At 58.7% G+C, this 230,686-nt stretch carries 188 protein-coding genes, 1 tRNA gene, 2 pseudogenes and 1 riboswitch (1 of these 192 only partly in view); of the genes and pseudogenes, 111 read left to right on the plus strand and 80 right to left on the minus strand.

Annotation, left to right across the window (positions count from 1 at the left end; translation table 11 throughout):
- The 3 genes from RTE01_RS05230 to RTE01_RS05240 form a co-directional block, all read left to right on the plus strand.
- On the plus strand, positions 1–246 hold the 3' end of the coding sequence (locus tag RTE01_RS05230; RefSeq protein ID WP_041146568.1) for a YfbU family protein. Its footprint begins 249 nt before the window's first position; 246 of the gene's 495 nt are visible here — the last part of the coding sequence; its start codon lies beyond the left edge, outside the window; the stop codon is at positions 244–246.
- Positions 247–257: 11 nt separating this feature from the next.
- Complete coding sequence (locus RTE01_RS05235; protein ID WP_115193908.1) at positions 258–917, plus strand: sugar phosphatase; 660 nt, start codon at positions 258–260, stop codon at positions 915–917.
- 76 nt (positions 918–993) lie between these two features.
- The gene (locus RTE01_RS05240; protein WP_041146567.1) at positions 994–2,826 is read left to right on the plus strand and encodes an SLC13 family permease; all 1,833 of its coding nucleotides are present in this window, start codon (positions 994–996) and stop codon (positions 2,824–2,826) included.
- A gap of 45 nt (positions 2,827–2,871) precedes the next feature.
- Here the strand turns inward: RTE01_RS05240 and yfbR are convergent, their stop codons facing one another.
- Entirely contained in the window at positions 2,872–3,471 is a 600-nt protein-coding gene (gene yfbR / locus RTE01_RS05245; RefSeq protein ID WP_041146566.1) for a 5'-deoxynucleotidase, read from the minus strand.
- Positions 3,472–3,557: 86 nt separating this feature from the next.
- A complete protein-coding gene (gene alaA, locus RTE01_RS05250; protein WP_041146565.1) occupies positions 3,558–4,775 on the minus strand; it encodes an alanine transaminase AlaA in 1,218 nt (405 codons plus the stop codon).
- Between the two features lie 882 nt (positions 4,776–5,657).
- On the opposite strand from alaA, the gene RTE01_RS05255 reads away from it, so the two are divergent.
- From RTE01_RS05255 to nuoN, 14 genes are all read left to right on the plus strand, one after another.
- Positions 5,658–6,584, plus strand: a complete 927-nt coding sequence (locus tag RTE01_RS05255; RefSeq protein ID WP_076945794.1) for a LysR family transcriptional regulator — start codon at positions 5,658–5,660, stop codon at positions 6,582–6,584.
- 652 nt (positions 6,585–7,236) lie between these two features.
- Positions 7,237–7,683, plus strand: a complete 447-nt coding sequence (nuoA, locus tag RTE01_RS05265; protein WP_004865103.1) for an NADH-quinone oxidoreductase subunit NuoA — start codon at positions 7,237–7,239, stop codon at positions 7,681–7,683.
- Positions 7,684–7,698: 15 nt separating this feature from the next.
- The gene (gene nuoB / locus RTE01_RS05270; RefSeq protein WP_002913178.1) at positions 7,699–8,373 is read left to right on the plus strand and encodes an NADH-quinone oxidoreductase subunit NuoB; all 675 of its coding nucleotides are present in this window, start codon (positions 7,699–7,701) and stop codon (positions 8,371–8,373) included.
- A gap of 89 nt (positions 8,374–8,462) precedes the next feature.
- Positions 8,463–10,271 carry an NADH-quinone oxidoreductase subunit C/D gene (nuoC, locus tag RTE01_RS05275; protein ID WP_041146563.1) on the plus strand — a complete coding sequence of 603 codons (1,809 nt, stop codon included), beginning with the start codon at positions 8,463–8,465 and terminating at the stop codon, positions 10,269–10,271.
- 2 nt (positions 10,272–10,273) lie between these two features.
- Positions 10,274–10,774: an NADH-quinone oxidoreductase subunit NuoE gene (nuoE, locus tag RTE01_RS05280; RefSeq protein WP_134527169.1), complete on the plus strand. Its 501-nt coding sequence runs from the start codon at positions 10,274–10,276 to the stop codon at positions 10,772–10,774.
- Positions 10,771–12,108 (plus strand): NADH-quinone oxidoreductase subunit NuoF, encoded by a 1,338-nt coding sequence (gene nuoF, locus RTE01_RS05285; protein WP_041146561.1) that lies wholly within the window; start codon positions 10,771–10,773, stop codon positions 12,106–12,108. The genes nuoE and nuoF overlap by 4 nt, the downstream gene beginning before the upstream one ends.
- Positions 12,109–12,191: 83 nt before the next feature.
- Positions 12,192–14,918 carry an NADH-quinone oxidoreductase subunit NuoG gene (gene nuoG / locus RTE01_RS05290; protein WP_141334765.1) on the plus strand — a complete coding sequence of 909 codons (2,727 nt, stop codon included), beginning with the start codon at positions 12,192–12,194 and terminating at the stop codon, positions 14,916–14,918.
- Positions 14,915–15,892, plus strand: coding sequence for an NADH-quinone oxidoreductase subunit NuoH (gene nuoH, locus RTE01_RS05295; protein ID WP_041146559.1), 978 nt, complete (start codon positions 14,915–14,917; stop codon positions 15,890–15,892). The genes nuoG and nuoH overlap by 4 nt, the downstream gene beginning before the upstream one ends.
- Positions 15,893–15,906: 14 nt before the next feature.
- On the plus strand, positions 15,907–16,449 hold the full coding sequence (nuoI, locus tag RTE01_RS05300) for an NADH-quinone oxidoreductase subunit NuoI (RefSeq protein WP_015365590.1): 543 nt from the start codon (positions 15,907–15,909) through the stop codon (positions 16,447–16,449).
- Between the two features lie 10 nt (positions 16,450–16,459).
- Positions 16,460–17,014, plus strand: a complete 555-nt coding sequence (gene nuoJ, locus RTE01_RS05305) for an NADH-quinone oxidoreductase subunit J (protein WP_041146558.1) — start codon at positions 16,460–16,462, stop codon at positions 17,012–17,014.
- Positions 17,011–17,313 carry an NADH-quinone oxidoreductase subunit NuoK gene (nuoK, locus tag RTE01_RS05310; protein WP_002913148.1) on the plus strand — a complete coding sequence of 101 codons (303 nt, stop codon included), beginning with the start codon at positions 17,011–17,013 and terminating at the stop codon, positions 17,311–17,313. The genes nuoJ and nuoK overlap by 4 nt, the downstream gene beginning before the upstream one ends.
- Positions 17,310–19,151, plus strand: a complete 1,842-nt coding sequence (nuoL, locus tag RTE01_RS05315; RefSeq protein WP_134527166.1) for an NADH-quinone oxidoreductase subunit L — start codon at positions 17,310–17,312, stop codon at positions 19,149–19,151. Before nuoK ends, nuoL begins: the two co-directional genes overlap by 4 nt.
- 250 nt (positions 19,152–19,401) lie before the next feature.
- On the plus strand, positions 19,402–20,931 hold the full coding sequence (nuoM, locus tag RTE01_RS05320; protein ID WP_041146556.1) for an NADH-quinone oxidoreductase subunit M: 1,530 nt from the start codon (positions 19,402–19,404) through the stop codon (positions 20,929–20,931).
- Between the two features lie 6 nt (positions 20,932–20,937).
- The gene (gene nuoN / locus RTE01_RS05325; RefSeq protein ID WP_041146555.1) at positions 20,938–22,395 is read left to right on the plus strand and encodes an NADH-quinone oxidoreductase subunit NuoN; all 1,458 of its coding nucleotides are present in this window, start codon (positions 20,938–20,940) and stop codon (positions 22,393–22,395) included.
- 79 nt (positions 22,396–22,474) lie between these two features.
- On the opposite strand, the gene rnz is transcribed toward nuoN, so the two are convergent.
- A complete protein-coding gene (gene rnz, locus RTE01_RS05330) occupies positions 22,475–23,395 on the minus strand; it encodes a ribonuclease Z (RefSeq protein WP_141334767.1) in 921 nt (306 codons plus the stop codon).
- Between the two features lie 142 nt (positions 23,396–23,537).
- Here rnz and RTE01_RS05335 point away from each other — a divergent pair, with 142 nt between their 5' ends.
- The 7 genes from RTE01_RS05335 (at position 23,538) to menE (ending at position 31,151) form a co-directional block, all read left to right on the plus strand.
- Positions 23,538–24,014, plus strand: coding sequence for a GNAT family N-acetyltransferase (locus RTE01_RS05335; protein WP_076945788.1), 477 nt, complete (start codon positions 23,538–23,540; stop codon positions 24,012–24,014).
- A 129-nt stretch (positions 24,015–24,143) separates the two neighbouring features.
- On the plus strand, positions 24,144–25,439 hold the full coding sequence (menF, locus tag RTE01_RS05340) for an isochorismate synthase MenF (protein ID WP_134527163.1): 1,296 nt from the start codon (positions 24,144–24,146) through the stop codon (positions 25,437–25,439).
- Positions 25,440–25,515: 76 nt separating this feature from the next.
- Entirely contained in the window at positions 25,516–27,186 is a 1,671-nt protein-coding gene (menD, locus tag RTE01_RS05345) for a 2-succinyl-5-enolpyruvyl-6-hydroxy-3-cyclohexene-1-carboxylic-acid synthase (protein ID WP_134527159.1), read from the plus strand.
- Positions 27,183–27,941: a 2-succinyl-6-hydroxy-2,4-cyclohexadiene-1-carboxylate synthase gene (menH, locus tag RTE01_RS05350; protein WP_141334769.1), complete on the plus strand. Its 759-nt coding sequence runs from the start codon at positions 27,183–27,185 to the stop codon at positions 27,939–27,941. The genes menD and menH overlap by 4 nt, the downstream gene beginning before the upstream one ends.
- A gap of 14 nt (positions 27,942–27,955) precedes the next feature.
- Positions 27,956–28,813: a 1,4-dihydroxy-2-naphthoyl-CoA synthase gene (gene menB, locus RTE01_RS05355; RefSeq protein WP_041146549.1), complete on the plus strand. Its 858-nt coding sequence runs from the start codon at positions 27,956–27,958 to the stop codon at positions 28,811–28,813.
- On the plus strand, positions 28,813–29,778 hold the full coding sequence (menC, locus tag RTE01_RS05360; protein ID WP_134527156.1) for an o-succinylbenzoate synthase: 966 nt from the start codon (positions 28,813–28,815) through the stop codon (positions 29,776–29,778). Before menB ends, menC begins: the two co-directional genes overlap by 1 nt.
- A complete protein-coding gene (gene menE, locus RTE01_RS05365) occupies positions 29,775–31,151 on the plus strand; it encodes an o-succinylbenzoate--CoA ligase (protein WP_134527153.1) in 1,377 nt (458 codons plus the stop codon). The genes menC and menE overlap by 4 nt, the downstream gene beginning before the upstream one ends.
- A 199-nt stretch (positions 31,152–31,350) precedes the next feature.
- Here the strand turns inward: menE and nudI are convergent, their stop codons facing one another.
- Complete coding sequence (gene nudI, locus RTE01_RS05370; protein WP_134527150.1) at positions 31,351–31,776, minus strand: nucleoside triphosphatase NudI; 426 nt, start codon at positions 31,774–31,776, stop codon at positions 31,351–31,353.
- Between the two features lie 136 nt (positions 31,777–31,912).
- Here nudI and RTE01_RS05375 point away from each other — a divergent pair, with 136 nt between their 5' ends.
- From RTE01_RS05375 to yfaU, 7 genes are all read left to right on the plus strand, one after another.
- On the plus strand, positions 31,913–32,881 hold the full coding sequence (locus RTE01_RS05375; protein WP_134527147.1) for an Rpn family recombination-promoting nuclease/putative transposase: 969 nt from the start codon (positions 31,913–31,915) through the stop codon (positions 32,879–32,881).
- Positions 32,882–33,191: 310 nt separating this feature from the next.
- Positions 33,192–33,734: a YfaZ family outer membrane protein gene (locus RTE01_RS05380; RefSeq protein WP_041146544.1), complete on the plus strand. Its 543-nt coding sequence runs from the start codon at positions 33,192–33,194 to the stop codon at positions 33,732–33,734.
- A gap of 94 nt (positions 33,735–33,828) precedes the next feature.
- Positions 33,829–35,025 (plus strand): nicotinamide mononucleotide deamidase-related protein YfaY, encoded by a 1,197-nt coding sequence (locus RTE01_RS05385; protein ID WP_041146543.1) that lies wholly within the window; start codon positions 33,829–33,831, stop codon positions 35,023–35,025.
- Positions 35,026–35,229: 204 nt separating this feature from the next.
- On the plus strand, positions 35,230–36,012 hold the full coding sequence (locus tag RTE01_RS05390) for an IclR family transcriptional regulator (protein ID WP_134527144.1): 783 nt from the start codon (positions 35,230–35,232) through the stop codon (positions 36,010–36,012).
- A gap of 13 nt (positions 36,013–36,025) precedes the next feature.
- Entirely contained in the window at positions 36,026–37,231 is a 1,206-nt protein-coding gene (gene rhmD / locus RTE01_RS05395) for an L-rhamnonate dehydratase (protein WP_041146541.1), read from the plus strand.
- Positions 37,232–37,283: 52 nt separating this feature from the next.
- Positions 37,284–38,573 carry an MFS transporter gene (locus RTE01_RS05400; protein ID WP_041146540.1) on the plus strand — a complete coding sequence of 430 codons (1,290 nt, stop codon included), beginning with the start codon at positions 37,284–37,286 and terminating at the stop codon, positions 38,571–38,573.
- Between the two features lie 14 nt (positions 38,574–38,587).
- A complete protein-coding gene (gene yfaU, locus RTE01_RS05405) occupies positions 38,588–39,391 on the plus strand; it encodes a 2-keto-3-deoxy-L-rhamnonate aldolase (protein WP_134527141.1) in 804 nt (267 codons plus the stop codon).
- A 25-nt stretch (positions 39,392–39,416) separates the two neighbouring features.
- Here yfaU and glpC read toward each other — a convergent pair whose 3' ends face one another.
- The 3 genes from glpC to glpA are packed head-to-tail and all read right to left on the minus strand — an operon-like array spanning position 39,417 to position 43,463.
- Positions 39,417–40,595: an anaerobic glycerol-3-phosphate dehydrogenase subunit GlpC gene (glpC, locus tag RTE01_RS05410; protein WP_076945777.1), complete on the minus strand. Its 1,179-nt coding sequence runs from the start codon at positions 40,593–40,595 to the stop codon at positions 39,417–39,419.
- Entirely contained in the window at positions 40,592–41,851 is a 1,260-nt protein-coding gene (glpB, locus tag RTE01_RS05415; protein ID WP_123551758.1) for a glycerol-3-phosphate dehydrogenase subunit GlpB, read from the minus strand. The genes glpC and glpB overlap by 4 nt, the downstream gene beginning before the upstream one ends.
- Positions 41,841–43,463: an anaerobic glycerol-3-phosphate dehydrogenase subunit A gene (glpA, locus tag RTE01_RS05420; RefSeq protein WP_123551757.1), complete on the minus strand. Its 1,623-nt coding sequence runs from the start codon at positions 43,461–43,463 to the stop codon at positions 41,841–41,843. Before glpA ends, glpB begins: the two co-directional genes overlap by 11 nt.
- Positions 43,464–43,733: 270 nt before the next feature.
- Here glpA and glpT point away from each other — a divergent pair, with 270 nt between their 5' ends.
- Complete coding sequence (gene glpT, locus RTE01_RS05425; RefSeq protein ID WP_041146535.1) at positions 43,734–45,080, plus strand: glycerol-3-phosphate transporter; 1,347 nt, start codon at positions 43,734–43,736, stop codon at positions 45,078–45,080.
- A 9-nt stretch (positions 45,081–45,089) separates the two neighbouring features.
- A complete protein-coding gene (gene glpQ, locus RTE01_RS05430) occupies positions 45,090–46,169 on the plus strand; it encodes a glycerophosphodiester phosphodiesterase (RefSeq protein WP_134527138.1) in 1,080 nt (359 codons plus the stop codon).
- A 62-nt stretch (positions 46,170–46,231) separates the two neighbouring features.
- Here the strand turns inward: glpQ and yfaE are convergent, their stop codons facing one another.
- The 4 genes from yfaE to ubiG all read right to left on the minus strand — a co-directional run bounded on the left by yfaE (position 46,232) and on the right by ubiG (position 51,072).
- The gene (gene yfaE, locus RTE01_RS05435) at positions 46,232–46,486 is read right to left on the minus strand and encodes a class I ribonucleotide reductase maintenance protein YfaE (protein ID WP_041146533.1); all 255 of its coding nucleotides are present in this window, start codon (positions 46,484–46,486) and stop codon (positions 46,232–46,234) included.
- Positions 46,486–47,616 carry a class Ia ribonucleoside-diphosphate reductase subunit beta gene (gene nrdB, locus RTE01_RS05440; RefSeq protein ID WP_041146532.1) on the minus strand — a complete coding sequence of 377 codons (1,131 nt, stop codon included), beginning with the start codon at positions 47,614–47,616 and terminating at the stop codon, positions 46,486–46,488. Before nrdB ends, yfaE begins: the two co-directional genes overlap by 1 nt.
- Before the next feature lie 96 nt (positions 47,617–47,712).
- A complete protein-coding gene (gene nrdA, locus RTE01_RS05445) occupies positions 47,713–49,998 on the minus strand; it encodes a class 1a ribonucleoside-diphosphate reductase subunit alpha (RefSeq protein WP_115192199.1) in 2,286 nt (761 codons plus the stop codon).
- Between the two features lie 345 nt (positions 49,999–50,343).
- Entirely contained in the window at positions 50,344–51,072 is a 729-nt protein-coding gene (ubiG, locus tag RTE01_RS05450; protein WP_041146530.1) for a bifunctional 2-polyprenyl-6-hydroxyphenol methylase/3-demethylubiquinol 3-O-methyltransferase UbiG, read from the minus strand.
- Positions 51,073–51,408: 336 nt separating this feature from the next.
- Between ubiG and gyrA the strand changes: the two genes are divergently transcribed.
- Complete coding sequence (gyrA, locus tag RTE01_RS05455; protein ID WP_041146529.1) at positions 51,409–54,048, plus strand: DNA topoisomerase (ATP-hydrolyzing) subunit A; 2,640 nt, start codon at positions 51,409–51,411, stop codon at positions 54,046–54,048.
- Positions 54,049–54,201: 153 nt separating this feature from the next.
- Positions 54,202–57,048, plus strand: a complete 2,847-nt coding sequence (gene rcsC / locus RTE01_RS05460; protein WP_041146528.1) for a two-component system sensor histidine kinase RcsC — start codon at positions 54,202–54,204, stop codon at positions 57,046–57,048.
- A gap of 92 nt (positions 57,049–57,140) precedes the next feature.
- On the opposite strand, the gene rcsB is transcribed toward rcsC, so the two are convergent.
- Together rcsB and rcsD are read right to left on the minus strand one after the other, a co-directional pair.
- Positions 57,141–57,791, minus strand: coding sequence for a response regulator transcription factor RcsB (gene rcsB / locus RTE01_RS05465; RefSeq protein WP_041146527.1), 651 nt, complete (start codon positions 57,789–57,791; stop codon positions 57,141–57,143).
- 16 nt (positions 57,792–57,807) lie between these two features.
- Positions 57,808–60,465, minus strand: a complete 2,658-nt coding sequence (gene rcsD / locus RTE01_RS05470; RefSeq protein ID WP_134527135.1) for a phosphotransferase RcsD — start codon at positions 60,463–60,465, stop codon at positions 57,808–57,810.
- Positions 60,466–61,235: 770 nt separating this feature from the next.
- Between rcsD and ompK36 the strand changes: the two genes are divergently transcribed.
- From ompK36 to mgtE, 6 genes are all read left to right on the plus strand, one after another.
- Positions 61,236–62,327, plus strand: coding sequence for a porin OmpK36 (gene ompK36, locus RTE01_RS05475; RefSeq protein WP_115192200.1), 1,092 nt, complete (start codon positions 61,236–61,238; stop codon positions 62,325–62,327).
- Positions 62,328–62,429: 102 nt separating this feature from the next.
- Entirely contained in the window at positions 62,430–63,482 is a 1,053-nt protein-coding gene (gene apbE / locus RTE01_RS05480; protein ID WP_134527132.1) for an FAD:protein FMN transferase ApbE, read from the plus strand.
- A gap of 72 nt (positions 63,483–63,554) precedes the next feature.
- Positions 63,555–64,616 (plus strand): bifunctional DNA-binding transcriptional regulator/O6-methylguanine-DNA methyltransferase Ada, encoded by a 1,062-nt coding sequence (gene ada, locus RTE01_RS05485; RefSeq protein ID WP_134528592.1) that lies wholly within the window; start codon positions 63,555–63,557, stop codon positions 64,614–64,616.
- The gene (gene alkB / locus RTE01_RS05490; protein ID WP_141334772.1) at positions 64,616–65,266 is read left to right on the plus strand and encodes a DNA oxidative demethylase AlkB; all 651 of its coding nucleotides are present in this window, start codon (positions 64,616–64,618) and stop codon (positions 65,264–65,266) included. Before ada ends, alkB begins: the two co-directional genes overlap by 1 nt.
- Positions 65,267–65,340: 74 nt before the next feature.
- Complete coding sequence (locus tag RTE01_RS05495) at positions 65,341–66,984, plus strand: multidrug ABC transporter permease/ATP-binding protein (RefSeq protein ID WP_134527129.1); 1,644 nt, start codon at positions 65,341–65,343, stop codon at positions 66,982–66,984.
- A 150-nt stretch (positions 66,985–67,134) separates the two neighbouring features.
- Positions 67,135–68,571, plus strand: coding sequence for a magnesium transporter (mgtE, locus tag RTE01_RS05500; protein WP_115192204.1), 1,437 nt, complete (start codon positions 67,135–67,137; stop codon positions 68,569–68,571).
- On the opposite strand, the gene RTE01_RS05505 is transcribed toward mgtE, so the two are convergent.
- Positions 68,534–69,781 (minus strand): SulP family inorganic anion transporter, encoded by a 1,248-nt coding sequence (locus RTE01_RS05505; RefSeq protein WP_141334774.1) that lies wholly within the window; start codon positions 69,779–69,781, stop codon positions 68,534–68,536. The two genes, mgtE and RTE01_RS05505, sit on opposite strands and share 38 nt — an antisense overlap.
- Before the next feature lie 277 nt (positions 69,782–70,058).
- Here RTE01_RS05505 and mqo point away from each other — a divergent pair, with 277 nt between their 5' ends.
- The gene (gene mqo, locus RTE01_RS05510) at positions 70,059–71,690 is read left to right on the plus strand and encodes a malate dehydrogenase (quinone) (protein ID WP_134527126.1); all 1,632 of its coding nucleotides are present in this window, start codon (positions 70,059–70,061) and stop codon (positions 71,688–71,690) included.
- Between the two features lie 47 nt (positions 71,691–71,737).
- Here mqo and eco read toward each other — a convergent pair whose 3' ends face one another.
- Entirely contained in the window at positions 71,738–72,229 is a 492-nt protein-coding gene (gene eco, locus RTE01_RS05515; RefSeq protein ID WP_041146517.1) for a serine protease inhibitor ecotin, read from the minus strand.
- 368 nt (positions 72,230–72,597) lie between these two features.
- On the opposite strand from eco, the gene RTE01_RS05520 reads away from it, so the two are divergent.
- Positions 72,598–73,020: a hypothetical protein gene (locus RTE01_RS05520; protein ID WP_115192207.1), complete on the plus strand. Its 423-nt coding sequence runs from the start codon at positions 72,598–72,600 to the stop codon at positions 73,018–73,020.
- 95 nt (positions 73,021–73,115) lie between these two features.
- Here RTE01_RS05520 and RTE01_RS05525 read toward each other — a convergent pair whose 3' ends face one another.
- The 7 genes and pseudogenes from RTE01_RS05525 to RTE01_RS05560 all read right to left on the minus strand — a co-directional run bounded on the left by RTE01_RS05525 (position 73,116) and on the right by RTE01_RS05560 (position 78,718).
- The gene (locus RTE01_RS05525; RefSeq protein WP_041146515.1) at positions 73,116–74,225 is read right to left on the minus strand and encodes an AI-2E family transporter; all 1,110 of its coding nucleotides are present in this window, start codon (positions 74,223–74,225) and stop codon (positions 73,116–73,118) included.
- Between the two features lie 646 nt (positions 74,226–74,871).
- Positions 74,872–75,204, minus strand: a complete 333-nt coding sequence (locus tag RTE01_RS05530) for a DUF1493 family protein (protein ID WP_041146514.1) — start codon at positions 75,202–75,204, stop codon at positions 74,872–74,874.
- Positions 75,204–75,653 carry an STM2901 family protein gene (locus tag RTE01_RS05535; protein ID WP_041146513.1) on the minus strand — a complete coding sequence of 150 codons (450 nt, stop codon included), beginning with the start codon at positions 75,651–75,653 and terminating at the stop codon, positions 75,204–75,206. Before RTE01_RS05535 ends, RTE01_RS05530 begins: the two co-directional genes overlap by 1 nt.
- Positions 75,654–75,664: 11 nt before the next feature.
- A pseudogene (locus RTE01_RS26575) lies at positions 75,665–75,751 on the minus strand (type VI secretion system tube protein Hcp); the annotation flags it as partial.
- An 807-nt stretch (positions 75,752–76,558) separates the two neighbouring features.
- Positions 76,559–76,635 (minus strand) — tRNA-Pro (locus tag RTE01_RS05550).
- A 75-nt stretch (positions 76,636–76,710) separates the two neighbouring features.
- Complete coding sequence (yejM, locus tag RTE01_RS05555) at positions 76,711–78,471, minus strand: LPS biosynthesis-modulating metalloenzyme YejM (RefSeq protein ID WP_115192208.1); 1,761 nt, start codon at positions 78,469–78,471, stop codon at positions 76,711–76,713.
- Between the two features lie 19 nt (positions 78,472–78,490).
- Positions 78,491–78,718, minus strand: a complete 228-nt coding sequence (locus RTE01_RS05560; protein ID WP_015583825.1) for a YejL family protein — start codon at positions 78,716–78,718, stop codon at positions 78,491–78,493.
- Between the two features lie 190 nt (positions 78,719–78,908).
- Between RTE01_RS05560 and yejK the strand changes: the two genes are divergently transcribed.
- Positions 78,909–79,916: a nucleoid-associated protein YejK gene (gene yejK / locus RTE01_RS05565; protein WP_041146511.1), complete on the plus strand. Its 1,008-nt coding sequence runs from the start codon at positions 78,909–78,911 to the stop codon at positions 79,914–79,916.
- Positions 79,917–79,958: 42 nt separating this feature from the next.
- Here yejK and RTE01_RS05570 read toward each other — a convergent pair whose 3' ends face one another.
- Complete coding sequence (locus tag RTE01_RS05570; RefSeq protein ID WP_134527122.1) at positions 79,959–80,723, minus strand: DeoR/GlpR family DNA-binding transcription regulator; 765 nt, start codon at positions 80,721–80,723, stop codon at positions 79,959–79,961.
- A gap of 81 nt (positions 80,724–80,804) precedes the next feature.
- Here RTE01_RS05570 and RTE01_RS05575 point away from each other — a divergent pair, with 81 nt between their 5' ends.
- Positions 80,805–81,425 carry an NUDIX domain-containing protein gene (locus tag RTE01_RS05575; RefSeq protein ID WP_134527120.1) on the plus strand — a complete coding sequence of 207 codons (621 nt, stop codon included), beginning with the start codon at positions 80,805–80,807 and terminating at the stop codon, positions 81,423–81,425.
- On the opposite strand, the gene RTE01_RS05580 is transcribed toward RTE01_RS05575, so the two are convergent.
- A complete protein-coding gene (locus RTE01_RS05580; protein ID WP_134527115.1) occupies positions 81,422–82,729 on the minus strand; it encodes a serine hydrolase domain-containing protein in 1,308 nt (435 codons plus the stop codon). The genes RTE01_RS05575 and RTE01_RS05580 overlap by 4 nt on opposite strands.
- A 106-nt stretch (positions 82,730–82,835) precedes the next feature.
- On the opposite strand from RTE01_RS05580, the gene RTE01_RS05585 reads away from it, so the two are divergent.
- On the plus strand, positions 82,836–83,726 hold the full coding sequence (locus tag RTE01_RS05585) for a LysR family transcriptional regulator (RefSeq protein WP_041146507.1): 891 nt from the start codon (positions 82,836–82,838) through the stop codon (positions 83,724–83,726).
- Positions 83,727–83,783: 57 nt separating this feature from the next.
- On the opposite strand, the gene rplY is transcribed toward RTE01_RS05585, so the two are convergent.
- Both rplY and RTE01_RS05595 read right to left on the minus strand, forming a co-directional pair.
- Positions 83,784–84,068, minus strand: a complete 285-nt coding sequence (rplY, locus tag RTE01_RS05590) for a 50S ribosomal protein L25 (RefSeq protein WP_041146506.1) — start codon at positions 84,066–84,068, stop codon at positions 83,784–83,786.
- A gap of 137 nt (positions 84,069–84,205) precedes the next feature.
- On the minus strand, positions 84,206–85,963 hold the full coding sequence (locus tag RTE01_RS05595) for a DEAD/DEAH box helicase (protein WP_141334776.1): 1,758 nt from the start codon (positions 85,961–85,963) through the stop codon (positions 84,206–84,208).
- Between the two features lie 147 nt (positions 85,964–86,110).
- On the opposite strand from RTE01_RS05595, the gene rsuA reads away from it, so the two are divergent.
- The 3 genes from rsuA (at position 86,111) to RTE01_RS05615 (ending at position 88,698) form a co-directional block, all read left to right on the plus strand.
- Positions 86,111–86,830: a 16S rRNA pseudouridine(516) synthase RsuA gene (gene rsuA / locus RTE01_RS05600; RefSeq protein WP_141334778.1), complete on the plus strand. Its 720-nt coding sequence runs from the start codon at positions 86,111–86,113 to the stop codon at positions 86,828–86,830.
- Positions 86,827–88,023, plus strand: coding sequence for a Bcr/CflA family multidrug efflux MFS transporter (locus tag RTE01_RS05605; protein ID WP_041146503.1), 1,197 nt, complete (start codon positions 86,827–86,829; stop codon positions 88,021–88,023). Before rsuA ends, RTE01_RS05605 begins: the two co-directional genes overlap by 4 nt.
- Before the next feature lie 330 nt (positions 88,024–88,353).
- Complete coding sequence (locus RTE01_RS05615) at positions 88,354–88,698, plus strand: YejG family protein (protein WP_041147706.1); 345 nt, start codon at positions 88,354–88,356, stop codon at positions 88,696–88,698.
- A 3-nt stretch (positions 88,699–88,701) separates the two neighbouring features.
- On the opposite strand, the gene yejF is transcribed toward RTE01_RS05615, so the two are convergent.
- The 9 genes from yejF to RTE01_RS05660 form a co-directional block, all read right to left on the minus strand.
- Positions 88,702–90,291 (minus strand): microcin C ABC transporter ATP-binding protein YejF, encoded by a 1,590-nt coding sequence (yejF, locus tag RTE01_RS05620; protein WP_141334780.1) that lies wholly within the window; start codon positions 90,289–90,291, stop codon positions 88,702–88,704.
- Position 90,292: 1 nt separating this feature from the next.
- Positions 90,293–91,318 (minus strand): microcin C ABC transporter permease, encoded by a 1,026-nt coding sequence (locus RTE01_RS05625; protein ID WP_134527109.1) that lies wholly within the window; start codon positions 91,316–91,318, stop codon positions 90,293–90,295.
- A complete protein-coding gene (locus tag RTE01_RS05630; protein ID WP_041146500.1) occupies positions 91,318–92,412 on the minus strand; it encodes a microcin C ABC transporter permease YejB in 1,095 nt (364 codons plus the stop codon). The genes RTE01_RS05625 and RTE01_RS05630 overlap by 1 nt, the downstream gene beginning before the upstream one ends.
- 9 nt (positions 92,413–92,421) lie before the next feature.
- The gene (locus RTE01_RS05635; RefSeq protein ID WP_134528586.1) at positions 92,422–94,227 is read right to left on the minus strand and encodes an extracellular solute-binding protein; all 1,806 of its coding nucleotides are present in this window, start codon (positions 94,225–94,227) and stop codon (positions 92,422–92,424) included.
- Positions 94,228–94,286: 59 nt separating this feature from the next.
- Positions 94,287–95,855 carry a cyclic di-GMP phosphodiesterase gene (locus RTE01_RS05640; RefSeq protein WP_134527106.1) on the minus strand — a complete coding sequence of 523 codons (1,569 nt, stop codon included), beginning with the start codon at positions 95,853–95,855 and terminating at the stop codon, positions 94,287–94,289.
- Between the two features lie 186 nt (positions 95,856–96,041).
- Positions 96,042–96,614: a bifunctional murein DD-endopeptidase/murein LD-carboxypeptidase gene (mepS, locus tag RTE01_RS05645; protein WP_041146498.1), complete on the minus strand. Its 573-nt coding sequence runs from the start codon at positions 96,612–96,614 to the stop codon at positions 96,042–96,044.
- A 424-nt stretch (positions 96,615–97,038) separates the two neighbouring features.
- Positions 97,039–97,746 carry a phosphatase PAP2 family protein gene (locus RTE01_RS05650; protein ID WP_134527103.1) on the minus strand — a complete coding sequence of 236 codons (708 nt, stop codon included), beginning with the start codon at positions 97,744–97,746 and terminating at the stop codon, positions 97,039–97,041.
- Between the two features lie 42 nt (positions 97,747–97,788).
- Positions 97,789–98,766, minus strand: coding sequence for a CobW family GTP-binding protein (locus RTE01_RS05655; protein WP_134527099.1), 978 nt, complete (start codon positions 98,764–98,766; stop codon positions 97,789–97,791).
- Between the two features lie 122 nt (positions 98,767–98,888).
- The gene (locus RTE01_RS05660) at positions 98,889–100,355 is read right to left on the minus strand and encodes a mannitol dehydrogenase family protein (RefSeq protein WP_134527096.1); all 1,467 of its coding nucleotides are present in this window, start codon (positions 100,353–100,355) and stop codon (positions 98,889–98,891) included.
- Between the two features lie 206 nt (positions 100,356–100,561).
- On the opposite strand from RTE01_RS05660, the gene uxuA reads away from it, so the two are divergent.
- Positions 100,562–101,752: a mannonate dehydratase gene (gene uxuA, locus RTE01_RS05665; protein WP_134527093.1), complete on the plus strand. Its 1,191-nt coding sequence runs from the start codon at positions 100,562–100,564 to the stop codon at positions 101,750–101,752.
- Positions 101,753–101,844: 92 nt separating this feature from the next.
- Here the strand turns inward: uxuA and yeiP are convergent, their stop codons facing one another.
- Positions 101,845–102,417, minus strand: coding sequence for an elongation factor P-like protein YeiP (gene yeiP, locus RTE01_RS05670; RefSeq protein WP_041146493.1), 573 nt, complete (start codon positions 102,415–102,417; stop codon positions 101,845–101,847).
- A 147-nt stretch (positions 102,418–102,564) separates the two neighbouring features.
- On the opposite strand from yeiP, the gene RTE01_RS05675 reads away from it, so the two are divergent.
- The gene (locus tag RTE01_RS05675; RefSeq protein WP_041146492.1) at positions 102,565–102,819 is read left to right on the plus strand and encodes a YkgJ family cysteine cluster protein; all 255 of its coding nucleotides are present in this window, start codon (positions 102,565–102,567) and stop codon (positions 102,817–102,819) included.
- Between the two features lie 23 nt (positions 102,820–102,842).
- Here RTE01_RS05675 and setB read toward each other — a convergent pair whose 3' ends face one another.
- Positions 102,843–104,024 (minus strand): sugar efflux transporter SetB, encoded by a 1,182-nt coding sequence (setB, locus tag RTE01_RS05680; protein WP_041146491.1) that lies wholly within the window; start codon positions 104,022–104,024, stop codon positions 102,843–102,845.
- A gap of 332 nt (positions 104,025–104,356) precedes the next feature.
- On the opposite strand from setB, the gene fruB reads away from it, so the two are divergent.
- Genes fruB through fruA form a run of 3 tightly spaced genes read left to right on the plus strand, consistent with a single transcriptional unit; the run spans position 104,357 to position 108,134 of the window.
- Complete coding sequence (fruB, locus tag RTE01_RS05685; RefSeq protein ID WP_041146490.1) at positions 104,357–105,487, plus strand: fused PTS fructose transporter subunit IIA/HPr protein; 1,131 nt, start codon at positions 104,357–104,359, stop codon at positions 105,485–105,487.
- Complete coding sequence (gene fruK / locus RTE01_RS05690; protein WP_041146489.1) at positions 105,488–106,426, plus strand: 1-phosphofructokinase; 939 nt, start codon at positions 105,488–105,490, stop codon at positions 106,424–106,426.
- A 16-nt stretch (positions 106,427–106,442) separates the two neighbouring features.
- Complete coding sequence (fruA, locus tag RTE01_RS05695; protein WP_041146488.1) at positions 106,443–108,134, plus strand: PTS fructose transporter subunit IIBC; 1,692 nt, start codon at positions 106,443–106,445, stop codon at positions 108,132–108,134.
- A 78-nt stretch (positions 108,135–108,212) separates the two neighbouring features.
- Here the strand turns inward: fruA and nfo are convergent, their stop codons facing one another.
- Together nfo and RTE01_RS05705 are read right to left on the minus strand one after the other, a co-directional pair.
- Positions 108,213–109,070, minus strand: coding sequence for a deoxyribonuclease IV (gene nfo, locus RTE01_RS05700; protein WP_041146487.1), 858 nt, complete (start codon positions 109,068–109,070; stop codon positions 108,213–108,215).
- A 93-nt stretch (positions 109,071–109,163) separates the two neighbouring features.
- Positions 109,164–110,213, minus strand: a complete 1,050-nt coding sequence (locus RTE01_RS05705) for a YeiH family protein (protein ID WP_041146486.1) — start codon at positions 110,211–110,213, stop codon at positions 109,164–109,166.
- Positions 110,214–110,392: 179 nt separating this feature from the next.
- On the opposite strand from RTE01_RS05705, the gene yieE reads away from it, so the two are divergent.
- Both yieE and RTE01_RS05715 read left to right on the plus strand, forming a co-directional pair.
- Positions 110,393–111,259, plus strand: a complete 867-nt coding sequence (gene yieE / locus RTE01_RS05710) for a DNA-binding transcriptional regulator YeiE (RefSeq protein WP_115192224.1) — start codon at positions 110,393–110,395, stop codon at positions 111,257–111,259.
- 189 nt (positions 111,260–111,448) lie between these two features.
- Positions 111,449–112,921 (plus strand): amino acid permease, encoded by a 1,473-nt coding sequence (locus RTE01_RS05715; RefSeq protein ID WP_115192225.1) that lies wholly within the window; start codon positions 111,449–111,451, stop codon positions 112,919–112,921.
- A gap of 68 nt (positions 112,922–112,989) precedes the next feature.
- On the opposite strand, the gene RTE01_RS26135 is transcribed toward RTE01_RS05715, so the two are convergent.
- Positions 112,990–113,178, minus strand: a complete 189-nt coding sequence (locus tag RTE01_RS26135) for a hypothetical protein (protein WP_155397529.1) — start codon at positions 113,176–113,178, stop codon at positions 112,990–112,992.
- A gap of 39 nt (positions 113,179–113,217) precedes the next feature.
- Between RTE01_RS26135 and cirA the strand changes: the two genes are divergently transcribed.
- Positions 113,218–115,191 carry a catecholate siderophore receptor CirA gene (gene cirA / locus RTE01_RS05720; protein WP_041146483.1) on the plus strand — a complete coding sequence of 658 codons (1,974 nt, stop codon included), beginning with the start codon at positions 113,218–113,220 and terminating at the stop codon, positions 115,189–115,191.
- A gap of 86 nt (positions 115,192–115,277) precedes the next feature.
- On the opposite strand, the gene fghA is transcribed toward cirA, so the two are convergent.
- On the minus strand, positions 115,278–116,117 hold the full coding sequence (gene fghA / locus RTE01_RS05725; RefSeq protein WP_134527090.1) for an S-formylglutathione hydrolase: 840 nt from the start codon (positions 116,115–116,117) through the stop codon (positions 115,278–115,280).
- Between the two features lie 445 nt (positions 116,118–116,562).
- On the opposite strand from fghA, the gene folE reads away from it, so the two are divergent.
- The 7 genes from folE to RTE01_RS05760 all read left to right on the plus strand — a co-directional run bounded on the left by folE (position 116,563) and on the right by RTE01_RS05760 (position 125,299).
- Positions 116,563–117,231 carry a GTP cyclohydrolase I FolE gene (folE, locus tag RTE01_RS05730; protein WP_041146481.1) on the plus strand — a complete coding sequence of 223 codons (669 nt, stop codon included), beginning with the start codon at positions 116,563–116,565 and terminating at the stop codon, positions 117,229–117,231.
- A 16-nt stretch (positions 117,232–117,247) separates the two neighbouring features.
- A complete protein-coding gene (gene yeiB, locus RTE01_RS05735; protein WP_041146480.1) occupies positions 117,248–118,405 on the plus strand; it encodes a DUF418 domain-containing protein YeiB in 1,158 nt (385 codons plus the stop codon).
- A gap of 155 nt (positions 118,406–118,560) precedes the next feature.
- Positions 118,561–119,583 carry an HTH-type transcriptional regulator GalS gene (gene galS / locus RTE01_RS05740; RefSeq protein WP_134527087.1) on the plus strand — a complete coding sequence of 341 codons (1,023 nt, stop codon included), beginning with the start codon at positions 118,561–118,563 and terminating at the stop codon, positions 119,581–119,583.
- Between the two features lie 293 nt (positions 119,584–119,876).
- Complete coding sequence (gene mglB, locus RTE01_RS05745) at positions 119,877–120,875, plus strand: galactose/glucose ABC transporter substrate-binding protein MglB (RefSeq protein ID WP_041146479.1); 999 nt, start codon at positions 119,877–119,879, stop codon at positions 120,873–120,875.
- A gap of 248 nt (positions 120,876–121,123) precedes the next feature.
- Positions 121,124–122,644, plus strand: coding sequence for a galactose/methyl galactoside ABC transporter ATP-binding protein MglA (mglA, locus tag RTE01_RS05750; protein WP_041146478.1), 1,521 nt, complete (start codon positions 121,124–121,126; stop codon positions 122,642–122,644).
- Between the two features lie 15 nt (positions 122,645–122,659).
- A complete protein-coding gene (gene mglC / locus RTE01_RS05755; protein ID WP_041146477.1) occupies positions 122,660–123,670 on the plus strand; it encodes a galactose/methyl galactoside ABC transporter permease MglC in 1,011 nt (336 codons plus the stop codon).
- A gap of 261 nt (positions 123,671–123,931) precedes the next feature.
- A complete protein-coding gene (locus tag RTE01_RS05760) occupies positions 123,932–125,299 on the plus strand; it encodes a GGDEF domain-containing protein (RefSeq protein ID WP_134527084.1) in 1,368 nt (455 codons plus the stop codon).
- Positions 125,300–125,339: 40 nt separating this feature from the next.
- On the opposite strand, the gene sanA is transcribed toward RTE01_RS05760, so the two are convergent.
- The 5 genes from sanA to RTE01_RS05785 all read right to left on the minus strand — a co-directional run bounded on the left by sanA (position 125,340) and on the right by RTE01_RS05785 (position 129,317).
- Positions 125,340–126,050 carry an outer membrane permeability protein SanA gene (gene sanA, locus RTE01_RS05765; RefSeq protein ID WP_041146475.1) on the minus strand — a complete coding sequence of 237 codons (711 nt, stop codon included), beginning with the start codon at positions 126,048–126,050 and terminating at the stop codon, positions 125,340–125,342.
- A 127-nt stretch (positions 126,051–126,177) separates the two neighbouring features.
- Positions 126,178–127,062 carry a cytidine deaminase gene (gene cdd / locus RTE01_RS05770; RefSeq protein ID WP_041146474.1) on the minus strand — a complete coding sequence of 295 codons (885 nt, stop codon included), beginning with the start codon at positions 127,060–127,062 and terminating at the stop codon, positions 126,178–126,180.
- A gap of 128 nt (positions 127,063–127,190) precedes the next feature.
- Positions 127,191–127,886, minus strand: coding sequence for a CidB/LrgB family autolysis modulator (locus RTE01_RS05775; protein ID WP_045855868.1), 696 nt, complete (start codon positions 127,884–127,886; stop codon positions 127,191–127,193).
- Entirely contained in the window at positions 127,876–128,280 is a 405-nt protein-coding gene (locus RTE01_RS05780) for a CidA/LrgA family protein (RefSeq protein ID WP_041146472.1), read from the minus strand. The genes RTE01_RS05775 and RTE01_RS05780 overlap by 11 nt, the downstream gene beginning before the upstream one ends.
- Positions 128,281–128,405: 125 nt before the next feature.
- Positions 128,406–129,317: a LysR family transcriptional regulator gene (locus RTE01_RS05785; RefSeq protein WP_141334782.1), complete on the minus strand. Its 912-nt coding sequence runs from the start codon at positions 129,315–129,317 to the stop codon at positions 128,406–128,408.
- Between the two features lie 126 nt (positions 129,318–129,443).
- Between RTE01_RS05785 and mhbT the strand changes: the two genes are divergently transcribed.
- The 10 genes and pseudogenes from mhbT (at position 129,444) to RTE01_RS05835 (ending at position 141,614) form a co-directional block, all read left to right on the plus strand.
- The gene (mhbT, locus tag RTE01_RS05790) at positions 129,444–130,802 is read left to right on the plus strand and encodes a 3-hydroxybenzoate transporter MhbT (RefSeq protein ID WP_134527078.1); all 1,359 of its coding nucleotides are present in this window, start codon (positions 129,444–129,446) and stop codon (positions 130,800–130,802) included.
- 11 nt (positions 130,803–130,813) lie between these two features.
- Positions 130,814–131,851, plus strand: coding sequence for a gentisate 1,2-dioxygenase (gene gtdA / locus RTE01_RS05795; protein WP_041146469.1), 1,038 nt, complete (start codon positions 130,814–130,816; stop codon positions 131,849–131,851).
- A 16-nt stretch (positions 131,852–131,867) separates the two neighbouring features.
- Positions 131,868–132,566 (plus strand): fumarylacetoacetate hydrolase family protein, encoded by a 699-nt coding sequence (locus RTE01_RS05800; RefSeq protein WP_134527075.1) that lies wholly within the window; start codon positions 131,868–131,870, stop codon positions 132,564–132,566.
- An 8-nt stretch (positions 132,567–132,574) separates the two neighbouring features.
- Complete coding sequence (gene maiA / locus RTE01_RS05805) at positions 132,575–133,219, plus strand: maleylacetoacetate isomerase (RefSeq protein ID WP_115192232.1); 645 nt, start codon at positions 132,575–132,577, stop codon at positions 133,217–133,219.
- Between the two features lie 11 nt (positions 133,220–133,230).
- Positions 133,231–134,424, plus strand: a complete 1,194-nt coding sequence (locus tag RTE01_RS05810) for a 3-hydroxybenzoate 6-monooxygenase (RefSeq protein ID WP_115192233.1) — start codon at positions 133,231–133,233, stop codon at positions 134,422–134,424.
- A 109-nt stretch (positions 134,425–134,533) separates the two neighbouring features.
- Entirely contained in the window at positions 134,534–135,466 is a 933-nt protein-coding gene (gene dusC, locus RTE01_RS05815) for a tRNA dihydrouridine(16) synthase DusC (protein ID WP_045856435.1), read from the plus strand.
- 357 nt (positions 135,467–135,823) lie between these two features.
- Entirely contained in the window at positions 135,824–137,188 is a 1,365-nt protein-coding gene (locus RTE01_RS05820; protein ID WP_141334784.1) for a carbohydrate porin, read from the plus strand.
- A gap of 177 nt (positions 137,189–137,365) precedes the next feature.
- The gene (bglG, locus tag RTE01_RS05825; RefSeq protein WP_041146464.1) at positions 137,366–138,199 is read left to right on the plus strand and encodes a transcriptional antiterminator BglG; all 834 of its coding nucleotides are present in this window, start codon (positions 137,366–137,368) and stop codon (positions 138,197–138,199) included.
- A 32-nt stretch (positions 138,200–138,231) separates the two neighbouring features.
- Positions 138,232–140,204, plus strand: a pseudogene (bglF, locus tag RTE01_RS05830) (PTS beta-glucoside transporter subunit IIABC).
- 15 nt (positions 140,205–140,219) lie between these two features.
- The gene (locus tag RTE01_RS05835; protein WP_076945726.1) at positions 140,220–141,614 is read left to right on the plus strand and encodes a glycoside hydrolase family 1 protein; all 1,395 of its coding nucleotides are present in this window, start codon (positions 140,220–140,222) and stop codon (positions 141,612–141,614) included.
- Between the two features lie 48 nt (positions 141,615–141,662).
- Here the strand turns inward: RTE01_RS05835 and RTE01_RS05840 are convergent, their stop codons facing one another.
- Entirely contained in the window at positions 141,663–142,397 is a 735-nt protein-coding gene (locus tag RTE01_RS05840; protein ID WP_141334786.1) for a class I SAM-dependent methyltransferase, read from the minus strand.
- 125 nt (positions 142,398–142,522) lie between these two features.
- Between RTE01_RS05840 and mdtQ the strand changes: the two genes are divergently transcribed.
- Positions 142,523–143,962: a multidrug resistance outer membrane protein MdtQ gene (mdtQ, locus tag RTE01_RS05845; protein WP_076945724.1), complete on the plus strand. Its 1,440-nt coding sequence runs from the start codon at positions 142,523–142,525 to the stop codon at positions 143,960–143,962.
- Between the two features lie 43 nt (positions 143,963–144,005).
- Here the strand turns inward: mdtQ and RTE01_RS05850 are convergent, their stop codons facing one another.
- A complete protein-coding gene (locus RTE01_RS05850; RefSeq protein WP_041146459.1) occupies positions 144,006–144,575 on the minus strand; it encodes a DedA family protein in 570 nt (189 codons plus the stop codon).
- A gap of 239 nt (positions 144,576–144,814) precedes the next feature.
- On the opposite strand from RTE01_RS05850, the gene RTE01_RS05855 reads away from it, so the two are divergent.
- Together RTE01_RS05855 and pbpG are read left to right on the plus strand one after the other, a co-directional pair.
- Positions 144,815–145,402: a Yip1 family protein gene (locus RTE01_RS05855; protein ID WP_041146458.1), complete on the plus strand. Its 588-nt coding sequence runs from the start codon at positions 144,815–144,817 to the stop codon at positions 145,400–145,402.
- A 175-nt stretch (positions 145,403–145,577) separates the two neighbouring features.
- Complete coding sequence (pbpG, locus tag RTE01_RS05865; protein ID WP_041147702.1) at positions 145,578–146,525, plus strand: D-alanyl-D-alanine endopeptidase; 948 nt, start codon at positions 145,578–145,580, stop codon at positions 146,523–146,525.
- 102 nt (positions 146,526–146,627) lie between these two features.
- On the opposite strand, the gene RTE01_RS05870 is transcribed toward pbpG, so the two are convergent.
- Positions 146,628–147,182 (minus strand): GNAT family N-acetyltransferase, encoded by a 555-nt coding sequence (locus RTE01_RS05870; protein ID WP_041146457.1) that lies wholly within the window; start codon positions 147,180–147,182, stop codon positions 146,628–146,630.
- Between the two features lie 160 nt (positions 147,183–147,342).
- Positions 147,343–149,079 (minus strand): D-lactate dehydrogenase, encoded by a 1,737-nt coding sequence (dld, locus tag RTE01_RS05875; protein WP_141334788.1) that lies wholly within the window; start codon positions 149,077–149,079, stop codon positions 147,343–147,345.
- Between the two features lie 289 nt (positions 149,080–149,368).
- Here dld and bglX point away from each other — a divergent pair, with 289 nt between their 5' ends.
- The 5 genes from bglX (at position 149,369) to RTE01_RS05900 (ending at position 155,549) form a co-directional block, all read left to right on the plus strand.
- A complete protein-coding gene (bglX, locus tag RTE01_RS05880) occupies positions 149,369–151,666 on the plus strand; it encodes a beta-glucosidase BglX (RefSeq protein ID WP_134527069.1) in 2,298 nt (765 codons plus the stop codon).
- A 140-nt stretch (positions 151,667–151,806) separates the two neighbouring features.
- The gene (gene osmF, locus RTE01_RS05885; protein WP_134527066.1) at positions 151,807–152,724 is read left to right on the plus strand and encodes a glycine betaine ABC transporter substrate-binding protein OsmF; all 918 of its coding nucleotides are present in this window, start codon (positions 151,807–151,809) and stop codon (positions 152,722–152,724) included.
- 6 nt (positions 152,725–152,730) lie between these two features.
- The gene (locus tag RTE01_RS05890) at positions 152,731–153,888 is read left to right on the plus strand and encodes an ABC transporter permease (protein ID WP_041147701.1); all 1,158 of its coding nucleotides are present in this window, start codon (positions 152,731–152,733) and stop codon (positions 153,886–153,888) included.
- Positions 153,881–154,828: an ABC transporter ATP-binding protein gene (locus tag RTE01_RS05895; protein WP_134527063.1), complete on the plus strand. Its 948-nt coding sequence runs from the start codon at positions 153,881–153,883 to the stop codon at positions 154,826–154,828. Before RTE01_RS05890 ends, RTE01_RS05895 begins: the two co-directional genes overlap by 8 nt.
- Positions 154,812–155,549: an ABC transporter permease gene (locus tag RTE01_RS05900; protein WP_141334790.1), complete on the plus strand. Its 738-nt coding sequence runs from the start codon at positions 154,812–154,814 to the stop codon at positions 155,547–155,549. Before RTE01_RS05895 ends, RTE01_RS05900 begins: the two co-directional genes overlap by 17 nt.
- On the opposite strand, the gene RTE01_RS05905 is transcribed toward RTE01_RS05900, so the two are convergent.
- Both RTE01_RS05905 and RTE01_RS05910 read right to left on the minus strand, forming a co-directional pair.
- Positions 155,524–155,637, minus strand: coding sequence for a protein YohO (locus RTE01_RS05905; RefSeq protein ID WP_071844955.1), 114 nt, complete (start codon positions 155,635–155,637; stop codon positions 155,524–155,526). The two genes, RTE01_RS05900 and RTE01_RS05905, sit on opposite strands and share 26 nt — an antisense overlap.
- A 59-nt stretch (positions 155,638–155,696) precedes the next feature.
- Positions 155,697–156,428: a MerR family transcriptional regulator gene (locus tag RTE01_RS05910; protein WP_123551727.1), complete on the minus strand. Its 732-nt coding sequence runs from the start codon at positions 156,426–156,428 to the stop codon at positions 155,697–155,699.
- A gap of 213 nt (positions 156,429–156,641) precedes the next feature.
- Here RTE01_RS05910 and RTE01_RS05915 point away from each other — a divergent pair, with 213 nt between their 5' ends.
- The 3 genes from RTE01_RS05915 to RTE01_RS05925 are packed head-to-tail and all read left to right on the plus strand — an operon-like array spanning position 156,642 to position 159,567.
- Positions 156,642–158,330 (plus strand): sensor histidine kinase, encoded by a 1,689-nt coding sequence (locus RTE01_RS05915; protein WP_041146449.1) that lies wholly within the window; start codon positions 156,642–156,644, stop codon positions 158,328–158,330.
- Complete coding sequence (gene btsR, locus RTE01_RS05920; RefSeq protein ID WP_041146448.1) at positions 158,324–159,043, plus strand: two-component system response regulator BtsR; 720 nt, start codon at positions 158,324–158,326, stop codon at positions 159,041–159,043. The genes RTE01_RS05915 and btsR overlap by 7 nt, the downstream gene beginning before the upstream one ends.
- Before the next feature lie 53 nt (positions 159,044–159,096).
- Positions 159,097–159,567: a YehS family protein gene (locus RTE01_RS05925; RefSeq protein WP_041146447.1), complete on the plus strand. Its 471-nt coding sequence runs from the start codon at positions 159,097–159,099 to the stop codon at positions 159,565–159,567.
- Positions 159,568–159,617: 50 nt separating this feature from the next.
- Here RTE01_RS05925 and RTE01_RS05930 read toward each other — a convergent pair whose 3' ends face one another.
- Together RTE01_RS05930 and metG are read right to left on the minus strand one after the other, a co-directional pair.
- A complete protein-coding gene (locus tag RTE01_RS05930; protein ID WP_134527060.1) occupies positions 159,618–160,079 on the minus strand; it encodes a YehR family lipoprotein in 462 nt (153 codons plus the stop codon).
- 149 nt (positions 160,080–160,228) lie between these two features.
- A complete protein-coding gene (gene metG, locus RTE01_RS05935) occupies positions 160,229–162,262 on the minus strand; it encodes a methionine--tRNA ligase (protein ID WP_134528583.1) in 2,034 nt (677 codons plus the stop codon).
- Positions 162,263–162,415: 153 nt separating this feature from the next.
- On the opposite strand from metG, the gene apbC reads away from it, so the two are divergent.
- Positions 162,416–163,525, plus strand: a complete 1,110-nt coding sequence (gene apbC, locus RTE01_RS05940) for an iron-sulfur cluster carrier protein ApbC (protein WP_041146445.1) — start codon at positions 162,416–162,418, stop codon at positions 163,523–163,525.
- Positions 163,526–163,624: 99 nt separating this feature from the next.
- Here apbC and RTE01_RS05945 read toward each other — a convergent pair whose 3' ends face one another.
- Positions 163,625–163,942 carry an RcnB family protein gene (locus RTE01_RS05945; protein WP_041146444.1) on the minus strand — a complete coding sequence of 106 codons (318 nt, stop codon included), beginning with the start codon at positions 163,940–163,942 and terminating at the stop codon, positions 163,625–163,627.
- A gap of 176 nt (positions 163,943–164,118) precedes the next feature.
- Between RTE01_RS05945 and RTE01_RS05950 the strand changes: the two genes are divergently transcribed.
- Positions 164,119–165,033: a LysR family transcriptional regulator gene (locus tag RTE01_RS05950; protein WP_076945845.1), complete on the plus strand. Its 915-nt coding sequence runs from the start codon at positions 164,119–164,121 to the stop codon at positions 165,031–165,033.
- On the opposite strand, the gene RTE01_RS05955 is transcribed toward RTE01_RS05950, so the two are convergent.
- Entirely contained in the window at positions 165,030–166,373 is a 1,344-nt protein-coding gene (locus tag RTE01_RS05955; RefSeq protein ID WP_141334792.1) for an NCS2 family permease, read from the minus strand. The genes RTE01_RS05950 and RTE01_RS05955 overlap by 4 nt on opposite strands.
- 2 nt (positions 166,374–166,375) lie before the next feature.
- Positions 166,376–168,181, minus strand: a complete 1,806-nt coding sequence (locus RTE01_RS05960) for an adenine deaminase (protein WP_141334794.1) — start codon at positions 168,179–168,181, stop codon at positions 166,376–166,378.
- 124 nt (positions 168,182–168,305) lie between these two features.
- Here RTE01_RS05960 and RTE01_RS05965 point away from each other — a divergent pair, with 124 nt between their 5' ends.
- Entirely contained in the window at positions 168,306–169,229 is a 924-nt protein-coding gene (locus RTE01_RS05965) for a LysR family transcriptional regulator (protein ID WP_041146441.1), read from the plus strand.
- Positions 169,230–169,499: 270 nt separating this feature from the next.
- On the opposite strand, the gene RTE01_RS05970 is transcribed toward RTE01_RS05965, so the two are convergent.
- Positions 169,500–171,476: an alkyl/aryl-sulfatase gene (locus RTE01_RS05970; protein ID WP_041146440.1), complete on the minus strand. Its 1,977-nt coding sequence runs from the start codon at positions 171,474–171,476 to the stop codon at positions 169,500–169,502.
- A gap of 211 nt (positions 171,477–171,687) precedes the next feature.
- On the opposite strand from RTE01_RS05970, the gene RTE01_RS05975 reads away from it, so the two are divergent.
- Positions 171,688–172,323 carry a helix-turn-helix domain-containing protein gene (locus tag RTE01_RS05975; RefSeq protein WP_041146439.1) on the plus strand — a complete coding sequence of 212 codons (636 nt, stop codon included), beginning with the start codon at positions 171,688–171,690 and terminating at the stop codon, positions 172,321–172,323.
- 40 nt (positions 172,324–172,363) lie between these two features.
- Here RTE01_RS05975 and RTE01_RS05980 read toward each other — a convergent pair whose 3' ends face one another.
- Both RTE01_RS05980 and RTE01_RS05985 read right to left on the minus strand, forming a co-directional pair.
- A complete protein-coding gene (locus RTE01_RS05980) occupies positions 172,364–174,340 on the minus strand; it encodes an alkyl/aryl-sulfatase (protein WP_041146438.1) in 1,977 nt (658 codons plus the stop codon).
- Positions 174,341–174,747: 407 nt separating this feature from the next.
- Positions 174,748–175,188, minus strand: coding sequence for a Shiga toxin A subunit (locus RTE01_RS05985; RefSeq protein ID WP_134528580.1), 441 nt, complete (start codon positions 175,186–175,188; stop codon positions 174,748–174,750).
- A 629-nt stretch (positions 175,189–175,817) separates the two neighbouring features.
- On the opposite strand from RTE01_RS05985, the gene RTE01_RS05990 reads away from it, so the two are divergent.
- The 4 genes from RTE01_RS05990 to RTE01_RS06005 all read left to right on the plus strand — a co-directional run bounded on the left by RTE01_RS05990 (position 175,818) and on the right by RTE01_RS06005 (position 179,039).
- Positions 175,818–176,159: a putative T6SS immunity periplasmic lipoprotein gene (locus tag RTE01_RS05990; RefSeq protein WP_134527057.1), complete on the plus strand. Its 342-nt coding sequence runs from the start codon at positions 175,818–175,820 to the stop codon at positions 176,157–176,159.
- 387 nt (positions 176,160–176,546) lie between these two features.
- Positions 176,547–176,643, plus strand: a riboswitch (TPP riboswitch).
- Positions 176,644–176,677: 34 nt separating this feature from the next.
- On the plus strand, positions 176,678–177,454 hold the full coding sequence (gene thiM, locus RTE01_RS05995; RefSeq protein WP_141334796.1) for a hydroxyethylthiazole kinase: 777 nt from the start codon (positions 176,678–176,680) through the stop codon (positions 177,452–177,454).
- Complete coding sequence (thiD, locus tag RTE01_RS06000; protein ID WP_041146430.1) at positions 177,451–178,251, plus strand: bifunctional hydroxymethylpyrimidine kinase/phosphomethylpyrimidine kinase; 801 nt, start codon at positions 177,451–177,453, stop codon at positions 178,249–178,251. Before thiM ends, thiD begins: the two co-directional genes overlap by 4 nt.
- 41 nt (positions 178,252–178,292) lie before the next feature.
- Positions 178,293–179,039 (plus strand): GntR family transcriptional regulator, encoded by a 747-nt coding sequence (locus RTE01_RS06005; protein ID WP_115192246.1) that lies wholly within the window; start codon positions 178,293–178,295, stop codon positions 179,037–179,039.
- On the opposite strand, the gene RTE01_RS06010 is transcribed toward RTE01_RS06005, so the two are convergent.
- From RTE01_RS06010 to RTE01_RS06020, 3 genes are read right to left on the minus strand one after another with little or no spacing between them, the layout of a single operon-like run.
- Positions 179,013–179,978, minus strand: a complete 966-nt coding sequence (locus tag RTE01_RS06010; RefSeq protein ID WP_134527052.1) for a PfkB family carbohydrate kinase — start codon at positions 179,976–179,978, stop codon at positions 179,013–179,015. The two genes, RTE01_RS06005 and RTE01_RS06010, sit on opposite strands and share 27 nt — an antisense overlap.
- Positions 179,975–180,979 (minus strand): ADP-ribosylglycohydrolase family protein, encoded by a 1,005-nt coding sequence (locus RTE01_RS06015; protein ID WP_123551708.1) that lies wholly within the window; start codon positions 180,977–180,979, stop codon positions 179,975–179,977. The genes RTE01_RS06010 and RTE01_RS06015 overlap by 4 nt, the downstream gene beginning before the upstream one ends.
- Positions 180,976–182,253: a nucleoside permease gene (locus tag RTE01_RS06020; protein ID WP_115192249.1), complete on the minus strand. Its 1,278-nt coding sequence runs from the start codon at positions 182,251–182,253 to the stop codon at positions 180,976–180,978. The genes RTE01_RS06015 and RTE01_RS06020 overlap by 4 nt, the downstream gene beginning before the upstream one ends.
- Before the next feature lie 250 nt (positions 182,254–182,503).
- On the opposite strand from RTE01_RS06020, the gene fbaB reads away from it, so the two are divergent.
- Complete coding sequence (gene fbaB, locus RTE01_RS06025; protein WP_041146425.1) at positions 182,504–183,556, plus strand: class I fructose-bisphosphate aldolase; 1,053 nt, start codon at positions 182,504–182,506, stop codon at positions 183,554–183,556.
- A 739-nt stretch (positions 183,557–184,295) separates the two neighbouring features.
- Here the strand turns inward: fbaB and RTE01_RS06030 are convergent.
- Positions 184,296–185,903 (minus strand): FGGY-family carbohydrate kinase, encoded by a 1,608-nt coding sequence (locus RTE01_RS06030; protein ID WP_134527049.1) that lies wholly within the window; start codon positions 185,901–185,903, stop codon positions 184,296–184,298.
- Between the two features lie 32 nt (positions 185,904–185,935).
- Positions 185,936–186,685 (minus strand): SDR family oxidoreductase, encoded by a 750-nt coding sequence (locus RTE01_RS06035; protein ID WP_166793746.1) that lies wholly within the window; start codon positions 186,683–186,685, stop codon positions 185,936–185,938.
- A 267-nt stretch (positions 186,686–186,952) separates the two neighbouring features.
- On the opposite strand from RTE01_RS06035, the gene RTE01_RS06040 reads away from it, so the two are divergent.
- Positions 186,953–187,963, plus strand: a complete 1,011-nt coding sequence (locus tag RTE01_RS06040; protein WP_041146422.1) for a LacI family DNA-binding transcriptional regulator — start codon at positions 186,953–186,955, stop codon at positions 187,961–187,963.
- 14 nt (positions 187,964–187,977) lie between these two features.
- On the opposite strand, the gene RTE01_RS06045 is transcribed toward RTE01_RS06040, so the two are convergent.
- Positions 187,978–188,919 (minus strand): sugar-binding transcriptional regulator, encoded by a 942-nt coding sequence (locus RTE01_RS06045; RefSeq protein ID WP_041146421.1) that lies wholly within the window; start codon positions 188,917–188,919, stop codon positions 187,978–187,980.
- Between the two features lie 227 nt (positions 188,920–189,146).
- Here RTE01_RS06045 and dalD point away from each other — a divergent pair, with 227 nt between their 5' ends.
- The 10 genes from dalD to RTE01_RS06095 all read left to right on the plus strand — a co-directional run bounded on the left by dalD (position 189,147) and on the right by RTE01_RS06095 (position 200,889).
- Positions 189,147–190,514 carry a D-arabinitol 4-dehydrogenase gene (dalD, locus tag RTE01_RS06050; RefSeq protein WP_141334798.1) on the plus strand — a complete coding sequence of 456 codons (1,368 nt, stop codon included), beginning with the start codon at positions 189,147–189,149 and terminating at the stop codon, positions 190,512–190,514.
- A gap of 9 nt (positions 190,515–190,523) precedes the next feature.
- On the plus strand, positions 190,524–191,987 hold the full coding sequence (xylB, locus tag RTE01_RS06055; RefSeq protein ID WP_141334800.1) for a xylulokinase: 1,464 nt from the start codon (positions 190,524–190,526) through the stop codon (positions 191,985–191,987).
- Positions 191,988–192,120: 133 nt separating this feature from the next.
- Positions 192,121–193,398, plus strand: coding sequence for an RbtT/DalT/CsbX family MFS transporter (locus RTE01_RS06060; protein WP_041146418.1), 1,278 nt, complete (start codon positions 192,121–192,123; stop codon positions 193,396–193,398).
- A 51-nt stretch (positions 193,399–193,449) separates the two neighbouring features.
- Positions 193,450–194,112, plus strand: coding sequence for a hexitol phosphatase HxpB (gene hxpB / locus RTE01_RS06065; protein ID WP_076945695.1), 663 nt, complete (start codon positions 193,450–193,452; stop codon positions 194,110–194,112).
- 316 nt (positions 194,113–194,428) lie between these two features.
- Positions 194,429–195,583: a mandelate racemase family protein gene (locus tag RTE01_RS06070; RefSeq protein WP_115192255.1), complete on the plus strand. Its 1,155-nt coding sequence runs from the start codon at positions 194,429–194,431 to the stop codon at positions 195,581–195,583.
- Positions 195,584–195,711: 128 nt separating this feature from the next.
- Entirely contained in the window at positions 195,712–197,334 is a 1,623-nt protein-coding gene (locus RTE01_RS06075) for an ABC transporter substrate-binding protein (protein WP_141334802.1), read from the plus strand.
- On the plus strand, positions 197,331–198,368 hold the full coding sequence (locus RTE01_RS06080) for an ABC transporter permease (RefSeq protein ID WP_134527046.1): 1,038 nt from the start codon (positions 197,331–197,333) through the stop codon (positions 198,366–198,368). The genes RTE01_RS06075 and RTE01_RS06080 overlap by 4 nt, the downstream gene beginning before the upstream one ends.
- Positions 198,365–199,270 (plus strand): ABC transporter permease, encoded by a 906-nt coding sequence (locus RTE01_RS06085; RefSeq protein ID WP_134527043.1) that lies wholly within the window; start codon positions 198,365–198,367, stop codon positions 199,268–199,270. Before RTE01_RS06080 ends, RTE01_RS06085 begins: the two co-directional genes overlap by 4 nt.
- On the plus strand, positions 199,242–200,105 hold the full coding sequence (locus RTE01_RS06090) for an ABC transporter ATP-binding protein (RefSeq protein WP_045856425.1): 864 nt from the start codon (positions 199,242–199,244) through the stop codon (positions 200,103–200,105). The genes RTE01_RS06085 and RTE01_RS06090 overlap by 29 nt, the downstream gene beginning before the upstream one ends.
- 10 nt (positions 200,106–200,115) lie before the next feature.
- A complete protein-coding gene (locus RTE01_RS06095; RefSeq protein ID WP_134527040.1) occupies positions 200,116–200,889 on the plus strand; it encodes an ABC transporter ATP-binding protein in 774 nt (257 codons plus the stop codon).
- 38 nt (positions 200,890–200,927) lie between these two features.
- Here the strand turns inward: RTE01_RS06095 and yegS are convergent, their stop codons facing one another.
- From yegS to RTE01_RS06135, 8 genes are all read right to left on the minus strand, one after another.
- Positions 200,928–201,821 carry a lipid kinase YegS gene (gene yegS, locus RTE01_RS06100; RefSeq protein ID WP_041146411.1) on the minus strand — a complete coding sequence of 298 codons (894 nt, stop codon included), beginning with the start codon at positions 201,819–201,821 and terminating at the stop codon, positions 200,928–200,930.
- Between the two features lie 274 nt (positions 201,822–202,095).
- The gene (gene trhP, locus RTE01_RS06105) at positions 202,096–203,457 is read right to left on the minus strand and encodes a prephenate-dependent tRNA uridine(34) hydroxylase TrhP (RefSeq protein ID WP_041146410.1); all 1,362 of its coding nucleotides are present in this window, start codon (positions 203,455–203,457) and stop codon (positions 202,096–202,098) included.
- A gap of 228 nt (positions 203,458–203,685) precedes the next feature.
- Entirely contained in the window at positions 203,686–204,408 is a 723-nt protein-coding gene (gene baeR / locus RTE01_RS06110; RefSeq protein WP_045855766.1) for an envelope stress response regulator BaeR, read from the minus strand.
- Positions 204,405–205,904 carry an envelope stress sensor histidine kinase BaeS gene (gene baeS / locus RTE01_RS06115; RefSeq protein ID WP_041146408.1) on the minus strand — a complete coding sequence of 500 codons (1,500 nt, stop codon included), beginning with the start codon at positions 205,902–205,904 and terminating at the stop codon, positions 204,405–204,407. The genes baeR and baeS overlap by 4 nt, the downstream gene beginning before the upstream one ends.
- On the minus strand, positions 205,901–207,316 hold the full coding sequence (mdtD, locus tag RTE01_RS06120; protein WP_134527037.1) for an MFS transporter: 1,416 nt from the start codon (positions 207,314–207,316) through the stop codon (positions 205,901–205,903). Before mdtD ends, baeS begins: the two co-directional genes overlap by 4 nt.
- 1 nt (position 207,317) lies before the next feature.
- Entirely contained in the window at positions 207,318–210,395 is a 3,078-nt protein-coding gene (gene mdtC / locus RTE01_RS06125) for a multidrug efflux RND transporter permease subunit MdtC (RefSeq protein WP_141334804.1), read from the minus strand.
- The gene (locus tag RTE01_RS06130; protein ID WP_134527034.1) at positions 210,396–213,518 is read right to left on the minus strand and encodes an MdtB/MuxB family multidrug efflux RND transporter permease subunit; all 3,123 of its coding nucleotides are present in this window, start codon (positions 213,516–213,518) and stop codon (positions 210,396–210,398) included. It lies immediately after the preceding gene.
- Entirely contained in the window at positions 213,518–214,765 is a 1,248-nt protein-coding gene (locus tag RTE01_RS06135) for an MdtA/MuxA family multidrug efflux RND transporter periplasmic adaptor subunit (RefSeq protein ID WP_141334806.1), read from the minus strand. Before RTE01_RS06135 ends, RTE01_RS06130 begins: the two co-directional genes overlap by 1 nt.
- Positions 214,766–215,205: 440 nt before the next feature.
- On the opposite strand from RTE01_RS06135, the gene RTE01_RS06140 reads away from it, so the two are divergent.
- Positions 215,206–216,474 (plus strand): dicarboxylate/amino acid:cation symporter, encoded by a 1,269-nt coding sequence (locus tag RTE01_RS06140; RefSeq protein ID WP_041146402.1) that lies wholly within the window; start codon positions 215,206–215,208, stop codon positions 216,472–216,474.
- Between the two features lie 318 nt (positions 216,475–216,792).
- On the opposite strand, the gene RTE01_RS06145 is transcribed toward RTE01_RS06140, so the two are convergent.
- The 5 genes from RTE01_RS06145 to yegD all read right to left on the minus strand — a co-directional run bounded on the left by RTE01_RS06145 (position 216,793) and on the right by yegD (position 222,502).
- Complete coding sequence (locus RTE01_RS06145) at positions 216,793–217,410, minus strand: response regulator transcription factor (RefSeq protein ID WP_041146401.1); 618 nt, start codon at positions 217,408–217,410, stop codon at positions 216,793–216,795.
- Between the two features lie 167 nt (positions 217,411–217,577).
- Positions 217,578–217,709, minus strand: coding sequence for a small membrane protein (locus RTE01_RS06150; protein ID WP_141334811.1), 132 nt, complete (start codon positions 217,707–217,709; stop codon positions 217,578–217,580).
- A gap of 377 nt (positions 217,710–218,086) precedes the next feature.
- Entirely contained in the window at positions 218,087–218,785 is a 699-nt protein-coding gene (locus RTE01_RS06155; RefSeq protein ID WP_041146400.1) for a response regulator transcription factor, read from the minus strand.
- The gene (locus RTE01_RS06160; protein WP_255313508.1) at positions 218,782–220,677 is read right to left on the minus strand and encodes a sensor histidine kinase; all 1,896 of its coding nucleotides are present in this window, start codon (positions 220,675–220,677) and stop codon (positions 218,782–218,784) included. The genes RTE01_RS06155 and RTE01_RS06160 overlap by 4 nt, the downstream gene beginning before the upstream one ends.
- A 472-nt stretch (positions 220,678–221,149) precedes the next feature.
- Entirely contained in the window at positions 221,150–222,502 is a 1,353-nt protein-coding gene (yegD, locus tag RTE01_RS06165; protein ID WP_041146399.1) for a molecular chaperone, read from the minus strand.
- A gap of 135 nt (positions 222,503–222,637) precedes the next feature.
- Here yegD and alkA point away from each other — a divergent pair, with 135 nt between their 5' ends.
- The 4 genes from alkA (at position 222,638) to asmA (ending at position 226,913) form a co-directional block, all read left to right on the plus strand.
- The gene (gene alkA, locus RTE01_RS06170; RefSeq protein ID WP_134527031.1) at positions 222,638–223,486 is read left to right on the plus strand and encodes a DNA-3-methyladenine glycosylase 2; all 849 of its coding nucleotides are present in this window, start codon (positions 222,638–222,640) and stop codon (positions 223,484–223,486) included.
- Between the two features lie 238 nt (positions 223,487–223,724).
- Positions 223,725–224,366 carry a uridine kinase gene (udk, locus tag RTE01_RS06175; protein WP_041146397.1) on the plus strand — a complete coding sequence of 214 codons (642 nt, stop codon included), beginning with the start codon at positions 223,725–223,727 and terminating at the stop codon, positions 224,364–224,366.
- A 90-nt stretch (positions 224,367–224,456) separates the two neighbouring features.
- Positions 224,457–225,038: a dCTP deaminase gene (dcd, locus tag RTE01_RS06180; RefSeq protein WP_041146396.1), complete on the plus strand. Its 582-nt coding sequence runs from the start codon at positions 224,457–224,459 to the stop codon at positions 225,036–225,038.
- A gap of 27 nt (positions 225,039–225,065) precedes the next feature.
- Positions 225,066–226,913, plus strand: a complete 1,848-nt coding sequence (asmA, locus tag RTE01_RS06185; protein ID WP_134527028.1) for an outer membrane assembly protein AsmA — start codon at positions 225,066–225,068, stop codon at positions 226,911–226,913.
- 399 nt (positions 226,914–227,312) lie between these two features.
- On the opposite strand, the gene RTE01_RS06190 is transcribed toward asmA, so the two are convergent.
- Positions 227,313–228,899, minus strand: a complete 1,587-nt coding sequence (locus RTE01_RS06190) for a TerC family protein (RefSeq protein WP_134528574.1) — start codon at positions 228,897–228,899, stop codon at positions 227,313–227,315.
- A gap of 885 nt (positions 228,900–229,784) precedes the next feature.
- On the opposite strand from RTE01_RS06190, the gene galF reads away from it, so the two are divergent.
- Positions 229,785–230,675: a UTP--glucose-1-phosphate uridylyltransferase GalF gene (gene galF, locus RTE01_RS06195; protein ID WP_041146393.1), complete on the plus strand. Its 891-nt coding sequence runs from the start codon at positions 229,785–229,787 to the stop codon at positions 230,673–230,675.
- Positions 230,676–230,686 lie beyond the last annotated feature (11 nt).

Consider the following 230,686-nt stretch of genomic DNA (forward strand, 5'->3'; position numbering starts at 1 on the left):
GAAATCGACGAGCGTCGGGTGACCTTCCTGGGGTTCGACGTGGCCACCGAAGCGCGTCTCCTCGGCTATGTGCGCTTTATCGTCAACGTTGAGGGGCGCTACAGCCACTTTGACGCCGGCACTCACGGCTTCAATTCGCAAACGCCGATGTGGGAAAAATATCAGCGTATGCTGGCCGCCTGGCACTCATGCCCGCGCCAGTACCATTTGAGCAGCAACGAAATTAATCAAATTATCAACGCCTGATGGAGGTTTCCGTGCAGTGTAAAGGTTTCCTGTTCGATCTTGACGGGACGTTAGTCGATTCTTTGCCGGTGGTGGAACGCTCGTGGTGTAAGTGGGCGGATCGTTTCGGCATCCCGCATGATGAAGTGCTGAACTTTATCCACGGCAAGCAGGCGATAACCTCTTTACGTCATTTTTTACCCGGGCGTAGCGAAGAGGAGATTCAGGCGGAATTCCGCTACCTCGAAGCGGTAGAGGCGCAGGATACCGACGGCATTACGGCGCTGCCGGGGGCGGTTGCGCTGCTGACTCAGTTGGATAGCGCAGGCATCCCGTGGGCTATCGTCACCTCCGGTTCGGTGCCCGTCGCCCATGCGCGCCATCGCGCTGGGGGCCTGCCCGACGCTAAAATTTTCGTCACGGCGGAGCGGGTGAAGCACGGCAAGCCGGCGCCCGATGCCTATCTGCTCGGGGCAGAGCTGCTGGGGCTGGCGCCGCAGGCGTGTGCGGTGGTTGAGGACGCACCGGCGGGATTACTGTCCGGCCTGAGCGCCGGATGCCGTACGATTGCCGTTAACGTGCCTGCCGACGCGCCGCGTCTCGATGAAGCAGACTTTGTGCTGACCAGCCTCGAAGAGCTGGAGATTGTTCGGCAGCCAGACGGCAACGTTAGCGTTACGCTTAAAGCATAATCTCATGATTTAGCCCCGCGCTGGCGGGGCTTTTTTGTGCCACAATTTCGACTCCATCTTCAGACAAGGATAAGTTGTGAACGGTGAACTGATTTGGGTGCTGTCTCTTCTTGCCGTTGCGGTCGTACTTTTTGCCACCGGAAAAGTGCGCATGGATGCTATCGCGCTGCTGGTGATCGTCGCCTTCGTTCTCAGCGATACGCTGACTCTCAGCGAAGCGTTTTCCGGTTTTAGCGATCCGAACGTTATTCTTATCGCCGCGCTGTTTATCATCGGTGACGGCCTCGTGCGCACCGGCGTCGCAAGCAAAGTCGGCAGCTGGCTGGTGAAGGTAGCGGGCAGCAGCGAAACAAAAATGCTGATCTACCTGATGCTGACCGTCGCCGGGCTGGGCGCGTTTATGAGCTCCACCGGGGTGGTGGCTATCTTTATTCCGGTGGTGCTGAGCGTTTCTGCACGCATGAATACCTCCCCGTCGCGCCTGATGATGCCGCTGAGCTTTGCCGGGCTTATCAGCGGGATGATGACCCTGGTGGCAACGCCGCCTAACCTCGTCGTCAACAGCGAGCTGATACGCGAAGGGCTGCAGGGCTTTAGCTTCTTTAGCGTGACGCCCATTGGCCTGGTGGTTTTGCTGCTGGGCGTTTTCTACATGCTGGCGGTTCGCTTTATGCTGAAAGGCGACGAGGGCGAGCTGTCGCGCGACGGGCGTAAGAGAAGCACCTTTCGCGATTTAATCAAAGAGTATCATCTAACCGGCAGGGCGCGTCGCCTGGCGATCCGCCCCGGTTCGCCGATGATTGGCCAGCGCCTCGACGATCTTAAGCTGCGCGAACGCTACTGCGCTAACGTTATCGGCGTGGAGCGCTGGCGTCGTTTTCGGCGGGTGATTGTGAACGTTAACGGGGTATCCGAGTTCCGCGCCCGCGACGTTCTGCTGATTGATATGTCGGCTTCGGACGTCGATTTGCGCCAGTTCTGCGGGGAGCAAATGCTCGAGCCGATGGTGCTGCGCGGGGAGTATTTCTCCGACCAGGCGCTGGATGTCGGTATGGCGGAGGTGACGCTGATCCCCGACTCGGAGCTTATCGGTAAAACGGTACGTGAAATCGCCTTCCGCACCCGCTTTGGTCTCAATATTGTCGGCCTGAAGCGGGACGGTAAAGCCCTCGATGGCGCGGTGGTCGATGAGTCCCTGCAGCTTGGGGATATCATGCTGGTGGTCGGCAACTGGCGGCAGATAGCCCTGCTGGCGAAGCGCGGGCGTGATTTTGTGGTGCTAAATATGCCTATCGAGGTGAACGATGCCTCACCGGCCCACAGCCAGGCGCCGCACGCTATTTTCTGCCTGGTACTGATGGTGGCCCTGATGCTCACCGATGAAATTCCCAACCCCATTGCCGCTATTATCTCCTGTCTGTTGATGGGGAAATTTCGTTGCATCAACGCCGAGAGCGCCTATAAGGCGATTCACTGGCCGAGCATTATTCTGATCGTCGGGATGATGCCCTTTGCGCTGGCGCTGCAAAAAACCGGCGGCGTGGATTTAGTGGTTCAGGGGCTGATGGACGTTGCCGGCAGCAAAGGACCCTATTTAATGCTGGGCTGCCTGTTTGTGATGTGCGCGGCCATTGGCCTGTTTATTTCAAATACCGCAACGGCGGTGCTGATGGCGCCGATTGCGCTGGCGGCGGCGAACTCAATGGGCGTGTCGCCTTACCCCTTTGCGATGGTGGTGGCGATGGCGGCTTCGGCGGCGTTTATGACCCCGGTATCTTCACCGGTTAACACCCTGGTACTGGGTCCCGGTAAATACTCGTTCAGCGATTTTGTGAAGATCGGCGTGCCTTTTACCGTGCTGGTGATGGTGGTTTGCGTGCTGCTGATCCCGGTTCTGTTCCCGTTCTGAGCCCGTTTCCTCATGGCCCGGCCGCAGGCCGGGCTAGCGTCGATTTTACAGCGGGGAGTCCTGGCTGATTTCATCCAGAGAGAGATGAAAGCTCGGGACAAACACCTGCATAAAATAATCCATTTCATCGCTGCGGCGGGATTCCAGCGTTTTCTCGAGCCGGCCTTTGGCCAGTAAAAATTCGTTATTTCCGGCCGACAGCTCTTCGAGGCATTTCAGATAGGCGCAGAGCGCATCGGCCTGCTTGACGATTGATTTTTCCTCTTCGCTGTAGCTGTGTTCATCAATCAGCGGCGCAAAAATATCGCGCAGCTCGTCGGGGACCATATCGATAAGCTTCTGCTGAGCAATTTTCTCAATGGCCTTATATTCCTGGGCGATCTGCGAGTTGAAATATTTTACCGGTGTCGGCAGATCGCCGGTTAAAACTTCCGACGCATCATGGTACATCGCCAGCAGTGCGATCCGCTCGGCGTTAACGTTGCCCGCAAACTTACGATTCTTAATTGCCGCCAGCGCATGGGCGACCATGGCGACCTGCAGACTATGCTCGGACACGTTTTCGGTGCGCACGTTGCGCATCAGCGGCCAGCGGTTAATCAGCTTCAGGCGGGAGAGGTGGGCAAAGAAATGACTCTGACTCATAAGGACCCTTAATCAGTGACGACATCGGGTTCCATTGTGCGCAGGGATTGCCGCCGGATGCAAATACCGGCGGCGGGTTCGACTTATCAGAGCTGGTGATAGCCGGAGAGGAAGCGGCCGAAACGTGAAATGGCCATTTCCAGATCGTCTTCGCGAGGCAGGGTCACGATACGCACGTGATCCGGCCACGGCCAGTTAAAGGCGGTACCCTGAACCAGCAGCACTTTCTCCTGCAGCAGGAAGTCGAGCACCATCTTCTGATCGTCGTGAATGTTAAAGCGCTTAGCGTCAATTTTCGGGAACATATAGAGCGCGCCTTTCGGCTTCACGCAGGAGACGCCCGGGATCTCGTTAATCAGCTCCCAGGCGCGGTTACGCTGCTCGTACAGGCGCCCGCCGGGAACAATAAACTCGCTGATGCTTTGATAACCGCCAAGGGCCGTCTGAATGGCATGCTGCGCCGGAACGTTGGCACACAGGCGCATGGAGGCCAGCATTTCCAGGCCTTCGATATAGCCCTTAGCGTGTTTTTTCGGTCCGTTCAACACCATCCAGCCCTGGCGGAAGCCGGCGACGCGATAGGTTTTTGACAGGCCGTTAAAGGTAATCGTCAGCAGGTCGGGAGCCAGCGCGGCGATCGAGTGGTGCTGGGCTTCGTCGTACAGGATCTTGTCGTAGATTTCATCAGCAAAGATGATCAGATTATGCTGGCGAGCAATTTCGACGATCTCCAGCAGCAGCTCTTTTGAATAGACCGCGCCGGTCGGGTTGTTCGGGTTAATAATCACGATCCCGCGGGTGCGTGGGGTGATTTTTGCGCGAATATCGTCGAGATCCGGGAACCAGTCGGCGGACTCATCGCAAAGATAGTGCACTGCTTTACCGCTGGAGAGCGATACCGCCGCCGTCCACAGGGGATAATCCGGCGCCGGGACCAGCATTTCGTCACCGCTGTTCAGCAGCGCCTGCATGGCCTGGACAATCAGTTCCGATACGCCGTTGCCGATATAAATATCTTCAACCGTCACGTCGCGCATGCCGCGGGCCTGATAGTGCTGCATGATAGCTTTGCGCGCCGAGTAGAGGCCTTTAGAGTCGCAGTAGCCCTGGGCGGTCGGTAAATTACGAATGACGTCAACGAGGATTTCATCCGGGGCATCGAAGCCAAACGGCGCCGGGTTGCCGATGTTCAGCTTGAGGACTTTATTGCCTTCTTCTTCAAGACGCTTCGCTTCTTTGAGTACCGGGCCACGGATGTCGTAACAGACGTTGTCTAACTTGCTGGATTTTTCGATAGGGGACATGAATCTTTGCCTTTTTAGCTGTTATCGCCACTCCCTGCCGTGGAAGTCAGCTCGGAACAATGTACTCTTCATCCCCGCTGTTTTGAAGGGTTAGCAGGAGAAGATTTTGCTAATGTTCTTTTTTTAGGGTAATCGATTTATCTGTTGATTGGCTTTAGTGTTTATAGAATATGCCTTTAAGTCGTATTTTATTGGTCAGATCTTGTGGTTTTATCGCCATATGATGAGCGTTTATCTGGTTTGAGGCGACGGGGAGGTCCTGCGCTGATACTTTTTTGCTCACAAAAAAGCACTATGCTTTTAACTGACGGGGGACGACTGTAGCGGTAATGTTAAATATACTTAATAAAAACATCTAAGAGATTAATGAGTCTTATTTTTTGGCAATGAATAATCCTGGTTTTGTTAATTTAATTAAAGTCCTGAAAAAATGTTTAAAATTATCTTTAATAATACTGATTTGCCCTTATAAATAAGGCGGTTTTCGGTTAGGATGTCGTTGTTAATATCAAATAAACCTCGTAAATAATGCGGTTTTTCTTATTAATATATTGTTATTGCAGGCTTTTTGTTTGTCGTTCAGCAAGCTTTTGCGCAGGCAGACTGCGTATTGACGTGCAGGGCTGCGCTGTAGATGGCTTTTTTGAATCAGGTCACATAAAGCGGCTCGCCGTAATTAGAAAAGGCTTAGGCGTACGAACAAAATATGACTCAGAGGTTCCGCACAATTGACGCGGACGAGCACTTTCAAATGCAATAACGTTCTTCCAGCTGTCGCCCGTTTCCTTTTTGCGGATGACACGAGGCTCAAGGAATAGCCGGAAACCTGGAGCACAGCATCAACAAGGCAGGTCAGCGATAGCTACCTGTGAGTGAAGCAACATGATAAATGCAAATCGTCCAATACTAAATCTCGACCTCGATCTGCTGAGAACGTTTGTTGCCGTTGCCGATTTGAGTACGTTTGCTGCCGCCGCTACGGCGGTGCGCCGTACTCAGTCTGCGGTGAGCCAGCAGATGCAGCGGCTGGAGCAGCTGGTCGGAAAAGAGCTCTTTGCCCGCCACGGGCGCAATAAGCTATTAACTGAGCAGGGCATTCAGCTGCTCGGCTATGCGCGTAAAATTCTGCGCTTTAACGACGAAGCCTGCATGTCGTTGATGTTTAGCAGCCTGCAGGGGACGTTGACTATCGGCGCCACCGACGAAACGGCGGATACCATTTTACCGTTTTTGCTTAATCGGATCGGCAGCTTCTACCCGAGGCTGACCCTCGAAATTAAGGTTCTCAATCATGCCGAGGCGGTGGAGAGGCTGGCAAACGGCGCGATAGATCTCGCGTTGACCACCCATCAGTCTGACAGCTTTGAAATGCTGACGCTGCGCACGTCGCCAACCCTGTGGTACTGCGCGGCGGACTACGTGCTGCCGCACGAGGCGTCGGTACCGCTGATCCTGCTTGAGGGGCCCGGGCCCTTCCGGGATGATATTACCTCGGCGCTCAATAGCGCGCAGACGCCGTGGCATTTGGCCCATTCGGCATCCTCACTGGCGGGCGTTAAAGCGGCGGTGAAAGCCGGGCTTGGCGTGACGGCGCGGCCGGTTGAGATGATGAGCCCCGAGCTGCGGGTGGTTGGCAAGAGCGACGGCCTGCCGGGGTTACCGGATACTCGCTACGTTTTGAGCTGCGATCCGCAGAGCGTGAGCGAACTGGCGCAGGCCATCTTTCAGTCGCTGAGCCAGGACCATAATCCCTGGTCGTCGGACCCGCTCTTTACCCCCGAAGGGGGAGGCCATACCCTCATCTCCTGAGGGGGATTTAAGCTACATTGGTCACAAAAAGCTGGTAACAAAATGTAAATGCAAAAAGGAGCCGCTGAGGTGAGAATTAGACCCTGCGGCTCTTTTTTTTCTTATTTTACAGTGATTTTTAATATATTGTTGTTTTATTGTTATGCATATCAGTCGGTTAGCGACAATCCGACCGACACTTCTCTACTTTTCCCTGCACTTTCAATAGTTCATGCTAATGTTAAAAAACCGGCCAGTTTGTTGCTGTTTTTTTGGTTTAATTAACAAAAGCGTGTCACAGATCAAGAAAATACCCCTCCTTAGGGGGAGGAATCGAGGCTAAATCCTGTCAAAATAGACGGGTAATTATGATTTACAATGGAAACGGACACGATTCAACAACACTAAATCCAATTGGTATGCAAGGTTATTTCGCATAAAAGGGCATTTAATGTTAATGAAAAAAACCTAATGTAAATTAATGTTGTTAAAACTTTTGTTGAAGTTGACAAAAGGTTAAAGAAAGGGGTAAAAAGCCAGCGCATATGGCCTTCTACGATAAGTAGGGACGCTTTTTTGCAAGGTTATTTTTTTATTCCTCCCCGTGAAACGCTGTGGCGTTCATCTGCCAGTAAGAGCAGAGGGTTTAGCGCTACACTTTTTTGGTTAAGCAATGCGTATGTCAACATCCACTGAAGTCATCGCTCATCATTGGGCATTCGCTATATTTCTCATCATTGCCATCGGCCTGTGCTGCCTGATGCTTGTCGGGGGCTGGTACCTCGGCGGTCGCGCGCGCGCGCGAAGCAAAAACACGCCGTTTGAATCGGGGATCGACTCCGTTGGTTCGGCTCGCTTACGTCTTTCTGCGAAGTTTTATCTGGTTGCCATGTTCTTCGTTATCTTCGACGTGGAAGCCCTGTATCTCTACGCATGGTCGACCTCTATCCGTGAAAGCGGTTGGGTTGGCTTTGTGGAAGCCGCAATTTTCATTTTAGTGCTACTGGCTGGTCTGGTTTATCTCGTACGTATCGGCGCACTGGACTGGACGCCTGCGCGTTCCCGTCGCACGCTGGTTAACTCAGAAACAGACAGTCCCACTAACCGTCATATGCAGTAAAAGCGAGGCAATAAGATGGATTATACGCTCACCCGCATAGATCCTAACGGTGAGAACGACCGTTACCCCCTGCAAAAACAGGAGATCGTAACTGACCCCCTGGAGCAAGAAGTCAACAAAAGCGTGTATATGGGGAAACTCGAACACGCGCTGCATGACATGGTGAACTGGGGCCGTAAGAACTCAATCTGGCCCTATAACTTCGGCCTTTCTTGCTGCTACGTAGAAATGGTGACGTCATTCACTGCGGTGCATGACGTCGCGCGTTTTGGCGCGGAAGTTCTGCGTGCCTCTCCTCGTCAGGCTGACCTGATGGTGGTCGCGGGCACCTGCTTCACCAAGATGGCACCGGTTATTCAGCGTCTTTACGATCAGATGCTGGAGCCGAAATGGGTTATCTCCATGGGGGCGTGTGCCAACTCCGGCGGTATGTACGATATTTATTCTGTCGTGCAGGGCGTAGATAAATTTATTCCGGTTGATGTTTACATCCCGGGCTGTCCGCCGCGTCCGGAAGCTTATATGCAGGCGCTGATGCTGCTGCAGGAATCTATTGGTAAGGAGCGCCGTCCTCTCTCGTGGGTGGTTGGCGATCAGGGCGTCTATCGCGCCAACATGCAGTCGGAACGTGAGCGTAAACGCGGCGAACGCATTGCAGTGACCAATCTGCGGACTCCGGACGAGATTTAATTTGCGCCTGCGGGCGGCGGCAAAATACTTCGCAAATCAATCTACAACAGCGCGAAGCGTCGCCCGGCAGTCACCACGGACCTTTTGCAATGGTGAACAATATGACCGATTTAAACGCGCATGACGCCGCACCAGCCTGGCAAACCCGCGATCACCTTGATGACCCGGTGATCGGCGAACTGCGCAATCGTTTTGGCCCGGATGCCTTTACCGTTCAGCCAACCCGTACCGGCGTACCGGTAGTTTGGGTGAAGCGCGAGCAGCTGCTTGAGGTGGCCGATTTCCTGAAGAGATTGCCAAAACCTTACATCATGCTGTTCGATCTGCACGGCATGGACGAACGTCTGCGCACCCACCGTGACGGGCTACCCGCCGCGGATTTTTCCGTTTTCTATCACCTGATTTCTATTGAACGCAATCGCGATATTATGCTCAAGGTAGCATTATCCGAAAACGATCTGCGCGTTCCGACATTGACCAAACTGTTCCCTAACGCCAACTGGTATGAGCGTGAAACGTGGGAAATGTTTGGCATTGATATCGAAGGCCACCCGCACCTGACGCGCATCATGATGCCGCCGACCTGGGAAGGCCACCCGCTGCGTAAAGACTATCCGGCACGCGCCACCGAATTCGACCCGTTTGAGCTGACGAAAGCGAAACAGGATTTGGAAATGGAAGCGCTGACCTTCAAGCCGGAAGAGTGGGGCATGAAGCGCGGGACCGAAAATGAGGACTTTATGTTCCTTAACCTCGGCCCGAACCACCCCTCCGCGCACGGTGCTTTCCGTATCGTTCTGCAGCTGGATGGCGAAGAGATCGTCGACTGCGTTCCGGATATCGGCTACCACCACCGCGGTGCTGAAAAAATGGGCGAGCGCCAGTCGTGGCACAGCTACATTCCTTACACCGACCGTATCGAATATCTCGGCGGCTGCGTCAATGAGATGCCGTACGTGCTGGCGGTAGAAAAGCTGGCGGGTATTACCGTGCCGGATCGCGTCAACGTGATTCGCGTGATGCTCTCCGAGCTGTTCCGCATCAACAGCCACCTGCTGTACATCTCCACCTTTATTCAGGACGTTGGCGCCATGACGCCGGTGTTCTTTGCCTTTACCGATCGCCAGAAAATCTACGATCTGGTAGAAGCCATCACCGGTTTCCGTATGCACCCTGCGTGGTTCCGCATCGGCGGCGTCGCGCATGACCTGCCGCGCGGCTGGGATCGCCTGCTGCGTGAATTCCTTGAGTGGATGCCAAAGCGTCTGGATTCCTACGAAAAGGCCGCGCTGCGTAACAGCATTCTGATTGGCCGTTCGAAAGGGGTGGCCGCTTACAATGCGAAAGAAGCGCTGGAGTGGGGCACCACCGGTGCTGGCCTGCGCGCGACCGGCATTGGCTTCGACGTGCGTAAATGGCGTCCGTATTCAGGCTATGAAAACTTCGACTTTGAAATCCCGACCGGCGGCGGCATCTCCGACTGCTACACTCGCGTGATGTTAAAAGTCGAAGAGCTGCGCCAGAGCCTGCGCATCCTTCAGCAGTGTCTCGATAATATGCCGGAAGGGCCGTTCAAGGCGGATCATCCGCTGACCACGCCGCCGCCGAAAGAGCGCACGCTGCAGCATATCGAAACCCTGATCACCCACTTCCTGCAGGTTTCCTGGGGCCCGGTTATGCCGGCCAACGAATCCTTCCAGATGGTTGAAGCGACGAAGGGTATTAACAGTTACTACCTGACCAGCGACGGCAGCACCATGAGCTATCGCACCCGTATCCGCACGCCGAGCTATGCGCACCTGCAGCAGATTCCGGCGGCGATTCGCGGCAGCCTGGTATCCGATCTTATCGTATATCTGGGTAGTATCGATTTTGTTATGTCAGACGTGGACCGCTAATTATGCACGAGAATCAACAACCACAAACCGAGGCTTTTGAGCTGAGTGCGGTAGAGCGTGAGGCAATTGAGCACGAGAAGCACCACTACGAAGACCCGCGTGCGGCGTCCATCGAAGCGCTGAAGATCGTTCAGAAACAGCGTGGCTGGGTGCCGGATGGCGCGATCTATGCGATCGCCGACGTACTGGAGATCCCGGCAAGCGATGTCGAAGGCGTTGCGACCTTCTACAGCCAGATCTTCCGTCAGCCGGTTGGCCGTCACGTCATTCGCTACTGCGACAGCGTGGTGTGTCATATCACCGGCTATCAGGGGATTCAGGCAGCACTTGAGCAAAAGCTGAATATCAAGCCGGGTCAGACAACGTTTGATGGCCGTTTTACCCTGTTACCGACCTGCTGTCTGGGTAACTGTGATAAAGGCCCAAGCATGATGATTGATGAAGACACCCACAGTCATCTGACGCCGGAAGGAATTCCTGATTTGCTGGAGCGGTATAAATGAAAAACGTTATCCGAACTCCCGAAACGCATCCGCTAACCTGGCGCCTGCGCGATGACAAACAGCCGGTATGGCTGGATGAGTATCAGAGCAAAAACGGCTACGAGGGTGCCCGTAAGGCGCTGCTGGGCCTGGCGCCGGATGAGATCGTCAACCAGGTAAAAGACGCCGGCCTGAAAGGGCGCGGCGGCGCGGGCTTCTCCACCGGTCTGAAGTGGAGCCTGATGCCGAAAGACGAATCCATGAACATCCGTTACCTGCTGTGTAATGCCGATGAGATGGAGCCGGGCACCTATAAAGACCGCCTGCTGATGGAGCAGCTGCCGCACCTGCTGGTGGAAGGCATGCTGATCTCCGCGTTTGCGCTGAAAGCGTACCGCGGCTACATCTTCCTGCGCGGCGAATATATTGAAGCGGCGGTCCATTTGCGCCGCGCCATTGCCGAAGCGACCGAAGCCGGCCTGCTGGGCAAAAACATTCTCGGCACCGGTTTCGATTTCGAACTGTTCGTGCACACCGGGGCAGGGCGTTACATCTGCGGCGAAGAGACCGCGCTGATTAACTCCCTCGAAGGTCGTCGCGCCAACCCGCGCTCCAAGCCGCCGTTCCCGGCGAGCTCCGGCGTGTGGGGTAAGCCGACCTGCGTCAACAACGTCGAAACCCTGTGTAACGTCCCGGCCATTCTGGCCAACGGCGTCGAATGGTACCAGAACATCTCTAAGAGCAAAGATGCGGGTACCAAGCTGATGGGCTTCTCCGGTCGGGTGAAGAACCCGGGCCTGTGGGAGCTGCCGTTCGGTACCACCGCGCGTGAAATCCTCGAAGACTATGCCGGCGGTATGCGTGATGGCCTGAAGTTTAAAGCCTGGCAGCCGGGTGGCGCAGGGACTGACTTCCTGACCGAAGCGCATCTCGACCTGCCAATGGAGTTCGAAAGTATTGGCAAGGCGGGCAGCCGTCTGGGTACCGCGCTGGCGATGGCCGTCGACCACGAGATCGGCATGGTTTCGCTGGTGCGTAACCTTGAAGAGTTCTTCGCCCGTGAGTCCTGCGGCTGGTGTACGCCCTGTCGTGATGGCCTGCCGTGGAGCGTGAAGATCCTGCGCGCCATTGAGCGCGGCGAAGGCCAGCCGGGTGATATCGAGACACTTGAGCAACTGTGTCGATTTCTTGGGCCGGGTAAAACCTTCTGCGCGCATGCGCCAGGCGCGGTCGAACCGCTGCAAAGCGCCATTAAATATTTCCGCGACGAATTCGAAGCAGGCATTAAGCAGCAGTTCAGTAATACCCATGCAATCAACGGGATTCAGCCGAACCTGCTTAAGACGCGCTGGTGATTCCCACCGACTCGTTCAGCCGGCGCCAGGGCGGCAGCTGAGTGAGGAAGTGGTAACGATTTTTTTAATTTGGAAGCATGCTAATGGCTACGATTCATGTAGACGGCAAAGAATACGAGGTCAACGGAGCGGACAACCTGCTAGAGGCTTGTCTCTCTCTCGGTCTTGATATTCCATACTTTTGCTGGCACCCGGCGCTCGGCAGCGTCGGCGCTTGCCGCCAGTGTGCGGTGAAGCAATATCAAAACGCGGAAGACACGCGTGGTCGCCTGGTGATGTCCTGTATGACACCGGCATCCGATGGTTCCTTTATTTCTATCGACGACGCTGAAGCGAAACAGTTCCGCGAAAGCGTGGTTGAGTGGCTGATGACCAACCATCCGCACGACTGTCCGGTCTGCGAAGAGGGCGGTAACTGCCACCTGCAGGATATGACCGTGATGACCGGTCATAGCTTCCGTCGCTACCGCTTTACCAAGCGCACCCACCGCAATCAGGATCTGGGGCCGTTCATCTCGCACGAAATGAACCGCTGCATCGCCTGCTACCGCTGCGTACGCTACTACAAAGACTACGCTGACGGCACCGATCTGGGCGTTTATGGCGCTCACGACAACGTCTACTTCGGTCGCCCGGAAGACGGCGTACTGGAGAGCGAATTCTCCGGCAACCTGGTTGAAGTCTGCCCGACCGGCGTATTCACCGATAAAACGCACTCCGAGCGCTACAACCGTAAATGGGATATGCAGTTTGCGCCAAGCATCTGCCAGCAGTGTTCCATCGGTTGCAACATCAGCCCGGGTGAGCGTTACGGCGAGCTGCGTCGTATCGAAAACCGCTATAACGGCACCGTCAACCGCTACTTCCTCTGCGACCGCGGTCGTTTCGGCTATGGCTACGTGAACCTGAAAGACCGTCCGCGTCAGCCGGTTCAGCGCCGCGGCGACGATCTGATCGCCCTCAACGCCGAGCAGGCCATGCAGGGTGCGGCGGATATTCTGCGTCAGTCGAAAAAAGCGATCGGCATCGGATCCCCGCGCGCCAGCCTCGAAAGCAACTTTGCGCTGCGCGAGCTGGTCGGCGCCGAGAACTTCTATACCGGCATCGCTAAAGCCGAGCAGGAACGTCTGCAGATGATGCTGACGGTGCTGCGCGACGGCGGTATTCATACCCCGGCGCTGCGCGACATTGAATCCTACGATGCGGTACTGGTGCTGGGTGAAGATATTACCCAAACCGGCGCCCGCATTGCGCTGGCCGTACGCCAGGCGGTGAAAGGTAAAGCGCGTGAAATGGCCGCGGCGCAGAAAGTCGCCGACTGGCAGATTGCCGCGATCCTTAATATCGGCCAGCGTGCGAAGCATCCGCTGTTTGTCACCAATATCGACGACACCCGTCTGGACGACGTCGCCGCGTGGACCTACCGCGCGCCGGTTGAAGATCAGGCGCGGCTGGGCTTTGCCATTGCGCACGCACTGGATGAAGCCTCGCCGGCGGTGGAAGGCCTGAGCAAAGATCTGCAGGGCAAAATTGACGTGATCGTCCAGGCGCTGGCCGGGGCGAAGAAACCGCTGATCGTCTCCGGAACCAACGCCGGCAGCATCGAGATTATTCAGGCCGCGGCGAACGTCGCTAAGGCGCTGAAAGGTCGCGGCGCAGACGTCGGCGTGACCATGGTTGCCCGCGCGGTGAACAGCGTCGGTCTGGGTATGATCGGCGGCGGTTCGCTGGAAGAGGCGTTGAGCGAGCTGGAAACCGGCGCTGCCGATGCGGTTATCGTGCTGGAAAACGATCTGCATCGTCACGCTTCCGCCGCGCGCGTAGACGCTGCGCTGGCCAAAGCGCCGCTGGTGATGGTCGTTGACCATCAGCGCACCGCGATCATGGAAAAAGCGCATCTGGTGCTCTCTGCGGCAAGCTTTGCAGAAAGCGACGGCACGGTGGTCAACAACGAAGGCCGCGCCCAGCGTTTCTTCCAGGTTTATGACCCGGCCTACTACGATGCGAATACCGTGATGCTGGAGAGCTGGCGCTGGCTGCATTCGCTGCACAGCACCGTCGACAACCGTCAGGTTGACTGGACGCAGCTGGACCACGTCATTGACGCGGTAGTGGCTAAGCTGCCGCAGCTGGCAGGCATTAAAGATGCCGCGCCGGACGCGAGCTTCCGCATTCGCGGTCAGAAGCTGGCCCGTGAACCGCATCGTTACAGCGGCCGCACGGCGATGCGCGCCAATATCAGCGTGCATGAGCCGCGCCAGCCGCAGGACAAAGACACCATGTTTGCCTTCTCGATGGAAGGGAACAACCAGCCGTCCGCGCCGCGTTCGCAAATTCCGTTTGCGTGGGCGCCGGGCTGGAACTCCCCGCAGGCGTGGAACAAATTCCAGGATGAAGTGGGCGGTAAGCTGCGCCACGGCGATCCGGGCGTGCGCCTGATTGAGGCTTCCGCCGAGGGTCTGGATTACTTCACCGCGGTGCCGGCAAGCTTCCAGGCCGAAGAAGGGAAATGGCGGATTGCGCCGTACTACCATCTGTTCGGCAGCGATGAGCTGTCGCAGCGCTCGCCTGTGTTCCAGAGCCGCATGCCGCAGCCGTATCTCAAGCTTAACCCGGAAGATGCGGCGAAGCTTGGCGTCAACGCGGGGGCGATGGTCTCCTTCAGCGTTGAGGGTCATCTGCTTAGCCTGCCGCTGATTATCTCTGCGGGCCTGACGGCAGGGCAGGTTGGCCTACCGATGGGCATGCCTGGCATTGCGCCGGTTCTGACCGGAGCGCGTATTGATACTCTGCAGGAGGCAAAAGCATGAGTTGGTTAACTCCGGATCTCATCGACATTCTGTTAAGCATCCTGAAGGCGGTGGTCATTTTGCTGGTGGTTGTCACCTGTGGCGCATTCATGAGCTTCGGCGAACGTCGTCTGCTCGGGCTGTTCCAGAACCGCTACGGACCTAACCGCGTCGGCTGGGGCGGTTCGCTGCAGCTGGTTGCCGACATGATCAAAATGTTCTTTAAAGAGGACTGGGTTCCGCGCTTTACCGATCGCGTGATCTTTACTCTGGCACCGGTTATTGCCTTTACCTCGCTGCTGCTGGCCTTTGCTATTGTGCCGGTCAGCCCGTCGTGGGTGGTGGCCGACCTGAACATCGGCATCCTGTTCTTCCTGATGATGGCAGGCCTGGCGGTCTACGCGGTGCTGTTTGCCGGCTGGTCGAGTAATAACAAATACTCGCTGCTGGGCGCGATGCGCGCCTCCGCGCAGACGCTGAGCTACGAAGTGTTCCTCGGCCTCTCGCTGATGGGCGTGGTGGCGCAGGCGGGATCGTTCAATATGGGCGATATCGTCAACAACCAGGCGCATCTGTGGAACGTTATCCCGCAGTTCTTTGGCTTTGTTACCTTTGCGATTGCGGGCGTGGCCGTGTGTCACCGTCACCCCTTCGACCAACCGGAAGCCGAGCAGGAACTGGCCGATGGCTACCACATTGAATATTCCGGCATGAAGTTCGGTCTGTTCTTCGTCGGTGAATATATCGGGATTGTCACCGTATCGGCGCTGATCGTGACGCTGTTCTTCGGTGGCTGGAATGGCCCATTCTTACCTCCGTTCATCTGGTTCGCACTGAAAACCGCGTTCTTCATGATGATGTTCATTTTGATCCGCGCATCATTACCGCGTCCACGTTATGACCAGGTAATGTCCTTTGGCTGGAAGGTATGCCTGCCATTAACGCTGATCAACTTGTTGGTAACGGCGGCTGTCATTCTCTGGCAGGCGCAATAAGGGGTGAATTGACCATGACCTTAAAAGAATTATTGGTGGGGTTCGGCACCCAGGTCCGCAGTATCTGCATGATCGGGATGCACGCCTTCGCCAAACGTGAAACCCAGATGTATCCGGAAGAGCCGGTATATCTGCCGCCGCGCTATCGTGGCCGCATCGTGCTGACGCGCGATCCGGACGGCGAAGAGCGCTGCGTTGCCTGTAACCTGTGTGCGGTAGCGTGTCCGGTAGGCTGTATCTCTTTGCAAAAAGCAGAGACCAAAGACGGCCGCTGGTACCCAGAGTTTTTCCGCATCAACTTCTCACGCTGCATTTTCTGCGGTCTGTGTGAAGAAGCGTGCCCAACCACGGCGATTCAGTTGACCCCGGACTTCGAACTGGGTGAATACAAGCGTCAGGATCTGGTGTACGAAAAAGAGGATCTGCTGATTTCCGGTCCGGGTAAATACCCGGAATATAACTTCTACCGGATGGCGGGTATGGCAATCGACGGCAAAGATAAGGGCGAAGCAGAGAACGAAGCTAAGCCTATCGACGTCAAGAGCCTGTTACCGTAAGGAGAGGGCAATGGAATTCGCTTTTTATATCTGTGGCCTTGTCGCCATCCTCGCAACCCTGCGGGTGATCACCCACACCAATCCGGTGCACGCGCTGCTGTACCTGATTATTTCGCTGTTAGCGATTGCTGGCGTGTTCTTCTCGCTGGGCGCGTACTTCGCCGGGGCGCTGGAGATCATCGTTTACGCCGGGGCCATCATGGTGCTGTTCGTCTTCGTGGTGATGATGCTTAACCTTGGCGGCAGCGAAATTGAGCAGGAACGTAAGTGGCTGCAGCCGGGGATCTGGATCGGCCCGGCCATCCTCTCCGCGGTGCTGCTGGTGGTTATCGTTTATGCCATCCTCGGTCTTAACGATCAGGGCATTGAAGGCACCGCGATAAGCGCGAAAGAAGTTGGTATTGCGCTGTTTGGCCCGTACGTACTGGCGGTGGAGCTGGCCTCCATGCTGCTGCTGGCCGGTCTGGTTGTTGCCTTCCATATCGGCCGCGAAGAGCGCGTCGGTGAAGTGCTGAGCAACCGCCAGAACGATAGCGACAAAAGAAAAACGGAGGAGCACGCATGATCCCCTTAACACATGGACTGATCCTCGCCGCGATCCTGTTTGTTCTCGGTCTGACGGGTCTGGTGATTCGCCGCAATCTGCTGTTTATGCTGATTAGCCTGGAGATCATGATCAACGCCGCGGCGTTGGCCTTCGTGGTTGCCGGAAGCTACTGGGGTCAGGCCGATGGTCAGATAATGTATATTCTCGCGATCAGCCTTGCGGCTGCGGAAGCGAGTATCGGTCTGGCGCTGCTGCTGCAGCTCCATCGTCGCCGCCAGAACCTGAACATCGATTCAGTAAGTGAGTTGCGTGGATGAACATGCTTTCCTTAACCATTCTTTTGCCATTGATTGGCTTTGTGCTGCTGGCCTTTTCCCGCGGGCGCTGGTCGGAAAACCTCTCCGCCACCGTGGGAATGGGGTCGGTAGGCCTGGCCGCGCTGGTTACGGCCTTCGTTGGGATGGACTTCTTTGCTAACGGCAGGCAGGCGATCAGCGTTCCGCTGTGGACGTGGATGTCGGTGGGCGATTTCAACATCGGCTTTAACCTGGTGCTGGACGGTCTCTCCCTGACCATGCTCTCTGTGGTTACCGGCGTCGGTTTCCTGATCCACATGTTCGCCTCCTGGTACATGCGCGGGGAAGAGGGCTACTCCCGCTTCTTCGCCTATACCAACCTGTTTATCGCCAGCATGGTGGTTCTGGTGCTCGCCGATAACCTGCTGCTGATGTACCTCGGCTGGGAAGGCGTGGGCCTGTGCTCCTATCTGCTGATCGGTTTCTACTATAGCGATCCGAAGAACGGCGCTGCGGCGATGAAAGCGTTTGTGGTGACCCGCGTCGGCGACGTGTTCCTCGCCTTTGCGCTGTTCATTCTCTACAACGAGCTGGGAACCCTGAACTTCCGCGAAATGGTCGAGCTGGCGCCTCAGCACTTCGAAGCCGGCAACAACATGCTGACGTGGGCGACCCTGATGCTGCTTGGCGGCGCGGTGGGTAAATCCGCGCAGCTGCCGCTGCAGACCTGGCTTGCGGACGCGATGGCGGGCCCGACCCCGGTCTCCGCGCTGATCCACGCCGCAACCATGGTTACCGCGGGCGTGTATCTGATTGCGCGTACGCACGGCCTGTTCCTGATGACGCCGGAAATTCTGCATCTGGTGGGAATCATCGGTGCGGTGACGCTGGTGCTGGCAGGTTTTGCCGCGCTGGTACAAACCGACATCAAGCGCGTGCTGGCCTACTCGACGATGAGTCAGATTGGCTACATGTTCCTGGCGCTGGGCGTTCAGGCATGGGACGCGGCGATTTTCCATCTGATGACCCACGCGTTCTTCAAAGCGCTGCTGTTCCTCTCCTCTGGTTCGGTGATCCTTGCCTGCCATCACGAGCAGAACATCTTCAAAATGGGCGGCCTGCGTAAATCGATTCCTCTGGTGTACGTCTGCTTCCTGGTGGGGGGCGCGGCGCTGTCCGCACTGCCGCTCATCACCGCAGGCTTCTTCAGTAAGGATGAGATCCTCGCCGGCGCGATGGCTAACGGTCATCTCAATCTGATGGTTGCCGGCCTGGTCGGCGCGTTTATGACCTCGCTGTATACCTTCCGCATGATCTTCATCGTGTTCCACGGCAAAGAGCAGATTCACGCTCACGCAGGCAAGGGGATTACCCATCACCTGCCGCTGATTATTCTGCTGGTTCTCTCCACCTTCGTTGGCGCCATGATTGTGCCACCGCTGCAGGGCGTACTGCCGCAGACCACCGAGCTTGAGCACGGCCGCGTAATGACGCTGGAAATCGTCTCCGGGATTGTGGCTATTGCCGGTATCCTCATCGCCGCATGGCTGTGGCTGGGTAAACGCACGCTGGTGACCTCCATCGCCAACAGCGCCCCTGGCCGCCTGCTCGGCACCTGGTGGTACAACGCCTGGGGCTTCGACTGGCTGTACGACAAGGTGTTCGTGAAACCGTTCCTCGGCGTGGCGTGGCTGCTGAAAAGCGATCCGCTGAACTCGATGATGAACATTCCGGCTATCCTCTCCCGCTTTGCAGGTAAAGGCCTGCTGTTAAGCGAGAACGGCTATTTACGCTGGTATGTCGCGTCAATGAGCATCGGTGCGGTTGTCGTGCTGGCGCTGCTGATGGTACTGCGTTGAGTTTGTTGGCTGGGTGAGCGATTGCCGGATGGCGCTGCGCTTATCCGGCCGACAAACCCTAAAAGAATTTTAGAATTCGTTGAAAATCTGTTCCTGAGGTACAGGCGTCATCGGCGAAGTCAGACCGGAGACCGCCAGCGCAGAGCAACCGCAGCGTACGAAAGTGCGCGAGGAGTGCGAGCACTGCCGGAATTCGGGCTGACGAGCGAGATAGCCTGAGCAGGAGTAAATATAAGGGACATACTCAGCTATGTTATTACCCTGGTTAATACTAATCCCCTTTATCGGCGGGTTCCTGTGCTGGCAGACCGAACGCTTTGGCGTGAAGATGCCGCGCTGGATTGCGCTGATTACCATGGGACTGACGCTGGTTCTCTCACTGCAGCTGTGGCTGCAGGGCGGCTATTCTCTGACACAGGCTGCGGGTATTCCCCAATGGCAGTCGGAATTTGTCATGCCGTGGATCCCTCGCTTCGGTATTAGCATTCATCTGGCTATCGACGGTCTGTCGCTGCTGATGGTGGTGCTGACCGGCCTGCTCGGCGTACTGGCCGTACTCTGTTCATGGCGCGAGATCGAAAAGTATCAGGGCTTCTTCCACCTCAACCTGATGTGGATCCTGGGCGGCGTTATCGGCGTGTTCCTTGCCATCGACATGTTCCTGTTCTTCTTCTTCTGGGAGATGATGCTGGTGCCGATGTACTTCCTGATCGCGCTGTGGGGCCACAAGGCTTCCGACGGTAAAACGCGTATCACGGCGGCCACCAAGTTCTTCATCTATACCCAGGCGAGCGGGCTGGTGATGCTGATTGCCATCCTGGCGCTGGCGTTCGTGCACTTCAACGCCACCGGCGTGTGGACCTTCAACTATGAAGATCTGCTGAAGACGCCGATGTCCCACGGCGTGGAATACGTGCTGATGCTGGGCTTCTTCATCGCCTTCGCGGTGAAAATGCCGGTGGTACCGCTGCACGGCTGGCTGCCGGACGCGCACTCCCAGGCGCCGACCGCCGGTTCCGTTGACCTCGCGGGGATCCTGCTGAAAACCGCGGCCTACGGTCTGCTGCGTTTTGCGCTGCCGCTGTTCCCGAACGCCTCTGCCGAATTTGCGCCCATCGCTATGTGGCTGGGCATCATCGGTATTTTCTACGGCGCGTGGATGGCCTTCTGCCAGTACGATATCAAACGCCTGATTGCCTATACCTCGGTTTCTCATATGGGCTTCGTGCTGATTGCCATCTATACCGGCAGCCAGCTGGCCTATCAGGGTGCGGTGATTCAGATGATTGCGCACGGCCTCTCCGCTGCCGGTCTGTTTATCCTTTGCGGCCAGCTCTACGAGCGCCTGCACACGCGTGATATGCGTCAGATGGGCGGTCTGTGGAGCAAAATTAAGTGGCTGCCGGCGCTGTCGATGTTCTTCGCCGTGGCGACCCTCGGGATGCCGGGTACCGGTAACTTTGTCGGTGAGTTCATGATCCTGTTCGGCAGCTATAAAGTGGTGCCGGTGATTACCGTGATCTCCACCTTTGGTCTGGTGTTCGCTTCCGTCTACTCGCTGGCGATGCTGCATCGTGCCTACTTCGGTAAAGCGAAGAGCGAGATTGCGGCGAAAGAGCTGCCGGGAATGTCGCTGCGCGAGCTGTCGATTGTTCTGCTGCTGGTGGTTCTGCTGGTGCTGCTGGGCTTCTTCCCGCAGCCGATTCTGGACACCTCACATGCTGCGATGAGCAACATTCAGCAGTGGTTTGTTAATTCTGTTTCTACTACAAGGCCGTAATTCGCCATGACAATAACTCCACAACAACTGATCGCACTGCTACCGCTGCTGATCGTCGGCTTGACGGTGGTGGTTGTGATGCTCTCCATTGCGTGGCGACGCAATCATTTCCTTAATGCCACGCTGTCGGTTCTCGGGCTTAACGCCGCGCTGATATCGCTTTGGTTTGTCGGTCAGAACGGCGCGATGGACGTCACGCCGATGATCCGCGTTGACGGCTACGCCATGCTCTACACCGGACTGGTGCTGCTGGCGAGCCTGGCGACCTGTACTTTTGCCTATCCGTGGCTTGAGGGTTACAAGGACAACAAAGAAGAGTTCTACCTGCTGGTGCTCATCGCCGCGCTGGGTGGCATTTTGCTGGCGGGTGCAAACCATCTGGCGGCGCTGTTCCTCGGTATCGAATTGATTTCGCTGCCGCTGTTCGGCCTCATCGGCTACGCTTTCCGCCAGAAACGGTCTCTGGAAGCCAGTATCAAATACACCATCCTCTCCGCCGCAGCCTCTTCTTTCCTGCTGTTCGGTATGGCGCTGGTGTACGCGAACTCCGGCAATCTCTCCTTCCTGGCCCTCGGTAAGAGCCTGGCGGATAACACCCTGCACGAGCCGCTGCTGCTGGCGGGTCTGGGTCTGATGATTGTGGGTCTGGGCTTTAAGCTGTCGCTGGTGCCGTTCCACCTGTGGACGCCGGACGTTTATCAGGGCGCGCCGGCGCCGGTATCAACCTTCCTGGCCACCGCCAGCAAGATTGCTATCTTCGGCGTGGTGATGCGTCTGTTCCTGTACATGCCGGTAGGCAACAGCGAAGCGGTGCGCATCGTGCTGGGTCTGATAGCCTTTGCGTCCATCATCTTCGGTAACCTGATGGCGCTCAGCCAGACCAACATCAAGCGCCTGCTCGGCTACTCTTCGATCTCGCATCTCGGCTATCTGCTGGTGGCGCTGATCGCCCTGCAGAGCGGCGAAATGTCGATGGAAGCCGTCGGTGTCTATCTGGCCGGCTACCTGTTCAGCAGCCTCGGCGCCTTCGGCGTGGTGAGCCTGATGTCCAGCCCGTACCGCGGCCCGGATGCCGACTCGCTGTACTCCTATCGCGGCCTGTTCTGGCACCGTCCGATTCTGTCTGCGGTGATGACGGTGATGATGCTGTCGCTGGCTGGTATTCCGATGACGCTGGGCTTCATCGGTAAGTTCTACGTGCTGGCGGTCGGCGTGCACGCGCACCTGTGGTGGCTGGTTGGCGCCGTGGTGGTGGGTTCGGCGATTGGTCTTTACTACTACCTGCGCGTCGCGGTGAGCCTCTATCTGAGCGCGCCGGAGAAACTGAACCGCGATGCACCGTCTAACTGGCAGTACAGCGCCGGCGGTATCGTGGTACTGATCTCGGCTCTGCTGGTGCTGGTACTCGGCGTCTGGCCGCAGCCGCTGATTAGCATCGTACAGCTGGCAACGCCGCTGATGTAAAGCGGCTACGGCTGCAAAAAAACCGCCGGTCTACGATCGGCGGTTTTTTTATGCGCGTCGTTAAGCCGGGCTAGCCCGTTTAGCGGATGGGATAGACCATAAAATCCTCCGCCAGCAGGGTCTGCGGGAAGATCTCCCGGCACTCCGCCAGCAGGCGCTGACAGCCCTGCAGGTCGTAGCGCGAGCTGAAGTGGGTGGCGATAAAGGTGCCGACCCCGGCATCGCGCGCCAGCGCCGCCGCCTGCTGGCTGGAGGAGTGTCCGCGAGCGTTCGCCTTCTCGGCCATCGCCTGTTCGAGGGTGGTTTCATGAATCATGACGTCCACGCCCTGCGCCAGCTCAAGCGCCGCCGCACAGGGCGCCGTATCGCCAAAGATGGCCAGCTTTTTCCCCGGCGTCGTCGGGCCAAGATAGCGGCGGCCGTCAACGATGCGCCCGTCGGCAAGCTCGACGCTCAGCCCCTGTTTGAGCTGCTGAAACAGCGGCCCGGAGGGAACGCCGTCGGCGATAAGGCGGGCCGCGTCCAGGGTGCCGGGCTTGTCGTGCTCTTCAATGCGGTAGCCGTAGCACTCCACCGGATGGTTTAGCGGCCAGGCCGTGACCCGATATCCGGCATCGTCCAGGATAAGACCGGGGCCAATTTCGACAACATCCAGCGGATAATCGGTCCACGAGCCGCTGAGGCGCAGCGCCACTTCGACAAACTCCCGCAGCCCTTTTGGCCCGTAGAGGGTCAGCGGCAGCGAGTTGCCCTGCATCGAGCGGCTGCACAGCAGGCCGGGGAGGCCAAACAGATGGTCGCCGTGAAGATGGGTAATAAAAATTTTATTCAGCTTGCCGGGGTGCAGGGCGGTATGCAGAAACTGATGCTGGGTGCCTTCTCCGCAGTCGAACAGCCAGACCTCCGCCGCCGTTGGCTGTTGCAAATTCAGCACGATAGACGTCATATTACGCGTACGGGTCGGCACGCCAGCGGATGTCCCCAAAAAAGTTAATTCCATCGTCCTGTGTCCTTAGGGCGTGAGTCAAAAACAGAGTATACCCGTCATCCTTCAGGTTGCGCGCGCTGGTTGAGCCTGTTGCCTTCAGCCGCTCGCCTGCCGCCGGAATGATGCAGGGCCCACTTCAATAAAGGAATAATAGATGATGATATGGCAGGATCTCCACCATAGCGAGCTGACCGTCCCGCAGCTCTATGCGCTGCTAAAGCTGCGCTGTGAAGTCTTTGTCGTCGAGCAAAACTGCCCCTATCAGGACGTTGACGGCGACGATCTGATCGGTGAAAACCGTCATCTTCTCGGCTGGCGCGGCGATGAGCTGGTGGCCTATGCGCGGATCCTGAAAAGCGCAGAGGATTTCGAACCGGTGGTTATTGGCCGGGTTATCGTCAGCCCGACGGTACGAGGGGAGAAGCTCGGCTATCAGCTGATGGAGAAGGCGCTCGCCAGCTGCACCCGCCTGTGGCCGCAGAAGGCTATCTATCTCGGCGCTCAGGCGCATCTACAGTCCTTCTACGCCAGCTTCGGCTTCCAGGCGGTGACCGACGTTTACGACGAAGACGGGATCGCGCATATCGGCATGGCCCGCGAGGCCGTAGCGGACCCGCTCCTGCCCAGGTAGCCGCCGACTATCACGACTTCCTGAAATGACGGACGGGCAGGCAGCTAAAAGCCGCTCCCTCATCGTGGGTACTGCTATTTCTTGCCTGGACCCCGTATAATGTGGGGTTTTTATCCTCTGGAGGTTTGCGTGCTGTCTGTTTCCGCTGCGCTGGAAAGCTTACGCGGCTGTCTGAACGATGAGTTTCCCGCATCGTCCGGCACGCGAATTTTCGATGTTTCGTTTCCTCTCCACGACGCGTTTGATCCCCTGCTGTGGTGCGGGCATCAGCCTCAGTGGCCGCAGTTTTACTGGCAGCAGCGCAGCGGCGACGAAGAGCTTGCCGCGCTCGGGGCGGTGAAAACGTTCTCTTCGCTGGCCGAAGCGCAGCGTTTTTTACAGCATCAGCAGCATCAGGACCTGCGTATTTGCGGCCTGAATGCGTTCAGTCCGCAGGTCGGGGCGCTGGTGCTGCCGCGGCTGGAGTGGCGTCGGGTGGGGGGCGCGGCGTCGTTGCGGCTGGTGCTGTGCAGCGACGCTTCGCTGCGCGAAGATGCTCATGCGGCGCGTGAGTTTCTGCACTCCTTGACGGCGGAGCAGGCGCGGCCCGCGGCGATACCTGAGCTACTCAGCGAACGGCATGTCCCGGAATATCCGCGCTGGCGTGAGCTTATCCTGCAGGCTACCCGGGCCATTGCGGCCGCAGAGATGGAAAAGGTCGTCCTGGCACGCGCCACGGACCTGCGCTTTGCCGCGCCCTTAGATGCCTGGTCGATTATGGCCGCCAGCCGCCGCAGCAACTTTAACTGCTTCCATTTCCTGATGGCCTTTAACCCGCAGCAGGCGTTTTTCGGCTCAACGCCGGAGCGGCTGTGGCGTCGGCGCGGCACGCTGCTGCGTACCGAGGCGCTGGCGGGGACCGTCGCCGGCCATGCTGACGATCGCCAGGCGCAGGCGCTGGCCGACTGGCTAATGCACGACGATAAAAACCAGCGGGAAAACATGCTGGTGGTGGAGGATATTTGCCAGCGTATGCAGGATGAAGTGCAGATGCTGGAGGTGCTGCCGCCGCAGGTGGTGCGCCTGCGTAACGTACAGCATCTGCGGCGCTGCATCTGGACGGCGCTAAACGCACCCGACGATACCCGCTGCCTGCACCAGCTGCAGCCTACGGCGGCGGTCGCCGGGCTACCCAGGCGGGCGGCGCTGGACTTTATCACTCAGAATGAACCCTTTATCCGCGAATGGTACGCCGGTTCCGCCGGCTATCTGTCGCTGGCACAAAGCGAATTCTGCGTAGCGCTACGCTCGGCGAAGGTGGAGAACGACACCCTCAGGCTCTACGCCGGCGCCGGGATTGTCAGTGGTTCCGATCCTGAGCAAGAGTGGCAGGAAATTGAAAATAAAGCGGCGGGGCTGCGTTCGTTGCTGCTGAGAAAAATGTAGATAAACGACGCATATCAATACTCCATCACTTTGTATTACCTATACTTAGCCTCAATATTTGATATCGGACAATTTCATGTCAGTAAGCGCATTTAACCGACGCTGGGCGGCGGTGATCCTTGAAGCATTAACCCGCCACGGCGTGCAGCATATTTGCATTGCGCCGGGGTCGCGCTCGACGCCCTTAACGCTGGCAGCCGCGGAAAACCGCGCATTGATTCCCCATACTCATTTTGACGAACGCGGGCTTGGCCACCTGGCGCTGGGGCTGGCTAAGGCCAGCCGGCAGCCGGTGGCGGTCATCGTCACCTCCGGTACCGCCACGGCCAATCTCTATCCGGCGCTGATTGAAGCCGGGCTGACCGGCGAAAAGCTGATTCTGCTTACCGCCGACCGGCCGCCGGAGCTTATCGACTGCGGCGTCAATCAGGCTATCCGTCAGCCGGGCATGTTCGCATCGCACCCGTCCGAAACCCTCTCTTTGCCGCGTCCTTCGCAGGATATTCCCGCGCGCTGGCTGGTCTCAACCATCGACCAGGCGCTGGGTGCGCTGCATTCTGGCGGCGTGCATATTAACTGTCCGTTTGCCGAGCCGCTGTATGGCGATATGGACGATACCGGCGTGAGCTGGCAGCAGCAGCTCGGGGAGTGGTGGCAGAGCGATACGCCCTGGCTGCGTCAGTCGCTGCATCTCGGTAGCGAAAAGCAGCGCGACTGGTTTTTCTGGCGACAAAAGCGCGGCGTGGTGATTGCCGGGCGCATGAGCGCCGCCGAAGGAGTACAGGCCGCCGCGTGGGCGAAAATGCTCGGCTGGCCGCTGATTGGCGACGTGCTTTCGCAAACCGGGCAGCCGCTGCCCTGCGCCGATTTATGGTTGGGTAACGGTAAAGCGGTCAGCGAGCTGGAGCAGGCGCAAATCGTCGTCCAGCTGGGCAGCAGCCTGACCGGAAAACGTCTTCTGCAGTGGCAGGCGACCTGCGAGCCCGAGGAGTACTGGCTGGTCGATAATTTACCCGGCCGTTTAGATCCGGCCCAGCACCGCGGCCGCCGTCTGGTCTGCCCGGTGGGGGAGTGGCTTGAGCTGCATCCGGCGGAAAAACGTCAGCCCTGGGCGACGACGCTGCCGGTTCTTGCCGAGCAGGCCTGGCAGGCGACGGTCGAATGCAGCGAGCGCTTTGGCGAGGCCCAGCTCGCCCACCGCATTCATCGCTATCTGCCGGATCAGGGACAGCTGTTCGTCGGCAATAGCCTGGTGGTGCGCTTAATTGACGCGCTCTCGCAGCTGCCGGCGGGATATCCGGTCTACAGCAACCGGGGCGCCAGCGGCATTGACGGCCTGCTGGCAACCGCCGCCGGCGTGCAGCGGGCCAGCGCCCGCCCTCTGCTGGCGATCGTTGGCGATCTTTCTGCGCTCTACGATCTGAATTCGCTGGCGCTGCTGCGCCATGCCTCGGCGCCGCTGGTGCTGATTATTGTCAACAACAACGGCGGGCAGATCTTCTCTCTGCTGCCGACGCCGCAGGAAGAAAGGCGCCAGTTTTATTTAATGCCGCAGGATGTCAACTTCGGGCATGCCGCGGCGATGTTCGATCTCGGCTACCACCGCCCGGGCAGCTGGGACGAGCTGGAGACGGCGCTGTCCGGCGCGTGGCGGACGCCTGGCGCGACCGTGATTGAGCTGGCGGTGAACGAAACCGACGGCACCCATACTTTGCAGCAGCTGCTGGCGCAGGTGAGTCGTCTATGAGTTTGCACGCCGAGTGCGAGCGCGGCCAGGCCCATCAACCCTGGCTGATTTTTTTACACGGTTTTTCGGGCGACAGTCGCGAATGGCAGCCGGTCGGGGAGGCGTTTAGCTCCCGTTCGCGGCTCTATATCGACCTGCCAGGCCACGGCGGTTCCCGCGATATTCAGGTCGGTGATTTTGCCGATGTCTGCCGGCTGCTGCAGGAGACGCTGGATAGTTACAGCATCCTTAACTACTGGCTGATTGGCTACTCCCTCGGCGGCCGCATCGCGATGGCCTTTGCCAGCCAGCCGCGCGACGGTCTGTGCGGGCTGGTCGTGGAGGGCGGTCATCCGGGACTTGTTGACGATAGCGAGCGCCTGCAGCGTCGGCGCAGCGATGCGGCCTGGGCCGAACGCTTTCGTCACGAACCGCTGCCCCAGGTCTTTGCAGACTGGTACCAGCAGCCGGTTTTCGCCTCACTGGATGCGCAGCAGCGGGCGGACTTAATCGCGCTACGCAGCTGCAACCATGGCGCCAATCTGGCCGCCATGCTGGAGGCGACGTCGCTGGCGGTCCAGCCCGATCTGCGCCCGGCGCTGCGTGCCTGCCGCATTCCTTTTCACTATCTTTGCGGCGCGCGCGATGACAAATTCCGCGCGATAGCCAGCGATCTCGCCGCGACGATACACGTTATTCATCATGCCGGGCACAACGCGCATCGGGAAAATCCCGCCGCGGTAACCGCCTGCCTGGCGCAGTTTTTAGCAAGTTAACTAAAGGACATTCTATGATCTCTCTTGATGAAGCCATGCTCTACGCCCCTGTTGAATGGCACGATTGTTCCGAAGGCTATACCGATATTCGTTACCAAAAATCGACGGACGGTATTGCTAAAATCACCATTAACCGCCCACAGGTGCGTAATGCATTCCGTCCGCTGACCGTAAAAGAGATGATTCAGGCGCTGGCGGATGCCCGCTATGACGACAATATTGGCGTCATTATCCTGACCGGCGAAGGGGACCTGGCGTTCTGCGCCGGCGGTGACCAGAAGGTGCGCGGCGACTACGGCGGCTATCAGGACGATTCCGGCGTGCATCACCTGAACGTGCTCGATTTCCAGCGTCAGATCCGCACCTGTCCGAAACCGATCGTCGCGATGGTCGCCGGCTACTCCATCGGCGGCGGCCACGTGCTGCATATGATGTGCGACCTGACAATCGCGGCAGAAAACGCCATCTTTGGTCAGACGGGGCCGAAAGTCGGCTCCTTCGACGGCGGCTGGGGCGCAGCCTATATGGCCCGCATCGTTGGCCAGAAAAAAGCGCGCGAAATTTGGTTCCTGTGCCGCCAGTACGACGCGCAGCAGGCGCTGGATATGGGGCTGGTCAACACCGTTGTCCCGCTGGCCGATCTGGAAAAAGAGACCGTTCGCTGGTGTCGTGAAATGCTGCAAAACAGCCCAATGGCTCTGCGCTGCCTGAAGGCGGCACTGAATGCCGACTGCGATGGTCAGGCGGGTCTGCAGGAGCTGGCGGGTAATGCCACCATGCTGTTCTACATGACCGAAGAGGGTCAGGAAGGGCGCAACGCATTTAATCAGAAGCGTCAGCCGGACTTCAGCAAATTTAAACGGAATCCGTAATGCGCCGGGCGCAGGTTTACCGCTGGCAGATACCGATGGACGCGGGCGTGGTTCTGCGCGAACGGCGGTTAAAAACCCGTGACGGGCTGTTCGTCCATCTCCAGGAGGGCGAGCGCGAAGGCTGGGGGGAGGTTTCTCCTCTGCCGGGATTTAGCGAAGAAACTCTCGAAGAGGCGCAGGCTGCGCTGCTGGCGTGGGCGACGGCCTGGCGTCAGGGACAGGATCTTCCTTTTCCTCCGCAGCCCTGTGCGGCGTTCGGGGTCAGCTGTGCGCTGGCCGAGCTGAATGAGCAGCTGCCGCAGGCGGCAGATTATCGCGCCGCGCCGCTGTGCACCGGCGATCCGGACGAGCTGTTTGCCAGGCTCGCGGCGATGCCGGGCGAGAAGGTCGCCAAGGTCAAAGTGGGCCTGTATGAGGCCGTACGCGACGGCATGGTTGTGAATCTGCTGCTGGAGGCTATCCCCGAGCTGCGGCTGCGTCTGGACGCTAACCGTGCCTGGACGCCGCTGAAAGCGCAGCAGTTCGCAAAATACGTGGATCCGCAGTATCGCGATCGCATTGCTTTCCTCGAGGAACCGTGCAAAACCCGGGCTGATTCCCGCGCTTTTGCGCAAGAAACCGGCATTACCATTGCCTGGGATGAGAGCCTGCGTGAAGCCGATTTTTGCCTGCAGGCCGAGGCGGGAGTTGGGGCGGTGGTGATTAAGCCAACCCTTACCGGTAGCCTGCAAAAAGTGCAGGAGCAGGTTGCCGCCGCCCACGCTCTGGGGCTGACGGCGGTCATCAGCTCCTCGATTGAGTCGAGCCTTGGGCTGACACAGCTGGCGCGTATTGCGGCCTGGCTGACGCCGCAGACCATTCCGGGCCTCGATACGCTGGCGCTGATGCAGTCCCAGCTGGTGCGCCTGTGGCCTGAAAGCACGCTGCCGTGCCTGTCAACGGATGCGCTGGAGCCGCTGCTGTGATCTTTCGCGACTGGCCGTGGCACCACTGGCGTCAGCGGCGGGGCGAGGCGTTTGCTCTGCGGCTGAACGACGATAGCCTGACCTGGCAGCAGCTGTGCGACCGGGTTGACGCGCTGACGGCAGGGTTTGTCGCTCAGGGCGTAGGTGAGGGCGATGGCGTTATTCTGCGGGCCCACAACCAGCCGGCGGCGCTGCTGGCCTGGCTGGCGCTGCTGCAGTGCGGTGCCAGGGTGCTGCCGCTTAATCCGCAGCTGCCGTCGGCAATGCTGGCGCAGCTGCTGCCGTCTCTCGATGTGCACCATCTGCTGGCGCTTAGCGGCGAGGATAATGCTGCCCTCGGCTATTCGCCGCTGGTTATGCGCGCCGATGCCGGAGAACGCAGCCTGGCCTGGAGCGAAGATCGTCTGGCGTCGATGACGCTGACCTCAGGATCTACCGGGTTACCGAAGGCCGCGGTGCATACTTTCCGCGCTCATCTTGCCAGCGCACAAGGGGTGCTGGCGATGATCCCGCTAGCCGCCGACGACGACTGGCTGCTTTCCCTGCCGCTTTTTCACGTCTCGGGACAGGGAATTCTCTGGCGCTGGCTGCTGGCCGGATCGCGTCTGACGGTGCGGGAAAAGCGGCCGTTAGAACAGGCTCTGCAGGGCTGCAGCCACGCGTCTCTGGTGCCAACGCAGCTGTGGCGGCTGCTCAACGGCGATGCGCAGGTATCGCTGAAGGCCGTTCTTCTGGGCGGGGCGGCGATCCCCGTCGAACTGACCGAGCAGGCCCGGGAGAAAGGTATTCGCAGCTGGTGCGGGTATGGCCTGACCGAATTTGCCTCGACGGTGTGCGCCAAAGAGGCCGACGGCGAGGCGGATGTTGGACAGCCGTTGCCCCAGCGGGAGCTGAAAATTGTCGACGGCGAGGTTTGGCTGCGCGGGGCCAGCATGGCGGCGGGCTACTGGCGCGACGGCGGGCTGGTGCCGCTGGTTAACGAGCAGGGCTGGTTTGCCACGCGCGATCGCGGCGAGCTGCGTAACGGTAGGCTGACCATCCTTGGGCGTCTGGATAATCTCTTTTTCAGCGGCGGTGAGGGGATCCAGCCGGAAGAGGTTGAACGGGTGATTATGGCTCATCCGCAGGTTCGCCAGGTGTTCATCGTGCCGTTGGATGATGCCGAGTTTGGCCAGCGTCCGGTGGCGGTGGTCGAAGGCGATGAACGGTGCGACATGGCCGCTTTAGCGGCCTGGGTCGAGAATAAGCTGGCGCGCTTTCAGCAGCCGGTACGTTGGCTGGCGCTGCCCGAAGTGCTGAAAACCGGCGGCATAAAGATTTCGCGTCGGGCGTTACGCGAGTGGGTCAACGCGCATCGGGACGATTGCGCTTAGAGCGGCGGATAGCTATCGCTAGTGAACCTTTGAATCATCTTTTGATGAAGAGATTGAATACGTTTTTATGATGACAGCGATGCCGCTAATACTCATCAGGGCGAACTTTAATCGGCAAAGTTCGCGGTAGCGCATTGCTCGGGCTAAGTCATCCTCAGCCCGGCGGTGCGGAATCCGCTATCTGACCGCGGGTTAAAAATCAGAGCAGCCCCTTCAGCGCCAGGGTCTTGCGCGTGGCGACGTTCAGATCGTAGCGCGGCAAATCCTCGACGCTGACCCACGCATAATCCTGAAACTCTTCGTTAATGGTGACTTCGCGGTTGGCGCTGACGCAATCGAAAATCAGGTAGATCATGTAGATCTCCTCCTGCCGGCCGTCGCTATAGGTTTTGACCCGCACGTCGTCGCTGAAGGTCCAGGGCGTAATGCTCCTCAGCTGCAGGGCTTCACCCAGCTCTTCACGAATTTCACGCCTCAGGGCGTCCTCAATTCGCTCGCCAGGCTCCACGCCGCCGCCGGAAAGCGCCCACTGGCCGGGAAAAACGCCGCGATCGTCGGCCATCCTGCAGAGCAGATAGTGTCCATCATGTTGAATCAGCGGGCAGACAATAGTCCTTTGGCGCATGGTATCTCCTTTGAATAAACGGTTAGCAAAGCATCTGGCTGCCAGTTTGCGAGCCGCCTCGGTAAACCGCAAGCGAAAACGCGCGCCCGGCGTTGGCGCTGGTAGGGTGGGTTGAAATGACGGACAGGAGGTCAGCATGAGCCGGGCGACAGCGCACTTCCCGCATGATGCCGTGTTTAAGAGCCTGCTGTCGGACCGGGCGACGGCGGCGGATTTTTTACTGATTCATCTGCCGGAAAACTTACGCGAGCTGTGCGACCTGCAGACCCTGCATCTGGAATCCGGCAGCTTTATTGACGACGATTTACGCGCAAGCCACTCGGATATTCTCTATTCCGTGCAGACCCGGACTGGCGAAGGGTATATCTATCTGCTGATTGAGCATCAAAGCTCTGCGGATCGGCATATGGCCTTTCGTTTAATGCGCTACGCCGTGGCGGCGATGCAGCGTCATCTCGATAAAGGCCAGCAGCAGCTGCCGCTGGTGATCCCGCTGCTTTTCTATCACGGTAAGGCGAGCCCCTGGCCGCACTCGATGCGCTGGCTGGACGGCTTCTCACAGCCAGAGATAGCCGAAAAGCTCTATAGCCAGCCCTTCCCGCTGGTGGATGTGACGACTATCCCGGATAGCGAGCTGCTGCAGCATCGACGCGTGGCCATGCTGGAGCTGCTGCAAAAACACATTCGACAGCGGGATCTGATGGAGCTTCAGGCACAGGTGGTCAGCTTATTAGCGCTGGGATACACTGGCGAAAGACAGCTGCAGACGCTGTTGCACTATATACTCCAGGCGGGGAGTACCGCCGATCCCGTGGCATTTCTGCGTCAGCTGGCGCAAAGCGTGCCGCTACAGCCGCATAAGGAGGCGCTCATGAATATTGCTCAGTTCCTGGAAGACTGCGGTCGTCAGGAAGGGATGCAGCAGGGAAGGCAGCAAGGGCTTGAGGCAGGACTGGAGGCAGGAATAGAAAAAGGCCGACAGGAAGGTGAACAAAAGGCCGCCGAGCGTATTGCGCTGGCGATGATCGACTGCGGACTTGAATTGCCTCTGGTCGCCGAGCTGACCGGCCTGTCCCTGCAGCGCCTGGCGCAGCTTAAGCACTAGCGCATAATTCTCACAACGCGGCGGCCGAACGGCTACCGCTTTTTTTACGCCGCTATTTTTTGCCGATACCCGGCGCGGACGCCCGACGATGCGCCACCACGGTGCGCAAAACGCCTCTTTTTACCAGATATCTTCCCCTCGCCAGCGCTGATGGCGGCGCAGCGACCGGGCAAATCCTGCGTTCCGGTAGCAACTGCTTACAATCCCAACAATAAAGGTCATTTTAGGACATTGATTCCTCAGCATTCGGCAGTACAATTCTGCGGTTTTTGGGACTTCTTTGATTCTTGATTTCTGGATAGAGTAAAAAATGAAAAAATGCATATTAATCGGCTTTGCCGGCCTGGCGTTGGTCTCTACGGCGGCAAACGCTATCAGCGTCACCGGGCAGGCCGGTGAGCACTACACCAACCTTGGCGTGGGTTTTGGTACCGAATCAAGCGGACTGGCGGTAACCGGCAACTGGATGCACAGCGACAACGACGGCGACGCGGCAGGTTTAGGGCTGGGTTTAAACATTCCTCTGGGGCCATTCCTGGCAACGGTGGGTGGCAAAGGCGTATATACCAATCCGAAAAGCGGTGACGAAGGGTATGCGGCAGCGGTCGGCGGCGGCCTGCAGTGGAAAATTGGCGACAGCTTCCGCCTGTTCGGCGAATACTACTATTCACCGGACTCCCTCTCCAGCGGCATCCAGAGCTATCAGGAAGCTAACGCCGGCGCGAGCTGGACGGTTATGCGTCCTCTGAGCATTGAAGCCGGCTATCGCTATCTGAACCTGGCAGGTAAAGACGGTAACAAAGATAATACCATTGCCGATGGCCCGTACGTCGGCGTCAGCGCCAGCTTCTGATCCCCGGGCGCGGTATCATGCCGCGCCGATTTCCTGTCTACCCAGCCCGCACCTTTGCGTTATAGTATTTCCACTTATCAGGCTGGAGTTCACAATGTTAAACGTGGAAATGCTGTCCACCGGCGACGAAGTGCTGCATGGGCAAATCGTCGATACCAATGCCGCGTGGCTGGCGGATTTCTTTTTTAATCAGGGATTGCCTTTAACGCGTCGCAACACCGTCGGTGACGATCTTGATTCTCTGATCGCTATTTTACGCGAGCGCAGCGAACATGCGGACGTGCTGATCGTCAACGGCGGCCTGGGCCCGACCAGCGACGATCTCAGCGCGCTGGCCGCGGCAACCGCTAAAGGCGAGTCGTTAATTCTGCACGCCGGATGGCTGGAGACGATGACGCGTTTCTTTGCCGAGCGCGGACGACCGATGGCGGAAAGCAACCGCAAGCAGGCGGAAATCCCCGCCAGCGCGGAGATGATCAACAACCCGGTGGGTACCGCCTGCGGTTTTGCCGTTCAGCTCAACCGCTGTCTGATGTTTTTTACCCCCGGCGTGCCGTCGGAATTTAAGGTGATGGTTGAGCAGGAGATTTTACCCCGCCTGCGCGAACGCTTCCCGCTGTCTGAGCCGCCGCTGTGCCTGCGCCTGACCACCTTTGGTCGTTCAGAAAGCGACCTGGCGCAAAGCCTCAATCCGCTGCCGCTGCCGCCTGGCGTGGTAATGGGCTACCGTTCTTCGATGCCGATTATTGAGCTGAAACTCACCGGTCCTGCTGAACAGCGCGACGCGATGCTGGCGCTATGGCCAGAAGTGCAAAAAGTTGCCGGCGAGAACCTGATTTTTGAAGGCACCGAAGGGCTGCCTGCGCAGATTGCGCGCCGCCTGCAGGAGCGGCAGCTGAGCCTGACCCTCAGCGAGCAGTTTACCAGCGGCCTGCTGTCGCTCCAGCTCTCCCGCGCCAGCGCTCCGCTGCTGGCGAGCGAAGTGGTCCCCGCGCAGGAGGAGACGCTGGCACAGTCGGCCCGCTGGACGTCAGAGCGGCGGGTGAAGCATTTTGCCGGCCTGGCGCTGGCGGTCTGCGGCCAGGAAGCCGATTACCTCAACTTCGTGCTCTCCACCCCGGAAGGCACCCACGCGCTGCGGGTTAAGCTCAGCGTCACCCGCTACAGCCTGCAGGTCCGCCAGGAGGTTTGCGCGATGATGGCCCTGAATATGCTGCGCCGCTGGCTGAACGGCCAGCCGGTAGCCGGCGATCACGGCTGGATTAACGTGGTCGAAACGCTGTCGATCTAAGCCGCCAATCGCGCCGGGAACCCCTCCCGGTGCGTTTTCAGTCCAGCCCGCTGTACTTATTTTTAAATATTCTGTGCGCTATCCCCCATTTATACGCTGCGAAATGTCCACCCCGCTGGAATAACGCCGTGATTTGAGGCCGCTCACAATTTTCCCCCCTGACAATCGCAACACTGATTCCAGTATTCAGGATTGGAGTCCAGTATGTTGGAATCAAGCAAGGTCCCGGCGCTGACCCGCGCCATCGATATTCTCAATCTCATCGCCCGCATTGGCCCCTGCGGCGCGGCGACGATTATTGACGAACTCGGTATTCCGAAAAGCACCACCTATCTGCTGCTGGGCGAGCTGAGAAAGCAGCGTTTCCTCAGTATGGATAATCAGGATAACTACTGCCTGTGGACCAAGCTGGTGGAGCTGGCCGGGCACGCCGTAAGCAAAATGGATCTCCGCGAGCTGGCGCGGCCGCGGCTGACTCAGCTCATGGACGAATGCGGGCTGCTTTGCCATCTGGGGATCATCGATCAGGGTAACGCCTACTACATTCTGAAAGTTGAATCTCCGGCGACGATCAGCGTCCGCTCGCACGAGGGGAAAAGCCTCTCGCTCTACCGCTCCGGCATTGGCAAATGCCTGCTGGCCTGGCAGCCCGCGCATATACAGCACGCCATCATCGGCGAACTGCGGTGGGAGCGCTCTACGCCGACCACCATCACCACTGCCCAGCGGCTTCACGAGGAGCTGGAGCTCATTCGCGCCAGAGGCTGGAGCTTTGATAACGGCGAGGATTACCTCGACGTTCGCTGCGTCGCCGCGCCGGTCTTTAACGCCAATAACGATCTCACCGCCGCGATCTCGGTGGTGGGGACGCGTTTGCAAATCAATGAAGATAATCGTGATTACCTTGCCGGTAAGGCGATTGCCTGTGCCAAAGATATTTCCCGTTTGCTGGGGTGGAAAAGCCCCTTCGAGCGACGAGCTTCATAACAAGGAGAACATCATGACCCTACCGAAAATTAAACACATCCGCGCGTGGTTTATCGGCGGCGCGACCGCGGAAAAGGGCGCCGGCGGCGGCGACTACCACGATCAGGGCGCAAACCACTGGATTGACGATCATATCGCGACTCCGATGAGCAAATATGCCGAGTATGAACAGTCCCGCCAGTCGTTCGGCATTAACGTGCTGGGCACGCTGATTGTTGAAGTGGAGGCCGATAGCGGCCAGACCGGCTTCGCGGTAACCACGGCGGGAGAAATGGGCTGCTTTATTGTCGAAAAGCACCTCAGCCGCTTCGTTGAGGGAAAATGCGTCAGCGATATTAAGCTGATTCACGATCGGATGCTCAATGCCACCCTGTTCTACTCTGGCTCCGGCGGTCTGGTGCTGAATACAATTTCCTGTATCGACCTGGCGCTGTGGGATCTGTTCGGCAAAGTGGTTGGCCTGCCGGTTTACAAGCTGCTGGGCGGTGCGGTTCGAGATGAGATTCAGTTCTATGCCACCGGTGCGCGGCCGGATCTGGCGCAGGAAATGGGTTTTATCGGTGGCAAAATGCCGACGCACTGGGGGCCGCACGACGGCGACGCCGGGATCCGCAAAGACGCCGCCATGGTTGCGGAATATCGCGAGAAATGCGGCGCGGATTTCTGGCTGATGCTTGATTGCTGGATGAGCCAGGATGTGAATTACGCCATTAAGCTGGCTCACGCCTGCGCGCCATATAACCTCAAGTGGATTGAAGAGTGCTTACCGCCGCAGCAGTACGAAGGCTATCGCGAACTCAAGCGCAGTGCCCCTGCCGGGATGATGGTCACCAGCGGCGAGCACCACGGCACGCTGCAATCTTTCCGTACGCTGTCGGAAACCGGCATCGATATTATGCAACCCGACGTCGGCTGGTGCGGCGGGTTAACCACCCTGGTCGAGATCGCGGCGATCGCCAAGGCGCGCGGTCAGCTGGTGGTGCCGCACGGCTCGTCGGTCTATTCACACCATGCGGTGATTACCTTCACCAACACCCCGTTTAGCGAGTTCCTGATGACCAGCCCGGACTGCGCCACGCTGCGTCCTCAGTTTGACCCGATCCTGCTGGGCGAGCCGGTGCCGCAGAACGGGCGGATCCATAAATCCGTGCTCGATAAACCGGGCTTTGGCGTTGAGCTGAATCGCGACTGTCATCTTAAGCGCCCCTATAGCCACTGATCTCGTCGTGCCGCGCAGCGTCTCTGTGCGGCCGATTCCTGAGGAGATTGCGATGAGTAATACTTTGCTGGAGAGCGTGGTGAAGAAAAACCGCGCCCGTTTGATCCCCTTTATGCTGGCGCTGTACGTGCTGGCGTTTCTTGACCGTTCGAATATTGGTTTTGCCAAAGAGACCTACCAGCTGGATACCGGGCTGAGCAACGAGGCCTACGCCCTTGGCGCCGGAATATTTTTTGTGGTGTATGCCTTTCTCGGGGTCCCGGCGAATCTGCTGATGCGTAAATTTGGCGCGAGAAAATGGATTGGCTGCACCACGCTGCTGTGGGGCGTGCTCTCTGCGGCCATGGCATGGGCGGATAGCGAAACAAAATTCCTGCTGGTACGGACGCTGCTCGGTGCCGCCGAAGCGGGCTTTTTCCCGGGAATGATCTACCTGACTTCTCAATGGTTCCCGCAACAAAATCGCGCCAGCATTATGGGGCTGTTCTATATGGGCGCGCCGCTGGCGCTGACGCTTGGCTCGCCGCTATCCGGCGCGCTGCTGGAAATGCACGGCTTTATGGGGCATCCCGGCTGGTTCTGGATGTTTGTGATTGAGGGTCTGCTGGCCGTCTGCGCGGGCTTTTTCACCTTCTTCTGGCTCGATGATACGCCGCACAGCGCGCGTTTTCTGACCGCTGCCGAAAAGCAGGCGCTGCTTAGCCAGCTGGCAAGCGAAGAGGAGAAAAAGGTGACTTCCCGGCTCTCCGATGCGCTGCGCAACGGGCGCGTCTGGCAGCTGGCGATTATCTATCTGACGATTCAGGTTGCGGTTTATGGCCTGATCTTCTTCCTGCCGACCCAGGTTGCCGCGCTGCTGGGCACCAAAGTGGGGTTTGTGGCCTCGGTGGTGACGGCGATCCCGTGGATTGCGGCTCTGCTGGGGACCTGGCTTATTCCGCGCTACTCCGATCGGACCGGCGAACGGCGCAATATTGCGGCGCTGACCTTACTGGCGGCGGCGATTGGTATCGGCGTCTCCGGGCTGGTGCCACCGGTGCTGGCGATACTGGCGCTGTGCGTCGCGGCGGTCGGCGTGATCGCCGTGCAGCCGGTATTCTGGACGATGCCGACGCAGCTACTCTCCGGTACCGCGCTGGCCGCGGGCATTGGCTTCGTCAACCTGTTCGGCGCAATCGGCGGTTTTCTGGCGCCGATCGTTCGCGTTCAGGCAGAGACGATTTTCGCCAGCGATTCCGCCGGCCTGCTGACGCTCTCCTGCGTGGCGATAGTGGGCGTCGTTATTATCTTTTCATTGAGCGTCACACGCATGGTGCCGCAGTCCGGCAGCGTACCGCATTAATATAAGGAAGACCTATGAACGCTATTTTATCGAACCCGTTTAAAGCGGGATTATCCAGGGGAGAAACGCAAATTGGCCTGTGGCTGAGCTCAACCTCCTCCTACGTGGCCGAGATAGCCGCTACGGCAGGCTACGACTGGCTGCTGATTGACGGCGAACATGCGCCAAATACCATTCAGGATCTTTACCATCAGCTGCAGGCCATTGCCCCTTATGCCAGCCAGCCGGTGATACGCCCGGTCGAGGGGAGCCGCAGCTTGATCAAGCAGGTGCTGGATATCGGCGCGCGGACGTTACTTATCCCAATGGTCGATACGGCCGAGCAGGCGCGGGATATCGTCGCGGCAACCCGCTATCCGCCGGTCGGCACGCGCGGGGTTGGCGCCGGAGTGGCGCGCGCGGCGCGCTGGGGGAGAGTAGGAAACTATATGGCACAGGCGAATGATGAACTCTGTCTGCTCATTCAGGTCGAGAGCAAAACGGCGCTCGACAATCTGGATGAGATCCTCGAAGTGGAAGGCATTGACGGCGTATTTATTGGCCCTGCCGATTTGTCCGCCTCCCTCGGCTATCCGGATCACGCCGCTCATCCTGACGTGCAGCGGATTATTGAACAGAGCATTCGCCGCATTCGCGCGGCGGGCAAAGCGGCCGGCTTCCTTGCCGTCGATCCGAAAATGGCGCAAAAAAGCCTTGAGTGGGGCGCCAACTTTGTCGCCGTTGGCGTAGATACTCAGCTCTATACCGACGCGTTGGATAGCCGGCTGGCGATGTTCAGGCCCGGCGCGCGGCGGGAGGAAGAAAAGGGGAGCTACTGACTCCCCATAATCATCGCGCAGAGGTTCAGGCCAGCGCCTGCGCCAGCAGGGTGATGGGATGTTCACAGCGCTTGCTGGTGGACATCTCAATCTGCCATTTGCAGGTTTCACAATCGGTCACCACCACATCGGCGCCGCTCTCCTCAATCTGGCGGAAGAGCGGCGCGCCGATGGCCTGGGAAGACGCGTAGTTCTCCGACTTAAAGCCGTAGGTGCCGGCGATGCCGCAGCATTGCGAATCCAAAACCTCCAGCTGCAGGCCGGGGATCTGCCGCAGCAGTTCGAGGGTATAGAGCGACCAGCCCATTTTCTCCATATGACAGGGAGTGTGGTAGACCACCTTCAGCGGCAGCGGTTTTAGCGCCAGGGTTCGCCCGCCGTCAAGCTGGCGCCAGATCCAGCGCGTTGCCAGCTCAACCCTGTCGCGCACGTCGCTATTGTCAACATCCAGCACGTGCGGATACTCATCGCGCAGGGTGAAGGTGCAGGTGGAGGAGGTGGCGATGGTCGGCAGCGCGCTTTCGCGCATGGCGGCGACGTTACTCAGCGCCTGCCTGCGGGCTTTGGCAAAAAAGCCGTTGGCAATCAGCGGCACGCCGCAGCATTTTTCTTTGGACAGCAGCTGTACCCCGGTGCCCATGGCGTTCAGCACGCGGATAAGATCCTTACCCAGCTGCGGATGGTTGTAGTTGACGTAGCAGCCGTGAAAGAAAGCGACCTGGTCGCTAAACTGCGCCTGCTGGGCGGCGAGCTGGCGGTATGCCCGGCGGAACGTGCCGAAACCGTATTTTGGCAGCGTCCGGCGGTGATCTATCCTGAGCGCCGTATCGAGCAGTCGGCGCACCGGCTGCAGACCCGTGACGGCGTTGACCAGCGGTGCAAACGGCGTAGAAAGGGTGCCCATCAGATCCGTATGGCTCAGCACCGCATCGCGTAGGCCAGGCTTCTGCTGGCCGTACTGCGCCCGCGCCCGCTGGATAATATCGCCGATTTTAACGTCAGAGGGGCAGGCGACCTCGCAGCGCTTGCAATTAATGCAGTACTTCAGCGCCTCGTCATACAGCGCGCCGTCCTTGAGCCGCAGCCGCTCGCCGTCGGGTCCCGCCTGCTTAGGGCCGGGATAGCGCGGATTAACCCGGCTGACCGGGCAGGCGGTGGTGCAAACCGTGCATTTGATGCAGCTCTCAAAGCGGGTATCGTTCATCGTTCGCCTCCGGCAAGGTCGTTAATCTGTTTGGCGACGTGCAGCGCGGTGACCGCGCAAACGCCGCCGCCGCATCCCAGCTGAATGGCGTCAAAGCCGCCGAGCAGAGAACCGGCGGCAAACAGGTTGTTGAGCGGCCGCCCCTGCAGCAGCGGACGCAGCATCGCATCCGTTTTCAGGCCGAAGCGCTGCCAGGGCTGGGAGGCGAAGAAATCCCGCTGATACCAGCTCTCGCGCGGCATGCTCTGCTGTAGGTCGAGGCCCAGAATCGGCTCGCGCACGCCATCGCGCCCGGCGATCAGGCCGTTGCTGAAGAAGCTGCCGCTGGCCAGGACGGTAAAGCGCGGCCGCAGCGGGATATCGCCGTGGTTACGCGTCCATACTCTGCTTACCGTTCCATCCTGATGGCTGATGTTGGTCACCTCATCACCGGCCAGCCAGGTTCCTCCGCCGCGAATAAAGCGGCGCTGGAGCTGGCTATGCAGGCGCATTCCCGGTACCGACGGGGGCAGAGTTGGCAGCAGGCGCAGCGGGCAGGGCAGGCGCTCCTGTAGCCACAGATAGAGCCGGTTATCGCTAAGGCCAAAGCAGGCGGGCATCATCAGCAAGTCGTGCTCCTGCGCCAGCGGAAGCAGCGCGGCCAGCAGCGCCGGCCAGTGGCGCTCGTCATCCAGTACTCTGGCAATATTGGCGGCGCGAAATTCGCTCGGGCTCTCGCGCAGGACGTCCAGCAGCGGTAAATCGATTTCCGCCGCGCTGGCGTTCATTCCGTGCTGATTAAGCGACGCGGCGGCCAGGTGCGGCTGGAAGTCGGCAAAGCCGCCGATCCCGACCAGGCAGGGGGATTGGGCGGTTAACGGGTAAACGGGAACCTCCTGCGGGGAGAGCCACGCGGCGCGCAGGGTGCCGAGGGGCGTAATGCGCAGATGCGGCCGGGCGGCATCGCCCTGCATCACAATGCCGCTGGCGGCCAGCAGCGCCTGGGTTTGCGCCGCGTAGTCCATGACGCGTTCGATGCCGATCCTCGCGTAGGGATGCTCCGGAGTCTGGCCTGCCAGCCGGGCGAGACCCTGGGCAACCTCGGTCACCTTTTCGCCGTCGGGCAGCTCTGAGAGCAGATCCAGCGAGGCGGAGGAGAAATGCAGCGCGCTTTGACCGCGGCTGACGATCGCGCTGCGCAAACCATATTGATTCAGGCTCAGCCCGCAAAGTAGCCCGGCGAGCCCGCCGCCGATGATCGCGCAATCAAATTTCATCCTGCTGCTCCTTTTGCAAACCGCACAGCCCGAGATAGACCCAGCGGGTGAATTCACTTTCGCGCAGCGCATCGCCCCAGGCGACGGGCTGTACGCCTTTCCAGCGTTCGTTTAAAAACTCAGAAAGCTGGGTCAGCGATTGGGCCGGCGTGGCGACATTGAAGCGCTGCAGCAGCCCGGCGGCGCGGCAGGCGCACAGCTCGCCCTGGCAGGTTCCCATCCCGATTCGGGTACGGCGGCGTAAATCGAGCAGGTTGTTGACCGCTAAATTTTCTACCGCGTACTGCACCTCCCCCGCGGTAACCGCTTCGCACTCGCAGACCAGGCTGCGATGCTGGCGGCTATCGCCAAGCCACGCGGGCGTGCGATCTCCGTGGCGGTACACCGCCGATCCCCGCAGCGGCGCGGGCAGAGAGATGATTTTTTGCAGCGTGGCTTCGACCGGCTCGCGGGAACCCGGTAAAGGGGTTTCTGCGGTGGTGCAGGGGACGGTGTTGCCAAGCTTGCGGCAAACGGCATCCGTCGCCCATTCCGCCATCAGGCGGTAGGTCATCAGCTTGCCGCCGGTAATGGTGATAAACCCGGCCATCCCGTCGCGTTCGGCATGATCCAGCAGCACAATGCCGCGGCTGACGCTACGACCGCTGGGATCGTTATCGCTGGCCACCAGCGGGCGCACGCCGGAGTAGGCGCGCAGCACCCGGGTGCGGGCCATGACGGGTGTCAGCTTCTCACCTTCGCGCAGCAGGGTATCGACTTCCGCGGCGGTGACCCGGTTATCGTCAATTTCATCGTAGGGAATATGCACCGAGGTGGTGCCAATCAGGGAGATGGTATCCCCGGGAACCAGAATATCGGCATCGGCAGGCTTGCGGCAGCGGTTGATAACGTGGCGGTTAATGCGGTGGTCGAGGATTAGCAGCGATCCTTTAGCCGGAAACATCGCAATGCGCAGATCGGCATATTCCGCAATCCGCTGGCCCCAGATCCCGGCGGCATTGACCACTACGCTTGCGCGCAGCGTGCGGTTTTCGCGACGCTTATGGTCATAGCAGTGCACGCCGTTGACCCGATCGCCGCTGCGCAGCAGGCCGGTGATTTCACAGCCGGTAAGGATGGTGGCGCCGTGTTCGCGGGCGTCCAGCATATTGGCCGCGCTCAGGCGAAACGGATCGACGGTGCCGTCGGGTACCTGAACGGCGCCGAGCAGCGCGGGATTGACGGTGGGCTCAAGGCGCAGCGCCTCGGCGGGCGAGAGCTGACGGGTCTCAATTCCGGCCTGCTGGCAGGCGTGAATAAAGGTCTGTTGCCAGGCGAGATCGTCTTCGGGGAGGGTAATAAACAGCCCGTTAGTGGGTTCCACACAGTGGCGGGCGATGCGGCGCAGGATGCGGTTTTCGCTGATACATTCGCGCGCCGATTCGCCATCGGTCACCGCGTAGCGGGCGCCGCTGTGCAGCAGCCCGTGATTGCGTCCGGTCGCCCCGGTGGCGATATCGTGGCGTTCTACCAAGGTTACGCGCAGCCCGCGGAGCGCGCAGTCACGGGCGATCCCTGCTCCGGTTGCGCCGCCGCCAATGACAATGACATCACACTCATCGGTCTCGGCCATCTCTCTATCCCTCTACTTTCGTTTTACACCATTTAGCCACACAAATAGTGCGTATTGTTTGATTTCGAGCATATTCGCGCGTTTATCGAGCATGGAATGTGATTTCATGCTCACAATGGAATGTTTTGTCATATTTTTGTAACAAAGCGTGCGATGTTTCACAGTATCGTCTGCGAGGTTTCCCTACCATCGCGCCATATCAGAAGTGGGTGATTAAATTAGGTTTTTTTTTACCTGTACCCATAAAAGCAAATGGCAACGGAGGCTGCTATGTTAAGTATTTTTAAACCCGCGGCGCACAAAGCGCGTCTACCCGAGGCGGAAATTGACCCGCACTATCGTCGGCTACGCTGGCAGATTTTTATCGGTATTTTCTTTGGCTATGCCGCCTACTATCTGGTGCGCAAGAACTTTGCGTTAGCCATGCCATACCTGGTGGAGCAGGGATTCTCTCGCGGCGATCTCGGCTTTGCGCTGTCCGGGATTTCCATCGCCTATGGCTTTTCAAAATTCATTATGGGCTCGGTATCCGATCGCTCGAATCCGCGCATTTTTCTGCCGGCGGGGCTGATCCTGGCGGCGCTGGTCATGCTGGTGATGGGCTTTGTGCCCTGGGCGACCTCCAGCATCATGGTTATGTTTGTGCTGCTGTTCCTCTGCGGCTGGTTCCAGGGGATGGGCTGGCCGCCCTGCGGGCGCACGATGGTGCACTGGTGGTCGCAGAAGGAGCGTGGGGGCATCGTTTCGGTATGGAACTGCGCGCACAACGTTGGCGGCGGGATCCCGCCGCTGCTCTTCCTGCTCGGGATGGCCTGGTTCAACGACTGGCACGCGGCGCTGTACATGCCGGCGTTTGGCGCGATCCTGCTGGCGGTATTTGCCTTTGCCATGATGCGCGATACCCCGCAGTCCTGCGGCCTGCCGCCGATTGAAGAGTATAAGAACGACTATCCGGATGATTACAGCGAGCAGCACGAGCAGGAGCTCACCGCCCGGCAGATCTTTAAGCAGTATATTCTGCCAAACCGGCTGCTGTGGTATATCGCCATCGCCAACGTCTTTGTCTACCTGCTGCGCTACGGCATTCTCGACTGGTCGCCAACCTACCTGAAAGAGGTGAAGCACTTTGCGCTGGATAAATCCTCCTGGGCCTACTTCCTCTACGAGTATGCGGGAATCCCCGGGACGCTGATTTGCGGCTGGATGTCGGATAAGGTGTTCAGAGGCAACCGCGGGGCGACCGGGGTCTTCTTTATGACGCTGGTGACCATCGCCACCGTCGTTTACTGGCTTAACCCGCCGGGTAATCCGGGCGTTGATATGGCCTGCATGATCGTTATCGGCTTCCTGATTTACGGTCCGGTGATGCTGATTGGCTTGCATGCTCTCGAGCTGGCGCCGAAAAAGGCCGCCGGTACCGCGGCGGGCTTTACCGGGCTGTTTGGTTATCTGGGAGGCTCCGTTGCCGCCAGCGCCATCGTCGGCTACACCGTTGACTTCTTCGGCTGGGACGGCGGATTTATGGTCATGATCGGCGGTAGCGTGCTGGCGGTGCTGCTGCTGATTGTGGTGATGGTAGGCGAAAAACGTCATCACCAGCAGCTGAAACAGTCCTGAGGAATGAGCATGAAAACGGCAATAACGACCTTGATGACCGGGATTCTGCTGGCAGGCTCCACGCTGAGTTTTGCCGCTCAGGCGGGGGATAAGATAGTCATTGCCCACCGCGGCGCCAGCGGCTATCTGCCGGAGCATACGCTGCCGGCGAAAGCGATGGCCTATGCCCAGGGAGCCGATTATCTCGAGCAGGACCTGGTGATGACCAAAGACGATCGGCTGGTGGTGCTGCATGACCACTATCTCGATCGGGTCACCGACGTGGCGGAGAAATTTCCGCAGCGCGCGCGTCAGGATGGCCGCTTCTACGCGATCGACTTCACCATGGCGGAGATCAAAACGCTGAAGTTCAGCGAGGGGTTTGAACCCAAAAACGGTAAGAACGTCCAGACCTTCCCGGGGCGCTTCCCGATGGGAAAAGCGGATTTTCGCATTCATACCTTTGAAGAGGAGATTGAGTTCGTTCAGGGGCTGAACCACTCAACCGGGAAAAATATCGGTATCTATCCGGAAATTAAAGCGCCGTGGTTCCACCATCAGGAAGGCAAGGATATCGCCACCAGCGTCCTGCAGGTGCTGAAGAAGTATGGCTACACCAGCAAGCAGGATAAGGTGTATCTGCAGTGTTTTGATGCCAACGAGCTCAAGCGCATCAGGAACGAGCTGGAGCCGAAGATGGGGATGGACCTGAATCTGGTGCAGCTGATCGCCTATAGCGACTGGAATGAAACCCAGCAGCGCCAGGCGGATGGCAAATGGGTTAACTACAGCTATGACTGGATGTTTAAGCCCGGCGCGATGGGGCAGATTGCACAATACGCCGACGGCATCGGCCCGGACTACCACATGCTGGTGGCGGCGAACGCCAGGCCGGGCCAGGTGGCGCTGACTGACATGGTGAAAGAGGCGCATCGCCAGCATCTGGTGGTCCACCCCTATACCGTCCGCGCTGACCAGCTGCCGGATTACGTCACCAACGTGAACCAGCTGTTCGACCTGCTGTATAACAAGGCTGGCGTCGATGGATTGTTCAGCGACTTCCCGGATAAGGCGGTGCAGTTTCTGCAGCAAGAGGGGGAACGCCGCTAACCCGCGGCGTGAATGGCAAACCTGTCCGCGCCGGTCGGCGCGGATGGGATGTTGCCAGGCAGCTACATCTCGATTTCGATATCGCTTTTTGCCCGGCAGCAGCAGGGCAAAATCTCTCCCGGCTGAATGAACGCCAGCGGCTCGGTCAGCCAGTCAACCTGACCGGATACCAGCCGCGTGCGGCAGGAGCCACAATAACCTTCGCGGCACTGATACTCCACGTCGATATTATGCGATTCCAGGGCATCAAGCAGGCAGTGGTGTTCATCCTGACACTCGAGATGGGTGTCAGAAATTTTCAAAAAAATGCGTTTCATCAGAGCTGGAAGTTGCTCAGGTCGTCGGCATCGACTTCGGCATCGATCTGCCCCACCAGGTAGGAGCTGACTTCCACTTCCTGCGGCGCAACCTGCACGTTATCGGATACCAGCCAGGTATTGATCCACGGGATGGGGTTGGAGCGGGTCTGGAACGGCAGTTCGAGACCGACCGCCTGCATGCGGATATTGGTGATGTATTCGACGTACTGGCAGAGAATGTCGCGGTTCAGGCCAATCATCGAACCATCGCGGAACAGATAATCTGCCCACTCTTTCTCCTGCTGAGCCGCCAGCACGAACAGGTCATAGCACTGCTGCTTGCACTCTTCGGCAATTTCGGCCATTTCCGGATCGTCGACGCCGGAACGCAGCAGGTTTAGCATGTGCTGGGTGCCGGTGAGGTGCAGCGCTTCGTCGCGAGCGATCAGGCGGATGATTTTAGCGTTACCTTCCATCAGCTTACGCTCGGCGAAGGCGAAGGAGCAGGCGAAGCTGACGTAGAAGCGAATCGCTTCCAGCGCATTCACGCTCATCAGGCACAGGTACAGTTTCTTTTTCAGCTCGCGCAGGTTCACGGTGACGGTTTTACCGTTAACGCTATGGGTGCCTTCACCCAGCAGATGCCAGTAGCTGGTCAGCTCAATGAGCTCATCGTAGTAGCTGGAAATCCCTTCCGCACGCTTCTGAATCTGCTCGTTGGTGACGATATCATCGAAGACCATCGCCGGATCGTTGACGATGTTGCGGATGATATGGGTGTAGGAGCGGGAGTGAATGGTTTCAGAAAACGCCCAGGTCTCTACCCAGGTTTCCAGCTCAGGAATCGAAATCAGCGGCAGCAGCGCGACGTTCGGGCTGCGGCCCTGGATGGAATCCAGCAGGGTCTGGTACTTCAGGTTGCTGATGAAGATATGCTTTTCGTGATCCGGCAGCGCCTGATAATCGATACGATCGCGGGAAACGTCAACTTCCTCCGGGCGCCAGAAGAAGGAGAGCTGCTTTTCGATAAGCTTTTCGAAGATGTCATATTTTTGCTGATCGTAACGGGCAACGTTAACCGGCTGACCAAAAAACATCGGCTCAAGCAGCTGATTGTTTTTGGTCTGAGAAAAGGTGGTATATGCCATTAAATGTGCGTCCTGTGATGTTATTGCCCCTCGCTCCGGCCCTACAGACGGGGCCGGGCTGTGATGTTCCCTCGCCATGGGGCGAGGGGGGCGTTATCAGATCTTACAAGCGCCGCTTTCGCAGCCGTCGTCCTGGATGGATGGCGCCAAATCGTCCTGCGCATCTTCCGCGCCATCACGGGTGTTGTGATAGTACAGAGTTTTTACGCCAAATTTATAGGCGTTGAGCAGGTCTTTCAGCAGCTGCTGCATCGGCACTTTTCCGGACGGGAAGCGCGTCGGGTCGTAGTTGGTGTTGGCCGAAATCGACTGATCGATAAACTTCTGCATAATGCCGACCAGCTGCAGGTAGCCATCGTTGCTCGGCATTTCCCACAGCAGCTCGTAGTTGTTCTGCAGCTTTTCGTAATCCGGAACTACCTGGCGCAGAATGCCGTCTTTCGAAGCCTTGATGCTCACATGGCCGCGCGGCGGTTCGATACCGTTGGTGGCGTTAGAGATCTGCGAAGAGGTCTCTGAAGGCATCAGCGCGGAGAGGGTCGAGTTACGCAGGCCGTGGGTTTTGATCGACTCGCGCAGCTGCTCCCAGTCGTAGTGCAGCGACTCGCTAACGACAGCGTCGAGATCCTTTTTATAGGTATCGATCGGCAGAACGCCCTTGGCATAGGTGGTTTCGTTGAACCACGGGCAGGCGCCCTGTTCGATAGCCAGCTCGTTGGAGGCTTTCAGCAGGTAGTACTGAATAGCTTCAAACGTCTTGTGCGTCAGGTTGTTGGCGCTGCCGTCGGAGTAGCGTTTGCCGTGTTTTGCCAGATAGTAGGCGAAGTTAATCACGCCGATACCCAGCGTACGACGGCCCATGGCGCCGCGTTTTGCCGCCAGAATCGGGTAGTCCTGATAGTCCAGCAGCGCATCCAGCGCGCGAACCGCCAGCACCGCCAGATCTTCCAGCTCGTCCAGGCTCTCAATCACGCCGAGGTTGAACGCTGACAGCGTACACAGCGCGATTTCGCCGTTTTCATCGTTGACGTCGTTCAGCGGCTTGGTCGGCAGGGCGATTTCCAGGCACAGGTTGGACTGACGAACGGGCGCGATAGCCGGATCGAACGGGCTGTGGGTGTTGCAGTGGTCAACGTTCTGGATGTAGATACGACCGGTAGAGGCGCGCTCCTGCATCATCAGAGAGAACAGCTCAACCGCTTTGATCCGCTGCTTGCGGATGCTGTCGTCTTTTTCGTACTGGGTGTAGAGACGCTCAAACTCGTCCTGATCGGCGAAGAAGGCGTCATACAGGCCCGGGACGTCGGACGGGCTGAACAGGGTGATATCTTCACCTTTCAGCAGACGGGTGTACATCAGCTTGTTGATCTGTACGCCGTAGTCCATGTGACGAACGCGGTTCGCCTCGGTGCCGCGGTTGTTTTTCAGCACCAGCAGGGTTTCAACTTCCAGATGCCACATCGGATAGAAGAGGGTGGCAGCACCGCCGCGCACGCCGCCCTGTGAACAGGACTTCACCGCGGTCTGGAAGTGCTTATAGAACGGGATACAGCCGGTGTGGAAGGCTTCACCGCCGCGAATCGGGCTACCGAGCGCGCGGATGCGACCGGCGTTAATGCCGATGCCGGCGCGCTGGGAAACGTATTTCACAATCGCGCTGGAGGTGGCGTTGATGGAGTCGAGGCTGTCGCCGCACTCAATCAGCACGCAGGAGCTGAACTGGCGGGTCGGCGTACGCACCCCGGACATGATCGGCGTCGGCAGCGAAATCTTGAAGGTGGACACCGCGTCGTAGAAGCGCTTGACGTAGTCCAGACGGGTCTCGCGCGGGTAGTTCGAGAACAGGCAGGCGGCGACCAGAATGTAGAGGAACTGGGCGCTTTCATAAATTTCGCCGGTCACGCGGTTCTGCACCAGATACTTACCTTCCAGCTGCTTAACTGCCGCATAGGAGAAGCTCATATCGCGATCGTGCACGATGAACGAGTCCATCTGCTTGAACTCTTCTTCCGTGTAGTCTTCCAGCAGATGAGTATCGTATTTACCCTTGTTGACCATCTTCGTGACGTGATCGAACAGTGCCGGCGGCTCGAACTGGCCGTAGGCCTTTTTACGCAGATGGAAAATCGCCAGACGCGCGGCGAGATACTGGTAATCCGGAGCATCGCGGGAGATAAGATCCGCCGCAGCCTTGATGATAGTTTCGTGAATATCGGCAGTTTTGATGCCGTCGTAGAACTGAATGTGGGAACGCAATTCTACCTGAGAAATCGAAACGTTATTCAGTCCTTCTGCCGCCCAATCCAGTACGCGATGGATTTTGTCGAGATTAATACGCTCGGTTGTACCGTCGCGCTTTGTCACCAGCAGACTCTGATTCATGTGGATTATACCTGTCCGTGAAAGAAAATATCCCCCGCTTATCCACAGAAGGTCGTTGTGACTAACTCTGTGGATAAATACTATATGTAGGGGGTTGTAGATAAAAAGAACGCTATATGGTGAGTATTCTAGTAAGGATTCTTTTGAGTACAAGAGTTGATTTTGACGTTAAATTGAGGTTGCGGAAGCGTAATAATAGCCGGGCCCACGTCGCATAAGGCCTGGCGAAGATGTCAATAAACTCAAAAATAAAAATGAAAATTTGATCGAGTGCTGATTTCTTCGGCGCCAGGAAAAATTACGCGGCTTGATGCCGCGCAATCATCATATGAAAAACCGCTGACGTTATGCGTTTTTCGCCGTTGTATGCAACATGTAGTTAACATCTACGCCCGGCGCCAGCTTGAAGGTATTGGTTAGCGGATTGAAATGGAGGCCGGTAATATGCTGCTCTTTCAGATTTGTCTGATCTACCCAGCCGATCAGCTCGGACGGCTTGATAAACTTCTTCGCGTCATGGGTCCCCTTGGGCACCATCTTCAGCACGTATTCGGCGCCGACTACCGCCATCAGCCACGCTTTGCCGTTGCGGTTGATGGTTGAGAAGAAGACCTGACCTCCGGGCTTAACCAGCCGGGCGCAGGCGTGGACGACGGACTGCGGGTCGGGAACGTGCTCCAGCATCTCCATACATGTCACCACGTCGTACTGCTGCGCATGCTTCAGCGCGTGCTCTTCGACGGTCTCCTGGACATACTCAACCTGAACGCCGCTTTCCAGCGCGTGCAACTTCGCCACCTGCAGCGGTTCAAAGCCCATATCCAGCCCGGTTACCGTTGCGCCTTCCCGCGCCATGCTCTCCGCAAGAATGCCGCCGCCGCAGCCGACGTCGAGCACTTTTTTGCCGAACAGGCCGCCGGAGCGCTGCGCAATATAGCCCAGCCGCAGCGGGTTGATGCGATGCAGTGGTTTGAATTCGCCCTCTAAATCCCACCAGCGCGAGGCGACGGCTTCAAATTTAGCGATTTCATTATGATCAACGTTGTGGGCCACCGACGGTTTTTCGGCATTCATGGGCGCTTTTACTCCTTTTCAGTTCAGACCTGCGAGTATATCAGCAGACCGCCATGAATAAACCGTCTATACCCTTCGCCTTTCGCACCGCCTCTTCGTTGGCCGCACGCGCTCACCCGAATCACTCACTACGGTGAGCTCATCGGGACTCCCGCGCTTGCCGCCTTGACGCAGTACGAAATTCATTGGGTATACCCGTCGCCTTTCGTACCGCCTCCTCGTTGGCCGCCTTGATGCGGTACGAAATTCATTGGGTATAGGTTTACCGGTATCACCGCGGCTGTGTTATAATTTGCGACCTTTGAATCCGGGATACAGTAGAGGGATAGCGGTTAGATGAGCGACCTTGCGAGAGAAATTACACCGGTCAACATTGAGGAAGAGCTGAAGAGCTCGTATCTGGATTATGCGATGTCGGTCATTGTTGGCCGTGCGCTGCCGGATGTCCGAGATGGGTTGAAACCGGTACACCGTCGCGTACTTTACGCCATGAACGTATTGGGCAATGACTGGAACAAAGCCTATAAAAAATCCGCCCGTGTCGTTGGTGACGTAATCGGTAAATATCACCCTCACGGTGATACCGCCGTTTATGACACCATTGTACGTATGGCGCAGCCATTCTCCTTGCGTTATATGCTGGTCGATGGCCAGGGTAACTTCGGTTCTGTCGATGGCGACTCCGCCGCAGCGATGCGTTATACGGAAATCCGTATGTCGAAAATCGCCCACGAGCTGATGGCCGACCTCGAAAAAGAGACGGTTGATTTCGTTGATAACTATGACGGCACGGAGCGCATCCCTGACGTCATGCCAACAAAAATCCCCAACCTGCTGGTAAACGGTTCGTCCGGTATTGCCGTCGGGATGGCGACCAACATTCCGCCGCATAACCTGACGGAAGTGATTAACGGCTGCCTGGCCTATATCGACGATGAAGACATCTCCGTCGAAGGCCTGATGGAACACATTCCAGGCCCGGACTTCCCGACCGCCGCCATTATCAATGGCCGTCGCGGCATCGAGGAAGCCTACCGTACCGGCCGTGGCAAAATTTATATTCGCGCCCGCGCTGAGGTAGAAACCGATGCGAAAACCGGCCGTGAAACCATCATCGTCCATGAAATTCCGTATCAGGTGAACAAGGCTCGCCTGATCGAGAAAATGGCCGAGCTGGTGAAAGAGAAGCGTCTGGAAGGGATCAGCGCGCTGCGCGATGAGTCTGACAAAGACGGCATGCGTATCGTGATTGAGATCAAGCGTGATGCTGTGGGTGAAGTGGTTCTTAACAACCTCTACTCGCTGACTCAGCTGCAGACCTCTTTCGGCATCAACATGGTTGCGCTGCACCACGGCCAGCCGAAGATCATGAACCTGAAAGACATTCTTTCCGCGTTCGTGCGTCACCGCCGTGAAGTGGTCACCCGTCGTACTATTTTCGAGCTGCGTAAAGCCCGCGATCGTGCGCACATCCTTGAAGCCCTGGCGATTGCGCTGGCCAACATCGACCCGATCATCGAGCTTATCCGCCGTGCGCCAACGCCTGCGGAAGCGAAAGCCGGGCTGGTTGCCAGACCCTGGGATCTGGGCAACGTGTCGGCGATGCTGGAACGCGCCGGTGATGATGCCGCGCGTCCGGAGTGGCTGGAGCCAGAGTTCGGCGTGCGTGACGGTCAATACTATCTGACCGAACAGCAGGCCCAGGCGATTCTGGATCTGCGTCTGCAGAAGCTGACCGGCCTTGAGCATGAAAAACTGCTCGACGAATACAAAGAGCTGCTCGAACAGATTGCTGAACTGCTGCATATCCTCGGCAGCGCCGACCGTCTGATGGAAGTGATTCGTGAAGAACTGGAAGCGATGCGCGAACAGTTCGGCGACCAGCGTCGCACCGAAATCACCGCCAACACCGCTGATATCAACATCGAAGATCTGATCAACCAGGAAGATGTGGTGGTCACCCTGTCTCACCAGGGCTATGTGAAGTATCAGCCGCTGACCGACTACGAGGCGCAGCGTCGCGGTGGCAAAGGTAAATCGGCCGCACGTATTAAAGAAGAAGACTTTATCGACCGCCTGCTGGTGGCCAACACCCACGATACGATCCTGCTGTTCTCCAGCCGCGGTCGTCTCTACTGGATGAAGGTTTATCAGCTGCCGGAAGCCAGCCGTGGCGCGCGTGGACGTCCAATCGTCAACCTGCTGCCGCTGGAAGCCAATGAACGTATCACCGCCATCCTGCCAGTACGCGAGTACGAAGAGGGCGTGAACGTCTTTATGGCGACCGCGAGCGGTACCGTTAAGAAAACGGCGCTGACCGAGTTTAGCCGTCCGCGTTCAGCCGGCATTATCGCCGTGAATCTGAACGAAGGCGACGAGCTGATCGGCGTTGATCTGACGAACGGCGAAGACGAAGCGATGCTGTTCTCTGCGGCCGGTAAAGTGGTGCGCTTTAAAGAGAGCGCAGTACGTGCCATGGGCCGTACCGCGACCGGCGTACGCGGTATCAAGCTGGCGGGTGAAGATAAAGTTGTCTCCCTGATCATTCCGCGCGGCGAAGGTGCGATCCTCACCGTGACCCAGAACGGCTACGGCAAGCGTACTGCGGCGGATGAGTATCCGACCAAGTCCCGCGCCACTCAGGGCGTTATCTCGATCAAAGTGACCGAGCGTAACGGCTCCGTGGTGGGCGCGGTACAGGTGGACGATTGCGATCAGATCATGATGATCACCGATGCGGGCACCCTGGTGCGTACTCGCGTATCGGAAGTGAGCATCGTGGGTCGTAACACTCAGGGCGTCATTCTGATCCGTACTGCGGAAGATGAAAACGTTGTTGGCCTGCAGCGCGTTGCTGAACCGGTTGATGATGAAGAGCTGGATGCCATCGACGGCAGCGTGGCGGAAGGCGACGAGGATATCGCGCCGGAAACCGACGCTGAAGCGGATGATGACATCGCCGAAGATGATGAATAATCTGCGATAATGATGCGAAAAGGGCCGGGATATCCCCGGCCCTTTTTATTTGCCCGCCGCGGGTGATCCAGAGAGTATAACGTTGCGACAAAACGTGTTTACCGCTACCTTAACCCCATTCTGTTGAGTCCCTGACGGCCGAGCATCGCCACATTGAAATATCTTGCTTCTTTTCATACCACGCTAAAAGTTTCACGCTACCTGTTCCGGGCGCTGGCGGTCCTGCTGTGGATGCTGATTGCTTTCGTCTCGGTGTTTTACATTGTTAACGCGCTGCATGACCGGGAGTCGGAGATCCGCCAGGAGTTTAACCTCAACGCCGATCAGGCGCAGCGCTATATCCAGCGCACGGCGGACGTCATTAAAGAGCTGAAGTATGTTGCCGGCAATCGTCCGGGCGGCGGCCGTGAAGGCGACGCGTCGCCGGTGCAAAATGGCGACATCGCGGTTCCGGACTTCGAACCGCTCTATCCGGATTCAGATTGCGGGGCAATGAGCGGCACCTGGCGCAATTCGCTGCAGTCTCTGGCATGGTTTATGCGCTACTGGCGCGATAATTTCTCCGCCGCTTACGATCTCAACCGTATCTTTTTAATTGGCAGCGATAATCTGTGCATGGCGAACTTTGGCCTGCGCGAGATGCCGCTGGAACGGGACCAGGCGCTGAAGGTGCTGCACCAGCGTATTGAGCAGTATCGCGACGCCCCGCAAAGCGAACGCGGCAGCAATCTGTTCTGGATTAGCCAGGGCGTGCGTCCCGGCGTCGGCTACTTCTACGCGCTGACGCCGGTCTATATGGCCAACCGCCTGCAGGCGATGCTCGGAGTCGAACAAACGATTCGCATGGAGAGCTTCTTCACGCCGGGCAGCCTGCCGATGAGCGTCACGATCCTTGACGACAACGGTCAGCCGCTCATCTCCCTCGCCGGGCCGGACGCTAAAATCAAGGGCGAGGCCCGCTGGATGCAGGAACGGATCTGGTTCGGCTATACCTCCGGCTTCCGCGAGCTGGCCATGAAGAAGAGCCTGCCGCCATCCTCTCTGAGCATCGTATATTCGGTATCGGTAGACCAGGTCCTCGAGCGCATCCGGATGCTGATCCTCAATGCGATAGTGCTCAATATTCTGACCGGGGTGATGCTTTTCGCCCTCGCGCGAATGTACGAGCGGCGGATCTTTATCCCGGCGGAAAATGACGCCCAGCGCCTCGAGGAGCACGAGCAGTTTAACCGTAAGATCGTGGCCTCGGCGCCGGTGGGGATCTGTATTCTGCGCACCCTCGACGGCACCAATATTCTGAGTAACGAACTGGCGCATAACTACCTCAATATGCTGACCCATGAGGATCGGCAGAGGCTGACGCAGATTATCTGCGGCCAGCAGGTCAATTTTGTCGATGTGCTGACCAGCAATAACACCAATCTGCAAATCAGCTTCGTTCACTCGCGCTACCGCAACGAAAACGTGGCTATCTGCGTGCTGGTTGACGTCAGCGCCCGCGTCAAAATGGAAGAGTCGCTGCAGGAGATGGCGCAGGCCGCAGAGCAGGCCAGCCAGTCGAAATCGATGTTCCTTGCGACGGTGAGCCACGAGCTGCGAACGCCGCTGTACGGAATTATCGGCAACCTCGATCTGCTGCAAACCAAAGAGTTACCGAAGGGCGTCGACCGTCTGGTCACGGCGATGAACAACTCGTCCAGCCTGCTGCTGAAGATCATCAGCGATATTCTGGATTTCTCGAAAATTGAGTCCGAACAGCTGAAAATCGAGCCGAGCGAGTTCTCGCCGCGCGAGGTGATGAACCACATCTCGGCGAACTATCTGCCGCTGGTGGTGCGCAAGCAGCTCGGGCTGTACTGCTTTATTGAGCCCGACGTTCCGCAGCTGATGTCCGGCGATCCGATGCGTCTGCAGCAGGTCATTTCTAACCTCTTGAGCAATGCCATCAAATTCACCGATACTGGCTGCATTATCCTGCACGTTCAGTGCGCCGGCGACTATCTGCAAATCAGCGTGCGCGATACCGGGGAAGGGATCCCGGCAAAAGAGGTGGTGCGCCTGTTTGACCCGTTCTTCCAGGTCGGCACCGGCGTTCAGCGCAATTTCCAGGGAACGGGCCTCGGGCTGGCGATTTGCGAGAAGCTCATCAGCATGATGGATGGCGATATTGCCGTGGAAACCGAGCCCGGCATGGGCAGTCGCTTTACCATCCGCATTCCGCTGTATGGCGTGCAAAACGGCGCGCCGCTGCTTGCCGATGGCCTGGCGGAAAAATGCTGCTGGCTTGCCGTTCACAACACCGCTCTGACGATGTTTATCACCTCGCTGCTGAATCACCACGGCGTTAAGGTGAAAAACTATGCCGGCGAGACGCCGGGAGCGGACGATATTTTGCTCACCGATGATGAAGCGCATACCGGCTGGTCTGGGGCGGCGGTGATTATTTTCTGCCGCCGGCATATCGGCATTCCGCAGGAGCGCGCGCCGGGAGAGTGGCTGCATAGCGTCACGACGCCGCACGAGCTGCTGCCGCTGCTGGGACGTATCCTGCACGTTGACGTGGCCAGCGCCGAACACGGCCCGGCGCTATCCGCGCCGGAAACGCAGACGGCCAATCACGATGACATGATGATTCTGGTGGTGGACGATCATCCGATCAACCGCCGCCTGCTGGCCGACCAGCTCGGATCGCTGGGCTATCAGTGCGTAACGGCGAACGACGGGGTTGATGCGCTGGGCGTCCTGAGCAAGCAGCATATTGATATCGTACTGAGCGACGTCAACATGCCGAATATGGACGGCTATCGCCTGACGCAGCGTATTCGCGAGCTGGGAATGACGCTGCCGGTTATCGGGGTGACCGCCAACGCGCTGGCGGAAGAGAAGCAGCGCTGCCTTGAGTCGGGTATGGACAGCTGTCTTTCTAAACCGGTGACGCTAGATATTATCAAGCAAACTTTGACGCTGTACGCCGCACGGGTGCGTAAGAGCAGGGAATAGGGCGAAGATTTCCGCGGGCGCGGCCTGGCAGTGGCGGGTCGTTGCCCCAGATATGGCGCATGACGGTCGCGCCGTATCCGGGAAGGTGAGCGTTACTCTTTGTCGGTCGCGCTCAGTGAAACGGAAGAGAGGTAGTTCAGCAGGGCAATGTCGTTTTCTACGCCGAGCTTCATCATGGCCGATTTCTTCTGGCTACTGATGGTTTTAATGCTGCGATTGAGCTTTCTGGCAATCTCGGTCACCAGGAAACCTTCGGCAAAAAGGCGGAGAACTTCGCTCTCTTTCGGCGACAGGCGCTTGTCGCCATAGCCGCTGGCGCTGATTTTTTCCAGCAGGCGTGAAACGCTTTCCGGCGTAAATTTTTTGCCTTTCTGCAGCGCCGCCAGCGCCTTCGGCAGATCGGTCGGCGCGCCCTGTTTCAGCACGATCCCTTCGATATCCAGATCCAGCACCGCGCTGAGGATCGCCGGGTTATTGTTCATGGTCAGAACAATGATCGACAGATCCGGGAAATGGCGCTTGATGTACTTGATAAGCGTAATCCCGTCGCCGTATTTGTCGCCTGGCATGGACAGGTCGGTAATCAGAACATGGGCGTCTAATTTCGGCAGATTATTGATAAGTGCTGTGGAGTCTTCAAACTCGCCGACAACGTTTACCCACTCGATTTGCTCGAGTGACTTACGAATACCGAACAGTACGATCGGATGGTCATCGGCAATAATTACGTTCATAGTATTCATGTATTAGGCTACCTTGCTACAGCAAGCTATTGACGTAAACGTCAATGTCGCTGATGTATTTTTCTATGCTTTGCGCATCTTTTTCACGAATCAGATGCTCAAGCGTTTCACATAACTGTTTGCCGGGTATCAGGTTAAGCATAGCAAACGCCCCTTTGAGGCGATGCGCAGTCTGGGCCAGCGCAGCTAAATCGCTTGTTGCCAGCTCAGTATACAGTCTCTTAACATCATCCGGAACCGTGTCGGCAAACAGCGCATAATAGCCGCTGGCGTGCAGTTCGGCGTTGCTCCCGCTTCCCGGAGGAGAAGGTTGCACGTTTTCTTCCGCCAGCTGCTGTTCAATCAGTTGCAGAATCGCTTCCTGCATGGCCGTGCTGATATTAAAATTGACGCACAGTTGGCCTGGACCTATTTTTCGTATCCCGACCTCATCATCGCTTAAAAGCAAGCCAGAAGCAGTAAGATTAGACGGATTATCCGTTAAAAAGAGATCGTATTCTTGACTTGTCAGCCTCTCATCCGGCGTGATGCAGCTCGCTCCCCAGCTTTCAAGCTGACGCACGACGATCTTTCGGACCTCATTAGCCGTAATATCAAGTAATACCACCACGTCATCCAGCAGATGTTCGCCGGAGTCGCTCTCTTCTTCACTGGCCGGCATTTTGAGGTGCAGGGAGTAGCGGGTGCCCAGAGATTCGCGCGCTTTGATATTCATCTGGCCGCCGAGCTTGCGCGTCAGGCGATCGCAGAGCCAGAAGGTGAGCGCATTGGCCTTACCGTACAGATCGGCCTGAGTATCGTTAAGGAACGGGAAGTGCATATTATCGATTTCGTTTGCCGAAACGCCGTTGCCGGTATCGATAATGCGGAAGGTCAGACGATCGTCCGCAGAGTCGTCCTTGCTCACCTCGAGGGTGATTTTACCGATCTGCGTGGTGGTGACCGAGTACTGAATCAGCAGCAGCAGCGTACGGCGCAGCGCGTCGCGGTCGCCGTAGCGTTGCTCATTTGCCGCGAGGGCGTTGTTAATCAGCAGCTGCAGGCCTTTGCGCTTAATCACGGGCAGCACTTCCGGCACCACTTCATCGATCAGCTCCTGAATTGAGAACCGATCCGGCGTGCTCTTCCAGCTATCGCTTTCCAGCAGGTTTGCCAGCTGAATTTCGTCAACCAGCTGCACCAGCTCATCCGCGTGCTGCGCCAGCCTGCGGTTTTCAGCAATGCCGAGCGCGGCCGCTTCTTCCGCCAGGCTGCGGGCGGGCTGCTTCAGCGCGGCGCCAATGTGCTGCATAAACGCTGTGCGGCCCTGCTGGTTTTTCTCGTACAGGCGCTGGGCCTGCTTAAGCTTTTTACTCACCAGCACTTCCCGATCCTGATCGCGGATGATGAAAATCTGCGTGCGCGGCGCGACCTGGCTGCGGTACTGGCGAATCTCATACAGTTCGTTGTTCACCGTAGCCTGAATCACGCCCTGATGCTGATCCGCCATGTTGGTAATATTTTGCAGGTTGAGATGCGGCAGCAGATGATCGGCGATGGGGTTGCTGATAATCGTGCGGTTAGCTTCCAAATCGTGAACCAGCAGCCCCAGCGGCAGCAGCGAGACAATCTCTTCATTTATTGCCCGCAGCGTACGATGCTCGCCGCTGGCGGCAGAGGAGACGCTCGTCCCGGTCTGACGGCTACGGCCGCTGTAGTGGCGAAAGGTCGTGAAGCCAAACAGGGTCAGCGCCAGCAGGCCGATAATCAGCAGGAGCGGCAGCAGGACGTTCTGCAGCGACTCAATCATCAGAGTACTGAATGGCACCACCCAGATCAGGCGCATCCCGGTGGTATTAATGGCGGTGACGATTTCAATCCGCGTGCCGTTGAAGTTGATGCTGACGTTATCAGACTCTTCTTTATCCGGATTGCCGGTCGCGCTCTGCGACGGGTCAGGCTCAAGGCGGAAGCTGTCCAGGGCCATGCCCGGTGGGATCAAATCGTTAATCGGCAGGTCGAAAGCGACCACGGTGGCCAGATGACCCGGCTGGTTGAAGGTGGTCCGCAGGGTGAAGTAGTGGCCGTTTTGCCATGAAAGCTGGCGCAGCGACGAGAAGGTTTCTCTTTCGTCGAGCGTGTTAGCCTGCAGCAGCATTTCCGCGCGGCGGGACTCCACCACGTTGCTAATCGTCGACTCTTTAAAGCTGGAAGACAGGTCTTTGAGCGGCAGAGTCGAGACCAGAATCAGGCTGTTATCCAGCCCGTTGAGATAGTACATCGACCAGGGAATGGTCTCTGCGCCCCACAGAATATCGAGATAGTTGGAAATTTTTTGCGTCATTTCCAGCGTTGAGCTGTCATGAGAGCCAAAAATCAGCGCCTCGGTCTTACGCCGCGGCTTTTCCAGATAATAGACATCCTGCTTTAACCGCGTTTCCTGTAAACCCTCGCCGGCGGCGCTGGAAGAGGTGGCGGCAATATTGTCGTAAATTTGCCAGGTAGCATAGCGCCACGCATCGATACGCTTGTGCAGCGCATGGCTTACGTCGACAACTTGATAGCTTTTCTCTTTTAACCAGGCGTTGACCGCACTTTGCAGCGTCACGCTCATCGTCGCCAGCAGGACGATGACCATTAAAATGAAGAAACGGGTGATGCTGCCAGGCATCAGGGTGAACTTTTTCTGGGTCATCGTGTAGCAGTGCGACTCATCAATGTTTGTAAGCAGGATGTTGCACCAAAGTAACTGGTAGCAGAGTGAATTCGCTAAGCAGTATAAAGGCTAATTTATCAAATCCATACTACAGAATGGCCTTCAGCGCTTTTTTGCTTTGGGATTTATCTTAAAGAAGCGTTGACAATAAAAATGTACAGCGGAATTGATTCTGTACAGTTATTTGCCGATTACCTGCAGGAAATAGCACGAAATAACAAGAAATTACCCGGATAAGGACTTCCTGATACGCGGAGTGTTTGATTAATAACCGTTATTTTTATCGCGGCTAGCACAGGTATAATTAAAGTTATGTAAAGAAGGGTAAAAAAAACCGGATGCGAAGCATCCGGTCGAAATAGGGGTAAACAGACATTCAGAACTGAATGACGGTAATAAATAAAGTTAATGATGATAGCGGGAGTTATTCTAGTCGCAGGCGACCATTTTGTTTTGTCATTCAGTGCTATACCTGACGTGGTGTGTAACTACTTGATGGTAATTGAAAAAAATTATTTTCTTGATTATTGGTGCTTATTTTACGATTTTTCATCGTTGCGAAAAGTTCCCTTGCATTTACAAATTGAAACATCTTGTGCGCATTTTGAAACACCTTAGAAGTTTTCGTATCATATTCTTGTTGGATTATTCTGCATTTTACAGCACAATGAATATAGCCGACTGATTAGAAGGGTAATCAGTAAGCAGTGGCATAATAAAAGGCATATAACAAACAGAGGGTTAATAACATGAAAGTTAAAGTACTGTCCCTCCTGGTACCGGCTCTGCTGGTAGCAGGCGCAGCAAATGCGGCTGAAATTTATAACAAAGATGGCAACAAATTAGACCTGTACGGCAAAATCGACGGTCTGCACTATTTCTCTGACGACAAGAGCGTAGACGGCGACCAGACCTACATGCGTCTTGGCGTGAAAGGCGAAACCCAGATCAACGACCAACTGACCGGTTACGGCCAGTGGGAATACAACGTTCAGGCGAACAACACTGAAAGCTCCAGCGATCAGGCATGGACTCGTCTGGCATTCGCAGGTCTGAAATTCGGCGACGCGGGCTCTTTCGACTACGGTCGTAACTACGGCGTTGTTTACGACGTAACTTCCTGGACCGACGTTCTGCCGGAATTCGGCGGCGACACCTACGGTTCTGACAACTTCCTGCAGTCCCGTGCTAACGGCGTTGCAACCTACCGTAACTCTGACTTCTTCGGTCTGGTTGACGGCCTGAACTTTGCTCTGCAGTATCAGGGTAAAAACGGCAGCGTCAGCGGCGAAGGCGCGACCAACAACGGTCGTGGCGCTCTGAAACAGAACGGCGACGGTTTCGGTACTTCCGTAACTTATGATATCTTCGACGGTATCAGCGCTGGTTTCGCGTATGCTAACTCCAAGCGTACCGACGATCAGAACCAGCTGCTGCTGGGCGAAGGCGATCACGCTGAAACCTACACTGGCGGTCTGAAATACGACGCGAACAACATCTACCTGGCAACTCAGTACACTCAGACCTACAACGCAACTCGCGCTGGTAGCCTGGGCTTTGCTAACAAAGCACAGAACTTCGAAGTGGCTGCACAGTACCAGTTCGATTTCGGTCTGCGTCCGTCCGTTGCTTACCTGCAGTCTAAAGGTAAGGACCTGAACGGTTACGGCGACCAGGATATCCTGAAATATGTTGACGTAGGCGCGACTTACTACTTCAACAAAAACATGTCTACCTACGTTGATTACAAAATCAACCTGCTGGACGACAACAGCTTCACCCGCAGCGCCGGTATCTCTACCGACGACGTGGTTGCTCTGGGCCTGGTTTACCAGTTCTAAGCACGCTGAAGTTACGAAAAAGGCGCCTCTGGCGCCTTTTTTTATGCCTCGTTTAAGCAGGCTGGTGTACTCTTGCAGCCTTAGCAAGAGGAAGCCAATTTTATGGATATCACTTTTTTCCGCGCCGCGCTGCTCGGCGTTTGCGTACTCCTTTCCGGCTGTGATTCAGCCACCTCACCTGCAGCCCAAAAGAGTGCCGCGACCGTGCTGGACGGCAAAACGATGGGCACATTCTGGCGGGTCAGCGTCATTGACGTTGATCGAGCAAAAGCCCAGGCGCTGCGGCAGAAAATAGAGACCCAGCTGGACGCCGACGATCGCCTGCTTTCCACCTGGAAAAACGATTCAGCATTGATGCAATTTAACCACGCCACCTCCACCGAGCCGTGGCCGGTCAGCGCAGCGATGGCCGATATCGTCACCATGTCCCTGCGCATTGGCGCGAAAACGCACGGCGCGATGGATGTTACCGTCGGGCCTTTGGTTAATCTCTGGGGCTTTGGCCCGGATAAGCAGCCGGTAAAAACGCCGGATCCTCAGCAGATCGCGGCGGCAAAAGCGCGGACGGGGTTGCAGCATTTGACGGTGATTAACCGCACCGATCGTCAGTATTTACAAAAAGATATTGCGGATCTGTATGTCGATCTTTCGACCGTGGGCGAGGGCTATGCCGCCGATCATCTGGCGCGTCTGATGGAGCAGGAGGGCATTTCTCGCTATCTGGTTTCCGTCGGCGGCGCGCTGGTTAGCCGAGGGATGAACGCCGACGGGCAGCCGTGGCGAGTGGCGATCCAAAAGCCGACCGATCGTGAAAACGCCGTCCAGGCCATCGTCGATATTAACGGCCACGGTATCAGCACCTCCGGCAGCTACCGCAACTATTACGAGCTGGATGGCAAACGGATCTCGCACGTGATCGATCCGCAAACCGGCAGACCGATCGACCATAAGCTGGTCTCGGTGACGGTGATTGCGCCGACGGCGCTGGAAGCCGACGGCTGGGATACCGGGCTGATGGTCCTCGGCCCGCAAAAGGCGCAGGAGGTGGTGAAAGAGCAGGGGCTGGCCGTCTATATGATTGTCAAAGAGGGGGAGGGGTTTAAAACCTGGATGTCGCCGCAGTTCCGCACCTTCCTGGTTGGCGAAAAGAATTAAACAGCAAGATTTCGGGTTTTATTCGGCGGGCGATGAATCAGACTGGCTATACACTTAAAGCAGGAGCCGATGATGAAACCGATTATTGCTGATACCGATGACCGCCGCTGGCAGGCGGTATGCGATCGTGATGCCCACGCCGACGGTCAGTTTGTGTTTGCCGTGCTGACCACCGGCGTTTGCTGCCGTCCCTCCTGCCGCTCGCGGCGGGCGCTGCGGGAAAACGTCCGTTTTTACCCTGATGTGGCGGCCGCCATCGCCGACGGATTTCGCCCCTGCAAGCGCTGTCAGCCGGACAAAAGCGACCCGCAGCGGCAGAAGGCCGAGAAAGTTGCCAGAGCCTGCCGCCTGCTTGAGCAGGAAGCGCCCATCACCCTCGAGGCGCTGGCCCATGAGCTGGCGGTCAGCCCGTACCACTTCCACCGCTTATTTAAATCCGTCACCGGCATGACGCCGAAGGCCTGGCAGCAGGCGTGGCGCGCGCGGCGTTTACGGGACGCGCTGGCGCAAGGGGAAAAAGTGACCCCGGCGGTGCTGGCCGCAGGCTTTCCCGACGGCAGCAGCTACTATCGTCAGGCCGATGCCGTGCTTGGCATGACCGCCAGCCAGTTTCGCCGCGGCGGCGATGATACCGATATTGTCTACACGCTCGGCGACTGCGCGATTGGCCGCTGTCTGGTGGCGCAAAGCGAGCGTGGAGTGTGCGCCGTATTGCCCGGAGAGGGCGACGCGCCGCTGGACGAGCTGCGCCGCCTGTTTCCTCACGCCCGGCTTCTGCCCGGCGACGCGCATTTTTCCGTGCGGGTGGCGCAGATTTTTGCCCACATCGACGATAGCCGCCAGGCCGTCGATCTGCCGTTAGATATTCGCGGCACCGCCTTTCAGCAGAGGGTCTGGCAGGCCCTGCGCCAGATCCCGGCGGGCGAAACGCGCAGCTACCGCCAGGTTGCCGAAAGTATCGGCCAGCCGCGCGCCGTCCGGGCGGTGGCGGGGGCCTGCGCGGCCAACCGGCTGGCTATCGTCATTCCGTGCCACCGGGTGGTACGCGAAGGCGGGGCGCTGTCCGGCTATCGCTGGGGAACCGCCCGCAAAGCGCAGCTGCTGGCCCGGGAAGCACAAACTGAGGAGTCGTAATGCTCGATCTTTTTGCTGATACGCCCCCCTGGCAGGAACCGCTGGCGCCTGGGGCCGTCATTCTGCGGCGCTTCGCCCGCCAGCGCGCTCCGGCTCTGCTGCAGGCGCTGCTGGGCGTTGCCGACGTCTCGCCGTTTCGCCAGATGGTCACGCCCGGCGGCTACACCATGTCGGTGGCGATGACTAACTGCGGGCCGCTGGGCTGGACGACCAATATGCACGGCTATCTGTATGCTCCCGGCGATCCGCTAACGGGGCGCAACTGGCCGCCGATGCCGCCGATATTCGCCGAGCTTGCCGCGCAGGCGGCGCTCGCCTGTGGCTACGCGGGCTTTGTGCCCGACGCCTGCTTAATCAACCGCTATCAGCCTGGGGCGAAGCTCTCGCTGCATCAGGATAAGGATGAGCGCGATCTGCGTGCACCGATCGTTTCCGTATCGCTGGGGCTGCCGGCGGTGTTCCAGTTTGGCGGCCTGCAGCGGAGCGATCCGTTGCGCAGAGTGCTGCTGGAGCACGGGGACGTGGTGGTCTGGGGCGGCGAGTCGCGGCTGTTTTATCACGGTATTCAGCCGTTGAAAGAGGGTGACCATCCGGACACCGGCGCCTGCCGTTACAACCTCACCTTTCGGCTGGCAGGCGATAAAGAATAAAAATAAGAATTATTCTTGATGTCATCGGCGAGCAGTTTACACTGCTGGCTGTTTTGCTTGCCCGGATTGCTGTTATGGAACTTCTTCTTCTTGTTTGGCGCCAGTATCGCTGGCCGTTTATTTCCGTCATTGCCCTGAGCCTGCTCAGCGCGGCGCTGGGGATCGGGCTGATTGCCTTTATCAATCTGCGGCTGATGACCGTTGTCGATACCTCGCTGACGGTGCTGCCGGAGTTTCTCGGTCTGCTGCTGCTGCTGATGGCGGTGACGCTGGGCTCACAGCTGGCGCTGACGACCCTTGGGCACCATTTTGTTTTCCGCCTGCGCGGGGAGTTCATTAAGCGCATCCTCGACACCCAAATCGAGCAGGTTGAGAAGATCGGCAGCGCCTCGCTGCTTGCCGGCTTAACCAGCGACGTACGCAGCATTACCATCGCCTTTGTGCGCCTGCCCGAGCTGGTGCAGGGCATTATCCTGACCTTTGGTTCCGCCGCCTATCTGGCGTGGCTGTCGGGAAAAATGATGATGGTGACCGCGCTGTGGATGGCGATAACCATCTGGGGCGGATTTATGCTGGTATCACGCGTTTATAAGCATATGGCGACGCTGCGGGAGACCGAAGACAAGCTGCACCACGACTATCAGACGGTGCTGGAAGGGCGCAAAGAGCTGACGCTCAATCGCGAGCGCGCCGAATACGTGTTTAATCATCTCTATCTGCCGGACGCGCGCGAGTATCGTCACCATATTATCCGCGCCGATACCTTCCACCTCAGCGCGGTAAACTGGTCGAATATTATGATGCTCGGCGCCATTGGCCTGGTGTTCTGGATGGCCAACAGCCTCGGCTGGGCGAATACCGCCGTGGCGGCGACCTACTCTTTGACCCTGTTGTTCCTGCGCACGCCGCTGCTTTCCGCCGTGGGCGCGCTGCCGACGCTGCTCAGCGCCCAGGTTGCCTTCAATAAGCTGCACAAATTCTCCCTGGCGCCGTACCGGGCCGAATTCCCGCAGCCGCAGGCGCACCCGCACTGGCAAACCCTGGAGCTGCGCGACGTCTGCTTCCACTACCCGGACCACAGCTTCGCCGTCGGGCCTGTCAATATGACCCTCAAACGCGGCGAGCTGGTGTTCCTGATCGGCGGCAACGGCAGCGGCAAATCGACGCTGGCGATGCTGCTGACCGGGCTGTATCAGCCAGCTTCCGGTCAGATCCTGCTGGACGGCGAAGCGCTGGCGGTAGACCGGCCGGAAGACTACCGTAAGCTCTTCTCGGCGGTATTTACCGATGTCTGGCTGTTTGACCAGCTGCTGGGGCCGGAGGGGAAAGCGGCCGATCCTGCGCGAGTGAGCCAGTGGATGGAGTACCTGAAAATGACGCATAAGCTGCGGCTGGATAACGGCAGGATCCTCGATCTGAAGCTCTCCAAGGGGCAGAAAAAGCGCGTGGCGCTGCTGCTGGCCCTGGCTGAAGATCGCGATATCATCCTGCTTGATGAGTGGGCGGCGGATCAGGATCCGCACTTCCGCCGCGAGTTTTATCAGGTGCTGCTGCCGCTGATGCAGCAGATGGGTAAAACCATTTTCGCTATCAGCCACGACGATCACTATTTCCAGCATGCCGATCGCCTGCTGGAGATGCGCGCCGGCCTGCTGGCGGAGCTGACGGGCCAGGATCGCGAGCTGGCGACCCGCGATGCGGTCTCCCGCACCGCCTGAAAGCTGCGCCTGCCGACCCACGGCGGGCGCTATTGTTGATTTTTCCGCCGGACGAACCCGCCGGCGGTTATTATTTCCCCCTCCTCGCGCTATGCTTAGGGCACCTGGCCTGCTGGTCGGCCAACTATTCTCACAAGGATTGCCTGACCGATGTCCGTTTTGCATAAAAAAAGCGCCAGATTGCGCGACGAAGAGCGCGCCCGCCTCATTTGGCTGCTGAGCACTGATAAAGCCGTTACCTCCTCGCTGTTGGGCAAATTAACGCTGGCTGAACGCTATGACGACGGCACCCTTGCCGACGATCTGGCGGAAGTGGAAGTGCTGGTTTCCCACCTGCCGCCGCCGGATCTCGCCGATGCCCTCGAGGCGCTGCCTTACGACGCGCGTAACGCGCTATGGCGGCTGATTGCCGACGATAAACGCGGTGAAGTGCTGCTTGAGGCGTCGGAAAGCGTCTGGGGCGACCTCATCGATAAGATGAGCGATCGTGAGCTGCTGTTTACGCTGCAAAATCTGGATATTGATGAGCAGGTCTATATCCTGCAGCATCTGCCGCAAGACCTGACCGCACGCCTGCTGGCGGAGCTGCCGGCGGAGAGGCGGGCGCGTATCCGTCAGATGATGCGCTACGCCGACAATACCGTCGGCGCGATCATGGAGTTTGAGGTGATCACCGTTCGCCCGGAGGCGACGCTCGCCGCGGTGCAGCGCTACCTGCGGCGGTTAGGCAAAATGCCGGAAAACACCGATAAGCTGTTTGTCACCACCCGCAACAAGCTGCTGCTTGGCGAGCTGGAGCTGCAGACCATCCTGCTCAACGATGCGCAGAAGCGGGTAGGAGACGTCATGGAAGGCGATCCGGTGACCTTTCAGCCGCACGAAGAGGCGGAGAAGGTCGCGCGTACCTTTGAACGTGACAACCTGCTGAGCGCCGCGGTGATTGATGCCGACGGCAAGCTGATGGGGCGCCTGACCATCGACGAAATCGTGGACGTGGTTTATGAAGAGACCGATAACGATTTACGTCGAATGGGGGGGCTGAGCAACGATGACGACGTTTTCGCCCCGGTGAGCAAAGCGGTGAAAACGCGCTGGGCGTGGCTGGCGGTCAACCTGTGCACCGCGTTTATCGCCTCGCGGGTGATTGACGGCTTTGAGCATACGATTTCGCAGCTGGTGGCGCTGGCGTCGCTGATGCCGATCGTCGCCGGGATCGGCGGTAATACCGGAAATCAAACCATCACTATGATCGTACGGGCGATGGCGCTGCAGCATATTCAGCCGGGAAGCTTCTCGTTCCTGATCCTGCGTGAAATGGGGGTTGCGGTGATTAACGGGCTGGTGTGGGGCGGAATTATGGGCGCCGTGACCTGGTGGCTCTACAGCGACCCGCAGCTCGGCGCCGTGATGACGCTGGCGATGATGCTCAACCTGCTGATGGCGGCGATGATGGGGGTGATTATCCCGATGGTGATGGTGAAGCTGGGACGCGACCCGGCGGTCGGCTCCAGCGTGATGATCACCGCCATCACCGATACCGGCGGCTTCTTTATTTTTCTCGGTCTGGCGACGATTTTCCTGATGTAGCCGACGGCCCGCCGCGCAGCCTGCGTGGGATCAGCGCCATCGCCACCAGGCCTGCCAGAACGCCAATGGCCAGATTGCTGGTGCCTACCGTTGCGGCAACGGTCACCAGCATAACCAGCGTTTCCGACCACGGATTGCGCTGCAGCTCGGCCGGGCGAAGGCTGTGCCAGCTGAAGGTTTTGGCTGCCACAATAACCATCACTCCGGCCAGCACCGCCATCGGAATTTTTGCCATCACTTCACTCAGCACGGTAACCAGAAGCAGGAGCACCACGCCGGCGGCGAGGGTGGAGACGCGGCTGCGGCCTTTACCCATTTCAACGTTAACAATGGTCTGACCAATCATTGCGCAGCCGGCGATGCCGCCGTAGAACCCGGCAAGAATATTGGCGATGCCCAGCCCGGCGCTCTCGCGCGCTTTGCTGGACGGCGTCTGAGTCAGGTCATCGACTAATTTGGCGGTCAGCAGCGACTCCATCAGGCCGACAAAGGCAATGCTCAGGGCGCAGGGCCAGATAATTTGCAGGGTGTCGAGATTGAGCGGCACCAGCAGGGCAGTGAACCCCGGAAGCCCGCCGCTCATCGAACCCTCGTCGCCGACGGTAGGCAGCAGCTGCCCGGTGGTGGCGGTAAACAGGGTTATTACCACGATAGCAATCAGCGGCGCGGGGATCGCTTTAATAAAGCGCGGCGCCCAGAGGACAATCAGCAGCGTCAGGACGAACAGTCCGAGGATCAGCGGCTGCTTGCTCCAAAAATGGGGAACCTGGGCGAAAAAGATCAGAATCCCCAGCGCGTTGACGAAACCGGTCATCACCGCTTGCGGTATAAACCGCATCAGCCGGGCCATGCCGCCCAAACCAAACAAAATTTGAATAATACCGGCCAAAATGACGGCGGGCAGGATGTAGCCGACGCCGTGTTGATGCACCATCGGCCCAATCACCAGCGCCACCGACCCGGCGGCGGCGGTAACCATTGCGGGCCTGCCGCCGAGTACCGACATCGCAAGGCACAGCACAACGGACGCAATCAGGCTGACCTTGGGGTCAACGCCGGCAATCACTGAGAAGGAGATAACCTCCGGAATCAGAGCCAGAGCGGTCAGAACGCCTGCCAGAGCCTCTCGTGTGAACAGCGACGGCGAACGAAGTACGTGGCGAATGGCGCCTGTTGAAGCGGGCGTAGCGTGGTCTGGAGCCTGAGGCATAGGGAGTTCGCAGGTTAGTTTAAGCCGGGACGAGTAAGCCTGAGCTTGCGTGCGGTCTGTCACAAAACGGGGGATGATAGCGCGGTCGCGCCGCTTATACCAGTACAAAATGTGATTTGTGGTACACATTTATTAAACATTTTTATAACAGATCTCAAAACTCAACTTAAATTTTAAACAATATTTAAATTTTTTATCTTCAGTGTTACTTTGATTCCTGATAATCGTGTCACCTGCGCTAAATAAAAAAAAGCGAGTAAAGTAAGGCTCAAATTCGATGAAGAAAAAGATGGCCGTACCCAGCTCACCGGCGGTTGGTTCAAATACACCTCGGACCAACACCCGCCACGAGCAAGAGACGGATGTACTGTTGATTGGCGGCGGCATCATGAGCGCCACGTTGGGAACCTGGCTGCAGGAACTGGAGCCGGATTGGTCTATTACCATGGTCGAGCAGATGTCCAGCGTGGCTGAGGAGAGCTCGAACGGCTGGAATAACGCGGGTACCGGGCATGCGGCGCTGATGGAGCTGAACTATACGCCCCAGACCGCCAGCGGGATCAACATCGACAAAGCGGTCGATATCAACGAATCCTTCCATATCTCTCGTCAATTTTGGGCCCACCAGGTCACGCGCGGCATTCTGAGTAAGCCGAAATCATTTATCAACAGCGTACCGCACATGAGCTTTGTGTGGGGCGAAGATAACGTCAACTTCCTGCGCGCGCGCTATGCCGCTCTGCAGCAGAGCGAACTGTTCCGCGGTATTCGCTATTCCGAAGATCATCAGCAGATTAAAGAGTGGGCTCCGCTGGTGATGGAAGGGCGCGATCCGCAGCAAAAGGTTGCCGCGACCCGCACCGAGGTCGGCACCGACGTCAACTACGGCGAAATTACCCGTCAGCTGATTGCCGGACTGCAGACCCACGCTAACTTCTCCTTACAGCTTGGCACCGTTGTGCGTCGCTTCAAGCGCAACGCCGATAAGAGCTGGACGGTCACCCTGGCGGACGCGAATAACCGTCGCCAGAAGCGGGTCATTAAAGCCAAATTTATCTTTATCGGTGCCGGCGGCGCTGCGCTGACGCTGCTGCAGGAAACCGGTATTCCTCAGGCTAAAGAGTACGCGGGCTTCCCGGTTGGCGGCCAGTTCCTGGTGTGTGAAAACCCGGAAGTCGTTAACCACCATTTGGCAAAAGTCTACGGTCAGGCCGAAGTTGGGGCACCGCCGATGTCGGTGCCGCATATTGATACGCGTATTATTGACGGTAAGCGGGTGGTGCTGTTCGGGCCGTTTGCCACCTTCTCCACCCGTTTCCTGAAAAACGGCTCTTTGTGGGATCTTCTGGCATCGACCAACACCTCAAATATTCTGCCGATGCTCAACGTCGGTCTGGATAATTTCGATCTGGTGAAATACCTGATTAGCCAGGTGATGCAGAAAGATACAGATCGCCACGAGGCGCTGCGCGAATACTATCCGGAAGCGAATAAAGGCGACTGGCGCCTGTGGCAGGCCGGCCAGCGCGTGCAGATCATTAAGCGCAACGGTAAGAAGGGCGTACTGCGTCTGGGAACCGAAGTGGTCAGCGATGATGAGGGTACCGTTGCGGCACTGCTGGGCGCATCGCCCGGCGCCTCGACCGCCGCGCCGATTATGCTGCAGCTGATGGAAACGGTCTTTAAGGATAAGGTTCACTCAGCCGCCTGGCAGGCGAAGCTGAAAGAGATCGTTCCCTCCTATGGCCTGCGTCTCGACGGTAATTCCGCGGCGATTGAGCAGGCGCTGGCGTGGACCAGCGAGGTTCTGCAGCTGCGCTACGAGCCGGTTTCGGTCGCGGATAAAGCCCCTCAGGCAGAGCTGAAACCGCTGACGGATAGCAAACCGATAGCGGATATCGCGCTGTAGAAGGCAAAACCGGCGGCCCTGGCCGCCGGTTTCTTATCCTCTATCGGCTAGCGCTCGACGGCATTACCGATAGTTTCGTCTGCTCGCCAGATGCGATACTTCACTTGTACGTTATCCGGCGTGTAAACCACTACCGGCAGCCTGCTGTTGTAACGCAGCATGCCGGCGTCACCCAGACCTGCGGTGACAAACTTCTCCACCTTCTTCCCGTCCGGGCAGGCCATCATGGTCGAAACCGGCGACGTCACTTTATCAAAGACGAAATAGTCGTAGCCCCAGCCTTCCAGGGTTTTGCTTTCCAGCTGACCCCCCAGGCGATGGCGGTTGCAGTCGACTTCCAGCGTCTGGCCAATCAGCAGCTCAACTTTATAGGCCGATTCGTCCTGCTGCGGCGGCAGCTGGATCACCTGACGTTTCATGCCTTTCTCCGCTTTCGGATAGGGCGCAATCTTTTCCAGAGGCTGTTCGGCGGCCAGAGCGCTGGTGGAGACACAGGCAACGGTCAGCAGGGAAACAGCAAACGTAGCGATTTTTTTCACGATCGATCATCCTTTGTTATCGTTCTTCAACGCTAAAAGACTATCACTGTTTGCGCCATTGGTAAGAGTTATTTACCAATATTTGCATATAAAATAGCGTGATATGCTGACTTATTGTTGTGGTGTATAGGAATTTACTGAAAAGTAATCTTAACTAAAGAACTATTATCCACTGGGTTTTATAGGTTTATCGCACCATGCTTTTATTGGTGAAATCAGCATTGATAATCATCAATGAAAAACTTAATTTTCGCATGAAATTATTTCAGTCGCGCCGCCCAATATTCACCGCTTAGAATGATTTACCAGGGAAATTAATTGATATGGAATTGTTATTAAAATTAGATTATTTATATGAGTGATGATAGATGAAAGTGAATAAAGTCATGTTGGTCGCGGTACTGGGGATGACGGCAGCCTTAGCGGGCTGCACCTCCGAGGCGCAGCGTTTAGCCAGCTGTGAAGCCAAAGGCGTATCGAAAGATACCTGTTATTTAGCTGAGCAAAATAAACAAGCTGCCCTTAACGCCGCCTATGAGAAACAGGCGATGGAGAACGCTGCCAGCGCCGTACAGCACGCACAAGGCGCTAAGGGTAACGTAAAGCACTTTGCGGGGATGGAGATCAAGTCTACCAGCACCGGCATTACCGTTGACGGTAAACCGGCGGCGGTGATTGAGAAGGAGCCTAAGGCAACGGTCTACCAGCAGGGGCTGTACAATTTTATTGTTTACACCAACGGCAAGATTGCGGTGACTGAAAACGGCACTTTCAAAGGCTACGCAAAATAAGAGTATGGCTCGCGCCGCGAACGCCAGGAGGGGCTGGCGGCTCCTCCTGGTTTATGTCAGCCGCCTAAGGCTGCTGACGTCGCGCCGCTAACGGCTCACTCGTCGCGGGTTAGCTTGCCTTCCTCGATAAACTCTTCATCAATTTCATCGGTATTGCCGGCGTGTTCGCGGCCTGAGAGCAGATTCCAGCAGGCGATAAACAGCGCGGCGATCAGCGGTCCGATCACAAAACCGTTAATACCGTAAATCTCCATACCCCCGAGGGTGGCGATCAGAATCATGTAGTCCGGCATTTTAGTATCTTTACCCACCAGCAGCGGGCGCAGGATGTTGTCCACCAGTCCGATAACGATCACGAAGAAGCCGACGACAAACGCCCCTTGCCATATCTGATCGGTTGCGAAGAGGAAGATGGCCGCGGGAACCCAGACGATGGCGGAACCTACCGCCGGGATCAGCGACAGAAACGCCATGATCGCGCCCCACAAAATGCTGCCGTCAATTCCGGCAACGTAGAAGGCAATTCCGCCCAGGATGCCCTGGACCAGAGCGACGGCGACGGTACCCTTCACGGTTGCCCTGGCGACGGCGGCAAATTTGGCAAACAGGTGCTGCTTAACGTAATTCGACAGCGGCAGGGATTCGAGGATCAGCAGCACCAGATACGGGCCATCCTTGAGCAGGAAAAACAGCAGATACAGCATGACGCCAAAGCTAATGGTAAAGCCGAAAGTCCCTTTACCAATCAGAAATGCGCTGCCGGCCAGGTACTGGCCTCCTTTTAGCGCCGCGTCTGAGAGCTGTTTCTGAATCTGATCGGCGCTGTCGAGGTTATGCTCAGAGAGGAAGCTTCTGACCCACTCCGGGAGATGGGCAAACAGGCTTGCCACTACCGACGGAAACTGGGTGTCATTGTGCTCAAGCTTGGTGTAAACCACGTTCAGCTCGAGCGCCAGCGAGGAGATAATAATCGCCAGCGGGGTGAAGACAATCAGGCAGATAATCGCCACGGTGAGCAGTGAGGCCAGGCCATTACGTTCACCAAGCTTAGCGCGGATCTTGTTCTTCACCGGATTGAAGATCACGGCCAGAATCGCCGCCCACAGAATGGCTGAGTAATAGGGAGAAAGAACATCAAAAAAGGCAAGGCTGACTATCAGCAGAATCAGGATAAAAAATCCCTTGGTAATTCCATTAACTCTCATATTTATCTTCCTGGCGTATGACTGATACAGTCGAATGATAGAAGCTATTCCTCGATTTACAATCAGCGGTATCGCAGTTTATTTTGCGGCGCGGCTCAAGAGCGGCGCCGCGGGCGGGTTCGCGTCAGCTTTCGGGCACAAAGAACCGATGAGGGGATATTTTATAGGGAATACGTTTTGATTTGAAACTATCAAGAAAAACAGCAGCCACAGCCTGTTATCGCTAAGCGATTTGCTTGTATGGGTAAATCAGCGCAAGGTCCGCATATCAGAAGGCCGCCTTTCGCATCTGTGGTAAACCGATGACGCCAATAGAGCCCATACCCATCTTAAGCGTCAAATCTGGGATACAGACCGGCCGCTGGCGATGAAAGCGCCAGTATCCTCTTCATCCGTTAGCTGCATCCGTTAATCAACAAAATAACCCTCTTAAAAGAACGGCCATTCGACTTCAGATAAACCGACATTAAATCTTTTCTCAAATTCACCCAAAGCTTTAGGTAGGTCATCGACGTGGGTATCAAGTAAATAGGGATGAAGTTACAAAAGAATTTCTTTCCAGTCTCTGTCTAAATATCCGGGACGCCTTAGCAGGAAGAGTGTTAACACATCTCCCTAAAGATCCCGATGCCCGGTATGTTAATGCTCAATCGTAAAGCCATTTACCTGCTTTGGCCGATTCGGCAAACATATCCACGGTTAAAGGTTTGCGATTTTTTTCTATATCTTCTCGTTTCACCTTAAACCACCGCGTTAATAGCGGGGTATACTCCCAGGGGAAGTAGTGAGACCAATCAACATTTGACAAATCAATGTTAAATTCTTTTTGATACTCCTCGATTGCATCAGAAAGGTCATCGCGTGGTTCATCGAACAAATCAGAATGAAACTGCAAAGGAATTTCGTTCCCATACTTGTCTTCATAACCAGGGATCTCTTTTCTAAATAATGCCAGTACATTATCCTGGATAGTATTCATTAGAAGGCAGTCCACTGTATACGATCTTTCGGCCGCGCTATAAGATTGTATTTATTTTGGGTTTTTCTGGATGCCTGGTAGATAGAATTTACTAGGCCAATCCATCCTAACCAGGGGATATATCGCCCAATCACTGCTGCAAGTTTGTTCGTTTTTTTCATACTAAAACCAACAGGTGTGTTGACCCTCAGACCAAAAGGCAAACGAGCATCTCTAAGAATAATTCTTGCATATTTTGAAGCAATACTTGTCCCAACTTGCGCGTCCCTTGGTTTTTGGCGAGTCCTTAACCACGGTTGTCCAGAAAGAATTGCCGCACCAGATTCAACTCCTATCGCTAATTCATCACAAAACTGCTCCAGGAATATGAGATCGAATAGCTCACCGGCGCTCAGATTGCTGTGGCCGTGGTAGAAGTAGGTTCCGTTTAGTTCTTCTGTCGTATTCATTCGATCACCTGTTATGCTGTTTGCCGCTCATTCCCGGCATCGGTGAAAACTCTGTTTCCATCACAATTTTTCCAGGCGATCTTTTCATACTTCCCTTCCGGGCACGTCGCAGCCGCCTTTGATTAATGCTCTACCCTCATCATAGAGCCAAATATTCCCCGGAATAGCCATGTTCTTCTTTCCTTATGTCGTTTTAAAATCCATTTTAATAGTGTGCCTACTAAGCAGGGGTGAGTAAATGAGTGAAGATCTCAAGCATGCAAAAATAGGATATTTCCTCCGCTTTGAAATAGGTGTTTAATACCTTTCTTTAAAAGAAGTTTTCCTCAGGGCGAGAAAGAGATCAAAGCAGCGTCTAATCTATGTATTTAACTATAAGAGATAGATTCAGTATGCCCGACTCCGGTTACAACAGCGCTTAATTATCCTGACGTTCCCCCAGAATTAAATACAGAAGCCAGTTAGTCATATCTGCTTTTTTACCCTGACCCACGCGCGCAGACGCTCCGGCGTCAGCTCTTTTTTCCACAACGTCCTGCAGCATGAACTTGTCGAGGCTAAGAGTGGCAAGCAGCTCCTTCAGCCGCAGATTTCTCTTCCAGTTGCCGCATGTGCTTCAGCTCCAGTAGATGTCACCGTAATTCTTGCGTCAGGTGTTAAAACTGGCGTCGGAGATGTCTGGCTTGCGAAAGATCTCCGGCACGGGCATACCCAGTACAGCCTGCTTAGGACAAAGACAATCAGCTGCTCAGTGAATGGTGACTTTTTTAATCGGCACCGCCTCTGCTCAGGGAGTGCGTACGATGCCGGAAATCTGTTTGTGCATGGCGCTGGATTTCGGATTGAGATCGCAAAAAGCAGGCGTAAAAAAACCAGCCTTAAAAGGCTGGTTTCTCGGAGTGATTTGGTCGGCACGAGAGGATTTGAACCTCCGACCCCCGACACCCCATGACGGTGCGCTACCAGGCTGCGCTACGTGCCGACGCGTGGCGGTAATATTACCCGTTCCCCTGGCGAATGCAAGCGGGGAACGACCAATTGATTCATAATTAATCAATCAGTTAGCGATAAAGCGCTTTTCATCCGTCAGGATCTGCAGCAGCAGGCTGAGCTGCGGTTTGCGATTGTCGATCTTCTTACCGTCGCTGTTCCAGGTGCTGTAGGTTCCGTTGTGGTTCAACACCACGGTGACTTCCGGTGAGGTGACCGCCAGCGTATCGCTGTTCGCCGCGGTGACCCAGCCGCGGCGGCGCGCAGGGCTAAACAGGTCCTCACCCTGCGAATACTCGTTCGCCGGGGTAGAGACGTGCAGCAGGCGCTGCATCAGCGTGGTCATCACGTCTTTGTTATCGGTCAGCGTCGCGATATTCTGCGCCGGAATGCCCGGCCAGTGAATTACCAGCGGAACCTGCAGCTGATCTCTCGACCAGTCAAACTTGCCGTGCTGAGGATTAAGCGGCATGCCGTGACCGGCGGTGACGATAACCACCGTGTTATCCAGCTTGCCCGCCTCGCGAAGAGCGCTGAGCACCCGGCCAATCTGCGTATCGACATCACCCGCCGCGCGGCTATAGCGGCGCACGAAGTTCTGCTGCTGGCCGTCGTCAAGCGAGGTGCCGTTGAGCGAAATCCACGAGAACCAGCGGTTTTCATCCTGAGCGTAGCGATTCAGCCAGCCAATCCACTGATTTGCCGTCTGCTCATCGCTTTGGGTTTTGGCTACCGGCAGCGAGAAGTCGGACAGCAGCGCCTGGCGATAGAGCGGGCTGCTGAAGCCGTCGGAAGAGAACAGGCCCAGCTGATAGCCCTGCTGGTTGAGGGCGGTAATCAGCGCGGCCGGAATACGGGCCGACAGCACGCCGTCCATATAGCCTGGTGAAATGCCGTAGAACAGGCCAAAAATACCGTTATCGGTGCTGTTGCCTGAGCTCATATGCTGGGTAAAGTTGACGCTATCTTTAGCGAAGCCGGCAAGCTCCGGCATGTTCTTCTCGAAACGCGAGTAGTTCAGGTTATCAACGGTAATCAGCAGCACGTTATAGCCGGCGCCGAGGTCGCGATAGCGCAGATCGCTCAGCGGATACTGTACGGAGACGGCTTCCGGAGCGCCTTGCTCCACCAGGCGACGCTGGTAATCCTGCGCGTCCAGCAGGCCGTGTTTCTCAAGGAAGCGGCGCGCGGTCATCGGATAGGAGAGCGGCAGGTTCGCCCGCTGCATGGTAATCGGACGATAGAAATTAGCATCCGCCCAGATATAGATCAGGTGGCTGCTGATAAAAGAGATAAAGAAAAGCCAGGCGACGGGGCGCGCGTAGTGGCGGCGGCGCGTCAGGCTGCGCAACTTCTGCCAGCTCCAGGTCGCAAAGAGCATTTCCAGCAGGAAGATAATCGGCACGCTGATAAACATCAGCTGCCAGTCCCGCGCCATCTCGTTCTGGTCCGGGTTGATAACCAGTTCCCAGACAATAGGGTTGAGATGCAGGTGGAAGCGGGTGAAAACTTCGCTATCAATCAGCAGCAGCGTCATTCCTGCGGTGGCCAAAATGACCGACAGGAAGCGCATAAGTCGCTGTGATATCACGACAAACGTCAGCGGAAAGAGGATCAGTACGTAGCTGGTAAAGACCAGGAAACTGAAGTGACCAACGAGGCTGACGTACGAAAAAATGCGTCCGCCAAGCGTCGTTGGCCAGTCGGCGACAAAAAGATAGCGGCTGCCGAGCACCATAGCCAACAACATGTTGAACAGGGCGAACCAGTGCCCCCAGCTGACCATCTGGGAGACTTTTTCTCGGTAGGGCTGACGAAGAGTCACCATATAAAGTTGTTGGTTATCCTTAGTGCGCCGGGTCGTCGTTGATTGAGGACTGCAGAGCCTGGGCAAAAGAACGGGCGATCGCCTGACGCTGCGCCGGCGCGACGCTACTATTGATCAGGTTGGTCACCATATTGCCTAGCACCATCAGTGAAAGGTCAACGGGGGCTTTGTGTGTTTCCAGCACGTTGGTCAGCTCGCTGAGCAGCTGTTCGACGTGTTCATCACTATAGCGGGATAATTGCGGCATAAAAGTCAAAATCTGTTTGTTCGTGAAAGGGCAACATATTACCGTAGCAGCAGCTTTTTTTCCGCATTTTTTCGCCACGGCGCAAAAGCGCGCAGGATCGCGGGTCTCTGCTAGCCGAAGAGTCACGCGCCGGTTGCGTCGCCGTCCCGGCGGTGGTTGAATACCGCCCGGTCTAAAAGGAGAGTTTAACATGAGTCTGGATATCGACCAGATTGCCCTGCATCAGTTAATTAAACGTGATGAACAAAACCTTGAGCTGGTGCTGCGCGATTCGCTGCTGGAGCCGAATGCGACGGTGGTGGAGATGATGGCCGAGCTGCATCGTGTCTACAGCGCAAAAAACAAGGCTTATGGCCTGTTTAATGAAGAGAGCGAGCTGGCGCAGGCGCTGCGCCTGCAGCGCAAAGGTGAAGAAGATTTTCTGCCGTTCAGCCGCGCGGCCACCGGTCGTCTGCGTGACGAGCTGGCGAAATATCCCTTCGCCGAGGGTGGGATCGTCCTGTTTTGCCAGTATCGCTATCTGGCGGTTGAGTATCTGCTGGTGGCGGTGCTGAACAACCTGAGCAGCATGCGCGTCAACGAAGAGCTGGATATCAGCTCCACCCACTACCTGGACATCAATCATGCCGATATCGTGGCGCGCATTGATTTAACCGAGTGGGAGACGAACCCGGAATCCACCCGCTATCTGACCTTCCTGAAGGGCCGGGTAGGGCGCAAAGTCGCCGATTTCTTTATGGATTTCCTCGGTGCCAGCGAAGGGCTGAACGCCAAAGCGCAGAACCGCGGTCTGCTGCAGGCGGTGGATGATTTTGCCGCCGACGCGCAGCTGGATAAGTCCGAGCGGCAGAACGTGCGTCAGCAGGTTTACGCCTACTGCAGCGAGCAGCTGCAGTCCGGAGAAGAGATCGAGCTTGAGTCGCTCTCTAAAGAGCTGGCGGGCGTGAGCGAGAAGAGTTTCCAGGAGTTTACCGCTGAACAGGGGTATGAGCTGGAAGAGAGCTTCCCGGCGGATCGCAGCACTCTGCGGCAGCTCACCAAGTTTGCCGGCAGCGGCGGCGGGTTGACGATCAACTTTGATGCCATGCTGCTCGGCGAGCGCGTGTTCTGGGACCCGGCTACGGATACCTTAACCATTAAGGGCACGCCGCCGAATCTGCGCGATCAGCTCCAGCGCCGGACGTCCGGCGGCAGCTGAAGATAAACGCTCCCGGCTTCAGGCCGGGGGCGTTCTCCTCTCTTACTGCGCGCCAGCGTGGATCGTTTCAATACCGCATTGTGCCAGCCGCGCCTGCAGCATCTCATCCATCGGGCTATCCACCACCAGCGTACCGGCAAGGCTCAGCTCGCCGATGGCAAAAGCCGACGCCGAATTCAGCTTCTCCTGCGACGCCATCACGATGGTTTCCGCCGCCCGCGCGGCCAGCGCCCGCTTAATGCCCGCTTCTTCATAGTCCCCGGTGGTGAAACCCGCATGATGATGTACTCCGGTGACGCCCATAAAAAACAGATCGGCGTTGATCCGCGCAATACCTTCCAGCGCCGCGGCGCCGACGGCGACCAGAGAATGTTTAAACAAGCGGCCACCGATCAGGATCACCTCAATTAGCGGCCGATCGACCAGCGCGACGGCAATGCCGGGGCTGTGGGTCACAATGGTGCAGGCCAAATCGGCGGGCAGAAACTTCACCATCTCGGTGGTGGTGGTCCCGCCGTCAACGATAACCACCTGGCCTGGATGAATGAGCGCCGCCGCCCGGCGGGCAATCGCCTGTTTTGAATCGATTTGCACGTTTCTGCGCGTTGCTATCGGGGCAACGGCGGCCGAAGCCGGAAGCGCGCCGCCGTGAACCCGCTGCAGCTTCCCTTCCGCCGCCAGCTCGCGTAAGTCGCGACGAATGGAGTCCTCCGAGACGCCAAAGCGCTGGCTGAGCTCTCCCGACATCACCTGCTTCTCGGCGGTGAGAATCTGCAAAATAAGCTGCTTTCGTTGACTGGCAAGCATGCGGTTTCCTTCACGATTGATCTTGTTTGTGCATGATTATGCATGTTATGGTGCCTGCTGTCACCTGATAAGGAGCAAAGCATGCACATTGACGCACCAAAGGTTCGTAATATCCGTGAAACGCTGTTATCCGATAACTGGTATACGCTCAAAACATATACCTTTGAGCTGCTGCGGCGTGACGGGCGCTGGCAGGAGCAGAGTCGCGAAGCCTACGATCGCGGAAACGGTGCCGTCATTCTACTTTACAGCCGCGAGAAAAAAACGGTGGTTCTCATCCGCCAGTTTCGCTTTCCGGTTTGGATTAACGGCCACCACGGTTTTTTAATTGAGGCCGCCGCCGGACTGTTGGATAACGCCTCCCCGGAAGAGCGAATTATCGCCGAAGCGCAGGAGGAGACGGGCTTTCGGGTGACCCGCATCGAGCCCGTTTTTACCGCCTACATGAGCCCCGGTTCGGTCACGGAAAAGCTGTACTTTTTTATTGCCGAATATTCGCCTGACGATCGGCAAACCGGCGGCGGCGGGCTGGCGGAAGAGGGGGAAGATATCGAAGTGCTGGAGTGGCCGCTGGAGCAGGCGCTGCAGGCTATCCGCGACGGTGAGATCGTGGATGCCAAAACCATCATGCTGCTGCAGCACCTGGCGCTTAATTCAGCCTCGCTCTTTGCCGCAGAGCGGGCAAAGAGCGATAGGGTTTAGCGCAGTTGGCGGGCGATGGCGCTGTACATCAGCGCGGCCTCCAGCGGCTGGGCGCTAAACGAAGGCTCCGCCTGCGGCCAGGTTGACCACTGGACGATAACCAGATGCTCAGCGCGATTGACCATAATCACCTGGCCATAGATGCCGAGCGCCCACAGGGAATCCTTCAGCCCTTGCTGAGCCGTCGGCTCGACGTTTTTGGCATTAGCTGGAATGGCGTTATTCCACCACTGGAATCCGTAAACTCCCTCAGGATGCGCCGCGGAGACCGACTTCTGCGCCTGAGTCCAGGCGGAGGCCATATCGAACCAGCCGTCAGGCACCAGCGCTTTCCCGTTGGCCAGGCGTCCGTCCCGGGCGACGAACTCACCGAAGCGTCCCCAGTCTTCAAGCGTGGCGTTGAAGCCGTGGGCGCCGACATCGTGCTTGCCTTGCTGATAGGCGTGCCACACGCCATCCTGGGCCATGCCGCCAGGCCGCCATAGCGTTTGCTCCAGCCAGGCAGCAAGGGGCATGCCGGTTGCTCGCTCCACGATATCCCCCAGCAGCCATGCCCCGCCGGAGGAGTAGGACCACTGCTCCCCGGGCGGATGGGCGCGTTTCAGGGAGGCGACAATCTTGCTGACGCAGTCGTAGGCGCCCGGTTGCGCCTCGCACTGGGTCAGCCGGGCGAAGTGGGACTGCGGGTTGGTGTAGTCCTCATTCCACTCAACGCCGGAGGTGTGCTGAATCAGCTGACGGAGCGTCACGCCCTCCCAGGCCGTCCCTGTAAGGTCAGGTTCATAATCGGTCACCAGGTCATCCAAAGAGCGGATTTTTCCCTGCTGAATCGCGATACCGACCAGCGTGGAAACCACCGCTTTGCCAACCGAGCGTGAGGTCCACAGGGTCGTATCGCTGTTGCCGGCGCCGAGATATTTATAGGCAATTTTGCCCTCTTTCAGTACCAGGAAGCCGGTAACGTTCTGGCGCTTCAGGTAGTCCTGCAGGTTCCAGGTGTGGCCGTTTACCGTATAGCTGACGTCGGTCAGCGGCTTATCTGCCTGCTGGAGCGCAGCGGAGGCGCCGTGGTGAAAGACGTCCCCGGCATAGTTACGATAGTCGTTACGAAAACCAATCACTCGATCGGCCCGATCCCAGGTGAGCATCTCTTTAGCCGCCGGCAGCGTTTTATCAAACGGCGTCGGGCAGGTATCGAGCAGCACGCCGCCGCACGTCTGCTGCGCCTGCGCCAGCGCGGCGCCGGGCAGGGCGGTAAGCATCAGCGCCAGCGCCAGCGGTTTGATCGTTTTTATACTTGTCATCAGGAATTCCTTGTTAGCCATTACAACCCGATGCGCAGTATATAAATCGTCGGCCACAGGCTAAAATCAGCCGATGGGGGATTTTCCCCCGCAAGGATGGGATGGTATGAAAACGCTGCAGTACTCTTTTGCGCAAATTGAGGCTTTCGCCACCGTCGCCGAAACGGGCTCGCTGTCGCGGGCGGCGATTCGCCTCGGCAAAGATCGCACGACGCTGCGCGATCTGCTGGATTATCTGGAAGATGCGCTGGGCTACGCGCTATTCCTGCGCCACGGACGCAGCCTGGCGTTAACCGCGGAGGGGGAGCAGCTTTTTCGCCAGGCGCATCTGCTGCTGCGTCAGGCGCAGGCCTTTGAATCCTTTGCCCGGACGCTGCCGGGCACGGCCTGGCAGGAGCTGAGGGTGGCGTACGATCCCTTCGTGCCGCGCGGCTTTCTCTGTGCGCTGGCCGATAATCTTGCGCAGCGTCAGCTGCGGATGAGCTGCTGGAGCGCGTCGCGTCGCGAGGCCGAACAGGCGCTGGCCGACGGCCATGCCGACCTGGCGCTATGTCAGGCCAATAACCGCACCCTTGGCAGCGAGATGGAGTGGCGCGCGCTGGGGACCGTTGAGCTGGGATTTTATGCCGCAGAGCGGCTGTTTGCCGGCTATGCGAGGCCGCTGACGCTGCTGAATCTGGCGCTGGTACCGCAGCTGGTGATGCATCGCCGTTCTGACGATCAGATTGCCCGCCGGCTGCAGATCTCCGGCCATACGCAGTATATGAATGAAATCACGCTGCTGCGTCACGCCATGCAGCAAGGGCAGGGCTGGGGGTTTTTGGCCGATCACCTTCAGGCGCAGCGCTGGGATGGGGTGAGTAAAATCGACACCGAGGTCGGCAGTCAGGGGCTGAACGTCACGATGGTGATGCTCTGGCAGCCGGGCATGAACAAACACCAGGATCTGAAGACGGTTATCGATTTAGCGCCGGCTCTGTGGGCGCAAAGCACATAACAAAACGCCCCGGACCTTGCGGACCGGGGCGCTTCATACAACAACTGCTATCGGCTATTAAGCGCGAACGAAGTCGATGTGAGACAGTTTTGGCTTGAACGGGTGACGCTGAACAGCCTGAACCTTAACTTTCTCTTCTTTGCCATCGAGAACGATGGTCAGAACTTCACCGTAGAACTCAGCTTTACCCTGAATGTTCCACAGTTTGTCCTGGTCCAGCTCAATTGCTACCGGAGTAGCTTCGCCGCCATAAATGATGGCCGGGAATTTATTAGCTGCACGCAGGCGGCGGCTCGCACCCTTACCCTGCTCTTTACGTACTTCTGCGTCGATAGTAAACATTGATGTCTCTCTATATTTAAATCCTGCTACAGGCGACCCAGCAGCAGGCAGATGATCTGCTTTGCGAATGCAAAAGCGGGCGGCATTATAGCCGCCTGAGGTTTTTACGGCAATCAAAACCTCAGCCTTAATGCCGATTAACGCAGTTCGTTGGCCCGGCGGAAGCGTCCCTGGTAATCGAACATTTTCTCCCGCACCTGCCAGTATTGTCCCTTCATGCGGGCGACGACAAAGTCTGGATGGCGCAGCAGCGCCCGCTGAGCAAGGATATCGGCGGCGGTTATCCAGCGCAGCGGCACGCCGGGCGTGCGGGTGTGCGGGCGAATAAACAGCTGTTCAAACGCGGTGCGCTGGGCGGGCGTCTGCAGGCGGAAGCGCTCGCTAACGTCGGCGCCGTCTTCATCGTAGTAGGTAATTTTCAGCCACGGGCCTTTGTCGTCGGCGCCGTGCTGCAGATCCATGCCGCTGCAGCGCAGCACCAGCGCGTCTTTGAGCTTCAGCGCCGCCTTCAGCATATCATCGGGATCGACGAGGATCGTGTCGCACTCGCGGCAGCGGCGGGCGGCGATATCGTTCTCCGCATTACACTGCGGACAGTTCTTAAAGCGAAAACGAAAGTCGCACTGCTCGCGATGGCCGTCATCATCCTCAAACCAGCCCTGACAGCGGCGGCCAAAATGTTCGATCAGCGTGCCGTCGGCGGTGGTTTTGCCCCAGAAGGTATTGGCAAAACCGCAGGCCGGGCAGAAGACCTGCACCGGTACGTTGTCGCTCTTACCTTTAGGCGTCCCGACTTCGGGCGCGTAGAGGTCGTGCGGGTTGCCGGCATAGTCGAGGATCAGGCAGTCGGTTTTCCCCGGCGCCAGGCGCAGGCCGCGACCGACGATCTGCTGATAGAGGCTCACCGATTCGGTCGGGCGCAGAATGGCGATAAGATCGACATGCGGGGCGTCAAAGCCGGTGGTCAGCACCGCCACGTTGACCAGATAGCGGTATTGCTGAGTTTTAAACGATTCAATAATGCGGTCGCGCTGCGGGCCCGGCGTTTCGCCGGTAATCAGTTCGGCCTCGCCTGCGGGCAGCAGACCGGTGATTTCCCGCGCGTGCTCCACCGTAGAGGCGAAAATCATCACCCCTTTTCGCGTCTGGGCAAACTCAACAATCTGGCTGACGATATGCGGCGTAATGCGCTGCTGTTTTTTCAGCTCGTGATTGAGGTCGGCCTCGCTAAACAGGCCGTTGCTCTGCGCCTGAAGGCGGCTGAAATCGTACTGCACTACCGGCATATCGAGCCGCTCTGGCGGCGTCAGATAGCCGTGTTTAATCATGTAGCGCAGCGGCAGCTCATAGATGCAGTCGCGAAACAGCGCCTTCTCGTCGCCGCGCACCATGCCATGATAATGGAACTGATAAATCCAGCCCTTGCCGAGGCGAAACGGCGTGGCGGTGAGCCCAAGCAGGCGCAGCTGCGGATTGACCTGCCGCAGGTGGGTGATAATTTGCTGGTACTGGCTATCGTCGTCATCGCTGATGCGGTGGCACTCATCGACGATCAGCAGCGAAAACTCCCCCTGGAACTGCTCAAGATTGCGGGCAACCGACTGCACGCTGCCGAAAACCACCTTACCGTGGCTCTCTTTGCGCTTCAGCCCTGCGGCGAAAATGTCGGCTTCCAGCCCAAGGGCAAGATACTTAGCGTGGTTTTGCGCCACCAGCTCTTTGACGTGCGCCAGAACCAGCACGCGGCCGCGGGCCAGGCGTGCCAGTTCGGCAATGACCAGGCTTTTGCCTGCCCCGGTTGGCAGGACGATAGCGGCGGGCTCATGGTGGCGGCGAAACCAGGCTAAGGTGGCATCGACCGCCTCTTTTTGGTAGGGGCGTAGTGTAAAATTCATGGCTTCACAGGCGTTAATTAACTCGCAAATAGTATGCCATGAATCTTTTCCCTTGAGTGGCGTTAAGAGCCCGTTATACTAGCCAATGAATTTCTTCTTTTTCGGGCGCTTGCCCGCTCCAGCATTATTACAGGCTAAAAAAATCTCATGCGACTTGATAAGTTTATCGCTCAGCAACTTGGCGTCAGTAGGGCTATTGCCGGACGTGAAATCCGCAGCAGCCGCGTTCTCGTGGATGGTGAAATCGTGAAAGACGCTTCGTTCAAGCTCCAGCCGGAGCATGACGTTGAGTATGACGGTAATACGCTTACCCAGCAGAACGGCCCGCGCTACTTTATGCTTAACAAGCCGCAGGGTTACGTCTGTTCTACCGACGATCCGGATCACCCAACGGTGCTCTATTTTCTTGACGTGCCGGTGGCGCACAAGCTGCATGCCGCAGGGCGTCTGGATATCGACACCACCGGCCTGGTGCTGATGACCGACGACGGCCAGTGGTCGCACCGTATTACCTCTCCGCGCCATCACTGCGAAAAGACCTATCTGGTGACGCTGGAAAACCCGGTCGCTGAAAACACCGCGGAGCAGTTCGCCGAGGGCGTTCAGCTGCATAATGAAAACGAGCTGACCCGGCCGGCGGTTCTCGAAGTGATTACCCCGACGGAAGTCCGCCTGACCATCAGCGAAGGGCGCTACCACCAGGTTAAGCGGATGTTTGCCGCCGTGGGCAACCACGTTGTCGGCCTGCATCGTGAACGAATCGGCGCTATCGCGATGGACGACTCTCTGGCGCCCGGCGAGTATCGCCCGCTGACGGAAGAAGAGATTGCCAGCGTTGGCATTCAGCATGCACGGAGTAAAACGTGACGGCAAAGCAGAATTCTTCCCTGGGGATTGTGTTTATTCTTGGCCTGCTGGCCATGCTCATGCCGCTGTCGATCGATATGTATCTCCCGGCTCTGCCGGTGATCTCGGCGCAGTTTAACGTGCCGGACGGCAGCGCGCAGATGACGCTCAGTACCTATATTCTGGGCTTTGCCTTTGGCCAGCTGCTGTACGGCCCGATGGCTGACAGCATCGGCCGTAAGCCGGTTATCCTCGGGGGGACGCTGATTTTTGCTGCCGCCGCGGTGGCCTGCGCGCTGTCGCAGACCATCGAAATGCTGATCACCATGCGCTTCTTCCACGGCCTCGCGGCGGCGGCGGCGAGCGTGGTGATTAACGCCCTGATGCGCGATATTTATCCGAAAGAAGAGTTTTCGCGGATGATGTCATTCGTGATGCTGGTCACCACTATCGCTCCGCTGGTCGCGCCGATGGTGGGCGGGGCGGTGCTGGTGTGGTTCAGCTGGCATGCGATATTCTGGATCCTGGCGGTGGCGGCGCTGCTGGCTTCGGCAATGATCGCGTTCTTCATTAGCGAGACCCTACCGCCGGAGCGGCGGCAGAAGTTCCACATTCGCACGACCCTCGGCAACTTTGCCACCCTGTTCCGCCACAAGCGCGTGCTGAGCTATATGCTGGCGAGCGGCTTCAGCTTTGCCGGGATGTTCTCATTTCTTAGCGCCGGCCCGTTTGTTTACATCAAGATTAACCACGTTTCCCCGCAGCACTTCGGCTACTACTTTGCGCTAAACGTGGCCTTCCTGTTCGTCATGACCATGATTAACAGCCGCTTTGTCCGGCGGATTGGGGCGCTGAATATGTTCCGCGCCGGGCTGTGGATCCAGTTCGCGATGGCCGTGTGGATGGTGGTCTGCGCGCTGTTTGATGTCGGCTTCTGGGCGCTGGTGTTCGGCGTGGCCGCGTTTATCGGCTGCGTATCGATGGTCTCCTCGAACGCGATGGCGGTCATTCTTGATGAGTTCCCGCATATGGCCGGGACGGCCTCTTCGCTGGCGGGAACCTTCCGCTTCGGCATCGGCGCGATTGTCGGGGCGCTGCTGTCGATGGCAACCTTTACTACCGCCTGGCCGATGCTGATCTCTATCGCTTTCTGCGCCAGCAGCTCCATTCTCTTCTACCTCTACGCCAGTCGGCGGCGAAAAGTCGCGCTTTGAATCTCATTTAAGGGGCTATTTCAGCCCCTTTTTTGATGCATATCAACCGCGGCGGGCTTCGCTATTCTGCAATTTGTTTCTTTTATGTAAAATCAATTAGTGTAAAAAGTCGCAATGTTGCGATAAAAAAGTTGTTTTGGATCACAGAAACGGGTACATATAGCCTCGATCGGTTCCGCAGCGAAACTATAAAGTTCTGGATAATAAGCGGTTAACCCCGGCGCCGCGCCGGTGTAAACGTTTTCCACGCTGATACAGGACTAGTTGTCAACAATGTGTTAATATTGATGTAAATTTATTGTGAAGCATTTTGCTTCCGGGGAAAACCAGGTGAATACACAGCAACTCTCTATCGTACACCGACTGCCGCAAAGCTATCGCTGGCTGGCCGGTTTTGCGGGTTCAAGAGTTGAACCGATTCCGCAAAACGGCGCGCAGAGCGAAAATAGCCTCGTGGCGCTGAAGTTACTCAGCCCGGACGGCGAGAAAGCGTGGCCGGTTATGCATAAGCTTAGCCAGGCGCTCAGCGACATCGAAGTCGATTGCTCAATCGTTGAGTGTGAAGGGGAGCCGTGCCTGTTCGTCAACATGCAGGACGAGTTCGCCGCCACCTGTCGTCTGAAAAATTTCGGCGTAGCCATTGCCGAGCCCTTCTCCGGCAACAACCCGTTCTGACCGTCAGCCCAGCGCCAGCAGCTGGCGGGTATACTCCTGCTGCGGAGCGGTAAATACGCGCTCACACTCTCCCTGTTCGACCACCTCTCCTTGCCGCAGCACCATCACCTGATGGCATAGCGTCCGCACGACGCGCAGATCGTGGCTGATAAAAATATAGGCCAGCTGATGCTTTTGCTGTAAAGCTTTCAGCAGGGCTAAGATTTGCGCCTGCACGGTCTTATCCAGCGACGAGGTCGGTTCATCCAGCACGATAAGTTGAGGCTTAACGATCAGCGCCCGGGCGATAGCAATACGCTGCCGCTGGCCGCCGGAAAACTCTGCCGGGTAGCGCAGGCGCGTTTGCGCATCCAGCCCCACCTCCTGCATCACCTGAATGACCGCCCGTTCACGCTCGGCGGAGGTAAGCGTCGGCTGGTGGACGCGCAGCCCTTCCTCAATAATCTGTAAAACGTTTAGTCGCGGGTTCAGCGACGAGTTCGGATCCTGAAACACGACCTGCATCCGGCGGCGTAGCGGCAGCATCTGCCGACGGCTGCGGCCCTGTAGCGTCTGGCCATCAAAGGCGATAACCCCTTCAGAGGCAATCAGGCGCAGCAGCGCCAGCCCGGTGGTGCTTTTGCCGGAACCCGATTCGCCCACCAGGCCCAGAGTTTCCCCCGCGCGCAGCTGAAAGCTCAGGGCGTTCACCACCCGATTATGCTCAACTACCCGGCGCAAAAGTCCCCGACGGACCGGGAAGGCGACGCTGAGCCCGCTCGCCGCCAGCAGCAGCGGCGCATCGGGCGCCAGCGGAACCGGCAGCCCCGCCGGTTCGCTATCCAGCAGGCGGCGGGTATAGGGATGCTGAGGGGCCGAGAAAAGGGCGCGACAGCCGTTCTGCTCGACGCAGCGTCCGTTTTGCATCACCGCCACGCGGTCGGCGAGCTGGCGGACGATGCTCAGGTTATGGGTGATAAACAGCAGCCCCATGTTCAGCTCCTGCTTCAGCTCCCGCAGCAGCTGCAGAATTTGCGCCTGCACCGAGACGTCCAGCGCGGTGGTCGGCTCGTCGGCAATCAGCAGCTCCGGGCGGGTGAGCAGGGCCATGGCGATCATCACACGCTGGCGCTCGCCGCCGGAGAGCTGATGCGGATAGTCCGCCAGCCGGCGAGGAGCCTGGCGAATGCCGACGCGCTCCAGGCAGTCGAGAATCTCTCCCCGAGCGGCTTCTTTGCGCATTCCGCGATGCAGAGAGAGCACTTCATAGAGCTGCTTTTCCAGGGTGTGCAGCGGATTGAGCGACACCATCGGCTCCTGGAAAATCATCGCAATACGGTTGCCGCGCACCCCGCGCAGGGTTCGCTCATCGGCATGCAGCAGCGACTGGCCGTGAAAGCGGATATCGCCGCTGGGGTAGCTTACCGGCGGCGAAGGGAGCAGGCGCAGCACCGACAGCGCGGAAACGCTCTTGCCGGAGCCGGATTCGCCCACCAGCGCCAGGGTTTCCCCCGCCGCAATGTGCAGCGACAGTTCGCTGACGACGGTCTGGGTTTCGCCCTGCTGGTGAAAGGCGATGGAGAGATTGTCGATTTCTAACAGAGGCTGCACCATGCTATACCGCCTTACTCGGGTCGAAGGCGTCGCGAACCGCTTCACCAATGAAAATTAAAAGCGTTAACAGCACCGCGACGGACAAAAAGGCGGCGATCCCCAGCCACGGCGCCTGCAGGTTGTTTTTCCCCTGCAGCAGCAGCTCGCCCAGCGAAGGCGAGCCCAGTGGCAGGCCGAAGCCAAGAAAATCCAGCGAAGTCAGGGTGGTAATCGAGCTGCAGAGAATAAAAGGCAGGAAGGTGAGGGTGGCGACCATCGCGTTGGGCAGCATATGGAGCAGGATGATGCTGCGGTCGTTAACGCCCAGCGCCTGCGCCGCGCGGATATAGTCATAGTTACGAGTGCGCAGAAACTCGGCGCGCACCACGCCCACCAGCGTCATCCAGCCGAACAGGACGGTAATCGCCAGCAGCCACCAGAAGCCGGGCTGCACGACGCTGGAGAGGAGAATAATCAAAAACAGCGTCGGCATTCCCGACCACACTTCAATAAAGCGCTGCCCCCAGAGGTCGATTTTGCCGCCGTAGTACCCCTGGATGGCGCCCGCCAGCACGCCGAGAACGCTGGAAAAGAGCGTTAGCAGCAGGCCGAACAGAATGGAGATCCGCGTTCCGTAGAGAATTCGCGCCAGCACGTCGCCGCCGTTGGCGTCGGTGCCGAACCAGTTTTGCGACGACGGCGGCGAGGGGAAGGGGGATTGTGTCGCAAAGTTGATGGTCGTCGCCCCGAAGCGCACCGGCGCCCACAGCACCCAGCCGTGAGCCTCGAGCTGCTTCTGCAGCCACGGATCCTGATAGTCGGCGGCGGTGGCAAAGTCGCCGCCGAAGGTCTTCTCGCTATACTCTTTTAAAAGCGGAACGTACAGGCTGCCGCGGTACTGCACCAGCAGCGGGCGGTCGTTGGCGATCAGCTCCGCGCAGAGGCTGCAGACAAAGAGGATTAAAAACAGCCAAAGCGACCAGTAGCCGCGACGGTTGTGGCGAAAACGTACCCAGCGGGCCTGGTTGACGGGACTCAAAAATGACATTAGCGGCCCTCAAAATCGATACGCGGGTCGACCAGCGTGTAGCAGATATCGCTGACGATATTAAGCAGCAGGCCAATCAGCGTAAAAATATACAATGTGCCAAACATCACCGGATAGTCGCGCGAAACCGTCGCCTCATAGCCCAGCAGCCCGAGGCCGTTGAGGGAGAACATCACCTCGATCAGCAGCGAACCGGTAAAGAACATGCTGATAAACATCGCCGGGAAACCGGCTATAACCAGCAGCATGGCGTTGCGGAACACGTGGCGCCACAAAATCTGCTTTTCACTTACCCCTTTGGCGCGGGCGGTGACCACGTACTGCTTGCGGATCTCATCCAGAAAGCTGTTTTTTGTCAGCATGGTGAGCGCCGCAAAGCCGCCGATCACCGTCGCCAGCACCGGCAGCGTAATGTGCCAGAGGTAGTCGAGGATCTTCTGATACCACGGCAGGCTGTCGAAATTAGCCGAGACCAGCCCGCGCAGCGGGAACAGGTCAAAATAGCTGCCGCCAGCGAAAATAACGATCAGCAGAATCGCGAACAGGAAGGCCGGGATCGCGTAGCCGATGATAATCAGCGTGCTGCTCCAGATATCAAAATGGCTGCCGTTGCTGACGGCTTTACGGATCCCCAGCGGGATCGACACCAGGTAGATAATCAGCGTACTCCACAGGCCGAGGCTAATGGAGACCGGCATACTGTTTTTGATCAGCTCTAGCACCGAGGCGCTGCGAAACAGGCTGTCGCCAAAATCAAAGCGCAGGTAGTCGCCGAGCATTTTCAGGTAGCGCTCGTGGATGGGCTTATCAAAGCCGTAGCGATGGGTTATCTCGGCGATGACCTCCGGGTCGAGGCCGCGCCCGCCGCGATAGTGGCCCTCGCTGACGTTGCTTACGCCGGTGCGCGCGTGGCTGGCGGCCATTCCGCTGTCGCCCGCGCCCGGCATCCCGCCATGATTGCCGAACTCAACGGCGGCAATGGCCTGATCGACCGGGCCGCCGGGGGCAATCTGGACGATAAAAAAGTTGATCGTAATGATCGCCCACAGGGTAGGGATAATCAGCAGCAGTCGGCGGATCAGGTATGCGCCCATCGTCGTTCCTCAGCGTCTGTCCGCGGGCAGTTTTGCCGCTTTGTTAACGTCATACCACCAGCTGTCAAAGCCGGAGGAGTATACCGGCCGCGTTGGCGGGAACGAGAACTTGTCCCAGCGGGCCGTTCTGTCCTGCGCCATATACCACATCGGCAGCATGTAGTAGTTCCAGGTGAGCACCCGGTCCAGCGCGCGGCCCAGGGGCAGCAGCTTCTGCTCGTTGCCCTGCCAGCGAATAATCTGCGCGATCAGGCTATCCACGACCGGGCTTTGGACCCCCGGCGCGTTGTAGCTGGAGTGAATATAGGCCGAGTCCCAGGAAACCTGCAGGTCGGTGGCGGGCCACGGCGTCGCCCGCCAGACCATCGGCATCATATCGTAATCCCGGCTGCGGCGGCGATTGCTGTACTGGGAATTATCAACCTGGCGAATATCCATGGTGATGCCGAGACGCCGCAGATTGTGCTGAAAGGGCAGCACCCAGCGATCGTTACCGCCGGCGGGCAGCAGTAGCTCAAAACGCAGCGGCTTGCCGGTTTTGCCGTTCACCCGGCGCTGGTTTTTCACCACCCATCCGGCCCGGTTGAGCAGGCTGTCCGCCTTCAGCAGATTTGCCCGATCGAAACCGCCGCCGTCGGATTGCGGCGGCTGATAGAGAGCGGTGAAGACCTCGGGCGGCAAATCTTTTTTCATCGGCGTCAGCAGGGCAAGTTCATCGGCATCGGGCGCCGCGCGGGCCGCGTACTCGGTATTCTGGAAATAGCTGTTGGCGCGGCTGTAGGCGTTGTAAAACAGTGCCTTGTTCATCCATTCAAAATCGAAGGCGAGAGTAATGGCCTCGCGTACCTGACGATCGGCAAAAACCGGGCGCTGAATGTTGAAGGCCAGCCATTGGGTATCCTGCGCCGAGGTATTCTGATACTCATCCTTCACGATGTAGCCGCGCGTAAAGTTGCGCCCGACGTAGCGGGTGGCCCAGTTTTTGGCCATCGTCTCTTCCCGCCGGTCGACCGCCCCCGCCTTAAAGGCCTCAAAGGCGACGTTATCGTCGAGATAGTAGTCGTAGCGTAGCGTATCGAAGTTCCAGCGCCCGCGGTTGACCGCAAGATTGGCCGCCCAGTAGGTTTTAACGCGCGAGTAAACGATGTATTGACCCATCCGCCAGTCGGTAATGCGATAAGGGCCGCTGGCCAGCGGCGGCATCGAGAGCGGGTCGCTGAGCTTGTGGTCTCGCCAGAACTTTTCCGGCATGACCGGCAGGGTGAACAGGCTGAGCATATTCTCTTTGCCCGCCTGGCCGAGCTCGATGCGCACGGTGAGCGGGGCGATGGCCTTAACGCGAGTGCCTTTGTAGAACAGACGAAACTGCGGGACGCCTTCGGTCATAAACTTCTGGAAGGTAAAGGCGACGTCGCTGGCGCGGATCGGCGTGCCGTCATGAAAGCGGGCCTGCGGATTGAGGGTAACCTCCACCCACGAAAAGTCATCGGCGTAGCGCGCCCCGTCGGCGATCAGCGGATAGTAGCTGCCCGCTTCGTCGTCGGAGGTGGTGAACAGCGTATCGTACAGGGCATCGGTACGCACGCCGGGGTTGCCGCGCAGCGCATAGCGGTTGAAGTTGTCGAAGGTGCCAATGGAGGCGAGCGTGATGCTGCCGCCTTTTGGCGCCGCCGGATTGGCATAGGCGAAATGACTAAAGCCGTCAGGGTATTTCGGCTCGCCAATAATGGCGAAGCTGTGGCTCTCTTTCACGGCCTGCGCCTGACCGTTAAGGCTCATAAAGGTAATTAATATCAGGCAGATACGCGCAAACATGGCCAGGTTGTTATCCTCTGTCGGCGGGCCCAGAGCGGGCCCGTCCATAGATTAAATCATCAGCGCTCGGCGGCGGCGAAGTATTTCGCCGGTTCGTCGCGCGCGGCAAGCAGCGTTTCCAGCGGCAGAGGCCGGCTTATCCAGTAGCCCTGCAGGTAGTGCACGCCGTGCTTGCGTAGCCACTCCGCCTGTTCAGGCGTTTCAACCCCTTCGGCAACGGTCAGGAGCTGCAGGCGGCGGCTCAGGGTCAGCACGGCATCAAGTACCGGCGAGGTGACGGTTTCGGTCCCGATGGCCTGCACGAAGCCGCGATCGATTTTCAAAAAGTCGAAGTTGTAGCGTTCAAGATAAATCAGCGCGCTGTGGCCGGTGCCAAAATCATCGATCGCAATTTCAAAGCCCTGCTCGTGCAGCCAGTCAAAGATAGCCAGGGATCGGTTCTTATCGATCATCGCGCGTTCGGTTATCTCCAGCACCACGCTAAAGTGGTTGGCCGGCAGGGCGGCGGCAAACTGCCGTAAATCCGACTTAAAGCTGTCGGCGTGCAGGTGGGCCGGGGAGATATTCAGGCCGAGCTTGCTTCCCGCCGGGAGGATTTTTTGCAGCGTTGGCGCATCGCGCGCGATCAGCGCCAGCAGATGGTGGGTCAGCGGCACGATCATCTGCTGGGTTTCGGCCAGGTTGATAAAGACGTCCGGGGGAATCTCGCCGGCGACCGGATGGCGCCAGCGCATCAGTACCTCAACGCCGCTAATGTGCAGGGTATCGGCTTTGACGACCGGCTGATAGACGATGTAGAACTGGTCGTTCTTTATTCCCATCAGGATCGCTTTTCGCGGATCGGACTTGATCGTTAGCACGTAATAGCCCAGCAGTCCCGCCAGCAGCCCGCATACCACGCCCAACAGCAGGGCGTACTGGGTGTTTTCAGCCAGCCAGCTGTTGGCGTAGAGGTAGACCTTGAGCGGCAGCCCCTTTATCTGCACTTCGCGAATCGGCTCGGAGAGCATCGCCTGCGGGCTAACCAGCCTGTTGCTGAAGGTTGAAATAGCGCTGTTGTTGACCACCAGCGCGATGCCGCTGAAGTCATTTTGCCGGGCAGAATAGAGAATATAGGGCGTCAGGTTGGTATTGATGGACACGAAGATACCGTCGTTACCGCCGTGCGGGCTGCGTACCCACATCGCCAGCGCCGAGCTTTTTGGCATCATCGGCGTACCCGGCAGAATGGCCATATCGACGGGTTTAGTGATATCGAGCTGCGGAATAAGCTGCTCCAGAGGCGTCTTCATGGGGCCGGTTGCCGAAGAGCAAAACGCCTGGCCATTTTTCACCAGCAGAAACGCCCGCACGTTTGGGCTGAATGCAGCATGGGCGGTCAGGCCCGATGCGACGTTCTCGCACTCCCGGTCGACCAGCGGCTGCAGCTCGGCGATGGTCTGATTAAGCTCGTGGAAGTACTCATTCAGGTAGACGTTGACGTTATTGATGATGGAGTCAAAGCGTTCAGAGCGGTTGTGGTAGATAACCATAAATTGAATGCTACCGGCCAGCAGGGCGACGATAACCCCAATCAGTGTGCTGGTCAGCCAGATTTTACGCCGGGGTGAGAAGTAGCGGGTAAGCATAGGCTATAGTCAGTCCGTGTTTATGAGGCGCGCCAATGGGGTGACAGAAAAACGATTTCACCGTTTCCATTTAAAGACATAGCTTATATTGCGGCTTTGCGAGGCTATGAGCAAAAAAAAACACTGCCTTGGCAGTGTTTTTTAATTTCCGTTCGTCAGCCAAGGGAAAACTGACGACGGAAGAGATTACGAACGGCTCAGTACACGGCGCGCTTCGTTATAGCGCTTTTTCCAGTACGGCTCGTTCATGCTGGAGATGGTCACACCGCTGCTGGTGGAAGCATGAACGAACTGGCTGTTGCCGATGTAGATACCCACATGGCGGCCAGTGGATCCCGCTCTGAACAGGACTAAATCACCCGTACGCAGCTGGGAACGTGAAATCGATTTGCCGGAATCCTGCTGCTCTGAAGTTGAGCGCGGCAGTTCCAGACCAAACTGTTCGCGGAAGGTGCGCTGCACGAATGCCGAACAGTCGATGCCTTTCCGGGTGCTGCCGCCAAGGCGGTAACGCACGCCTTTCCAGCTAGCATACTGGTCCATCAAACGGGACTTAACGTCCAGATTGCTAACCATTGTTTCAAATTCATCCTGAGAGGCTTGCAGTGATGATAAATCGCCACTACCCACACCAAGCGTCTCAGAATGCATATTCTTTGCGGTACTACTTGTCGAACTACAGGCAGAGAGCAAAACTGCCACTGCTATCGCGGGAACGACCCGCAGGATATATCTCAAAATCGGCTGAGATTTGACCATGTTGTGTGTTTTCCCTTGTTGTCCTTAACGACAATGTCGTTATAAAAAATGCCAAACGTGTTAGAGCCTAAATACCTGGCAGCAATGAGACAAATCCTTAAATCTAAATTTGTGCAGTAACGCACAATTTAATTCTGACGCCGGTTTTACGTTGCTGGAAAGGCAAAACGAGAATGAGATTACCCTATCAACACTGGGATGGCGAGCGGTTTTGCGAGATTTCTTATAAGAATTTTTGCGACAAAAAGTGAATCATCGGGAAAGGCCAAAATAGCGGCAGAGATGGGTAAAAAATACGCAATTACCTCATTTCTAAGACGATTAATGTGACAGAAAGATGATTGTGGGGATAAAAAAGGCGAAACATAAAAAAAGGGACCGAGAACGATCCCTTATGGATATTTAATAATATGCGACGGAAATGTTAATTTTGGTGCATTCCGGCGGGCAGAGTCCGGTCGAACCAGTCAATCATTTTGTCGCTCAACGGGGTCAGTAGAACCCAGGGAGCGCCGACCAGCAGCGCGGTTAATGAACCGACGGCAATATCGGTAAACCAGTGGGCGCCAATCATTACCCGCGGGAAGGCAAACACAACGAAAATGGCGAGGGAAATAGCAAACGCCCGACGGCCAAAATAGCGCCACATGAAGGTGGCGAAAATCAGCAGCATCATGCCGTGATCGCCCGGGAAGCTATCCTTCGAGGCATCTTTGGTCGGCAATGAGACCACGTCGCTGACCTTAACGATACCGCTAAACGAGAGCGACGGGCTGGCGCGCTTAACCGGCATCAGGTGCTGCGCCAGTTGGTTTATCACCACCGCCGACAGCAGCATGACCAGGCCGATGATGACGATTCGGCGGCGGCCGGCGCTTTGCTCCTTCAGCCAGAAGCTCATCATCACCGCTCCCATCGCCAGCAGAGAGCAGGCGTCGAAAGCGCGGTTGTTGATAATCGCCAGCAGCCAGGTATAGCCGCGGCTGACGCCGACGTTGTGGTTAAAGAAGTGGAAAATGGCAGAATCCAGCGGAAACCACAGCCCGTGGTTGGCGGGCAGATACCATGATAAAAAAAGCGCAATACCCGCAGCGTTAAGCAGCAGGATAAGGGGGATTCGGGTTTTATTCATAACGGTCGCATATCGTGTAAAACGGCGGCAAACATAGCCGCCTTAACTTAAACGTAGCCTCAACAGAGCGGCTTGTAGGGCATTCCAGTCCGCCTCGCCGTCGCAGATAAGCTCTATGCGGCTGTCCGGCGGGGCGACGTTCTGCGTTTCAATATTGAGGTCCAGCCCCTGGCGGTTAATCCGCACCAGGCCTTCGGCAATACGCATCACGCCCTTCACGCGGCCCACCGGGGCCAGCCGCGCCCACTCCAGCAGGCCAACGGTATCGAAGGTGGTATCGGCGTCAAAAATCCAGCCGCAGGCTTGGTAGCCCTGACCTGCGTTCAGGCTGCGGCGCCAGCGCTGGTGGCCGGGGAGACTCAGCGCCGCGAGGCCCTTTTTCTGCCCGTGGCCGTGCGCATGCTCCGCGCTCTCCGGCAGCGGGCGAAGGTTTAGCCGCGGCAGGTCCAGCAGCGCCGGGTCAATACTTCCCTGGGTGGCGCTGACGTGCAGGCGCTTGCCGGCATACTCCTGCCACCAGACGCTGAAGGCGCGCTCGCTTTCAGCGGTCATCCGGTCGGTTTTATTGCTGATAATGACGTCGGCGGCGGCCAGCTGATCGCGGAAATTTTCGTTGGCCACCACCTTCGGGTCCAGAAGCTGACGGGGATCGAGAACGCACAGCGTCGCGCGCAGGTCGATCCACGGCTCGTAGACCGCGGCGGTGAGAATATCGAGGATCTGTTTCGGATGACCGAGCCCGGTTGGCTCAATCAGCAGCCGGTCCGGCTTCCCCTGGCGCAGCAGGGTATTCAGCCCGACCTGCATTGGCAGGCCGTTGACGCAGCACATGCAGCCGCCGGGAATTTCTTTGAGTAATGCGCCGCTATCGGCCAGCAGAGCGCCGTCAATGCCCACTTCGCCAAACTCATTGACCAGTACGGCCCATTTTTCATCTGCAGGCTTGTGGGCCAGCAGATGAAGAATCGAGGTCGTTTTACCGCTGCCGAGAAACCCCGTGATCAAGTTTGTTTTGGTCACATTTTCTCCAGGATACAAATGTAATGTTGTAACAGTTGGCGACTATCCTGACGAAAAAATGGGGAAAAGAGAAGGCTTACGACGGACAGAAAAGAATTCTGTCCGTTAAACAGCAGAAATTGTTAAGAATCCAGCGCGGCGGCGATGGCTTCGCGTGCGCCCAGCGACGAGAGCTGGCGCCAGGCCGAGGTCACGTTGGCGACAAATTCGGCGCTGTGAGGAAGGTCGTTGCCAAAAATCTCTTCGAGGGAGAGCAGGGCGCTGACCCGCTCTTGCTCGTTGCTGCCGGCGACCAGGGCGTGGATTTTCTCCGCCAGCGGGTCGCGAACGTCAATCGGCTGGCCGGCATCGTCCACGCCGCTGACGTAGCGCATCCAGCCGGCGACGCCAAGCGCCAGCAGCGACCAGCGGCTGCCGCGAGCGAGATGCACCCGGATGCCGTCAAGCATGCGCTGCGGGAGCTTCTGGCTGCCGTCCATCGCGATCTGCCAGGTGCGATGCTTCAACGCCGGGTTGCTGAAGCGCTCAAGAAGACCGTCGGCGTAGCCCGTCAGATCGACGCCTTCGATAGAGAGCGTCGGCGCCTGTTCATCGAGCATCAGCCGGCGCGCGGCGGCGCGCAGCACCTCATCCTGCATGCAGTCGCTGATATGCGCATTGCCCGCAAGGTAGCCGAGCCACGCGAGGAAAGAGTGGCTGCCGTTGAGCATTCGCAGCTTCATCTGCTCCCAGGGCAGCACGTTGTCGGTCATCTGCACGCCGACGGTTTCCCACGCCGGGCGGCCGGCGACAAAGTTATCTTCAACCACCCACTGAATAAACGGCTCGCAGCTGATGGCGCAGGGATCTTCGACGCCCAGCGCGGCGCTGATTTCCGCCAGCGACTCGTCGGTGGCGGCGGGAACGATGCGGTCGACCATCGTGCCGGGGAAGCTGACTCGTTCAGCAATCCACTGCGCCAGCTCCGGACAGCGTTTCTGTGCCATTCCCAGCACGGCGTTTTTCACCACGTGGCCATTGTCGGGAATGTTATCGCAGGAGAGCACGGTAAACGGCGGCAGGTGGCGCTCACGACGGCGGGCGAGCGCCTCGACCAAAATGCCCGGCACCGACTGCGGCAGCGTCGGGTTATCCAGATCGTGCACGATGCGCGGCTGTTTAAGATCCAGCAACCCGCTTGCCGGGTCGATGCAGTAGCCTTTTTCAGTAATGGTCAGAGAGACGATGGCGACCTGCGGTTCGCAAAACTTCTCGATTATCGCCGGGAGCGAATCGAGTTTAGCGTTCAGGCATTCGTGCACCGCGCCGACCACGATAGCCTTATTGCCCTGCGCCCCTTTCTCCAGCACGGTAAACAGGTGATCCTGCTGGCGGAGCTGGCTCATCAGCCGATCGCCGCTGAACAGACTTATTTCGCAGATCCCCCAGTCGCCGCCGCTGGCGTTCAGCACCCGGTCGGTAAGCAGCGCCTGGTGCGCGCGATGAAAGGCGCCAAACCCAAAGTGCACAATACGCGAGCGCAGCTGGCTGCGATCGTAGCGGGGAAGCTGCACGTCTTCCGGTAGCGTAGCTGTAGCAATATTCGTCATTCTTTACACACCTGATTAACCAATGATTAACACGGCCAGTGTAAAGTTATATGACAACAAATTAAATTGGTGAGCCGTATTTATACGCTTAGTGTGAGCTGGATCAATCAATTCAGCGGGATAAATTGACCCTTTGGCGGAAGCCTGTATGGTAGTCGTCATTGATGTTCGCGTTATTGGTATAACAACTTTAAAGGGGTATAGCGATGGAGCAAACCTGGCGTTGGTACGGACCGAACGATCCGGTATCGCTTGATGATGTACGGCAGGCCGGTGCGACGGGCGTGGTTACCGCGTTGCACCATATTCCGAACGGGCAGGTATGGCCCGTTGAAGATATCAAGCAGCGTCAGGCGCTGCTGGCGGAAAAAGGGCTGACGTGGTCGGTGGTCGAAAGCATCCCGGTGCATGAAGAGATTAAAACCCATAGCGGGCAGTACGCAACCTGGATTGCCAACTACCAGCAGAGCATCCGCAACCTTGCGGCCTGCGGGATCGATACCGTCTGCTACAACTTTATGCCGATCCTCGACTGGACGCGTACCGATCTGGAGTATCAGCTAGCTGACGGCTCGAAGGCGCTGCGTTTTGATCACATCGCTTTTGCCGCCTTTGAGCTGCATATCCTGCAGCGCACTGGCGCGGAGGCCGACTACAGCGAAGAGGAGCAGCGCCAGGCGCAGGCTTACTTTACGGCGATGAGCACTGCGGAAGTTGAAAAGCTGACCCGCAATATTATTGCCGGCCTGCCGGGAGCCGAAGAGGGCTACACCCTCGATCAGTTCCGCGCGCGCCTGGCCGAATATGACCATATTAATAAAGCGCAGCTGCGTGAAAATATGGCCGTCTTCCTGCGCGCCATCGTGCCGGTATGTGAAGAGGTAGGCGTGCGCCTGGCCGTTCACCCGGACGATCCGCCGCGTCCAATCCTTGGCCTGCCGCGCATCGTGTCGACCATCGAGGATATGCAGTGGCTGAAAGAGGTTGTTGATAGCATTAACAACGGTTTTACCATGTGTACCGGCTCCTACGGCGTGCGCGCCGACAACGACCTGGTGAAGATGGTGGAAACCTTCGGCGATCGCATTCACTTCACCCATCTGCGATCGACCTGCCGCGAAGAGAACCCGAAAACCTTCCACGAGGCGGCGCACCTGAACGGCGACGTCAATATGGTGGCGGTGGTGAATGCGATCCTGAGCGAAGAGCTGCGCCGCAAGCGCGCCGGCGATCTGCGTCCGATCCCGTTCCGTCCGGATCACGGCCACCAGATGCTGGACGATCTGCGTAAGAAAACCAACCCGGGATATTCGGCGATCGGTCGCCTGAAGGGAATGGCGGAAGTGCGCGGCGTTGAGCTGGCGCTGAAGATGACGAAATACCCGGAACTGCTGTAGGTCATAGCGTTCATCGGATAAAAAAATGCCCGTCAGCGGCGATGCTGACGGGCATTTTTGCGTTGATTATCGGAGATTAAGCCGCCGTTCGATTAGTCGGCGCGGCCCATATAGCGGCTCTCTTCGATATGGATACGAATGCGTTCGCCCGAGCTCAGGTATTCAGGAACCTGCACCACGAGGCCGGTGCTCAGGGTTGCCGGTTTGTTGCGCGCGCTGGCGGATGCGCCCTTGATGCCCGGCGCGGTTTCAACAATCTCCAGATCGACGGTCTGCGGCAGCTCCAGCGCCAGCAGCTGGCCGTCCCAGGTCAGAACCTGCATGTCCGGCATGCCGCCTTCCGGGATAAACAGCAGCTCTTCTTCAATTTGCTCTTTGGTGAAGATATACGGGGTGTAATCTTCTTTATCCATAAACACGTATTCGTTGCCATCGACGTAGGAGAAGTCAACGTAGCGGCGGGTCAGGGTCACGGTATCGACAATGTCGTCGCCCTTAAAGCGTTCTTCAACCTTCAGACCGGTACGCACGTCAGCGAAACGCATTTTGTACAGCGTTGCTGCGCCACGGGCGCTCGGTGACTGAATATCAATGTTTTTAACAATCAGCAGCTTGCCGTTGTAATTCAGCACCATACCTTTTTTAATTTCATTCGCTCTTGGCATTGCGGTAATCCTGTAACTTAAAGGGTCAAAATATCGCGTAAAACTACTCGCGCCGGGCCTTTCAGGCAAGTGGAATTCGCGCGTTTTGCTATCTTCGGATAAAACGTTTAGGCTGCGTCTGAAAAAGCACCGTTAAGAGAACCATCTATGGAATGTCGTACTGACTGCGGTGCCTGCTGTATCGCTCCTTCCATCTCATCCCCGATCCCCGGCATGCCTGACGGCAAACCCGCGAACACGCGATGCGTCCAGCTGTCGGCGGGCAACCTGTGCAATATCTTTGGCTCCCCGCTGCGCCCCAAGGTTTGCGGCAGCCTGCAGCCGGAGCGCGAGATGTGCGGAACCCGGCGCGATGAGGCGATGGCGTACCTTATTCATCTCGAACGGCTCACCGCCGGCTAGCGGCGCCGTTTTATCCCTGCGGCTTAAATATCCCTGATGCGCCACAGGCACAGCTGGGCGATCGCCCCCATGCCGAGCGCGATCCAGAATACCGCGTGATAGCTCCAAATCTCGGCGACCACGCCGGCCAGCGACCCTGCAATAATCCAGCCGACGCGGATGGTATTCGCATATAGCGTGGTCGCTGCACCCGCCTGACCCGGCATTAAATCCTGAAAATAGAGCATGCCAATTCCCGCGAGGATGCCAATGAAAATGGCGTTCAGCAGCTGTAAAGCCAGCAGCAGGCCGGGCGTGTGAACCAGCAGCATGCCGACGTAAAACAGCAGCCCGGCGACGGCGGCCACGCGCATCAAAAAACGCTTGCCGAAACGGCGGGCGTAATAGCCGGCGATCAGCATCGTCGGAATTTCAAGGCCGGCCGCGGCACCCATCATTAATCCCGCCAGCTTCTCCGGCAGGTGCAGCTCATTAATGATATAGAGCGGCATATTAATGATGTAGAGGCTGTTGATCCCCCACATCAGCGTGCAGACGCTGAACAGCAGCAGCGCATCGCGACGATGGGTGCGCGGCGCCTCCAGCTGGCCCGACGCCGCCCTCGGCTCTTTGCGCATGCTGGGCAGAAAGAACCACACTATCGCCCCGCAGAATACGAAGGCGACGGCGGCGCTGAGGTACATCACGGTAAAGCCGAAGCCCATCGCCAGCGCGTAGGCCAGCGGCGGGCCGATCACCCACGCCAGCGACACCTGGGCGCGCAGAATCGAGCTGAACATCACCGCCTCGCGGCCGGTTTTATCCGCATGCTCGCGGGCAAGGGCGAACATCTGCGGGTTGGCGGTGGAGCCGAAGCTGCTGAGGAATACCCCGACGAAAAGCAGAACAAAGTAGCTGCGGTTCCATGCAAACAGCAGGCAGGCCAGCACGCCCAGCAGGCAGCAGAAGACGATCAGCTGCTTACGATCCCCACGGCGGTCCGAGCGCCCGGCGAGAAACTGGCTCACCAGAATGCCAATGACCGCGCTGCCGGTAAAAAAGAAGCCGACCATCGCCGGGCGCACGTGCACTTCGTTAGTCAAAAACAGGCTCAAGGTGGGCGTTTGCAACGCGCCGGCAATCCCGGTCAGAAAGGCGACTATCAGGAAGGCTGAAGAGGTTAAATCGAACCCGCGTCGGGGAAGGGCGGCGCTGCTGTTTTGCATGTGCGGTTATCTGTGGTTTCAGGAGTCGCGAAGTTTACGCCGCCCGTCAGAGAATGAACAGTAGTATGGCACGAATAAATCAAAAAGGCGTTTCAAAATATGACGTTCAGCAAAATGCTGAAGCTGAGGCCGTTCTTGCGGTACGGCTTCAGCAAAAATGTGCGTCATCTCTAACTTCTGTTATCAGGTTGCTAACTTATCTTGCGCGGTGATTAAGAAAGGTACAGACTCATTGAAACGTTTCAGCGTCATCAGGGTTTTCTTCAGCAGCACGGTGACGCATTTTTTCACCAAACAGCTGAAACGATTCAACTCAGCAGGAGAGGAGATCCATGTTCCAGTTATCTGTGCAGGATATTCATCCCGGCCAGCAGGCCGGTAATAAAGAAGAGGCAATTCGTCAGGTTGCTTCTGCGCTGGTAAGCGCAGGCAACGTGGCGGAAGGCTACGTTAACGGGATGCTGGCGCGCGAGCAGCAGACCTCTACTTTCCTTGGTAACGGGATTGCAATTCCGCACGGTACCACCGACACGCGCGATCAGGTGCTGAAAACCGGCGTTCAGGTCTATCAGTTCCCGCAGGGCGTGACCTGGGGGGAAGGGCAGACCGCCTATGTTGCCATTGGTATCGCCGCCAGTTCTGATGAACATCTCGGGCTACTGCGTCAGCTGACGCACGTGCTAAGCGATGATTCTGTCGCCGAGCAGCTCAGGTCTGCCACCACGGCAGAAGAGCTGCGCGCCCTGCTGATGGGTGAAAAGCAGAGCGAGATGCTGAAGCTGGATAACGACACGCTGAGCCTTGATATCGCAGCCAGCGATCTGCTGACCCTGCAGGCGCTGAACGCCGCGCGGCTGAAAGAAGCCGGCGCCGTTGACGCCGCGTTTGTCAGCCGCACCATTAACGATAAGCCGCTGAACCTGGGTCAGGGCATCTGGCTGAACGACAGCGCGGAAGGCAACCTGCGCAGCGCCGTTGCCGTGAGCCGCGCCGCCAGCGCATTTACCGCCGATGACCAGCCGGTCTCGCTGCTGATTACCGTCGCGATGGCCGACGAGCAGCCGACCGCGGTGCTCAGTCGCCTGAGCAATCTGCTGATTGATAAAAAAGCTGACCGTCTGCTGAAGGCCGACAGCGCCACGCTGCTGGCGCTGCTGACCAGCGATGATGCGATTGCCGAGGACGTGCTGAGCGCTGAATTTGTCGTGCGCAACGAGCACGGGCTGCACGCGCGTCCGGGCACTATGCTGGTTAATACCATCAAACAATTTTCCAGCGACATTACCGTCACCAACCTCGACGGTTCCGGCAAGCCGGCCAACGGCCGCAGCCTGATGAAGGTCGTGGCGCTGGGTGTGAAAAAAGGTCACCGTCTGCGCTTTACCGCGCAGGGTGAAGATGCGCAACAGGCGCTGGACGCGATTGGCGAAGCTATCGCCGCAGGCCTTGGGGAGGGCGCATAAATGAGCAGACGTGTAGCAACGATTACTTTAAACCCGGCATACGATCTGGTGGGTTTCACTCCGGAAGTTGAGCGCGGCGAAGTCAACCTCGTCCGCACCACCGGCCTGCACGCGGCCGGAAAAGGCATCAACGTCGCCAAGGTCCTGAAAGACCTCGGTATTGACGTCACCGTCGGCGGCTTTCTCGGGAAAGATAACCAGGACGGTTTTCAGCAGCTGTTTAGCGAGCTGGGAATTGCCAACCGTTTTCAGGTGGTGCAGGGCCGTACCCGCATTAACGTCAAGCTGACGGAAAAAGACGGCGAAGTCACCGACTTTAACTTCTCCGGCTTCGAGGTGACTCAGGGTGACTGGGAGCGCTTCGTCAATGATTCTCTGAGCTGGCTGGGTCAGTTCGACATGGTTTGCGTCAGCGGCAGCCTGCCGTCAGGCGTTAGCCCTGAGGCCTTCACCGAATGGATGATTCGCCTGCGCAGCCAGTGCCCGTGCATTATTTTCGATAGCAGCCGCGAAGCGCTGGTTGCCGGCCTGAAGGCGGCACCGTGGCTAGTGAAGCCAAACCGCCGCGAGCTGGAGATTTGGGCCGGCCGCAAGCTGCCTGAAATGAAAGACGTGATTGACGCCGCCCACGCGCTGCGCGAGCAGGGGATTGCCCACGTGGTTATCTCGCTGGGTGAAGAGGGCGCGCTGTGGGTTAACGCCTCCGGCGAATGGATTGCCAAGCCGCCTTCAGTCGAAGTGGTCAGCACCGTTGGCGCCGGCGATTCTATGGTTGGCGGCCTGATTTACGGCCTGCTGATGCGTGAATCCAGCGAGCATACTCTGCGCCTGGCCACGGCCGTTGCGGCCCTGGCGGTGAGCCAGAGCAATGTTGGTATTACCGATCGTACCCAGTTGGCCGCAATGATGGCGCGCGTCGACTTACAACCGTTTAACTGACAGCAGGAGAGGCATAATGAAAACGCTGCTGATTATTGATGCCGGACTCGGACAGGCTCGCGCCTATATGGCGAAAACCCTGCTGGGCACCGCGGCGCAAAAAGCGCAACTCGAACTGATTGATAACCCGAACGATGCAGAGCTGGCTATCGTCCTCGGCTCAACGCTGCCTGCTGACAGCGCGCTGAACGGTAAAAAGGTGTACCTCGGTGATATTAACCGCGCCGTAGCCCACCCGGAGCTGTTCCTCGGCGAGGCGAAAAGCCATGCCACGCCTTACGTTGCGCCAGCTGCGGCACCCGCAGCCGCTGCGGCTAGCGGCCCGAAACGTATTGTTGCTATTACCGCCTGCCCAACCGGCGTTGCGCATACCTTTATGGCCGCAGAGGCTATCGAAACCGAAGCGAAAAAACGCGGCTGGTGGGTGAAGGTTGAAACGCGCGGCTCCGTCGGCGCGGGCAATGAGATCACGCCAGAAGAGGTGGCGCAGGCCGATCTGGTTATCGTTGCTGCGGATATTGAAGTTGACCTGGCGAAGTTTGCCGGTAAGCCAATGTATCGTACTACGACCGGCCTGGCGCTGAAGAAAACCGCCCAGGAGTTTGAAAAGGCGCAGCTGGAAGCCAAACCGTATCAGCCTTCCGGGCAGAGCGGACAGCAGGCGGATAGCGCGAAGAAAGAGGGCGGCGGCGCCTATCGTCACCTGCTGACCGGCGTCTCCTACATGCTGCCGATGGTGGTGGCGGGCGGCCTGTGTATCGCGCTTTCCTTCGCCTTCGGGATTAAAGCATTTGAAGTGAAGGATACGCTGGCGGCGGCGCTGATGCAGATCGGCGGCGGTTCAGCCTTTGCGCTAATGGTTCCGGTGCTGGCGGGCTTTATTGCCTTCTCCATCGCCGACCGTCCGGGCCTGACGCCGGGTCTTATCGGCGGTATGCTGGCGGTGAGCGGCGGTTCCGGCTTTATCGGCGGGATCATTGCGGGCTTCCTCGCCGGCTACGTGGCTAAGCTTATCAGCAAGAAGCTGAAGCTGCCGCCGAGCATGGAAGCGCTGAAACCGATTCTGATCATTCCGCTGGTTTCCAGCCTGATTGTCGGTCTGGCGATGATCTACCTGATCGGCAAGCCGGTTGCCGGTATCCTGGCGGGCCTGACCCACTGGCTGCAAACTATGGGGACGGCTAACGCGGTCCTGCTGGGCGCCATCCTCGGGGCAATGATGTGTACCGATATGGGCGGTCCGGTGAACAAAGCGGCGTACGCCTTTGGCGTCGGACTGCTGAGTACCCAGACCTACGCGCCGATGGCGGCGATTATGGCGGCGGGTATGGTTCCACCGCTGGCGATGGGTATCGCCACGCTGGTTGCGCGCAACAAGTTTGACAAAGGCCAGCGCGAAGGCGGTAAAGCGGCCCTGGTTCTCGGACTGTGCTTCATCTCCGAAGGGGCGATTCCGTTCGCCGCCCGTGACCCGATGCGCGTTCTGCCATGCTGTATCGTCGGCGGGGCGGTAACCGGTGCCATCTCCATGGCAATTGGTGCCAAACTGATGGCGCCGCACGGCGGTCTGTTTGTTCTGCTGATCCCTGGCGCCATTACGCCGGTGCTCGGCTACCTGCTGGCGATTATTGCCGGTACGCTGGTTGCCGGTCTCTCCTACGCGGTGCTGAAACGTCCGGAAGTGCAGGCGGTTGAAAAAGCGGCCTGAGTAAAACCTTGATAAGCAAAAGGGCCGATAATTCGGCCCTTTCTTTTTTTAGCTGTTGGGATTCTCCCGGCATCGACCTCAGGCCGACGCTTCCGCCGTTTGCTGCGCCCGCAGCCAGGCAATCTCTTCCGCCCAGATATCGGGATTAACGGTCTCGAGGATCAGCGGAATACCGTCAAAGCGGCTGTCCTGCATGATCCAGCGGAAAGCGTCGTGGCCGATATTGCCTTCGCCGAGGCTATGGTGGCGGTCGACGCGGCTGCCGAAGGTGCTTTTGGCATCGTTGAGGTGCATCCCGCGCAGGTATTTGAAGCCGACGATGCGCTCGAAATCGGCAAAGGTTTTCTCACACTCTTCGGCGCTGCGCAGATCGTATCCGGCGGCAAAGGCGTGACAGGTATCAATACATACGCCGACGCGGGATTTATCCTCCACGCCGTCGATAATGGCGGCCAGATGTTCGAACTTAAACCCAAGATTGCTGCCCTGACCGGCGGTGTTTTCGATAACCGCGGTCACGCCTGCGGTTTTTTCCAGCGCGATATTAATCGAGCGGGAAATGCGCGCCAGGCACTCCTCTTCCGGTATCTGCTGCAGATGGCTGCCGGGATGGAAGTTCAGCAGCGTCAGCCCCAGCTGCTGGCAGCGGGTCAGCTCATCAATAAAGGCTTCACGGGATTTTTCCAGCGCCTCTTCGACCGGGTGGCCGAGATTGATCAGATAGCTATCGTGCGGCAGGATTTGCCCGGGAGCGAAACGGTATTTTTCGCAGGCGGCTTTGAATTCAGCAATGGTTTCGTCGCTCAGCGGCGCGGCGCGCCACTGGCGCTGGTTCTTGGTGAAGAGGGCGAAGGCGGTCGCACCGATTTCGGCTGCGCGAATGGCGGCATTGGCCACTCCGCCGGAGGCGCTGACGTGCGCTCCAATATATTTCATAAAAAACTCCAGTTAAGCCGCTGCGGGGTGGGTAATGATAGCGGCTTAACCGAAGAGTTACATCAACGAATAATCTGGTCTGGCTGCTTACGCTCAGGCCATCAGGGCGTGAACCGCCAGGTTAATCGCGCCGCCGCCGACAATCAGCCAGACGAACAGTATTAATGCCATCAGCAGCGGTTTGGCGCCGGCTTTTTTCAGCGCGCTAACGTGCGTGGTCAACCCCAGCGCGGCCATCGCCATCGCCAGCAGCACGGTATCGAGCGTCACCAGCGCGTCGACAGCCGCTTTTGGCAGCAGGTGGAAGGAGTTAAATACCGCCACCAGGATGAACATAATGGCAAACCACGGGATGGTGATTTTGCTTTTCTCACCGCTGCCGGCCGGGGCCAGCTGCTTAACGCGGGCGGCGAGGAACAGCAGGAACGGTGCCAGCATCATGACGCGCAGCATTTTGGCAATCACCGCCGCGTTCTCAGCGTCCGGGCTCACCGCATGGCCTGCGGCAACCACCTGCGCCACCTCATGCATGGTCGAGCCCATATAGATGCCGTAGGCTTCCGGCGTAAACCAGTGCGCCAGCAGCGGATACATCGCCGGATAGAGGAAGATAGCCAGGGTGCCGAAAATCACCACCGTGGCCACGGCGACGGTCACCTTGCTGGCCTCGGCTTTCACTACCGGTTCCGTTGCCAGAATCGCCGCCGCGCCGCAGATGCTGCTGCCGGCGCCAATCAGCCAGCTGGTGTGCTTATCCAGGCCGAAGATTTTCTGCCCGAGGATGCAGGCAATAAAAAAGGTGCTGGTCAGCGTCAGAACGTCAATGGCAATGCCGCTCACCCCAACGTCGGCAATCTGCGCGAACGTCAGGCGAAAGCCGTATAAAATAATACCGAGACGCAGCAGATGCTGTTTGGCAAAGATCACGCCGCCGTCGCAGGGTTGCCATATCTTGGGGTAGAGCGTATTGCCGACGACCATGCCGAACAGGATGGCCAGCGTCAGGGCGCTGAAGCCGGCACCGGCGATAGCGGGAAAGCTGCCTGCCCAGAGCGCTGCGCCGGTCACCACGGCGGTAAGCGCCAGTCCGGGGACAAAATGCCACAGTGTGCGATGTTTTGTCGGTAAAGTGAGTGCTGTCATAACCTTCTCCTTTGTCTGCGTAAAGATTACGACGCGCTGGTTTAAATATAAAATTGATTATATATTTATAATCAATCGTAATAAGTGGTAAACAAGCCTCTTCGCGGCTCGGGACGGCGCTACGCGCCGATGGCCGGGACGGCGAAGAGTGATGTCGGATAGACGAGCAAGGAAGGGTTATGCATATCACGCTACGGCAGCTGGAAGTTTTTGCTGAAGTTCTCAAGAGCGGTTCAACCACCCAGGCGTCGCAAATGCTGGCGCTTTCGCAGTCAGCGGTCAGCGCGGCGTTGACCGATCTGGAAGGGCAGCTGGGCGTGCAGCTTTTCGATCGCGTCGGCAAGCGGCTGGTGGTCAACGAGCACGGCAGGCTGCTCTACCCGCGCGCGCTGGCGCTGCTGGAACGTGCGGTTGAAATCGAGCAGCTGTTTCGCGGCGACAACGGCGCGATCCGCGTTTATGCCAGCAGCACTATCGGCAACTATATATTGCCGGAAATCATTGCCCGCTACCGCCGCGATTTTCCCGACCTGCCGCTGGAGCTGAGCGTCGGCAACAGCCAGGACGTGATTAACGCCGTGGCCGATCTGCGGGTGGATATCGGGCTGATTGAGGGGCCGTGCCACGCGGCGGATATCATCGCCGAACCCTGGCTGGCGGACGAGCTGGTGGTATTTGCCGCTCCCGGATCGCCGCTGCTGGAGGGCGAAGTGACGCTGCAGCGGCTGGCGGAGGCGCCGTGGATCCTGCGCGAGCACGGCTCGGGCACCCGGGAAATCGTCGACTATTTACTGCTATCGCATCTGCCGGCGTTTCATCTCGGGATGGAGCTTGGCAACTCTGAGGCTATCAAGCATGCGGTACGTCATGGCCTCGGGATCAGCTGCCTTTCGCGGCGGGTTATCGCCGAACAGCTGGAGGTGGGATCGCTGGTTGAGCTGAGCGTGCCGCTGCCGCCGTTAACCCGCACCCTGTGGCGGATCCATCATCGCCAGAAGCATATTTCCAAAGCGTTACTGCGCTTTCTGCGCTACTGCGAGGTGTGAAAACGCGGGATCCAGCTAGCTAGCCTGAAGAGAGGCGGGTGATTATTGCTGGCAATTCCGCGATTTAGTGCTTTACTAATAATCCATGTTCGATCATGAACCTCTCTTATAACTTTGTATTTGTACCGGATGGATCGCCGATCGTCTGCTACAATCTCGCCTCGTTTTTTTGATGGATAGCATTTTCACATGGTTTCGGATACTAAAACCACAGAAGCGCCCGGCCTACGCCGTGAACTGAAGGCGCGTCACTTGACCATGATCGCTATTGGCGGTTCCATCGGTACAGGTCTTTTCGTTGCATCCGGTGCAACTATTTCCCAGGCAGGCCCCGGCGGCGCGCTGCTTTCTTATATTCTGATCGGTCTGATGGTCTATTTCCTGATGACCAGCCTTGGCGAGCTGGCGGCGTACATGCCGGTGTCCGGCTCCTTTGCCACCTACGGTCAGAACTATGTTGAAGAGGGCTTCGGCTTCGCGCTGGGCTGGAACTACTGGTATAACTGGGCGGTGACCATCGCCGTTGACCTCGTTGCCTCGCAGCTGGTCATGACCTACTGGTTCCCTGACGCCCCGGGCTGGATCTGGAGCGCGCTGTTCCTCGGCATTATGTTCCTGCTGAACTGGATCTCGGTCAAAGGCTTCGGTGAAGCAGAGTACTGGTTTTCGCTGATCAAGGTCGCCACCGTCATTATCTTTATTATTGTTGGCGTGATGATGATCGTCGGCATCTTTGAAGGCGCACAGCCGGCGGGCTGGAGCAACTGGGGTATCGACGATGCGCCGTTTGCCGGCGGTTTTGCGGCGATGATTGGCGTGGCGATGATCGTCGGCTTCTCGTTCCAGGGCACCGAGCTTATCGGCATCGCTGCGGGTGAATCAGAAAACCCGGAGAAGAACATTCCGCGCGCCGTGCGCCAGGTGTTCTGGCGTATTCTGCTGTTCTACGTGTTCGCGATTTTAATCATCAGCCTGATTATCCCTTATACCGATCCGAGCCTGCTGCGTAACGACGTGAAGGATATTTCCGTCAGTCCGTTTACCCTGGTGTTCCAGCATGCGGGTCTGCTGTCTGCGGCGGCGATCATGAACGCGGTGATCCTGACGGCGGTGCTGTCGGCGGGCAACTCCGGCATGTACGCCTCCACGCGTATGCTCTACACCCTGGCCTGCGATGGCAAAGCGCCGCGTATCTTCTCTAAGCTGTCGCGCGGCGGCGTGCCGCGTAACGCGCTTTATGCCACTACGGTCGTGGCGGCGCTGTGCTTCCTGAGCTCAATGTTTGGCAACCAGACCGTTTACCTGTGGCTGCTGAATACCTCGGGGATGACCGGCTTTATCGCCTGGCTGGGCATCGCCATCAGCCACTATCGTTTCCGCCGCGGCTACGTGCTGCAGGGCAACGATATCAACGATCTGCCGTATCGTTCCGGGTTCTTCCCGCTTGGGCCGATCTTCGCCTTTGTCCTGTGCCTGATTATCACCCTCGGCCAGAACTACGAAGCGTTCCTGAAAGACACCATTGACTGGGGCGGCGTGGCGGCAACCTATATCGGTATTCCGCTGTTCCTGGTTATCTGGTTTGGCTATAAGCTTGCCAAAGGCACCCGTTTTGTCCGCTATAGCGAAATGAAGTTCCCGCAGCGTTTCAAAGGTGAATAGCCGCCGAATCGCAGTAGATAAAGCCCTCTTTTAGAGGGCTTTTTTACGTCTGAAGCCCTTACAAATTGTCACAATTCTTCATAATTGTATTGATAATCAATATCATTATCTTTATCATCCTTGCCAAATTCAGGATGAAGCCAATCCCCATATCTTGCAGGTCTCAGCATCTGACAAGGGGTGACCAGCCACGTCTGCTGTAAAAATACGCGCGTACCGCCAATGAGCGGTGCGCCGACAGTACGTGTGAGCAGCACCTTTTGTTTGATTTGTTAGTGACCTCATGGAGATATGAAATGTTCAGGCTAAACCCTTTTGTCCGGGCGGGATTGTGCGCATCCGTCGTCTCGCTGGCGCTTCCGGCTGCGGCCGAGGTCAATGAAGAAACGCTGGTTGTCACCGCCGCGGCAACTGAACAGAGCGTAAAGGATGCTCCTGCCAGTATTAGCGTTATCACTCAGCAGGACTTACAGCGCCGTCCGGTGCAAAACCTGAAGGATGTTCTGCGCGACGTGCCGGGCGTGCAGCTCACCAACGAAGGGGATAACCGCAAGGGCGTCAGCATCCGCGGTCTCGATAGCAGCTATACGCTCATTCTCGTGGATGGCAAACGCGTCAACTCACGCAACGCCGTTTTCCGCCACAACGACTTCGATCTTAACTGGATCCCGGTAGACGCCATCGAGCGTATCGAAGTGGTGCGCGGGCCGATGTCATCCCTTTACGGTTCCGACGCCCTTGGCGGCGTGGTCAACATTATCACTAAAAAAGTGGGCCAAAAATGGACCGGCTCCCTGAGTGCGGATACCACTATTCAGGAGCATCGTGACCGTGGCGATACCTATAACGGACAGTTCTTTACCAGCGGGCCGCTGATAGATGGCGTGCTGGGCATGAAAGCCTACGGCAGCCTGGCAAAACGCGCGAAGGACGATCAGCAGGCGTCCAGCAACGCCGCGGGCGAAACGCCGCGCATTGAAGGATTCACTAGCCGCGATGGCAACGTTGAGTTTGCCTGGACACCGACCGATAGCCAGGACATTACCGCCGGCTACGGGTTTGACCGCCAGGACAGGGATTCAGACTCCCTCGATCGCAACCGCCTTGAGCGCCAGAACTACTCGCTTAGCCACAACGGCCGCTGGGACTTGGGTAACAGCGAGCTGAAGTTCTACGGCGAAAAAGTGGATAACAAAAATCCGGGTCAGGCCGGGACGATCACCTCCGAAAGCAACTCTGTGGACGGCAAATACGTCCTGCCGCTGGGAATGATCAATCAGCTGGTAACCGTCGGTGGCGAATGGCGACACGATAAGCTGAAAGACCCGGTCAATTTGAGCAGCGGAGGCAAATCTACCTCCGCCAGCCAGTATGCGCTGTTTGTTGAAGATGAATGGCGTATTTTCGAACCGCTGGCGCTGACCACCGGTATTCGTATGGATGACCACGAAACCTACGGCGATCACTGGAGCCCGCGCGCCTATCTCGTCTATAACGCGACCGATACGGTGACGGTGAAAGGGGGCTGGGCGACGGCCTTCAAAGCGCCGTCTCTGCTGCAGCTGAACCCTGACTGGACCACCAACTCCTGCCGCGGCTCGTGCAGCATTATCGGTAACCCTGACCTTAAGCCGGAAACCAGCGAAAGCTTCGAGATCGGACTTTACTATCGGGGTGAAGAGGGATTACTGGATGGTGTGGAAGGGAGCGTGACCACCTTCCAGAACAACGTGGACGATATGATTGATATCCTGCGTACCTCCAGCGCCAGCGAGGCGCCGGGCTACCCTAACTTTGTGGGCTGGAAAACCGTTAACGGCAAACGCGTGCCGGTATTCCGCTACTTTAACGTCAACAAGGCCCGCATCAAGGGTGTCGAAACCGAAGTGAAGGTGCCGTTTGGCGACGAGTGGAAGCTGACGGTGAACTATACCTATAACGACGGCCGCGACCTCAGCAACGGCGGCGATAAGCCGCTGCAAACGCTGCCGTTCCATACGGCCAACGGCACGCTGGACTGGAAACCGCTGGACGACTGGTCCTTCTACGTTTCGGCGAACTACACCGGCGAGCAGCGCGCGGTCAGCGCCACGGCTAAAACGCCGGGCGGTTACACCATGTTTGATATCGGCGCCGCGTGGCAGGTTACCCAGAACGTTAAGCTGCGTTCAGGCGTGCTGAACGTCGGGGATAAAGATCTGAGCCGCGATGATTACAGCTATACCGAAGAGGGCCGCCGCTACTTTATGGCCGTCGACTACCGCTTCTAAGCGCATTCAGGTTAGCTGATAAATAAAAGAGGGCTGGCAGGTTTACCTGTCAGCCCTCTAAGCGTTAGCAGCTAAAATGCGCGTTATCAGCGCGTCAGCAGATATTGCGCGTGAAAACGCAGATGGTCTTCGATAAAGGAAGCAATAAAGTAGTAGCTATGATCGTAGCCGGGCTGAATTCTCAGGGTCAGCGGCCACGCCTTTTGACGCGCAACTTCGGCCAGCACCGCCGGCTGCAGCTGCTCGGCGAGGAATGAGTCGCTGTCGCCCTGATCGATAAGCGTGGGGATCGCGTCGCTGGCCTGGCTGGCCTGCATCAATGCGCAACTGTCCCACGCCTGCCAGCTTGCTTCGTCGGCGCCCAAATAGGCGCTAAACGCTTTTTGCCCCCACGGCACCCGGGCAGGGTTGACGATCGGTGCAAAGGCCGACACGCTGGCGAAACGGCCAGGGTTCTTCAGTGCTATAATAAGCGCACCGTGACCGCCCATTGAGTGGCCGCTGATTGCGCAGCGATCGCTGACGTTAAACTGCGCGCCAATCAGCTGCGGCAGCTCGTCGCGAAGATAATCGTACATGCGAAAATGCGCGGACCACGGCGCTTCGGTGGCGTTGAGATAAAACCCCGCGCCTTTGCCCAGATCGTAGGCGCTATCGTCGGCGACGCTCTCGCCGCGCGGGCTGGTATCCGGCATGACCAGGACCAGGCCTAGCTCGGCCGCGATGCGCTGAGCGCCGGCTTTGGTGGTAAAGTTCTCATCGTTGCAGGTCAGGCCGGAGAGCCAGTACACAACCGGCGGCGGTGCGGTATCGCGCTGCGGGGGTAAGAAGATGCTGAACGTCATTGAACAGTTCAGCGTGGTGGAGTCATGCCGCCAGCGTTGCTGCCGACCTTCATAACAGCGATGCTCTTCAAGCAATTCCATGCCGGGCTCCTCTGAAAAGGGGATACGCGAGTCTGCAGACCCTACTTTACGGATATAAGTGGTAACGGCCGCTGAGTGATTCTGCGTATGTGGACGTAATTTTTCATCATACAGATATTTCATACACTCGTGAGCAACTTTCACTTTCTCCTTTCGGGAACATATTGCATCATTAATGCAACTTTTAGCCAACATGCTCCGGCGGCTGTGCTATTGAGAATGACGCGAAGTCGTTCTTTTATTCGGGAAGTGGCAACTGGCGGGCGTTAGACGATTGACAGGCGCGACGTGGAAGAGGTGAGACCGGAAGCGCACTATCAATAGGTAACGCAAATTTCAATAATTATCGATTCGGCTACTAGATTATGTGCGCTACCTCACGCACAATGCATGCAAACTTTGCCCTCAGAAGAGCAAAGAGCGCCACACCTGCAGGAGAACATAAATGTCATCACTGAGCAAAGAAGCCATACTCGTTCATGAAGCGCTGGTCGCTCGTGGGCTGGAGACGCCGTTGCGTCCGCCAGTACAAGAAATAGATAATGAAACTCGCAAGCGTCTGATTGCCGGACACATGACTGAGATTATGCAGCTGCTGAATCTTGATCTTAGTGATGACAGTCTGATGGAAACCCCGCATCGCATCGCTAAAATGTATGTCGATGAGATCTTTTCCGGACTGGACTACGCCAGGTTCCCCAAAATCACCGTCATCGAGAACAAGATGCAGGTTGATGAAATGGTTACCGTGCGCGATATCACCCTGACCAGCACCTGCGAACACCACTTCGTGACGATTGATGGTAAAGCGACGGTTGCCTATATTCCGAAAGATTCGGTCATTGGCCTGTCGAAAATCAACCGCATCGTGCAGTTCTTCTCCCAGCGCCCGCAGGTGCAGGAGCGCCTGACGCAGCAGATTTTAACCGCGCTGCAGACCCTGCTGGGCACCAGCAACGTGGCGGTATCGATTGATGCGGTGCACTACTGCGTGAAGGCGCGCGGTATTCGCGATGCAACCAGCGCCACCACAACCACCTCGTTGGGCGGTCTGTTTAAATCCAGCCAGAATACCCGCCAGGAGTTCCTGCGCGCCGTACGTCACCACAGCTAAAATCGGAGCAGGGTACATGGAAAGAAACGTCACGCTGGACTTCGTTCGTGGCGTCGCCATCCTGGGTATTCTGCTGCTGAATATTAACGCCTTCGGCCTGCCGAAGGCGGCCTATCTCAACCCGGCGTGGTCCGGGAGCCTCTCCGTTAGCGACGCCTGGACCTGGGCGATTCTCGACCTGCTGGCGCAGGTGAAATTCTTGACCCTCTTTGCTCTGCTGTTTGGCGCCGGGCTTCAGATGCTGCTGCCTCGCGGCAAGCGCTGGATCCAGTCGCGTCTGACGCTGCTGGCGCTGCTGGGGTTTATCCACGGACTCTTTTTCTGGGATGGCGATATCCTGCTGGCCTATGCGCTGGTGGGGCTGGTGGCCTGGAGAATGATTCGCGACGCGCATCACCTCAAATCCCTGTTTAATACCGGCGTGATGCTGTACGTCATCGGCGTTGCGGTGCTGGTGCTGCTTGGCGTCATTTCCGGTAATGCGCCGAATCGCTCCTGGGTACCCGACGCGGCAAATTTACAGTATGAGCAGTACTGGAAGCTGAACGGCGGCTTCGAAGCGATAAGCAACCGCGCGGATATGCTGTCGGATAACCTGCTGGCGCTCGGCGCGCAGTACGGCTGGCAGCTGGCGGGAATGATGCTGATGGGCGCCGCCCTGATGCGCAGCGGCTGGCTAAAAGGGCAGTTCAGCCTCAGCCACTACCGGCGCACCGGCGTCCTGCTGGTCATCGCCGGAATGGCGGTGAACATCCCGGCGATTTTCGCCCAGTGGTATCTCGACTGGGATCCCCGCTGGTGCGCGTTCCTGCTGCAGGCGCCGCGCGAGCTCGGCGCGCCGCTGCAAACCATTGGCTACGCTTCCCTGGCGTGGGGCTTCTGGCCCTGGCTGTGTAAGCTGCGGCTGGTGACCGCCATTGCCTGCGTCGGGCGCATGGCGCTGACCAACTACCTGTTACAAACCCTCATCTGCACCACGCTCTTTTACCACCTTGGCCTGTTTATGAAGTTCGACCGCCTGCAGCTGCTGGCCTTCGTCGTTCCGGTTTGGGCGGTCAACCTCATCTTCTCACTCTTCTGGCTGCGTCATTTCCGCCAGGGCCCGGTTGAATGGCTGTGGCGTCAGCTCACCCTGCGGGCCTCAGGGACATCATTAAAGAACACATCCAGATAACGATCTCGATCACAATCGTTAACAAAATGAATGTAAGCGTTTTCAGGCGTGTGACCTCACTCACGTAGCGCGCCGCGCGTCGCTGCCAGAATAGCCACCTTGCTGAACACAGGAGGTGGGTGTGACGTATTGCAATTCTCTACAGGTCGGTGAGCATGATCACCATTCGTGATGTCGCCCGTCAGGCGGGTGTTTCCGTCGCGACGGTCTCGCGCGTGCTGAATAATAGCGCGCTGGTGAGCCCGGATACGCGCGAAAGCGTAATGAAAGCGGTAACGCAACTGGGCTACCGGCCCAACGCCAACGCGCAGGCGCTGGCGACGCAGGTCAGCGATACCATCGGCGTGGTGGTGATGGACGTGTCGGATGCCTTTTTCGGTGCGCTGGTGAAGGCGGTGGATACCGTGGCTCAGCAGCATCAGAAATACGTGCTGATCGGCAACAGCTACCACGAGGCGGAAAAAGAGCGTAACGCCATCGAAGTGCTGATCCGCCAGCGCTGTTTGGCGCTGATCGTGCACTCCAAGGCGCTGAGCGACGAGGAGCTCGGCGATTTCATGCAGCATATTCCGGGGATGGTGCTGATCAACCGCATTGTGCCCGGCTACGCGCACCGCTGCGTCGGTCTGGATAACGTCAGCGGGGCGCTGATGGCGACGCGGATGCTGCTCAACCACGGCCACCAGCGGATCGGCTATCTCTCCTCAAATCACGGCATTGAGGATGACGCTCTGCGCCAGGAAGGGTGGTTCAGGGCGTTACAGGAACAAAGCATTATTGCCCCCGACAGCTGGGTAGGCTCCGGCTCGCCGGATATGCAGGGCGGCGAGGCGGCAATGGTCGAGCTGCTGGGGCGTAATTTAGGCCTCACCGCCGTTTTCGCCTACAACGACAGCATGGCGGCCGGTGCGCTGACCACGCTGAAAGATAACGGCATTGTCGTGCCGCAGCATCTGTCGCTGATTGGCTTTGATGATATCCCTATTTCTCGTTACACCGACCCACAGCTGACGACGGTGCGCTATCCTATTATGTCGATGGCAAAACTGGCCACCGAGCTGGCGCTGCTGGGGGCTGCGGGGAAACTCGACCATGACGCTCGCCACTGCTTTATGCCGACTCTGGTACGTCGCCATTCGGTGACCCAGCGGCAAATTGTGGGGCCGATCACTAACTGAAAAGGGCAGTGATGTAACCGCTTTCAATCTGTGAGTAAATTCACAGTATATTAACATTCAACTGATTATGATGGCCGCGTTTACCAGTCCTGACCATTTTGTCACGGTGATTAATCACTTTTGCAACGGGAACAAGGCGCTAAACTGCGAGTAAAGCCGTACCTTTGGAGCGTTACCCTACACGGAAGACAGAATTTACAGTCGTGAACCTTGTTGTGCGGTAACGTTAATGTAACAACTTCCCGCCAGCCGTTTTCACACAATGACCCTGCATAAAAAAAACCGGAGATTCCATGAATAAGAAGGTGTTAACCCTGTCTGCAGTTATGGCGAGTATGTTATTTGGCGCCGCGGCACACGCAGCTGATACCCGCATCGGCGTAACCATTTATAAATATGACGACAACTTTATGTCGGTGGTGCGTAAGGCCATTGAGAAAGACGGCAAAACAGCGCCGGACGTTCAGCTGCTGATGAATGACTCGCAAAACGACCAGTCCAAACAGAACGATCAGATTGATGTCCTGCTGGCAAAAGGCGTCAAGGCGCTGGCAATTAACCTGGTGGATCCGGCTGCTGCAGGCACCGTTATCGATAAAGCGCGCGGACAGAACGTCCCGGTCGTGTTCTTTAACAAAGAGCCTTCCCGCAAAGCGCTGGACAGCTATGACAAGGCGTTTTACGTCGGTACCGACTCTAAAGAGTCCGGTATTATCCAGGGCGACCTGATTGCTAAACACTGGAAAGCCAACGCCGGCTGGGATCTGAACAAAGACGGTCAGATTCAGTATGTGCTGCTGAAAGGCGAGCCGGGCCATCCGGATGCTGAAGCGCGTACCACCTACGTCATTAAAGAGCTGAATGATAAAGGTCTGAAAACTCAGCAGCTGCAGATGGATACCGCGATGTGGGATACCGCTCAGGCGAAAGATAAGATGGACGCCTGGCTCTCCGGCCCTAACGCTAACAAAATTGAAGTGGTTATCGCCAACAACGATGCGATGGCAATGGGTGCGGTAGAAGCGCTGAAAGCGCATAACAAGAGCAGCATTCCGGTCTTCGGCGTCGATGCCTTACCAGAAGCGCTGGCGCTGGTTAAATCCGGTGCGATGGCCGGTACCGTGCTGAACGATGCTAATAACCAGGCAAAAGCCACGTTCGATCTGGCGAGAAACCTGGCAGCCGGTAAAGAACCTGCTGCAGGCACCAGCTGGAAGATTGAAAATAAAATCGTTCGCGTTCCTTACGTTGGCGTAGATAAAGACAATCTGAGCCAGTTTATTGGCAAATAATATTTAGTACTCGGTTTCGAGCTGCGGGTGAATACCATTTCGCAGCTCGATATTCATCGAGTAGATGTACGGGCGTATCAGCGATAAATAAAATCACTCGGGAAGCGTTGAGATCAACGTCGCCGGTAAAATGGCAGCCTGAAGGATCGCGAGCCGCTACGCCCGATTATTCCTGATACAGAACCAGACCCTTATTTTGGCGCTAATTCGTCAGCTGAGGGTGTGCATGAACGCAGCCAGGTATAACTATGGTCAGTAATAATAGCGAACGGTCGGGCGAATTTTTGTTGGAAATGAGCAACATCAACAAATCATTTCCTGGCGTCAAGGCACTCGATAATGTCAACCTGAAGGTCCGTCCTCACTCTATTCATGCATTAATGGGCGAGAACGGGGCGGGGAAATCGACATTATTAAAATGCCTTTTTGGGATCTATCAAAAGGATTCCGGCAGCATTCTTTTTCAGGGAAAAGAGATCGACTTCCATTCGGCTAAAGAAGCCCTGGAAAACGGCATCTCAATGGTTCACCAGGAATTAAACTTAGTATTACAACGTTCGGTAATGGACAACATGTGGCTGGGGCGTTATCCCACCAAGGGCATGTTTGTCGATCAGGACAAAATGTATCGCGATACCAAAGCGATATTTGATGAACTGGATATTGATATTGACCCGCGCGCGCGCGTGGGGACGCTATCGGTATCGCAAATGCAGATGATTGAAATTGCGAAGGCATTTTCCTATGACGCCAAAATCGTCATTATGGACGAGCCGACGTCGTCGCTGACCGAAAAAGAGGTCAACCATCTGTTTAAGATCATCCGTAAGCTGAAAGAACGCGGCTGCGGCATCGTCTATATCTCCCACAAAATGGAAGAGATTTTCCAGCTGTGCGATGAGATAACCATCCTGCGCGACGGTCAGTGGATTGCCACCCAGCCGCTGGAAGGACTGGACATGGATAAGATCATCGCCATGATGGTCGGCCGTTCTCTGAACCAGCGTTTCCCAAACCGTGAAAATACGCCGGGCGAGGTGATTCTTGAGGTGCGCAACCTGACGTCTCTGCGTCAGCCGTCAATCCGCGACGTCTCCTTCGACCTGCACAAGGGCGAAATCCTCGGCGTGGCCGGGCTGGTGGGGGCCAAGCGTACCGATATCGTTGAGACGCTATTTGGCATTCGCGAAAAGGCCAGCGGGACGATCAAGCTCCACGGTAAGAAAATTAATAACCATAGCGCCAACGAAGCCATTAACCACGGCTTTGCGCTGGTGACCGAAGAGCGCCGCTCTACCGGGATTTACGCTTATCTGGATATCGGCTTTAACTCCCTGATCTCCAATATTAAGAAATATAAGAACAGGATCGGATTGCTGGATAACTCACGCATGAAAAGCGATACCCAGTGGGTTATTGACTCCATGCGCGTGAAGACCCCAGGACAGCATACGCAAATTGGTTCGCTGTCCGGCGGTAACCAGCAGAAGGTTATTATCGGCCGCTGGCTGTTAACCCAGCCGGAGATTTTGATGCTTGATGAACCGACGCGCGGGATTGACGTCGGGGCTAAGTTTGAAATCTATCAGCTGATTGCCGAGCTGGCCAAAAGAGAGAAAGGGATCATTATTATTTCCTCCGAGATGCCGGAGCTGCTGGGTATTACTGACCGTATTCTGGTAATGAGCAACGGTCTCGTTGCCGGAATTGTTGAGACAAAAACCACTACGCAAAACGAAATTTTACGTCTTGCGTCGTTGCATCTTTAAGATCAGGGGCTTGCGATGAGCGCATTAAATAAAAAGAGTTTTCTCACCTACCTGAAGGATGGTGGGATTTACGTTGTTCTTTTGGTCCTGCTGGCCATTATTATTTTCCAGGATCCCACCTTCTTAAGTTTACTCAACTTAAGTAACATTCTGACCCAGTCCTCGGTGCGTATTATTATCGCGCTGGGCGTCGCGGGGCTCATCGTGACTCAGGGCACCGACCTGTCAGCCGGACGTCAGGTTGGCCTGGCGGCGGTTATCGCCGCAACGATGCTGCAGGCGGTGGATAACGCCAACAAGGTCTTCCCGGATATGGCAACCATGCCAATTCCGCTGGTGATCCTGCTGGTGTGTGCGATTGGTGCGGTGATTGGCCTGATTAACGGTATTATCATCGCCTACCTGAACGTGACGCCGTTTATCACCACCCTGGGCACCATGATCATCGTTTATGGGATCAACTCCCTGTACTACGATTTTGTTGGCGCCTCGCCGGTTTCCGGATTCGACAGCCACTTCTCGCATTTCGCTCAAGGGTTTATTGCGCTGGGGACGTTCCGCCTGTCGTATATCACCTTCTACGCGCTGATTGCCGTCTTCTTCGTCTGGATCCTGTGGAACAAAACCCGCTTCGGTAAAAACATCTTTGCTATCGGCGGCAACCCGGAAGCGGCGAAGGTTTCAGGGGTTAACGTGGCCCTTAACCTGCTGATGATTTATGCCCTGTCCGGCGTGTTTTACGCCTTCGGCGGGCTGCTGGAGGCCGGGCGAATTGGCTCCGCTACCAACAACCTCGGCTTTATGTACGAGCTGGATGCGATTGCGGCCTGCGTGGTCGGCGGCGTCTCCTTCAGCGGCGGCGTGGGTACCGTGTTCGGCGTGGTTACCGGCGTTATCATCTTTACGGTGATTAACTACGGGCTGACCTATATCGGCGTGAACCCGTACTGGCAGTATATTATCAAGGGCGCCATTATTATCTTCGCCGTTGCGCTGGATTCGCTGAAATACGCGCGTAAAAAATAACGTTCGATGTTTATCAGGCCCGCGCAGTGCGCGGGCTTTTTTTGTTTGTGCCGCACGGGTTTATTGTTAAACCGCTTCAGGGTTTAAGGATTAAAGTCCAAAAATAGACAAATAAGCCCCCGCGCAGCAATTCTCTTTCCACGATATCTGGAGGAAGATAGTGCGGAATGGGTCTTTCTGGTAAAGATAATAATTTCTGCATAATTAATGGATAGTTTATTCAGGATAATTTAAGCACATGAGTAAGTCATTGAGTGATTGATGAAATATAGTGAACAAATTGTAAAAGAATGGGTTGAGTTTTCGCTGCTGATTTCCGAGCCGGTCTCCGCTAAGCTGCGGCATATTGCTGATGATAAGGCGGCCGATCTGGCGGATAAATTTTATGACATTATGCTGGCGGATCCGCACGCGGAAAAATTCCTCTGTTCGGAAATGGTTCATACGCGGCTGCGGCATTCGATGCGTAAATGGATTATTCATGCTCTGACCCTGAAAGGCGAAGGGCTGCTGGAGTTTGCCGGGCAGCAATATCATATCGGTAATATTCATTCGCGGGTTGGCATTCCGGCGAGTCTGGTACTCAAAGGCATGCGCATCATTACTCAGTCGATGCTTAACTATATTCAGTCATTAGCGCTCGACAGTAAATTAAGTATTCTGATGCAGCAGTACGTTTCGGTATCGATACAAATTGCCAGCGAGCTGATGACCTACGCTTATGAAAAATATCAGCTAAATGAAGCGAAGAACGAAGAGTCCTACCGCCTGCACAATCTTATTGCCAACCTTGAGCTGGAAAAAGGCAAGCAGCAGGCCGCGCTGTTTAACTGGGAAAATGCGCTGATCTATGCGCTGGTCTCGCGTACCGCCAATATTCACTCCTATCTGCTAAGCGATTCAGAGTTTGGCCTGTGGTTCCGCCACAAATGCAGTCAGCACTTCGGCAGGCAGCCGGAAATCGAACAAATTAATCTGCTGATTGAAGCCATTGACGACATGTTAAACAAAGGGGCGGATACCGGCGGCAACGAGCTGGACTCTATTCAGTCCCTGCTGAGCGATATTCGCTCAAAGACCATGATCATCAATAACCTGTTCACCTCGCTGTTTGAAGAGGCCAATCGCCTGGAAAGCGGTAAAGACGTGCTGACCAACCTGCTAAACCGGCGCTTTATGTCAACGGTGCTCAAGCACGAGGTGAAGCTGGCGATGGAGAGCGGCAAAAATCTGGCGGTGGCGATGCTGGACGTCGACCACTTCAAGCAGATCAACGATACCTGGGGCCACTCGACCGGGGATGAGGTATTACGCCATATCGCGGCGATCCTGACGGAGAGCACGCGCGCCAGCGACTACGTGTTCCGCTATGGCGGCGAGGAGTTCATGATTGTTTATCTGGAGTTTACCCGCCACCAGACGCTGAGCTTTGTCGACGCTATCCGTCACAAAATTGCCAGCTCGCCTTACGTGACCGCGGAGGGGCAAAAGGTTGCGCTCAGCGCCTCGTTCGGGGTCAGCCACTATCGCGGCCATCCTGATTATCAAAAAATGGTCGATGAGGCCGATAAGGCGCTGTATGACGCCAAAAACGGCGGCCGTAACCGGGTGGTTGAATTTAGCGATTAAACGGCGGATTTAGCGCTGCGCGACCCCGGTCGGTCGCGCGCTATTTACTCTGCAGCTCCAGCAGCTGCTCAGGCGTCACCGCCGGATAGGACTGCACCCCCTGCGGAACTTCCTGCTGTGCCGGAATAGGGATCAGCGGGCCGAGAAAACGCGGCTCGCGTTTGAACACGTAGAGGTCCGCGAGGGCGCCAAAGCGCGCGCCGAACTCGCGCAGCCGCACGTTCCACATATCTTTTGGCGACGGGACCGCATAGCACTGCGCCTGAATGCCCATATGCAGGGCGATAAACAGCGCGCGCTCGCAGTGGAAGCGCTGGGTGATGATAATAAAATCATTGGTGTCGAACACCTTGCGGGTCCGCACGATAGAGTCGAGGGTGCGGAAGCCGGCATAGTCCAGCACGATATCCGCCGGATCGACACCTGCTTTAATCAGGTCCCGGCGCATTGTCATCGGCTCATTATAGCTCTGCAGCGCGTTATCACCGCTGAGCAGCAGGTAGTTCACCTTGCCGCTGTTGTAGGCGTTGAGCGCACCCTGGATACGGTAACGGTAGTATTGATTGATGACCCCGGTGCGGTAGTACTTGGCGGTGCCGAGTACCACCCCAACCTGGCGGTAGGGCAGATCCTGCAGTTCATCGTAGATATAGGGCGCGGTTTTCCAGCTCATCCAGCGGTCAAGACCCAGCACGGTCAACAGCAGCAGGCCGAACAGGACTAACAGGCTGTATAACGCACGCTTTAACATTAACCTGGGCTCAACGGTAGACAATGGAGTGTTCAGGCTACTTTACCCGCCGGGCAAGAGCAAGAAACCATCGTTTGATTGCGGGGATTTTCAACAAAACGGGCCAGAGGCCCGTTTTATGGGGGATTTAACCGAGCAGCACGCGGTCAATACTGTGACAGCCGAGGGCTTTCAACGTGGCGGCGGTGGCATCCCACTGGATCAGCGCCGCATCGGCTTTTTCGGCGAGAATGGCCCGCTGGATATCGGCATAATCATAGCCGTTCAGGCTGAGCAGGTTGAGGGCGCCCTGCAGCGGCGGCAGCGTCGGGTTAAAGGCGGCGTTTTCGGCATAGCTGCCGGAGAAGATCGTGCCGTCCTTCAGCTCCAGCGCGACGCCTGACGGCGACTGGCTGTAGGGCATGTGGCAGCGATTTGCCGCCCGGATCGCCGCCTGCGCCAGCGCGTCGCCGCTCAGCGGGAAGCCGTGATCCTGCTCGTCCATCAGCAGCGTTTTGATCTCCAGATCCTTCGGACCAAACGCATCCGGCAGATAGTGCTGCAGCGAATGCGCCTCGCGGCCCGGCAGGTGGATGCGCAGCACCTGGCTACTGTTGAGCTCGTTCATAAACTGGCGGCAGTGGCCGCAGGGCGTGTAGTTAACGGTGATTGCCAGCAGGGATTTTTCGCCGCGCAGCCACGCATGGCTGATGGCGCTCTGCTCCGCATGGACGGTTTGCTGCATGGTCGCACCGAGGAATTCCATGTTGCCGCCGAAATACCAGCGCCCGCTGACGCCGCGCGCGATAGCGCCAACGTTAAAATGCGAGAGGTCGGCGCGCGCGCAGGCTGCGGCCAGCGGCAGCAGGGCAAAGGCCAGCGCGTCTTCGTCGAGGCCGGTTGCGCTTTGCAGCGCGGCGACCTGGTCTGCATCGAGCATGGCCGGGAAATGCGGGTCGGTCAGCATCGGGGCGATTGCCGTCTGCAGGTCTGCCGTCAGTTGAGGGAGAGCAGCTTGAAAACGTGGGTGCATGGCGTTGCCTCATAACAATGTAATGGAAATCTAGTGTACGGGCGGTGATGGCCTGTATATGTGATTAATATCTCATTGTTTGTGCAACTCCATTATGTTGCATTAATAAATGTGACTTAAATCACAAATTATCCCACCACGGCTAAAATCACCGGGAACAAAAACGGCGCAACCAGGGAGGTAATAATCCCGCACAGCACCAGCGCCAGGGAGCTGAAGGCCCCCTCCTGGTAATCCAGCTCCGCACAGCGCGCGGTGCCCAGCGCGTGCGAGGCGGTACCCATCGACAGGCCGCGTGAGGCCTTGGTGCGGATGCGCATCAGGTTGAGCAGCGTATGGCCGAAAACCGCGCCGAGGATGCCGACGAAGATAACGCATACCGCGCTGATTGCCGGAATACCGCCAATGCTGCCGCTGACCGCCATCGCAATCGGCGTGGTGACCGATTTCGGCATGATCGACGCGGCGATTTGCGGCGTCGCGCCCATTAACAGCGCCACGGTGGTCCCGGTGACCATCGCCACCACGCTGCCGATAAAGCAGATGGTAATAATCGATTTCCAGCGGGCGCGAATCTGGTGGAGCTGCTCGTATAAAGGAAAGGCCAGCGCCACCACCGCAGGCTGCAGCAGATCGTTGAGGATCTTACTGCCCTGAAAATAGCGATCGTAGGAGATACCGGTCAGCAGCAGAAAAGGGATGATGACCACCATCGCCACCAGCAGCGGGTTGAGCAGCGGAAATTTAAAGCGCGCTGCCAGCCTGCGGGCGAGGAAAAACACGATCAGCGTCAGCGGCAGTGACCACCAGATTTCATGCATCATTTTTGCTTCCTTTTTGGCCGACCACTTTGCGTTCGCCGTGCACCAGATGAGAGCTCCAGCTGACAACCAGAAAAACGACCAGCGTGCTGATGGTGCAGGAGACGGCGACCGGGCCGAGCTGAGCGCGGAGCAAATCCCAGTACTGCATTACGCCCACGCCGATGGGCACGAACAGCAGCGCCATATAGCGAATCAGCACGTTACAGCCGGGATTAACCCACTTCGGCGGCATAATCTGCAGCGCCAGCAGGACGAACAAAATCAGCATCCCGATAATGCTGCCTGGGATGGTGATGGGCAGCAGGGAGGCGATAAAAATCCCGGCGTACAGGCAGGCGTAAATCAGCACAAAAGCCCGCAGATACTGCCAGATAATAATCAGTGATTGACTCATGGTAATAACCCTTGATGAACCGCATTCATCATACAATTAAACCCAAAAATGTGCTACCGATCACATCATGAATAATACGCATAGCGGGGATAGAGAAATGGAACCCCGCGCGGGCAGCGCCACGGCTACGATGCCTGCGATAGATAATCCAGAAACCGGCTGAGGGCAAGCGATGGCGTTTCACTTTTTCGCCAGAATACCCCGACGCTACCTTTTTGTTCGATGCGCGGCAAATTAAGAATTGCCAGCTGCTGCTGTTCGGCAAAGCGCTGTGCCAGGCGTAAAGAAAGAATAGAGATCATGTCGCTGCTTTGCAGCAGGTTGCTGGTGACGTTCATCGACGCCGACTCGATGGTATTTTCCGGCAGCATCACGCCATTATCGACCAGGGCGTTGTCAATGCTCAGGCGGATCGGCGTGCCGGTTGGCCAGACTATCCAGCGCCAGTGGGCGAGGTCGGCCCAGCCGAGGCTCGTCATCTGCGCCAGCGGGTGATCGGGGCGGGCGACGAAGCACACCGGCTCGGTATACAGCACCCGATAGTTAAGCGGCAGCTCCAGCGCCCGTCCGCCCACCCGGCCTACCACCACGTCCACCACTCCGGAGAGTAGGTCGTGAAGCAGGGGGGTCATCACCTTTTCTTCGATGTTCAGATGCAGGCTCGGCATCTCCTTGAGCAGCGAGAGAATGGCCAGCGCAACGCAGTCGGTGGCCACCGGCGAACAGCCGATCATCAGGCTACCCACCAGCCCGCCCTGTTTGAAGCGCTCAATCTCATACTGCGAGCGGGACATATCGTTGATCAGGCGCTGGGCGTGCTGCAGCAGCAGCTTGCCGCCTTCGGAAGGGCGTAGGCCTTTGCTATGGCGTTCGAACAGCAGCATGCCGACCTCTTCTTCAAACTGAGTCAGCCATTTAGAGAGCGCGGGCTGGGTAATATTCATCATTTTCGCCACCTGCGTCAGGTTGCCCTGCTCGCCGAGTGCCACCAGCATTTGCAGATGATGCAGCTTCAGTTTTTGCGTCCAGTTTGCCATTAGCAATAACCTCCAGGTTATGTCTATGCCCGAGATACCATTGTACATTTCATCGCCTGAGTTACAAAATCGCAACATAAAAGAAATAAATACAACATCTCCTCCTCCCTGCACTGAGGCATAACGATGACTCAACGACGTGAATTGCAAACGCTGCTGGACGCCGCTCCGGTAGGTGCCCGGCAGTGGCGCGTGATTATCTGCTGTTTTCTGGTGGTCATGCTCGACGGTTTTGATACCGCCGCCATTGGCTTTATCGCCCCCGATATTCGCGCCCACTGGCAGCTCGGCGCCAGCGAGCTCGCGCCGCTGTTTGGCGCAGGCCTGCTGGGCTTAACCGCCGGCGCTCTGCTGTGTGGCCCGCTTTCCGACCGCTTCGGTCGCAAGCGGGTGATTGAGTTCTGCGTGGCGTTATTTGGCCTCTTTAGCCTGCTTTCGGCCTTTTCCCCCGACCTCGAGACGCTGGTTATCCTGCGCTTCCTGACCGGGCTCGGCCTCGGCGGGGCGATGCCGAACACCATTACCATGACCTCTGAGTATCTGCCCGCCCGGCGGCGCGGTGCGCTGGTGACCCTGATGTTTTGCGGCTTTACCCTCGGTTCGGCGCTGGGCGGCGTGGTCAGCGCCCAGCTGGTAGCGCAGATTGGCTGGCACGGCATCCTGGCGCTTGGCGGCGTTCTGCCGCTGCTGCTGGCCGCGGCGCTGCTGGCGGTGCTGCCGGAATCCCCGCGCTGGCAGATCCGCCGCCGTCTGCCGCAGCCGGTGATTGCGAAAACCGTCGGCGCTATTACCGGCGAGCGCTATGAGCAGACCCATTTTTGGCTGGATGAGCCGGCCACCGGCGCTAAAGGCAGCATCGGCCAGCTGTTCGTTGGCCGCCAGCTGCCCATTACCCTGATGCTATGGGTGGTGTTCTTTATGAGCCTGCTGATTATCTACCTGCTTTCCAGCTGGATGCCGACGCTGCTCAACCATCGCGGCATCGACCTGCAGCACGCCTCGTGGGTCACCGCCGCTTTCCAGATTGGCGGCACCTTCGGCGCGCTGCTGCTGGGCGTGCTGATGGATCGCTTTAATCCGTATCGGGTGCTGGCGCTGAGCTACTGCCTGGGCGCGGTCTGCATCGTGATGATTGGCCTTAGCGAGAACGGCCTGTGGCTAATGGCGCTGGCGATTTTCGGCACCGGGATTGGCGTCAGCGGTTCGCAGGTGGGCCTTAACGCGCTAACGGCCACGCTCTATCCGACCCAGAGCCGCGCCACCGGCGTCAGCTGGTCAAACGCCGTCGGCCGCTGCGGAGCCATCGTCGGCTCTCTCTCCGGCGGCATGATGATGGCGATGAATTTCTCATTCGATACCCTGTTTTTCGTCATCGCCGTTCCGGCCGCGATTAGCGCAGGAATGCTGATTTTGCTGACCCTGGTTGTCCGCAATCCGATTACCGTACCCGACGCGCTGCCCTCCGCGGGCATCGTGAATAAATAAGGAGAACAATCATGTCTCAGCACGCAACGGAAGTTACCGGCGGTCGCCAGCAGTTTTATGAGCATATCTCGGGCCAGAACCTGACGCCTTTGTGGGAGTCGCTGCATCATCTGGTGCCGAAAACGCCGAACGCCAACTGCGCGCCGGCCTACTGGAATTATCAGGAAATTCGCCCGCTGCTGCTGGAAAGCGGCCGGCTGATTGGCGCCAAAGAAGCGGTGCGTCGGGTGCTGGTGCTGGAGAACCCGGCCCTGCGCGGCCACTCCTCCATTACCTCCTCGCTGTATGCGGGTTTACAGCTGATCATGCCCGGCGAGGTGGCGCCGAGCCATCGGCATAATCAGTCGGCGCTGCGCTTTGTCGTGGAGGGCGAAGGGGCCTTTACCGCCGTCGACGGCGAGCGCACGGCGATGCGTCCCGGCGACTTTATTCTCACCCCGCAGTGGCGCTGGCACGACCACGGCAACCCCGGCGATGAGCCGGTTATCTGGCTCGACGGCCTCGACCTGCCGCTGGTGAACTATCTGGGCTGCGGCTTTGCCGAAGATTACCCTGAGGATCAGCAGCCGGTCACCCGCAAGGAGGGCGACTATCTGCCGCGCTACGCCGCCAACATGCTGCCGCTGCGCCACCAGGTGGGCAACTCCTCGCCGATCTTTAACTACCGCTATGACCGCAGCCGCGACGCGCTGCATGAATTGACCAAAATGGGCGCCGCCGACGAGTGGGACGGCTACAAAATGCGCTACGTCAATCCGCTCACCGGCGGCTACCCGATGCCATCAATGGGCGCTTTCCTGCAGCTGCTGCCCAAAGGCTTTAGCTCGCGGACCGCGAAAACCACCGACAGCACTATCTACCACGTCGTCGAAGGGAGCGGGCAGGTTACCGTCGGCGAGCAAACCTTTACCTTCCAGGCGAAAGACATCTTCGTGGTGCCGACCTGGCACGGCGTCTCTTTCACCGCAGCGCAGGAGACGGTGTTATTCAGCTTCTCGGACCGCCCGGTCCAGGAAACCCTCGGCCTGTTCCGCGAAGCGCGTTACTAATAATAAGGACTCGATCATGACTCAATACGTTTTTGCTCCCCAGGCCCCGGTTACCGTTCCCGTTGTCGGCAGCGAGGAGCAGTTTCCCGTGCGCCGCGTCTACTGCGTGGGGCGTAACTATGCCGCTCACGCCCGTGAAATGGGCTTTGATCCGGACCGCGAGCCGCCGTTTTTCTTCTGTAAACCGGCCGATGCGGTGGTGGCGGTAGCCGCAGGCGAAACCCTCGATTTGCCCTATCCGGCGCAGACGGACAACTACCACTACGAAATCGAGCTGGTGGTGGCGATCGGCAAGCGCGGCAGCGATATTCCGCTGGAGCAGGCTCACGACTATATCTGGGGCTACGCGACCGGCCTCGATATGACCCGCCGCGACCGCCAGATGGAGATGCGTCAGATGGGGCGTCCGTGGGAAATCGGCAAGGCGTTCGATCTCTCCGCGCCGATTGCGCCGCTGCACAGAGCGGATAGCGTGGCGGTTAATGAGGCGGCGATTTGGCTGCAGGTAAACGGTGAAGACCATCAGCGCAGCGATATTCGCCATCTGATCTGGTCGGTTAACGAAACCATCAGCTACCTCTCCGGCTTCTTCGAGCTGCAGCCCGGCGACCTGATTTTCACCGGCACCCCGGAAGGCGTTGGCGCGGTGGTGAAAGGGGATGTGATTAACGGCGGCGTGGATGGACTGACGCCCATCGCCGTGCGCGTGGCGTGAGGTGAGCGATGAAGCTGTACAGTTTTTTCAATAGCTCCGCTTCATACCGGGTGCGTATCGCCCTGGCGCTGAAGGGGATCGACTACCAGAGCGTGGGCGTCAATATTCGTATCGGCCAGCAAAACGCCCTCGAGTATCGGCGGCTGAATCCGGTCGGGCTGGTGCCTGCGCTGATGACCGACGAGGGCGAATCCCTGGGCCAGTCGCTGGCGATCGCCGACTGGCTCGACCGGCACTATCCGCAGACGCCGCTGTTGCCCCAGCAGGATCCGGCGCGGATGCGGGTGCTGGAGATCGTCTACGCCATCGCCTGCGATATTCATCCGATTAATAACATGCGCGTTTTGCGCTACCTTAGCGATGAGCTGAAGGTGAGCGAAGAGGACAAGCAGCGCTGGTATGCGCACTGGGTCCAGCAGGGGCTCAGCGCGGTGGAGCAGCTGCTGCGCCACGCCCGGTCCGGCGCGTTTTGCGTCGGCGAGACGCCGACGCTGGCCGACTGCTGCCTGGTGCCGCAGTGGGCCAACGCTCAGCGCATGGGCTGCGACCTGAGCCACTATCCGCGCTGCCAGGCGGTCTATGACGCCTGTACCCGGCTTCCGGCGTTTATCGCCGCCGCGCCGGAAAATCAACAAGACAAAATTCCGGCTTAGGGGGACAGAGCATGGCGAAAGTGACGCGAGCAACGATTGTCGGCGGGGGAATTGGCGGCGCGGCGACGGCGCTCTCCCTGGCGCGCCAGGGCATCAAGGTGATGCTGCTGGAGAAGGCCCATGAGATCGGCGAAATTGGCGCCGGGATCCAGCTTGGCCCCAACGCCTTTTCGGCGCTGGATAGCCTGGGCGTGGGCGAAATTGCCCGCCAGCGTGCCGTCTTCACCGATCACATCACCATGATGGATGCGGTGAACGGCGAAGAGGTGGTGCAGATTAAAACCGGGCAGGCCTTCCGCGACCATTTTGGCGGCCCCTACGCGGTTATCCACCGGGCGGATATTCACGCCACCGTCTGGGAAGCAGCGTTAACCCATCCCGACGTCGAGTACCGCACCTCAACCCAGGTGGTGGATATCCGCCAGAGCGCCGACGAGGTAACGGTCTATGACGATCGCGGCAACGTCTGGACCGCGGATATCCTGATCGGCTGCGACGGCGTGAAGTCGGTGGTTCGCCGGAGCCTGCTGGACGACACGCCGCGGGTCACCGGCCACGTGGTGTACCGGGCGGTGGTGGAAGCGGCGGATATGCCGGAGGATTTGCGCATCAACGCGCCGGTGCTGTGGGCCGGGCCGCACTGCCATCTGGTGCACTATCCGCTGCGCGGCGGCAAGCAGTACAACCTGGTGGTGACGTTCCACAGCCGCCAGCAGGAGGAGTGGGGCGTACGCGACGGCAGCAAAGAGGAGGTGCTCTCCTACTTCCAGGGGATCCATCCGCGCCCGAGGCAGATGCTGGATAAACCCACCTCGTGGCGGCGCTGGTCCACCGCCGATCGTGAACCGGTCGAGAAGTGGGGCAATGACCGTATCACTCTGGTCGGCGACGCGGCCCATCCGGTGGCGCAGTATATGGCCCAGGGCGCCTGCATGGCGCTGGAAGATGCGGTCACCCTTGGCAAGGCGCTGGCGCACTGCGACGGCGATGCCGCCCGCGCGTTCGCGCTGTATGAATCGGTGCGAATTCCGCGCACCGCGCGCATCGTCTGGTCAACTCGTGAAATGGGGCGGATCTACCACGCCGCAGGCGTGGAGCGTCAGGTGCGCAACCTGCTGTGGAAGGGCAAAACTCAGGCCGAGTTCTATCGCGGCATCGAGTGGCTGTACGGCTGGAAGGAAGATAACTGCCTGCAGCCGCGCTAGCGCAGGCTGCCGCGGCGCCGGCGGCGGGAAAACCCGCACGGAGCCCTTTCAACCGGCACGGAGAGGCGCTAACATAGCGCCTCTTTTTTTCCGGGCAATGAATAACAATATGCGGGTATTACTGGCGCCGATGGAAGGCGTGCTCGATTCGCTGGTGCGCGAGCTGCTGACCGAAGTCAACGATTACGATCTGTGCATCACCGAATTTTTGCGCGTGGTGGACCAGCTGCTGCCGGCGAAATCGTTCTACCGACTCTGCCCGGAGCTGCATCACCACAGCCGGACGCCTTCCGGAACCCGCGTGCGCGTGCAGCTGCTCGGGCAGTATCCGCAGTGGCTGGCGGAGAACGCCGCCCGGGCGGTGGAGCTCGGCTCGTGGGGCGTTGACCTGAACTGCGGCTGCCCGTCTAAGCTGGTTAACGGCAGCGGCGGTGGCGCGACGCTGCTGAAGGATCCGGAGCTGATTTATCGCGGCGCGAAGGCCATGCGTGAAGCGGTCCCAGACCACCTGCCGGTGACGGTAAAAGTGCGCCTCGGCTGGGACAGCGGCGAGCGGCGGTTTGAAATTGCCGACGCCGTACAGCAGGCGGGCGCCAGCGAGCTGGTGGTTCACGGACGCACCAAAGAAGAGGGCTACAGGGCGGAGAGCATCAACTGGCAGGCGATCGGCGAGATCCGCCGCCGTCTGACGATCCCGGTGGTGGCCAACGGCGAAATCTGGGACTGGCAGAGCGCGCAGGCGTGCCTGGCGGCCACCGGCTGCGACTCGGTGATGATCGGTCGGGGAGCGCTGAACGTGCCGAACTTAAGCCGGGTGATAAAATATAACGAACCGCGCATGCCGTGGCCGCAGGTCGTGCTGCTGCTGCAAAAATATACCCGTCTGGAAAAGCAGGGCGATACCGGCCTCTATCACGTGGCCCGCATCAAGCAGTGGCTCAGCTATTTACGTAAAGAATATACCGAAGCGCTGGGGGTATTTAATGAGATCCGTACCCTAAAAACCTCTGCCGAAATTGCCGCGGCTATCGCCCGTTATTAATCTCAGGAGTGTTAATTGGCTCACAGATTATTACTTAGGAAGTTCCTGTTGATGGGAATTTCATTAAGGGAGTGATATTGTGCCGTTCTAATATTCAGGGTTGCTACTGATTACAGGCAAAACCTAAGCACTTCCGCCAGTCGTGGTGGGGAGTGCTTAGGTTTTTTTTTGCCTTCAATTTATGGAGATTTTAGTTATTAAATAAAACAATGAGTTGTAAATAAAGGTGCGATGCGGCTAAGCGGTTTAATGACCGACAACGCCCTTTTCTCCAAAAATAAAAAAATAAAATAAAAACGGGCAACTTTATTGCCTGCGGACAGCTATTACCTTTACTCAGTCAGGTTGGATATATCTATGAACGACAAAAAAATAAATCGCCTGTTCTCTCTGCTGGCATTTTCACTATTGACGCCGGCGGCGTTGGCTGCCGAAACGCCGGCGTGGAACGGTAGCGTATTAGGTTTTGAAAACCCGCAAAAAGGGCTGCTGGGTGATATGGCAGGCATTCGCCCAATACTTACCGATCTGGGATTTAATTATAACCTCGGCTATCTCAATGAAATGGGCTATAACGCCGGCGGCGGCTATAACCATGATAAGCATCTGGCCTATATCGACCAGCTGGCGCTGACCTTTAACCAGGATCTTGAGCGCTGGACCGGGATCCCCGATGCGCGCATCGAAGGGAATATCGTCAACCGTAATCACGACGACAATCTGACCACCAGGCGGCTGCAGGATCCGCGGGTTAACTTTAACGATCTCTCCCAGGAGAGCTGGGGCGGGCAGTCCATCACCCGCCTCGGCTGGCTCACCTTCGCCCGCAGCTTTGACGACCGGCGCCTGACCTGGCGAATCGGCATGATGAACAAAGTGCAGACGTTCGATCAGATCATTCCCTGCGACTTCCAGCTGCTCTCGCAGTGCGGCGGTAAATCCGCCAACTCGCTGACGTGGAATAACTGGAACGTGCATACCTGGGGGACCACCTTCGAATATAAGCTGATGCCGATGCTCACCCTGAAGGGCGGGGTGATGGAGCAGAACCCGCAGGCCGCTTCCCGCAGCCACGCGTGGAGCTGGTCGACGAAGGGCAGTAAAGGCGTGCTGCTGCCGCTGGAAATTGAGGCTCGTCCGATGATTAACGACCTGCCTGGCGCCTATAACCTCGGCGTGCTGTTCACCAACGCGCCGCAGAGCGATCTCTATTACGGCAAATCCGGCGGCCCCGGCGCGACGGACCCCGACGGCTATGCTCAGCATAACCGGACCTGGTTCCTGTACGGCGGGCTCAACCAGCAGGTCACCCGGCACGCCGACGATCCTGAGCGCGGCATGAGCCTGTCGCTGAGCGGCAGCTACAGCGACCAGCGCAGCAACTATATCCATACCGCCGTGGCCGCCTCGATGCGCTATCGCGGCCTGTTTGACGCCCGACCGGCGGACTGGATCGGCTTTGGCCTGACCTGGATGGATATGAGCGACAGCTACGCCCGCAATCAGCGCTATATGAACCAAATCAGCGGGGCCACGAACGACTACGATGCCAGCTATCAGCCGGTGGCCGGGCATTCGCTGAACGCCGAACTCTACTATCGCTTCCGCCCGATTTCCTGGCTTGAGCTGCAGCCAGGCCTGCAGTACTGGCACCGTCCCGGCGGCATCGCCGAGACCCAGGATGCGTGGGTTGTGGAGTGGAAGACGGTGGTCACTTTCTAAAAAACGCCGCGGCGATACGCTGTTAGCCGCGATCTGTATCACGTTTTTTTGCCTGGGTAGTTGAGACAAAGAAAGAAGTTGCTACAGTGCTGGAGTTGGATTGCTACTGCTTAGGCAGGCAAAACCTGATTTCCTGGCATTTGTCGGGGGTCAGGTTTTTTTGTTTCCGGGGTTCATATGCAAATCGCCAAAGTTCTTAATAACAATGTGGTGGTTATTCTCGACGAGCAGCAGCGCGAGCAGGTCGTAATGGGGCGAGGGCTTGCCTTTCAGAAACGCGTCGGCGACTCGCTGGACGAAAGTAAAATTGAAAAGGTCTTCGCGCTGCAGAGCGATGAGCTGGTTGGCCGTCTGGGGGAGTTACTCAGCCAGATACCGCTGGAAGTGATGACCACCTGCGACCGAATTATTGAGCTGGCGCGCGGGCGGCTGGGCAAACTGCAGGAGAGTTTGTACATCACCCTGACCGACCACTGCCACTTCGCCATTGAGCGGCAGAAAAACGGCGTGACCATCCGCAACGTCCTGCTGTGGGAAATTAAACGGCTGTATCCGAAAGAGTTTGAGCTGGGGCAGGAGGCGCGGGCGATTATTGCCCGGCGGCTCGGCGTTGAGCTTGCCGAAGACGAGGCCGGGTTTATTGCCCTGCATCTGGTCACCGCCCAGCTCAACAGCGAAATGCCGGAAGTGATGCACGTCACCCGGGTGATGCAGGAAATTCTGCAGCTGGTGAAGTATCAGCTGCAGCTGAACTATGACGAAGAGTCGTTAAGCTACCAGCGCTTTGTCACCCACCTGAAGTTTTTCGCCCAGCGGATGCTGACCCGCACGGTGGTGGAAGATGATGACGTGACGCTGCACAGCGCGGTGAAGGACAACTACCCCAGGGCGTGGAAGTGTGCGGAAACCGTGGCTCGACATCTGCAGAAAAGCTATCAGCGGCAGCTGACGACGGAAGAGATTATGTTTCTTGCCATTCATATTGAACGGGTAAGAAAAGAGGGGCGTTAGCCTCCAGCGACCAAAAATTGGATTGTTACTGCATAACGCAGGCAAAACCTGAGCGCGACGCCATCCGGCGTTGTTCTCGGGTTTTTTTTTATTTTAACACTCAGTCACTGGCCGCCCGTGGGCGGCTGAAGTCAAGGAAAACAGCATGGAATATAAAGCACTCGCGCAGGATATTCTTAGCCGGGTTGGTGGCAAAGAGAATATTGTGAGTCTGGTTCACTGCGCTACACGGCTGCGCTTTAAGCTTAAAGAGAATAAAAAGGCGGACGCGGAAGGGCTGAAGATGAATCCGGGCGTCATTATGGTGGTCGAAAGCGGCGGCCAGTTTCAGGTGGTGATCGGCAACCACGTTCACGACGTCTGGCAGGCGGTGCGCAGCGAAGCCGGGCTGACCGACGACAGCGAGCCGGTGGCGGAAACGGGTGAAAAAACCTCGGTTCTCGGCCAGATTATCGACGTGGTGTCCGGCATCTTTACCCCGTTTATCGGCGTCCTGGCGGCGTCGGGGATCCTTAAGGGCATGCTGGCGCTGGCGGTGGTGTGCGGCTGGCTGGCTCCGCAGCAGGCGACGTATCAGATCTGGTTTGCTGCCAGCGACGCGCTGTTCTTCTTCTTCCCGCTCTTTTTAGGCTATACCGCCGGCAAAAAGTTTGGCGGCAATCCGTTTATCACCATGGTTATCGGCGGGGCGTTAACCCACCCGCTGATGATTCAGGCCTTTGAGGCCAGCCAGGTGTCGGGAGCCGGGGCGACGCATTTCCTCGGCATCCCGGTGACCTTTATCAACTATAGCTCGTCGGTTATCCCGATCATTCTCGCCTCGTGGGCCAGCTGCTGGCTGGAGCGGCGCAGCAACGCGGTGCTGCCGCCAGCGATGAAAAACTTCTTCACCCCGGCCATTTGCCTGGCGGTGGTGGTGCCGCTGACCTTCCTGGCTATCGGCCCGGTTGCAACCTGGCTGAGCCAGCTGCTGGCCCACGGTTACCAGATTATCTACGCGGTTGCGCCGTGGCTGGCAGGGGCCGCAATGGGCGCCCTGTGGCAGGTGTGCGTGATCTTTGGTCTCCACTGGGGGCTGGTGCCGCTGATGATTAATAACCTGGCGGTACTGGGTCAGGATTCGATGCTGCCGATGCTGCTGCCGGCGGTGATGGGGCAGGTGGGGGCCGCGCTGGGGATTTTCCTGCGCAGCCGCGACGCGCGGCAGAAGGTGCTGGCCGGGTCGGCTATCTCTGCCGGGATTTTTGGCGTCACCGAACCGGCTATCTACGGCCTGAACCTGCCGCTGCGTCGGCCGTTTATCTTCGGCTGCGTGGCCGGGGCGATCGGCGGGGCGATTGTCGGTTTTAGCAACAGCCACGTTTACTCCTTCGGCTTTGCCAACATTTTCACCCTTGCGCAGATGATCCCGCCGCAGGGCATTGATGCCACCCTGTGGGGCGGTGCGATCGGTATCGTTGCCGCGCTGGTTATCTCCTGCGTGCTGACCTTTGTCGCCGGGATGCCGAAGAGCAGCGCCGGGGAGGCCGCCGTCGTCACCGCTCCGGCAGGCGAAAACGATATTCTGGCCCCGATGTCCGGCAGCGTCCTGGCGCTCGATCAGGTTCCCGACGGCACCTTCGCCAGCGGCCTGCTGGGGCAGGGCGTGGCGATTATTCCCGCCATCGGCAAGGTTATCGCCCCGTTCTCTGGCGAAGTGGCCTCCTTATTCCAGACCAAACACGCGATTGGCCTGCTCAGCGACAGCGGCATTGAGCTGCTGATCCATGTCGGTATCGACACCGTTAAGCTCAACGGCGAGCCCTTTACCGCCCACGTGAAGGAAGGGGACAGGGTGCAGGCCGGTGACCTGCTGCTGGAGTTCGATCGCCAGGCGATTCTGGATGCCGGCTATGACCTGGCAACCCCGATTATTATCAGTAACAGCGACGGCTATCGCAGCGTTGATATTGTATCTGGCAGCGTGGTTGACGCCGGCCAGCCGCTGCTGTCCGTCAGCCATTAATTACAGGAGAGAGAGATGAAGACATTCCCAAAAACGTTTTTATGGGGCGGCGCGACCGCGGCAAACCAGGTGGAAGGGGCGTATCTGGACGACGGGAAGGGGCTGTCGACGTCAGACGTTCAGCCGCACGGCGTATTTGGCGACGTGGTTGAGCGCGTGGCCGGCGACAGCGGCATCAAGGATATCGCCATCGACTTCTACCACCGCTATCCGGAAGATATCAGCCTGTTCGCGGAGATGGGCTTTAACTGCCTGCGGGTGTCGATTGCCTGGACGCGCATTTTCCCCAACGGCGACGATAGCGAAGCGAACGAAGCCGGGCTGGCCTTCTATGACCGGCTGTTTGATGAGCTGGCGCAGCACAACATCACCCCGCTGGTGACGCTGTCGCATTACGAAATGCCGTGGGCGCTGGTAAAAAACTACGGCGGCTGGGGCGGGCGGGAGGTCATCGGCTTCTTTGAGCGCTATGCGCGCACGGTGTTTGCCCGCTATCAGCATAAGGTCAAGCTGTGGCTCACCTTTAACGAAATCAACATGTCCCTGCATGCGCCGATGACCGGCGTCGGCCTGCCGGAGGGCAGCAGCAAGGCGGCGGTCTACCAGGCGATACATCATCAGCTGGTGGCAAGCGCGCTGGCGGTTAAGGCCTGCCACGAGATAGTCGAAGACGGGAAAATCGGCAATATGCTGCTCGGCGGCCTGATGTATCCGCTCAGCTGCCGTCCTGAGGATATCTTTGAGACCCTGCAGCAGAACCGCAGCTGGCAGTTCTTCGGCGACGTGCAGTGCCGCGGCGCCTATCCGGGCTATATGCTGCGCTATTTCCGCGAGCAGGGTATCAGCCTTGAGATAACCGACGCCGACCGCGCGGCGCTGAAGGAGACCGTCGATTTTATCTCCTTTAGCTACTATATGACCGGCTGCGTGACCGCCGACGAAGAGCTGAATAAAAAAGCGCGCGGCAACATTCTCAGCATGGTGCCCAACCCGCACCTTGCGAGCTCGGAGTGGGGCTGGCAAATCGACCCGCTGGGCCTGCGCACGCTGCTTAACGTCCTGTGGGATCGCTATCAAAAGCCGCTGTTTATCGTTGAAAACGGCCTCGGCGCGAAGGACAAGGTCGAAGCGGACGGCAGCATCAATGATGACTACCGCATCGCCTACCTGAACGATCATCTGCTGCAGGTGCGGGAGGCTATCGACGACGGCGTTGAGCTGATGGGCTATACCAGCTGGGGGCCCATCGACCTGGTGAGCGCCTCGAAGGCCGAGCTCTCCAAGCGCTACGGTTTTATTTACGTCGATCGTGACGACGAGGGTAAAGGTACGCTGGCGCGCAGCAGGAAGAAGAGCTTTAGCTGGTATAAAGAGGTTATTGCCAGCAACGGCGCCAGCCTGAAAGAGTAAGCCGCTCGGCGGCCCGCAGGTTCCGGGCCGCCAGCCGGTTACGCCGGCTTACGCCGGCTTACGCGCGCGCAGTAAAAAGATCATCGGCCGCTCTTTTTCTTCATCGAGGCCCGGCTGGGCGGCAATTTGCGCCGCCGTCGGGCCCCACTCATCAAGATATTCAATCACGAAGCCAGCGGCAACCAGCAGGTTTATCCAGCTGGCGAGCTTACGGTGCTGTTTTTTTACCCCATCGGCAAACCAGTTGCTGATGCGCTCACCCTCCTGCTGATAGTGGCTGACCGGCCAGCTTTTCTGCCCCTCGGCATCTTCCTGCCAGCCCTGACGCAGCGGCGCGGTGTAGACCGGATGTTCGGCGGAAAAGAGCAGCGTGCCCCCCGGGGTCAACGCCTGATAAACGGTGGCGAACAGCGGGGCCACGTCCGGCAGATAGTGCAGGGCCAGCGAGCTGTAGACCAGCTCGCAGCCGTTGGCGGGCAGCGTCAGGGTTTGCAGATCGGCGCAGCGGTAGTCAATATCCTGACCCTCGCTCATTTCGCGCGCGCGTTCGAGCATGCGGCTGGAGATATCCAGCCCGCTCACCTGTGCCGCGCCCTGGTCGCGAGCCCAGCGGCAGAACCAGCCGTAGCCGCAGCCGAGATCAACCACCCGCAGGCCGGATAGCGGCGGCAGCATCTGCTGAATGGCGGGCCACTCCGGCGCGCCGTCAAGGCCCTTCACCGAACGGTCGAGGGTCGCGTAGCCGGCGAAAAAGCTCGGATCATCGTAAATATTCTGGCTCATGTTCACTCCGTGAATTCATTTATTTATTTTTAACCATATGATTTGGCTAGCCACACGCTTTACTTAACGGCGCGAAGGCAATTAATTTATTATACCCGACCTTATTAAGTAATCTGACCTATCTCATGAACCTGAATCTGAGCAAACGCGTTATCGCCGGGCTGCCCCTGGTCATTGCGCTGGCCGGCTGCGCGCCGTCACACGATACCGGCACTGCGCCGCAGCAGCAGACACCTGCCTCCCATGTGGCAACGGAGCTGCCTGCCAGCGTGAAAAACGGCTGGCCGCACGACAGCTGGTGGCAAGAGTACCGCGATCCGCAGCTGAACAGCCTGATTCAGCGCGCCTTAGCCAACGCGCCGGATATGCAGATTGCCGACCAGCGGATAAAGCTGGCGGAAGCCCAGGCGCGGATGTCGCAGGCCAACCTTGGCCCGGAGATGGACTTTTCCGCCAACGTTGAGCGGCAGAAAATGTCCTCAGAGGGGCTGATGGGGCCTTTCGCGACCGATACCGATGGCAACACCGGGCCGTGGTACACCAACGGCACCTTCGGCCTGACGGCGGGCTGGGATCTGGATCTGTGGGGGAAAAATCGCGCGCTGGTGAAGGCCCGCATAGGTGAAGTGAAGGCACAGATAGCCGAGCAGGCGCAAACCCGGGAGCTGCTGGCCAGCAGCGTGGCACGCCTCTACTGGCAGTGGCAGACCGAGGCGGCGGTGAAAAACGTGCTGCAGCAGCTGAAGGATGAGCAGAACAATATCGTCAGCGTCGATCGCGCGCTGTACCAGCGTGGGATCACCAACTCGGTTGAGGGGGCGGAGAACGATATCAACGTCAGCAAAACCGATCAGCATCTGGCCGATGTCACCGGCAGCATGAAGGAGATTGAGGCGCGTCTGATGGCCTTAACCAACAGCCAGAGCCGGGCGCTGAACCTCCGTCCGGCGCCTCTGCCTGCCGTCAGCACGCAGATGCCAACCGAACTGGGCTACGAGCTGCTGGCGCGCCGCCCGGATCTGCAGGAGGCGCACTGGTATATCGAAGCCTCTTTAAGCGAGGTGGATGCGGCGAAAGCGGCGTTCTATCCGGATATTAACCTGATGGGCTTCCTGCAGCAGGATGCCCTGCACTTAAGCGATCTGTTCCGCCACTCGGCGCAGCAGATGGGGCTGTCAGCGGGCCTGACGCTGCCTATTTTTGATAGCGGCCGCCTGAACGCCAACCTGGATATCGTCAGCGCGCAGAACAATCTGTCGGTGGCAAAGTATAACAAAGCGGTCGTTGACGCGGTGAATCAGGTAGCGAAGGCGGCGAGCCAGGTAGAGACCCTGATGGAGAAAAATCAGCAGCAGCAGCAGGTCGAAAAAGACGCCCGGCGGATGGTGGATCTGGCGCAGGCGCGGATGAACGCCGGGATCCTGCCGGGTTCGAAAGTGAGTATGGCGAAGCTGCCGGCGCTCGAAGAGCGGATTTCCGCGCTGCGCCTGCACGGTCAGTGGCTGGACGCCAACATTCAGCTGACCTCTGCGCTGGGCGGCGGCTACCGCCAGGCCGCGAAGTAATCCCCTTTTCCCCGGCGGCGAAGACGCCGGCCGGGGCGCCCGTCTACTCTTTCCTTTGCGCCTCGCGGCGCTTCAGCCACCAGTGCGCGGCGAGCACCAGCACAACCGCAAGGATCAGCCAGACTGCGTGCTTGAGATGACCATCAAGATGATGCAGCCACGGGCCAATGGCTTCTCCCCCCAGGTAGCCGAGGGTGGTGAACAGCAGCGCCCAGACGATCGCCCCGAGGATATTGAGCGGCATAAAGACCTTCGGCGGCAGGCGGCTGGCGCCGATCAACAGCGGGCCGATGATGCGAAAGCCGTACATAAAGCGCGTCCCGATGACGAACAGATAGGGGCGGCGCTGGATCATGCGCTGCGCCTTACGGATCCGCGCCTGTTGGCGGGAAAAGCGTCGCAGCAGCCGGCCGCCAAAGCGCCTGCCGAGCAGGTACAGCAGCTGATCGCCAATCATCCCGCCGAGCGCCACGGAAATGACCACCAGCGGAAACTTCAATAAGCCCTGATGCGCCGCCACTCCGCCAAGGAGGGTGATCGTTTCGCCTTCCGCTATGCTGCCGATGACCAGCGCAGCGTAGCCATAATGGGAAATCAGGTTATTGATATCCATACAAAAAATTCTCCCTCCTCGCGGCATCGTTCCGGTAGCGCCGGCGCGCGGCCTGTGCCCGGCCCGACTGCCAGTCTTACCCGTCCTGAATGACGTGACGTTTTGACCCTAAAGCCTAAGCATACACCCTGGCGCTTAAAATGAGGTTAAGTGCCTTTTTATCGCTGTACACAAAATAATCTCTCAGGGTGAATTATACTTGTATCACTGCTGTACGAAGCCGTGACAAGGGGGACGATATGAACCATGTCTGGGGACTCTTCTCTCATCCGAATCAAGAGATGAGCGTTATCAAGAGCGAAAACGAAACGATTTCGCATCACTACACGCACCACGTGCTGGTCATGGCGGCGGTTCCGGTTATCTGCGCGTTTATTGGCACCACGCAGCTGGGCTGGAACTTCGGCGATGGCACCGTGATAAAACCGTCGCTGTTTACCGGGCTGGCGCTCGCGGTGCTGTTTTATGCCGTGATGCTCGCCGGGGTGGCGGTGATGGGGCGGGTCATCTGGTGGATGGCGAGAAGCTATCCGCAGCGGCCCTCGCTAAAACGCTGCATGGTGTTTGCAGGCTACGTCGCGACGCCGCTGTTTTTAAGCGGGATCGTGGCGCTCTATCCGCTGGTGTGGCTGTGCGCGTTTGTCGGCACGGTGGCGCTATTTTACACCGGCTACTTGCTCTATCTCGGGATCCCAACCTTCCTGAGTATCAATCGTGAAGAGGGGCTAAGCTTTGCCAGCTCCACCCTCGCAATCGGGGTGCTGGTGCTGGAAGTGCTGCTGGCGATAACCGTTATCCTGTGGGGCTACGGATACCGGCTGTTCTAACAACATACATTGCCAGCATAAATGGATTTTTATGCTGGCAATGCAGCATTTGCTCACTATTCTTATTAGCCAGGCGCGGCCGTGGCGCGGTATGATTGCTCCCGCCAGCGTCGTTTTTGCTTCAGCGCCGCAGCGTACGTACAAACGTGCAAAAATACTTTTCAGAATGCTCACCATGCCGAAATTTCGAGTTTCTTTGCTCAGCCTGACTTTGCTGCTGGCTGTTCCTTTTGCGCCCCAGGCGATAGCAAAAACCCCCGCGACCCTTCACGCCATGCAGCCGGATATCGCTTCCGGTAGCGCGATGATTGTCGATCTTGCGAGTAAAAAAATTGTCTACCAGAGCCAGCCGGATCTGGTTCGCCCGATGGCCTCCATCACCAAAGTGATGACCGCCATGGTGGTTCTTGATGCCCATCTGCCGCTGGATGAGATGCTGAGCGTGGACATCAGCCATACCCCGGAAATGAAGGGGATCTATTCGCGCGTGCGCCTGAACAGCCAAATCAGCCGCCGCAACATGCTGCTGCTGGCGCTGATGTCTTCAGAAAACCGCGCCGCCGCGAGCCTCGCTCACCATTACCCCGGCGGCTATGACGCCTTTATTCGCGCGATGAACGCCAAGGCGCAGGCGCTGGGCATGACCCATACCCGCTACGTTGAACCGACCGGCCTGTCGATTCACAACGTCTCCACCGCGCGCGATCTGACCAAACTGCTGATTGCTACCGAGCAGTATCCGCTGATCGGCCAGCTGAGCACCACCAAAGAGGATATGGCCACGTTCGCCCAGCCGGCCTACACGCTGCCGTTCCGCAACACCAACCACCTGGTGTATCGCGATAACTGGAATATTCAGCTGACCAAAACCGGCTTTACCAACGCCGCAGGCCACTGCCTGATCATGCGCACGGTGATTAATCAGCGCCCGGTGGCGCTGGTGGTGATGGATGCGTTTGGCAAATATACGCACTTTGCCGACGCCAGCCGCCTGCGGACGTGGATTGAGACCGGGAAGGTGATGCCGGTTCCGGCTTCCGCTCTGAGCTATAAAAAGCAGCGTGAAGCGCAGATGGCGGATGCGATGCTGAAAGGCGGCGCGCAGACCGCGCAGAACGATTAATCGGACGCCAGGCTTTGCCCAAAGCGCCGGCTCGGGGATTGCCCGTCCCGGCGCTTTTGCGCTCTCCCCGCAGGCGACGCCGCTGCGGGTTCTCGCCCAAATCTACTCCGGGATCGTCAGGTCGCCGTCGCCAAGCCGGCGCTGCATAATCAGCGTATCCCGCCAGTCGCCCATCTTGTAGCCCACGCTGCGCAGCTGTCCCGCCACGCTAAAGCCAAATTTCTTGTGGATCGCCAGCGAGCCGGCGTTATTGTGCCCGTCGCCGATGATCGCCAGCATCTGCCGCCACGGCCCCTGCTCGCACTTCGCGATGAGCTGCGACAGCAGGGCGCTGCCGATGCCGCGTCCGCCCATGCCTGATTCGACGTAAATCGACTCTTCAAGGGTGTAGCGATAGGCCGGGCGAGGGCGGTAAAAGGTGGCGTAGCAGTAGCCGACGATGGACCCACGCCACAGCGCCACCAGCCACGGAAGGCCGTTGTCGCGTACGGTTTTAATCCGCTTGCGCATTTCGTCGACGGTGGGGGGAATATCTTCAAAGGAGGCGCGCCCGTTGAGGACGTGCCAGACGTACAGCGCGGCGATGGCGTGAGCATCATCGGGCAGGGCTTCGCGGATTTCTAATTCAGCGCTGTGTAACATATCCGCTTCGGACATGGTGGGGCTCCTTAAGCCAGGTTTACCGGGGACGCGTTTTCTTCGGCATGCAGCGTAATACATAACCCCGGTAGATGAATAGCCCCGGCAGGGATCGTTCTTCGGCCTGCTTGCCCGCGGGCGAAGTCAGGCCGAAGACGTTCGCGGTTAGCCTCTGCGCCTACGAGGCGCTGCCGTCGCTCTCCTGGCGCTCGCCCCAGTATTTTTGCTTGCTGGTTTTGCCGATCCCCGGGTTCATGCTGTTGGTCGGGTCGTTCTGGCGGTAGAACTGCTTTAAGCTCTCCGGCGCTTCGTAAAGATGCCCGACGTTGTGCTCGGCGGGATACTGCGCGCCGCGCGCTTTTAGCAGCTCCAGCATTTTCTCCTTCAGCGCGTGGGCATCCACGCCTTTCTTAACGATGTAGTCCTGGTGGAAGACGTGGCACATAAAGTGGCCGTAATAGAGCTTATAGACCAGCTGGTTGTCGATTTCGGCCGGCAAATGCTCAAACCACTCGGTGTCGTTGCGGCGCAAGGCGATATCCAGCGCCAGAATATCCTCCACCTCGTCGGCGTGAACGGCCTGGTAGCGGATGGCGGCACCCGCCGCGGCGAAGCGGTGCAGGAACGCCTTGCTGCCTTCCTCCGCCGTGCAGACGAAGAAATCGCCCTCGGCCTCTTTAAAGTACTCCGTCAGCCACGCCTGGGCTTCCTCGACGCCGTCGCCCGCCATCTTCAGCAGCAGGTGGTGCTCATATTTATCGCGCCAGGTTTTCATTCGCTCCGGCAGGTGCGCCGGGAAAACGTGACCGATTTTTTGCATAAAGCGGTCGGTGAAATGCGGCTTAAACAGCGGCACTTTCTCCAGCATCGCGTCGGTGCGGCCCTTCATGGTGAAGAAGAACGGCATTTTGTCGGTGCCGAGCTTGTCGATCATCAGGAAGGTGTCCTTGCCGTAGCGCTCGGCGATATCGTAGATATCGCGATGCATATACTCTCCCGCCACCGGCAGGTTGTTAAATTCAGCAAGAATATGGCGGCGGATTTCGGTCAGCACTTCAGGCCTGTTACTGCCGATATAAAACACCTGCTGGCGCTTTTCTGCCGGGAAGGTGTCGAGACGGGCGGCAAATACCGCCAGCTTGCCGGCGCAGCCCGAAGACTCAAACAGGCGGTCGGGGTCGGCGTTGTAGCGCGCCGGCGTGTCGGCGGTCACGTCGCGCACGCGGGTGACGTAATCATGATCGTGGGCGTGGCGGCCGTCGTGCAGGACGTCTTCATCCTTAATGCGATCGTCGTCGAGACGGCTGAGGATCTGCTCCGGCGTGGTGCCGAGATCGATGCCCAGGTGGTTAACCAGGCGCAGCCTGCCGCTCTCATCAATCTGCGCAAACAGCGACATCTCGGTATAGGCCGGGCCGCGCTGAACCAGCGAGCCGCCAGAGTTATTGCAGATACCGCCGATAACCGATGCGCCGATGCAGGAGGAGCCAATCACCGAGTGCGGCTCGCGGCCAAACGGCTTCAGCGCCTTCTCCAGCGAATAGAGCGTGGTGCCAGGGAAGGCCAGCACCTGCTCGCCTTTACCCAGCAGATGCAGCTTGTCGAGGCGCAGGGTGCTGATAATCACGATCTCGCGATCGTAATCGTTGCCGCTGGGGGTGGAGCCTTCGGTGAGGCCGGTATTCGCCGCCTGCATGAGAATAATTTTATCGGCCTCCACGCAGGCGCTCAGCACCCGCCAGAGTTCCAGCAGCGTTCCCGGAAAAACCACGGCCAGCGCGTCGCCGTGGCCGGAGCGGAACCCTTTGCGATAGCGCTGGGTTTTGGCCGGATCGGTGAGCAGATGCGAGGAGCCAACCAGTCGCGCCAGCTCTGTCAGAAATGCGTTGTTTTGGGGTGTTGCTGCAGATGACATGATCCACTCCTTGTGGTGGGACAAAAAATTCTGCACTAAGAATAGCGCTTTGTATGACAATTTGGTGCAAGAATGTTGCGAAAAATCAGAGCAGAAGCCGAGCTTTCTACAGGCGTCTCGCCTATGTTTATGGCAAACTGCGGTTTTTATTATACTTGTCGCCTACAAGCTGCGCGCCGCCGGCCTCGCCCTTTACGGGCCGGCGTCGGGACGACGAGCGCCGCAGTTCGAAATTGATAAAGTATAGGTTTCGCCAAAATCCTCGCTACTGGAAGAAAGAGAGATAACCATGAAATGGCTCTGTACTGTAGGCCTCGCCGTTAGCCTGGCGCTGCAACCCGCGCTGGCGGATGAACTGTTCGGCAACCATCCTTTGACTCCGCAGGCGCGGGATGCCTTCGTCAGCGAACTGCTGAAGAAAATGACGGTGGACGAAAAGATAGGCCAGCTGCGGCTGATTAGCGTCGGGCCGGATAACCCGAAAGAGGCGATCCGCGAGATGATCAAAGAGAGCCAGGTCGGGGCTATCTTTAACACCGTGACCCGCTCGGATATCCGCGTGATGCAGGACCAGGTGATGCAGCTCAGCCGGCTGAAAATCCCGCTGTTCTTCGCCTACGACGTGCTCCACGGTCAGCGCACCGTCTTCCCGATTAGCCTTGGCCTGGCCTCCTCCTTTAACCTCGACGCGGTCAATACCGTCGGGCGTATTTCGGCCTATGAAGCCGCCGACGATGGCCTCAACATGACCTGGGCGCCGATGGTGGATGTCTCCCGCGATCCGCGCTGGGGACGCGCTTCTGAGGGCTTTGGCGAAGATACCTATTTAACCACCATGATGGGCAAAGCGATGGTGGAGTCGATGCAGGGCAAGAGCCCGGCGGACCGCTACTCGGTGATGACCAGCGTGAAGCACTTCGCCGCCTACGGCGCGGTGGAGGGCGGTAAAGAGTACAACACCGTCGATACGAGCCCGCAGCGCCTGTTCAACGACTATATGCCGCCGTACAAAGCGGGGCTGGATGCCGGCAGCGGCGCGGTCATGGTGGCGCTTAACTCGCTCAACGGCACCCCGGCCACCTCCGACGCGTGGCTGCTAAAAGAGGTGCTGCGCGACGACTGGGGCTTTAAGGGCATTACCGTTTCCGACCACGGGGCGATCAAAGAGCTTATCAAGCACGGCGTTGCCTCCGACCCGGAAGACGCGGTGCGCGTGGCGCTGAAGTCCGGCATCAATATGAGCATGAGCGACGAGTACTACAGCAAATACCTGCCGGATCTGGTGAAGTCCGGCAAGGTGACGATGGCGGAGCTGGACGACGCGACGCGCCACGTGCTTAACGTCAAATACGACATGGGCCTGTTCAACGATCCATACAGCCACCTGGGGCCGAAGGAGTCAGATCCGCAGGACACCAACGCCGAAAGCCGCCTGCATCGTAAAGAGGCCCGGGAAGTGGCGCGCGAAAGCCTGGTTCTGCTGAAAAACCGTCTCGAGACGCTGCCGCTGAAAAAATCGGGCACCGTGGCGGTCATCGGGCCGCTGGCCGACAGCAAGCGCGACATGATGGGCAGCTGGTCGGCGGCGGGCGTTGCCGACCAGTCGGTTACCGTACTCTCCGGGATTAAAACGGCGCTCGGCGATCGCGGCAAGGTGCTTTACGCCCGCGGTGCCAACGTGACCGACGATAAAGGCATCGTCGATTTCCTCAACCTGTATGAGAAAGCGGTGCAGGTCGATCCGCGCTCGCCGCAGGCGATGATCGACGAGGCGGTGGCCGCCGCGAAGCAGTCCGACGTGGTCGTCGCGGTTGTCGGCGAAGCGCAGGGGATGGCGCACGAGGCCTCCAGCCGCACCGATATCACGCTGCCCAAGAGCCAGCGCGACTTAATCAGCGCCCTCAAAGCCACCGGTAAACCGCTGGTGCTGGTGCTGATGAACGGCCGCCCGCTGGCACTGGTCAAAGAGGATCAGCAGGCTGACGCGATGCTGGAGACCTGGTTTGCCGGCACCGAAGGCGGCAACGCCATTGCCGACGTGCTGTTTGGCGACGCCAATCCGTCCGGCAAGCTGCCGATGTCGTTCCCGCGCTCGGTCGGGCAGATCCCGGTCTACTACAGCCACCTCAATACCGGTCGTCCTTACAACGCCGACAAGCCGAACAAGTACACCTCGCGCTACTTCGACGAGGCCAACGGCCCGCTCTACCCGTTCGGCTACGGCCTGAGCTACACCACCTTTAGCGTCTCTGACGTCAAAATGTCGGCACCGACCATGCAGGCCGACGGCAGCGTGACCGCCAGCGTGCAGGTGACCAATACCGGCAAGCGCGAAGGGGCCACGGTTATCCAGCTGTACCTGCAGGACGTGACCGCCTCGATGAGCCGTCCGGTGAAAATGCTGCGCGGCTTCAAGCGCGTCACGCTCAAGCCGGGCGAGACGCAAACCGTCAGCTTCCCGATTGAGGTTGACGCCCTGAAGTTCTGGAACCAGAAAATGAAATACGCCGCCGAGCCGGGCAAATTCAACGTCTTTATCGGCGTCGATTCCGCCCGCGTGAAGCAGGGCGAGTTTGAATTGCTCTAGTTCGGGCCGGCGCGATGCGCCGACTTTGCTCCTCTATCAGGCCGGGTAACCGGCCTTTTCTTTTCCTTTCATCGCGCATTTGGGCTACTCTTTTCTCTTAAGCTTCTGTAAATGGAGCGCAAATTAAAGAGGGATGCGGGATGAGGATTGCAAGCAAATGGTCGGGCGCGCTGGCGCTGGCAGCCCTGGTGAGCCTTCCGCTGCAGGCGGCGGAGCCGGTTAAAGTGGGCTCAAAAATTGACACCGAAGGGGCGCTGCTGGGCAATATTATTTTGCAGGTTCTTGAGAGCCACGGCGTAAAAACGGTGAACAAAATTCAGCTCGGCACCACGCCGGTGGTGCGCGGCGCCATTACCGCGGGCGAATTAGATATTTACCCTGAGTATACCGGCAACGGAGCCTTCTTCTTTAAGCAGGAGAACGACCCGGCGTGGAAAAACGCGCAGCAGGGTTATGAGAAGGTCAAAACCCTGGACGCCGAGAAGAATAAGCTCATCTGGCTAACGCCCGCGCCGGCCAACAACACCTGGACCATCGCCGTGCGTCAGGATGTGGCGCAAAAAAATCATCTCACTTCGCTGGCCGACCTGAGCGGCTATCTGCAAAAGGGAGGCGAATTTAAGCTGGCGGCCTCCGCGGAGTTTATCGAACGTCCGGATGCGCTCCCGGCCTTTGAAAAGGCCTACGATTTCAAGCTTAATCAAAGCCAGCTGTTGTCGCTGGCCGGCGGCGACACGTCGGTGACCATCAAGGCGGCGGCGCAGCAGACTTCCGGCGTCAACGCGGCGATGGCCTACGGGACCGACGGGCCGGTGGCCGCGCTCGGGCTGCAAACGCTGAGCGACCCGAAAGGTGTGCAGCCGATCTACGCCCCGGCGCCGGTCGTGCGCGAAGCGGTGCTGAAGGCCTATCCGCAGATAGCACAGTGGCTGCAGCCGGTCTTCGCCAGCCTTGACGAAAAAACGCTGCAGCAGCTCAACGCCAGCATTGCGGTGGAGGGGCTGGACGCGAAGAAAGTTGCCGCAGACTATCTGCAGCAAAAAGGGCTGTTGAAGTAGGTTTTGGTGGCTATTCGTTGCTATAACCGCGTTTCGCTGCTGCTGGCACTTTTACTGCTGATGATGGTGGCGCTGCCGTTTGTTAACTATGCGCCGAACCGGCTGCTCTCCGGCGAGGCGCGCTGGCTGTGGCAGAGCTGGCCGTGGCTGGCCGCCGCGCAGCTGGGCATGGCGGCGGCCGTCCTGCTGCTTTGCGCGCTCCCCGGGCGCTTACCGCTGCTGTTAACTTTCCTGATAGCCGATGCGCTGCTGCCGCTGCTGTGGTACGGCGGCGGGCAGGCGGCGCTGCAGCTGGCGCAAAGCGGGTCGTCGCTGGCGCGCACGTCGCCGGGCAGCGGCCTGTGGCTGTCGCTGGCGCTGTGCCTGCTGCTGGCCAGCGATGCGATACGGCGCCTGACGGCACGCACCCTGTGGCGCTGGTTGCTCAATGCGCAAATCTGGCTCATTCCCTGCGTCCTGCTGGCGACGGGGAGGCTTGACTCGCTCTCGCTGCTAAAAGAGTACGCCAACCGCCAGGATATCTTTGACGATGCCCTGCGCCAGCACGTGCTCCTGCTGCTCGGTACGCTGCTGCCCGCTCTGCTCATCGGCGTACCGATGGGCGTGTGGGTCTGGCGGCAGCCGCGCTGGCAGGCGTCGGTGTTTACCTGCCTCAACGTCATTCAAACTATCCCTTCGGTGGCGCTCTTTGGCCTGCTGATCGCGCCGCTTGCCGGCCTGACGCGCCGCTTTCCCGCGCTGGCTGAGGCCGGCATCTCCGGCACCGGAACGGCGCCCGCGCTGATTGCGCTGGTGCTCTACGCGCTGCTGCCGCTGGTGCGCGGCGTGGTCACCGGTCTGCAGCAGGTGCCGCGCGAAGCGCTGGAAAGCGCGGCGGCGATGGGCATGAGCGCTTTCCAGCGTTTCTGGCAGGTACAGCTGCCGCTGGCGCTGCCGATACTGCTGCGCAGCCTGCGGGTGGTGAGCGTACAAACCGTCGGTATGGCGGTGGTGGCGGCGCTGATCGGCGCCGGGGGATTTGGCGCCCTGGTCTTCCAGGGCCTGCTCAGCAGCGCGCTGGACCTGGTGCTGCTCGGGGTGATCCCGACGATCGCACTGGCGGTGGTGGTGGATGCGCTTTTTGCGCTGTGGGGCGCGTTGCTAAAAGGAGAGGCCGGTGATTGAATTTGACGGCGTAAGCAAATCGTTTGCCGGGCAGCCGGCGGTGAAAAACCTCAACCTGCATCTGCGGGAAGGGGCATTCTCGGTGCTGATCGGCACCTCCGGTTCGGGCAAGTCGACCACCCTGAAGATGATCAACCGGCTGGTCGAGCACGACAGCGGCACCATCCGCTTCGCCGGCCAGGATATTCGCGAGCAGCCGGTGCTGGCGCTGCGTCGGCGGATGGGCTATGCCATCCAGTCGATAGGCCTGTTTCCCCACTGGACGGTGGCGCAGAATATCGCCACCGTTCCGCAGCTGCAGAAGTGGCCGCGCCAAAAAGTGGATGCGCGGGTTGATGAGCTGATGGCGCTGCTGGGGCTGGAGGCTACGCTGCGGGCGCGCTATCCGCATCAGCTTTCCGGCGGCCAGCAGCAGCGGGTTGGCGTGGCGCGGGCGCTGGCGGCCAATCCGGAGGTGCTGCTGATGGACGAACCCTTCGGCGCGCTCGATCCGGTGACCCGCGAGGCGCTGCAGCAGGAGATGATCCGCATTCACCGGCTGCTGGGGCGCACCATTGTCCTGGTCACCCACGATATTGACGAGGCGCTGCGGCTGGCGGACCACCTGGTGCTGATGGACGGCGGGGAAGTGGTGCAGCAGGGGAAACCGCTGCAGATGCTGCTGCAGCCGAAGAACGACTTTGTTGAGACCTTTTTTGGCCGCAGCGAGCTTGGCGTGCGCCTGCTGTCGCTGCGCGGCGTCGGCGACTATCTGCGTCGCGATGAACGTCTCGCCGGCGATACCCTCAACGTGGCGATGACGCTGCGCGAGGCGCTGTCGCTGTTCGTGGCCCACCGCCGCGAGGTGCTGCCGGTGGTGGATGAACGGGGAGTCGCCTGCGGGACGCTGCACTTCGCCGATCTGCTGCGCGAGGGGGTTCGACATGAAGGCTCTGCGTGATCCGCTGCTGTGGCTGCTGGCGCTGTTTATCGCCATTCTGCTGGCGCTTCCCTACAGCACGCCGCTGTTTAGCGCCCTGTTTCCGGAGCTGCCGCGCCCGGTCTATCAGCAGCAGAGCTTTCTGGCCCTGACCCTCGCCCACTGCTGGCTGGTGGCGCTCTCCAGCCTCGCGGCAACGCTTATCGGCGTAGGCGCGGGGATTGCGGTAACCCGCCCCGCGGGCCGCGAATTTCGCCCGCTGGTGGAGACCATTGCCGCCATGGGGCAGACCTTTCCGCCGGTGGCGGTGCTGGCGATTGCGGTTCCGGTGCTGGGGTTTGGCTGGGAGCCGGCGCTGATTGCGCTGGCGCTGTACGGCATTCTGCCGGTGCTGCAGGGCACACTAGCGGGCCTGAGCGCGGTGCCCTCGGGGGCGCTTGAGGTAGCGCAGGGAATGGGGATGACCGGCTGGCAGCGGCTGGTAAAAGTCGAGCTGCCGCTGGCGGCGCCGGTGATGCTGGCCGGTATTCGCACTTCGACGATCGTCAATATGGGGACGGCGACGATTGCCTCAACCGTCGGGGCCAATACGCTCGGCACGCCGATCGTCATTGGCCTGAGCGGGTTTAATACCGCCTATGTACTGCAGGGGGCGCTGCTGGTGGCGCTGGCGGCGATCGTGGTCGATCGCGGGTTTGAGCGGCTGAATCAGCGAATCAGCCGACACCGCCGCGAACGATAAAGGAGTAACCGGCAAGCATAACGCCGCTGATCCCGCCGATAGCCATAAATAAGAACAGGGTAATAACCGCAATTTTTGCTGGCTTCATAATAGGCTCCTGATGTTAACGGGGCGATTATACGGTGAAGCGCAGGTGTTAATGAAACATTAATTGCTATTTAGCCAGATAACGCGCCCCTGCTGCTGCCACTCCAGCAGCTGCTCCTGATCGGCGGAAGCGGGCGTTTCACCGCACCACACCAGCAGGGTGCTCTCGGGGAACAGCTCCGGGCGAATCTGCGTCAGCGAGTGGGCGACGACGTCGACCCGCCAGCCCTGTTCGCTGGCCACCCAGCCCTCCAGCCACAGCCGGGCGATGTCGCCGCTGTTCCAGCCCACCACCAGCGCGTGGCTGCCGGGGTGCTTCCAGGCGCTGGCGAGGTTCTGCGCAATATGGTTGATGAGGATCCCGTCGAGAATGCCGCGCAGCGCGATAAGCGTTGGTTGAGGGCTGAGCAGGCGATGGCGTAAAGGAACGAAGAGGTGGTTGACCAGGGTGTGCGCCGGATAGCTGTGGCTGCGCTCTTTAATCCACGTGCGTAAGCGATGGTAGCTGCCGTCGTGGAGCAGCGTCAGCACGATCTCCTGCTGTTCGCGCCAGCCGCCTTGCTCCTGCGGGTCGCTGTCGGCGAGCAGCGTTTTGACTTTTCCTACCTGAACGCCGGAGTCAATCCAGCGCTTAATTTCACGGATGCGGTCAATTTCCTGCTCGTTGAACAGGCGGTGGCCGCCGTCGGTACGCTGAGGTTTAAGCAGTCCGTAGCGCCGCTGCCAGGCGCGAAGCGTGACCGGGTTAACATCGCAAAGCTGGGCCACTTCACCAATCGTATAAAGCGTCATCTCTTCCCCTCCCGCAGAATTCTCCTCCCTATAACTGTAGAAGCTGTTTGTGGAAGGGGAAATATTTGCTCATTTTTTGTGCTGCCAAAAGAGAGCGAGGCGCTAAGAAGTGTGATCGCGGCCATGAATGTTCATTTTCTTGTAGCGCTTCAAAGAAAGATTTTCCCCGGCGGTGTATGTTACGCGCTTTCAGGTGATGTGTGGTCTGCGGGTATGTACGAGTTCGATCTGGTGTTGCTGCTGCTTCAGCAGATGTGCGTCTTTTTAGTCATCGCGTGGCTGATGAGCAAGACGCGGCTGTTCATCCCCCTGATGCAGGTTACCGTCCGTCTGCCGCACAAGCTGCTGTGCTACGTCACCTTCTCCATTTTCTGCATTCTCGGGACCTACTTCGGCCTGCATATCGAAGACTCTATCGCCAATACCCGGGCCATCGGCGCGGTGATGGGCGGCCTGCTCGGCGGGCCGGTGGTCGGTGGCCTCGTCGGGCTGACCGGCGGGCTGCACCGCTACTCGCTTGGCGGCATGACCGCGCTAAGCTGCATGGTTTCCACCATTGTTGAAGGGCTGCTTGGCGGGCTGGTGCACAGCATCCTCGTCAAGCGCGGGCGGCCGGATAAGGTCTTTAGCCCGCTGACCGCCGGGGCGATCACCTTCTTTGCCGAACTGGTACAGATGATGATCATCCTGCTAATCGCGCGCCCGTTTCAGGACGCCCTGCATCTGGTGCAGAGCATTGCCGCGCCGATGATGGTTACCAACACCGTTGGCGCCGCGCTGTTTATGCGTATCCTGCTCGATAAGCGGGCGATGTTTGAAAAATACACCTCGGCGTTTTCCGCCACCGCGCTGAAGGTCGCGGCCTCGACGGAGGGGATCCTGCGCCAGGGGTTTAACGAAGAGAACAGCATGCGGGTGGCGCAGGTGCTTATCCAGGAGCTGGATATCGGCGCGGTAGCGATTACCGATCGCGACCGGCTGCTGGCCTTCACCGGCATTGGCGACGATCACCATCTGCCCGGCAAGCCGATCTCCTCCCTCTACACCCAAAAGGCGATCGACAGCGGGGAGGTGGTGTATGCCGACGGCAACGAGGTTCCCTATCGCTGCTCAATCCATCCGCACTGCAAGCTCGGCTCGACGCTGGTGATCCCGCTGCGCGGCGAGAACCAGCGGGTGATTGGCACCATCAAGCTGTATGAGGCCAAGAACCGGCTGTTCAGCTCAATCAACCGCACGCTGGGCGAGGGGATTGCCCAGCTGCTGTCGGCGCAAATTCTTGCCGGGCAGTATGAGCGCCAGAAGGCGCTGCTCACCCAGTCGGAAATTAAGCTGCTGCATGCCCAGGTTAACCCCCATTTTCTGTTCAACGCCCTCAATACCCTGAAGGCGGTGATCCGCCGCGACAGCGACCAGGCCGGCCAGCTGGTGCAGTATCTGTCGACCTTCTTTCGCAAGAACCTGAAGCGGCCGTCGGAGATTGTCACCCTGGCGGATGAGATTGAGCATGTGAACGCCTACCTGCAGATTGAAAAGGCGCGTTTCCAGACCAATCTACAGATTCAGATGCTGGTGCCCGAGGCGCTGGCGCATCACCAGCTGCCGGCGTTTACGCTGCAGCCGATCGTTGAAAACGCCATTAAGCACGGCACCTCGCAGCACCTTGGGGTGGGCGAGATTATCATTCGCGCCAGCCAGGATGAGCGCTGGCTGCAGCTGGATATCGAAGATAACGCCGGGCTCTATCAGGCCAATCCGGACGCCAGCGGACTCGGTATGAGCCTGGTGGACCGGCGGCTGCGGGCGCGATTTGGCGCCGAGTGTGGAATTACCGTGACCTGTGAAGCCGAGCGCTTTACCCGCGTTACGCTGCGACTGCCCGTGGAGGAGAGCGCGTGTTAAAAGTACTAATAGTTGATGATGAGCCGCTGGCGCGTGAAAACCTGCGGATCCTGCTGGAAGCGCAGAGCGATATCGAGGTCGTGGGCGAGTGCGGTAACGCCGTTGAGGCGATCGGCGCGGTGCACAAGCTGCGCCCGGACGTGCTGTTCCTCGACATCCAGATGCCGCGCATCAGCGGGCTGGAGATGGTCGGCATGCTCGACCCGGAGCATCGGCCCTATATCGTGTTCCTGACCGCCTTCGACGAATATGCGGTTAAGGCGTTCGAGGAGCACGCGTTTGACTATCTGCTCAAGCCGATTGAGGGCGCGAGGCTGGATAAAACCCTCGCGCGCCTGCGCCAGGAGCGCAGCCTGCAGGATATCTCGCTGCTCGACGACGCCCGGCAGGCGCTGAAGTATATTCCCTGCAGCGGGCATAGTCGGATCTGGCTGCTACAGATGGAGGACGTGGCGTTTGTCAGCAGCCGGATGAGCGGTATCTACGTCACCGACAGCGAAGGGAAGGAGGGCTTTACCGAGCTGACCCTGCGCACCCTCGAGAGCCGAACGCCGCTGCTGCGCTGCCACCGCCAGTATCTGGTCAATATGGCCCACCTGAAGGAGATCCGTCTCGAGGAGAACGGCCAGGCCGAGCTGCTGATGCGCGCCGGGCATACGGTGCCGGTCAGCCGTCGCTACTTAAAAAGCCTGAAAGAGGCGATTGGTCTGTAAAACGGCAGAATCGTGGTAGACTTAGCGCCAGTATTTTTCATCATGAAGGCATTATGATCAGCAACGATATCCTACGTAGCCTGCGCTACACCTTGAAAACCAATAATGATGGCCTGGTGCGTATTTTTGCGCTCGGCGATTCCGTCGTCAGCGCAGAGCAGCTGGTACCGTGGCTGAAAAAAGAGGATGAGGAAGGCTTCCAGCGCTGCCCGGATATCCTTCTGTCGATCTTCCTCAACGGTCTGATTTACGATAAACGCGGTAAAGATGAGTCCGCACCGCCGCTGGCGGTGGAGCGTCGGGTGAATAACAATATCGTGCTGAAAAAGCTGCGTATTGCCTTCTCCCTGAAGACCGACGACATTCTCGCCATTCTGACCCAGCAGCAGTTCCGCGTCTCGATGCCGGAAATTACCGCCATGATGCGCGCGCCGGAGCATAAAAACTTCCGCGAGTGCGGCGACCAGTTCCTGCGCTATTTCCTGCGCGGTCTGACCGAGCGCGTTCACGCCGCTAAAGCCTGAGTTTCAGCCTCAGGCAGCCCGGCTGGCGCAACGCTTAGCCGGGCGATGACCTACTTCACTTCCTGAAAACCCTGCTCTTCGAGTAATTTTGTCGACACCGACATCGACACGAACTGCCGCGAGCAGTCGGTAAACATCGATCCCGGCAGCTTGCACAGCTCGCTGATTTTCGCCTCGCTAAAATCGACGCTCAGATGCTCCAGGGCATAGCTGTCTTTGTAGTCGATGGTCTGCTCCACGCCCTTTATGCTGCGATAAACGCTGCTCATCGGTTCAATAATCGCCCGCGCCTGCTCTTTATTGCTGGCGCCGATGGTTTTATAGGGGATGGTGTTGTTGGCATCCTGGCGCAGCACCTTGTCGCCATCATAATAGTAGGTAAAGCTGAGCTCGACGCCTTCGGCCGCGCGGTTAAAGGCTTTGCTCTGCTCTTTTTTGTTGTCGCAGCCGGCCAGCGCCGTGGCAAGCAGAGCGGCGACGGCGATTGCGGTCAGCCTGTGTGTGTATTTCATCCCGGTTCCCTGTGTTGGTATGTATACCGTTCCGTTGTCAGAATAGCGTATTGAGTATTGTTCTTATCCGCGAGGGGTGCAAATAAAAGCGCCCGTCCGGGCGGGCGACAGGCAAAAAAACGCTGCCGGGGCAGCGTTTTTCGCGGAGATTATTTGACCTGTTGGCCAGGCTGGGCGCCGCTGTCCGGGCTGAGCAGGAAGATATCTTTCCCGCCAGGACCCGCCGCCATCACCATCCCTTCGGAGATGCCGAAGCGCATTTTGCGCGGTGCGAGGTTCGCCACCATCACCGTCAGGCGGCCAATCAGCGCCTGCGGATCGGGGTAGGCGCTGCGGATGCCGGAGAAGACGTTGCGCTTCTCGCCGCCGATATCCAGCGTCAGGCGCAGCAGCTTGTCGGAACCGTCGACGAATTCGGCGTTTTCAATCAGCGCGATGCGCATATCGACTTTGGCAAAATCATCAAAGGTGATGGTTTCCTGCAGCGGATCGTCCGCCAGAGGGCCGCTGACCGGTGCGGAGAGCGCCTTCACCTCTTCCTTCGATGCTTCTACCAGCGCCTCAACCTGCTTCATTTCGATGCGGTTATACAGCGCTTTGAAGGTGTTGACCTTATGCGCCAGCAGCGGCTGCTGAACGGCATCCCAGCTCAGTTCGCTGTTGAGGAACGCTTCGGCGCGGGCGGTCAGCTGCGGCAGCACCGGCTTGAGCCAGGTCATCAGCACGCGGAACATATTCAGGCCCATGGTGCAGATCGCCTGCAGATCGGCATCGCGGCCCTCCTGTTTAGCGACTACCCACGGCGCCTGCTCGTCAACGTAGCGGTTTGCCACGTCGGCCAGCGCCATGATTTCACGGATGGCCTTACCGTACTCGCGGCTGTCCCAGGCTTCGCCAATGCTTGCTGCCGCATCGGTGAAGGTTTGATACAGCGCCGGGTCCGCAAGCTCAGCCGCCAGCATGCCGTCGAAACGTTTGGCGATAAAGCCGGCGTTGCGCGATGCGAGGTTAACCAGCTTGTTGACGATGTCAGCATTCACGCGCTGAATGAAGTCTTCGAGGTTCAGGTCGATATCGTCGATGCGCGAAGAGAGCTTGGCGGCGTAGTAGTAGCGCAGGCTGTCGGCATCAAAGTGGTTCAGCCAGGTGCTGGCCTTGATGAAGGTACCGCGCGATTTAGACATCTTCGCGCCGTTGACCGTCACGTAGCCGTGAACGAACAGGTTGGTTGGCTTGCGGAAGCCGCTGCCTTCCAGCATCGCCGGCCAGAACAGGCTGTGGAAGTAGACGATATCCTTGCCGATAAAGTGATACAGCTCGGCGTCAGAGTCTTTCTTCCAGTAGGCGTCAAAGCTTTCGCTGTCGCCGCGCTTGTCGCACAGGTTTTTGAATGAACCCATGTAGCCGATCGGCGCGTCCAGCCAGACGTAGAAGTATTTGCCCGGCGCGTTGGGGATTTCGAAGCCGAAGTACGGCGCATCGCGGGAGATGTCCCACTGCTGCAGGCCAGACTCGAACCACTCCTGCATCTTATTCGCCACCTGCTCCTGCAGCGCGCCGCTGCGGGTCCACGCCTGCAGCATCTCGCTAAAGGAGGGCAGGTCGAAGAAGAAGTGCTCGGATTCACGCATCACCGGCGTCGCGCCGGAAACCACCGATTTCGGCTCGATAAGCTCGGTCGGGCTGTAGGTCGCGCCGCACACTTCGCAGTTATCGCCGTACTGATCCGGTGATTTGCATTTCGGGCAGGTTCCCTTCACAAAACGGTCAGGGAGGAACATCCCTTTTTCCGGATCGTAGAGCTGAGAGATGGTGCGGTTTTTAATAAAACCGTTCTCTTTCAGGCGCGAGTAGATAAGCTCCGACAGCTCGCGGTTTTCGTCGCTGTGGGTGGAGTGGTAGTTATCGTAGCTAATGTCGAAACCGGCAAAATCGGTCTGGTGCTCCTGACTCATCTCGCCAATCATCTGCTCCGGAGAGACGCCAAGCTGCTGAGCTTTCAGCATGATCGGCGTGCCGTGGGCGTCATCGGCGCAGATGAAGTTGACCTCGTGGCCGCGCATTCGCTGGTAACGGACCCAGACATCAGCCTGGATGTGCTCCAGCATGTGGCCGAGGTGGATTGAGCCGTTGGCGTACGGCAGTGCGCACGTTACCAGAATTTTCTTCGCGACTTGAGTCATAGTGAGCATTACATCTTCTGTTGTAAAAAGGGCTTCCGATATTACCAAAAGGGCACTGGGTGCGCCATAAATGGCTGACCATATATGGATAATCCTCAGCTGTGATAAACTCAATCATTACTGAAAGCATCTCATAACAACAAAGGAGTCGGGATGAATTCGCAATCCCAGGCCAAATCCCCCGAACGTCTACGCGCGATGGTCGCCGGAACGCTGGCTAATTTTCAGCACCCCACTTTGAAGCATAATCTCACCGCGCTGAAGGCGCTGCACCACGTTGCCTGGCTGGACGACACCGTGCATATCGAAATTCAGATGCCGTTCGTCTGGCATAGCGCTTTTGAAGCCCTGAAAGAGCAGTGCAGCGCCGAGCTGCTGCGCATTACCGGCGCGCAGGCTATCGACTGGAAGCTGACGCACAGCATCGCCACCCTGAAGCGGGTGAAAAACCAGCCGGGCGTTAACGGCGTGAAGAATATTATTGCCGTGAGCTCCGGCAAGGGCGGCGTCGGCAAATCGTCTACGGCGGTTAACCTCGCGCTGGCGCTGGCGGCGGAAGGGGCGAAGGTCGGTATTCTCGACGCCGATATTTACGGCCCGTCGATTCCTACCATGCTGGGCGCTGAAGATCAGCGTCCCACCTCGCCGGACGGCACCCATATGGCGCCGATTATGAAATTCGGCCTCGCCACCAACTCCATCGGCTATCTGGTGACTGACGAGAACGCCATGGTGTGGCGCGGCCCGATGGCCAGTAAAGCGCTGATGCAGATGCTGCAGGAGACGCTGTGGCCGGATCTCGACTACCTGGTGCTGGATATGCCGCCGGGCACCGGCGACATTCAGCTGACGCTGGCGCAGAACATCCCGGTAACCGGCGCGCTGGTGGTCACCACGCCGCAGGACATCGCGCTAATCGATGCCAAAAAGGGCATCGTGATGTTCGAAAAAGTGGAGGTGCCGGTGCTGGGCATCGTGGAGAACATGAGCATGCATATTTGCAGCAACTGTGGTCACCATGAGGCTATCTTTGGCACCGGCGGTGCGCAGAAGCTGGCGGAAAAATATCACACCCAGCTGCTCGGCCAGCTGCCGCTGCACATTCATCTGCGCGAGGACCTGGATAACGGGACCCCGACGGTGATCGCCCGCCCGGAAAGCGAGTTTACCGATATCTATCGCCAGCTGGCAGGGCGCGTAGCGGCCCAGCTCTACTGGCAGGGTGAGGTTATCCCCAGCGAGATCGCCTTCCGCGCGGTGTAAGCGTCGCGGATAAAACAACGCCCGGGACTTCGCTGCGCCATGCGGGAGCAGCAGAAGGACCGGGCGTTTTTCGTGGCGGCAAGCGGCCGCTAAGCACAATCAGTGCTGGTAGAAAATCTCGCCGTCGTAAATTTTGACAATTTTGCCTTCCGGCTCGGTGACCAGCACGTAGCTGCCGCCCATATAGGTCCAGTGGGTGTTGGCGTCTGGCGCCGGCAGGTGGCGCTGCTGCCACTGCTTAATGGTGTACTCCGGGGTCATATACAGCGGCGGTACGCTATCGCCGACGCGAAACTGCTGGAAGTCGGAGGTCACGCCGTCCAGCTCATATTTCTGCAGATCGGCGGCGGAGACCGACCCAACTGCGCAGGTGCCGGCCAGCAGTACGCCCAGAAGCATCATTTTTGTTTTACGCATAAATTCCTCATTATTATCCTGGACACAAAATCGCAGCCTCGTATCATTCCGAAGCATGAGGGCGATGGCAAGTACTGGTTGATTAAAAATGTAAGCAAACGATGGTGCCGATTACGCGATTCAGCAAACCGCGCCTGTTTTAGGAAAAGTCCGGGGATCCGGAGGTGGGAGTGAATATGTTCAGGCTGGAAGATCTGACGTTATTTGTCCGCGCGGCGGCGTTGGGCAGCTTTAGCGACGCGGCGCGGGAGGTCGGGCAGCAGCCGGCGCAGGTGAGCGCGGCGATTAAGCGTCTGGAGACCACGCTGAATATCCGCCTTTTTGCCCGCTCAACCCGCAGCCTGCGCCTGACCCCCGAAGGGGAGACCTGGCTGCCCTATGCCACGCAGATGCTCGATACCCTGCACGCCGGGCTGCAAAAGATTCAGCTGCCGGATGACCAAATCCGCGGCACGCTGCAAATTGCGGTGCCCTCCGACCTCGGGCGTAACCTGCTGCTGACCGTGTTTCGCGGATTTCGCCAACGCTACCCGGAGCTCAGGCTGCGTATCCTGTTCTCCGATCACCGCACCGACGTGTTTAAAGATCCGGTCGACGTGGCCTTTCGCTACGGCGATAACGACGACGCGTCGTTTATCTCGCTGCCGGTGGCGGCGGAAAACCGCCGGGTGCTGGTGGCTTCCCCGGCGTGGATCGCCGAACACGGTGAACCGCAAACCCTGGAGGAGCTGGCGCAGCGTAACGCTCTGCTGTACGTGCTGCGCGGCAGGCAGTTCGATCGCTGGCCGTTAAGCCTGGCGGGTGAGGTTCAGCATCTGCAGGTTTCTGGCGTTATCGTCAGTGACGATGCGGAAGTGATTCGCCGCCTGGCAATTGCCGGGGAGGGGTTTGCCTACAAGTCCTGGCTCGACGTCAGCGACGATATTCGCGCCGGGCGGCTGCAGGTCCTGCTGCCGCAGTATCAGGGCGACCGGGTGCCGCTGAATATGATTTGCCCGCACCGCAAGCAGCTCTCTGCCGCGGTGCGTTTGCTGTATGAAGAGGTGAAGGCCCGCTGCGAGGCGCTGCACAACCAGCGCCCGGCGCCCTAGTGCCTGACCAGGGTCGCGAAGTAGTAGACCAGCGGAATCGCGAGGATCCACAGCCCTAACGGGATCTCGCGCCACTTTCCGGCCACGCTCTTAATCACCACGTAGAACAGCAGCCCGCCGGCGATGCCAGTACCGAAGCTGTTGGCAATCAGGGTGATCATCACCATCATCAGCACCGGCAGCCCGTCGGTAAAGTTGGCTAAATCGACCTTGCGCAGGCCGCTGAACATATTCAGGCCAATCAGGATCAGCGCCGGCGCGGTGGCCTCTTTGGGGATCATCAGCGCAATCGGGGTAAACAGCAGCATCAGCAGGAACATCACCGCCGCCGCCAGCGCCGTCAGCCCGGTCTTACCGCCGGCTTCGGCCGCCGCGGAGGACTCAATCAGCGCGGTGGCCGCCGGAATGCCGACCCACGGCCCGATGGCCGCAGCAATGGAGTCAACCATAAACGGCCGGTTGATGTGCACCATATTGCCCTCTTCATCCAGCAGTCCCGCCTCGCCGCCTACCGCCAAAGTGGTTCCCATGGTGGAGAAAAACTCGGAGGCGAAAAAGATAAACAGAAACGGCAGAAAGGCGATATTCAGCGCGCCGAGCATATCGACGTGGCCGAGGACCGGCGTCAGCGAGTGCGGCATGGCGATAAAGCTGGTCGGCAGCCGGGTGACGCCGAACGGGATCCCGACAAGGGTGGCAACGAGGATCGCCCACAGGATCGCACCCGGAATGCGCCGCGCCTGCAGCGCAATGGCGAGAAACAGGCCGCACAGCGCTACCAGCGCGCCGGGGGAGAGGAAGTCGCCGAGCATCAGGGCGTTGGTTTTCGCATTCGCCAGCACCAGGCCGGCGTTGCGAAAGCCGAGAACCGCCACGAACAGCCCGATGGAGGCGGTAAGCCCCAGCTTGATCGACTGCGGCACCGAGCGGGTCACCACCTCGCGCAGGCCGAATTTGGTCAGCAGGAAGAACAGAATCCCGGACCAGCAGGCGATGCCGAGGCCGATTTGCCAGCCGATGCCTTCGCTCCCGGCGAGGGTGACGCCCACCAGCACCGACCCGCCGATGCCGGGGCCGACGATAAACGGCAGGTTCGCGTAGAACGCCATCAGCAGCGTGCCGGCGACGAAGACCAAAATGGTTCCGGTAGTGACCGCGCCTTTATCCATTCCGCCAACCGCCAGCAGGCCGGGGATCACCACCAGCAGATAGGCGGCGGCGAGAAAGCCGGTGACCCCCGCCAGGCACTCGGTGCGCAGCGTGCTGCCGCGGGAGTAGAGGGCAAATCGCCGTTCCAGCCAGCGGCTCCGGGTTGATGCAGGAAGCGTGTTGTCAGCCATTATCAGGCTCCGTGATTATTGTTGTGGGTATGCTCCGGGGTTTCCCGGCAGGCTATCAGCGGGTCGACGATCCGGCGGGTGGTGCCGTCGGTCAAGCCCAAATCGGTCAAATGTGGCCCGGCGTTGCAGGCGAGGCAGGTCCCCTCGATGGCCTTAAACACCCGGTACGGCGGCTCCCAGTCGGCAATTTCGGCGCTCAGGTCGCGCAGCTCGCGGAACTGGCGCGCCAGCTCCGCTGCCGGCAGGTCGGAAAGCATTCCGGCAATCGGCATGGCGACGTGGGCCAGAATCTCCCCCCGCTGCGCCAGCGCCATGCCGCCGCCGGAGGCGATCAGCCGGTTGGCGGCCCGCGCCATCTCTTCGGCGTCTCGCCCGAGCACCACGAGGTTGTGCGAGTCGTGGGAGTAGCTGGTGGCAATCGCCCCGCGCAGCTCGCCCCAGCCCTCAAGCAGGGCAATCTGCGGCGTCGCCTGATGGCGACCGTGGCGGTGCTTGACCCAAATCAGGCTGAAGCCGTCGGGCAGCTGGACTTTGCCGTCGCGGATCTGCACCTCGACTTCTCCCCACTGCGTAAAGCGCGCGCCGCGAATATGCCGCAGGCGGGCAACGCCGTGGTGAATACCGCCCACCTTAAGGATAAAGTCGTCGGCGCTCAGCGGCGCAAGCTGCAGGGTATCGCGCGGCGGCGTGACGCCGGTGGCCGGTGGAATGGGCTGGCGCAGCTGTCCGTTCCGGGCAATTAGCTTCCCGGCAACGTAGACCTCGCGCGCCTGCAGCTTGTCCAGTTCGGGAAACACCACCAGGTCCGCGCGGCGACCGGCGGCAATCAGGCCTAAATCATGGCGCTGCATGCGGATCGCTGCGTTCAGCGTAGCGAAGCGCAGGGCATCGGTGGCCGGCAGGCCGTGTCCGATCAGCAGGTTGAGCAGGGCGATAATGCCGCCTTTTTCCAGCAGCATATCCGGCGGCACGTCGTCGGTGCAGACGGTGATCTGCGAGGAGAGGTGCGGCAGGGTTTTCAGCGCCTTGACGATATCCTCCAGCAGATAGGGGTGCGAGCCACGAATCTGCAGCGTCAGGCCGGCGCGCAGCTTTTCCAGCGCATCCTCCGCCGAGGTGAGTTCATGATCGGAGGTGACGCCGGCGGCCAGATAGGCCTGCAGGTCCGCGCCGTTCAGCCCGCGGGCGTGGCCTTCAATCAGCTTGCCGCTGTCCAGGCCCGCCTGGACTATCTCCTGCATCCGCTCGCTGGCGTGCAGCACGCCGTGCATGTCCATCACTTCCGCCACGCCGCGCACCTCCGGCCACGCCAGCATAGTGGTCATCTCCGCGCCGGCAAAATCGGCGCCGGACATCTCCAGCCCGGGCGTGGACGGGACGCTGGAAGGGGCGGCGACCATCACCTCCAGCGGCAGATTGCGGCTGGCGGCAACGGCGTAGCGCACGCCCTCCACGCCGAGCACGTTGGCCAGCTCGTGCGGATCCCAAAATACCGCCGTGGTGCCCTGGGCGAGGACGATTTCCGCGTAGCGCTCGGGGGGGAGATGGGAGCTTTCGAGATGGACGTGGGTATCCATCAGCCCTGGGGAGAGGTAGGCGCCCTGCAGGTCGCGGGATTCAGCGGCGTCGCTGCGGCTGCCGCGCGGATGGACGCTGGCAATCATCTCGCCGACGATGCCGACGTCGGCGGCGCGGAGTTCCCCGGTGACCGTATCAACGATCTGCCCTCCGGTGAGTAACAGGTCGAACGGCAATTCGCCCCGGGCGGCCTGGACGGCGCGGCGGCGGTTTTCAGCACTGCTGGACATAACAACTCCGGCACAAGGATAATGGCGCTACTCTAGGGGCACAGCAAACGTTTGCCCAGATGAATAAATTTATCGCCCGATAAGCTCGGGTTATTCTGCCTACTCACCCTCAGCGATGGATAACATGACCGAACCCTGGCAGCGGCTGCCCGCGCTTTCTCTTAAGCAGCTCCAGTATTTTGTTACCCTGGCGCAGCTGCGTCACTTTACCGATACCGCCAACCGGCTGGCCATCAGCCAACCGGCGCTGAGCAGCGCGCTGCGCCAGGTTGAAGCGGTGCTCGGCGGCAGGCTGGTGAACCGCACCGCCTCTTCGGTCACGCTGACCGAACTGGGCGCGGCGATCCTGCCCCACGCGCAGCGCGTGCTGAGCGTGGCCCAGCTGGCGTTTCAGGATATGCAGCAGATTGTTGAAGCCGGCGGCGACGGCACGGTGCGCATCGGCCTGATGCCGTCGGTCAGCTCGCTGCTTTTTCCCCTGCTGCCGCAGACCCTGGCCGAAACCTTTCCGCGCCTGCGGGTCGAGTTTCACGATCGGGCCAACGACGCGCTGGTGCGCGAGCTGCTGAGCGGGCAGATTGATTTCGCCGTGGGCGCCATCGACAGTTCGATCCCCGCAGAGCTGCAGGTCTATCCGCTGCGCGAGGACCCGTTTGTGGCGGTGCTGCACGGCGACGATCCGCTCGCCGGTCAGCCGCATCTGCCGTGGAAGCTGCTGGCTGGCCGCGATATCGCGGTGTTCTCGAAGGGCAATATCCAGCGGCTGGTGGGGGCGCTGGCGGAGAGCCATCGCCTGATGCTGAATACGCGCTATCAGGTGGACTATATCGAAACGCTGTATGGCCTGGTGCGCTCGCGCCTGGCGATAGCCATTCTTCCCGAGCTCTATACCACCCACTTATGCGATCCGCAGCTGAAGATAGCCCAGCTGCAGCAGCCAGCGCTGAGCCGCACCGTGGCGCTGATGCGCGGGCCGCAGACGCTACCGCCGCTGATTGAGTCGAGCTTCGCGTTGCTGCTGAGTTCGCTGCGGGAAGTGAATCCCTGATCGGCCGGACGGGGCCTGCGCGAGCGACTTACGGCAGGTGCTTAATCAGCACCTGCGCATGGTGGTAAACGGACATAGCCCACTTCGGTTGGTTATCTGCGAAATCACTATTCCCACAGCTAATCTTGTGCCCGGGGCGGTGGGGAAAGCAAATTGAGATGTGCGCGCAAGGGCAGGGGAAGCAGGGCGGGAAGCGCAGGGGGCGGTCGCGGGAAATGGCCAAAAAAATCCCCCGCGACCGGCGGCCTCGGGGGATGATAATCGGCTCAGTTACGGAGTAACGATATTGAACCAGAACTCAAACTTGTCCATGTAGCTCAGCATTTCGTCCAGCTTCGCAGCATTACCGGTAATTTTCACCTCACCCTGATCAACCGCCTGCTTCAGCGTCTCTTGCTTGAGGATAATCTTGTTCAGCGTATCGCGATCGAGGGTGATGTTGGCATCCGCGTTGTCGGCGACCGCGTTGGCGGTGTGGTTCAGGACGCCGTTTTCCAGCTCCAGCTTGTACTTGCCGCCGTCTTTACCCAGATCGACGTTGAGAATCGCCTTCGCCGCGCCGGCTTTTTCGCCGTTAATATGCACGCCCAGGTAGTCGAAGAACATTTCCGGGGTCATCGCGCGGACGGTATCCGGGCTGGCGGTGTTCGGCGTTGGCAGCTTCTGCACGCCGTTACGCAGCTCCTGCGCGCCGGTGAGGTAGAAGTTACGCCAGGTGCCGGCTTCCGCCTGGTAGCCCAGCTGCTCCAGCGCATCCGCTTCGAGGTTCCGCGCGTCCTGGTTTTGCGGGTCGGCGAACACCACTTTGCTGGTGACCTGCGCCACCCAGCGATAGTTACCCTGGCGGTAATCCTCTTTGGCTTTGCTCAGGATATTGCCGGCGCCGCCCATATATTCGACAAACTTCTTCGCAGCCTGCTCGGGCGGCAGCTCGTCGAGGGTAGCCGGGTTGCCGTCGAACCAGCCGAGATAGTACACGTAGGTGGCCTTGACGTTGTGGCTGACGGAACCGTAGTAGCCCCGGCTTGACCACTGCTTCTCCAGCGCTTCCGGCAGCTTGAAGTTAGCGGCAATTTCGTCGCGGGTCAGGCCTTCGTTAGCCATGCGCAGGGTCTGGTCGTTGATATAGCGATACATGTCGCGCTGGCCTTTCATCAGCTTAACAATGTTGTCGTTGCCCCAGGTCGGCCAGTGGTGCTGTGCGATAATCACGTCGGCGTCGCTGCCCCAGCGGTCGATGGCGGCGTTGATATATTTCGACCACGCCAGCGGATCGCGGATTTTTGCGCCGCGCAGGGAGTAGGTGTTGTGCAGCGTGTGGGTCACGTCTTCCGCCGCTTCGATCATTTTCTTCTCTTTGACGTACCACAGCATTTCCGACGGGGCCTCAGAGCCCGGCGCCATCATGAAATCGTAGGTCAGGCCATCAATCACCTCTTCCTGCCCGGTTTTAGTGATGTAGTTTGTCGGCTGGATCAGCGTAACGGTACCGGCGGAGGTGGTGGTACCCAGACCCGCGCCAACCTGACCTTTCGCGTCGGGCTTGAGCAGGTTGCCGTACATATAGCTGGCGCGGCGGCTCATCGCCGTACCGGCCATGATATTTTCCGAAACCGCTTCTTTCATAAAGCCGTCCGGCGCGTAGATTTTGACTTTGCCCGACTTCACGTCGGCTTCGTCAACCACGCCGCGAATGCCGCCGTAGTGGTCAACGTGGCTGTGGGTGAACAGCACCGCGACCACCGGCTTCTTGCCGCGATTGGCGTAGTAGAGGTCCAGCCCCTCTTTGGCCGGTTCGGCGCTCAGCAGCGGATCGATGATGGTAATGCCTTTATCACCTTCGATAATGGTCATGTTGGAGAGGTCGAGGTTGCGAATCTGGTAAACGCCGTCGGTGACCTTGAACAGACCGCCGATATTAATCAGCTGGGACTGGCGCCACAGGCTAGGGTTAACGCTATCCGGAGACTTTTGGCCTTCTTTAACGAAGTCGTATTTCGCCGGATCCCAAATAACGTTGCCCTGTTCGCCTTTAATCATGCTCGACGGCAGCGCGGCGATGAAGCCTTTATGCGCGTTTTCAAAATCGGTTTTATCGGCAAACGGCAGCTTGTTGTACAGCGCGCTATTGGCCTGACGGGTGGCAGGCGTCGCATCGTTCGGCTGAACCTGCGCAAAAGCGGAAGCGGACAGCGAAACCAGAACACCGGCCATCGCCAGGTGTTTAGCAATCTGATTTAATTTCATTAAATGACCTCTTAGATTATTTGAGCCGAAATCAATAATAAATATGATACGGCTAATGCAAATGCGGACTCATTACCGGCTATTGTAAGTGGAATAGATGGCGTTAATAGTCCCATATGGGACTGCCTGGAAAATAACAACGGTAGGCCTCGAATCCACGCCGGACTCGCTGCTATACTGAGCTTACGGCAGAATGGAGTGAGGGCATGCGGTGAATTTTCAGGAAATACACGGCTATTACAGCACGTTAGAGATTGATAGCTATCTGGATGAAATCATTCAGGAAGGCGAGGTCGTTTCGTTGCCTGCCAATAAAAAATTAGAAGTCAAGGCTGGCTATATTTATTTTTGTACTGGCGGTTCTTTATCAATATTAATGCCGGAGAACGGTCTTAATATCGGGAATAGCATTGAGCATATGCCGATTGGCCTAATGGAAAGATACTGCCCGCTGGCTAAGTTTGAATATATGGGAAGCGCGCCGGTCAGGCTTATTAAAATATCCTATGAGGCGTTTGACCGTATCTTTATCCAAAATAATCCGCAGCGCGTGCAGGAGCTGGCGACGATTCTGGTGTATATGACTATTTTCACCATCGACCTGCATAACGAGCGTCGGCAGCTGACCAGCTACCAGACCATCCGGCCGATGCTGTTTCGCTATCTCTACCGGCAGAATACGCATGAGGGTGAAAATGAAGGCCTGGCGCTGTTTATCATCAAGCGAACCAATCTTTCGCGGACCCACGTTTTCCGGGTGCTTGCCGACCTCAAGGCCGGGGGCTACATCACGATGGCAAGAGGAAAGCTGGTGTCTATCGACCGGGCGCTGCCCGAGGAGTATTAGCGCAGAGAAACCCCGCGACCGGAGGCCGCGGGGGTGAGGTTTATGGCGTCACAATGTTGAACCAGAACTCGAACTTGTCCATGTAGCCCAGCATTTCATCCAGCTTCGCCCCGTTACCGGTGACCTTCACTTCACCCTTATCTTCAGCCTGTTTCAGCGTTTCTTCTTTCAGGATGATTTTGTTCAGGGTCGCACGGTCCAGCACGATAGTGGCATCCGCATCTTTCGCTTCGGCCTTAGCGGTGTGGTTCAGCACGCCGTTTTCCAGCTCCAGCTTATACTTGCCGCCGTCGTTGCCGAGGTCGATGTTGAAGACCGCTTTGGCTTTACCGGCTTTCTCACCGTTGATGTGTACCGCCAGATAGTCAAAGAACATTTCCGGGGTCATCGCGCGGACGGTATCCGGGCTGGCGGTGTTCGGCGTCGGGCCTTTCACCACGCCGTTGCGCAGCTCCTGCGCGCCGGTGAGGTAGAAGTTGCGCCACGGACCGGATTCAGCCTGGTAACCCAGCTGCTCCAGGGCATCCGCTTCCAGATTACGCGCCTCCTGGTTTTTCGGGTCGGCGAAGACGATTTTGCTCACCACCTGGGCTACCCAGCGGTAGTTACCCTGGTCATAGTCCTCTTTGGCCTTCTTCATGATGGCGTCGGCGCCGCCCATGTAATCAACAAACTTTTTAGCCGCTTCTTCCGGCGGCAGTTCGTCGAGGGTGGCCGGGTTGCCGTCAAACCAGCCGAGGTACAGCACGTAGGTGGCCTTCACGTCGTGGCTGACGGAACCGTAGTAGCCGCGGTTGGCCCAGGTGTGCGCCAGACTGTCCGGCAGCTTGAATTTGGCGGCAATTTCGTCGCGGGTCAGCCCTTCGTTAGCCATGCGCAGGGTCTGGTCGTTGATGTAACGATAGAGGTCACGCTGGCTCTTCAGCAGGTTGACGACGTTTTCGTTGCCCCAGGTCGGCCAGTGGTGCTGAGCCATGATGATCTCAGCTTTGTCGCCCCAGCGAACGATCGCTTCGTTGATATATTTCGACCACGGCAGCGGCTCGCGGATTTTGGCCCCGCGCAGGGAGTAGGTGTTGTGCAGGGTATGGGTGACGTCTTCCGCCGCTTCGATGAGCTTCTTCTCTTCGATATACCACAGCATTTCAGACGGTGCTTCAGAGCCCGGCGCCAGCATAAAATCATAGGTCAGGCCGTCGATAACCTCTTTCTGGCCGTCTTTTTCAATGATGTTGGTCGGAGCAATCAGGGTCACGGTACCGGCGGAGGTGGTGGTCCCCAGCCCAGCGCCTACCTGGCCGGTAGCTTCCGGCTTCAGCAGGTTGCCGTACATATAGCTGGCGCGACGGCTCATGACGTTACCGGCCATGATGTTTTCCGCCACGGCGGCTTCCATAAAGCCGGCCGGCGCATAGACTTTCACTTTGCCCGACTTCACGTCGGCTTCATCAATGACGCCGCGCACGCCGCCGTAGTGGTCAACGTGGCTGTGGGTGTAGATAACGGCCACCACCGGCTTCTTGCCACGGTTTTTGTAGTACAGGTCCATGCCCACTTTCGCGGTTTCAGCGGATACCAGCGGGTCAACGACGGTAATGCCTTCTTTACCTTCGATGATGGTCATGTTGGAGAGATCGAGGTTGCGGATCTGATAGACGCCTTCGGTCACTTCAAACAGGCCGCTGATGTTAATCAGCTGAGACTGACGCCACAGGCTCGGGTTGACGGTATCCGGCGCCTTTTCCCCTTCTTTGATGAAGGCGTACTGCTGAGGATTCCAGACGACGTTGCCCTGTTCGCCTTTGATGACATCGCCAGGCAGAGCGGCAATAAAGCCTTTATGCGCGTTGCTAAAATCGGTGTTGTCGGAGAAGGGCAGCTGGTTGTAAAGGGCATCGTTTGCCTGTTTGGTGGCGGCGGTCGCTTCTTTGGGGGAGGTATCAGCCCAGGCGGAAAGGGCAAAGGTCGATAGCACCCCGGCTAACGCCATTCCCTTTACTATTGGTGTCAATTTCATTGGAATCCTCATGATTTTTCGGTGATTCACTCGGTAATATCGATGTGACAACGGGTCACACTTTGTAACGCTTGCTAAAACTATAACCACTTGTTTACATTGATCAAGTTTATGGTTACAAAAATATTTATTTAGTTAATAAATTACTACTTTAGTACTAGATTTGTTGCCGGGCGTTTCTATGGCATGGGGTATCTTTCAGGCAGCAGAACGAAGGCCGTCTGGCCCAACAATGTGCTAAGGAGCCGCGGCTGCAGGAAAACAGCATGAGCCTGCTGCTCCAAAGGACGCGCTTTTTGTCTGGGGGATTAGCTGAGGTTCACATAGTGACCAGGCAAGATATAGTGACAACGCTAAAATTAATTAAGAAATAAAGGGTCTTATAGATCCCTAAGCCCCGTTAACTATTAAAACTCTCTGGCGAGGGTAAGGTAGCCATTAAATCTGATGGAACACTCATCTTTATTCATAAGGCTGGAGGCAATGAATATATCTTTCATGCCCCGGGCGTTGGTGTAGGTATATTTTGCGGTAATGGACTGAGCGTTGTTCTCATAGTAGCTGGAGAAATAATCCCTCACGGGAATTGTCGCCAGGCCTTTATCAATACTTTCTTTATGGTCCCTTTTAGCCAGCGATTCTGCATAGAGTTCTGATACGGTTGCCGTATTGATTACCTCTACCGTCGTTTTATCTCTTTGAATCGCGGCTGGATCGATTTTTAAATCCTTGGAGATAGCGTCAAACAGGGATAATTCCATTGACGCACCCACGGAAGCGCAGCCGAGACCGTCAGCATAAGAAGCGGGGTGAACCGCAGCCAGGGTGAAAATGAGTGCTTTTTTCATCATTTTTAATCTTCCACTACCAGAGTTTTATCGCTACTGGCCGCAACGATCTGACTCCAGGACTATTCCCCGCGTTAGCGGAAAGACGATTAAAGGCCGGTTGGTCACAATCTTTATCATTCAATGGGTCAGCTGTATTCAGATAAACGCTATGCGAGTTTACTTTATAAAACCCAGTCATTCGTCGCTCCCTTATGACCATTATAGCCACTCCATTATTCGTCATATTTTGTGTTGTTTTGAGTGTCAATCGTACACGTGTGCGGCCGTTATCAGGAATGGAGATTTCAGGGAAAGCTCTGAAAGTCCGGACTCTCGCTCCGGGGCAGCGCTTAAAATCGAAGGGCTTAAGTTAACTTGTATGGCCTATTAAGCGGATCTAAATCCACGGCCATCAGAAGCGCATCAGGACAATATCTTTTGTCATCCGGAGTTGCATTGACCAGCTGATAATCAGAACTTTCCCGGAAAAAATATTTCCTCTATTTGATTGCATAGTAGTACGATAAATGACCAATGTCATTGCAGAGTAGAGGGATTTTGAATGCCTGTAAATGAGACTATGAGCCTAAAGAGTCTGATTACTCATTGCTCCTAAGATACGCAAGTGTGATGAAGGGATTTCCGGCATGAAGAGATTAACTATTCTACCTTTAGTTTTCCTTCTTTCCGGTTGCCCTGGCGGTAATCCTGCACCACACCCCAGAACGACATTTATCAATGGCGAACATCTTTGTTTCAGTGAAGATAATAAAGATGTATTGAACTATTACACTATTGATACAAGTGAAAACGGTAAAATAGGAACAGTGGTTAGCTCTGGTTATAATAAATTAAATTCTTCTTATCCGGATAATTGTATCAATGTGAAATGGAAGAATAATCACACCTATGCGATCAACTATGGGTTAAATAATAAAAAATATGTTCATGAATTTTTTATTGACGGCAATGGAAAGTTAACCAAATAAGGAGGGCTGAATGTCAGTACCAGCTTACGATGACGCATGGATGAAACCGAAGAAAGAAGGATAGAAGACGCAATAAAATAACCCTTAACGGTAATTCGCTACGTAGTTCTGCATTGCCGTCCAGTAGCGGCAATGCGCCAGCGTACACGTTGCATCCTATATTCAATCTGAGATTTGATACATTCTTACCGCACACCATCGGCAGCGATTCAAGTGCTCAATCTTCACCGGGTGGATAAGATAAAGGCGCTTCGGCTCCTTTTTCCAGTTTGGTGGGGGCAAAAAAGGGTCAGATACCTTTCTAAGGCGAAGAAGCGATAACCACAAGGGCGCGCTTGCATCAGCCAGCCACTTCCCCTAATCTGGCAAAAAGTACAGAGATTCAATCTACATGACTCGGGGTGCCCTTCTTTGTGAAGGCTGAGAAAAACCCGTACCACCTGATCTGGATAATGCCAGCGTAGGGAAGTCAGAGACCACAAGGTCGTTGCTTCTTCATCGCCTGGCTGGAGCAAACGATGCAAGCTGAGCCACTGAACCCCGCGCATATCGCGCATCTGCAACATCTTTTTCGCCGCCACTCCCCTCTTATTCACTGCATGACCAACGACGTGGTGCAGACGTTCACCGCCAACGTTCTGCTGGCGATTGGCGCTTCCCCCGCGATGGTGATTGACCCGCAGGAGGCCAGCCAGTTTGCTGCCATCGCCGATGCGCTGCTGATTAACGTCGGCACCTTAACCGTCGATCGCGGCGCCGCCATGCGCGCGGCTGTCTCCAGCGCGCAGCGGGCGGGCAAGCCGTGGGTGCTGGACCCGGTTGCGGTCGGGGCGCTCACGCTGCGCAGCGAATTCTGTCGTGACCTGCTAACCCAGCAGCCGGCCGCCGTTCGCGGCAACGCCTCGGAAATTATGGCCCTGGCGGGGATGAGCGGCGGCGGGCGCGGGGTCGATACTACCGATACCGCGGCGGCGGCGCTGCCGGCCGCCCGGGCGCTGGCGCGTCAGCTGAATACGGTGGTGGCGGTGACCGGCGAGGTGGATTACGTCACCGACGGCCAGCGCACGCGCGCCGTCAGCGGCGGGGATCCCCTGATGACCCGCGTTGTTGGCACCGGCTGCGCCCTGTCTGCGGTGGTTGCTGCCAGTACGGCGCTGCCCGGCGACCGGCTGGAAAACGTCGCGGCGGCCTGTGGCCTGATGAAGCTGGCAGGCGGGCGGGCTGCTCGTCAGGGCGGCCCGGGCAGCTTTACCCCGGCGTTCCTTGATGCGCTCTATGGGGAGGAGCAGCAATGAAGCGAATCAATGCCTTAACGATTGCCGGCACCGATCCCAGCGGCGGTGCGGGCATTCAGGCCGATCTTAAAACCTTCTCCGCCCTCGGGGCCTACGGCTGCTCGGTGATCACCGCGCTGGTGGCGCAGAATACCCGCGGCGTGCAGTCGGTGTACCGCATCGAGCCTGACTTTGTTGCCGCCCAGCTGGACTCGGTGTTCAGCGACGTCCGTATCGATACCACCAAGATTGGCATGCTGGCGGAGACGGATATCGTTGAGGCCGTGGCGGAGCGGCTGGCGCGCTATCGGATCGCCAACGTGGTGCTGGATACGGTGATGCTGGCGAAAAGCGGCGATCCGCTGCTGTCAGCATCGGCGGTGGCGACGCTGCGCACCCGGCTGCTGCCGCAGGTTTCGCTGATAACGCCTAACCTGCCGGAGGCCGCGGCGCTGCTGGATGCGCCGCACGCACGCAATGAAAAAGAGATGCTCGAGCAGGGCCGGGCGCTGCTGGCGCTGGGCTGCGGCGCGGTGCTGATGAAGGGTGGTCATCTCGATGATGCCGAAAGCCCGGACTGGCTCTTTAGCGCCGAAGGCGAGCAGCGCTTCACCGCCCCGCGGATCCTCACCAAAAATACCCACGGCACCGGCTGTACGCTCTCTGCCGCGCTGGCCGCGCTGCGCCCGCGCTACGACAATTGGGGACAAACCGTCGCCGAGGCCAAAGGCTGGCTCTCCGCGGCGCTGGCGCAGGCGGATTCGCTGGAGGTGGGGCAGGGGATTGGCCCGGTGCATCATTTCCACGCCTGGTGGTAAGCCTGATATACTGACGCCAGATTTCAGTCAGGAAAAGACAAATGGAACAGGCGCATACCCGGTTGATTCACCAGCTCGTTGAACGCATGGCCGCGGAGGATAACGCGCCGCTGTACATCAGGTTTGCCGACACCATCAAAGACGCCGTGCGCAGCGGCTGGCTGGAAAACGGCAATATCCTGCCCGGCGAGCGCGATTTGAGCCAGCTCACCGGCGTGTCGCGCATCACCGTGCGCAAGGCGCTGCGGATGCTGGAAGATGAAGGCGTGGTCACCCGCGCCCAGGGCTACGGCACTCGGGTTAACAATATTTTCGAGTATTCGCTGAAGGAGGCGCGCGGCTTTACCCAGCAGGTTGTGCTGCGCGGCAAAAAGCCCGACACCCTGTGGGTCAACAAGCGGATCGTCAAATGCCCGGAGGAGGTCGCGCAGCAGCTGGCGATTGCCGCCGGCAGCGACGTGTTTATGCTCAAGCGCATTCGCTACGTGGATGACGCGGCGGTATCGCTCGAGGAGTCGTGGGTGCCCGCGCACCTTATCCACGACGTCGAGGCTATCAGCGTCTCGCTGTACGACTACTTCCGCAGCCAGCAGATCCTCCCCCAGCGCACCCGCTCCCGGGTCAGCGCCCGCATGCCGGATGCCGAGTTTCAGTCGCATATTCAGATGGATAGCGCGATCCCGGTGCTGGTGATCAAACAGGTTGCCCTCGATCAGCACCAGCACCCTATCGAATACAGTATTAGCTACTGCCGCAGCGATCTATACGTCTTTGTGTGCGAGGAGTAGGGTTTCGCGATCCGGGGCGCAGTCGCCGCCACGGTGGCTGACCACCCATGCCGCCACCGCATTCCCCAGCGTCACCGCCTCCTGCAGGCTCCAGCCGGCGGCAAGTCCGGCCAGGGTGCCGCCCGCGTGGCTGTCCCCGGCGCCGATGGTATCGACCACCGTCGCCGGGAAGGCCGCGACCTCACCGCAGGCCTGCGGGCTGAAATACCACGCGCCTTCTTTATCCAGGCGGACGATTAGCGGAGCGCCGTACTTCTTCAGCCATGCGGCGCCGAACTCGCTTACCTCGGCGGAGAAGCCGTTGGCCTCGGCGGCAATCAGCGCCTCCTGACGATTAACGGAAACCAGCGGCTTCAGCGCCATCAGGCGCGCCATTAATGCCGCGGGGATATCGGCAATGCGCGGACCAAAGTCGATAAACGGCGTGACGTGACGCTGCTTCTCCAGCCACGCCACCAGCCGCTCGCCGCTGGGGGAGGCCAGCTGGTAGCCGGAAAGATAGACCAGGGCGCTGGGCCCGGCGCTGAGCGGCGTGAGCCAGTCGTCGCACCACTGGTTTTCGACGCCGCTGAAGGACATAAACGTGCGCTCCCCGTCCGGCTCCACCAGCGCCAGGCACCAGCCGTTATCGCCGCTGGCGCGGGTGATAACGCTGGTTATCCCCTCCTGCGCCAGGCGATTGCGGATGATGTCTGCCCACACGCCTTCGCCGATGGGCAGCGCGTTTTGCGCCGCGATGCCCAGCCTTTTTAGCGCCACCGCAATATTCAGGGCGCAGCCGCCAACGTTGACGCTCTGCTGCTGCAGCTCGATATCGCAGCCGCGCCACGGCAGGGCGTAGGCGTCGGCAATGACGTCGATCACCGCGGCCCCGATAACCGTCACCGGTCGGGCGGCGTTGAGGGTGGCGAGCTTATCGCTCAGCTGACGGCTATTCATTGCGCCTCCCGCTGCTGGCGGTAACGGCTGAGCGCGTCGGCGTAGCGCGTGAAGTCGAGCCTGTTGACCTCGTCCAGACGCGCTTTGAGCCGGCTATCGATGGCCGATATGCCGTTTAGCGCCCCGCAGATGGCGGTAGCCATCGCGCCGATGGTGTCGGTATCGCCGCCAAGGTTGGCGCAAAGCACGGCGCAGCGGTTAGGGTCGGTTCCGGCAAGCTCAACCATCGCCACGGCGCAGGGTACGGATTCGATAGTGCTGGTTCCGGCCCCCACCAGCTGATAAAGCTGCTCGCAGGCGGACTCGACTCCACCCGCGCCGCGAACGGTGCGCAGCGCCAGCTCAATGCGCAGGGCCAGCGAGGCGCTAAAGGTGGTGGTGCGCAGCTGCTGGGCGTGCCCGGCGATGGCCGGTAGCGCGTCGGCGATGGCGGACCAGCTTGCGCCGTCAACGGCGCGTGAGATGGCCCAGGCGATGACCGTCGCGCCGGCGATGGCTAAATCAGATTTATGCGTCGGGCTGGAGGCGGCGGCGACCTCGTGAATAAAGGCGTCGAGGTCGCCGGTCGGCAGCAGGCATCCCAGCGGCGAGGCGCGCATGGCCGCGCCGTTGGTCACCCCGTTATTCTCCAGCTCGCTCACCGGCGTGCCGCGGCGAATGGCCTTGAGGGCGATTTTCGACGTCGGCCCGAGGACGTTTTTATTAAAGGCGTCAAACTCCTCCGCCCAGCGCAGGATGTGGCGACCGATGGTATCGGGAACAATCCGCCCGTCGCACTCGATGATGGCATCGGCGAGGCACAGGGCCATCGAGGTGTCGTCGGTGAACTCGGCCTCGGCAAAGTAACAGGCGGCATTGTTTTCCGCCGGACCTGGCAGGAAGCGGTCGATCCAGCCGAAATGGGCCTTCACCCGCGATCTTGGCCATAGCTCCGACGGCATGCCCATCGCATCCCCTAACGCCTGCCCGTAAAGGGCTCCGAGAATACGTTCTGCTTTCATTTGACTTCCTCTTGTGTAAGCGCAGCATCCTGCGTATCGATGTCAATGGTGGTGATCTCCTTATCCGACTCGCGGAAGAACACCATGAACAGGACGGCGATAACGGCAATCATTATGGCGCCGAACGTCCACATCCCAGCCCAGTTAAAGGTATGGCCGTTAACCGGCGTCGGGTAGGCAAACATTTTCTCCATCATCACGCCGCCGAGGCGGTAGCCCAGCAGGCTGCCGAATCCCTGACAGCAGAGGGTGATTAGCCCCTGGGCGGCGTTGCGCATCGCCACCGGCGCCTTTTTATCGACGTAGATATAGGCGGTGACGTAATAGAAGTCGTAGCTGACGCCGTGCAGCAGAATACCGAGGAACATCAGCGTATAGGTGAAATAGTTATCTGCCGCGCCGTAGACGAAAAAGCCGTAGCGGATAGCGGCGGTAATAAGACCAAGCAATAGAACCTTTTTAATACCAAAGCGCTTGGTGAAGAACGGCAGCGCCAGCATAAAGAAGATTTCAGAGAACTGGCCGAGAGTCATCCAGCCGGTGGCATTTTTCATTCCCGATTCACTGAGATAGCCGTTGGCAAAGATGTAGTAGAAGGCCAGCGGCATGGCGAAGAGGAACGAGCAGAAGAAAAAGACGAGGAAGTTCCTGTCGCGCAGCATGATCAGCGCGTCCAGCCCCAGCATCACCTTCAGGCTCAGCTTGCCGGTGCTCTTCGGCGGCGTATCCGGCAGGCACAGCGCAAAAATCCCCAGCACCAGCGAGCTTCCCGCGGCGATCAGCAGCGGTACGTTAGTGGGCGAGATATCACTCAGGCCGAGCATTCCCGGCAAGAAGCCGCACACCAGGCCGGAGCCGATCCAGCCGATGGTCCCCATGACCCGAATGCGCGGGAAATCGCGCTCGACGTCGGCAACGTTGGAAAAGGCGATGCTGTTGGTTAGGGCGATGGTCGGCATGTAGGTGAGCGAGTAGGCCAGCAGCAGCGGGAAGAAGCCGCTGAAAGTGGTCTGCTGCGCGGCGAAGTACATCAGTATCGCCCCGGCGAACATCAGAATCGCCAGCACTTTTTGCGCGGAGAAGAAGCGGTCCGTCAGCGAGCCGACCAGCACCGGGGAGAGAATAGCGGCGATGGCGGTACAGGCATAGGACCAGCCAATTTCGCCGGCGCTGAAGCCGCTTTTGCTCAGCCACAGCCACAGGGGAACAAACCACGCTCCCCAGATAAACCACTCAACGAACATCATGAACGACAGCTTTGCTGTAGTTTTCATTTGGAGATCCTTCATGACAGGTAAGGTACGCATTGAGAGTACCACTTGATAATACCTTTGAAATACCATTGGGGCGATTGTTTGAGCAAGCTAACACTTTTTCGTATCTGAATCGTGCCAGCAGAAGTTGCTGAAAAAATGCGATCCCGGCTGGAAAATCTGCTAAGTCGGTACCAGGCTTAACCTGCCCAAAAAAGTTGGGTCAGGATAATTGACGCCGGCTGCGGCCGGCCTTACGGGAGTTATTGCTATGACTGATATTACGCAGTTGCTTGGCAAAGATGCCGACAGCCTGTTACAGCACCGTTGTATGACTATTCCAGCCGATCAGCTCTATTTACCGGGAGCGGATTACGTCGACCGGGTGATGGTTGATAACAATCGTCCGCCGGCGGTGCTGCGTAATATGCAGACCCTGTACAATACGGGGCGCCTGGCCGGCACCGGCTACCTGTCGATCCTGCCGGTTGACCAGGGCGTGGAGCACTCGGCGGGCGCCTCTTTTGCCGCCAACCCGCTGTACTTCGATCCGAAAAATATCGTTGAGCTGGCGATTGAAGCCGGCTGTAACTGCGTGGCGTCAACCTACGGCGTGCTGGCCTCGGTATCGCGCCGCTACGCGCACCGCATTCCGTTCCTCGTTAAGCTGAATCACAACGAGACCCTGAGCTACCCGAACACCTTCGACCAGACGCTGTACGCCAGCGTTGAGCAGGCCTTTAATATGGGCGCGGTGGCGGTGGGCGCGACCATCTATTTCGGTTCCGAAGAGTCGCGGCGCCAGATAGAAGAGATCTCCGCGGCGTTCGAGCGCGCGCACGAGCTGGGGCTGGTCACCGTGCTGTGGGCCTATCTGCGCAATCCGGGATTTAAGAAAGATGGCGTCGATTATCACGTTTCCGCCGATCTGACCGGGCAGGCTAACCACCTCGCGGCGACCATTGGCGCGGATATCGTGAAGCAGAAAATGGCGGAAAATAACGGCGGCTATAAGGCGGTTAACTTCGGCTATACCGACGACCGCGTCTACAGCAAGCTGACCACCGACAACCCGATCGACCTGGTTCGCTACCAGCTGGCGAACTGCTATATGGGGCGGGCGGGGCTGATCAACTCCGGCGGCGCGGCAGGGGGCGAAACGGACCTGACCGATGCCGTCCGCACGGCGGTCATCAACAAGCGCGCCGGCGGCATGGGGCTGATCCTCGGACGTAAAGCCTTCAAAAAATCGATGGCCGACGGCGTGAAGCTGATCAACGCCGTGCAGGACGTCTATCTCGACGGCAAGGTAACCATAGCCTAGGCATGTCTTTTGTGTCTTTTGTGTCTTTTATGTCTTTGAATGTCGTTTATCGAATGCTCTGAAGCCAGCTGAAACCGCGGGTGTTGTCGGCCTCAAAATCGCTGAGACGCTGCCGACAGGCCGGGGCAGCCCGCATGGATGCGGGCTGAGGCCGTGATTTCGGCCCGATTCGACGCCTTTTGGTCCCTGAACGTCGTTTATCGAATGCTCTGAAGCTGGCTGAAACTGCTGGTGTTGTCGGCCTCAAAATCGCTGAGACGCTGGCGGCAGGCCGGGGCAGCCCGCATGGATGCGGGCTGAGGGCCGTGATTTACAGGGACGTTACCTCGGCCCGACCCGACAGCCTGACGGCATCGGTCGAAGGGACCGCGCAGCGGCGATTTTGGCTGGCCGGAGCCCGGGGGTACAGGGGGCGGCGGCGATGGGCCGCCCCCTGTGCGCTCCCTGCGCTTTGGGAAACATGGGGCAGGGAAACCGCCGGGGAGCGCAACATCCTGCGGAGCAAGAAAATATCCTCCACCGTGGCGACCACCAAACCTTATGTGACGGCAACGGGCTGCAACATCCTGCGCAGCAGGAAAGTATCCTCCGCCGTGGCTACCACGAAACACCAAACCTCATGTGACGGCAATGGGCTGCAACATCCTGCGCAGCAGGAAAATATCCTCAGCCGCGGCGACCGCCAAACCTCAGGGAGCCAGACCGACTCCTCCTTAAACCCACCGAACGCCACCCGCCGCTACTCCCTTATCAGCCTTGCCGTCTTCTGCAAAGCCAAATAAGCCTCATAGCGACGCTGGTGAACCCCCTGATACTGCGTCGCGCTGCCATAGGTCCTGTCCACCCGCGTAAACCGCTTCATCGCCTCCGGCAGCGACGCGCAAACCCCGCCGGCAACGGCGCCAAGAATCGCCGAACCCAACAGCACCGGCTCGCTGCACTCGGTGCTCATCACCGGGATCCCGCAGGTATCGGCCAGCAGCTGGCGAACCAGCGGATGCTGCCCCGCGCCGCCGCTAATCACGATATTCTCGCTGCGCACGCCGCAGGCCTCCTGGGCATCAAGGATCTGCCGCAGGCCGTAGCCGATACCGCACAGCCCGGCCACGTACAGCGCCAGCAGATTATCGATATCCCCTTCCATTCCCAGCCCGGCAACGATTGCCCTGGCGCCAGGATCCGCCAGCGGGGCGCGGTTGCCTAAGAATTCGGGCACCACGTGCAGGCCGGCGGCGAGGTGTACCGCCTCGGAGGGGCTCTCCAGGCAGGCCAGCACCCGGTCCGCGAGATAGACCGGCAGCGGCAGCCCGGCCTCCTGCGCCAGCTGGCGGGCCTCGTGCGCCGCCGGATGGAAGCTCAGCAGCCGGTCGATAGCGGCGCCGGCCGCGCTCTGGCCGCCTTCATTAAGCCAGAAGCCCGGCACCATCGCCGAGTAGTACGGACCCCAGACGCCGGGTACGAAGATGGCCTCCTGCGAGGTGGTCATGGTGCAGGAGGAGGTGCCGAACACGTAGGCCATATTGCTGAGCGCGCCGTCGAGCACCCCAACGGTGCCAATGCCGCCAGCGTGGGCGTCAATCATGCCAACCGCCACCGGCGTTCCGACGGGCAGGCCCATCTGCTGAGCGGCGATGGCGGTAAGGCCGCTGCCGCAGGGCGTTCCCGGATCGACAATGCGCTGGCCGATGCGCGCAAAGTCTTCATCCGCCAGCTCGGCGAGCCCAATCTGGCGGAAGTAGTCGGCATCCCAGCGCTGCTCGTGGGCCAGATAGGTCCATTTACAGGTAACGGTACAGACCGAGCGGGCCTCGTCGCCGGTGGCGCGCCAGGTCAGGTAGTCTGCGAGGTCAAAAAAGTGTCGCGCCTGCCGATAAGTCTGCGGGCGGTTCTCCTTCAGCCACAGTATCTTCGGCGTCTCCATCTCCGGCGAGATAATGCCGCCGACGTACTGCAGCACCGGATGGCGGGTGGCGTTAATCTTTTCCGCCTGCCCGGTCGCGCGGTGATCCATCCAGACGATAATGTCGCGGTTAGGGTCTTCTGAAGGACCTACCGCCAGCGGCGCGTCGTTTTCACCGACCACCACCAGCGAACAGGTGGCGTCGAAGCCAATGCCCGCCACCGAGCCCGGCGCGGTGCCGGCGCGCGCGATCGCGGTTTTAATACAATCGCACACCGCCTGCCAAATCTCGCTGCTGGATTGTTCAACCATGCTGCCCGCGCTGCGAAAGAGGGTAATCTCCCGCGTCGCGTGGGCGAGCAGTTCACCATTGAGGTTGAAAATGCCCGCCCGCACGCTGCCCGAGCCGACATCGACGCCAATAATGGTTGGTGTATCGCAGTTCATAGAGCCATCCTTTAGCCAGCCTGATTGAAGAGTTAGAGATCCACGCTGTTAGGCAGGATAACGAGGTCGCGCACGGTGACGTTCTTCGAGCGGGTCACCATAAACAGCACGGATTCAGCTACCTCAATCGGCTGCATCAGGCTGCCGTTGGCCAGCGCCTCCTCCATTTTTTCTTTCGGCCAGTCATCGAGCAGAGCGGTCACCACCGGGCCAGGCAGGACCGCGCCGACGCGTACGCCGTACTGCGACACCTGACGGCGGGTAGTGTGCACGAAGGCCTGAACCGCGAATTTCGAGGCGGTGTAGATAGGCTCCCAGATAACCGGCACCATCCCGGCGATGGAGCTGGTGAAGATGATATCGCCGGACTTCTGTGCGATCAGGTGCGGCAGTACGCTGCGCACGCTGCGAAAGGCGGCGTTGGTGTTGAGATGCAGCACGCGATCCCACACGTCCGGATCGCCTTCGGCCACCGGCCCGCCGATATAGGCGCCGGCGTTGGCGTGGAAGATATCCAGCCCGCCCGCCAGCTTAAGAATGCCGGGCAGAATATTATCGACCTGTTCGCCCTGCATCAGATCCACCTGCAGGGCAAAGGCGTTTTCGCCCAGTTCGGCCACAATCTTATTGAGCTTTTCGCCTTCGCGGTCGATCAGCACCACCTTCGCGCCCGCCGAGAGCAGGGTTTTGGCGCATTCAAGGCCGATACCGGAAGCCGCGCCGGTCACCGCAGCGACTTTACCATTGAGAGAAGTATTCATAGAGGATACAGAGTGGTTCATTTTATAATCCTTCACCGAGTCTATTTTGGTAAATCGATCTGGCCCGCAATAAGCCGGGACCAGCGTTGGAGTCAGGCACTAAATCTTGCTAAGATTTTGAATATCAGCATCATTTATTTATATACGCTGGATACTGAGCGGCGTGCGACCTGGCGCGCCGGGGAGCATAGTGGTAGCTCAATCGATGAAGCTAATGTGCGCCAGCTTCATCGATTGAGCAAGTGGGTAAATTAACAGCGAAATGAATTTGTGACGCAAGTTGGGAAAATGAAAAAAATCACTATCTACGATCTGGCGGAATTATCCGGCGTCTCGGCAAGCGCGGTCAGCGCGATCCTCAACGGCAACTGGAAAAAGCGCCGTATCAGCGCGAAGCTGGCGGAGAAGGTTACCCGGATTGCCGAAGAGCAGGGCTATGCGATCAACCGCCAGGCCAGCATGCTGCGCAGTAAAAAATCCCACGTGATCGGCATGATCGTCCCTAAATATGATAACCGCTACTTCGGATCGGTGGCCGAAAGCTTTGAAGAGATGGCGCGCGAGCGCGGCCTGCTGCCGATTATTACCTGTACCCGTCGGCGCCCGGAGCTGGAGATTGAAGCCGTGAAGGCGATGCTCTCATGGCAGGTGGACTGGGTGGTGGCGACCGGGGCGACCAACCCGGACAAAATTACCGAGCTGTGCCAGCAGGCGGGCGTGCCAACCGTCAACCTTGACCTGCCGGGCACCATTGCGCCGTCGGTGATTTCCGATAACTACGCCGGGGCGCGGGCGCTGACCGATAAAATCCTCGACAACAGCCTGCGCCGGCACGGCAGCCTCGCACCGCTGACCTTCGTCGGCGGACGCAGCAGCGACCACAACACCCTTGAGCGCCTGCGCGGCTTTCACGACGCGCATCGGGCGCGCGGCCTGAGCGTACCGGCGGAAAATATTCTCGCCCCCGGCTACTCGAAAGGCAAAGTTGAGGCCAGCATGCAGGCCCGCTTCGGCGCGCCGGATGAGCATCTGCAGGGCTTCTTCGTCAACTCCACCATCTCGCTTGAAGGGGTCGTCCGCTGGCTGGCCCAGCGGGGCCTGACCGGCACCGGGCAGCCGCCGATGGGCTGCTTCGACTGGGATCCCTTCGTCTATCTGCTGGGGCACGATATCGACATGGTTCAGCAGAACGTGCCGGCAATGCTGGAGGCGGTGTTCGGCATTATCGATTCCGGCGATGCCGCTAAGCAGCTGGTCGAAATTCCGCCGCTGCTGATCGGCAGCCGGGAGCTTATCTGAGCGCCGCGCGGGCGCTAGCGCGTTAGCAGCCAGCGGGCGGTGTGTTCATCGGTCACCAGGCCGTTGATCCAGCCGCCTTTCAGCGCGGCCAGAATCGCCGGACGCTTGTATTCGCCGCAGGCCACCGCAATGCGCGGGCAGCGGTTGTGGCGGATATCGTAGCTGGTGATCATCTGGTTGATATTGCTCTCCACCACGCCGCCTTCGGCATCAATAAAGCGGCCGAGGATCTCGCCGATCCCGCCCTGCGCCGTCAGCTCGTCCAGCTGCGCCTGATTAATAAATCCGTCCTTGAAGATCGGGCTCTGCGTGCCCAGCGGGCCAATGCCGACGAAAATCACGTCCGCCTGCTGCGCGACGCCCGACACGCTCTGAAACAGCCGGCTGGTGCACCACATCCGGTGCTCGTCCGCCGTTTGCGCGTAGCGCGGCGCCGGCCACTGGTAATATTTGGCCTGAATTTTCCGCGCCAGCAGCAGGGGAACGTCGTCGTAGTAGTTGCACTGTCCGTCGGCATCCATCGCGCTTATCAGCGCCACGCAGCGGGTGTTGAAGCTGTCGAAATCGATGCGCTGCATGGTTTTCTTCAGCGTCAGCCCGGAGCCAATGCCGATAATTTTGGCCTTATCGTCCTGCAGATAGCGGGCCATCAGCTGGTAGCAGCCGAACGACACGCTGTCGAGGGTGCTCTCCTCGCTGTAGGCCGGGACGATATTGCAGTCGATAAGCTGATATTTCTCCTGCAGCAGCTGGGCGTAGTCGAGGCAGTTTGCTACCGGATGATGTAGCCCAATCGAGACGATGCCTTCCTCTTTCGCCGCGGCAATCAGCCGCTGGACTACCGGCCTTGAGGTGCCGAGCTGGCTGGCTATCTCGCTCTGATTCTGGCCGGCAATGTAGTACATCCACGCGGCGCGGACCTTCTGGTCCAGCCTGATGTCATCTTCTTTACTCACGGTTCCCTGCCTTAAGTTTGCGGCCACGGTGAGACGTTCGTCTTTCTGCAGGCCCGCTGATGTTGACTGTTAGCAGCATTTTGGCCGCGGCTCAGAAAACAGGCAAGCTTTTGCTCTGATTTGGTCATTTGTAATTTGTTTGGGTAATTGTTCTTTTGTGATCTACGGCTCTTAATTGGGTCAAATGATCATCTACAGTGAGCCACATCACTCAAGGAGATCAGAATATGAATCAGCAATACACATGGCTTCACATCGGTTTGGGTTCTTTTCACCGTGCGCATCAGGCGTGGTACCTGCATCGCCTGATCGCCAGCGGCGATAAACGCTGGCATATCGCGGCAGGCAACATTCGCGATGATGCCGAGCAGGTGGTACAGGCGCTGGCCGCGCAGGGCGGGCGCTACGTGCTGGAGACCGTCAGCCCGGAAGGCGAGCGCGAATATGAAGAAATCACCTCTATCCAGAAGCTGCTGGCGTGGCAGAAGGGGCTGCAGCCGCTGATTGACGAAGGGGCCAACCCGCAGACTAAGGTGATTGCCTTCACCGTGACCGAAGGGGGCTACTACCTCAATACCGGCCATCGCCTGGAGACCAGTAACCCCGATCTGCTTGCCGACCTGCAGGGCGACTGCAAGACCATTTACGGCACCATCGCGCGTATTCTGGAAAAGCGCATGACAGATAACGCCGGGCCGCTGACCCTGCTGAACTGCGATAACGTCCGCCACAACGGCGAGCGCTTTCACGACGGGCTGGTGGAGTTCCTGCAGCTAACCGGCAGGCAGGCGCTGGTCGAGTGGCTGGCGGCGAATGCGAACTGCCCGAACACCATGGTTGACCGCATCACGCCGCGACCGGCGGCGGATCTGCCGGCGCGCATCAAAGCGCAAACCGGCATTGACGATAGGGCGCCGGTGATGGGCGAAAGCTTCATTCAGTGGGTGGTGGAGGATAATTTCCGCGCCGAACGGCCGAACCTGGAAGCCGTTGGCGTCGAGATGGTGGACTCGGTTATCCCTTACGAAGAGGCGAAAATCCGCGTTCTCAACGCCTCGCACAGCTGCATCGCCTGGGCGGGCACCCTGATCGGCCAGCGCTATATCCACGAAAGCACGCTCACCGGGTTCATCTACGCCATTGCCGATCGCTACGTCACCGAAGACGTGATCCCGTGCCTCGGCGATAACGGTATCGACCTCGCGACCTATCGCGATGTGGTGCTCAAGCGCTTTACCAACCCCTACATCCAGGACACCAACCAGCGGGTGGCGGCGGACGGCTTCTCTAAAATCCCGGCGATGATCGCCCCGACCCTGCAGGAGTGCTACCAGCGCGGCGCGCGTCCGGAGGCGACGGCGATGCTCCCGGCGCTGTTCTTCGTCTTTATGGAGCAGTGGCATAAGGGAACGCTGCCGTATCAATACCAGGACGGGATCCTCGACGCGCAGGCGGTGCACGAGATGTTTGAGGCCAGCGACCCGATCGCCGTCTACGCCAAAGACCGGGCGCTGTTCGGCGCGCTGGCGGAGAACGAGGACTTCCTGGCGCTGCTGCGCGAGAAGATTGCCGCAGTTTATACGCTGATTAAGTAAGAGGTGGCTATGTACTTAGGGATCGATCTTGGCACGTCGGAAGTGAAAGCGCTGGTCATTGACGAGAACAACGACGTCGTCGCCAGCCATAGCGCACCGCTGAGCATTCAGCGGCCCCATCCTCACTGGTCAGAACAGGCGCCGCAGGCGTGGTGGGAAGCCACGGAATATCTGATGACCACCCTGCGGGAAAAGTGCGGCCCTCACTGGTCGGCCATCAAGGCGATTGGCCTTTCGGGGCAGATGCACGGCGCGGTGCTGCTGGACGAGCGCGGGGAGGTGATCCGCCCGGCAATTCTGTGGAACGACACCCGCTGCGCCGACGAGTGCCGCGAGCTTGAGGAGGCTGCCCCCGAGCTGCACCAGGTGGCGGGAAACCTGGCGATGCCGGGGTTTACCGCGCCAAAACTGCTGTGGGTGCGCCGCCACGAGCCGGCCAACTTCCAGCGCACGGCGACGGTGATGCTGCCGAAGGATTATCTCCGCTACCGGATGACCGGCCGCAAAATCTCCGACATGTCGGACGCCGCCGGGACGCTGTGGCTGGACGTGGCGAAGCGCGACTGGTCCGATGCGCTGCTGGACAAGTGTGGCCTGTCGCGCAGCCATATGCCGACGCTGGTCGAAGGCTGCGAGGTCTCAGCAACCCTCGATCCGCAGGTGGCGGAGCGCTGGGGGCTGAACGCGTCGGTGGTGGTGGCCGGCGGCGGGGGCGATAACGCGGTCAGCGCCATTGGCGTTGGGGCGGTCTCGCCGGGCGATGCCTTTATCTCGCTCGGGACCTCCGGCGTGCTGTTCGTGGTCACCGACACCTATCGTCCGGCGCCGCAGTCGGCGGTTCACGCCTTCTGCCACGTGCTGCCGAACCTGTGGCATCAGATGAGCGTGATGCTCAGCGCCGCCAGCTGCCTGCAGTGGTTCTGCCGTCTCACCAGCACTACCGAGGTTGCTCTGCTGGAGGAGATTGCCCAGCTCAGCGAGGAGGAGAAAGCCAGTGCGCCGTTCTTCCTGCCGTACCTTTCCGGCGAACGCACCCCGCATAACGACCCCGACGCTCGCGGGATGTTTTGGGGGATGACGCACTCCAGCCTGCGCGCGCAGCTGGGCTACGCGGTGCTGGAGGGCGTGAGCTTTGGCATCAACGACGGCCTGCAGGTGCTGAAGGAGAGCGGCACGCGAATTGAGCAGTGCTCGCTGGTCGGCGGCGGCGCCCGAAGCCCGTTCTGGGCCCAGCTGCTGGCGGATATTCTCGCGATGCCGGTGGTCACTCACAAAGGGGGCGAAACCGGCGGCGCGCTGGGGGCCGCGCGGCTGGCCTGCCTGGCGGCAGGGAAACCGCTGGCCGCGGTGTGCGAAAAGCCGGAAGTCTGGCAGACCTGGCGCACAACGCCGGCCCGCCATCAGGCACTGATGCAGCGCTATGCGCAGTTTAAAGCCTTATATCTCAACGACCTGAATTACCGTCAGCGCTAAATATCAATAACATACCCTAACGAGTTCGGGCCGCGGGAAGGCAAGGCGCCTGCGGCCTGAACGATGAGGGGTAGAACAACCGCTCCGGTGGCGTCATCGGAGCGAACTCCTGTACCCTGCAAACGAGGTCATTATGTCCGCAACCAATAAACAGTGGCTCGGTCTGCCCCTGAATCTGATATGGGGATACATTGCTATCGCCGTGTTTATGACCGGCGACGGTTTCGAGCTGGCTTTTCTCTCGCACTATATCAAAGAGCTGGGCTTCACCCCGGCGCAGGCCTCTTTCGCCTTTACGCTGTACGGCCTGGCCGCCGCGCTCTCGGCGTGGATTTCCGGCGTGGTGGCGGAGATCATCACCCCGCAGAAAACGATGATGATCGGCTTCGTGCTGTGGTGCGTGTTCCACGTTCTGTTCCTGATTTTTGGCCTCGGACACGCTAACTATCCGCTGATCCTGCTGTTCTACGGCATTCGCGGCTTTGCCTATCCGCTGTTCCTCTACTCGTTCATCGTGGCGATTATTCACAACGTCAAAAGCGACAGCGCCAGCTCGGCGCTGGGCTGGTTCTGGGCGGTCTATTCCATCGGCATCGGCGTGTTCGGCAGCTACATCCCGAGCTTTACCATCCCGCATATCGGCGAGCTCGGCACGCTGTGGCTGGCGCTGGCGTTCTGCATCACCGGCGGCGTCATCGCGATGGTCGCGCTGCGCAAAATCGAAACGCCGCGGCATATGCAAAACCTGACCACCCGCGAGAAGTTTGCCGAGCTGGGCCGCGCGGTCACGCTGCTCTACAGCAATCGCAATATTCTGCTCTCCAGCATGGTGCGTATTATCAACACCCTGTCGCTGTTCGGCTTTGCGGTCATTATGCCGCTGATGTTTGTTGACGAGCTGGGCTTCACCACCTCGGAGTGGCTGCAGGTGTGGGCGGTGTTCTTCTTCACCACCATTTTCTCCAACGTGCTGTGGGGGATCCTCGGCGAGAAGCTGGGCTGGATCAAAGTGGTGCGCTGGTTTGGCTGCGTCGGCATGGCGCTGTCGAGCCTCGCTTTCTACTACATTCCGCAGCACTTCGGGCATAACTTCGCCATGGCGCTGATCCCGGCGGTTGCGCTGGGGATCTTTGTTGCCGCCTTCGTGCCGATGGCCGCCGTGTTCCCGGCGCTTGAGCCAAAGCATAAAGGGGCGGCCATTTCGGTCTATAACCTGTCGGCGGGGCTCTCCAACTTCCTCGCCCCGGCGATAGCGGTGGTCCTGCTGCCGTACTACAGCACCATCGGGGTGGTCATCGCCTACACCGCGCTGTACGTGCTGGCGTTCTTCCTCTGCGCGTTTATCCGCGTCGAGCAGCCGGGCTTTAGCCAGCAGCCGGCCGGCAGCGGTAAAAGCGTCGAATTTTCCTGATGAGAGTCTACGGGTCGCGTGAGCAATATCGCGGCCCGCCTGAGGTGGATGATGAGTATTAAAGCGGTAATTTTTGACATGGACGGCGTGCTGATTGACTCGGAAGGTCTATGGCGCCAGGCGCAGATGGAGGCCCTGGCATCGCTGGGCGCGACGGTCAGCGTCGAGGAGTGCGAAACCTTGACCAAAGGCAAGCGGCTGGACGACATTGCGCGCATCTGGTGCCGCCACTGCCGGCTCAGCGTCGCGCCGCAGCGCCTGCAGCAGACTATCCTGCAGCGGGTCACCGGCCTGATTACCGCCAGCGGCGAGGCGATGGAGGGGGTCAATGACGCCTTAGCCCATTTCCGCCGCTGCGGCTATAAGATTGCGCTGGCGACCTCCTCGTCCCATCAGGTTATTGCCGCCGTGCTGGATAAGCTCGCCCTGCGCCCCTGGTTCGACGCGATCTCCAGCGCCGACGACGAAGCGTGGGGCAAGCCGCACCCGGCGGTCTACCTCTCAACCCTGCGCAAGCTCAACCTCCGCGCGGAGCAGTGTCTGGTTATCGAAGATAGCGCCAGCGGCTTTCAGGCCGCCCGGGCCGCGGGTATTCCGACGATAGCGGTAGCTGAAGATTGCCAGCACCCGCAGTTCCAGGGGGCGGTTGCCCGCCATCACTCCCTCACCGAGCTGCTGCTGTCGCGCGACCAACGCGTTAAGGCGGCCGGATAGTTCCGAACCGATGAGCGCAGGATCCCTGGAGGTGTAAACGGTCGGTTTATCTCTTTTCTGCGCTCATTTTTCACGCTTTTCCCTTGGCGATCGCCTTCACATTTCCTCTCCCTTTTGTGAAAACAATCACGTCCTGTCGTGCCGATGCCCAAAATTCGGTCGTTGCATAGCGGAATTTGTCCGAGGCAGTGTTAATGATTTGTGCTTAGATTAATAATTGAAACGCTTTTTCAATTATATGAACTCATTCACCATGCTTATCAGTTGGGCGAATTTTGGCCATATGGGTTCAGGTGCATCGTACTAAGGACAAAGAATGAAAATTGAATCTGTAAACGTCACCGTTTTTCACTATCCCACCCGGCGGGTTGCCGATAGCGCCGGGCACTCCCACCCGGGAGCGGAAGGGCTGGCGAAAATGGCGATGCTGACCATCACCGCCGATGACGGCACCCAGGGCTACGCCTTCGCGCCGCCGGAAGTGGTGCGCCCGTTTGTGGTGGACACCTTTTTCCGCAAGGTACTGGTAGGTCAGGACCCCTTTAATCGCGAGCGCATCTGGCAGGATCTTAACCACTGGCAGCGCGGCAGCGCCCACCAGCTGACCGAGCGCGCGCTGTCGTTTGTTGAGCAGGCGCTGTGGGATTTGCTGGGCCGCAGGCTCAATATGCCGGTCTATAAGCTGCTGGGCGGCTATCGCGATAAGGTGCCGGCCTACGGCAGCACCATGTGCGGGGACGATCTGCCCGGCGGCCTGTCGACGCCGGACGAGTTCGCGGCGTTTGCCGAAAAGCTGGTGGCGCGCGGCTACAGGGCCATCAAGCTGCACACCTGGATGCCGCCGATCGCCTTTGCGCCGAATCCGAAGATGGATATCAAAGCCTGCGCCGCGGTACGTGAGGCGGTTGGCCCGGACGTTGAGCTGATGATTGATGGCTACCACTGGTACAGCCGCGCCGAGGCGCTGTGGATTGGCAAAGAGCTGGAAAAGCTCGACTTCGCCTGGTTTGAAGAGCCGATGGAGGAGGATTCGATGTCGTCCTACGCCTGGCTGGCGGAAAACCTGACCATTCCGATCGTCGGCCCGGAGAGCTTCGGCGGCAAGCATCATATGCGCGCTGAATGGGTGAAGGCCGGAGCCTGCGATATTTTACGCGCCGGGGCCAACGGCGTCGGCGGGATTACGCCCACCATGAAGGTGGCGGCGCTGGCGGAGTCTTTCGGCATGGACTGTGAGGTTCATGGCAACGGCGCGGCGAGCCTGGCGGTGGTGGGGGCGATCCGCAACTGCCGCTGGTACGAGCGCGGTCTGCTGCACCCGTTCCTCGATTACGACACGCCGGCCGCCTATCTCAACAGCATCGTTGACCCGATGGATGAGCAGGGCTTTGTGCATTTGTCACAGCGCCCGGGCCTCGGAGAAGACATCAACTTTGCGTATATCGAAGCCAATACCGTTAGCCACGACTGATTAATAAAAAGTCCGCATGCTGAAGGCATAGCGGACATGGCCGAACGGATAACAATGATAAAACAGGCCCTGAGTCAGCCGCTGCGGCGCAAATGATGACGGGCGTGTACCCTACAGGCGAAAGATAGATGAAGAAATCCTCCTTACTGGGAGCGTGCCTGCTCGCGCTCGCCGTGACGCTGGGGAGCGGGGCGAGCTACGCCAAAACGCCGCCCGACCAGCTGATCGTCGGTATGAATATGAATAACCTGCTGACACTTGACCCGGCGGCCATGACCGGCAACGAGGTGGTGGGGGTAGTGGTCAATCTTTACGATTCACTGGTTGAACTGGACCCCGAGCAGCTCACCAACGTGCGTCCGGCGCTGGCTAAATCCTGGGAGATAAGCCCGGACGGCGCGACGCTGACCTTCCATCTGCACGACAACGTGACGTTTCACTCCGGCAATCCGCTGACCGCAGCCGACGTGGTGTGGTCGATGCGGCGGATCCTGCACCTTAACCTCGCCCAGGCCTCGGTGTGGAAATCCTACGGCTTCAGCAAAAGCAATATCGATAAGCAGGTGACGGCGCTGGACGACGTGACGGTGCAAATCACCCTGCCGAAGGCCAACGATCCGCAGCTGGTGCTCTACTCCCTCGGCGCGCTTGGCAACCTTGGCGTGATCGACAGCAAAACGGTGCAAAGCCACGCGCAGGATAACGACTGGGGCAACCGCTGGCTGACCACCCACGAAGCCGGGTCCGGGCCGTTTATGCTGGAAACCTGGCAGGCGAAGGAGGTGCTGCGCATGCAGCGCAACCCGAACTACTGGCGCGGGGAGGCGAAGATGAGCCGGGTGGTGTTGCGCCATTTTCAGGAGTCGCAAACGCTGCGCCTGATGATTGAGAAGGGCGATCTCGACATCGCCAACAATATGGCGGTATCGGATATCAACGCCCTGCGCAGCAACCCGCAGCTGAGCGTCGATGCGGTGCAGCGCGGAACGATGTACTACGTGGCGATGAGCATGAAGGAGGCGCATTTCGCCAACCCTAAGGTGCGCGAGGCCCTGCGCTACCTGATTGACTATCAGGGGATTAACCGGGCGCTGATGCCGGGCTACGGCGTGCTGCACCAGCGGCCGATCAAAGCCGGCATGCCCTCGACGCTACCGGACCCGGGCTACCGGCTGGATATTGCGCGGGCGAAAAAGCTGCTGGCGGAGGCGGGCTATCCCGACGGCTTCACTACCACGCTGCGGGTGCTCTCCGACCAGCCGTTCCTCAATATCGCCATTGCCGTGCAGTCCACGCTGATGCAGGCGGGCATTAACGCCAAAATTATTACCGGTACCGGCAACCAGATCTACGGGGCGATGCGCGAGCGTCATTTCGACCTGCTGGTGGGTCGAGGCGGCAGCGGGATGGAGCCGCATCCGCACTCCAGCCTGCGGGCGCTGGTCTATAACCCGGATAACAGCGACGCCGCGCGGCTGACCAACTTCCAGGGCTGGCGGACCGGTTTTTACGACCCGCAGCTCAACACGATGATCGACGGCGCGCTGCTCGAACGCGACCCGCAGAAGCAGGTTGCCGACTACCGGGCGATTCAGGCCCGCTACGACCAGCTGATCCCGGCCCTGATCCCGCTTTCACAGATGGTTGATTCGGTGGTGGTCCGTCGGGAGGTGCACGACTATCGGCCGCATCCGTCCGCCACCACCTTTTTACGCGAAGTCTATAAAGTCAGCGAAGGAGAGAAAGGATGAGTACACGCCTTTTCGCGCCCGGCTCCCGCGCCCGGCGTTTGGCTAAACGGCTGCTGCAGGTGGCGATCACGCTGTTCGGCCTGCTGCTGCTCACCTTCACCATCGGACGGGTGATGCCCATCGACCCGGTGCTGGCGATTGTTGGCCCGGATGCCGACCACGGCACCTATCAGCAGGTGTACCACCAGCTGGGGTTTGACCAGTCGCTGGTCACCCAGTTTGCCATCTATTTCGTCAACCTGCTGCACGGGGATCTGGGCAACGCCCTGCTGACCGGGAAACCGGTGATGGACGACATTATTCGCGTCTTCCCGGCGACCATGGAGCTGGCGACGATGGCGATCATCGTGGGTGCCGGGCTCGGTATTCCGCTGGGCGTGCTGGCCGCGGCGCGGCGCAACAGCCTCAGCGACTACGTGGTGCGAATTATTAGCCTCGCCGGCTACTCGACGCCGATCTTCTGGGTCGGGATGATCGGGCTGCTGGTGTTCTACGCCTGGCTCGGCTGGGTGGGCGGCGCCGGACGGGTGGATCTCGGCCTGGACGGGATCGTGCCGCGGCGCACCGGCCTGATGACCGTTGACGCGCTGCTGGTGGGGAATGGCCGGGTATTCTGGAACGCCATCAATCACCTGATTTTACCCGCTTCGCTGCTCGGCTTTCACTCGCTGGCCTACATCAGCCGCATGACCCGCAGCTTTATGCTGGCCCAGCTGTCGCAGGAGTTCATTATCACCGCCAGGGTGAAGGGGCTCACCGAGCGGCAGGTTATCTGGCATCACGCCTTTCGCAACATACTGGTGCAGCTGCTGACGGTCGTGGCGCTGGCCTACGGCGCGCTGCTGGAAGGGGCGGTGCTGATCGAGACGGTCTTCTCGTGGCCCGGCTTCGGCTCCTATCTCACCGGCAGCCTGCTGCTCGGGGATATGAACGCGGTGATGGGCTGCGTGCTGCTGGTGGGGGTGATTTTCGTGATGCTCAATCTGCTTTCCGACATGCTGTACCAATTCTTTGACCCGAGGACCAAATCATGACGGTTTCGCTGGATACCCCGCTGCGAGGCGGAACGAACGAGGGCCGCCAGCGGATAGTTCGCGGGCTGACGCGCGGCGCTGGGTTTATCGGCAGGATGGCGCGCAATCCCCTCACCGCGATCGGCGGCGGGATTATCGGCCTGCTGCTGGTGGTGGCGATTTTCGCGCCGCAGATTGCCCCCTATCACCCGCTGGTGCAGGACCTCAATAACGCGCTGGCGGCGCCCAATGCGCAGCACTGGTTCGGCACCGACGAGTTTGGCCGCGATATCTTTAGCCGGCTGGTCTACGGCTCGCGCATCACGCTCTATATCGTGCTGCTGGTGTCGGTGACCGTTGGGCCGTTGGGGCTGCTGCTGGGGGTGAGCGCCGGCTACTTTGGCGGCAGGGTGGATATGGTGCTGATGCGCGTCACCGATATCTTTATCTCCTTCCCGAGCCTGGTGCTGGCGCTGGCCTTTGTGGCCGCGCTGGGCCCCGGCCTTGAGCACGTGGTGATTGCGATTACGCTGACCGCCTGGCCGCCGATTGCGCGTCTGGCCCGCGCGGAAACGCTCTCTCTGCGGCAGGCCGATTTTATCTCGGCGGTGCGTTTACAGGGCGCTTCTGCGACCCGCGTGCTGTGGCGGCACATTGTGCCGCTGTGCCTGCCGTCGGTGATCATCCGCATCACCATGAATATGGCGGGAATTATCCTGACCGCCGCCGGGCTGGGGTTTCTCGGCCTCGGTGCCCAGCCGCCGGATCCGGAGTGGGGGGCGATGATCTCCAGCGGTCGCACCTACATGATGGAGTGCTGGTGGGTAGTAACGATCCCAGGGCTGGCAATCCTGATCAACAGTCTGGCATTCAACTTCTTAGGAGATGGCCTACGTGACATCCTCGATCCTCGTAGCGAATAGCGCACCGCTGCTCGACGTGCGCGACCTGTGCGTCGACTTTGTTAACGGCGGCGCGGTCACCCATGCGGTGCGCGGCGTCTCCTTCCAGCTGGGGCGGGAGAAGCTGGCGATTGTCGGCGAGTCCGGCTCGGGCAAATCCACCGTCGGGCGGGCGCTGCTGCAGCTGCATCCGAAAAAGGCGCGGGTTAGCGCCAGCCGGATGCAGTTTGCCGACCTTGATTTACAGCAGCTCAGCGAGGCGCAGATGCGCGCCGTGCGCGGCAAGCGCATCTCCATGATTATGCAGGACCCGAAATACTCGCTCAATCCGGTAGTGTGCGTCGGCGATCAGGTGGCTGAAGCCTGGCTCACCCACCATCCGGGGCGTAAAAACGAGGCCAGAAGCAAAGCGCTGGAGATGCTGGAGGTGGTGCGCATCCGCGACCCGCAGCGCGTCTATCGGCTCTATCCGCACGAAATCTCCGGCGGCCAGGGGCAGCGCATCATGATCGCCATGATGCTGATCGTCGACCCGGAGCTGGTGATTGCCGATGAGCCCACCTCGGCGCTGGACGTCTCGGTGCGTCTGCAGGTCCTCGGCCTGCTCGACGATCTGGTGCAGTCGCGCGGGCTGGGGCTGATATTTATCAGCCACGATATCAACCTGGTGCGCAGCTTCTGCGATCGGGTGCTGGTGATGTACGCCGGGCGGGTAGTGGAGTCCATTGCCGCCAAAGACCTTGATAACGCCCGCCATCCCTACACGCAGGGGCTGATTAACTCCCTGCCGGATATGCAGCGTCGCCGCCCGGTGCTGCCGGTCCTACAGCGCCAGGCCAGCTGGCTGACGGAATAAGGAGAGCCTGATGATTGACGTACAAAACCTCAACCTCGCCTTTGGCGAGGGCAGCAAGCGTAGCCAGGTCCTGCATGACGTGAGTTTTCACGTCCGTTCCGGCGAGATCTACGGCCTGGTGGGGGAGTCCGGCTCCGGCAAAACCACGGTGCTGAAGTGCCTGGCCGGGCTGTTCACCCACTGGCAGGGGGCGCTGGCGATCGACGGCCGCGCGCTGGAGCATAAAATCAGTCGCCAGCGCTGTCGCCAGGTGCAAATGGTCTTTCAGGATCCCTACGGCTCGCTGCACCCGCGGCATACCGTGGGCGATATTCTTGAGGAGCCGCTGCAGATCCACGGTATCGGCGATCGCGATCGGCGGGTCAATACGCTGCTGGACAGGGTGGGGCTAAATCGCGCCTTTCGCGACCGCTATCCGCACCAGCTTTCCGGCGGCCAGCGCCAGCGGGTGGCGATCGCCCGGGCGCTGATCCTCGAACCTCAGGTGCTGCTGCTGGATGAGCCCACCTCGGCGCTGGACGTTTCGGTGCAGGCCGAGATCCTCAACCTGCTGGCGGAGCTGCAGCGGGAGGCGAAGCTCACCTATTTAATGGTTACCCACGACCTTGGGGTGATTGCCCATCTCTGTCATAAGGTGGCGGTGATGCAGCACGGGCAGATCCTCGAAACCCTGACGGTGGATGCGTTGGTCAACGGCGAGGCGCAGGCGGCCTACACGCAAATGCTGGTCAATGCCAGCCGGCAGTATACCCGGGAGTTGGCGCGGGAGGTGGCCGCGTACTGAATGACGCCCGGCGACCTGTCGCCGCCGGGCGTCGGGGATTATTTCAGCAGCGCGCAGTCCGGCGGCAGCCGGCAGCGCAGGGCGCCGGGCAGAATTTCCATGCGGAAGGTTTTGCCGCTCAGCGGCTCGCCGTCGAGGTTAAAGGTCATCTCGTGGGCGGCGGTAATTTCAAACCACGACGACACGCCGTCCACCAGGTTAGGGGAGTTGTCGGGATTGGCCAGCGTGCTGAACAGCGCCGGCAGCAGCTCCTGGCCGGTAAAGATGCGCAGATGCAGCAGCCCGTCGTTGATTAACGCTTGCGGGCACAGCTGCTGGCCGCCGCCGGCCTGACGTCCGTTGCCGATGCCGATCACCAGCGCGTCCCCTTGCCAGGAGAAGTTTTCCCCGCGAATTTCACAGCGGTCGGGCTTGAGGGTATCCATGCGCATCAGGCCGTGGATCAGGTAGGAGACGCCGCCCAGCGCGGCCTTGAGTTTTTCCGGCGTTTCGGTGGTGATCCGGGTGCCGAAGCCGCCGGTGGCCATATTGATAAAGCCGGTTTTATCGTTGACCCGCGCGACGTCAATCGCGATATCGCGCCCGACGATCGCCAGCTTGAGTGCGCTGGCAAGATCCTGTGGGATGCCGACGCTGGTGGCGAAGTCGTTGGCGGTGCCGAGGGGGATGATCCCCAGCGCCGCCTTGCTGCCACTCTGCACCAGCGCGGTGGCGACTTCATTGATGGTGCCGTCGCCGCCGCCGGCAATCACCGTGCCGACGTTAAGCCGTTCGGCCTCATCGACGAAGCGCTCGGCGTCGCCTTTTTCCCAGGTGACGCGGACGTGGATATCGACGCCTTCGTCGCGTAACAGCGTTATCGCTTCGCGCAGCTGCGGCTCATTAGCGCCTTTGCCATTCAGGATCAGTAAGCTGGACGGAAACGTTGACATGATGGTTGCCTCATTGCACAAGATGCAGACAGTGTATCTCAGGTTGGCGGCGATGAAAATTTTACGCGAAAAATCGTGGGGATAGCGCGCGGGCGGCGGGATTAAAAAAATAAGCCCGCGTAAGGGAGATTACGCAGGCTAAGGAGGTGGTTCCTGGTACAGCTAGCATTTATGGGTTATGTTTTTCAGCGAAATGGATGATAACGACTTTAAGCGAAACGGTATGTGATCCGTTTCTAATATCCGTGCATCCTGAAAAAATAACCCTGATAAACTAGTTGCCGTGCGGGTTTCGGGTGCTCTGGCCGGTGAAGTTGCGCATCAGCAGGGCGTACTGCAGCACCATATCTTCCGGTACCGGCAGCCAGACCGTGTAGCCGTCGCCGGGGGCGACCGGCATCACTTCGCCTTTGGCATTTTCCATATGCTCGAGGGTGAAGTTGACGTTGCCCTGCGGCGTCATCAGCTCAAGGCTGTCGCCGAGGGTGAATTTGTTCTTCACCGCCACCGCCGCCAGCTGGCCGTTACGTTCGCCGGTAAACTCCCCGACAAACTGCTGGCGCTCTGACAGCGAGTAGCCGTACTCGTAGTTCTGATAGTCATCGTGGGTATGGCGACGCAGGAAGCCTTCGGTATAGCCGCGGTGGGCCAGCCCTTCGAGGGTTTCCAGCAGGCTTTCGTCGAACGGTTTGCCAGCGGCAGCGTCGTCGATCGCCTTGCGGTAGACCTGCGCGGTACGGGCGCAGTAGTAGAAGGACTTGGTGCGGCCTTCGATTTTCAGCGAATGCACGCCCATCTTGCTCAGGCGCTCAACGTGAGCGATGGCGCGCAGATCCTTCGAGTTCATGATGTAGGTGCCGTGCTCGTCTTCGAAGGCGGTCATATATTCGCCCGGACGCTTGGCTTCTTCAATCATAAATACCCGATCGGTCGGCTCACCAATTCCAAGAGTGGGCTCAACGTTCTGTACCGGGATCGGCTCATGCTTGTGGACGATATTGCCGACGTCGTCCTGCTTGCCTTCCTGGACGTTATATTCCCAGCGGCAGGCGTTGGTGCAGGTGCCCTGGTTCGGGTCGCGTTTGTTGATATAGCCGGAGAGCAGGCAGCGGCCGGAGTAGGCCATGCACAGCGCGCCGTGAACGAAAATCTCGAGCTCCATCTCCGGCACCTGGCTGCGAATTTCGGCAATCTCTTCCAGCGACAGCTCGCGCGAGAGAATGACCCGGCTGAGCCCCATCTGCTGCCAGAATTTTACCGTTGCCCAGTTGACGGCGTTGGCCTGGACCGAGAGGTGGATCTGCATCTCGGGGAAGTTTTCCCGTACCAGCATGATTAGGCCCGGATCGGACATGATCAGCGCATCCGGCCCCATTTCCACTACCGGCTGCAGATCGCGAATAAAGGTCTTCAGCTTGGCGTTATGCGGCGCGATATTCACCACCACGTAGAACTTTTTCCCCAGCGCATGGGCTTCGTTGATGCCGAGCTGCAGGTTTTCGTGGTTGAATTCGTTGTTGCGCACGCGCAGAGAGTAGCGCGGCTGGCCAGCATAAACGGCATCTGCGCCGTAGGCGAAAGCGTAACGCATATTTTTCAGCGTTCCCGCCGGGGAAAGGAGTTCCGGTTTAAACATGATTTTCTCGTTCTGATGACAGGTCAGATTCGCCGCAGCTGGTGGGCGAGTTGGGGAGTGTCCCCACATTAAGGGCGGGCATTGTAGCGCCGTGGGGCAGGCAGGTAAACCCTTTCCCGCCGCCTGCGCCGGTCGGATGGTTCAGGCGCTATAGAGGGCATAACGGCGGAGGCGCTGTAAGCGTAAAAAAATACCCGCCAGAAGGCGGGTAATGGCGCTAGCCCCGGCCTATGCCAGCCGGCAGGCGTCCGCCTCCCAGCGGTAGCCGACGCCGTAGACGGCGCGGATAAACGACTGCTCGGCGTCCAGCGACTCCAGCTTGCGGCGCAGGTTTTTAATATGGCTGTCGATGGTGCGGTCGGTGACTACGCGATAATCATCGTAGAGATGATTCAGCAGCTGCTCGCGCGAGAACACTTTGCCCGGCTCCTGGGAGAGCGTTTTCAGCAGGCGAAACTCCGCGGGGGTGAGGTCCAGCAGCTTGTCGCGCCACGAGGCCTGAAAGCGCCCTTCATCGACGATCAGCGGGCTGTCGGCATCCAGCGCCTGCAGCTCCGGGCGCGGCCGGCAGCGGCGGAGGATGGTTTTCACCCTCGCCACGACTTCGCGCGGGCTGTAGGGCTTGCAGATATAGTCGTCGGCACCGATCTCCAGCCCCAGCAGGCGGTCGATCTCCTCAATTTTGGCCGTCACCATCACCACCGGAACGTCGGAGAAACGGCGAATTTCGCGGCACAGCGTCAGGCCGTCGGTGCCCGGCAGCATCAGATCCAGCAGGATCAGGTGCGGCGGCGTCTGGCGAACGTAGGGCAGCACCCGATCGCCGTGGTTAATCAGCGTCGGCGCGTAGCCTGCGGCAAGCAGATAGTCGATCAGCAGCTGGCCGAGTTTGGGTTCATCTTCCACGATAAGAATACGCGGCGTGTTTTCATCAACAGGTAATTCAGTCATACGTCTCTCGGTAAATCGCGTTCCAGAGGTAACTCTACTTTAATGCTAACCCCGCCAAAAGGCGAATGGCCGGCCCGTAAGGTGCCGCCGTGGGCGGCGACGATATTCACGCAGATAGCCAGCCCGAGGCCGGAGCCGCCGCTGGCGCGATTGCGCGAACCTTCCGCGCGGTAGAAGCGTTCACAGAGGCGCTCCAGCTGGGCGTCGCTGACGCCAGGGGCGCTATCGGCGAAGTCGACGATCAGCATCCGACCGCTTTGCGCGGCGCTAATCAGCAGCTTGCCGCCGCTGTCGGTGTAGCGAAGGCTGTTTTCCAGCAGGTTGTTGAAAAGCTGCATCAGGCGATCGCCGTCGCCGAAAATCATCGCGCTTTCCGGCAGCGATACGCCGATCTCCAGCCCGCGGCTGGCGAAGCGCTCGCGGAAGGCTCCCGCCGCGACTTCCAGCAGGTTGATGATATCCACGGAGGTTTTCTGATAGGCCAGCGCGCCCTCGTCCGACATCGACAGCTGGTGCAGATCGTCAACCAGCTTGGTGAGGGTAGCGACCTCCGCCTGCAGGGAGGGAATAGAGTCCGGGGTGAATTTGCGCACTCCGTCCTGAATCGCCTCCAGCTCGCCGCGCAGAACCGCCAGCGGCGTGCGCAGCTCGTGGGAAATGTCCGCCATCAGGTCGCGGCGCATCTGCTGGTTGCGCTCAAGGGTGCTGGCGAGCTGGTTAAAGTCCTGCGCCAGGCGGCCAAGCTCGTCGCCGCCGCTGGCGGTGACGCGGGTGGAGAAATCCCCCGCCGCGAGGCGATGGGTGCCCTCTACCAGCCGCTTGACCGGCGCCAGCAGGCCGCGCGCCAGCGGGAAGGTGGCCAGCGCCGCGAGGATGGTCGCCAGGGCCACAATCAGCCAGCTGGTGCGCTTCTGCTGACGATCGAAGTTGATATCGGTATTGCGGGTTAAGCGCTCTACCGGCGAGGCGATGACCGCCCCCACCGCGGCGCCGTCAACGAGGATCTCGCGGCGGGTGCCGTCTTCGGGCACCGGCTCGCGCGGGCCGACCAGCACCCGGCCATTCTGATCCACCACCCAGAACATCGTCCGCCAGCCGTGCGGCGGAATATCCGGCCCGGGACCGCGCGGCCCGTCATCCGGCGGCGGGCCGCGGTCCGAGCCGGGGCCTGGCCCGCGCGCTCCGTCAGGCCCGGGCCCCTGGCCGTGGCCAGCGGGGGAGCGGTCGTCGTTGTCGCGCTCAAAGGTGCGCAGCAGCTGGAAAATAAAGCGGTCGTTGTTGCGCAGGAACTTCCAGCTGCCGTGCTGGGCGTACTGCTCGCTGAGGGCGTCGCCGAGCATCGTCAGCCGCTGCTCGTTGCCGCGCTTAATGTAGTCGATAAATCCGCGCTCAAAGCTGATCCGCACCGCCCAGTGCATGCTAATCAGCAGCACGATACAGGTGGCGAAGATGGCGAGAAACAGTTTGCCGGTAATGCCGGGACGCCAAAACTTCACGGTTCACTCCTTTTGCGGCGGGCGATGACGGTATTGCCTTCGATGTCATCCGGCACGCGGGAAAAAATAAGCGCCGGCAGCGCAATAATGACCGCCATGCTCAGATAGGTGTAGAGAAAGACCTGATGCGCGGTCGCCGCATCGGCGCTGAGGTGCTGCTGGCCGAACATCCCCAGCAGCATGCCGGCGATGGTCACGCCAATGCTCATCGCCAGCTGCATCACCATCGACAGCATGCTGTTGCCGCTGCTGGCCAACGGGTCCGGCAAATCCTTCAGCGTCAGGGTATTCATTGACGAGAAGCGGCTGGAGTTGATCATGCCCTGTAAAAACAGCACTACCGGCAGCAGCCAGTACCAGCCCGCCAGCGCGACGGCCATAAACAGCAGGCTAACCAGCGCGAGGCCGAGGGTGGCGACGGTCAGCACCCGGCGGTAGCCAAAGCGGTTCACCACCTGCACCACGATGCGCTTCATGCCCATGCTGCCGAGCACCATCGGGATCATCATCAGGCCGGCGTGGAACGGCGTGAAGCCGAGGCCAATCTGCAGGAATACCGGGGTCATAAACGGCAGCATGCCGCTGCCGATGCGCCCGGCAAAGCTGCCGCCGAGCCCGAGGGAGAAGGTGCAGTTGCGGAACAGGTCGAGGCTGAACAGCGCCCCGTCGTTGCCCCGCGCGTGCCACAGATAGAGCCCAATGGAGGCGATGCCGATGGCCACCAGCGCCGCCAGCAGCGGCGGAGAGATGCCGAGGCCCTTTTTGCCGTCAAGGGCGAGGGTCAGCGTCGCCATGCCGGCGGCGAGCAGGATAAAACCGAGCATGTCAAAGCGCCGCGTCTGCAGGGTGTAGTTCGGCATCAGCGAGAGCGTGGCGATAGCGCCAATAATGCCGACCGGAATATTGATTAAAAAGATCCAGTGCCAGGAGGCATATTCCACCAGCACGCCGCCGAGCGCCGGGCCCAGCAGCGGCCCGACCTGGCCGGGAAGGGTGACGAAGGTCATCGCCGCCATATACTGCGAGCGGGGGACGATTTTCATCACCGTCAGGCGGCCAACCGGCACCATCATGGCGCCGCCGACGCCCTGCAGCACCCGGGCCAGCACCAGCTGGTCGAGGGTATTGGCCTGGGCGCAAAACAGCGATCCGAGGGTAAAGAGGATAATGGCGCTGAAAAAGATATTGCGCACCCCCACCCGGTCCGCCAGCCAGCCGCTGGCGGGCAGCATAATCGCCACCGTCAGCACGTAGGAGACGATAACCATATGCATATGCAGCGGGCTCTCCCCGAGGCTTTTGGCCATCGAGGGGAGGGCGGTATTAACGATAGTGGTATCCAGCGACTGCATAAAGAAGCCGAATGCCACTATCCATAGCTGCCAGCGTACGCTGGACGGGAGATCGGTCATGTTATTCGCTTACCGGTTGCCGGGCTTTTCGGGAAAAACGCAGCCGCAGACGATCGAAGAACAGATACACCACCGGCGTGGTGTACAGCGTCAGCAGCTGGCTCACCACCAGGCCGCCGACGATGGTAATTCCCAGCGGCTGGCGCAGCTCCGAGCCGTCGCCGCCGGATAGCACCAGCGGCAGCGCGCCGAACAGCGCCGCGAGGGTGGTCATCATAATCGGGCGAAAACGCAGCAGGCAGGCCTGGAAAATGGCCTCTTCCGGCGGCAGGTTGCCGTTACGCTGCGCCTCCAGCGCGAAGTCGACCATCATGATGGCGTTTTTCTTCACTATTCCAATTAATAGCATAATTCCGATCAGCGCGATGAGGCTGAACGGCGCGCCGAACAGCTCCAGCGCCAGCAGCGCCCCGACTCCCGCCGAGGGGAGGGTGGAGAGGATTGTCAGCGGATGCACGTAGCTTTCGTAGAGGATCCCCAGCACGATATAGACCGTTGCAATCGCCGCCAGAATCAACACGATCTGCGAATTCATGGTCTGCTGGAAAACCTGCGCGGTTCCGGCAAACGAGCCGCGCACGCTGGAGGGCACCCCGAGCTGGGTCATGGCACGGTTGATGGCCTCGCTGGCCTCCGACAGGGATTTACCGGTAGGCAGGTTAAAGGAGATGGTGGAAGCCGCCGAAAGTCCCTGATGGTTCACCGACAGCGGGGCGTTAGCCGGCTGCCATTTGGCGAAGTAGGAGAGCGGGATCGGTTTGCCTTCGCTGTTGATAACAAACATCTTATCCAGCGCGCTGACGTCCTGGGTATAGACCGGGTCCACCTCCATCACCACCTTGTACTGGTTGAGGGGCTGGTAGATGGTGGAGATCTGCCGCTGGCCGAAGGCGTTGTTGAGCAGGCTGTTGGCGTCCTGCACGCTGATACCGAGGCGCGACATGGTATCGCGATCGTAGAGCAGGTCCATCTCCGCGCCGTTGTCCTGCTGGTCAGAGTTGACGTCAGCCAGCTCGGGCAGCGCCGCCAGCGCTTTGCGAATTTTGGGCTCCCACTCACGCAGCGCCGCCAGGTCGTCCGACAGCAGGGTGTACTGGTAGCTGGCGTTGGACTGGCGTCCGCCGACGCGGATATCCTGCACCGCCATCAGGAACAGGTTCGCCCCCGGCTCCTTCGCCAGCTTTTTCCGCAGCCGGTCAATGATCTGCTGCGCCGTTTCGTGGCGCTGGTCGCGGGATTTAAGGGTGATAAACATCATCCCGCTGTTGACCCGCGAGCCGCCGGTGAACCCGGTAACGTTATCCACCGCCGGGTCTTCCCGAATGATTTTCATAAAGTCCTGCAGCTTGCCGCGCATCGCCTGGAAGGAGATGCTCTGGTCCGCCTGAATGCCGCCCATCAGCACGCCGGTATCCTGCTCCGGGAAGAAGGTTTTCGGAATCGAGATATAGAGCCAGATGCTAAGGGCAATCGTGCCCAGCAGGACGAGGCCGGTCATTCTGCTGTGCCTCAGCACCCACTTCAGCGATTTGCCGTAGCCGCCCTGGACGGCCACCAGTAGGCGGCCAAAGCCGCGGTTGCGCGTAGGCTCGTGCGGCTTGCCGCTCTTCAGCAGCCAGCCGCACATCATCGGCGTCAGGGTTAATGACACCGCCAGCGATATACCAATCGCCACCGACAGGGTGACCGCGAACTCGCGCAGCAGACGCCCCGGCAGGCCGCCCATCAGCAGCAGCGGTAAAAAGACCGCCACCAGCGACAGGCTCATCGACAGCACCGTAAAGCCCACCTCCCGGCTTCCCTGCAGCGCCGCCTGCAGCGGCTTCATCCCCGCCTCAAGGTGGCGGGAGATATTCTCCAGCACCACGATAGCGTCATCCACCACGAAGCCGGTGGCGATGGTCAGCGCCATCAGCGACAGGTTGTTGAGGCTAAAATCGCAGAGGTACATGGCGGCAAAGGTGCCTATCAGCGACACCGGTACCGCCACCGCCGGGATCAGCGTGGCTCTGCCGGAACGCAGGAACAGGAACACCACGAGGATCACCAGCGCCACCGAAATCACCAGCGTCTGCTCGACCTCCTCCAGCGAGGCGCGGATCGTCGGGGAGCGGTCCTGGGCGATTTGCAGATCGATCGCCGCCGGGATGGTTTTTTGCAGATCCGGCAGGCGCGCGCGAATGCTGTCCACCGTCTGGATGATATTGGCTTCCGGCAGCTTGCGGATCATCAGCAGAATTGCCGGTTTGGCATTGGTCATCCCGGCGTTGCGCACGTCCTGTACCGAATCGCTGATGTTGGCAACGTCGCCGAGACGCACCGCCGCGCCGTTGCTGTAGTGCACGATGACGGGCTGATACTCCGCGGCGGTTTTCAGCTCATCGTTGGTGTGGATCTGCCAGCGATGGCTGCCGTCCTCCAGCGCCCCCTGCGGCCTGCGCACGTTGGCGTTATCAATCGCCGTGCGCACGGCGTCCAGCGACACGCCCTGGTTAAACAGCGCCTGCGGATTGAGGTCCACGCGCACCGCGGGCAGGGAGCTGCCGCCGACGTCAACGTCGCCGACGCCGTCAATCTGGGCGATCGTTTGCGCCAGCTGGGTGGAGGCAAAATCGTACAGCTCGCCCTGGGAGTAGGTATCCGAGGTGAGCGTCAGGATCATAATCGGCGAATCTGACGGATTGGCCTTGCGATAGGTTGGACGGCTCGGCATGCCGCTGGGCAGCAGGCTTTGCGCGGCGTTGATCGCCGCCTGCACGTCGCGGGCAGCGCCGTTGATATCGCGGTCGAAGTTGAACTCCATAATAATGCGCGTGCTGCCCAGCGAGCTGGAGGAGGTCATCTCATTGACCCCGGCAATGCGCCCGAGGGAGCGCTCCAGCGGCGTCGCCACCGACGAGGCCATGGTTTCCGGCGAGGCGCCGGGCAGCGAGGCGCTGATCATGATTACCGGGAAATCCACCTGCGGCAGCGGGGCGACCGGCAGCAGGCGGAAGCCGAGAATGCCGCACAGGGTGATGGCCAGCGAAATCAAAATCGTCGCCACCGGGCGGTAAATGAAGAGAGCGAAAAACTTCATTTACGCCTCCTCCTCACGCCGTGGGAAGCGGCTTTTGAGGTACAGCGACAGGCGGTCGAACAGCAGATAGATGACCGGGGTGGTAAACAGCGTCAGCACCTGGCTGAGCATCAGGCCCCCGACCATGCCGATCCCCAGCGGACGCCGCAGCTCCGCGCCGACGCCGGTGCTCAGCATCAGCGGCAGCGCGCCGAGCAGCGCCGCCAGGGTGGTCATCAGAATGGGGCGAAAACGCAGCAGGCAGGCCTGATAAATGGCCTCGCGCGGCGGCATGCCCTGTTCGCGCTCGGCGGCGAGGGCAAAGTCGATCATCATGATGGCGTTTTTCTTGACGATACCAATCAGCAGGATGATGCCGATAATGGCGATCACGTCCAGCTCGCTGCCGGCGAGCCACAGGGCCAGCAGGGCGCCGACGCCGGCGGTCGGCAGGGTTGAGAGAATGGTGATCGGATGGATAAAGCTCTCATACAGCACGCCGAGGACGATATACATCGCCACCACCGCAGCGACCACCAGCCAGACGGTATTCCCCAGCGCCGACTGGAAGGCAAGAGTGCTGCCCTGGAACTCGGTGCGGATATCGGTGGGGAACTCCAGCGCCTTCTCGGCGGTCTGAATCGCCTCCACCGCATCGCCGAGGGAGTAGCCGTCCGGGACGTTAAACGAGATGGTGGTCACCGGGAACTGGTCGAGGTGGTTGATCGACAGCGGGGCAAAGCGCTGCTCAACGGTGGCGATTGACTTCAGCGGCACGATGCCGCCATCGCTGCTGGTGAGGCGAATGCCGTCGAGCGCGGCGAGCCCCGGCGTGGCCTGGGTGTCATGCTCCAGCACTACCCGATACTGGTTGGCCTGGGTATAGATGGTTGAGATCAGGCGCTGGCCAAAGGCGTTGTACAGCGCATTGTCGACATCGGCCATGCTGATCCCAAGGCGGCTGGCGCTGTCGCGGTCGACGTTGATGTAGGCCGCCAGGCCCTTATCCTGCCAGTCGCTGCTGACGTCGGAGAGCTGCGGCAGCGCCTGCAGGCGGGTCAGCAGCTGCGGAACCCAGTTGCTGAGCGCATCCAGCGAGTTGGCCTGCAGCGTGAACTGGTACTGCGTGCGACTGACGGTGGTATCGATGGTCAAATCCTGGGTGGGCTGCAAATAGAGCGCGATGCCCGGAATGCCGTCCACCGAGCGCTGCAGGCGAGAGATAACCGTCTGGACGCGGTCGTCGCGCTCGCTCAGCGGCTTGAGGTTGATCTGCAGCCGGGCGCTGTTCAGCGCCGGGTTGGTGCCGTCGACGCCCACGAACGACGTCAGGCTCTCCACGGCCGGGTCCTTGAGGATCAGCGCCGAGACCTGCTGCTGGCGCTGGGCCATGCTGGCAAAAGAGGCCGACTGCGGGGCCTGCAGCGTGCCCTGAATAATGCCGTTGTCCTGGATCGGGAAGAAGCCTTTCGGGATAAACACCCACAGCATAATCGACAGCGCCAGGGTGCCCAGCGCCACGCTGAGGGTCAGCCACGGGTGGTTCAGTACCCGGCTCAGCAGGCGGCCGTAGGCGGCAATTACTCGATCGAAGAAGCGTTCGCTGGCGCGGGAGAAGCGGTTTTGCTTGCGCAGCGATTCGTGGCTCAGCATCCGCGCGCACATCATCGGCGTCAGGGTTAGCGACACCACGGCGGAGATCAGGATCGCCACCGCCAGGGTGACGGCAAATTCGCGGAATAATCTGCCGACGATATCGCCCATAAACAGCAGCGGGATCAGCACCGCGATCAGCGAGAAGGTCAGCGATATGATGGTAAAGCCGATCTCGCCGGCGCCCTTGAGCGCGGCGGTCAGCGGTTTTTCGCCCTTTTCTATATAGCGCGAGATGTTTTCGATAACCACGATGGCGTCATCGACCACGAAGCCGGTGGCGATGGTCAGGGCCATCAGCGTCAGGTTGTTAATCGAGAAGTCGAGAAACACCATCACCGCAAAGGTGCCCACCAGCGAGAGCGGCACGGCGACGCCGGGGATAATGGTCGCCGGGACGTTGCGCAGGAACAGGTAGATGATCATCACCACCAGGGCGATTGCCAGCATCAGCTCAAACTGCGTATCGCTCACCGAGGCGCGAATGTTGTTGGTGCGATCGGAAAGGACCTGCACCTTGACCGATTTCGGCAGGCTTTCGGTCAGCTGCGGCAGCATCTGGCGCACGCTGTCGGCGGTGGCGATAATATTCGCTCCCGGCTGGCGCTGAACGTTCATGACGATCGCCCGCTGGTTGTTCGCCCACGCGCCGAGCCAGCTGTTTTCCGCACCCTGCTCGATAGTGGCGACGTCGCCGAGGCGAATCGGCGCGCCGTTCTGGTAAGCGACGATCAGCCGGCGATACTCTTCCGCCGACTGCATCTGGTCGTTCGCGGAGAGCGTCACCGCCCGCGACGGGCCGTCGAGGCTGCCTTTCGCCGAGTTGACGTTGGCGCTGGTGATCGCGGTGCGGATGGTTTCACTGGTCAATCCGAGGGCGGCAATCGCCTGCGCGTTGAGCTTCACGCGCACCGCCGGACGCTGGCCGCCGGCGAGGGTCACCAGACCGACGCCGGAGACCTGGGAGATTTTCTGCGCCACGCGGGTTTCCACCATATCTTCCACCTGGGTCATCGGAATGGCGGAAGAGGTGACCGCGAGGGTCATAATCGGCGGATCGGCCGGGTTCACCTTGCTGTAGACCGGCGGATTAGGCAGGTCTGAGGGAAGCAGGTTGGTGGCCGCGTTAATCGCCGCCTGCACCTCCTGCTCGGCGACGTCCAGCGGCAGCGTCAGCTGGAACTGCAGGGTCACCACCGAGGCGCCGCCCGAGCTTTGAGACGACATCTGCTTGAGGCCGGACATCTGGCCAAACTGGCGCTCCAGTGGCGCGGTGATCGCGGAGGTCACCACGTCCGGGCTGGCGCCAGGGTAGAGGGTGATTACCTGAATGGTCGGATAATCCACTTCCGGCAGCGCCGAGACCGGCAGAAAGCGGTAGCCGATAATCCCGGCCAGCAGAATAGCCACCATCAGCAGCGTGGTGGCCACCGGGCGCATGATAAAGAGACGGGAAGGGCCGCCCGTACTGCTCGGCGGTAGGACTTGCATCAGGAGCGCGCTCCTTTTTTGCCGTATTCGCGGCTGGTGGCTTTTTCCGGCGCGGCGGCGGATGCGCTGTGCGGCTCGACGACTTCAACCTTCGCGCCTTCGGTCAGGCGATCGATACCGTCGGTGACCACGCGATCGCCGGCGGAAAGCCCGGCGCTAATGACCACCTTCAGGCTATCCTGAATACCCGGCGTCACCGTATGCTTGCTGACCTTGTTGTCGGCGTTCAGCACCCACACGAAGTGGCCCTCGTTGCCCATCTGCAGGGCGGCGGCAGGGATCACCACCGCATTGTGCTCGGTATCCACCAGCATGCGGGCGTTAACGAACTGGTTGGGGAACAGCGCATCGTCCTGGTTGCTGAAGCGGGCTTTCAGCTTAATGGTGCCGGTGGTGGCGTCAATCTGGTTATCCAGGCTGAGCAGCGCGCCGCTGGCGATTTTCTGCTTGTTGGTGCGGTCCCAGGCCTCAACCGGCAGGGTTTTACCCGCCTTCTGCGCCTGAACCACCGCCGCGATGTCATTTTCCGGCAGCGTGAAGACTAAATCGATCGGCTGGGTTTGCGTTAATACCACAATGCCGGTGGTATCGCCGCTGGCGATCTGGTTGCCGATATCTACCTGCTTTAAGCCGACGCGCCCGTCGATGGGCGCGACGATGCGGCTCCAGTTGAGCTGCAGCTGGGCGCTGGCCACCGCCGCTTCGTCGGCTTTAATCGTGCCGTTGGTTTCGCTGACCAGCGACTGCTGAGTATCCAGCTCCTGACGCGAAACGAGGTTGCTCTTGACCAGCTGCTGATAGCGGGCGAGGTCGCGCCTGGCGTTGGCAAGGGTCGCCTTATCTTTCGCTAGCTGGCCCTGGGCCTGCGCCAGCGCGACTTTGAACTGGCTGGGGTCGATTTCCGCCAGCAGATCGCCGGCTTTTACCTGCTGGCCTTCCTGGAAGTGGATCGCCAGCAGCTGGCCGTCGACGCGGCTGCGCACGGTGACCGTATTGGCCGCGGTGACCGTGCCGAGGCCGCTGAGATAGCGCGGCACCGATTCGCTGGTGGCCGTAGCCGCCTGGACCGGTGCCAGGGGCGCGCCGAAGCGGCCGTGACGGCCGCCCGCAGCGGGCGCACCTTGTCCTGCCGCCGCCGGAGCCGCTTCACCCGCCGTATCACGACCCTGCCAAAACCAGTATGCGGCGCCGGCAACGATGACGACCGCCAGGGCGGTTGCCCAACGAAGTGTGTGACTGCCTTTCATTATTTTGCTATCTCATCCTGAAACGTTTCGCGAAATGATACTAGTTTAGTGAGGGAACGCCCCGCAAAAATGGAGGAATTATGAAAAGACTGTTGAGATATGTCTGGATAGAGACCATTCCCGGCACCGCCGGGCGGCCGTTTTCCCTCCTCAACCCGCTGCGCCGCGCGCATCGACGCAGCCTCTGCTGACCTTCCCCTCCGTCGGCGCATCTTCTTGCGGCATCCCGGCGGCAAAGTGCGAAGAAGATGCAGCGAAGTTGCATGATTAAGCACTTGATGCACATCAAGCATCCTGTCGACTTTTAGTTTAAAAAATAAAAAAGAGTTGTAACTGACGCGGCTTTTATTCAATTTATACGGCGAATGTTTTAGTGCACTTCGATAATAAAAATATATGTGCACTGAACGCGACGGGTTCATAAATCAGGGGTAATTTTAGTGGCCAGTGCAAACAAACTCACGCTCTTCATCGTTATCTTCATGCTGATGGGCATACTTTCCGGCGCGGCAATTCACGCCTACGCCTCCCCGACCGCCATCGTGGCATGGTCGGATAACATCACGCTCTTCACCGATATGTTTTTACGTCTGATCAAGATGGTGATTGCACCGTTGGTCTTCAGCACCCTGACCGTCGGCATAATGCGGCTGGGCGAAACCGCCACTATCGGTCGCGTAGGCGGTAAGGCGATGGTGTGGTTTGTCACCTCCTCGGTCCTCTCCATTCTGGTGGGATTAGTGATCGTCACCCTCTGGCATCCCGGCAACGGCCTGAATCTGGCGATCCCCAAAGAGTCCGTGGATACCGGGCTGGCGGTCAGCGGGATGAGCCTGAAAGGGTTCCTGTCGCATACCATTCCGACCAGCATTACCGAAGCGATGGCCAGTAACGAAATTCTGCAGATCGTGGTCTTCTCGATGTTCTTTGGTATCGCCGGGGCATCGCTGGGGGAGAAATTTAACGCCCCGCTGGTGGCCGCGCTGAACGTGGTCTCCCACATTATGCTCAAGGTGACCGGCTACGTGATGTACGTGGCTCCGCTGGCGATTTTTGCCGCTATCTCCTCGGTGATCGCCTCCCAGGGGCTGGGCATTCTGCTGAACTACGCCTCATTTATCGGCGGCTACTACGTTGCGGTACTGCTCACCAGCGCGGTGCTGGTGGCGGTGGGCTATATGGTGCTGAAAAAAGAGGTCTTCCGTCTGCTCAATATGCTGAAAGATCCGGTGCTGGTCGCCTTTACCACCAGCAGCTCGGAAGCGGCCTATCCGAAGACGCTGGAGCGGCTGGTCAGCTTCGGCTGCTCGCGTAATATCGTCTCCTTCGTTTTGCCCATCGGCTACTCCTTTAACCTGGTCGGTTCGATGGTCTACTGCTCCTTTGCCTCCCTGTTTATCGCTCAGGCGTATAACATCCACCTCAGCTTCAGCGAAATTACGGTGATGATGCTGACGTTGATGCTGGCTTCGAAGGGGATTGCCGGGGTGCCGCGTTCGGCGCTGGTGGTGCTGGCCGCGACGATCCCCAGCTTCAATATTCCGGTCGCCGGGATTTTGCTGCTGATGGGGATCGACCATTTCCTCGATATGGGGCGCTCCGCTATTAACGTGCTGGGCAACGGTATTGCGACAGCGATGCTGTCAAAAAATGAGGGTCAGCTGCAGGAAGAGGTGCCGGAAGCGGAGCCTCAGGGCGTTCAGGCCTGACGATGGCATACGCGCTCCCGGTGGAGCGCGTATTTCTTCCGGCGCGCGGGTGCGGCGAGATAAAAAGATGCCCCTAACAGGCACGCAAGGGGCGATGTGACGAAGTAATAATTCCCCGCTAGATACGTTGTTATTATTGTATAACCACGCGGTGAAGCGTCTTTATACCGGGGATGCGCTGATGTTATCCGCTGTCTGGCGAGCATGAGAAGCTATTTTTCCGCACGGCGCTTTTTTTAGGAATTGCCTCCCTGTGCAACCCCATAAATTCCTAAATTTAGACTCTGGGCCGCAAATATTCCCCGACGATGACGCGGGCTATCCTCTTTCTCTAAGTAAATTCATAAACTGAAAAAAGTCATGGTTGTTATTAAGCCGGTATTTTTCCATGATCTTACTTTTATGGTAGGTGGTCGTTTTGATACTCACCTTATTGATGGCGGATATTTTACCGATATCAAACCCGTGAATAAGACCGTGGGCGACCGCGACCTGCGAACGCGATAGCGTTTGGTGCGGACAGTGGTTGCAGATTAACCCGGGGTCCTTGAATAATTTAATCGGCGGATTTTCAGCGCTCTTGAGCACCTTTTCGATAATTGCCCGCATCTGCGCCACGCTGGCCGATTTGATAGCGAAAAAGATAACGTCTCTCAGGCAGTTGACGATGCCGGCCGGCTCCGGGAGGGCGTCGTAGCTATGCAGGATAATGACCGAGCTGCCGGGTTTGCGATTTTTTATCAGCGTATTGCACAGGTGAATTTCCCCCGGCAGAAGGTCGGCGAAAATGATGTCCTCGTGCGCCAGGGTATCGCTGCGCGAGGAGAAGTTCACCCGGATGCCGGGGCGATCCCGGGTGAGCTCATTCACCATGTAAACTAACGCATCGCGGATAAAGGCGCTGCGGGTGTTAAGCGCAATATTAATCGTTTTCATGGCGTGACTTCCTTTATAAGTCAACGTGACGCCATTGCGCGACCGGACCTCCGGCGTAGGCGATGGTTGCTGTGTGTGCTGCAGAAAAAAGCTGCGCATCGGCTTATTACCGCTGCCGGTTATTATTGGACGCATTATTTTTCGTGTTGCCCGAAATCCGCTGGGCGTTATTTTTTACGCCCGTAGGTAAACGGAATCTTTTGTTTTTTACGGTCCTTCAGATAGGACACCAGGCAGTAAACCGAAATACACAGACAAAATACGCACAGCAGCAGGGCGAACCCCGTTTGCATGTTCATGATGAATTTCCTTTATTTAAGGGCCTGTCGGGCAGGCTCTAAACGGTGTATGGCACAAAAAAAGGGGTGAATATTGCTCTACGCTGCCTGCTGCGCCGCGGTTAATGCTCTGGCAAAGCCAGGCAGGGCGGCGTTATCGTTATATTTACCTGGCGGCCGGTATCACGAACTGTGCCTGTCAGACCGTTCGCTAAAGGGGAGACACCGGCAGCCCGCGCTTGATGGCGCAAAATCAGTGTAAGAAAATTCCTAATCGGGGCGTCAGTCTCATTTCTCTCATTTCTCTCAAAAAGTGAGAAAAAATAACAACGACAGAAAAATGAATAACGTACCGGCAATGACGACGGCGCGGGAAGGGGCGCTCCTGTCCATCGAACTCAGGAAAGAAACGCCAGGCCTTTGCCGAAAATGGCGCGGATAGGCAGGCTGATACCGTGCAGCCGCGCCTTATGCCGCAGCCGGCTGATGACCACGTCGATGCGGTGCAGCTCGGGTTCCCCTTCGTCGGTGAAGAGCCAGGCATGCAGATCGACCTTGCTGCACACTTCATTGCGGTTGCGCATCAGGATCTCCATCAGCCGGTACTCCTGCTGCGTCAGCGGAAGGATCAGCCCCGACGGCGCCACCAGCCGCTCGGCCTGCAGCGTCCACGGAGAGGAGACCGCCGGGTCGGCCACTCGCGCCGGCGGCGCGGGCGTCACCGCCTGTTGCTCCTTCAGCCGCGCGCCCAGCGCATGGATGGTGTCCGCAAGGTCAGAAAAGTTAACCGGTTTAATCAGGTAGAAGTCTGCGCCGAGGCTTAACGCCTGCAGCTTGTCCTGCTGGTGGCCTCGGGCGGTAATGACGATCAGACCAAACTGGCCGAGCTGGTGCAGATACTCAAGCACGCTGAAGCCATCTTCGCCCGGTAGCCCGATATCGATTAATACAATATCAACCGGATCGGCGTGCAGCTGCCGCCAGAACGCCTCGGCGCTGCGTACGCCCCAGGCCGCAAACCCGCGGTGGCGGAGAAAAGCCTGCAGTTCGTCGAGTAAATCAGCGCTATCTTCAATGATAGCCACGCGTAATGTCATAACCTGGCCTTCTGCTGTTCTGTCAGGGGAAGCGTTAACGCAAATTCGCAGCCGGTCGGCGTGTTCGCCGCCAGCCATAAATCGCCGCCGTGGGCCTGGACTATTTGCCTGGCAACGTACAGCCCGAGGCCGGTACCGGCCGGAGACGCACCGTGGGTTCCGCCGCGTCGGTAGCGCTCGAAAATCAGCTCGATCGCTTCGCCGGCAATGCCCGGGCCCATGTCGCGGATCCTTATCTCGACGTGCCGCGCCTTTTGCGCGATATCGATGCTGATTTCGCCGCAGGGCGCATACTTCACCGAATTGTCGAACAGGTTGGCCAGCGCAACGCACAGCAGCCCGCTATCAATAAACAGCGTCGGCGAGGGGGCATCGGGCGCCACGAGCTGGCCCTCGAGCCTGATCCTGAGGTTGTGCTTCAGCGAGAGGTCCACCACCGTCGCCGCCATCTGGATCACCGGCAGCAGCGCCGCGTCCTGTTTATCGACGGAAAACGCCTCAGAGGAGAGCCGGGCATCGGCCAGGCAGTTATCGGTGAGCTGCACGAGGCGGGTGGTCGCCCGCTGCATGCGATCCAGCCGGGGCTCCTGCTCCAGGGTTGCGGCGCACAGGCGCAGGTTTTCCAGCGCGGCCTGGATAATCGCCAGCGGCGTTCTGAACTCATGCGCCACCATCCCCATAAACTGGCGCTGGTTAAAGCTGGCCTCGCGCTCGATGCGCAGCTCACGCGCCAGCTGCTGTTTCTGCAGCAGCCGGCGGTTTTCCGCGCGTACCCGCAGCACGGCGATGATCAGCACGGTGATGATATGGACGATCAGCGCGTACTGCCAGGCGGAGTAGATCGCTTGATGATAGGGAATAATGCCGTGTATCGAGAGCAATACCAGCGCCGCCGAGGCGACGTAGACCGGCGGCAGCAGGCCAAGGAGCAGCGTATTTAAGTCGATCGCTTTGCGCCTCCACAGCATCCAGGAGGTGGTCAGCAGCACCGGGGAGGCAATAAAGAATATCCCCGCCTCAATCTGCATCGCCAGGCCGTAAAAGCCCAGCGGAATGCTCAGCTGGAGCACGACGTTCAACCCCACCGCCAGCAGCAGCAGGCGATAAAGCCTGGGCATGTTCTTCTTCAGGTCGAACACTTCGGCGTGCAGCCACAGGGCGGTGGCGTAGCTGAGCAGCGACAGGCAGCTTATCATGTAGTCCTGAACGGGCAGCACCGCCTGGCCGAATAGCCACTCCGGATAGCCGTGCAGCGCCGCAACCAGCGGGTAGTTGAGGGAGAAGAGGCAGATCCCCCACAGCAGGCGACGGCGCAGCGCGATGGCCAGCCACAGGGCAATGCCGCTGGCAATAATGGCGAGGCCGAAATAGAAGCTCCAGAAGGCGGTATCGATGGTGGCCGACTGTACAAACTCCTCGGGGGAGGAGAGGGTCGCCAGCAGGATCAGGGTGCTGGTGCTCTGAAGATGGAACACCACCTCGTAGCCCGCAGGGCCCGGGGGCGGCGGAAAAATCAGTACGCTTTCGCGATAGTCGATATCGCTCTCCCTGGCCGGGGCGTGGTCGCCGAAGGTCTTGCGGATCCAGGGCGCAGCGCTGCCGGCCGGACGATAGAATACCGTCAGGTTGTCGACAAAAGAGGGGCCAACCTGCAGCCAGCGCGGCTCGCCGGCGAAGTAAGAGGCCGGCAGGGTGGCCTTAAGCCACCAGGCCTTGCGCGAGTAGCCAAAGGAGGGGATTTTGTGCAGCGGCTGCAGGTCACTCTCCGGCAGCGAAGCGAAGGTATCCACCGTCATTCTGCCATCGGCGTCGGCAAACCAGAAGACCGGAATATCAATTCCCAGCTGGTAGGTCTCAGCATGAGCCGGCGCCAGGGTCTGGAAATAGCTCAAAACGCCGCAGCAGACTAAAAAAAGGCACCTGAACCAGGCTGCCGGCTTAGCCGTAGCAAAAATAGCGCACACGCGATTCAATCACGCCCCCTTGCGGCATTATTAACGGTATTTTAAATAGCGCGACAGTGAATAACCGGCAGCGTAAATCCGCCGGGATCCCGGGGAAAATGCAGAGGTTCAGACGCGAAAGCATTTTGCTGACCCGACAGAGAATATTCCAGCTTTATTTCAGTTCGCCGTTTCTGTTGGTCATAACGGGCCAAAGCCTTGCAGCAGCGCCGCGGGCTTAGGGTATATCACGAATGAAAGAGGATGGGAGAGAGCATTTTGTGATATCAGGCGCCCGGAGCGGGCTGAGAATATCGTTTTATTTGCCGACGAGTTGGCCGATACGGGCGGCAGGAGAGTTTATTGCCTGCAACATTGACGGACGACGGGGCGGCCGAAGGTACGGCCGCCCGTCGCGGGGTTAGCTAAAGACCACCTGCGCCCAGCGGGCCAGACCGGCGGTGACCGAGCCAAAGTCATCGCCACCGGCAACGGGAATACCCGGCAGATGGGCCGCCAGCGCTTTCTTAATCAGCGGGGAGCGGGCGCTACCGCCGGTCAGATAGATGACGTCCGGCGTTTCGCTGCTGCTGTCCAGCGCGAGCTGAACCTGCTCCATGATCCGCGCCAGCGGCTGATTCAGCGCGGCTTCCAGCCCCTGCTGGCTGATGGCCGTCGCCAGGTCGGCGCTGATAAACGGCAGCCCGGCGGTGACGCTATCCTGCGCGGAGAGGGCAATTTTGCTCTCCTCGGCACCGCGTACCAGGCGATAGCCGAGGCGCTGGCGCCACACCTTGGTCAGCAGCGCAACCTTCTCGCCGTCGCGGGCGTCGCGGACTAAATCGTTGAGCAGCCTGCCGTTGGCGCTGCTGTAGAAATCGGTCTGCGCCGGGACGTCGTTAATCGCCACCGCGTTCCACCACGGCAGAACCGGCAGGGCAATCCCTTTTTCGGTTTCGCCGCCCATGCCGAGCAGCGGCATCAGGCATTTAAAGGCGAGGGCGATATCAAGATCGTTCCCGCCGACGCGACAGCCGCTGTGCCCCAGCAGGCTTTGCTGGCGATCGGCCTTCTGACGCCATTCCGGGCCCATCAGCAGCAGCGAACAGTCGGTCGTACCGCCGCCGATATCGACAACCAGCACGCGCTTTTCCGCGCCGAGCGTGGCTTCGAAATCGAGCCCCGCGGCAACCGGCTCAAACTGAAACACCACGTCGCGGAACCCGGCACGCTGCGCCGCGCGTTCGAGGATCCCCTGCGCCTGGGCGTTAGCCTCATTGCCGCCGAGCCCCTGGAAGTTAATGGGTCGACCAATGACCGCCTGGTCGATGGTCTCCGACAGCTGGGTTTGCGCCTGTTGCTTAATATGGACCATCATGGCGCAGACCAGATCTTCAAACAGCGCGACCTGCTGCGGCTTCAGGCCGCTGGCGCCGAGGAAGGATTTCGGCGATTTGACGAAGTACACTTCCTCCGGGTCATCGACGTACTGGTGCAGGGAGGCGAGACCAAACTGCACGCTGCTATCGAGAACCTCGATATCTTCCTCGCGGTTAAAGTTCATCGCGCGGCGCAGCAGCGCCTGATTTTCATCACCGTTGGTCGGGACGCTATGATGCCGGTAGAGCCACTCGCTGACCGCTTCGCGGGTCGGCGCAGAGAGCATTGAAGGCAGCAGCTTGCTGCCGTTTTCCAGCGTTAACAGCTGCGGCGTATTATCGCGCATTACGGCAACCGAACAGTTGGCGGTTCCGTAGTCAAAACCAATAAACATGACCTGAAAATCCCCATGCCAGTGAAGAAGGGGGGCGACTTTAGCGGATTGCCGCCACGGCGACAACTGGAATTTAAAAGCAAGGTGCGGCATCCGCACAGCGGCTATCATTGAGGCAATTCATCAGGAGAAACTATGACGCTATTACCCTGGCACCCGCCCTACGACGGGGAGTGGATACTCGGTTTTCTCGGCGCCCGCGCGGTTCAGGGAATCGAAACCTTTAGCGAAGGGCGCTACACCCGCAGCTTCTCCCTGGCGGGGCACGGCGGGCTGATAACGATCGCCCCGGACGATGCCGCGCAGGGGCTGCGGGTGACGCTCTCCGAGGGACTGCTGCCGGTTGCGGATGAGTGCCTGCGCCGCGTGGCGCGCATGTTTGACCTCGCCTGCGACCCGCAGGAGATTATGCTCGTGCTGGGCCCGCTGGCGCGGCCACGGCCGGGTCTGCGCCTGCCCGGCTGCCTCGATCCCTTCGAGCAGGCGGTGCGGGCGGTGCTGGGGCAGCTGGTTAGCGTAGCGATGGCGGCCCGGCTGACGGCGAAGGTGGTAGCGGCCTTCGGCGAGCCGCTGGCGCAGGCGCCGGGATATTTTCTTTTTCCGTCGCCGCAGAAACTGGCGCTGGCCGACCCGCTGGCGCTGAAGGCGCTGGGCATGCCGCTGCGGCGCGCCGAAGCGCTGGTTTATCTGGCGCAGGCGGCCATCAGCGGCGAGCTCCCGCTGACGGCGCCGAACGATATTGCGGCGGGGATGAAGCAGCTGCAAACCCTGCCGGGCATTGGCCGCTGGACCGCGAGCTATTTCGCCCTGCGCGGCTGGCAGGCGAAGGATATTTTCCTCGCCGATGATTATCTGATTAAGCAGCGCTTCCCCACCCTGACCCTGGCGCGTATTGCTCGCTATGCCAGCCGCTGGCAGCCGTGGCGATCCTATGCGCTGTTGCACATCTGGTACACCGAAGGGTGGAGCCCGGTCGCGGAATAGCCTAACGGGGCGCTTAGCGCTGGTATCGCCGCGCTGAAGCCCCTATAATTGCCGCGTTTGACGCTAAAACGTCACCCTTCCTGTACATAAAATCATTCGAGATGCGTCAAGGCGGCGGGGAAGTGAACCCCCGGAAGCGGGCTAAAGCCAGCGACCGAAGTGCACGACGCAGCTAACGCCGAGGCAGTTCGCAGGATGATGTGTATATATATCCAGGTTAATCAGGTCGCAAAAAGTTATGACTGATACGTCTCATCAGTGCGTCATTATAGGTATTGCCGGCGCATCGGCTTCGGGAAAAAGTCTTATTGCCAGCACGCTCTATCGCGAATTACGCGAGCAGGTTGGCGACGAGCATATCGGCGTTATTCCGGAAGACAGCTATTACAAAGATCAAGGTCATTTGTCGATGGAAGAGCGGGTTAAAACCAACTATGACCATCCCAGCTCCATGGACCATAGCCTGCTGTTTCAGCACCTGCAGATGCTGAAAAGCGGCCAGCCGATTGAATTACCGGTTTACAGCTACGTTGAGCACACGCGGATGCCGGAAACAATTCATATTGAGCCGAAGAAAGTGATTATCCTTGAGGGGATTTTACTCCTGACCGACGTGCGTTTACGCAATGAATTAAACTTTTCCATTTTCGTCGATACGCCGCTGGATATCTGCCTGATGCGCCGTATTAAGCGCGACGTTAACGAACGCGGGCGCTCGATGGATTCGGTGATGGCGCAGTATCAGAAAACCGTCCGTCCGATGTTCCTGCAGTTTATTGACCCTTCCAAGCAGTATGCCGACATCATCGTGCCTCGCGGCGGTAAGAACCGCATTGCGATTGACATTCTGAAGGCCAAGATCAGCCAGTTCTTTGAATAACACTAACGAATTGTGTAACGTGCAAAGAGAACCCATATTGCCCTTATCCCCGGAAGGTGTGAGGGCGCGATGCCTTAAAGGAGAAAGCTCATGCGTCTGTGCGACCGAGATATAGAAGCCTGGTTGGATGAGGGCCGGCTATCCATCAGCCCGCGTCCACCCGTTGAGCGCATTAATGGTGCGACCGTCGATGTCCGCCTGGGCAATAAGTTCCGCACCTTTCGCGGCCACACGGCGCCGTTTATCGACCTGAGCGGGCCGAAGGCGGAAGTGAGTGCGGCGCTGGAGCGCGTGATGAGCGAAGAGATCGTGCTGCCGGAAGGTGAAGCGTTCTATCTCCATCCGGGCGAGCTGGCGCTGGCGGTTACCTTTGAGTCAGTGACTCTGCCTGCGGATCTGGTGGGCTGGCTGGACGGACGTTCGTCGCTGGCGCGCCTGGGGCTGATGGTTCACGTGACCGCCCACCGCATCGATCCGGGCTGGTCGGGCTGCATCGTGCTCGAGTTCTTTAACTCCGGCAAGCTGCCGCTGGCGCTGCGTCCTGGGATGCCGATCGGCGCACTGAGTTTTGAACCGCTGTCCGGCCCGGCGGCCCGTCCCTATAACCGCCGTGAAGACGCCAAATATCGCGACCAGCAGGGCGCGGTGGCGAGTCGAATCGACAAGGATTGATAACGTAAGCGGCTTGCTGAGGGTGCCATGAGACGAATTCTGACGACGCTGATGATCTTACTGGCGGTAGTTGTCGCCGGGCTTACCGCATTGGTATTGCTGGTCAATCCCAATGATTTTCGCGCCTATATGGTGCACAAGGTGGCGGAGCGTAGCGGTTATCAGCTCAAACTCGATGGCCCGCTGCGCTGGCACGTCTGGCCGCAGCTGAGCATCCTGTCCGGGCGCATGACGCTGACGGCGCCCGGCGCGGCCGAACCGGTGGTTCGCGCCGACAATATGCGCCTCGACGTGGCGCTGCTGCCGCTGATTTCCCACCAGCTGCAGGTTAAGCAGGTGATGCTTAAAGGCGCGGTTATCCAGCTGACGCCAAAAACGGAAGCGGTGCGCGATCTGAATGCGCCGGTGGTTCCGCACGACAACACGCTGCCGCAGGTGTCGGAAGACAGCGGCTGGTCCTATGACGTGCGGAAGCTGCAGGTTGTCGACAGCGTGCTGTTCTTCCAGCACGAAAGCGGCGAGCAGGTGACGGTGCGCGATATCCGTCTGCAGATGGATCAGGATCAAAATCATCACGCGACGCTCGATTTCTCCGGGCGGGTCAATCGCGATCAGCGCGACCTGGCGCTCTCCTTCTCCGCCGAGGTGCAGGGCGGCGATTATCCGCACTCCCTGCAGGCCGAAATTACCCAGCTTAACTGGCAGCTGCGCGGCGCCGAGCTGCCGGCTAACGGCATTAGCGGTCAGGGCAGCCTGCAGGCCAGCTGGCTTGAGGATCAGAAAAAGATCGGCTTTGATAAGCTGAATCTGACGGCTAACGGCAGCACGATTTCCGGCAGTGCCAGCGTGGTGCTGGGCGAGCAGGCCGACTGGAAGCTTAATCTCCACGCCAGTACGCTGAACCTCGACAGCCTGCTGACGCACACCGAGACCGCCGGCGATAGCGCGGCAAGCCAGCAGGGGCAAAGCCAGCCGCGGCAGATGCGTCCGGTGATTGCCGATAGCGACATTCAGCAGGATTACGATAGCCTGCGCGGCTTCAGCGCGCATATGGCGTTGACCGCCGATCGCCTGCAGTGGCGGGGAATGAACTTTACCCAGGTTAAGAGCGATATCACTAACCAGCAGGGGCTGCTGACGATTAATCAGCTGCAGGGCGAGCTCGACGGCGGGCTTATCTCTCTGCCAGGCACGCTGGATGCGCGCAAGGATACCGCTGAGGCTTCTTTCCAGCCAAAACTCGATAACGTCGAGATTGCCACCATCCTTAATGCCTTTAACTACTCGTTGAACCTCACCGGTAAGCTCTCGCTGGCCGGCGATTTTTCCGGTCAGCGTATTGATGCTGACGACTTCCGCCGCAGCTGGCAGGGGCAGGCGCATCTGCAAATGAGCAATACCCGCACCGAAGGGCTCAACTTCCAGCAGCTGGTACAGCAGGCGGTTGAGCGCAGCACCAACGTGCAGGCGCAGGAGAACTACGATAACGCCACCCGTCTCGACTCCATGAGCAGCGACCTGCTGCTGGATAAAGGCGAGGTAACGCTGAAGAGCCTGCAGGGGCAGTCTGAGCTGATGGCGCTTACCGGACAGGGCGGCTTGAATCTGCTGAAAGAAGAGTGCGACATGCGCTTTAACGTCCGCGTGCTTGGCGGCTGGAAAGGCGAGGGTAAGCTGATCGAACGACTCAAGCAGACGGCGATTCCGCTGCGAATCTACGGTAAATGGCAGGCGCTGAGCTACAGCCTGCAGGTTGACCAGATTCTGCGTAAGCAGCTGCAGGATGAGGCGAAGCAGCGCCTGAACGATTGGGTTGAACGCAATAAGAATAGCCAGGATGGCAAAGACGTGAAGAAGCTGCTCGATAAGCTTTGACCGCTTTGACCTGCTGCTGGACTCCCGGATAGCGGCGTAACCGCCTTATCCGGGCTACGCGATCGTACTCGCCCCGTAGCCCCGGTAAGCGCTGCGCGACCGGGGGACGCGGGCTATATGCTGAACGCGGGTTTAACGGTTATCACCAGGGGCTGTCCCGGATAGCGGCGCAAGCGCCTTATCCGGGCTACGCGATCGCATACGCTTCGTAGCCCCGGTAAGCGCAGCGCGGCCGGGGGAAGCAGAAGCAGGCCAGATGCTGAATGCGGGTTTAACGGTTATCACCAGGGGCTTTCCCGGATAGCGGCGCAAGCGCCTTATCCGGGCTACGCGATCGCATACGCTTCGTAGCCCCGGTAAGCACAGCGCGACCGGGGAGTATCTGGTGGCTACGGGCAATTACACTTCGTAATTCAGCTCATCGTCATGCACCGGCGGTGGGATTATCTGTACCTTCTGCACCCGGTGGCTTTCAACCTGCAGGGTGCGCAGAATATAATCGCCAATCTTAACCTCTTCCCCTGCTTCAGGCACATGCTGGAGATATTCCATCAGCAGGCCGGCGATGGTGTGATATTCGCGCTTATCATCGATCGGCAGGGGAACGTACTGGACTAAATCTTCGAGCGGCATATGGCCGTTGACCGTCCAACTGCCGTCAGGGGCCCGGGTAATATCGTGGCGGGCGTCAATCTCTTCCGCCTCGTTCGGCAGATTACCGGCAATCGTTTCCATCACGTCGCTCAGCGTCACCAGCCCCTCAACGGAGCCGAATTCATCGACCACGAAGGCAAAGTGGGTGCGGGCATGACGAAACTGCTCGAGGGCGGGAAGCAGCGGCAGCGTTTCGGGGAACACCAGCGGCTGGCGCAGCAGAACGCGCAGGTTGAGCGGCTCGTTGCGCAGGGACTGCTGCAGCAGGTCGATAACGTGCACCACGCCGAGCAGGTCTTCGTCATCTTCCCCGCCGGTGACCACCAGCCGGGTATGCTGGTTTTTCTCCAGCAGCGCGCGGATTTCAGCTTCCGGCGCGCTCATATCGATATGCTCGATATCATGGCGTGAGGTCATAATGCTGCTGACGGTGCGCTGGTTGAGGTTAAGCACCCGCTCAATCATCCGCCGCTCCTGGGGGTTGAACAGCGGGCCGTCCTGCTGATTGACAATGAGCGCCGCGTTGTCGGTATTCAGCTCGGCGTTTTCCTTATGCCCGCTCAGCAGGCTCATCACCGCTTCCGTGGTGCGCTGGCGAAGCGTCAGATTGGCCGAGAGGAAACGGCGGCGATTGAACAGTGCCAGCTGGTTGAGCGACTCAATGATCACCGAGAAACCGATCGCCGCGTACAGATAACCTTTCGGGATTGGGAAGCCAAATCCTTCGGCGATGAGGCTAAAGCCGATCATTAACAGGAAGCTGAGACACAGGATAACGATAGTCGGGTGGCTGTTAACGAAGCGGGTCAACGCTTTGCTGGCAAGCAGCATCAGGCTTATGGCGATAACCACCGCCGCCATCATTACCGCCAGATGATCGACCATGCCGACCGCGGTAATCACCGAGTCGAGCGAGAATATGGCGTCCAGCACCACAATCTGCGTCACTACGCCCCAGAACCGCGCGCCTTTGCGTTGAACGGGATTATCGCTGTCCTTGCCTTCGAGGCGTTCGTTAAGCTCAACCGTGGCTTTAAACAGTAAAAATAGCCCGCCAAACAGCATGATCAGGTCGCGCGCGCTGAAGCTCAGGTCATGATAGGTCAGCAGCGGCTTTGTCAGGGTGACTAGCCAGGATATCGATGCCAGCAGCAGCAGGCGCATCAGCATGGCCAACAGCAGGCCAATGACGCGGGCGCGGTCGCGCTGAGCGGGGGGAAGTTTTTCGGCAAGAATCGCGATAAACACCAGGTTATCAATCCCGAGCACCAGTTCAATAACGACAAGCGTTACCAGACCGGCCCAGATTGAGGGGTCGGCAATCCATTCCATCATTCGTTAAAACCTTTACAACATAAGCGTGCCATACGTCGATCATGGATAAGCGACTGCTAAATTGCAACTCGAATTATGTCGTATACGGTCCTTCAGACCCCGCCGCCACTGAGGTCGGAGACAAATAAAAGTAATCGTGATGAATATTCCAGCGGGTGAAATATAAACGTTATGACTTATATTTATGCGAATTAATCGATTTATAAGCGATTGAAATCAGGGGTGCCGCCGGGAGAGGGCTTATTGTGGCTCTGAGCGCCAGCGGCGTTATATCGCGGCTCACTGCCGGCTATCGTCAGCGCGATAGCTGGTGTCGCGGTACGAGGTGCAGGCAGCTATTTTACTACATCAGGGCGTTGAATAGTTTTTCCTACTACCTATTCGCGTGGCTTGTGATATATCCGTTTATATATGAGGATATTGGTAGATTTATATGGTGACTGGAGGCGTATTGTCTGGTCAGGTATAGGGTGAATATTTCAAAATATCTCAACTTCACGCTCATTTTAACGCAGCGCTGAGCGCTATTCAGCGAGCGGCTTCTGCGCACCTTGATTATAAAATATTGTTTTATATCAACCACTTGGTGTTATTTTGCGTTTACTGATATATAGCTTAATCTTATGAGTGGAGATGGAAGGATAAGTAGGGTGCATCACGATGAGCGCGCATTGCGATCCAACGAAATAAATGGCATAAGAATTTTCTTAAATCGGCCTGTCGGCCATCGTACTTTAAGTGTATTCTCTGGTTAAACGCGTAAATTCAGAATTTGACGGGAAGTCGGGCCGGTCGCAAACCTGTATTATCAGCAATAAATGCCGTTGATACATGCGGTCTGACAGGCATAAAAAGATCTATAACTTACGGATGGATATGAGAATGGCGAGTTTGAAAGCGGTTATTCCGGTAGCAGGGTTAGGTATGCATATGTTACCGGCAACTAAGGCGATCCCCAAAGAGATGCTGCCGATCGTCGATAAACCTATGGTTCAGTACATCGTTGACGAAATTGTTGCCGCCGGCATCAAGGAAATTGTGCTGGTTACCCATTCATCCAAGAATGCAGTTGAAAACCATTTTGATACCTCCTACGAGCTGGAAGCGCTGCTTGAACAGCGCGTGAAGCGCCAGCTGCTGGCCGAAGTGCAGGCTATTTGTCCGCCGGGCGTCACCATAATGAACGTACGTCAGGGGCAGCAGCTTGGTTTAGGCCACTCTATCCTTTGTGCGCGCCCGATTGTTGGCGATAACCCGTTTGTTGTCGTGCTGCCGGATATCGTATTAGACGATGCCAGCGCCGATCCGCTGCGCTACAACCTTGCGGCGATGGTTGCCCGCTTTAATGAAACGGGGCGTAGCCAGGTTCTGGCGAAGAGAATGCCCGGCGATCTGGCTGAGTATTCGGTAATTCAGACCCGTGAGCCGCTGGAGACAGAAGGGCAAATCGGCCGCATTGTCGAGTTTATCGAGAAGCCGGATGAGCCGCAGACCCTCGACTCCGACCTGATGGCCGTAGGCCGTTACGTTCTTTCCGCCGACGTGTGGAGTGAACTGGAGCGCGCTGAGCCGGGCGCATGGGGCCGTATTCAGTTAACGGATGCCATCGCAGAGCTGGCGAAAAAGCAGTCCGTCGACGCTATGCTGATGACCGGCGAGAGCTACGATTGCGGTAAGAAGATGGGCTATATGCAGGCATTCGTTAATTACGGACTGCGTAACCATAAAGAAGGTAACAAATTCCGCGAGAGCATTAAGAAGCTGCTGGCCTAACAGCGTGAAGG

The sequence above is a fragment of the Klebsiella terrigena genome, from assembly GCF_006539725.1.
Taxonomy (GTDB): domain Bacteria; phylum Pseudomonadota; class Gammaproteobacteria; order Enterobacterales; family Enterobacteriaceae; genus Klebsiella; species Klebsiella terrigena.

Bases quoted from the DNA above. Each gene is read 5' to 3' on its own strand.
- yfbR (WP_041146566.1), bottom strand. From the start codon at position 3,471: ATGAGTCAGAGTCATTTCTTTGCCCACCTCTCCCGCCTGAAGCTGATT.
- alaA (WP_041146565.1), bottom strand. From the start codon at position 4,775: ATGTCCCCTATCGAAAAATCCAGCAAGTTAGACAACGTCTGTTACGAC.
- RTE01_RS05255 (WP_076945794.1), top strand. From the start codon at position 5,658: ATGATAAATGCAAATCGTCCAATACTAAATCTCGACCTCGATCTGCTG.
- nuoA (WP_004865103.1), top strand. From the start codon at position 7,237: ATGCGTATGTCAACATCCACTGAAGTCATCGCTCATCATTGGGCATTC.
- nuoB (WP_002913178.1), top strand. From the start codon at position 7,699: ATGGATTATACGCTCACCCGCATAGATCCTAACGGTGAGAACGACCGT.
- nuoC (WP_041146563.1), top strand. From the start codon at position 8,463: ATGGTGAACAATATGACCGATTTAAACGCGCATGACGCCGCACCAGCC.
- nuoE (WP_134527169.1), top strand. From the start codon at position 10,274: ATGCACGAGAATCAACAACCACAAACCGAGGCTTTTGAGCTGAGTGCG.
- nuoF (WP_041146561.1), top strand. From the start codon at position 10,771: ATGAAAAACGTTATCCGAACTCCCGAAACGCATCCGCTAACCTGGCGC.
- nuoG (WP_141334765.1), top strand. From the start codon at position 12,192: ATGGCTACGATTCATGTAGACGGCAAAGAATACGAGGTCAACGGAGCG.
- nuoH (WP_041146559.1), top strand. From the start codon at position 14,915: ATGAGTTGGTTAACTCCGGATCTCATCGACATTCTGTTAAGCATCCTG.
- nuoI (WP_015365590.1), top strand. From the start codon at position 15,907: ATGACCTTAAAAGAATTATTGGTGGGGTTCGGCACCCAGGTCCGCAGT.
- nuoJ (WP_041146558.1), top strand. From the start codon at position 16,460: ATGGAATTCGCTTTTTATATCTGTGGCCTTGTCGCCATCCTCGCAACC.
- nuoK (WP_002913148.1), top strand. From the start codon at position 17,011: ATGATCCCCTTAACACATGGACTGATCCTCGCCGCGATCCTGTTTGTT.
- nuoL (WP_134527166.1), top strand. From the start codon at position 17,310: ATGAACATGCTTTCCTTAACCATTCTTTTGCCATTGATTGGCTTTGTG.
- nuoM (WP_041146556.1), top strand. From the start codon at position 19,402: ATGTTATTACCCTGGTTAATACTAATCCCCTTTATCGGCGGGTTCCTG.
- nuoN (WP_041146555.1), top strand. From the start codon at position 20,938: ATGACAATAACTCCACAACAACTGATCGCACTGCTACCGCTGCTGATC.
- rnz (WP_141334767.1), bottom strand. From the start codon at position 23,395: ATGGAATTAACTTTTTTGGGGACATCCGCTGGCGTGCCGACCCGTACG.
- RTE01_RS05335 (WP_076945788.1), top strand. From the start codon at position 23,538: ATGATGATATGGCAGGATCTCCACCATAGCGAGCTGACCGTCCCGCAG.
- menD (WP_134527159.1), top strand. From the start codon at position 25,516: ATGTCAGTAAGCGCATTTAACCGACGCTGGGCGGCGGTGATCCTTGAA.
- menH (WP_141334769.1), top strand. From the start codon at position 27,183: ATGAGTTTGCACGCCGAGTGCGAGCGCGGCCAGGCCCATCAACCCTGG.
- menB (WP_041146549.1), top strand. From the start codon at position 27,956: ATGATCTCTCTTGATGAAGCCATGCTCTACGCCCCTGTTGAATGGCAC.
- menC (WP_134527156.1), top strand. From the start codon at position 28,813: ATGCGCCGGGCGCAGGTTTACCGCTGGCAGATACCGATGGACGCGGGC.
- nudI (WP_134527150.1), bottom strand. From the start codon at position 31,776: ATGCGCCAAAGGACTATTGTCTGCCCGCTGATTCAACATGATGGACAC.
- RTE01_RS05375 (WP_134527147.1), top strand. From the start codon at position 31,913: ATGAGCCGGGCGACAGCGCACTTCCCGCATGATGCCGTGTTTAAGAGC.
- RTE01_RS05380 (WP_041146544.1), top strand. From the start codon at position 33,192: ATGAAAAAATGCATATTAATCGGCTTTGCCGGCCTGGCGTTGGTCTCT.
- RTE01_RS05385 (WP_041146543.1), top strand. From the start codon at position 33,829: ATGTTAAACGTGGAAATGCTGTCCACCGGCGACGAAGTGCTGCATGGG.
- RTE01_RS05390 (WP_134527144.1), top strand. From the start codon at position 35,230: ATGTTGGAATCAAGCAAGGTCCCGGCGCTGACCCGCGCCATCGATATT.
- rhmD (WP_041146541.1), top strand. From the start codon at position 36,026: ATGACCCTACCGAAAATTAAACACATCCGCGCGTGGTTTATCGGCGGC.
- RTE01_RS05400 (WP_041146540.1), top strand. From the start codon at position 37,284: ATGAGTAATACTTTGCTGGAGAGCGTGGTGAAGAAAAACCGCGCCCGT.
- yfaU (WP_134527141.1), top strand. From the start codon at position 38,588: ATGAACGCTATTTTATCGAACCCGTTTAAAGCGGGATTATCCAGGGGA.
- glpC (WP_076945777.1), bottom strand. From the start codon at position 40,595: ATGAACGATACCCGCTTTGAGAGCTGCATCAAATGCACGGTTTGCACC.
- glpB (WP_123551758.1), bottom strand. From the start codon at position 41,851: ATGAAATTTGATTGCGCGATCATCGGCGGCGGGCTCGCCGGGCTACTT.
- glpA (WP_123551757.1), bottom strand. From the start codon at position 43,463: ATGGCCGAGACCGATGAGTGTGATGTCATTGTCATTGGCGGCGGCGCA.
- glpT (WP_041146535.1), top strand. From the start codon at position 43,734: ATGTTAAGTATTTTTAAACCCGCGGCGCACAAAGCGCGTCTACCCGAG.
- glpQ (WP_134527138.1), top strand. From the start codon at position 45,090: ATGAAAACGGCAATAACGACCTTGATGACCGGGATTCTGCTGGCAGGC.
- yfaE (WP_041146533.1), bottom strand. From the start codon at position 46,486: ATGAAACGCATTTTTTTGAAAATTTCTGACACCCATCTCGAGTGTCAG.
- nrdB (WP_041146532.1), bottom strand. From the start codon at position 47,616: ATGGCATATACCACCTTTTCTCAGACCAAAAACAATCAGCTGCTTGAG.
- nrdA (WP_115192199.1), bottom strand. From the start codon at position 49,998: ATGAATCAGAGTCTGCTGGTGACAAAGCGCGACGGTACAACCGAGCGT.
- ubiG (WP_041146530.1), bottom strand. From the start codon at position 51,072: ATGAATGCCGAAAAACCGTCGGTGGCCCACAACGTTGATCATAATGAA.
- gyrA (WP_041146529.1), top strand. From the start codon at position 51,409: ATGAGCGACCTTGCGAGAGAAATTACACCGGTCAACATTGAGGAAGAG.
- rcsB (WP_041146527.1), bottom strand. From the start codon at position 57,791: ATGAATACTATGAACGTAATTATTGCCGATGACCATCCGATCGTACTG.
- rcsD (WP_134527135.1), bottom strand. From the start codon at position 60,465: ATGACCCAGAAAAAGTTCACCCTGATGCCTGGCAGCATCACCCGTTTC.
- ompK36 (WP_115192200.1), top strand. From the start codon at position 61,236: ATGAAAGTTAAAGTACTGTCCCTCCTGGTACCGGCTCTGCTGGTAGCA.
- apbE (WP_134527132.1), top strand. From the start codon at position 62,430: ATGGATATCACTTTTTTCCGCGCCGCGCTGCTCGGCGTTTGCGTACTC.
- ada (WP_134528592.1), top strand. From the start codon at position 63,555: ATGAAACCGATTATTGCTGATACCGATGACCGCCGCTGGCAGGCGGTA.
- alkB (WP_141334772.1), top strand. From the start codon at position 64,616: ATGCTCGATCTTTTTGCTGATACGCCCCCCTGGCAGGAACCGCTGGCG.
- RTE01_RS05495 (WP_134527129.1), top strand. From the start codon at position 65,341: ATGGAACTTCTTCTTCTTGTTTGGCGCCAGTATCGCTGGCCGTTTATT.
- mgtE (WP_115192204.1), top strand. From the start codon at position 67,135: ATGTCCGTTTTGCATAAAAAAAGCGCCAGATTGCGCGACGAAGAGCGC.
- RTE01_RS05505 (WP_141334774.1), bottom strand. From the start codon at position 69,781: ATGCCTCAGGCTCCAGACCACGCTACGCCCGCTTCAACAGGCGCCATT.
- mqo (WP_134527126.1), top strand. From the start codon at position 70,059: ATGAAGAAAAAGATGGCCGTACCCAGCTCACCGGCGGTTGGTTCAAAT.
- RTE01_RS05520 (WP_115192207.1), top strand. From the start codon at position 72,598: ATGAAAGTGAATAAAGTCATGTTGGTCGCGGTACTGGGGATGACGGCA.
- RTE01_RS05525 (WP_041146515.1), bottom strand. From the start codon at position 74,225: ATGAGAGTTAATGGAATTACCAAGGGATTTTTTATCCTGATTCTGCTG.
- RTE01_RS05530 (WP_041146514.1), bottom strand. From the start codon at position 75,204: ATGAATACTATCCAGGATAATGTACTGGCATTATTTAGAAAAGAGATC.
- RTE01_RS05535 (WP_041146513.1), bottom strand. From the start codon at position 75,653: ATGAATACGACAGAAGAACTAAACGGAACCTACTTCTACCACGGCCAC.
- yejM (WP_115192208.1), bottom strand. From the start codon at position 78,471: ATGGTGACTCTTCGTCAGCCCTACCGAGAAAAAGTCTCCCAGATGGTC.
- RTE01_RS05560 (WP_015583825.1), bottom strand. From the start codon at position 78,718: ATGCCGCAATTATCCCGCTATAGTGATGAACACGTCGAACAGCTGCTC.
- yejK (WP_041146511.1), top strand. From the start codon at position 78,909: ATGAGTCTGGATATCGACCAGATTGCCCTGCATCAGTTAATTAAACGT.
- RTE01_RS05570 (WP_134527122.1), bottom strand. From the start codon at position 80,723: ATGCTTGCCAGTCAACGAAAGCAGCTTATTTTGCAGATTCTCACCGCC.
- RTE01_RS05575 (WP_134527120.1), top strand. From the start codon at position 80,805: ATGCACATTGACGCACCAAAGGTTCGTAATATCCGTGAAACGCTGTTA.
- RTE01_RS05580 (WP_134527115.1), bottom strand. From the start codon at position 82,729: ATGACAAGTATAAAAACGATCAAACCGCTGGCGCTGGCGCTGATGCTT.
- RTE01_RS05585 (WP_041146507.1), top strand. From the start codon at position 82,836: ATGAAAACGCTGCAGTACTCTTTTGCGCAAATTGAGGCTTTCGCCACC.
- rplY (WP_041146506.1), bottom strand. From the start codon at position 84,068: ATGTTTACTATCGACGCAGAAGTACGTAAAGAGCAGGGTAAGGGTGCG.
- RTE01_RS05595 (WP_141334776.1), bottom strand. From the start codon at position 85,963: ATGAATTTTACACTACGCCCCTACCAAAAAGAGGCGGTCGATGCCACC.
- rsuA (WP_141334778.1), top strand. From the start codon at position 86,111: ATGCGACTTGATAAGTTTATCGCTCAGCAACTTGGCGTCAGTAGGGCT.
- yejF (WP_141334780.1), bottom strand. From the start codon at position 90,291: ATGGTGCAGCCTCTGTTAGAAATCGACAATCTCTCCATCGCCTTTCAC.
- RTE01_RS05625 (WP_134527109.1), bottom strand. From the start codon at position 91,318: ATGTCATTTTTGAGTCCCGTCAACCAGGCCCGCTGGGTACGTTTTCGC.
- RTE01_RS05630 (WP_041146500.1), bottom strand. From the start codon at position 92,412: ATGGGCGCATACCTGATCCGCCGACTGCTGCTGATTATCCCTACCCTG.
- RTE01_RS05635 (WP_134528586.1), bottom strand. From the start codon at position 94,227: ATGTTTGCGCGTATCTGCCTGATATTAATTACCTTTATGAGCCTTAAC.
- RTE01_RS05640 (WP_134527106.1), bottom strand. From the start codon at position 95,855: ATGCTTACCCGCTACTTCTCACCCCGGCGTAAAATCTGGCTGACCAGC.
- mepS (WP_041146498.1), bottom strand. From the start codon at position 96,614: ATGGTCAAATCTCAGCCGATTTTGAGATATATCCTGCGGGTCGTTCCC.
- RTE01_RS05650 (WP_134527103.1), bottom strand. From the start codon at position 97,746: ATGAATAAAACCCGAATCCCCCTTATCCTGCTGCTTAACGCTGCGGGT.
- RTE01_RS05660 (WP_134527096.1), bottom strand. From the start codon at position 100,355: ATGACGAATATTGCTACAGCTACGCTACCGGAAGACGTGCAGCTTCCC.
- uxuA (WP_134527093.1), top strand. From the start codon at position 100,562: ATGGAGCAAACCTGGCGTTGGTACGGACCGAACGATCCGGTATCGCTT.
- yeiP (WP_041146493.1), bottom strand. From the start codon at position 102,417: ATGCCAAGAGCGAATGAAATTAAAAAAGGTATGGTGCTGAATTACAAC.
- RTE01_RS05675 (WP_041146492.1), top strand. From the start codon at position 102,565: ATGGAATGTCGTACTGACTGCGGTGCCTGCTGTATCGCTCCTTCCATC.
- setB (WP_041146491.1), bottom strand. From the start codon at position 104,024: ATGCAAAACAGCAGCGCCGCCCTTCCCCGACGCGGGTTCGATTTAACC.
- fruB (WP_041146490.1), top strand. From the start codon at position 104,357: ATGTTCCAGTTATCTGTGCAGGATATTCATCCCGGCCAGCAGGCCGGT.
- fruK (WP_041146489.1), top strand. From the start codon at position 105,488: ATGAGCAGACGTGTAGCAACGATTACTTTAAACCCGGCATACGATCTG.
- fruA (WP_041146488.1), top strand. From the start codon at position 106,443: ATGAAAACGCTGCTGATTATTGATGCCGGACTCGGACAGGCTCGCGCC.
- nfo (WP_041146487.1), bottom strand. From the start codon at position 109,070: ATGAAATATATTGGAGCGCACGTCAGCGCCTCCGGCGGAGTGGCCAAT.
- RTE01_RS05705 (WP_041146486.1), bottom strand. From the start codon at position 110,213: ATGACAGCACTCACTTTACCGACAAAACATCGCACACTGTGGCATTTT.
- yieE (WP_115192224.1), top strand. From the start codon at position 110,393: ATGCATATCACGCTACGGCAGCTGGAAGTTTTTGCTGAAGTTCTCAAG.
- RTE01_RS05715 (WP_115192225.1), top strand. From the start codon at position 111,449: ATGGTTTCGGATACTAAAACCACAGAAGCGCCCGGCCTACGCCGTGAA.
- cirA (WP_041146483.1), top strand. From the start codon at position 113,218: ATGTTCAGGCTAAACCCTTTTGTCCGGGCGGGATTGTGCGCATCCGTC.
- fghA (WP_134527090.1), bottom strand. From the start codon at position 116,117: ATGGAATTGCTTGAAGAGCATCGCTGTTATGAAGGTCGGCAGCAACGC.
- folE (WP_041146481.1), top strand. From the start codon at position 116,563: ATGTCATCACTGAGCAAAGAAGCCATACTCGTTCATGAAGCGCTGGTC.
- yeiB (WP_041146480.1), top strand. From the start codon at position 117,248: ATGGAAAGAAACGTCACGCTGGACTTCGTTCGTGGCGTCGCCATCCTG.
- galS (WP_134527087.1), top strand. From the start codon at position 118,561: ATGATCACCATTCGTGATGTCGCCCGTCAGGCGGGTGTTTCCGTCGCG.
- mglB (WP_041146479.1), top strand. From the start codon at position 119,877: ATGAATAAGAAGGTGTTAACCCTGTCTGCAGTTATGGCGAGTATGTTA.
- mglA (WP_041146478.1), top strand. From the start codon at position 121,124: ATGGTCAGTAATAATAGCGAACGGTCGGGCGAATTTTTGTTGGAAATG.
- mglC (WP_041146477.1), top strand. From the start codon at position 122,660: ATGAGCGCATTAAATAAAAAGAGTTTTCTCACCTACCTGAAGGATGGT.
- RTE01_RS05760 (WP_134527084.1), top strand. From the start codon at position 123,932: ATGAAATATAGTGAACAAATTGTAAAAGAATGGGTTGAGTTTTCGCTG.
- sanA (WP_041146475.1), bottom strand. From the start codon at position 126,050: ATGTTAAAGCGTGCGTTATACAGCCTGTTAGTCCTGTTCGGCCTGCTG.
- cdd (WP_041146474.1), bottom strand. From the start codon at position 127,062: ATGCACCCACGTTTTCAAGCTGCTCTCCCTCAACTGACGGCAGACCTG.
- RTE01_RS05775 (WP_045855868.1), bottom strand. From the start codon at position 127,886: ATGATGCATGAAATCTGGTGGTCACTGCCGCTGACGCTGATCGTGTTT.
- RTE01_RS05780 (WP_041146472.1), bottom strand. From the start codon at position 128,280: ATGAGTCAATCACTGATTATTATCTGGCAGTATCTGCGGGCTTTTGTG.
- RTE01_RS05785 (WP_141334782.1), bottom strand. From the start codon at position 129,317: ATGGCAAACTGGACGCAAAAACTGAAGCTGCATCATCTGCAAATGCTG.
- mhbT (WP_134527078.1), top strand. From the start codon at position 129,444: ATGACTCAACGACGTGAATTGCAAACGCTGCTGGACGCCGCTCCGGTA.
- gtdA (WP_041146469.1), top strand. From the start codon at position 130,814: ATGTCTCAGCACGCAACGGAAGTTACCGGCGGTCGCCAGCAGTTTTAT.
- RTE01_RS05800 (WP_134527075.1), top strand. From the start codon at position 131,868: ATGACTCAATACGTTTTTGCTCCCCAGGCCCCGGTTACCGTTCCCGTT.
- maiA (WP_115192232.1), top strand. From the start codon at position 132,575: ATGAAGCTGTACAGTTTTTTCAATAGCTCCGCTTCATACCGGGTGCGT.
- RTE01_RS05810 (WP_115192233.1), top strand. From the start codon at position 133,231: ATGGCGAAAGTGACGCGAGCAACGATTGTCGGCGGGGGAATTGGCGGC.
- dusC (WP_045856435.1), top strand. From the start codon at position 134,534: ATGCGGGTATTACTGGCGCCGATGGAAGGCGTGCTCGATTCGCTGGTG.
- RTE01_RS05820 (WP_141334784.1), top strand. From the start codon at position 135,824: ATGAACGACAAAAAAATAAATCGCCTGTTCTCTCTGCTGGCATTTTCA.
- bglG (WP_041146464.1), top strand. From the start codon at position 137,366: ATGCAAATCGCCAAAGTTCTTAATAACAATGTGGTGGTTATTCTCGAC.
- RTE01_RS05835 (WP_076945726.1), top strand. From the start codon at position 140,220: ATGAAGACATTCCCAAAAACGTTTTTATGGGGCGGCGCGACCGCGGCA.
- RTE01_RS05840 (WP_141334786.1), bottom strand. From the start codon at position 142,397: ATGAGCCAGAATATTTACGATGATCCGAGCTTTTTCGCCGGCTACGCG.
- mdtQ (WP_076945724.1), top strand. From the start codon at position 142,523: ATGAACCTGAATCTGAGCAAACGCGTTATCGCCGGGCTGCCCCTGGTC.
- RTE01_RS05850 (WP_041146459.1), bottom strand. From the start codon at position 144,575: ATGGATATCAATAACCTGATTTCCCATTATGGCTACGCTGCGCTGGTC.
- RTE01_RS05855 (WP_041146458.1), top strand. From the start codon at position 144,815: ATGAACCATGTCTGGGGACTCTTCTCTCATCCGAATCAAGAGATGAGC.
- pbpG (WP_041147702.1), top strand. From the start codon at position 145,578: ATGCCGAAATTTCGAGTTTCTTTGCTCAGCCTGACTTTGCTGCTGGCT.
- RTE01_RS05870 (WP_041146457.1), bottom strand. From the start codon at position 147,182: ATGTCCGAAGCGGATATGTTACACAGCGCTGAATTAGAAATCCGCGAA.
- dld (WP_141334788.1), bottom strand. From the start codon at position 149,079: ATGTCATCTGCAGCAACACCCCAAAACAACGCATTTCTGACAGAGCTG.
- bglX (WP_134527069.1), top strand. From the start codon at position 149,369: ATGAAATGGCTCTGTACTGTAGGCCTCGCCGTTAGCCTGGCGCTGCAA.
- osmF (WP_134527066.1), top strand. From the start codon at position 151,807: ATGAGGATTGCAAGCAAATGGTCGGGCGCGCTGGCGCTGGCAGCCCTG.
- RTE01_RS05900 (WP_141334790.1), top strand. From the start codon at position 154,812: ATGAAGGCTCTGCGTGATCCGCTGCTGTGGCTGCTGGCGCTGTTTATC.
- RTE01_RS05905 (WP_071844955.1), bottom strand. From the start codon at position 155,637: ATGAAGCCAGCAAAAATTGCGGTTATTACCCTGTTCTTATTTATGGCT.
- RTE01_RS05910 (WP_123551727.1), bottom strand. From the start codon at position 156,428: ATGACGCTTTATACGATTGGTGAAGTGGCCCAGCTTTGCGATGTTAAC.
- RTE01_RS05915 (WP_041146449.1), top strand. From the start codon at position 156,642: ATGTACGAGTTCGATCTGGTGTTGCTGCTGCTTCAGCAGATGTGCGTC.
- RTE01_RS05925 (WP_041146447.1), top strand. From the start codon at position 159,097: ATGATCAGCAACGATATCCTACGTAGCCTGCGCTACACCTTGAAAACC.
- RTE01_RS05930 (WP_134527060.1), bottom strand. From the start codon at position 160,079: ATGAAATACACACACAGGCTGACCGCAATCGCCGTCGCCGCTCTGCTT.
- metG (WP_134528583.1), bottom strand. From the start codon at position 162,262: ATGACTCAAGTCGCGAAGAAAATTCTGGTAACGTGCGCACTGCCGTAC.
- apbC (WP_041146445.1), top strand. From the start codon at position 162,416: ATGAATTCGCAATCCCAGGCCAAATCCCCCGAACGTCTACGCGCGATG.
- RTE01_RS05945 (WP_041146444.1), bottom strand. From the start codon at position 163,942: ATGCGTAAAACAAAAATGATGCTTCTGGGCGTACTGCTGGCCGGCACC.
- RTE01_RS05950 (WP_076945845.1), top strand. From the start codon at position 164,119: ATGTTCAGGCTGGAAGATCTGACGTTATTTGTCCGCGCGGCGGCGTTG.
- RTE01_RS05955 (WP_141334792.1), bottom strand. From the start codon at position 166,373: ATGGCTGACAACACGCTTCCTGCATCAACCCGGAGCCGCTGGCTGGAA.
- RTE01_RS05960 (WP_141334794.1), bottom strand. From the start codon at position 168,181: ATGTCCAGCAGTGCTGAAAACCGCCGCCGCGCCGTCCAGGCCGCCCGG.
- RTE01_RS05965 (WP_041146441.1), top strand. From the start codon at position 168,306: ATGACCGAACCCTGGCAGCGGCTGCCCGCGCTTTCTCTTAAGCAGCTC.
- RTE01_RS05970 (WP_041146440.1), bottom strand. From the start codon at position 171,476: ATGAAATTAAATCAGATTGCTAAACACCTGGCGATGGCCGGTGTTCTG.
- RTE01_RS05980 (WP_041146438.1), bottom strand. From the start codon at position 174,340: ATGAAATTGACACCAATAGTAAAGGGAATGGCGTTAGCCGGGGTGCTA.
- RTE01_RS05985 (WP_134528580.1), bottom strand. From the start codon at position 175,188: ATGAAAAAAGCACTCATTTTCACCCTGGCTGCGGTTCACCCCGCTTCT.
- RTE01_RS05990 (WP_134527057.1), top strand. From the start codon at position 175,818: ATGAAGAGATTAACTATTCTACCTTTAGTTTTCCTTCTTTCCGGTTGC.
- thiM (WP_141334796.1), top strand. From the start codon at position 176,678: ATGCAAGCTGAGCCACTGAACCCCGCGCATATCGCGCATCTGCAACAT.
- thiD (WP_041146430.1), top strand. From the start codon at position 177,451: ATGAAGCGAATCAATGCCTTAACGATTGCCGGCACCGATCCCAGCGGC.
- RTE01_RS06005 (WP_115192246.1), top strand. From the start codon at position 178,293: ATGGAACAGGCGCATACCCGGTTGATTCACCAGCTCGTTGAACGCATG.
- RTE01_RS06010 (WP_134527052.1), bottom strand. From the start codon at position 179,978: ATGAATAGCCGTCAGCTGAGCGATAAGCTCGCCACCCTCAACGCCGCC.
- RTE01_RS06015 (WP_123551708.1), bottom strand. From the start codon at position 180,979: ATGAAAGCAGAACGTATTCTCGGAGCCCTTTACGGGCAGGCGTTAGGG.
- RTE01_RS06020 (WP_115192249.1), bottom strand. From the start codon at position 182,253: ATGAAAACTACAGCAAAGCTGTCGTTCATGATGTTCGTTGAGTGGTTT.
- fbaB (WP_041146425.1), top strand. From the start codon at position 182,504: ATGACTGATATTACGCAGTTGCTTGGCAAAGATGCCGACAGCCTGTTA.
- RTE01_RS06030 (WP_134527049.1), bottom strand. From the start codon at position 185,903: ATGAACTGCGATACACCAACCATTATTGGCGTCGATGTCGGCTCGGGC.
- RTE01_RS06035 (WP_166793746.1), bottom strand. From the start codon at position 186,685: ATGAACCACTCTGTATCCTCTATGAATACTTCTCTCAATGGTAAAGTC.
- RTE01_RS06040 (WP_041146422.1), top strand. From the start codon at position 186,953: ATGAAAAAAATCACTATCTACGATCTGGCGGAATTATCCGGCGTCTCG.
- dalD (WP_141334798.1), top strand. From the start codon at position 189,147: ATGAATCAGCAATACACATGGCTTCACATCGGTTTGGGTTCTTTTCAC.
- xylB (WP_141334800.1), top strand. From the start codon at position 190,524: ATGTACTTAGGGATCGATCTTGGCACGTCGGAAGTGAAAGCGCTGGTC.
- RTE01_RS06060 (WP_041146418.1), top strand. From the start codon at position 192,121: ATGTCCGCAACCAATAAACAGTGGCTCGGTCTGCCCCTGAATCTGATA.
- hxpB (WP_076945695.1), top strand. From the start codon at position 193,450: ATGAGTATTAAAGCGGTAATTTTTGACATGGACGGCGTGCTGATTGAC.
- RTE01_RS06070 (WP_115192255.1), top strand. From the start codon at position 194,429: ATGAAAATTGAATCTGTAAACGTCACCGTTTTTCACTATCCCACCCGG.
- RTE01_RS06075 (WP_141334802.1), top strand. From the start codon at position 195,712: ATGAAGAAATCCTCCTTACTGGGAGCGTGCCTGCTCGCGCTCGCCGTG.
- RTE01_RS06080 (WP_134527046.1), top strand. From the start codon at position 197,331: ATGAGTACACGCCTTTTCGCGCCCGGCTCCCGCGCCCGGCGTTTGGCT.
- RTE01_RS06085 (WP_134527043.1), top strand. From the start codon at position 198,365: ATGACGGTTTCGCTGGATACCCCGCTGCGAGGCGGAACGAACGAGGGC.
- RTE01_RS06095 (WP_134527040.1), top strand. From the start codon at position 200,116: ATGATTGACGTACAAAACCTCAACCTCGCCTTTGGCGAGGGCAGCAAG.
- yegS (WP_041146411.1), bottom strand. From the start codon at position 201,821: ATGTCAACGTTTCCGTCCAGCTTACTGATCCTGAATGGCAAAGGCGCT.
- trhP (WP_041146410.1), bottom strand. From the start codon at position 203,457: ATGTTTAAACCGGAACTCCTTTCCCCGGCGGGAACGCTGAAAAATATG.
- baeR (WP_045855766.1), bottom strand. From the start codon at position 204,408: ATGACTGAATTACCTGTTGATGAAAACACGCCGCGTATTCTTATCGTG.
- mdtD (WP_134527037.1), bottom strand. From the start codon at position 207,316: ATGACCGATCTCCCGTCCAGCGTACGCTGGCAGCTATGGATAGTGGCA.
- mdtC (WP_141334804.1), bottom strand. From the start codon at position 210,395: ATGAAGTTTTTCGCTCTCTTCATTTACCGCCCGGTGGCGACGATTTTG.
- RTE01_RS06130 (WP_134527034.1), bottom strand. From the start codon at position 213,518: ATGCAAGTCCTACCGCCGAGCAGTACGGGCGGCCCTTCCCGTCTCTTT.
- RTE01_RS06135 (WP_141334806.1), bottom strand. From the start codon at position 214,765: ATGAAAGGCAGTCACACACTTCGTTGGGCAACCGCCCTGGCGGTCGTC.
- RTE01_RS06145 (WP_041146401.1), bottom strand. From the start codon at position 217,410: ATGAAAACGATTAATATTGCGCTTAACACCCGCAGCGCCTTTATCCGC.
- RTE01_RS06150 (WP_141334811.1), bottom strand. From the start codon at position 217,709: ATGAACATGCAAACGGGGTTCGCCCTGCTGCTGTGCGTATTTTGTCTG.
- RTE01_RS06155 (WP_041146400.1), bottom strand. From the start codon at position 218,785: ATGACATTACGCGTGGCTATCATTGAAGATAGCGCTGATTTACTCGAC.
- yegD (WP_041146399.1), bottom strand. From the start codon at position 222,502: ATGTTTATTGGTTTTGACTACGGAACCGCCAACTGTTCGGTTGCCGTA.
- alkA (WP_134527031.1), top strand. From the start codon at position 222,638: ATGACGCTATTACCCTGGCACCCGCCCTACGACGGGGAGTGGATACTC.
- udk (WP_041146397.1), top strand. From the start codon at position 223,725: ATGACTGATACGTCTCATCAGTGCGTCATTATAGGTATTGCCGGCGCA.
- dcd (WP_041146396.1), top strand. From the start codon at position 224,457: ATGCGTCTGTGCGACCGAGATATAGAAGCCTGGTTGGATGAGGGCCGG.
- asmA (WP_134527028.1), top strand. From the start codon at position 225,066: ATGAGACGAATTCTGACGACGCTGATGATCTTACTGGCGGTAGTTGTC.
- RTE01_RS06190 (WP_134528574.1), bottom strand. From the start codon at position 228,899: ATGGAATGGATTGCCGACCCCTCAATCTGGGCCGGTCTGGTAACGCTT.
- galF (WP_041146393.1), top strand. From the start codon at position 229,785: ATGGCGAGTTTGAAAGCGGTTATTCCGGTAGCAGGGTTAGGTATGCAT.